This window comes from Streptomyces sp. NPDC060232, from assembly GCF_042726555.1.
In the GTDB taxonomy this organism is placed as follows: Bacteria; Actinomycetota; Actinomycetes; order Streptomycetales; family Streptomycetaceae; genus Streptomyces.
The window spans coordinates 1-222,833 of sequence record NZ_JBHXAG010000010.1 but is presented as its reverse complement, the minus strand read 5'-3'; the positions used below and the strand labels follow the sequence as shown (position 1 = coordinate 222,833).

Below are 222,833 nucleotides of genomic sequence, written 5' to 3'. Positions count from 1 at the left end.
CGTCGTCCTTTCCCTCCTCCCTGAGCTTCCCCCGCCACTTGCCGGACCTCTCGTAATCGGAATCCATCCTCATTCTGTCCTGCCTGAACGCGTACGCCTCCACGTGGGCCGCGACCGCTTCGTAGCTGACGCTTTCAGGGTTCTTGATCTCGGCGACCACATCCTCCGAAATTTCCTCCCCCGGACTCAATTCCCGCCCCGGCGGCTTGACCAGCTCACCGGGTTTGAGCAGTTTGTACTTGTCTTTCGGATCGCTCGCGACCCTGACGTGGATCCAGTAGATGCTGCCGACGATGTGGACCGGGACCTCGCCGGAGTTCTTGAGGTGCAGACGGATACGCAGGTACATCTTCGTCCCTGCCTTGTTCAGGCTCGGCGTTCCGATTTCAGCCGTACCCTGCACCAGCGGACGGGACATGGAGGGGAGGTAGATCTGCGTGTAGGCCAAGTTGGTGATGACGAGGACGGTGGAGACCACCGCTCCGATCGCGATGCGGCCAGGATTGCGGAGCGCCTTCCACACCTGCAGGCGCCACAGTATCCACAGAGACCACGAAGCGCAGACCACGAGGCCTATCCACAGCAGCAGGCACGGCATGTAGGACGGCCTGCCGTTGTTTGCGACGAACATCAAGAGCAGCACCGAGCCGACGAAGAATTCGACCAGCGCTCCGAACAGAAGGGCCGGACCCGAGTACGTCATCTTCCGCTTGTGCCAATAGTCGAATCCGGCCGCGAAGGCGACCAATTCCACGACGGCCATGAACAGGAAGAGGACTCCTGTCACCCGGCCCGCGAACGTCAGGGCGTCAAAGGAGTCCTTCACCCCTATCCAGGTGCACAGGCATGCAGCCGCCAGGAAGCCGAGCGCCATGACGGCGCCGGTGATGCGTCGCCCCCAGGTGTGGGCCGGCCACGTGGTGCTGCTGCCACCGCGCCAATCGATTTCGGGCTCAGACGCCACGCCGGCGCGACGCAGGACCTTCATCAGTTCGCGGTGGCTCCACACTCTGCCCTTGCTCTTGCCGTCGATCACGACTTTCCGCAGGCCGTCGTCATCCGGTGGCTCTACGGTCACAGCGGGCTTGATGTCCATGGCGTCAGCCTGCGCTCGCACTCGGGTGCACGCCGCTGGAGCACGTGTCCCAGGAGCGCCTCCCGTGCAATGGAGGGGGCGAAGTCGTCACCCGAATGGAGTAACAGGGTGCGCGCCTGGACGCGCTGCGGGGCGAGGCTGGTGACGACCGTGTCGCTCGTCCTTTCTGGAGGTTCTGATGCGTACACGACTCATCGGGCTCGCCGCCGCCGTTGCATTGGCCGCTCTTGGCGCCATGGCCCCTGCTGTGCAAGCCGTCGCGCCCGCCATCGACGGGCAGACGTGCGTGGACGGCGGCGGGACCGTGGAATACGAGTCCACCAGGGGCTCGTGGATCTGCGTCGACGGAAGCTACGACGGCAAGCCGATCGACTGACCCGGGTCGCGCTCGCCGCTGACGGCTGCCTGTCAGCCGACGCCTCCTGGTCCGGATCTGTCTCCCTGCGCCGCTTCAGGATCTGACGGCAGGGCAACTCGATACAGGCCCTAGGGTCTGTATCGAGTTGCCCCGCGGCGTCGCGACGCCCGGCACGCACCCTCGGCGCACGAGCCAAATGCCCTAGTAGCTCCGCTACGAGGACATCCGTCCCGCACGCCGAGGGCACGCACCGAACACCGCTCCTTGCTCCACGGGGCAACTCGATACAGACCCTAGTGCTTGATCTTGTAGGAGCAGCCCTTGGTGTTCGTGACGCCGTCGCTCTCCGCGACCACCTTGCCGTCCACCTTGATGGTGCAGGGGGCCTGCTGGAGCTTGCCGTCGGAGCCCGTGATCGTGCCGGGGACCACGCTGACCAGGTAGCCCACCTTCTGCTCCGCGGCGGTGAGTTCGGCGGTGCCCGACTTCGACCACGGCAGGGTCTGCTGCTCGAAGCCGCTGCCGATGCCGCTGTACATGACGGCCGTCTTGCCCGTGCCGCCGACCTCCAGGGTCACCTCGTGCTTCGCGCCGCCGCCGGCGGCCGGAGCCGACGAGGGGTTCTGGCCCTGGTTCTGCGAGGCCGCGGGCTGCGGCTGCTGCTTCCCGCCCTCCGGGGCGGGCTCGGGCTCCGCACTCCCGCAGCCGGTGAGCAGCAGTGCCGCCGCGGCGCACAGTGTCATGGCGGTGATGGTCCTGCGCATGTCCTGATACCTCGATCTTGATTGCCTGGTACGTGTGATCGAAAACAATGGACGCATGACGACACGCGCCCGTTCCTTCGATGCCGCAGCCGCTTCCTACGCCGCCCACCGGCCCGGCTACCCGCCGGCCCTGTTCGACGCCGTCGAGGAGCTCGCGGGGCGCCCGCTCGTCGGGGCGCGCGTGGCCGACGTGGGGGCGGGTACCGGCATGGCCACGGCCCTGCTGCACGAGCGCGGCGCCGAGGTCGTCGCCGTGGAGCCCGGGGACGGCATGGCCGCGCAGCTGCGCCGGGCGCACGCCGGGATCCCGGTCGTGCGCGGTGACGGAGACCGGCTCCCACTGGCCACCGGCGCGTTCGACCTCCTCACCTACGCCCAGGCCTGGCACTGGACCGACCCGGCCCACTCCGTCCCCGAGGCCCGCCGGGTGCTGCGCCCCGGCGGTGCGCTCGCCATCTGGTGGAACGACTCCGACACCACCGTCCCCTGGATCGCCGAACAGGAGGCCCGCCTGGCGGCGTTCTTCGGGGCGAAGGGGGAGCCGGCGCAGGAGGGGAAGCCGTCGAAGCAGGAGAAGCGGGAGAAGCGGGAGAAGTGGCAGGAGCCGGAGGAGCCGGAGGAGCCGGAGACGCAGGGCAGTGGCTTTCGTACGCTGCCCCGCGGGCTCGGCGGTTTCGCCACACGCTCCGTGCGCTGGTCCCGGCGCGTTCCGCTGGACGCGCACCTCGCCAACCTCGCCAGCCACTCCGCCTTCCTGATGCTGGGCGAGGTCGGCACCCGCGCGTACGTCGCCGCGGAACGGGAGCTGCTGGCCCCGCACTTCCCCGACGGGACGGTCGAGGAGAGCTACGTGGTCAGCCTCCACGTCGCCCGGGTGTGAGCGACCGCAGGACCTCCGCCCGGCATTCCGACGGGGTGCCCCACGCGTCCCGCAGCGGGCGTGCCTTGCGCAGCCACAGCGACAGGTCCAGCTCCTCGGTGTAGCCGACCGCACCGTGGAGCTGGAGCGCCGTCAGGGCCGCGCGGTACGCCGCCTCGCCGCAGCGCAGCTTCGCCGCCGCCACGTCGCCCGGGGCCAGTGACAGCGCCGCCGCCCACACCAGCGGCCGGGCGAACTCCAGCGCCACGAGGGTGTCCGCCAGCCGGTGCTTGACCGCCTGGAAGGAGCCGATCGGCACTCCGAACTGCGTGCGCTGCTTCACGTACCCCACCGTCCGCTCCAGCAGGGCCTCGGCGACGCCCAGGCACTGGGCCGCCGTCAGCAGCCGCGCCCAGAGCCCGGCCGCCCGCGCCGCCTGCGCCACCGCCGGTCCCGCCGCGAGCGGCTCGCCCCCGGCCGGAGCGGGGCGGGACAGCCGCCGGGCCGGGTCCGTCGACCGCAGGGTCCCGCCCGCAGCGGCCGGCCACAGCTCGGCCGCCCCCGACACGGTGAAGCAGTACGTCGCCGCGTCCGCGTCCAGGGCGTACGGACCCCCGCCGCTCTCGCCCGGCAGCGTCAGCGTGGCCCAGGCCTCGCCCGCGACCAGGCCCGGCAGGAACCGCTTGGCGAGCGACTCGTCCCCCAGCTGCGACAGCAGCACCGACACGGCCGCGCTCTCCACCACCGGCCCCGGCACCCCGGCCCGGCCCAGCTCCACGAACCCCAGCGACAGCTCCAGCGGGAGCAGGCCCGCCCCCTCGTACGCCTCCGGCGCGGCCAGCGCGAACAGCCCCGTCCCCGCGAGCCGGGACCGCAGCGCCAGCCCGGGCCCGTACTCCCCGTCCGCCCAGGCCCGTACGGCCGCCGGGACCTGCGCCGAGCCCAGCAGGGAGCGCAGCGTACGGGCGAAGTCCGACTGCTCGTCGGTCGGCAGGAAACGCATCAGCGGCGGCCCTTCGGCAGGCCGAGCAGCCGCTCGGCGATGATGTCGCGCTGGATCTCGTTCGTGCCCGCGTAGATCGGCCCGGCCAGCGAGAAGATCCACGGCTCGGCCCACTCCCCGTCCGCGAGCTCGGCGTCCGCGCCCAGCAGGTCCAGCGCCGTCTCGTGCAGGGCGATGTCGTACTCCGACCAGAACACCTTGTTCAGGCTGGACTCCGCGCCGATGGTCCCACCCGCGGCGAAGCGGGAGGCGCCGGCCCAGGTGAACAGCTCGTAGGCGCGCGCCCCGACCACCGCGTCGGCCACCCGGTCGCGCAGTGCCGTGTCGGCCGGATCGCCCTGCTCCCGCCACAGCGCGGTCAGCCGGTCCGCCGCCGCCAGGAACCGGCCGGGGGAGCGCAGGGTCAGGCCGCGCTCGTTGCCGGTGGTCGACATCGCGATCCGCCAGCCCTTTCCCGGCTCCCCGATCACGTCCTCGTCCGGTACGAAGACCTCGTCGAGGAAGAGTTCCGCGAAGGCGGGCTTGCCGTCGAGGCGGCCGACGGGCCGCACCACGACCCCCGGCGCCCGCAGGTCGAACATCAGGTACGTCAGCCCCTGGTGCGGTTTCGGGGCGTCCGGGTCGGTGCGGAAGATGCCGAAGGCCCGGTCCGCGAAGGCCGCCCGCGAGGACCAGGTCTTCTGCCCGGACAGCAGCCAGCCGCCCTCCGTCCGGACCGCGCGCGACGTCAGCGACGCCAGGTCGGAGCCCGACTCCGGCTCCGACCAGGCCTGCGCCCAGACCACCTCGCCGCTCGCCATCGGCGGCAGCACGCGCGCCCGCTGCTCGGGCGTCGCGTGGTCGAAGAGCGTCGGCGCGAGGAGGCTGATGCCGTTCTGCGAGACCCGGCCGGGCGCGCCGGCCGCCCAGTACTCCTCCTCGAAGACCAGCCACTTCACGATGTCGACGCCCCGGCCGCCGTACTCCTCGGGCCACGACACCACCGACCAGCGGTCCGCGTGCAGCCGCGCCTCCCACTCCCGGTGCGCGGCGAAGCCCTCCCGCGTCTCCAGCGAGGGCAGGGGGCAGGCGGGTACGTGGTCGGCCAGCCAGGCGCGTGCGGCGGCCCGGAAGGCCTCCACCTCCGCCGTCTGGGTCAGGTCCATCGGGTGCCCGCCTCCTCGAACGCCGTCACTTCCCTAACAAGTGTTTGGTAGGTTAACGTACGGTCATGAGCAGCGTCGAGGAGTTCGCATGAACGAGCCCCGGTACACCGCCGGCCACCACCTGCTGCAGGACCGCACCGCCGTCATCACCGCCGCCGCGGGCGCCGGGATCGGCGGGGCCACCGCCCGCCGCTTCCTGGAGGAGGGCGCCCGCATCGTCATCGGCGACGCCCACACCCGCCGGCTGAAGGAGACCGAGGACGCGCTCACGGCCGAGTTCGGGGCCGGCCGCGTCACCTCCCTGCCCTGCGACGTCACCGACGAGGACCAGGTACGGGCCCTCTTCGCGCTCGCCGAACAGACCCACGGCAGCCTCGACATCGTCGTCAACAACGCCGGACTCGGCGGCACCGCCGCCCTCGTCGACATGACCGACCAGCAGTGGACCCGCGTCCTCGACGTCACCCTGAACGGCACCTTCCGCTGCACTCGCACCGCACTGCGCTCCTTCAGGGCGTCCGGGGCGGGCGGAGTCGTCGTCAACAACGCCTCCGTCGTCGGCTGGCGCGCCCAGACCGGCCAGGCCCACTACGCCGCCGCCAAGGCCGGGGTCATGGCGCTCACCCGCTGCGCGGCCCTGGAGGCCGCCGAGTTCGGCGTACGCGTCAACGCGGTCGCGCCGAGCCTGGCCATGCACCCCCACCTGGTGAAGGTCACCAGCGAGGAGCTCCTGGCCGACCTCACCGCCCGCGAGGCCTTCGGCCGGCACGCCGAGCCGTGGGAGATCGCCAACGTCATCGTCTTCCTGGCCAGCGGCTATTCGTCCTACATGACGGGCGAGACGGTGTCCGTCAGCAGCCAGCACCCGTAGCCCGACAATGGACGCGTGCCAACGAACAAGCCGGAAGCCCAGCGCGAAGCCCAGCCGACCGTCACGCCGGGAGCCATGCCGACAGCGAAGAAGAAGCCGCAGGTGACGCCCTCGCCCGAGCGGCGCCGTGAACTCCTCGACACCGCCGCCGAAGTCTTCGCCGCGCAGGGCTACAACGCCACCACCGTCCGCAAGATCGCCGACGCCGCCGGGATGCTCGCCGGCAGCCTCTACTACCACTTCGATTCCAAGGAATCGATGCTCGACGAGATCCTCTCCGCCTTCCTCACCGAGCTGTGGGAGGGGTACGACGCCGTCCTCGCCGCCGGACTCGGCCCGAGGGAGACCATCGAGGCCCTCGTCACGGAGTCCTTCCGCGAGATCGACCGGCACCGCGCCGCCGTCGCGATCTACCAGAAGGAATCCCGCACCCTCTCCGCCCAGCCCCGCTTCCACTACCTGTCCGACTCGCAGCAGAAGTTCGAGAAGGCCTGGCTGGGGACGCTGGAACGGGGAGTCGCCGCCAAGGCCTTCCGGGCCGACCTCGACATCCGCCTCACCTACCGCTTCGTGCGCGACACGGTGTGGGTGGCGGCCTCCTGGTACCGGCCGGGCGGACAGCACAGCCCCGACGAGATCGCCCGCCAGTACCTGTCGATGGTCCTGGACGGGATCGCCCTGCGACCCACCTGACAGATCCGACCGTCTGAGGAGTCCCGATGCCCGAGGCCTACATAGTCGACGCCGTACGCACCCCCGTGGGGCGGCGCGGAGGCGGCCTGTCCACCGTCCACCCGGCCGACCTCGGCGCGCACGTCCTCAGGGCACTGGTCGAACGGTCCGGGGTGGACCCGGCGGCCGTGGAGGACGTGGTCTTCGGCTGCCTCGACACGGTCGGCCCCCAGGCCGGGGACATCGCACGCACGGCCTGGCTCGCCGCGGGCCTGCCCGAGGAGGTCCCCGGGGTCACCGTCGACCGCCAGTGCGGCTCCTCCCAGCAGGCCGTGCACTTCGCCGCGCAGGGCGTGCTCTCCGGCACCCAGGACCTCGTGGTCGCCGGCGGCACCCAGAACATGTCGATGATCCCGATCGCCTTCGCCTCACGGCAGGCGGCGCAGCCGCTCGGCCTCACCGAGGGCCCCTACGCGGGATCCGCCGGCTGGCGCGCCCGGTACGGCGACGCCCCGGTCAACCAGTTCCACGGGGCCGAGCTGATCGCACGGAAGTGGGGGATCTCGCGCCGCGACATGGAGGAGTTCGCGCTCCGCTCCCACCAGAGGGCGGTACGCGCGATCGACGAGGGCCGCTTCGCCCGCGAGAGCGCGGCCTACGGGGACATGGCCGTGGACGAGGGGCCGCGCCGGGACACCACCCTGGAGAAGATGGCGACGCTGAAACCGGTCGTCGAAGGCGGCACGATCACCGCCGCGGTCTCCTCCCAGGTCTCCGACGGCGCTGCGGCCCTGCTGATCGCCTCCGAGCACGCCGTCCGCGAACACGGCCTGCGGCCGCGGGCCCGCATCCACCACCTGTCGGTACGGGGCGAGGACCCCATCCGCATGCTGTCCGCGCCCATCCCGGCGACGGCGTACGCGCTGAAGAAGACCGGCATGACGCTGGCCGACATCGACCTGGTCGAGATCAACGAGGCGTTCGCCCCGGTGGTCCTGGCCTGGCTGAAGGAGACCGGCGCCGACCCGGATCGCGTCAACGTCAACGGCGGGGCCATCGCCCTCGGCCACCCGCTGGGCGCGACCGGGGTCAAGCTGATGACCACGCTCCTGCACGAGCTGGAACGCACCGGCGGCCGCTTCGGCCTCCAGACGATGTGCGAGGGCGGCGGCCAGGCCAACGTGACGATCATCGAACGGCTGTAGCCCCGCCGCCAGACCGCGGAGGGGTCACTCGGCCGGGTGGAGGACGCAGGTCACACCCTCGCGTCCACGCTTCCCGCCGGAGGTGTGCTAGCTTAGGGGTCGTTGCAGTTGTGGTACCCATGAACTTTATGTGCGCCTGACGGGAATGTTCCTCAGGCGCTTTTATTGTTTTGCCGGAGTCTCCGGATGGGGCCCTTGCCGCCTATTCAGGAGATTTAAAATGGCACTTGGCACCGTGAAGTGGTTCAACTCGGAAAAGGGCTTCGGCTTCATCGAGCAGGACGGTGGCGGTCCGGACGTCTTCGCCCACTACTCGAACATCGCCACCCAGGGCTTCCGTGAGCTCACCGAGGGCCAGCGCGTGTCCTTCGACGTGACGCAGGGCCAGAAGGGCCCCCAGGCGGAGAACATCATCCCCGCCTAATTCCTTCAGCATGCCGGGGTCCGCACCGAGAGGTGCGGGCCCCGGCTTGTCTGCTGTCTCGACTTTTGTTTTACCTGCCGGTTTCAGGAGGGCTTTCTCGCATGACCAGCTCCAGCTCCGCACGACCCAGCCGCCGCCCCGCCCGGGGACGAGGAGCGGCCCAGGGGCGTCCGAAGGCTGGTGCGGGACGGCAGAAGTCCGCCCCCGCCCCCCGGCCCCAGGAATTCACCATGCCCGAGCCGGCCGTCCCGGCGTTGCCGGCCGTCGCCGCGTTCGAGGACATGGACATGCCCGAGGCGCTGCTGAAGACCCTCGCCGCCCAGGGTGTCACCGAGCCGTTCCCCATCCAGGCCGCGACCCTGCCGAACTCGCTCGCCGGCCGTGACCTCCTCGGCCGCGGCCGCACCGGCTCCGGCAAGACGCTGGCCTTCGGCCTGGCGCTGCTGGCCCGTACCGCCGGCCGCCGGGCGCAGCCGAAGGCGCCGCTCGCGATGGTCCTCGTACCGACCCGCGAGCTCGCGCAGCAGGTGACCGACTCCCTGGCCCCGTACGCCACGGCCGTGAACCTGCGCATCGCCACCGTCGTCGGCGGCATGTCGATCAACCGGCAGTCGGGCGCCCTGCGCCGCGGCGCCGAGGTGCTCGTCGCCACCCCCGGCCGTCTGAAGGACCTCATCGACCGCGGTGACGCGGACCTCTCGCAGGTGTCGATCACCGTCCTCGACGAGGCCGACCAGATGACCGACATGGGCTTCATGCCGCAGGTCACCGCGCTGCTCAAGCAGGTCGAGCCCGGGGGCCAGACCATGCTCTTCTCGGCGACCCTCGACAAGAACATCGACAAGCTCGTCAAGATGTTCCTGACCGACCCGGTCGGCCACTCCGTCGACCCGTCGGCCGGCGCCGTCACCACCATGGAGCACCACGTCCTGTACGTCATGGACGAGACCGACAAGAAGGCCGTGGCGACGCGTATAGCCGCTCGCGACGGCCGGGTGATCATGTTCGTGGACACCAAGCGCGGTGTGGACCGCATGGTCAAGAAGCTCCTCGCCGACGGCGTCCGCGCCTCCGGCCTGCACGGCGGCCGCTCGCAGCCGCAGCGCAACCGCACCCTGGACTGGTTCAAGACGGGCGAGGTCACCGCGCTGATCGCGACGAACGTCGCGGCGCGCGGCATCCACATCGACGACCTCGACCTCGTCGTCAACGTGGACCCGCCCACCGACCACAAGGACTACCTGCACCGCGGCGGCCGTACCGCCCGGGCCGGCGAGTCCGGCAGCGTGGTCACGCTGGTCCTGCCCGACCAGAAGCGGGACATGACCCGGCTGATGTCGGACGCCGGGATCTCCCCGCGCACCGCGCAGATCAAGTCCTCCGACGAGGAGCTGGCCCGGCTGACCGGCGCCAAGGAGCCCTCGGGCATCCCGGTGGTGCTGGACGTTCCGCAGCAGCCCGCGCCGAAGGCGCGCAGCGGGTCCGGCTCCGGTTCGGGCTCCGGCTCGCGCCGTCGCTCGGGTTCGGGCGGCGGGCGCGGCGGCTCCGCCGCCGGGGGCGCCCCGGCGGCCGGCGGCCGAACCCGCCGTTCCGGCGCAGGCTCCGGGCAGGCCCCGGCGGGCTCTGGCTCGGGCCAGGCCCGTCGCGGCGGCCAGGGCGGCTCGGCCACCGGATCCGGCGAGCGCAGCCGACGCGGCGCGGGCGGCTCCGGCGGCGCCGCGGCGGCCTCGGCCCGCAGCCGGGTCGGCACGGGCGGCCAGGCCCGCCGCCGCGCGGTCTGAACCGCCACCCCCCTACGCACGGCGAAGCCGGGCAGCGCACCACGCGCCGCCCGGCTTCGCCGTTTCCGCTAGCGGACCAGCCTGGTCTGGAGTTGCGCCAGCGTTCGCAGGTCCAGGCCGAGGCCCTGGGTCAGGTAGCCGTAGAAGCCGCCGTAGTCGGCCTCTAGCTGCGCCGTCGCCGAAGCCAGGTAGTCCTGGCGGACCTCCTGGAGCGGGATCAGCAGGTCCGGGTTCTGCATCCGCCCCGACTGCTTCAGGCCCGCCCGGACCTTGGCGTCGTAGACGGCGCGGAAGGTGTTCGACGCAAGGTAGTCGCGCTCGGCGGTGTCCTCGGGGACGGCGAGGGCGCGCAGCAGCACGTAACTCATCCAGCCCGTCCGGTCCTTGCCGGACGTGCAGTGGTACAGGACCGGGCCCTGCCGGCCGTCCGCGAGCTCCCGCAGCGTCGCCGCGAACTGCGCCCGGTTCCCGGGGCTGGTCACGAAGGTGCGGTAGATGTCGCGCATGTACGCCTCGGCGCGGCCGCCGCCGAGCATCTGCTCCTGCGTGACGGGGTCCCCGCTGCCGATCGCCGCGACGAGGGTCCCGTAGAGGCCGAGGTCGCTGACCGGGCGTGCGGTGGGGGAGAGTCCGGCGGGCAGCCGGTCGGCGCCGTCGTACTGGACCTCCATCGGGATGCGGAAGTCGACGACCTTCGTGAGGCCGAGACCGGAGACGGTGCTGACGTCGGTGTCGGTCAGCTTGCTCAGTGCGTCGGAGCGGTAGACGAGCCCCTGGCGGACCTGGCCGCCGGTCCAGGTGCGGTAGCCGCCGAGGTCGCGGACGTTGACGGCGCCCTGCAGGACGATCTGGCGGATCGTTTCGGCTTGCTGGTGGTGGTGCCGGGCGCCGGCCCCGGCTCCGGGTGCCGCCGCCGCGTGCGCGGCGGTCGGCAGGGTGGCGAGGGCGAGGGCGAGGGCGGCGACGGCCGCCGCGGCCCCTCTGCGGATTCGGACACGGCTCATGGGGGCGACTCCTGTGACGGAGAAGGGGGATCACCCTGGTGGTGGCAGGGCGTCGAGCGAGTGCGGTCCGTGCGGTCCCGTCGGTCCGAGCTGTCCGTGCGGTCCCGTCGGTCCGTGCGGTGCGTGCAGACGGTCCAGCACACAGTGGGCCTCGGCCATGACGCGGGAGACGAGCTCCGCACAGGACGGGAGATCGTCGATCACCCCCGCGACCTGGCCCGATGCCATGACGCCGAGGTCCGTACGGCCCTCGACCATGGACGCCTTGAGGAGCATCGGAGTGTTCGCGGCGAGCAGGACCTGGCTCCAGGACAGGTCCTTGCCGTGCTTCATCGCCAGGCCGTCGCGGACCATCTGCGCCCAGCCCAGACCGGACAGCTTCCGCAAGCCCGCCGCGTGCCGGACCGCCCGGCCCAGCGCCCGGGCCCGCCCGGCGCGCTCCAGGGAGTCGACCAGCTCCGTACGGAGCATGCGGTGCGGGAGACCGTCGACGGCCGTGGTGACGGTGACGTCCCGGACCGTCGCCTTCAGGTACTCGGTCTTCACCGCGTCCGGCACGGTCGAGTCCGAGGTCAGCAGGAACCGGGTGCCCATGGCGATGCCCGCCGCCCCGTACGCCAGGGCCGCGACCAGGCCGCGGCCGTCACTGAACCCGCCGGCCGCGACGACCGGGATGTCCACCGCGTCCACGACCTGCGGCAGCAGCACCGTGGTGGCCACCTCACCGGTGTGCCCGCCGCCCTCGCCGCCCTGCACGATCACCGCGTCGGCGCCCCAGGCGGCGACCTTCTCGGCATGCCGCCGCGCCCCGATCGACGGGATGACGACCACGCCCGCGTCCTTCAGCCGGCCGATCAGCTCCCGCGAGGGCGCGAGCGCGAAGGACGCGACCCGGACCCCCTCGTCGATGATCAGCCGGACGCGCTCGGGCGCGTCCCCGGCGTCCGCACGCAGGTTGACCCCGAAGGGGGTCCCCTCCGGGACACGGGACCTCACCTCGTGGACCGCCGCGCGCAGCTGGTCCGTGGTCATCGTCGCGGAGGCCAGGATGCCCAGGGCGCCGGCGCGCGCCACGGCCGACACCAGGCGCGGACCGGCGACCCAGCCCATGCCCGTCTGCACGACGGGGTGCTCGACCCCGACCAGTCTCGTGAACGCCGTCTCCACCGGATCAGCCCCGCACTTCCCGGTCGCGCAGCCCCTTCGGGTCGATCACCTCGCGGATCAGCCGCAGTTCCCCCTCGGTCGGCTCCCGCGTGTACGGGACCTCCTCGGGCAGCGCCAGCTCGAAGCCGGTCGCCGCCCGGACCTCCTCGACGGTGGTGCCGGGGTGCAGGGAGGCCAGCCGCATGGAGTTGCCGGGGCCGGCGAAGTCGAAGACGCCCAGATCGCTGACCACCCGGGGCAGCCGGTGGAAACGGGTCGCCCCCGCCTCGGCGGCGCGGTCGTAGCCGACGCCGCTGACCATGTCGACGCGCTCGACGAAGACCCGCGCCGAATGCCTCGGGATCCAGTAACTGACCGGATGGTTGAGGGTGTTGACGGGCGCCCCGCGTACGCCGAGCAGCTGGCGGGCCGGCCGCTCCCAGTCGCCGATGCAGGAGATGTTCTGGTTGCCGAACCGGTCGATCTGGCTCGCGCCCATCATCACGTGCCGCCTGCCGCCGGTGACCATGGTCAGGTGGCGCCGGTAGGGGAGCCATCCCTCGGGCGTGCCGTCGAGCCCGACGAGCATGGCCTCGCCGTCCGTCAGCAGCAGGTCGGGGGAGAAGGTCCGCTTCGCGAGCCGGGCCCCGAAGGAGGGGATCAGGCCCATCGGGCTGGCGAGCACCTCGCCGTCGCCGCGCCAGGCCTCGGCGCACGCGATCACGCAGTACTCGGCACGGGTGGCTGAGGTGCCTGAGGTGGCGGAGGCGGCAGTGGTGTCCGAGGTGGCGGGGGTCGTGGTCACTGCTGCTCCTCGTGCCAGGTCCGGACGGCCGACTGGTAGTCGTGCTCGCTCGCCCCGGACAGGAAGCGTGCCGAGAACTCGGGCCAGGGGGTGCTCGCGTACAGCTCCTGGAAGGCCTCGTCGCGGTCGTGGTCGGGGACGCAGGAGGTGAAGTGCGCGCCGTTCGGCGTCTCCACCACCCCGGTGACGGAGTGCCGGCTGACCAGGAGGGACTGCGGGGGGCCGGCCTTGGTGAGCTCGGCGGTCTCGACGAGCTGTTCGCAGGAGACGTAGGCGGCGTCGGCGGCCTCGCAGAACAGGTCGTCGAAGTACGGGTCCGGGCCCAGGTACTGGGCGTTGCCGAGGCGGTCGGCGCGGTTGAGGTGGACCAGGGCGGCGTCCATGCGCAGGGCGGGGACGGCGACGAGCTCCTCGCCGTCGCCGTAGGGCGAGGTGACCGTGCGCAGTTCCGGGTTGACCCGCATCACGTCGGAGCCGAGGCCGGCGCGGACCGGGAGGAAGGGCAGCCGGTTGGCGGCGGCGTGCAGGCCCCACATGAACATGGCCTCGTCGTACTCGGTGAGCGCGAAGGCGGCCCGTTCGCGGCCGGCCCGGAAATGCGGCTCCAGCGCGATGGAGTCGAGGGTGGCGAAGGGGGCGACGAGCCGGCGGATCCGGCCCGCGGCCGCCAGCAGACCGACGTCGGGGCCGCCGTAGGAGATCACGGTGAGATCGGTGATCTCGGACCGGAGCAGCGCTCTGACCAGGGCCATGGGCTTGCGCCGGGACCCCCAGCCGCCGATCCCGAGGGTCATCCCGCTGCGCAGCTGCCCGACCACCTCTTCGACGGTCATGGTCTTGTCGCTCATGCGCGCTCTTCCTTCCCGAAGGTGTCGCGGACCCGGTCGGCCACCCCGCTGAGGTTGGCCTCGAAGGTGAAGCCCTGTTCGAAGCGGTAGCTGCGGCGCACGTCCACGGGGTCGATCCCGTTGATGGCCGCCTTCGCCAGCCGGATCAGGCAGCCGTCCTTCGTCGCGATCTCGGCGGCCAGCTCCAGGGCGGCGCCGCGCAGCGCCTCGCGCGGGACCACCCTCCAGACCGAGCCGTGGGCGTGCAGTTCGGCGGCGGTCGCGGTGCGCGAGGTGTAGTAGAGGGCGCGCATCAGGTGCTGGGGGACCAGTCGGGCCAGGTGGGTGGCGGCGCCCAGGGCGCCCCGGTCGAGTTCGGGCAGGCCGAAGACGGCGTCGTCGGAGGCGACGATCGCGTCGGCGTTGCCGACCAGGCCGATGCCGCCGCCCAGGCAGAACCCGTTCACGGCCGCGACGACGGGCACCTCGCAGTCGTAGACGGCGGCGAACGCCTCGTAGCAGCCCCGGTTGGCGCCGACGAGGGCCGCGTGGCCGGTGTCGCGCTGCATCTCCTTGATGTCGACGCCCGCGTTGAAGCCGCGGCCCTCGGCGGCGAGGACCACGCACCGGACCTCGGGGTCCCGCCCCGCGGTCCGCAGGGCGTCGGCCAGGTCGTACCAGCCCTGCACGGGCAGCGCGTTGACGGGCGGGAAGTCGACCGTGACCAGTGCGACGCCCTTGTCGGGGCTGAAGGTGGAGACACCCATGAGAGGATCAGCTACCTTTCCACCAAACATTTGTTAGGTGAGGAAGGTAGCAGCCGATGGAGCTCGACGGGAGGGTTGTCGTCGTCACCGGCGGAACCAGGGGCGTCGGCGCCGGGATCGCCCGGTCGTTCCTGGAGGCCGGCGCGGAGGTCGTCGTCTGCGCACGGCGGCCCCCCGACCGGCCGGTGGCGGCGGGCGGCCGCGAGGCGTCCTTCACCGCGCTCGACCTGCGCGACACCGCCGCCGTAGGGGACTTCTTCGACGCGGTCGCCGGGCGGTACGGGCGGCTCGACTGCCTCGTCAACAACGCCGGCGGGACCCCGTACCGCCTCCTGGGCGAAGGCGGCGCCGAACGCCACGCGCGGGTCGTCGAGCTCAACCTCGTCGCCCCGATGACCGCCTCCCTGGCGGCCCACCCCTGGCTGAAGCGCACCCGCGGTTCGGTGGTGATGATCGGCAGCGTCAGCGGAACCCGCCCCTCACCGGGGACGGCGGCGTACGGGGCGGCCAAGGCGGGCCTGGAGAGCCTGGCCCGGTCCATGGCCGTCGAATGGGCACCCGAGGTACGGGTGAACTCGCTGGTCCTCGGCATGGTGCGGACCGAACTCGCGCACCTGCACTACGGCGACGAGGCCGGCATCGAGGCGGTCGGCGCGACGGTCCCGCTGGGCCGGCTCGCCGAACCGGCCGACGTGGGCGACGCGGCTGTCTTCCTCGCCTCCGACCGGGCGCGGTACGTGAGCGGGGCGAGCCTGCTGGTGCACGGCGGCGGCGAGCGCCCGGCCTTCCTGGATGCGGCAACTGTCAACAAGGAGAGCTGAGATGGCGGGACTGTGCGAGGGCCGGGTCGTGATCGTGACGGGCGCGGGGCGGGGGCTGGGCCGGGCCCACGCGCTGGGCTTCGCCGCCGAAGGGGCGAAGGTCGTCGTCAACGACCTCGGCGTGGGACTGGACGGGCTGCCCGGGCCGCAGAGCCCGGCGGCGCAGGTGGTCCGGGAGATCGAGGAGCTGGGCGGCGAGGCGGTCGCGCACGGCGGGGACATCGCGACCGCGCAGGGCGCGGACTGCCTGGTGCGGGCCGCCGTCGACGCCTTCGGCCGCCTCGACACGCTGGTCAACAACGCGGGGTTCCTCCGGGACCGGATGCTGGTGAACCTGGACGAGGACGACTGGGACGCGGTCGTGCGGGTCCACCTGAAGGGGCACTTCCTGCCGCTGCGGTCGGCGGCCGCGTGGTGGCGGGCGGAGGCGAAGGCCGGCCGCCCGGTGGCAGCCCGGGTCGTCAACACCTCTTCCGGGGCGGGCCTGCTGGGCTCCGTCGGCCAGGGCAACTACAGCGCGGCCAAGGCGGGCATCCTCGGCCTGACCCTGGTCGCGGCGGCCGAGATGGGCCGGTACGGAGTCCAGGTCAACGCCATCGCCCCGGCCGCGCGGACGCGCATGACGGAAGAGACCTTCGCGCACACCATGGCCGCCCCCGAGGGCGGCGGATTCGACGCTATGGCACCCGAGAACGTCTCCCCACTCGTGGTGTGGCTCGGCGCGGACGCCTCGGCCGGGGTCACCGGCCGGGTCTTCGAGACCGAAGGCGGCCGGATCACCGTCATGGAGGGCTGGCGGCCGGGCCCCACGGCGGACCGCGGCGCGAGGTGGACCCCGGCGGAGGCGGGCGAGGCGGCGGTGAAACTCCTGGCCGCGGCCGAGCCGCCGCTGCCGGCGTACGGCTCACGCTAACGCTGCCTGACGCGGCACTGGATCCTGTCGGATCAAAGGGAGGGGGACGGCGTCCGCCCACTCCGCATCGGCCCGCTTGAGCTGCGCGGGCGCTGCGGGGGCCGGAAACGGAAGCGGGCCCGGCCCCCTGGCGAGGGGTCGGGCCCGAGTCTTCGTCGGTGCGTTGAGGTATGACTACCCGCTGGGCCCACCCGCTGAACCGCAGTCAGGCCATCTGTTGTGCGCGAAATTGCGCGGCGCCGCGCGGAGGCCGCCCGGAGGCGGCCCGGAGGCGGCGCCGGAGCGGGAACCGGGCGGTTCCCGCCGGTGCGTCAGGAGAGCTTGCCGTTGTAGTCCGGCAGCTTGACGGTGCGCTCGGCGTGACCGCCGACCAGGTCGGTCGGGCTGTTCCCGATGTTGGCGATGATCGTGTAGCCGCGCGCCTCGATCTCCGCCCGCTTGGCCGTCTTGTAGGCGCTGACCTCCTCGAAGAGGTCGGGCAGGTCGCGGACGTAGAGCCCGGAGACCGGGTAGCCGACGGCCTTGAGGTTGTACTCGGTCAGGGAGTGGATGATGCCCGGGCGGGCCGTGACGAAGAAGACGGCGACGCCGCGCGCGTGGGCGTACTGGGTCAGTGCGCGCACCTTGGTGATCGCGGGGGTCGGGTAGGTCCAGAACCAGTGGAAGTCCGTCTCCAGCGAGGTGTTGTCGATGTCGAGGACGAGGGCCGGCTTCTCGCCGGCCGGCGAGTTCGCGATGCGCTGCTCGATCGCCGGGCGGGCCGCGTCGACGATGGCGGCCACCTCCCGCTGCCAGGTGGCGTAGTCGATGCCGAGTATCGCCGCGTTGCCGCCCGGCGCGGACGCGGACGCGGTCGCGGTCGTGGCGGCGGTCGCCGGGGCGGAGACGGGCGCGGGCGCGGCGACCGGGGCCGCCTGGGCCGCGGTGGCCGGAACGAGCGTCAGGACGGCGGCCGCTGCGGCCACGCCGACGGCGGCGGTACGGGGCGTGCGGATGCGGCGGGAACTGCGCATGGGGGGCGCTCCTCGGTCGCGAATTGACATGGACGTGACCAGAGTTGGCGAGAACGGCATCCATGTCTACTGGCCGGTAGGAAACTTTTCGCGACCGGCCGGTGAATGATCAAGCCATATGCGGGCGGACCGGGCCCGGCCTTGATCCGCTCAGGCATCCCCTACGTGTCGCAGTCGAGCACCGAGCGGCACAGGCCGCACCGCGCTCGCAGCCGTCCGCGCACGGGCACCCGCACCCGCTGCTCGCACACCGGGCACGGGAAGCTGACCCGCAGCCCCGGGCCGGACCCCTCGCGCTCGAAGCGGTACGCCGCCCCGTCCGCCGGCGTGACCCCGGTGCGCCGTGCCCGCGCGTACCGCCGCCGCGCCCCCGGGCCGGCGGCGGCGAGCGGAGCCCGGCGGTGGTCCCGGGCCGCCAGCGCGCTCCCGCGCACGTAGGCCTCGTACGCCTGGGGGCTGGTGAACCACGGGGACGGATCCTCGTCGAACAGCGCCGCCCGCTTGGCGAGGACGTAGCCGAACTCCTCCGGCGTCAGGTAGCCGAACCTCTGGTGGGTGAGCGCGTCCTCACGGTAGGCGTCGAGGAGCAGCCACCCCGCCCCCAGGTAGGCGGCGGCGGTGTCCGTGAGGATCTCGTTCTCCGCCGGATCGGGGAAGGCGAGTTCCAGACGGTGCAGCAGCACATGGGCGACCTCGTGCGACAGGGCGGCCGCCAGGTCCCGCCGGTGGGTGCGGAAACGGTCGTTGACCTCGACGAAGTACTCGGGCCCCGCGGCCAGTTCCACCGTGGCCGCCTCCTCCATCGGCCGGAAGGCGACCACCATCCGCGCATCGGGCAGCCGCAGCGTGCGCACCAGCGCCGAGGCCACCCGCTGCGCCCCCAGGTGCAGGTCGTCGGAGGCGTCGAAGGCCGCGTCGGCGGGGGAGAAGCTCGTGGCGTAGGCGCGGACCCCGTCGGCCGACAGGCGCCGGAAGAGCGCGGTGATCGCGGCGCGCACGGTCGCCAGGTGCGGAAATCCGTGCTCGATGACCCCGCCCCGCCCGCCGTTCTCCTTCATCAGGTGCTCCTTACCGCAATCCCTGTCGCGTTGAAGGGAGTTGGCCGAAACTGCCTTCTTGTTGGCCGCCATCCTCCTGATGTGTCATGGACCCGTCATTCCCCGATGACACGCACGGCCCAACCCCCCACGAAAGGAAGTGTGTTGACTGTGTCCAGCCTCGTGCGATTCATGAAGCGCACCCTCGCCGTCGGCGCCGTCGCCCTCGCGGCCGTCAGCCTCCAGCCCGGCACCGCCACCGCCGGCACCGCACCCGTCGTCGGCGGCACCCGAGCCGCCCAGGGCGAGTTCCCCTTCATGGTGCGCCTCTCCATGGGCTGCGGCGGCGCCCTCTACACCCAGCAGATCGTCCTCACCGCCGCCCACTGCGTGAACGGCTCCGGCAACAACACCTCCATCACCGCCACCGCCGGAGTCGTCGACCTCAACAGCTCCAGCGCCATCAAGGTCAAGTCCACCAAGGTCCTGCGCGCCCCCGGCTACAACGGCACCGGCAAGGACTGGGCCCTGATCAAGCTCGCCAAACCCATCAACCTGCCCACCCTCAAGATCGCCGAGACCAAGGCCTACGACAACGGCACCTTCACCGTCGCCGGCTGGGGCGCCACCCGCGAGGGCGGCGGCCAGCAGCGCTACCTCATGAAAGCCACCGTCCCCTTCGTCTCCGACGCCGCGTGCGGCGCCGCCTACAGTGACCTCGTCGCCGGCGAGGAGATCTGTGCCGGCTACATCGACCAGGGCGGCGTCGACACCTGCCAGGGCGACTCCGGCGGCCCCATGTTCCGCCGCGACAACGCCGGAGCCTGGATCCAGGTCGGCATCGTCAGCTGGGGCATCGGCTGCGCCCGCCCCGACTACCCGGGCGTCTACACCGAGGTCTCCACCTTCGCCGCCCAGATCAAGAGCGCCGCGGCCACCCTGTAGCCCGCCCTCGCCCTCGCCCTCGTCCTCGCCCTCGTCCTCCCGGCCCGGCACGAACCGGCCGGGAGGACGAGGCGCCCCCGCCGCCACCAGCGCCGCCACCGCCGCCGCCACCATCCCCGCCACCGCCGCCGCCACCATCCCCGCCACCGCCGCCCGCGCCCCGCGACGCCCGCCCGGCGGCCAGCCGTGCGGGTGCGGGCCGACCCGCGCCCCGGCCCCAGGGGAGGGAACCGCAGGCAGCGACCTACAGCGGGGCAGGTCGATCCCCCAAAGCCAGCCGGACATCGAGGTCCTCGCCGACGTCCCGCGCCTCGACAGCCGCAGGCCCGGGCTCGACGGCCTCAAAGCCACCCGGCGCCCGTCCGGCAGCCACCGGCCACGCATCGTCACCGTCACCACCTTCGACCTCGACGACCACGTCCACGCGGCGCCCCACGGCGGAGCATCCGGCTTCCACCTCAAAGACGCAAACCCGGCCATGCCGGTTGAAGCCGTACGGACGCCAGCCGCCGGCGACCGGCCCGCCCCACCCGCCATCACCGTGCGACGGCTGCGCCAGCCCGCACGAAGCGTCGCCAGGGCACCACCGGCGGACCAACCGCGGACCCACGCCGTCTCACAGGCCGACTGCCCCGCGACCTGCGGCCCCGCGCCACGTATTCTCGACAACCATGAACATCAGCGACCTCGACAACGGCCCGGGCAACGGCAAGCGCGCCGCCGACGGCATCGACGAGAACGTCACCGCCGAACTCGCCCGCCTGCGCGACAGCATCGACAACATCGACGCGGCCGTGGTCCACATGCTCGCCGAACGCTTCAAGTGCACCCAGCAGGTCGGCCACCTCAAGGCACGCCACCAGCTGCCCCCCGCCGACCCGGGCCGCGAGGCCAGCCAGATCGCCCGGCTCCGCCAGCTCGCCGAGAACGCCAAGCTCGACCCGGCCTTCGCCGAGAAGCTCCTCAACTTCATCATCGCCGAGGTCATCCGCCACCACGAGACCATCGCCGCCGGCGAAGAGTAGACAATCGGGGTTCCGCCGCCCACTGGGGCAGCATGGGCCCCATGTCCGCACTGACGCGCAACGAAGCGCAGCTCCGAGCCCAGCTCCTCGACGTCCACCACTACCTCGTCCGCCTCGACCTCACCACCGGCGACGACACCTTCGACTCCGCCACCACCATCCGGTTCACCGCCCGCACCGCCGGCGACACCTTCGTGGAGCTGAAGCCCGAAGAACTGCGCTCCGCCACCCTCGACGGCCACCCCCTCGACCCGGCGACCCTCGACGACAACCGCCTCCCCCTCGCCCTCACACCCGGCGACCACGAGCTGCGCATCGACGCCCGCATGCGCTACTCCCGCACCGGCGAAGGCCTGCACCGCTTCACCGACCCCGCCGACGGCGAGACGTACGTCTACAGCCAGATGTTCCTCGACGACGTCCAACGCGTCCTCCCCGCCTTCGACCAGCCCGACCTCAAAGCCGTCTTCCAGTTCACCGTGACCGTCCCCGCGCACTGGACCGTCCTCGCCAACGGCGTCACCACCCGCCTCGCCGACCGGCCCGCCACCGGCGACCGGCCCGCCGCCGGCATCTGGCAGTCCGCCCCCACACCCGTCATCTCCACCTACCTCGCCGCCGTCGCCGCAGGCCCCTGGCACAGCGTGACCACCCAGCACGCCGGACTGCCCTTCGGCATCCACTGCCGCCAGTCCCTCGCACCCCACATGGACGCCGACGCCGACGAGATCCTCTCCCTCACCAAGGCCTGCTTCGACCGCTACCAGACCAAGTTCACCGAGCCCTACCCCTTCGACTCCTACGACCAGGCCTTCGTCCCCGAATTCAACGCCGGCGCCATGGAGAACCCCGGCCTCGTCACCTTCCGCGACGAATTCATCTACCGCTCCGCCGTCACCGACACCGAACGCCAGTCCCGCGCCATGGTCATCGCCCACGAGATGGCCCACATGTGGTTCGGCGACCTCGTCACCCTCGCCTGGTTCGACGACATCTGGCTCAACGAGTCCTTCGCCGAATACATGGGCTACCAGACCCTCACCGAAGCCACCCGCTTCACCGACACCTGGACCGCCTTCGGCGTCACCCGCAAGCCCTGGGGCTACGAAGCCGACCAGCGCCCCTCCACCCACCCCGTCGCCCCCGAAGACGTCCCCGACACCGCCTCCGCACTCCTCAACTTCGACGGCATCTCCTACGCCAAGGGCGCCTCCGCCCTCCGTCAACTCGTCGCCTGGCTCGGCGAGAAGGACTTCCTGGCCGGCATCAACACCCACTTCGCCCGCCACAAGTTCGCCAACGCCTCCCTCGCCGACTTCATCGACTCCCTCGCCGCCCACACCGAACGCGACGTCCGCGGCTGGGCCGACGCATGGCTGCGCACCACCGGCATCGACACCCTCACCCCGCGCATCGAGGACGCCCCCGACGGTACCGCCGGCTGGACCCTCACCATCGACCGCGACGGCAGCCGCCCCCACCACATCGCCGTCGGCGTCTACGACCGCGACCCCGCCGACGGCCACACCCTGGAACTGCGCGAACTCCTCGACCTCGACGTCCCCTCCGACGAGGTCGTCTCGACCAGCGGCACACGCCCCGCCCTGCTCCTCCTCAACGACGCCGACCTCACCTACGCCAAGATCCGCCTCGACGAAACCTCCCTCGAAACGGTCCTGCGCGGCCTCTCCGGCATCCCCGAAGCCCTCACCCGCGCCGTCGTCTGGAACTGCCTGCGCGACATGGTCCGCGACGGCGAACTCGCCCCCCAGGACTACCTGGCCACCGCCGAAACCCACCTGCCCGCCGAACACGACCTCGCCATCGTCCAAGGCGTCCTCGCCTTCGCCCGCACCGAGATCGCCGTCCGCTACCTCACCCCCGAGGACCGCACGGCCGCACTCACCACCCTCACCACCATCGCCCGCGACCTCCTGCGCCGCACCGAGGACGGCTCGGAGCCCGGCATGCGGCTGACCGCCGTACGCACCCTCGTGGGCAGCGCCACCCAGCCCGACACCATCGCCGCCTGGCTCGCCGACGACACCGTCCCCGGCGGCCCCGCACTCGACCCCGAACTGCGCTGGCGCATCCTCGGCCGCCTCGCCGTCCTCGGTGCCGTCGACGAGACCGACATCGACGCCGCCCTCACCGCCGACCCCAGCGCCACCGGCGAGGAAGGCGCCGCCCGCTGCCGCGCCGCACTCCCCACCCCCGAGGCCAAGGCCGCCGCCTGGAACCGCCTCTTCCACGACGACAGCCTGTCCAACTACCTCTTCAGCGCCACCGCCCAGGGCTTCTGGCAGCCCGAACAGAGCGACCTCACCGCCGAGTACGTCACCCGCTACTACCCCGAAGCCGTCGCCCTCGGCGCCCGCCGCGGCCCCGCCATCGGCGAAGCCGCCGGCCGCTACGCCTTCCCGGCCTACGCCGTCGACGAAGCCAACCTCAAGGCGGGCCAGGCCTGCCTCGCGGACCCGGACATCATCCCGCTCCTGCGCCGCAAGCTCGTCGACCAACTGGACGACCTGTCCCGCGCCCTCCGCGTCCGCCGCTGACCCTGCGGGGGGCCAGGCGGGGGCCCGGCGGAACGGGCGCCCTCCAGGGCCCGGCGGGGCGGGGGCCGGTCCCGGACGGCACCCCACCCCGACCCCGGCACCGGCCCCCGCACGAAGCCACCCCGCACCGGGGGGGAGCGGCCCATCGGCGAACGGACAAACCCCGGCGGTTACCCCATTCGGGCCTGATCGTTGTACAGGCAGGGTGCCCCCTGCCGCACCCAGGCCAGCCCCGGGACAACAGCGCCGCCAGGCACACCCCGGCCAGCCCCCGGAGGACCCGATGACAGCGCCGCCCAGCACACCGCATCCCGGCCCATCGGAGTTCCCCACGGCAGCGCCGCATGGCAATCGGCACCCCGGCCAGCCGGAGGCCCCCATGACAGCGCCGTCCGGCACCCCGAATTCCGGCGGGCCGCAGAGTGCCACCCCGACGCCGCACCGCAACCCGCTCGCCGGCGGAGCCCACGGCCCCCACGCCCTGCGCCCCCTCCTCGACACCGTCCTCCACGCCCTCCACACCGGCGCCGCCGAACGCCCCGGACCCCTCCCCGCCGGCGGACCCGACACCGTCACCGCCCACATCAGGGCCGCACTGGGCGACGTACTGCCCGACCACGGAACCGGCGACCACGAAGCCCTGCACACCCTCGTCCGCGCCCTCGCCGCCGGCGCCGCAGACCCCGCCCACCCCCTGTGCGCCGCCCACCTGCACTGCCCGCCGCTCGCCGTCGCCGCCGCCGCAGACCTCGCCGCCAGCGCCCTCAACCCCTCCCTCGACTCCTGGGACCAGGCCCCAGCCGCCTCCACCCTCGAAGCCGAACTCACCCGCGCCCTCGCCGCCGAGTTCTACGACACCCCCCATCCCGACGCCCTCGTCACCACCGGCGGCACCGAAGCCAACCAACTCGCCGTGCTCCTCGCCCGCGAACGCCACGGCCCCCGCCTCACCGTCCTGCACGGAGCCAACGCCCACCACTCCATCCCCCGCGCCGCCTGGCTCCTCGGCCTACCCCCGGCCGTCGCCCTCCCCACCCCCACCGGCGTCCTCGACCCCGCCCGCCTCGCCGAAGCCCTCGCCACCACCCCCGGCCCCATCCTCGTCACCGCCACCGCCGGCACCACCGACGCCGGACTCATCGACCCCCTCCCCGCAATCGCCGACCTCTGCGACCACCACCGCGCCGACCTCCACATCGACGCCGCCTACGGCGGCCTCCTCGCCCTCAGCCCCCACCACCGGCACAAACTCGCAGGCCTCGGCCGCGCCCACTCCCTCACCATCGACCTGCACAAACTCGGCTGGCAGCCCGTCGCCGCAGGACTCCTCGCCGTCCCCGACACCGCGCTCCTCGCCCCCCTCGCCCACCAGGCCGACTACCTCAACGCCACCGACGACACCGCAGCCGGACTCCCCGACCTCCTCGGCCGCTCCCTGCGCACCACCCGCCGCCCCGACGCCCTCAAAATCGCCGCAACCCTGCGCTCACTCGGCCGCGACGGCCTCACCGACCTCATCGACCGCACCTGCGCACTCGCACACCACCTCGCCCAGCGCCTCGACGCCCACCCCGGCTTCGAACTCCACTCGGCACCCACCATCAGCACCGTCCTCTTCCGGCCCACCCGCGCCACCGACGACGAACTCGCCACCCAGCGCCGCGCCCTCCTCCACCAAGGCCTCGCCGTCCTCGGCCGCACCCACGCCGACGGCCGCCTGTGGCTCAAAGCCACCCTGCTCAACCCGCACACCACGGCGGGAGACCTGGACACCCTCATCGCCCACCTGGAAGGCAGCACCCACCGATGACCGCCCAGCTCGATGCACCCCACGACCTCGTCGGAATCGGCATCGGACCGTCCAACCTGTCCCTCGCCGCCCTCGCCCACGGCCTCCCCCACCAAGGAGCAGGCGAACTCGCCACCGTCTTCTACGAGCAGCGCCGCGACTTCCGCTGGCACCCCGGCCTCCTCATCGAAGGCGCCACCCTCCAAGTCCCCTTCCTCGCCGACCTCGTCACCCTCGCCGACCCCGCCAGCCCCTGGAGCTTCCTCAGCTACCTCAAGCACAAGGAACGGCTCTACCCCTTCTACTTCGCCGAGCAGTTCCACATCCACCGCGCCGAATACGACGCCTACTGCCGCTGGGTCGCCGGCCGCGTCCCCGGACTCCACTTCGGCCACCAGGTCGACGCCGTCCGCTGGAACCCCGAACGCGACCTCTTCGAAGTCGACTTCACCCAACTCGACCCCGCAGGCGAAGCCGAAGCCCTCGGCCGCACCTACACCCGCAACCTCGCCCTCGGCATCGGCACCGCCCCCCACATCCCCGAACCCCTGCGCCCCCTCGCAGAGGCCCCCACCGCCCCCGTCATCCACTCAGCCGACTACCTCGACAACCGCCGGCGCATCCTCGGCGCCGAACACGTCACCGTCATCGGCTCCGGCCAGTCCGGCGCCGAAGTCTTCCTCGACCTGCTCCGCGCCCGCCCCGTCGGCCGCGAACGCCTCACCTGGCTCGCCCGCACCCCCTCCTTCGCCCCCATGGAGTACTCGAAACTCGGCCTCGAACACTTCACCCCCGACTACACCCGCTACTTCCACTCCCTCCCCGAACCCGTACGCGACCACCTCGTCCCCGCCCAATGGCAACTCCACAAGGGCATCGACACCGCCACCATCGCCGCCATCCATGACGAGCTCTACCGCCGCACCCTCCACGGCGGCTGGCCCGACGTCGTCCTCACCCCCGGAGTCACCGTCCGCACCGCCGGACGCGTCGCCACCACCAAGGTCGAACTCCACCTCGAACACGCCGAACAAGGCGCCCGCTCCCGCCTCACCACCGACGCCGTCGTCCTCGCCACCGGCTACAAGGAACGCCCCCTCACCGGCCTCCTCGTCGGCCTCGACCCCTACCTGCGCAAAGACTCCTCCGGCCGCCCCCGCATCGACGACCGCTACCGGATGATCCTCGACCCCTCCGTCACCGGCAGCATCTTCGTCCAGAACGGCGAACGCCACACCCACGGCGTCGGCGCCCCCGATCTCGGCCTCGCCGCCTGGCGCAGCGCCGCCATCCTCAACACCCTCACCGGCAAAGAGGCCTACCCCCAGCCCCCGCGCACCGCCTTCACCACCTTCGGCCTCGAACAGCGCGAACACGCCCGCCCCCGCCCCGCCGGCGAACTGCTCCCGCTCGTCGAACACCCCTAGGGACCGCGCCGGACCAAGGCCGGGCCCGGGCCGCCCGACCCGATCCGCCGGACACCCCCAAGGTGCCCGGCAGACGTACGGCGGCCCCCTCGGACAACCACACCTGACCTGCGACTATCGTCGCCGTCATGCAGCGAACCAGCGCCGACGGGGTCACCGTCCTGTGGGAGGCCGCCCCCGGCCCTGGCCCCCTCACCGCAGTCCTCTCCTTCGGCACCGGGGTGCGGGACGAAACCGCCCCCACCCTCGGCGCCACCCGCCTCGTCGCAGCCCTCGCGATGAAGCCGGCCGGCAGGCGCCCCCACGAGTTCACCAGCATCGTCGAGGAGGAGACGACCCACTTCATCGCCAAAGGAACCCCCACAGAAGTCACCGGCTTCCTCCTCGCCGTCTGCAGCGCCCTGCTCGACCTCCCGACCCAGCACATCGAGCACGCCACCCGCCTCCTCACCCTCCAGTCCCCCTTCACCTGCGACCAACGCGGCGCCGAACCCCTCAACGCCCGCTACGGCCCCCACGCACTCGGCCTCGTCGCCTATCACGAGCCCGACATGTACGGCCGGCTCACCCCCGACGCCGCCCGCACCCACGCCGCCGCCTTCTTCACCCGCGCCAACGCCGTCCTCGCCCTCGACGGACCGCCGCCCGCCGGACTCACCCTCCCGCTGCCCGACGGCCCCCGTCCCCACCGGAGCGCCCCCCGCACCCGAGCCGGCGTACCCGGAACCTGGCAGCACCGCCAGATCGACACCGTCTCCCTCCTGCTGACCTCCCGCGCCCACGAACCCGCCGCGGTCGCCGCCTGCCACGTCCTGAGCCAACGCGTCGAGCACATCGCACACGACACACTCGGCTTCACCGACGGCGTCACCGTCCACAGGTTCCTCCGCGACCGCCTCACCCTCGACCGCGTCCTCGCCCTGCGCCCCGCCGACGGCCACGCCGAACAGGCTGCCGAAATCCTCTGGCACGAAGCCCTCAACCTCGCCCGGCAAGGCCCCACCCGGCACGAACTCGACACCTTCACCGCGCACGCCCGCACCGAACTCGACTGCGACAGCGGCCTCTGGAACTCACTGCAACGCGCCCTCGAAGCCGAACACTTCGGCATCCCCTACCACGACACCGCAACCCTCCTCGCGAACCAGGCCACCGGCACCCCCCAGGACGTCGCCGACCACCTGCAGCGCGCCCTCACCGACGCCGTCCTCGTCGTCCCCCACCAGGTCTTCCCCCGCCTCAAGGCACCCCACGGCAAACGCCTGCCGAACTCCGACTGCTGGCGCCTGTACGGACAGCACACCCCGACCCCCGGCACGCGCTTCCGCATGAACCGCCTCCGCCGGGCCACCACCCGCCGCCAGGACCACGGCGAGTACGTCCTCACCTCCTGGGGGCTCGTCGTCCGCGACGCCAACCGCGACGAACACGACATCCGCTTCGACGACATCGCCCTCATGCACCGCGACGGCCCCGGCCGCATCGTCCTCACCGGCTGCGGCTGCCACATGCACATCCACCCGCACCAGGTCGCCCGCGGCGAACGCCTCGTCGCCGCCCTCGACGCCGCCGTCCCGGCACACCTCGTCCGCGCCGACGCCTGAACCCCGACGCCCGAAGACGCCGACGGGGCCGGCGCCCGCCGCGGCGGACACCGGCCCCGTCGAAACCGACCACCGGCTAGTGCCGCGTCAGGCAACGTTTGCCCGTCAGGAGCGGCGTCCGGTGCGTGCTCTCGGCGTGCCGGCCGGAAGCGCTCGTACGGGACGTACGCTTCGGCCGGTGCGGCGAGAGTGCGTGCCGGACGCCGCGACGGGGCGAACGCTGCCTGACGCGGCACTAGAACACCGGCACGCCCGCCCGCGTCAGCCGCCAGTCCACCGAAGCGAACTGCGCCGGGTCGATCGTCCCCTTCGCCTTCACCCACGAGATGATCGTGTTACGGATCTCGTCCGAGTTCGACCACAGCTGCTTGGCCTGCGGCACGTGAGGGAAGTTCCCGCCACCCGACGCCCGGTAGTTGTTCACCGCCAGCACGAACCGCGCCGCCGGATCCACCGGCTTCCCCTGGAACGACAACCCCGAGATCCGCGAACCCGCCGGCTGCGCGATGTCGATGTCGTACGCCAGCCCGTACACCGCGTCGTAGTTGTAGTCCGGAATCCCCTCGGCGTTCGTCAGCTTCGCCGGATCCACCGCATCACCCGGCGCCGTCCGCACGAAGTACCGTGCCGAGTACTCCAGATAGTCCTTCAGCTGCGCACCCGTCAGCAGCCGCGCCTCCATCGTGTTCTCGAACGGGTACAGACCCGCCGCATCCCGGATCGTCACCTGCCCGGCCGGAATCGCCGCCGTGCGCGAGAAGCACGAAGCCTGCGACAGCACCGGCAACGCCGCCCACTCCGTACCCGCCAGAGCCGCCTTCACCGTCTCCGCCTGCACGTGGTTGATCAGATCGATGATCGCCACGTCCTTGACCGGACCCTCCGCCGACGACATCGCCTGCGTCGAGGTACCGATCACCTGGTTCACGTACGCCACGACCTTGCGGTGCTCGTCCGACAGCAGCCGCGTGATCTTCGCGTCCTCCGCCACCGTGTTCGAATTCAGCACCTTCGCCGCGACCTTCGCCACCGACCAGCGGCCCTTCTCCCACACCAGCTCGAAGTCGAACAGCGTCAGCCGCTGCCCCCACTTCAGCGGCTCCGACAGCACCACGTCCTTGCCGGTCGCCTTGTTCCTCACCCGGTACTCCGGGATCTCCGTGTGCGCGTGACCCACCAGGATCGCATCGATCCCCGGCACCTGCTCCGCCACCAGCGCCGCCGCGTTCTCGACATACGGCAGCTGGTCACCGTACGACGACGTACCGCTCGACCCCGAGTGCGCCGACACGATCACCACGTCCGCACCCATCGACCGCAGCCGCGGCACATACTTCGCCGCCTGCTCCTCCAGCCCCGGGAACGTCATCCTCCCCTGCACGTTCGCCTTGTCCCACAGCGCGATGCCCGGATTCGTCAGCCCCAGCACCGCCACCTTCACATCCCGCCCGTGCGGCGTCCGCAACCGGTGCATGCTGTACGGCGCGAACGCCGGCTTGAGCGTCTTCGCATCCAGCGCGTTCGCCCCCAACAGCGGGAAATCGCACTGCTCCTCGAACTTCCGCAGCACCGGAATGCCGTAATTGAACTCGTGGTTCCCCAGCGCCGCCGCGTCATAACCGATCGCGTTCATCGCCTGCGCCATCGGATGCACCGGACCACGCCGCGCCGTGATCGGATCGACCTTCGCGTAGTAGTACGACAACTGCGTGCCCTGGATCGTGTCACCCGCGTCGATGAGCAGCGTGTTGCACCGCCCCTTCTCCGCCCGCACCTGATCCACCAGAGTCGAGATCTTCGCCAGACCGACGTCGTTGTGCGCCTTGTCGTCGAACTCCGCATCCGTGAAGTAGTCCCAGTTGAAGACGTTCCCGTGCAGGTCGGTCGTCCCCATCACCGTGAACGCGTAAGCCCGCGGCCCCTGCTTCCTCGCATCCTGCTGCGCGGCCGCCGCCGGGCTGCTCGCGGCCCCCGCCAACGCCACGGCCGCACCCGTCGCGGCCGTGGTCCCCATGAATGTCCTGCGGTCGAACGCCATGCCATCTCCCCTTCAAGGCCTGAACAACGCGCGTAGATTCTGACCCACTGGCAACAAGCCGCAACACCCCCGTCAGGTTTCGATCCGGTGACCACACCCGAACGGGCGACAGTGCGAGAGTGAATCCATGACCCAGGACGCACCGCACCAGCCCTACGGCACCCCCGAAGTACCCCGCGTCGCCGTCCACGGCGAAGCCCGCCTCGAAGTCGACCCCGAGATCGCCCGCATCGGCATCACCGTCAGCGCCCGCGGCACCGACCGCCGCACCGCACTCGAAGACCTCACCCGACGCAACAACACCGTCCTCGACCTCATCAAGAGCTACGGAGACCCCGTCGAAAAACTCGAAACCGGCGCCCTGTCCATCACCCCCGAACTCACCCGCCACGGCCGCTCCGAACGCATCCGCGCCTACCACGGCCGCGTCCACATCACCGCCGAACTCAGCGACTTCACCACCCTCGGCGAACTCACCACCCGCCTCGCCGACCTCGAACTCACCCAGGTCGACGGCCCCTGGTGGGCCCTGCGCCCCACCTCACCCGCCCACGGCCAGGCCCGCCGCCAAGCCGTACTCGAAGCCGTCCAGCGCGCCCGCGAATACGCCGAAGCCCTCGGCGCCCGCCTCGCCGCCCTCGTCGAACTCGCCGACCTCGGAGCCGAGAACGCCACCCCCTTCACCGCAGCCCCCGGCGCCGGCATGCGCACCATGGCCTTCAGCGCCGCCGAGGACGCCGGCGGCCCCCCGCCCCTCGACCTCGAACCCCAGCGCCAGACCGTCTACGCCCAGGTGAACGCCCGCTTCACGATGACCCCGCCCCAACTCTGAGACGCGCACACAACGGGCCCCGGGGGTGCTCATCGGAGCACCCCCATGCACATTCAACAAGTGTCAACAACCCTTCACTCAAAGGTTGTTGAGCGGACACCCGGAAGCGATTACCTACCCATTGGTAGGGGAATACGCTCGCCCCATGCGCCGAGCGAAAATCGTATGTACCCTGGGCCCCGCCACCGACTCATACGACCAGATCAAAGCACTGGTCGAAGCCGGAATGGACATCGCCCGCCTCAACCTCAGCCACGGCACCTACGCCGAACACGAGGAGCGCTACCAACGCGTACGCAAGGCCTCCGACGAGACCGGCCGCAGCGTCGGCATCCTCGCCGACCTTCAAGGCCCGAAGATCCGCCTCGGCCGCTTCCACGAAGGACCCGTACTCCTTGAACGCGGCGACGACTTCACCATCACCGTCGAAAACCACCCAGGCGACCGCCACACCTGCGGCACCACCTACAAAGGACTCGCCGACGACGTCACCACCGGCGAACGCATCCTCGTCGACGACGGCCGCGTCACCCTCGAAGTCACCGCGGTCGACGGCCCCCGCGTCCACACCCGCGTCATCGAAGGCGGCATGGTCTCCGACCACAAAGGCCTCAACCTCCCCGGCGTAGCCGTCTCCGTCCCCGCCCTCTCCGACAAGGACATCGAAGACCTCCGCTGGGCCCTGCGCACCGGCGCCGACGTCATCGCCCTCTCCTTCGTCCGCAGCGGCCACGACATCCAAGACGTCCACCGCATCATGGACGAAGAAGACCGACGCCTCCCCGTCATCGCCAAAATCGAAAAACCCCAAGCCGTCGACAACATCGACGACATCGTCGCCGCCTTCGACGGCATCATGGTCGCCCGCGGCGACCTCGGCGTCGAAATGCCCCTCGAACACGTCCCCATCGTCCAGAAGCGCGCCATCAAACTCGCCAAGCGCAACGCCAAACCCGTCATCGTCGCCACCCAGATGCTCGACTCGATGATCGACAACTCCCGGCCCACCCGCGCCGAAGCCTCCGACGTCGCCAACGCCGTCATCGACGGCACCGACGCCGTCATGCTCTCCGGCGAAACCAGCGTCGGCAAATACCCCGCCGAAACCGTCCGCACCATGTCCCGCATCGTCGAAGCCGCCGAAGAGGACATCCTCGCCAAAGGCCTCCCACCCCTCACCGAACGCAACAAACCCCGCACCCAAGGCGGAGCCGTCGCCCGCGCAGCCGCCGAAATGGGCGACTTCCTCGACGCCAAATTCCTCGTCGCCTTCACCCAGAGCGGCGACACCGTCCGCCGCCTCTCCCGCTACCGCTCACCCATCCCCCTCCTCGCCTTCACCCCCGACCCCGCCACCCGCTCCCAACTCACCCTCACCTGGGGCGTCGAAACCTTCCTCGGCCCCCACGTCGACTCCACCGACGCCATGGTCGCCCAAGTCGAAGAAGAACTCCTGCGCATCGGCCGCTGCGTCACCGGCGACACCGTCGTCATCACCGCCGGCTCACCCCCCGGCGTCACCGGCTCCACCAACCTCGTCCGCATCCACCACATCGGCGACGCCGTCCACTGACCCACCCCACCCCACCCCACCGCGCCGGGCCCACCGCACCGCCCGGCGCGGCGCGCACCCTCACCACATGGACGTCATCGAGCTGCTCGAATCAGCCACCCTCCTCACTCCCGAGGAGAAGGCCACCGACAACGACCTCACGGCGCGGGACGTCTGGGACCACCTCGCCCACGACGAGTGGGAAACCGCCCTCACCCTCCTCGAAGAACTCGGGAACCCGCCACCCCGATCCCAGCGCTTCTGGGAACAACTCGCCCACGCCGCCGAACAACTCCACCTCGCACACAGCGCGGCCTGGTGCCACTGGCGATCCGCCGAACTCCGCAACGGCATGATCCGGATCGACCTCACCCTCGGCCCACGCAGGGCACCGATCCCCGGACATGGCGTCCTACGCCCCGTATGGAACATCGGCAACCTCTCACCCACCGGCGACCCCGCCGTGAACATCGCCGCCCTCTGGCTCGAAAACACCCCCTCGCTGGAGCCCGGCGACCGCACCACCGCCCGCCTCGTCCCCCTCACCCCCACCCACTGGCACCACGTCCGGCCCGGCCAAAGCATCACCATGCACGAAGGCCGCCCCGCGACCGCCACCGCCGTCGTACGGGAGGTCCACCTCCCCGACCTCGGAAAAGGGCTGGCGACAGGACCGGCGGCCGAGTAGGAAGGGCGCCATGAGCACCCCCATACGGACGTTCGTCCGCACCACGCTCGACCTCGGCGACGCGACTCTCCACCCGTGGGGCCGCGAGCCCGCCGGACCGGAGCGCCTGGACGACCTCGTCGCCGCCGCGGCCGACCCGACGATCGCCCTCTGGAACCCCCTCGCCGCGGCAGACCACAAGGCCGCCCAGGCCTGGCTCGAAGCCCGCGACGACGCCTGGGACCGCGGCGCGGGAGCCGCCTTCGCCGCCCTGGCCGCGACCGACGGCGCCCTGCTCGGCACCGTCAACCTCCGCTGGGTCGACCGGGCGGACGGCCTCGCCATGATCGGATACTGGCTCCTCCCGGACGCGCGCGGCCGCGGCCTCGCCACCCGCGCCACCAGGGCCGTCACCACCTGGGGCTTCCACACCGCCGGCGCCCGCCGCATCGAACTCGCCCACGCCACCGGCAACGGGGCCTCCTGCCAGGTCGCCCACCACTGCGGCTACCTCCCCGAAGGCACCCTCCGCGAGTCCCACCTCTTCGGCGACGGCCGCCACCACGACGAACACCTCCACGCCCGCCTCGCCACCGACCCGGAACCCGGCCCCTAGTACTTCGGCCCGATGTGGGCGTCCATTAGAGCGACGGACGCCTTGCGGGCGATGGACACGTTGAACGGGTCGCTGCCGCGGGCCAGGACCGTCCACTGGACCCCGACCTTCGTGAGCGTGTCGGTGCAGAGCTTGCGGATGTCGTCGGACTTGTTGGTGAAGAAGTACCGCGGGTACTCGTAGCGCTTGCCGTTGCGCACGGTCCAGTTGGTGATCCGACACCCGTCGGAGTGGATCAGCCCCCGGATGAACTCCCACGGGTGGGCATCGACGATCTCCTGCTGCCACCCATCGAGGACGATCCGCCGCTCGTGCTTCTTCCCTGGACCGTGCTGCGGGAACAGGCATTCCAGGTGCTTCGAGTACACCTTGATGTTGTGGCAGCCGATTCTGCGCACGCGGCAGACCTGGTTGTGCGGGAAGGTGCGTCGCATCGCCTGTTCGGCGCAGTCCATGAGGCCGGGCCAGTCATCGCCACAGGTGATCATGAGGTTGGGTACTCGGTGGCCCGAGTGGTGGCTTATGTGGCCGTCGCCGAGGTAGAGGCCCAGAAGGTACGAGTAGGCCTGCTCGTCCAGCTGGCTTCCGTCGCACCGTGGGCAATCCGGATCATGGGCGCCGGGGCATTCGCCCCGCTTGGCCCTGTCCACGTGCTTCCAGTAGCCCACGGTGCCCAGGGGAACGCCGAGCTGACGCGAGACGTCGGCGTTCCTCGCGCCGCCGCGCAGGAGGGAGAGGGCTGTTTGTCGCAACTCGAGGCTGTGGAACTCCATGCGGCAACTGTGCGTGCACATGTATGGCCGTGAGTAGCAAAAAGCGAACGTTCATGCGAAGGTGAACGTCCGCTTTTCGGACATGTACCGGGTGCGGGATTCGAACCCGCACGTCCTTTCGGACAGATGTGTTTGAGACATCAGCGTCTGCCATTCCGCCAACCCGGCTAGGTCGCTGGTCGGAGTGTACCGGGTGACCATCGCGCGCTGCAGCTAGGTAGGCTCATCCAAGCAGCAGAGCCCCGCAAAGAGGAGCCCCCGTGACCGCCGAGCACGAGTCGACGCCCACGCCCGACGCCGACCAGTCGCACGTTCCGCCGCTGACGACCCGCGTCGTCATCGCCGAGGACGAGGCGCTCATCCGTCTCGACCTCAAGGAGATGCTCGAAGAAGAGGGCTACTCCGTCGTCGGCGAGGCCGGCGACGGGCAGACGGCCGTCGAGCTCGCCCGCGAGCACCGGCCCGACCTGGTCATCCTCGATGTGAAGATGCCCGTCCTGGACGGGATCTCCGCCGCTGAGAAGATCGCGCAGGAGTCGATCGCGCCCGTCCTGATGCTGACGGCGTTCTCGCAGCGCGACCTCGTCGAGCGGGCCCGGGACGCCGGGGCCATGGCGTACCTCGTGAAGCCGTTCAGCAAGAGCGACGTGGTGCCGGCCATCGAGATGGCCGTGTCCCGGTTCGCCGAGCTGCGCGCGCTGGAGCAGGAGGTCGCGGACCTCTCGCAGCGGCTGGAGACCCGCAAGCTGGTCGACCGGGCGAAGAGCATCCTGCAGACGCAGTACGGGCTCACGGAGCCCGCGGCCTTCCGCTGGATCCAGAAGTCCTCGATGGACCGCCGGATGTCGATGCAGCAGGTCGCCGAGGTGGTCATCGAGGACGCCGAGGCGAAGAAGAAGGAGAGCGGGAAGTAGTTCCCGTCCCGTCCCGGGGTCCCCGGAACATGTGTGAGGCCCGCCTCCCCCGAGGGAGGCGGGCCTCACACGTTCTGTCAGTCCTCGCCGAGGTAGGCCTTGCGGACGTCCTCGTTGTGGAGGAGGTCCTGGCCGGTGCCGGAGAGGACGATCTTGCCGATCTCCATGACGTGCGCCTGGTCGGCGAGGGAGAGCGCCGCCTGGGCGTTCTGCTCGACGAGCAGGATCGTCATGCCCGAGGCCTTGAGCTCGGAGATGGTCGACATGATCTTCTGCATCATCAGCGGGGACAGACCCATGGAGGGCTCGTCCAGCATGAGGAGCTTCGGCTGGCACATGAGCGCGCGGCCCATGGCGAGCATCTGCTGCTCACCGCCCGAGAGGGTGCCGGCGGCCTGCTTGCGACGCTCGCCCAGGATGGGGAAGAGGTCGTAGGCGCGCTGGATGTCCTTCTCGATGCCGTCCTTGTCGCTGCGGAGGAAGGCGCCGAGCTGGAGGTTCTCCTCGATCGTCAGCCGCGGGAAGATGTGGCGGCCCTCGGGGGAGTGCGCCAGTTTCAGGGCGACGATCTTGTGGGCGGGGACGCCGACGAGGGGCTGGCCGTCGAAGGTGATGCTGCCCGCGGTGGGCTTCAGGAGCCCGGAGAGGGTGCGCAGGGTGGTCGTCTTGCCGGCGCCGTTGGTGCCGACGAGGCAGACGATTTCGCCTTCGTTGACCTCGAAGGAGATTCCCTTGACGGCTTCGATCTTGCCGTAGGCGACCTTGAGGTCCTCGACCTTGAGCAGTGCGGTCACTTGGCCTCTCCTTCCGTGCTGGTGGTGCGGGTGGTGCTGTCCGCGTCCGCGTCGCCGTCGGCGTCGGCAGCGCTGTCCGAGTCGGCCTCGGGGGCCTCGTCGTCGGCTGCGGCTTCCGTCTCGGTCTCGGCGTCGGCCTCGGTCTCGGCGTCGGCCGTGGCCTCGGGCTCGGCGTCTGCTTCGGCCGTGGCCTCCGCCTCGGCGTGGGCTTCCGCCGCCTCGACCTCGGCGATCTCGGCTGCTCCGGGCTCGCCCTCGAAGGGGGTGCCGAGGTAGGCGGCGATGACGCGCTCGTCGCCCTGGACTTCGGAGGCGGTGCCTTCGATGAGCTTCTCGCCCTGGACGAGGCAGGCGACGCGGTCGCAGAGGTTGAAGATGAAGCGCATGTCGTGCTCGATGACGAGTACGGCGATGCCCATGTCCCGGATCGCGAAGATGAGTTCTTCGGCGGCGCGGGTCTCCTGGGGGTTCATGCCGGCGGTGGGCTCGTCCAGGAGGATGAGGCCGGGGTCGCTGGCGAGGGCGCGGGCGATCTCCAGCTTGCGCTGCTCGCCGTAGGGGAGGTTCTTCGCGAGGTGGTCGGCCTTGTGTTCCAGGCCGATGAACTCCAGGAGTTCCATGGCGCGTGCCTCGCTGGCGGCTTCGGCCTTCTTGAAGCCGGGGCCGCGCAGCAGGGCGGACCAGAGGCCTTCCTTCGTGCGGGTGTGGCGTCCGACGAGGACGTTCTCCAGCACGGTCATGTTGTGGAAGAGCCGGATGTTCTGGAAGGTGCGGGCGATGCCGGCCTCGGTGACCCGGTGGGGCTTGGGCGGGAGGACCTTGCCCTTGTAGCTGACGGAGCCCTCGGTGGGGACGTACAGCCCGGTGAGGCAGTTGAAGAAGGTGGTCTTGCCGGCGCCGTTGGGGCCGATGAGTCCGACGATCTCGCCTGCGTTGACCTGGAGGTCGACGCCCTTGACGGCGGTGAGGCCGCCGAAGCGCATGGTGACGCCCTTGGCTTCGAGGACCGTGGTCTTCGTGGTGGTGGTGGTGTCCGTGGTGGTCGTCATGTCGTTCACGCCCCCGCCTTGGCGGTGGCCAGGTCCTTGGGGGCCTGGTCAGCGGTGTCGTCGTGGAACTCGAGCTGCGCGCGCTTGTTGGCGATGAGGCCTTCGGGGCGGAAGCGCATGAGCAGGATGAGGGCGATGCCGAATGCGAGGAGCTGGTAGTCCTGGAGGAAGGCCAGCTTCGCCGGGATCAGGAAGAGGAGTGCGGCGCCGAGGATGGGGCCGCGGATGGTGCCCATGCCGCCGAGGATGACGGCGGCGAGGAGGAACGCGGAGTTCGGCGGGACGGGCCCGGCGAAGACGTAGTTCTCGGGGACGACCGTGGTGTTGACGTGTGCCTGGACGGTGCCGGCGAGGCCGGCGAGGGTGGCGCCGAGGGCGAAGGCGATGAGCTTGACCTTGAAGCCGTTGATGCCCATGGCTTCGGCGGCGGTCTCGTCCTCGCGGATGGCGACCCAGGCGCGGCCGATGCGGCTGTTGCCGGCGCGGGCGAAGACCAGGACGACCAGGGCCATCACCAGCAGCATCAGGAAATAGTAGTTGGCGTAGGCGCCGAGTTCGATGCCGGCGACGATGTGGGATTCGCCGAAGTTCCACCCGAGGATTTCGAGGTGGGGGACGTTCGGGATGCCGTTGGGGCCGTTGGTGATGTCCGGGCCGGAGGTGCCGTCGAGGTTGCCCATGGCGATGCGGAAGATTTCTCCGAAGCCGAGGGTGACGATGGCGAGGTAGTCGCCGCGCAGGCGGAGGGTCGGTGCTCCGATGACCACGCCGAAGACGAGCGAGACGATGGCGCCGACGATGACCGCTGCCCAGAAGGGGAGGTGGATGCCGAAGGCGGAGGCGGTGCTGCCGGAGACCAGGGCGGCGGCGTAGGCGCCGACGCCGAGGAAGGCGACGTAGCCGAGGTCGAGGAGGCCGGCGAGGCCGACGACGATGTTGAGGCCGAGGGCGACGGTCGCGAAGATCAGGATGTTGACCGCGATCAGCGTGTAGGTGTCGCCGCTCTGCTGGATGAAGGGGAAGGCGATCGCGGCGGCCGCGGTGCCGAGGAGGGTGACCTGGCGGTTGTTCGCGGTGAGGACCGAGAAGCGGGCGAGGAGGCCCGACTTGTTCAGGGCGAGGGCCGCGAGGCCGACGGTGATCAGGTAGGCGACGAAGAGCTGCGGTTCCTTGTCATCGGTGTCGATGCCGAAGGTGATGACGAGGAGGCCGAGGGCGAAGACGCCGGTGATGATGAGGATCTCGGCCCAGGAGGGCAGCTTGCTCTTGGCCGGGGTGGCCTTGCGGGTGTCGTCGGGGAGCTTGTACGCGGCGAGGGCCGGGACGAGGGAGCCGACGAGGGCGACGTAGGCGCCGGGTTCGAGGTTGACCACGCCGCCGAGGACGACGGTGATGGCGATGACCGTGAACCAGGTGGCGGCCGCGTTGCCGAGGGCCAGGAACCAGATGGCCTTGCGGGAGCCGGCGGGGGTGAGCCAGCCGAAGCCCTTGACGCCGAGCGCGGCGAGCGCGTGGACGAGGGTGAGGGCGGCGCCGGCCAGGGTGACGTACTGGAGGTCGGCGGGGCTGCCGTAGAAGGTGAGGTCGCCGGGGAAGTCGGCGGTCCACGTCCAGGCGAGGAAGGCGCTGACGATGGTGAGGAGGCTGCCACCGATGATCGCGTAGAGGAGCGCGGCGGGTGCGGGTGCCGTCTTCGCGGTCTGTGTCTGCGTCTGCGGGGTGGTGTTGGTGGTCATGGTCTCACGCCCGATCCGTGACGCGCTGGCCGAGCAGGCCTTGGGGCCGCACGAGGAGGACGACGATGAGGAGGACGAAGGCCCAGACGTTGGACCAGGCTCCGCCGCCGAGCTGCTGCATGCCGGGGATCTCTTCGATGTAGGCGATCGAGAGGGCTTCGGCGAGGCCGAGGACGACGCCGCCGACCATGGCTCCGTAGATGTTGCCGATGCCGCCGAGGACGGCTGCGGTGAAGGCCTTGAGGCCGAGGATGAAGCCCATCTCGAAGTTGATCTGGCCCTTGTCGACGCCGTAGGCGACGGCGGCGACGGCGGCGAACGCGGCACCGATGGCGAAGGCCATGACGATGATGCGGTCGGTGTTGATGCCCATCAGCTTGGCGGTGTCGGGGTCCTGCGCGGTGGCCTGCATGGCGCGGCCGCTGCGGCTCTTCTGGACGAAGACGCCGAGGGCGAGCATGCAGAGCGGGGCGAGGATGAGGACGAAGAGGTCCGCACGCTGGATCGCGAGGCTGTCGGTGATCTTGAAGGCCGGGCCCGTGAACTCCGGGAAGCTGACGGCCTTCTTGGCGTCCGGGTAGAACTGCCAGACGAGCTGCTGGAGCGCGATCGAGAGGCCGATTGCGGTGATGAGGGGTGCGAGCCTGGGGGCGCTGCGCAGGGGGCGGTAGGCGAAGCGTTCGGCTGCGCAGGCTACGGCGACGGAGGTTATCGCACCTCCGATGATCATGACTGGGATCGCGATCAGCAGGCTGGTGCCGGTCGGGAGGATGGCGTAGGCGGAGAGCGCGCCGAAGCCGCCGATCATGAAGATCTCGCCGTGGGCGAAGTTGATGAGCTGGACGATGCCGTAGACCATGGTGTACCCGATGGCGATGAGGCCATAGAGAGCACCGAGGGCCAGGCCGTTGGCCAGCTGTTGCGGCAGTTCGTGCACCGCAGGGCCTCCGATGAGCGTGTCGGATAAGACTCCGCGCGAGGGCGCTGTTTGCGCCCTCGCGCGGCGTTGGTTCAGGTGTTACGGGTGCTGCTGGGTGCTACCGCTTACTGGTTGAAGGTGTCGCTCTTGACGTCGACCCACTTGCCGCCCTCGACCTTGTAGACGGTGAGCTGCTTGTTGGTGGTGTCGCCGTACTCGTCGAAGGCGACCTTGCCGGTCACGCCTTCGAAGGTGACCTTGCCGAGGGCCTCGACGACCTTGGCGCGGGCGTCGTCGGGGAGCTTGCCGCTGTTGGCGGCGACGACGGCCTTGACGGCCTGGATGACGGCCCAGCCGGCGTCGTAGGAGTAGCCGCCGTAGGCGGCGTACGGGTCCTTGTAGCCCTCGGTCTTGTAGTCCTCGATGAACTTCTTGGCGGTGTCCAGCTTCTCGACCGGGTAGCCGATGGAGGTGGAGAGGTCGCCCTCGTTGGCCTCACCGGAGGCGCTGATGAAGGCGGGGTCCTGGATGCCGTCGCCGCCCATGAGCGGGACGTTGGCGCCGGTCTTCTTGATCTGGTCGGCGAGCAGGCCGCCCTCGGGGTACTGGCCGCCGAAGTAGACGGAGTCGGCGCCGGAGGACTTGACCTTGTCGGCGGTGGAGGAGAAGTCGGTCTCCTTCACGGTGACGTGGTCGGTGCCGACGATCTCGCCGCCGAGCTTCTTGAACTCGTCGGAGAAGATGGCGGCGAGGCCGGCGCCGTAGGTCTGCTTGTCGTCGACGACGAAGACCTTCTTCTTGCCGGCGTCCTTGAAGAGGTACTGGGCGGCGAACTTGCCCTGGACCACGTCGGTGGCGGCGGTGCGGAAGTAGGTGTTGAAGGGGCGCTTGAACTCGCCCTTGCCCCAGTTGTCGCCCTGGCTGAGCGCGGGGTTGGTGTTGGCGGGGGAGACCTGCGCCAGCTTGGCGGAGGCGAGGACACCCTGCATCTGCTGGGCGACGCCCGAGTTCAGCGGGCCGACGACGCCGAGGACGTCCTTGTTGCCGACGAGCTTGGTGGCGTTGGCCTGGCCGGAGGCCGGGACGGCCTGGTCGTCGAGGGCCTCGACCTTGAACTCGATGCCCGGGACCTCGTTGTTCTTGTTGGCCGTCTTGGCCGCGAGGTCCACGGAGTTCTTGATGCCCTGACCGAGAGCGGAGAGGGAGCCGGTGAGCGGGGCGTCGACGCCGATGACGACGACGGTCTTCTTGCCGCCGCTGTTGTCCTTGGAGCCTCCGTCGCGCGATCCGCAAGCGGTGAGGGTCAGTGCTCCCGTGGTGATCACGGTGGTGAGGATGAGCAAAGAACGGTGTCGCACGATTCTTCCTTTCCCTGGCGCAGCCCTCTGTCGAGGTGCCGTTGGGTCGCCGGGCCGCACTGGAGAGGTCCACGGCCGTGCTGATTCGCGCCCTACGGCGCGGTGACTGGCCGTGACTCTAGGGCCGAGGTGGCGAGCACCGGGAGGCGGCAAAGGAGGATGTGACGCTCTTGTTATGCCAAGGCCAAGAATGCGTGGTGAGAGTTTGAACAATACGGACATTTGGGTGCCCCTTGGATTGTCCGCATCGTGAGAAATACCTGCTTCCCTAAGGGGCTTGAGGGCTCCATGCACCTGTCTTAGATCAAATTCGGCCGAATGTGGCTGCGTGTGCCCGAAAGAATCCGCCGGGTGGCCATTCTCAAGGGAAAAGACGGATTCCGACCATCCTGTGCATTACTCAGAGTAATGATCGCGGCGATGTGGCGGGGCTATGAATGATCTTGTCCGGGTGGCGGCATGGCCTCTCACCTGCGGTTCGGCTCCGCGGGGGTACCTGACCGGAAGGCGGACAGTATGCTCGGAATGCGGTGACGCCGGTCACATCGGCGGACGCCAGTTCTCCGAACTGCGGGTCGCGCCGCCCTGCTCGGCGCAGCGCTGTGCGACGAAGCGGTCGATCAGCTCAAGTGCCTTGTCGCGTCCGGCAGTTCGCTCTTCGGTGCGTCCCGCGGCCACTGCGTCCTCGTGGATCGCGTACTGGTCGTTGGAAAGCCCCTTCTGCTCCCAGTCGAGGCCGGACCGCTGTGTGCCCAGGAGGGTCTCCTTCGCCCAGTAGGACACCAGGCTCGTGCACACCTGCACGGGCGAGGCGGGAGTGGGGGCGGAGGCGCTCGCGGAGCCCGCCGCGGGGGGTGGTGCGGAGGATGAGCATCCGGTCAGGGCGAGTGCCGCGAGGAGGGTGTGGGCGGCGTACCGGGCCGTGCGTGGCATGGTCCCCATGGGGGGACGGTAGGCGGTGGTCACCTGCGAGACAACAGATGTCGCACCGAAGCCGGCGGACTGGCGGATTCCGGGCGGTTGCCGGGGCGACCGGGGTGGCGGGGGCGGCCGGGGCGGCCGGGTGGCGGGGTGGTCAGGAGTCGCGGGGCGGCGTGCCGGGGGAGCGCCGGGACGGCGCAGGCCCGGATCCACCGCCCGTGAGGGTCGGGGTCCGGGCCCGGGAGGCGCCCTGAGGCAGGGCCGCCGAGGCTCGCGGCCGGGTCAGGACCCCGCGTGGGCCTCCGCGGCCCCGGGGACCTGGTCGACGTCGCGCAGCAGGCAGGTCAGGCGGGCGGTGCAGATCCGCTTGTCCTGCTCGTCGGTGATGACGATCTCGAAGGTGGTGGTCGAGCGGCCGCGGTGGACCGGGGTGGCGACGCCCGTGACGATGCCGCTGCGGGCGCCCCGGTGGTGGGTGCAGTTCAGGTCCACGCCGACGGCGATCTTGTTGATGCCGCCGTGCATCATGGCGCCGATCGAGCCGAGGGTTTCGGCCAGTACGGCGGAGGCGCCGCCGTGGAGCAGTCCGTAGGGCTGGGTGTTGCCCTTGACGGGCATGGTTGCCACGACGCGGTCGGCGGAGGCTTCCAGGATGCGGATGTCCATGCGCGCGCCGAGGTCGCCGGCCGAGAACAGCGCGGGCAGGTCGATGCCCAGGGCCGTGTACTCGTCGAGGACCTCCTGCGGGAACTTCACTGCGTGCTGCTCGCCCATCGTCAGGCTCCGTTCGTCAACGCTCGTTAACCATCAATTCCTGAGGTCGTTCTATCAGGCCGGTTCGAAGCGCACGACGACGGACTTGCTGGCCGGGGTATTGCTGGTGTCCGCGGTGGAGTCGAGCGGTACCAGCACGTTCGTCTCGGGGTAGTAGGCGGCGGCGCAGCCGCGTGCGGTGGGGTAGTGCACGACGCGGAATCCCGGTGCGCGCCGCTCCACGCCGTCCTTCCACTCGCTGACCAGGTCGGTGTAGGAGCCGTCGGCCAGGCCGAGTTCGGCGGCATCGGCGGGGTTGACCATGACGACGCGGCGGCCGGCGGTGATGCCGCGGTAGCGGTCGTCGAGGCCGTAGATGGTGGTGTTGTACTGGTCGTGGCTGCGCAGGGTCTGCAGGAGCAGCCGGCCCTGTGGGACCCGCGGGTATTCGACGGGGGCCGCGGTGAAGTTGGCTTTGCCGGTCCGGGTGGGGAAGCGGCGTTCGTCGCGCGGGGCGTGGGGGAGGCGGAAGCCCTCGGGGCGGGCGGCGCGGGCGTTGAAGTCCTCGAAGCCGGGGATCACGCGGGAGATCCGGTCGCGGATGGCGGCGTAGTCGCGCTCGAACTGCTCCCAGGGGGTGCGGGAGGCGGTGCCGAGGACGGCGCGGGCCATGCGGGCCACGATCGCGGGTTCGGAGAGCAGGTGCGGGGAGGCGGGGGCGAGGTTGCCGCGGGAGGCGTGGACCATGCCCATGGAGTCCTCGACGGTGACGAACTGGCGGCCCGAGGCCTGGACGTCCTTGTCGGTACGGCCGAGGGTGGGCAGGATCAGGGCGCGCCGGCCGGTGACCGCGTGGGAGCGGTTGAGCTTGGTGGAGACGTGCACGGTCAGGGCGGTGCGGCGGATCGCGGCCTCGGTGACGTCGGTGTCGGGGGTGGCGGCGACGAAGTTGCCGCCCATGGCGAAGAGGACCTTGGCGCGGCCGTCGCGCATCGCCTGGATGGAGCGGACCACGTCGTAGCCGTGGCCGCGGGGCGAGGTGATGCCGAATTCCTTGTCGAGGGCGTCGAGGAAGGCGGGCGCGGGGCGTTCGAAGATGCCCATGGTGCGGTCGCCCTGGACGTTGGAGTGGCCGCGGACGGGGCAGACGCCGGCGCCGGGGCGTCCGATGTCGCCGCGCAGCAGGAGGAGGTTGACGACCTCGCGGATGGTGGCGACGGCGTGCTTGTGCTGGGTGAGGCCCATGGCCCAGCAGATGATGGTGCGCCGGGAGGCCAGGATCATGGCCAGTGCGCGCTCGATCTCGGGCCGGGTCAGGCCGGTCGCGGTGAGGGTCTCGTCCCAGTCGGCTTCCTTCACGGCGGCGGCGAGGTCCTCGTAGCCGTGGGTGTGCTCGCGGATGAAGGCCTCGTTGGTGGCGCCCTCGGTCTCGATGACGAGCTTGTTGAGGAGGCGGAAGAGGGCCTGGTCGCCGCCGATGCGGATCTGCAGGAAGAGGTCGTTCAGGGCGGTGCCCCTGAGCATGCCGAGGGGGGTCTGCGGGTTCTTGAACCGCTCCATGCCGGCTTCGGGCAGCGGGTTCACCGAGATGATCTTCGCGCCGGCGGTCTTGGCCTGTTCCAGGGCGGAGAGCATGCGCGGGTGGTTGGTGCCCGGGTTCTGCCCGGCGACGATGATCAGGTCGGCTTGGTGGAGGTCTTCGAGGGAGACGCTGCCCTTGCCGATCCCGATGGTCTCGGTCAGTGCGGAGCCCGAGGACTCGTGGCACATGTTGGAGCAGTCGGGCAGGTTGTTGGTGCCGAACTCGCGGGCGAAGAGCTGGAAGAGGAACGCGGCCTCGTTGCTGGTGCGGCCCGAGGTGTAGAAGAGGGCCTCGTCGGGGGAGTCGAGCGCGGTCAGCTCCTCGGCGATGACGGCGAAGGCGCGCTCCCAGCTGATCGCCTCGTAGCGGTCGCCGCCCTCGGGGAGGTACACGGGCTCGGTGAGGCGGCCCTGCTGGCCCAGCCAGTAGCCGGAGCGGGTGGCGAGGTCGGCCACCGGGTGCGCGGCGAAGAACGCGGGGGTGACCCGGCGCAGGGTGGCCTCCTCCGCGACGGCCTTGGCGCCGTTCTCGCAGAATTCGGCGGTGTGCCGTTTGTCGCCCTCGGGCCAGGCGCAGCCGGGGCAGTCGAAGCCGTCCTTCTGGTTGACTTTCAGGAGGGTGCGGGCGGTGCGGGCCAGGCCCATCTGCTGTTGCGCGATCCGCAGGGTGTGGCCGATCGCGGGCAGGCCTGCGGCGGCGTGCTTGGGCGGTGTGACCTGCGGTGCGTCCTGTACCGGATCGCCTGTGGGCGGCTTGGTCGCCATCGCGCTCCCCTTCGAGCGTACGTACGTGCGCAGCACGGGTGGCCGCGTCATTCGATCCTTGCACGGTCCACGGGTCTCGGGGGAGGGCGGTCCGGTGTTCGCGGCGCCCGGGCCGGTGCGCCGGGGGCGTCCGCCGGGGCGGATGCGCCCGGGGAGGAGACGGGCCGGGATTGTCGGTGGGGGCGCCTAGGATCGGGGACGTGGCAGATTCAGCATCGAAGAAGACGGACCAGACGACCGCAGCGGACCGCCCCCGCCTGATGCTCATGGACGGGCACTCCCTGGCGTACCGGGCGTTCTTCGCGCTGCCCGCGGAGAACTTCACGACCGCGACGGGGCAGCCGACCAACGCCATCTACGGCTTCGCGTCGATGCTGGCGAACACGCTGCGTGACGAGGCGCCCACGCATTTCGCGGTGGCGTTCGACGTGTCCCGCAAGACGTGGCGTTCGACGGAGTTCCCCGAGTACAAGGCGAACCGTTCCAAGACGCCCGACGAGTTCAAGGGGCAGGTCGAGCTGATCGGCGAGCTCCTGGACGCGATGAAGGTGCCGCGGTTCGCGGTCGACGGCTTCGAGGCCGACGACGTGATCGCGACGCTGGCGACGCAGGCGGAGGCCCTCGGGTTCGAGGTCCTGATCGTCACCGGCGACCGGGACTCCTTCCAGCTCGTGTCCGAGCACACCACTGTGCTCTACCCGACCAAGGGCGTCTCGGAGCTGACGCGCTTCACGCCGGAGAAGGTCGAGGAGAAGTACGGGCTCACCCCGCAGCAGTATCCGGACTTCGCGGCGCTGCGCGGCGACCCGTCTGACAACCTCCCCGGCATCCCGGGCGTCGGCGAGAAGACCGCGGCCAAGTGGATCACCCAGTTCGGGTCGTTCGCGGAGCTCGTGGAGCGTGCCGAGGAGGTCAAGGGCAAGGCCGGGCAGAACTTCCGGGACCACCTGGAGGCCGTCAAGCTCAACCGGGTCCTGACCGAGATGGTCAAGGACGTGGAGCTGTCCAGGACCCCCGCCGACCTGGGCCGCCTGCCGTACGACCGGTCCGCGGTGACCGGTGTGCTGGACGTGCTGGAGATCCGCAACCCCTCGCTGCGCGAGCGGCTGCTGGCCGTGGACCCGGGTGCCGCCGAGCAGGACGCCGCCCCGGCGCCCGCGCCCGGTGTGGAGCTCGACGGCTGCGTGCTGGGTACGGGCGAGCTGGCGCCGTGGCTGGAGAGCCACGGCGGCGGGCCGCTGGGCGTGTCCACCGTCGACAGCTGGGCGCTGGGCCAGGGCAATGTCAGCGAGGTCGCGCTGGCCGCCGCCGGTGGAGCCGCGGCCTGGTTCACGCCGGCCGAGCTCGACGAGGCGGACGAGCGGGCCTTCGCGGCCTGGGCGGCGGATGCGGCCCGGCCCAAGGTCGTGCACAACGCCAAGGGTCTGATGCGGGTCTTCCCCGAGCACGGCTGGAGCCTGGCCGGCATCACCATGGACACCGCGCTCGCCGCCTACCTGGTCAAGCCGGGCCGGCGCTCCTTCGCCCTGGACGCCCTGTCCACGGAGTATCTGCACCGTGAGCTGGCCCCCGCTGCGGCCGACGGGCAGCTGGCCTTCGGCGCCGACGAGACTGCCGAGGCCGAGGCGCTGATGGCGCAGGCCCGCGCCGTCCTCGACCTGGGCGACGCCTTCACCGGCAAGCTCGCCGAGGTGGGCGCCGCGGAGCTGCTGCACGACATGGAGCTGCCCACCTCCGAGCTGCTCGCCCGGATGGAGCGCGCCGGCATCGCCGCCGACCGCGACCACCTGGAGGCCATGGAGCAGCAGTTCGCGGGAGCGGTGCAGCAGGCGGTCAAGGAGGCGCACGCGGCGGTCGGCCACGAGTTCAACCTGGGCTCGCCCAAGCAGCTGCAGGAGGTCTTCTTCGGCGAGCTGGACCTGCCGAAGACGAAGAAGACCAAGACCGGCTACACCACGGACGCCGACGCGCTGGCCTGGCTGGCCACGCAGACCGACCACGAACTGCCGGTGATCATGCTCCGTCACCGGGAGCAGGCCAAGCTGCGCGTCACCGTCGAGGGCCTGGTCAAGACCATCGCCGCCGACGGCCGGGTGCACACCAGCTTCAGCCAGACCGTCGCGGCGACCGGCCGCCTGTCCTCCACCGACCCGAACCTGCAGAACGTGCCGGTGCGCACCGACGAGGGGCGTGCCATCCGCCGCGGCTTCGTCGTCGGCGAGGGCTTCGAGTCCCTGATGACGGCCGACTACAGCCAGATCGAGCTGCGGGTGATGGCCCACCTCTCCGAGGACGAGGGCCTGATCGAGGCGTTCGCCACCGGTGAGGACCTGCACACCACCGTCGCCTCCCAGGTGTTCGGTGTGGAGCGCGACCAGGTCGACGCCGAGATGCGCCGCAAGATCAAGGCGATGTCCTACGGTCTGGCGTACGGTCTGTCCGCCTTCGGCCTGTCCCAGCAGCTGGGCATCGAGCCCGCCGAGGCGCGCGGCCTGATGGAGACCTTCTTCGAGCGGTTCGGCGGGGTGCGCGACTACCTCCAGCGCGTCGTGGACGAGGCACGCGCCACCGGATACACGGCGACGGTCTTCGGCCGCCGCCGGTACCTGCCCGACCTCAACAGCGACAACCGCCAGCGCCGCGAGGCCGCCGAGCGGATGGCGCTCAACGCCCCGATCCAGGGGACCGCCGCCGACATCGTCAAGGTGGCGATGCTGCGCGTGGACAAGGCGATCGCCGAGGCGGGCCTGCGGTCGCGGATGCTGCTCCAGGTCCACGACGAGATCGTGCTGGAGATCGCCCCCGGCGAGCGCGAGCGGGTGGAAGAGCTGGTGCGCCGCGAGATGGGCGCCGCCGTCGAGCTCCGCGCCCCGCTGGACGTGTCGGTCGGCGTCGGCGCGGACTGGGAGTCCGCCGCGCACTGACCGGCGTGAGGCACGCCCGGCGCCCCTGCCGACCGCCCGCTCAGGCGGTGGGCAGGGGCGTCCGCGTTTCCTCGTCCCTGTCCGTGTTTTTCTGCGCGTCCGCCGCCCGGTGCCCGTCGCGGCCGCGGCCGTCGCGGCGGTGGCGCAGCCGGACCAGCAGCCCGTAGAGCAGCAGGCCGACGGCCAGTCCTCCGCCCGCACCGAAGCAGATGGTCGGGATGATGTCGAGGGGTGTACGGATCCGGTCGAAGAAGGTGAAGAAGCGGATCACGCGCACGGTGACCCCGGCCGCCACGCACACCGCGATCAGCGCCGGCCAGCCCCAGTACTCGGCACGGCTGAGCACCGGCACGGCCGCGGGGGCCGGGGACGCGGGCAGCCGGCGCAGCGCCGTCGCCGTGAACCAGAGCAGCGCACAGGCCGCGACCGCCGAAGTGCCGTACTGCAGGAAGGTGTAGGGCGGGAAACCGAAGGCGACGGGCTCGCCGAGCCACGGCATCGCGTTCGTCCCCCAGCGGTCCATGTGCGTGAAGCTGTCCCACACCACGTGCGTGAGCGAACCGATGACCGCCGAGACGTAGAACCAGGCGGCCAGCGCGGGCAGTCGGCGGCGCACACGCCACGCCTCACCCCGCACGAAGGCGTGCACCGCGCCTTGCCGGCCGCGCGGCAGGAGGGCGACCAGCGGTTCGCGCAGCAGCAGCCAGCAGGCCACGAGTACGGCGGTGAGCAGCGCGTCCAGGGTGAGTACGCCGGGCAGCGAGTGCGTGAAGGCTCCGTACGCCATGACGCCTTCGACGATCGCGTCCGTGAAGTAGAAGGTGTCGGGCGAGAAGGAGCCGAGGACGAGCGCCGAGGCGACGAGGGGACCCCGTGCACGTCCCGTCCGGCGGAGGGCCGGCAGCACGGCGGCCGCATGGCTGAGAGTGAAGGGCATGGCACCTCTCCTGGACGGTCCGTGCGCGGTCCGTGCGCGTTCCTTTACTTCGGGCCAATGCGGCCGAAGGGTCCCGACAGTATGCGTGACCTCTACATGGACGTGGGGATGTGGTGAATTCCCGCGCGCTGTCCGTGCTCTGTCACGGGAGTTGACATAGGGTCACGCGGACGTCGAGGGGGAGGGGTCCGGCTCATGTCGTCCATATCAGGCGGGCGCAGGCGCTACGGGCTGTACAGGGGCGCGAGCGCCGCACTGGTCTGCGCGCTGACGGCCGCGGCGCTGACCGGCTCCCGCGGCCCGTCGCCCGTCGGCCCGGACCCGGTGTCGGCGTCGGGCGCGAGCGGTGCGCGGCCCCTTCCGGCGGACCCGAGCGGCGGCGACTCGTCGTACTTCACCGAACTCCCGCCGCTGGTCAGCCCGGAGCCGCCGGCCGTGGTGCTGCCGGACGGGCCGTCGGAGGCCCGTCCGCAGGAAGGGGCGGCGCCGCAGCCGGCGGTGGCGGTCGCCGTGGGCGGTGCCGCGCAGGGGATACCGGCGAGCGTGCTCGCGGCGTACCAGCGGGCGGAGAAGACGGTGGGGCGGAGCGATCCCGGCTGCGGTCTGCGCTGGCAACTCCTCGCGGCCATCGGCAAGGTGGAGTCCGGGCAGGCGCGCGGCGGGCAGGTGGACGCGGCCGGGACCACGTTGCGGCCGATCCTGGGACCGGTACTCGACGGCAACGGCTTCGCGAACATCGCGGACACCGACGGCGGGGCGTACGACGGGGACGCGCGGTACGACCGGGCGGTCGGGCCGATGCAGTTCATCCCCTCCACGTGGGCGGCGTGGGGCCAGGACGCGGACGGCGACGGCCGGCGCAACCCGAACAACGTGCACGACGCGGCCCTCGCGGCCGCCCGGTATCTGTGCGCGGGCGCCCGGGACCTGCGCGTCGACGCGGACCTGGACCGGGCCGTGCTGTCCTACAACCGGTCTACGGAGTACCTGCGGACGGTGCGCTCCTGGTTCGCGTACTACCTCAAGGGCACCCACGAAGTCCCGGACACGGGCGGCACGGCGCCCGCCCCGCCGGCGAAGCCGAACCCGAGGCCCGCGCCCACACCTACGCCGACTCCATCCCCGACCCCCACACCGCAGCCGTCCCCCACCCCGACGCCTACGCCGGACCCGACGCCTACGCCCACGCCGGACCCGACGCCGACGCCGACGCCGACGCCGACGCCGGACCCGACGCCCACGCCCACTCCCACGCCGACGCCGACGCCTACGCGGGACCCAAAGCCGACACCCACTCCCACGCCGACCCCGACGCCCACGCCGACCCCCACTCCGACGGGCAGTGCGACCCCGAAGCCCTCCCCGAGCCCGACCACCGGTGCCCGGCCCACTCCCACGCCCGCCCCCACGGCCTCAGCGAAGCCCGGCTCCACCCCCGCGCCGAGCCCGACGGCGACGCGCACTCCGTAGAGGCTGCGCCCGCCGCCACACTGCTGTGATGACCCCCGATGACGACGCCCGGCGGGCGAGGCACCCCTCATGCGTCGGCCGGCCCTTCCCGACCTGGCTGCCGCGCGCGTCCGCAGCCCCCGCAGCGCCGACGTGATCGGCTGGGCCGACACCGCAGGGGAAGCGGTCGCCCTCGTCGCCGCGCACATCCCGCCCGGCCTCGGCCCCGCGGTCGCCCGCGCCGACACCGCGTAGGCCGTCGTCCTCGGACCTCGCCGGGACCGTGCCCTCCCGGTCGGCGCGAGACGGTTCTCATCTCGCCCTCCCGTTGCTACGGTGCCCCATCTCTGACGCCTCATCAGATTTCGGAGCACCGGCATGCGCGCATTCGTCGCCGCCGTCATCGGCCTCGCGGCCGCGGTGGCCCTCGTGTTCGCCATCACGGCGTTCGGGGTGCCCGAAGGCGAGACCTCACCCAAGCCCCTGCTCACCACCGCGCCCCCCGCGCCCGGAAAGTAGAGGAGCGCCCGGCCGTGCGACGCAGAGCGAGCCTTGTCCTGCTGGCCCTGGCCGTGTTCTGCGCGGCCCTCGCGCCGCTGCTGCGCTGGTACGCGTACCCGCGCCTCGCGAAGATCCCGCCGAACCAGTACCAGGAGATGGTCCTGGAGGCGAAGGACGCGACCCTCCTCGACTACACCGGCGGCATGCAGCCCAGGAAGGTCGACAAGGTCACCATCGTCCAGACCCTCAAGGGCAACGTCGAGGCGTCGAAGGAGATCGAGGCGAGCGCGGGCAAGGACGTCGTGGTCTGGGACACCCTGTCCTACATCATCGGCCCGGACGGCAAGATGGTCTCCCAGATCCCCGAGCGCTACATCTTCGACGCGCACACCCAGGACCCGGTGCACGCCACCGGCGAGATGGTCGACGGCGACGCGGTCAAGCGCGAGGGCATCGAGTTCAAATGGCCCTTCTTCACCGAACCGCGCGACTACCTCTACTTCGACGCCCAGACCCGCACCTCCTCGCCGATCCACTACGTCGGACCGCGCCGCTTCAAGGGCATGGACGTCTACTACTTCGAGCAGACCGTCCCGTGGACCAAGGTGCCCATGCCGAAGAAGATGCCGATCGAGGGCATCGACCCGGCGACGATCGAAGCGGCCACCGGCACCACCCTCTGGTACACGGCCAAGGCGCGGTTCTGGGTCGACCCCGTCACCGGGGCGCCCGTCAACGCCGAACAGGACATCCAGCAGGAGATGCGCGGCGGCATCGCCTCCGGCGGACCCGACGGCAAGCTCACCGCCTTCGCCGGGCACGTGACCATGCGCGAGGACTACTCCGACTACACCGTCGACCTGGTCAAGGCGAACCGTACGAAGGTCCTCGCGCTCCACACCTACGCCCCGGCGGGCCTGGCCGCCGGCGGCCTCGCCCTGCTCGGGCTGGCGCTGTGGCTGGAGGCCCGCGGCCGCCGCGCACGGGAGGAAGGGGAGGGGCGGGAAGCAGGGGAAGGGATCAGCCCCGCCTGAGCCGGGCGTTGGTGTGGCGGGTGGGCTCGGCGGTGGCCGGGTCCTCCGGCCAGGGGTGTTTGGGGTAGCGGCCGCGCAGCTCCGCGCGGACGGCGCGGTAGCCGCCCTGCCAGAAGGAGGCCAGGTCGGCGGTGACGGCCGCCGGACGCCCGGCCGGCGACAGCAGGTGGACGAGTACGGGAACCCCCGCCACCCGTGGGGTCTCGGCCAGCCCGAACAGCTCCTGGAGCTTCACCGCGAGCACCGGCTGCCCGTGCTCGGCGGAGTAGTCCAGCCGGATCCGGGACCCGCTGGGCACCTCCAGGCGCTCCGGAGCCAGCTCGTCCAGCCGGACCGCCTCGCCGGTGGCCCACGGCAGCAGCCGGTTCAGGGCCTGGCCGGCGTCGATCCGGGCGAGGTCCGCGCGCCGCCGGGCCCGGGACAGCTCGGGCTCCAGCCAGTCGTCGGCCCGCTCCAGCAGCACGGCGTCGTCGGCCACGTCCGGCCAGGCGCCGCCGAGCGTGCGGTGCAGGAAGCCGAGGCGGGACCGCAGTGCCCGCGCGTCCGGGGTCCAGCGCAGCAGACCGAGGCCCTCGGTGCGCAACCCGTCGAGCAGCGCGGCCCGGACGAGCGCCGGGTCGGGGGTGCACAGGGGGCGCACGGCCAGCTCGATCGCCCCGAGGCGGTCGACGGCCCGTGCGACGACATCGCCGTCCTCCTCCCAGTGCACCTCGTCGGTGTGGGTGCGCAGATGCGCGGCGGCGGCCAGGGCGGTGTCCTCGTCCACGACCGCGGCCAGCCGGATCCGTGCGGCGGCCGAGTGCGGTGGCCGGTCGGCGACGGCGACGGCCAGCCAGGGCGCGCTGCGCAGTCCCGAGCCGTCGCCGAGCTCCGCCCCGGTCCCGGAGGCCATGAGGAACGCCCCCGCCCCCTTGGCCCGGGCGACCCGCTCGGGGAACGCGAGGGCCGCGATCAGCCCGGCCGCGGCGTCGTCGGGGCTCCGCCCCGCACCCCGCGCCTCAAACGCCGGTGGGGCTGAATCCGCCGACCGCGACCCGCCGGGCTCCTCGGCGCATCCCGTCCCCCCTGTCCCTGCCCCGGCCCCGGAGCCCGGTTCCACAGCCCCGGCCTCGGCCCCGGCCCCGGCCCCGGACGTGCGCCCCGTAGGGGCAACGGCACGCTCCAGGCGGCGGGCCTCCGTGCGCCAGCGGGTCGCGTAGCCGTCGCCGCCCCGGCGGGCCGAGCGCCAGGCCGCGGCCAGGTCGTCCCCGTACTCGCGCGGCGGCTCCTCGCTCAGCAGCGCCACCACCTCAGCCGCCCGGCGGGCGCCGAGCGCCGCGGCCCCGTCCAGCAGGGCCCGCGCCAGCCGCGGGTGCAGACCGAGCCGGGCCATCCGCAGACCGCGCGGGCTCGGCCGGCCGGCCCCGTCCACCGCTCCGACGGCCACGAGCACCTCCCGCGCCGCGGCCATCGCCCCCGCCGGCGGCGCGTCCAGCAGCGCCAGCCCGGCCGCGTCCGGGTCGCCCCAGCACGCCGCCTGCAGGGCGAACTGCGCCAGGTCGGCGATGCGGATCTCCGGCGCCGGGAACGCCGGCAGCCGCCCGTCCTCCGCCTGCGTCCAGCAGCGGTACACCACACCCGGCGCCTCACGCCCCGCCCGGCCCGCCCGCTGCCGCCCGGCCGCGCGGGAGGCCCGTACGGTCGCCAGCGCGCCCAGCCCGCGGGCATGGTCCACCCGCGGCTCGCGGGCCAACCCCGAATCGACCACCACGCGCACCCCTGGCACGGTCAGGCTCGACTCCGCCACCGCCGTCGCCAGGATCACCCGGCGGTGGTCCGAGGCCGTCAGCGCCGCGTCCTGCACTGCCGCCGGGGCCCGGCCGTGGACCTGCAGCACCTCCGCGTCCACACCGCCCAGCTGCCCCGCCACCCGGGCGATCTCGCCGACGCCGGGCAGGAAGCACAGCACGTCACCGGAACGTTCCGCCAGCGCCCGCCGCACCACCGAGGCCACATGCGCGAGCTGCGCCGGATCCACCCGCATCCCGTGCGGAGGCCGCACAGGACGGGCCGGAGGCGCCCACACGGTCTCCACCGGATACGCGATCCCCGCCGCCTCCACCACCGGCGCGCCGCCCAGCACCCGGGCCCAGCCGGCCGAGTCCGTCGTCGCCGAGGCCGCCACGAGCCGCAGCTCCGGGCGCAGGGTCTCGCGTACGTCGAGGAGGAACGCGGCGACCGTGTCGGCGTCCAGGTGCCGCTCGTGGCACTCGTCCAGGACGACCACGTCCACGCCGGCCAGCTCCTGGTCGCGCTGGAGCCGCTGGAGCAGCACACCGGTGGTCACCACCTCCACCACGGTGCCCGGTCCGGCCACCCGCTCGCCGCGGACCGTGAAGCCGACCCGGCCGCCGACCTGCTCACCCAGCAGCCAGGCCATCCGGCGCGCCGCCGCCCGGGCGGCGATCCGCCGCGGCTCGGCCACGACCACCCTGCGCAGCGGGCCGCCGCCCACCAGGCCCGCGAGCACCAGCGGGACCAGCGTCGTCTTGCCGGTCCCGGGTGGCGCGCACAGCACCGCGGTGCCGTGCGTGTCGAGTGCGGAGACCAGCCCGGGCAGGGCCTCGCGCACGGGAAGGGCGTCGAGGGCGGCCTGACGGATCAAGGTGTCAGGCCCTCTCGCAGACGAAGATCGCGGTGCCGGGGATCAGGTTGCCGCGCAGCGGGGACCAGCCGCCCCACTCCTGGCTGTTCCATTCGGGCCATTCGGGCTCGACGAGGTCGAGCAGGCGGAAGCCGCCCGCGACGACGTCGCGGACGCGGTCGCCGAGGGTGCGGTGGTGCTCGACGTACACGGCGCGCCCCTGCTCGTCCTGCTCGACGTACGGGGTCCGGTCGAAGTAGGAGGCGGAGACGGTCAGCCCCTCGGGTCCGGGCTCGTCGGGGAAGGCCCAGCGCAGGGGGTGGGTCACGGAGAAGACCCAGCGGCCGCCGGGGCGCAGTACGCGGTGCACCTCGCGCATGACGCCCACCGGGTCGGCGACGAAGGGGACGGCGCCGTACGCGGAGCAGGCGAGGTCGAAGGAGCCGTCGCGGAAGGGGAGCCGGCCGGCGTCGGCCTCCACCAGGGGCACGTCGCCGCCGATGCGCAGGGCGTGCTGGAGCTGGCGGTGGGAGAGGTCGAGGGCCACCGGGCGGGCGCCCCGGGCGGCCAGCCAGCGGGAGCACTGGGCGGCGCCGGCGCCGATCTCCAGCACGTCCTTGTCCTTGAGGGAGGCGGCGGGGCCCAGCAGGGCCGCGTCCGCCTCGTCGAGCCCCTCGGGCCCCCATACGAAGCGGTCGTCGCCGAGGAAGGCGCCGTGCTCGCTCTGGTAGTCGTCGGCGTTGCGGTCCCACCAGCTGCGGCTCGCCCGGCTGCTCTCCGCTTCCCCGGCGTCACGGCGCGTGGCCTCGGCGTCGTCCAAGGTGTCCGGATCGGCTGCGTAGGCCTCTTCGGGGGCGTAGTCCTCTTGGTTCATGGGGCCCGTCGTCGTAGTCTGCGAGTGTCTTGGGAATGTGGCAGGAAGCGCCATCAGGGCCTTCCTGCCCATGAATTGTGCCGGTTGTGCGGTGATCCGCCCGGGGTGTGGGCCTTCGCGCATTGACCCTGTCCGGCCGCCCCCGTATGCTACAAGTTGCGCTGCGAGCCTGTGCTCCTCAGACCTAGCAGGCTGCGCTTGCATCTGTTGATGTCCCCTCGGTTTTCGAGGCCCTCCCCGCTTGTGCGGGTCAGGGGCTTCCTTGGCTGTCCGGCTTCTTCGGCAGATGCCGATAAGGGCTCCCGGCGTAGCAGTACCTACGACTTTCTGTCCGTAACCGGAGCCCTTTCCCACATGACGAGCAGCACCGAGACCACCTCTACCACTCCGCAGGTAGCGGTCAACGACATCGGTAACGAGGAAGCCTTCCTCGCCGCGATCGACGAGACGATCAAGTACTTCAACGACGGCGACATCGTCGACGGCGTCATCGTGAAGGTCGACCGGGACGAGGTCCTGCTCGACATCGGTTACAAGACGGAAGGCGTGATCCCGAGCCGCGAGCTCTCGATCAAGCACGACGTCGACCCGAACGAGGTCGTCAAGGTCGGCGACGAGATCGAGGCCCTGGTTCTCCAGAAGGAGGACAAGGAAGGCCGTCTGATCCTGTCCAAGAAGCGCGCTCAGTACGAGCGTGCCTGGGGCACGATCGAGAAGATCAAGGAAGAAGACGGCATCGTCACCGGTACCGTCATCGAGGTCGTCAAGGGTGGTCTCATCCTCGACATCGGCCTCCGCGGCTTCCTCCCGGCCTCCCTGGTCGAGATGCGCCGTGTCCGCGACCTCCAGCCCTACGTGGGCAAGGAGCTCGAGGCGAAGATCATCGAGCTGGACAAGAACCGCAACAACGTGGTCCTGTCCCGCCGCGCCTGGCTGGAGCAGACCCAGTCCGAGGTCCGCCAGACGTTCCTCACCACCCTGCAGAAGGGCCAGGTCCGCTCCGGCGTCGTTTCCTCGATCGTCAACTTCGGTGCCTTCGTGGACCTGGGTGGCGTCGACGGTCTCGTCCACGTCTCCGAGCTGTCCTGGAAGCACATCGACCACCCGTCCGAGGTTGTCGAGGTCGGCCAGGAAGTCACCGTCGAGGTCCTCGACGTCGACATGGACCGCGAGCGTGTCTCCCTGTCGCTGAAGGCGACGCAGGAGGACCCGTGGCAGCAGTTCGCCCGTACGCACCAGATCGGTCAGGTCGTCCCGGGTAAGGTCACCAAGCTGGTTCCGTTCGGTGCGTTCGTCCGCGTGGACGAGGGCATCGAGGGTCTGGTCCACATCTCCGAGCTGGCCGAGCGCCACGTGGAGATCCCGGAGCAGGTCGTCCAGGTCAACGACGAGATCTTCGTCAAGGTCATCGACATCGACCTTGAGCGTCGCCGGATCTCGCTGTCCCTGAAGCAGGCCAACGAGTCCTTCGGTGCCGACCCGGCGTCGGTCGAGTTCGACCCGACCCTGTACGGCATGGCCGCGTCCTACGACGACCAGGGCAACTACATCTACCCCGAGGGCTTCGACCCCGAGACCAACGACTGGCTCGAGGGGTACGAGAAGCAGCGCGAGGCCTGGGAGACCCAGTACGCCGAGGCGCAGGCTCGCTTCGAGCAGCACCAGGCTCAGGTCATCAAGAGTCGCGAGGCCGACGAGGCCGCTGCCGCCGAGGGCGCTGCCGCCCCGGCCGCCGGTGGCAACGCCGGTGCGGGCATCTCGGGTGGTTCCTACTCCTCGGAGTCGGACGAGACCTCCGGCGCCCTGGCGTCGGACGAGGCCCTGGCCGCGCTCCGCGAGAAGCTGGCCGGCGGCCAGAGCTGATCGCAGCGCGCATCGCACTCCGGTGTGAGCAGAGCTGACTGAGTACGACGGTGAGGCCCGTCCCCTTCGGGGGGCGGGCCTCACCGCGTCCCCGGGATTTCCGCCCGTCCCTCCCTCTCCTTCCTTCCCGTCCTTCCCACCTGTCGCGATGTGATCCATTGCGTTCCTGTGAAGGGGGCCAACTGGGGAATGGCGGCGCCGCCTTGGACGTTCTTGGCTGAGAACGAGGCGAGGAGGAGTGGTGGCGGTGCTTGATCCACAGGGGTTGTACGAATGGGATGCCAAGGGTCTGGCGGTGGCCGACCTGGCGGTCGCCCAGGACTCGGCCGGGCTGGTCATGCTGTACCACTTCGAGGGGTACATCGACGCCGGAGAGGCCGGTGAGCAGATCGTCGAGCGGCTGCTGGACACCCTGCCCCACCAGGTCGTCGCCCGTTTCGACGCGGACCGGCTCGTGGACTACCGGGCGCGCCGTCCACTGCTGACCTTCCAGCGCGACCACTGGGCGGAGTTCGAGGAACCCCGGCTGGAGGTCCGGCTGGTCCAGGACGCCACCGGAGCGCCGTTCCTGCTGCTGTCCGGCCCGGAGCCGGACGTGGAGTGGGAGCGCTTCGCCGTCGCCGTCCGGCAGATCGTCGAGCGTCTCGGGGTCCGCCTCTCGGTCAACTTCCACGGCATCCCGATGGGTGTCCCGCACACCCGGCCCGTCGGCATCACCCCGCACGGCAACCGGACCGACCTCATGCCGGGCCACCGCAGCCCCTTCGACGAGGCCCAGGTGCCCGGCAGTGCCGAGGCCCTGGTGGAGTTCCGCCTGTCCCAGGCCGGACACGACGTGCTGGGTGTCGCCGCGCACGTGCCGCACTACGTGGCGCGCTCCCCGTACCCGGACGCCGCGCTGACGGTGCTGGAGGCGATCACGGCGGCGACCGGCCTGGTGCTGCCGGCCGTGGCGCACGCGCTGCGGACCGAGGCCCACCGTACGCAGACGGAGATCGACCGGCAGATCCGCGAGGGCGACGAGGAGCTGGTCAGCCTGGTGCAGGGGCTGGAGCACCAGTACGACGCTGCCGCCGGGGCCGAGACCCGGGGCAACATGATCGCCGAGCCGGCGGAACTGCCGTCGGCGGACGAGATCGGCCGCGAGTTCGAGCGCTTCCTGGCGGAGCGCGAGGGCGAGAACTGACGCGCGGAAGACGCCGCAGGTCAGGGGCCTCGTGCCGGTCAGGCCGATCGAGGCGTGGTGCCAGGCGCCGCCGCCCGGCATGATCCGGCGAGACACCCCCTAAGCTGCGGGGCATGTTGAAGGTAGGCCTGACGGGCGGAATCGGTGCCGGCAAGAGCGAGGTCTCGCGACTGCTGGCGGGGTACGGGGCGATCGTCGTCGACGCCGATCGGATCGCACGAGAGGTCGTGGAGCCCGGTACGCCGGGGCTCGCGGCCGTCGTCGCGGCCTTCGGGGAAGAGGTGCTGACTCCCGAGGGCACGCTGGACCGGCCCAAGCTGGGATCCATCGTGTTCGCGGACCCGGAGAAGCTGCGCACGCTCAACGCGATCGTGCACCCGCTGGTCGGCGCCCGGTCCGCCGAGCTGGAGGCGGCCGCGGGCCCCGACGCCATCGTCGTGCACGACGTACCGCTGCTCACCGAGAACGGCCTCGCACCGCTCTACGACCTGGTCGTCGTGGTGGACGCGGCCCCGTCGACGCAGCTGACCCGGCTGACCGGGCTGCGCGCGATGCCCGAGGAGGAGGCCCGGGCCCGGATGGCCGCGCAGGCCACGCGCGAACAGCGCCTGGCGGTGGCCACTCTCGTGATCGACAACGACGGGCCGCTGGACGCGCTGGAGCCGCAGGTCCGCACGGTGTGGGAGGAGCTCACGGCGCGGGCGGGGGCGCCGACGACGGGCAACGGCACCAGCTGACGTGTGCATGGAATAGCGCGCGGGTCGGGGGCGTTGAAGGCGCGGGTAGAGGGAAGGATCCATACCGTGTCGGAGACCACGCGCCCCACGCCGTCCAGCCCGGAAACACACGTCATCGACTTCCGGGCGGCCGAGCAGCTGCTCGCCGCACGTGACCCGCGCGGTGCGGTCAAGCTGCTCGACTCGGTCGTAGCCGCCCACCCGGAGAACACCGCGGCCCGGCTGCTGCGCGCCCGGGCCTTCTTCGCCGCAGCCCAACTGCGCCCGGCCGAGCTTGAGTTCGCGCTGGTGTTGGAGCGGGAACCGGACAACGCCTTCGCCCACTTCGCGCTGGCCCGCACGCACGAGCGCGCGGGCCGGCCCGAGCAGGCGCGCAGGCACTTCAGGCTGGCCGCGGCCCTCGACCCGCAGCCGGAGTACCTCGCGGCGGCGCGCTTCGAGGACCAGGCCTGACCCGACCGGGCCGAGCACCGCTCAGCGGCTGTCGGGCGGCTCGTACGGGGGGACGTCCCGGCCGGGCTGGTAGTGCGGGCCCTGCCGGATGTGGCGCACGATCATGACGAGGTCCACGCCCACCACGACCGCCAGCACCCCGCACGCGGCCGCCCATCCGGGACGGCTCGCCAGCGCGAAGGCGACCGTACCCGCGACGGCCCAGACCAGACCCCAGACGCCCAGCCAGAACCGCAGCCGCAGCGGACTGCGCGCTGTCGTCGGCTCGTTTCCGGAACGCATGGCACCGCCTCTCCCTGTCCATGGTCGCACCGGGCGCACCGGGCGCACCGGGCGCACCGGGCGCACCGGCCGGGTCCGGGCTTCCCCGCTGCTACGGGTTGAGCTTGTTCACGGCCCTTGTGGTCGTCTTCTTGAAGGCGGCGACCGGGGCCTGCGACAGGTCGCCCATCTGCCCCCACTGCACGACGGTCACGGTGGAGCCGTCCCGCCCGATCCCGTAGAGGTGCACGCCCGGCTCGGACTCCGGGATCGAGGTGTGGACCCCGTAGACGTGCGCGCCCTCCTCGACGGGCAGGGTTGCGTAGTCCTGCCAGGACGCCGTGCCGCCCGGGGTCGTGCGCAGCCAGTCGGCGGCGCAGGCGGCGACCTTGCGCTCCAGCCTGCCGGCGAGCTTGGCGGCCGCCGAAGGCGAGGCGGAGCGTACGGAGATCTGCACGGCACCGGTGTCGTACTCGGTGCCGTACGTGCGGTGCCAGCTGCCCGCCGCCGGAAGCACCCCGTCCAGGCAGAACGTCTCCGTCTCGGGCAGTCCCCTGGTGATCTCGCCGGTGTACCAGGGAGAGGAGGGGTGCGCAGGCAGGTCGGTGCCGTTCAGGAAGCCGGGCGCGGTGGCGGCCGCGGCGGAGGTCGAGGCGGTCAGGACGAGGGTGGCGGCCGCCGCGACCAGCGCGGTGGCGAGGGTGGCTGCGGTGTCGGTACGTCGGAACATGTCGGTTCTCCCCGTGGATGCGGCATCGGTGGTGCGTGAAGAGCCTGTTCCCCGGCGGGCGCGCAAGGCCACGGTTCGGGGCGAAATCGGGACACGCGAACGCCCGTACGTGCTGTCACCTGGGGGAACATCCCAGGCATGGAACGGCGCCATGGGACGTGGGACGGGGGACACCGTGAGTGAGGCCGAGGATTTCGCACGGCTGATGCGGGAGCTGAAGGAGCGCGGGGGGCTGAGTTACGGCGTCCTCGCGCGGCGGCTGCACACGAGTACGTCGACGCTGCACCGGTACTGCAACGGGGAGGCGCTGCCGGTGGAGTTCGCGGTGGTGGACCGCTTCGCGCGGGCCTGCGGGGCCTCGGCGGCGCAGGCGGTGGACCTGCACCGGGCCTGGCTGCTGGCGGACGCCCGGCGGCGCGCGGGGGCGGCCGCGCCGGAGCCGGTACCGGCGGGCAGGGAGCCGGTCGCGGCGGTCGTGGAGCCGGAGTCGGGGGTCACGGACCCGGAGCCGGGGGTCTTGGTGGGGCCGGCCGTCGTGGTGGGGCCGGCCGCGGGGGCCGGACCGACTGCGGCGGGATCCGGAGCCCGCTCGTCCTGGTACCGGCGCAGGGCGGTCGTGGTCGCCGCGGCGGGGCTCGCGGCGGGTGCGGTGGCCGCGGCGCTGCTGGCGGTGACCGGCCCCGACCGGGGTACGCCGCACACCGGAGCCGAGCCGGGGCCGGGGGCGGGCGCCGGTACGCGCGGAGCCGGGGGCTCCGCCTCCGCCGCGGCGACCCCGTCCGCGCCGGGGCCCGTGCCGACGGATCCGGCGACCGGCCCGGCACCTTCGGCCCCGTCGGGCGGACCGGCCGCGGAACCGGCCCCGGCCTCCGCCTCGCCGCCGGTGTCGGCGCCCGGACGGGCGCCGGCGGCGCCCCTCAAGGCGTCGGTGCGGTCGCACGTGTGGGCCGCGGGCTGCGACCACGCCTACCTGGCCGAGCGGGGTCCCGGATCGGTGCCCCCGCCGCCCGTCCAGGCGGACGCGCCCGCCTGGGCGACGGCGCAGCGCGCCGTGCACGCCGGGAGCCAGATCGTGGAGGTCACCCTGCACGGCACGGGCGGGGGCGCGGTGGTCCTGGAGGGGCTGGAGGTGCGGGTGGGCGCTCGACGCACACCGCCCGCCTGGAACGTCTACCAGATGTCGCAGGGCTGCGGCGGGGGTCTCACCCCGGCCGTCTTCGCCGTCAACCTGGACGCGCCCCGCCCGCTGGCCCGCCCCGTCGCCGGGAACGACGCCGGGAACCGGCTGCCGGCCCCGGCCTTCCCGATGCGGGTCTCGGCAGACGAGCCGGTCGTCCTACGGGTGGAGGCCGTCACCACGGGCTGCGACTGCGACTGGTCCCTCGACCTGAGGTGGACCTCGCCGACCGGTTCGGGCACGCTGCGCGTCGACGACGGCGGCCGCCCGCTGCGCACGAGCGCCGCCACCGGCCGGCCCGTCTACGGATACGCCCTGGAACAGGGCCGCTGGGTCCGCTGAAACCGCAGGCCAGGGGCGTTGTCAGTGGCCGCACCTAAACTCGTGGGCATGGGGCCGGCAGGTCCGCGAGGACGATCGTGAGGGAGGGGGAGACCATGACAGCGCAGACACGGGCGCTGCGACAGCCACAACCGCAGCCACAGCCGCAGGGGCAGGCGTCCGCGCTGCTGTGCCATGCCGCCGTCTTCCTGCCCGCCGCCGTCCCGCGGGAGGGGCGTGTCGCCTTCTGGTCGCCCGACGGGGACCCCCTCCCCGAAGCGGGCACATCCGGTCCGCTCACCGTCGTACGTCCGCACGGCAGCGGGATCCGCAGCCGGACCGTGCCCGCGGTGGACTTCTCCGTCGCCGACGCCCTGCCCCTGCTCCTGCGGGCCCCCCGCAGCCCCGCCGCGCACCCCGCCACCCGGGCCTGGGGCGCCGCCGCCACACAGGCCCTCACCCTGGCCGCGCGCGGCCGGCTGCTCCCCGGGCTCACCCCCGAGGGCGTCGACGCCTGGCGCGCGGGCCCGCTCGACGCCGACGACATCGCCCATCTCCGGGCGGTCGCCGCCGCCCTGCCCCACGAGGGGCACGCGACGCCCCTCGCCGGGCGCCGCCCGCTCCAGCTGCCCGAACCGGAGGCGCTGGTCCGCGCGTTCCTCGACGCCGTCGCCGACAGCCTGCCCCGCACCCCGGCGGCGCCCGTGGCCGCCGGGCGGCCGTTCGCCGCGCGGGAACCGCATCGGGTGCCCGGGATACAGGAGTGGGCCGCGCAGGTCGCGGCCGGGGCCGACACCGGAGTCGGGCTCTCGCTCCGGCTCGACCTGTCCTCCTTCCGCCTCTTCGACGAGGCCGAGGCGGAGGACACCCGGCGCGCCGGCGCCGCCGTCGTCCAGGTCCACAGCCTCGCCGATCCCACACTCGTCACCGACGCCGCACAGCTGTGGGCCGGCACGGCCGGGGCCGGCTTCGGTCCGCGCGCCCGGATCGACGCCGTGCTCGCGCTGCGCCGGGCCGCGCGCGTCTGGCCGCCGCTGCTGCGGCTGTTGGACCAGCCCGTCCCCGACGCCCTGGCCCTGTCCGACCCGGAGCTGGAGGACCTGCTGGGGACGGCCGCGAACCGGCTGGCCGCCGCCGGGGTCGTCGTCCACTGGCCACGCGACCTGGCCCGTACGCTGTCCGCGACCGCCGTCGTACGGTCCACCGCACCCGGGTCCGCCACCGACGGGACCGCCTTCTTCGACGCGGAACACCTCTTCGCCTTCTCCTGGGAACTGGCCCTCGGCGGAGACCGGCTCACCCCGGGGGAGATGGACGCGCTGGCGCAGGCCCACCGGCCCGTCGTACGGCTGCGGGACCATTGGGTGCGGGTCGACCCCGAGCTGGTGCGCAAGGCGCGCAAACGGGAACTCGGCCTGCTGGACCCGGTAGACGCGCTGGCCACCGCCCTGTCGGGGACGGCCGAGGTCGACGGCGAGCCGGTCGAGGCGGTGCCGGTGGGCACGCTGGCCGCCCTGCGGGAACGGCTGACGGGCGAACTCGCCCCGCTCCCGCAGCCCGCCGCGCTCAAGGCCACCCTGCGCGACTACCAGGCCCGCGGCCTGGCCTGGCTCGACCTGATGACCTCCCTCGGGCTCGGCGGCTGCCTCGCCGACGACATGGGCCTGGGCAAGACCGTCACGCTGATCGCGCTGCACCTGCACCGTGACCGCTGCGAGCCGACCCTCGTGGTGTGCCCCGCCTCGCTCCTGGGCAACTGGCAGCGGGAGATCGAGAAGTTCGCCCCCGGCACCCCCGTGCGCCGCTTCCACGGCGGCGCCCGCAGCACCGAGGACCTGACGTCCGGCGCGGGCGGCTTCGTACTGACCACCTACGGGACGATGCGCGCCAGCGCCGCCCTCCTCGCCGAACAGCCTTGGGGCATGGTCGTCGCCGACGAGGCGCAGCACGTCAAGAACCCCCACTCGGCGACCGCGAAGGCCCTGCGTACGATCCCGGCCCCGGCCAGGGTGGCGCTGACCGGCACCCCGGTGGAGAACAACCTCTCCGAGCTGTGGGCACTCCTCGACTGGACCACGCCGGGGCTCCTGGGACCGCTGACCACCTTCCGGGCCCGCCACGCCCGCCCCGTGGAGCACCAGCAGGAGGAGGACGGCGGCAACGAGGCGGCGGTCGCCCGCCTGGCCGCGCTGGTACGGCCGTTCCTGCTGCGGCGCAAGAAGTCCGACCCGGGCATCGCGCCCGAGCTGCCGCCGAAGACCGAGACCGACCACCCGGTGTCCCTCACCCGGGAGCAGGTCTCCCTCTACCAGGCCGCGGTGGACGAGGCGATGGCCGTCATCGGCGCGAGCGAGGGCATCGAGAGACGCGGCATGATCATGAAGCTGCTGGCCTCGCTCAAGCAGATCTGCAACCACCCCGCGCAGTACCTGAAGGAGGAGCAGCCCCGGCTCCCGCACCGCTCGGGCAAGCTCGCCCTGCTCGACGAGCTGCTGGACACCATCGTCGCCGAGGGCGGTTCGGTGCTGGTGTTCACGCAGTACGTGACGATGGCCCGGCTCATCGAGCGGCACCTGTCGGCCAGGGGGATCGCCACGCAACTCCTGCACGGCGGCACCCCGGTCGCGCGCCGCGAGGAGCTCGTCGACCGCTTCCAGGCCGGCGAGGTCCCCGTCTTCCTGCTGTCCCTCAAGGCGGCCGGCACCGGCCTGAACCTCACTCGCGCCGGCCACGTCATCCACTTCGACCGCTGGTGGAACCCGGCCGTCGAGGAGCAGGCCACCGACCGCGCCTACCGGATCGGCCAGACCCAGCCCGTCCAGGTCCACCGGATCATCGCCGAAGGCACCGTCGAGGACCGCATCGCCGAAATGCTGGAGGCGAAGCGGGCCCTGGCCGACGCGGTCCTCGGCTCCGGAGAGGCGGCGCTGACCGAGCTGACCGACCGGGAGCTCGCCGACCTCGTCTCCCTGCGGAGGCCTGCATGATCACCGCGCGGGACGACCGCCGCCGCACCTTCGAGACCGTGCCCGCGGGGGCGGCGGCGGTGAGCTGGTGGGGCCGGGCCTGGGTGTCGGCCCTGGAAGAGGTCTCCGGTGACCCGGCCCGCCTGGCCCGCGGCCGTACGTACGCCGCCGCCGGGCACGTCGACGCGGTGACCGTCACCCCTGGCCGCATCGTCGCGTACGTCCGGGGCAGCAGGCCCCGCCCGTACCGCACCGAGCTGACCCTGCCCGCCTTCGCGGACGCGGAGTGGAGCGAGCTGCTGGAAGACGTCGCCGCCGACCCGGCGGCGCTCGGCGCCCTCCTGGAGCGGGAGGTCCCGCAGTCGCTGGCGGGGACCGTCCTGCCCGGGGCGGGCGAGCTCGTCCCGCACTGCTCCTGTCCGGACTTCGGGCGTCCGCCGTGCAAGCACGCCGCCGCCCTCTGCTACCGCGCGGCGCGTCTCCTCGACGAGGACCCCTTCGTGCTGCTGCTCCTGCGCGGCCGGGGCGAGCGCGAGCTCCTCGAAGACCTCACCCGCCGCAACGCCGCCCACGCCGCGCGTGAACAGCCCGGTACGGCACCGGCCTTCCCCGCGGTCGCCGCCCGGGAGGCGCTCGCCCGCACCGTGCTGCCGCCGCTGCCCGCGCCGCTCACCGCGCCCGCGGCGGCGGGTCTTCCGCCCGCCTACCCGGCCGACCCGGCGGCGCCGGACCCGCTCGCCCTCGACCAGCTCGCCTCCGACGCGGCCGCCCGCGCCTTCGCACTGCTCACCACCGGCGAGGACCCGATCGCCGGGCTCTCCCTCTGGCAGGACGCCGTACGGCTGGCCTCCGCCGAGCCCACCTCCGGCCTGACGGGTGCGGCCCGCACCCTCTACCGGGACCTGGCCCGCGCCACCGGGCGCACCACCACCGACCTCGCGCGGGCAGCGGCGGCCTGGCGCCAGGGCGGCCGCCCGGCCCTCGCCGCCCTCGAAGAGCCCTGGGATCCGCCGGCCGGCCCCTTCGACCGGGCCCGCCCGGCGCTCCTCGCCGCGTCCCAGGGCGCCTTCCGCCCCGAACGCAACCGGCTGACCTCCCACACCCGCCAGCTCCGGCTCGGCCGCGACGCCCTCTGGTACGCCTACGAGTCGCGCCCGGGCGACGAGGACTGGTGGCCCACGGGCCGCCCCTCCCCGGACCCGGTCACCGCCCTGCGGGGCTGAGACCCTCCGCCCAGCGGGTCAACACGGTGAAGTCGCGGTCCCTCAGCCCGTGGCGCGGGTGGATGCGCAGCAGGAGGGCCGGTGCCGGATGGTGGGCGGCGACCCAGGCCCGGTCGAGCGGGGTGATCATGTCGTCGACCCAGGCGAAGGGGCGGCCGGCCGCCCAGTCCCTCAGGTGGCGGGTCTTCCAGAAGAGACCGTCGGGGTCCTCGGCGAACAGTTCGGGCCATTCGACGACGGACAGGTCGCAGGGGAGTCCGATGTGCGGGGAGATCAGGGTGTTGGCCTGGTGCGTCCAGGCGGTGGCCCAGGCGAGCTCGAAGGGCAGGGACAGCAGCCGGGAGCCGTGGGAGGGGTGGAGGCGGATCCGCGCGCCGCGCCGGGCCCTGCGGGAGGCCGGGTCGCGGTAGGACAGCCAGACCTCCGGCCACATGCGATGGCTCTTGTACCCGCGCAGTCCGGCGAAGGGCGAACGGAACGGGTTCAGCGGGCCGTCCACATCGAGAAGGAGCAGCGGACGTTCAGTCATGCAGTACCCAGTACCCAGCACACGATGGAGTGAAATGTCTAGCGTGTCTATAACCCGTACGGGTTTGGAGGCGTTGTTTCCGGTGGGGCAAGGCCTCGAAATCCACCGGAAGGCAGGAAAGTGATGCGTCACAGTCGTCGAAATGGCTTGATCGCGGCGGTCGTCGCGGGCGGTGGTCTGGCGGTCGCGGGCGTGAGCGGGTTCGCCCACGCCGATGCGGACGCGGGTGGCACGGCCGAGCGCTCGCCGGGTCTGCTGTCCGGGAACCTGGTGCAGCTGCCGGTGAACGTCCCGGTCAGCGCCTGCGGCAACACCGTGAACGTCGTCGGCCTGCTGAACCCGGCCGCCGGAAACCGCTGTACGAACACCTCGCAGGGTGGCGGCGCACACTCCGGCCAGAGCACGTCGCACCGGTCGACTCCTGCGGCGGGCAACGGCGGCGGAGCGGTCGCGGGCGGTCGGACGGCGAACTCCCCCGGGGTGCTGTCCGGCAACGGCCTCCGGCTCCCGGTCGACCTGCCGGTCAACGTCAGCGGCAACTCCGTCAACGTGGTCGGCATCGGAAACCCCGCGCACGGCAACTCGTCCGTCAACGCCGAGCAGCCTGGCCCCGGCAAGCCAGTTCAGCCGCCCGTCGTCGAGAAGCCGGTCACCCCGGTCACCCCGGTCACTCCGGCCGTCCCGACCTCGCCGAACTCGCCCGTCACCGAGGTCGCCCCGCCCGAGCCCCCGCGGCACAGCGAGGCACTCGCCCACACCGGAGCGGACGGCCTCGGCTACCTGCTGCCCAGCGGCGGCGCGCTGCTGCTCGGCGGCGTCCTGCTCTACCGGCGCTTCCGGCTCAACTAGCCCGATCCCGCGGCATGCTGCGCCATCCGTCCAGGATGGCGTCGATCCGCGGGGCGAGCCGGGCGCGGGCGGTGAAGCGGGGGACGCCCGCCATCAGCAGGGCGTCGTACTCGGTGTCGGTGTGCCGGACCGCCGCCCGGACCGCCACCGAGACCGCCGTCTCGTCCAGGGACCGCCCGGCCGCGGTGCGGCCCACCCGGCCGCTGCCGCGCACCGACGCGTGGGTGGCGATCGCCACGGCCCGGTCCGCCGGGCAGCCGGGGAACAGCCGCACTATCTCGGCGGCGAAGGCCGCCGTGAAGCGGACGTCCTCCGCCGCACGACGCAGGCGGTCGCGCTCCCGGCGACGCGCCCGCGCCTCGGAGTCCGCAAGACAGGCGCGCTCCGCGCCGGCCAGGGCGGCATCCTCCACGAGCAGCCCGAGGCGCTCGTACCGGCGGCGCCGCTTGTGGAAGCGGACCACGACGGCGGACAGCGAACTGGCCTCGCGGGCGCGGCGCGTGAGCGCGGCATCCCCGCGCGGCAGGTAGACGAGGTGCCCCAGGTCCGCACAGTCCAGGCACCGGGGCACACCGGCCTCGCGCACCAGGTGCCGGAGCGGACCGCGTCGGCACTCCGCGCAGTGGATCTGCCTCAGCGACTCGAAGACGACCAGGCTCATACAGGTGTGATACCGCCCTCCACCCCTCATATCACCTGGTAAGGAAGGGAGGTTGGGGATTCACCGACTCTTCCTTGTTCGGCCTGATCCCTCCTACGGTGGGCCGTGGACCGGGGACCACCGGGGGCCGGTCCACCGAGGAGGAGTACATGGGCGCACGGCGGACGACGACGGCACGGCCGCAGCTGACCGGCTTCGGCTTCGGTATAGGTATCGGCACCGGCAGAGCCTGCGTCACCACGATCCCCGCGGGCCGGGAGATCGTCATCCCGCCGGGCGGATGCACCGGCTGGCACTTCCACCGCGTGCGGCTCGAAGCCGTCGTCCTGTCGGGCACCCTGACCCGGGTCCTGCACGACCTCACCGTCGAGGTGCACCGGCCCGGCACCACCTTCGTGGAGCCCGCGGGCATCGGGCACATACACCTGGGCCACAACCTCGGCACCGAGCCGGTCGTGCTCCACGTGACCCCCCGGCTGCCCGAGGGGACGCCCTTCTCCATACCCACGCCCGCCCCCGCCGGTGCCACCCAGGAGGTGTGCCGGCAGCACGCCCCGCAGCCGCCGGCCGAGCCGGCCGGCCCTCCTCACACCAGTCGGCGTATCTCCCCGCGGACCCGGTAGAAGCCCCCGGAGGCCGCATGCAGGCCGTCCACCACGTACCGGGCGCCGGCTTCCCGGATCCCCCGCGGGAACTGCACGTTCCAGGACGGCTCGAAGCCGCTCGACACCACCTGCACCCGCATCCGGCCCCCCTGCTGGACGCACTCCACCACCACACCGCCCGCCGGCTCCGAGGCCACCGCGGCCATGGAGACCGTCGCCACCGCCGCCGCCGACGCGGCCGGGGTGAACACAGGCAGCGCGGCAGCCGACTTCACGTCCATCGGCGCCGGCACCGAACCCTGCTGGGCCGCCGTGATCGCCTGCTCGCTCGCGTCCACGCAGACCAGCGAGCCGTCCGTGGTGACGAGGTACAGCCGCCCGTCCAGGTACTGCATCGACAGCGCCGAACCGCCGCCGGTCCCCAGCTTCCACAGTCGGCGCCCGTCCGCATCGAAGCAGTAGACCGAGGAGGAGGAGTCGCCCGCGAAGACGTGGCGGCCGTCGGGCGAGGTCGCGCACGAATACACCGCCGCGTCGCACCGGTAGGTGGCCTCCGTCGCCCCCGAGGCCTTCGACAGCCGCTGCACGGTGTTGCGGACCGTACCCGCGTACACCGAGTGCTCCTCCTGCCAGCCGAACAGGACCCCGCCGGGGGTCGCGCTGTGCCACAACTGCCCGGTGCCGTCCGCCGCGTAGGCCGTCACACCGCCGCTGTGCCCGTGGTAGACCGCCCGCTCGTCGGCCCGGACCATCCATGCACCCGTCCCGGCGGACTTCCGCGACCACTGGTGCTCGTCCTCGTGGTCGATGACGGTCAGGCCGCCGTTCGCGTCGGAGACGTTGAGCACGCCCTCGTGGATGTCCAGCCAGTAGATGTCCACGTCCGCCGCGATGGCGTAGGCGCCGAAGGGAACCTTCGACGACAGGTCGTACACCGTGCCGTCATCGCAGCCCGCGTATATCCAGAACTCGTCCGCCACCAGGCACTTCACCCCGTCCGGCAGCGAATAGCGGGCCAGCACCTCACCGCCGTGGCTCAGCGTGTAGACGTCACCGGCCTGGTTGCCGACCCAGCAGCGGTCTTCGTCGACATGGATCCCGAAGGCCGAGGAACCGGTACGGAAACGCCACAGCACCGGTGCGACGGCACGCGCCGTCGACGGCGCCGACGCCACCTGGCGGCGCGTCACCGACCGGGCGGCGCGCTGCCCCTGCACGGCAGGGGCGTACCCCTTGCGGACCTTCTCCCCGATCTTCTTCGCGGCGGCCGCCCGGGCCTTCTCGACGGTCGGGAACGAGGAGCTCTGCAACTGGCCGGGCGCGCCGATGCGCCCGTAGCGCACGGACACGGCCGTGCCGTCCACGATCACCTCGTAGAACTTGTGCGCCCCGCCGCCGTCCTGCGACAGCTCCAGATACGTCGTCTCCCGAGCCATGACAGACCCCTCCCCGAAAGCCGGGCCACCGGCGCCGTTTCCGCGGTGGTCCCTCGTGAGAAAAGCTACGGCCGAGGACTGACAATGGGCCGGTGCAGTGGGAAGCGATCACATGGCAGCGGATGGCCGAGCGGCTCGCCGGCCACCTCGACGACCCCGGCGGCGCCTTCGGTGACGCCTCCGGAGACACCCCCGGTGACGCCTCCGGGCCGGACGGCTGGCAGCGCGTGGGCATCGACGGCGCGCCCGCGGCGGACACCGGCGCCCTCGCCGGGCGGCTCGCGCAGGAGCTGCGGCTGCGCGGACGCTCGGTCCTGGTGGTGCCGACCGCCGGGTTCCTGCGGCCGGCCTCCCTCCGCTTCGAGTTCGGCCGGCAGGACGTGGACGCGTACCTGGACGGCTGGTACGACACGGCCGCGCTCTGGCGGGAGGTGTTCGGGCCGACCGACCCCGGCGGGACGGGGCGCGTGCTGCCGGACCTGTGGGACCCGGTGACCGACCGGGCGACCCGCAGCCCCTACGTCGAACTCCCGGTCGGCGGTGTGCTGCTGGTGCACGGGCCGCTGCTGCTGGGGCGGTGGTTCCCCTTCGACCTGACGGTCCACGTCCGGCTCTCTGCCGGGGCGCTCGCGCGGCGGACCGAGGAGTCCGAGCGGTGGACGGGGGCGGCGTTCGCCCGCTACGAGGCGGAGGTGGATCCGGCTTCCGCCGCCGATGTGGTGGTGCGGGCGGACGACCCGAGGCATCCCGCCTGGACGGGGATCCGGAGGAGCTGACCTCGGGCGGGGCCGGGCGGGTGCCGCTGCGCGGAGCCCTCTCCCCGCCCCGCCCTTTCTCCGTTTCCCGGGCGCTGCCCGGACCCGCGCCTCAAACGCCGGCGGGGCTGGGTGGGGCGTTGCCCGGACCCGGGCTTCGGATGCCGGCGGGGCTGGGTTGGGGGTTGGCCGGGGGCACGCGCCTTGGACGCCCGTGGGGCTGGGTCGGGCGTTGCCCGGACCCGTGCCTCAAACGTCGGCGGAGCTGGGTGGGGTGTTGCCCGGACCCGTGCCTCAAACGTCGGCGGAGCTGGGTGGGGTGTTGCCCGGACCCGTGCCTCAAACGTCGGCGGGGCTGGGTGGGGCGTTGCCCCGACTCGGGCTTCGGATGCCGGCGGGGCTGGGTTGGGGGGTTGGCCGGGGCACGCGCCTCGGACGCCCGTGGGGCTGGGCTGGGTCGGGTGTTGCCCGGACTCGGGCTTCGGATGCAGGCGGGGCTGGGTGGGGTGTTGTCCGGGCCTGTGCCTTGGACGTCGGCGGGCGGGGTGGGGCGTTGGCCCGGACGCGGACCTGCGCTTCGGACGTCGGTAGGGGTGGGGCTAGGGGCGGGCGCCCGGGTGGGTTATGGCGGCGGCTGCCGCCCGGCAGCCCGCGCGGGCCGATTCCGTCGGGTCCGCGCCCTCCAGGCGGGAGGCGAGGAAGGCGCCGGTGAAGGCGTCGCCGGCGCCCGTGGAGTCCACCACCGGCTCGGCCGGCTGGGTGGCCGCCACCTCCGCCGTGATCCGGCCCCGCTCGGCCACGAGCGCCCCCGCCGGGCCCCGGGTCACCACCACGAGCGGCACCCGCCGGCTCAGCGCCGTCGCCGTCCCGGCCGGCCCCGCCCCCTCCGGCAGCCCCGCCAGCAGTCGGGCCTCGTCCTCGTTCGGCAGCAGCACCCCCGCCCCCGCCACGGCGTCCAGGAAGCGCTGCGGGCCCAGTGCCGCCAGGAATCCGGCCGACGCGGGATCCACGCTCACCGGAACCCCACGCATCCGCGCCGCCCGCAGCGCGACCGTGGCCAGCTCCCGGCTGCTGTCGGCGAAGAACAGATAACCGGACAGATGCAGGTGCGCCGCACCGTCCAGCAGGGACGGAGCCCAGTCGGCCGGGCACAGCCGCAGCGAGGCACCGCTGTCGGTCAGGAAGGTCCGCTCCGCGTCCTTGCCGACGAGGACCACCACCGTCCCGGTCGGCTCCTGCGGATCGACCACCAGCCGCGGCCGTACCCCCGCGTCCACCAGGGCCCGTTCGTGCCACCGCGCCGACTCCGAGCCCACCCGCGCGAGGAGGCGTACCTCCGCGCTCCCCGTACGGGCGGCCCAGCACGCCGCGTTCGCCCCCGCGCCGCCCGGCAGGGTGCGGATGCGGGCAGCGGTGTCGGTCGCCGGAGCCAGGGGCTCCGTGTGGACGGCGACCACGTCCGTCACCACGTCCCCGACGACGAGCAGCGCCCCCGCCGCGGTCATGCCCGCGCCGCCCAGGCACCGGCGATCCGCGCACCGAGTCGCACGTTGCCGCGTACCGCAGCCAGGTTCGCCTCCAGCGAGGCCCCGCCCGTGGCCCGTACCAGGAACCCCAGCAGGAACGGCGTCACCGCCTGCCCCGTGATTCCCCGCTCGCGGCACTCGGCGAGCGCCTCGGCCAGGACCCGGTCGTGCAGCTGAGGATCCAGCTGTTGCGCGGCCGCCACCGGATTGGCCACAAGCAGTGCCGACTCCGGCCCGCCCAGCGCGTCCTGAGCGGCCATCACCGCCGCGACCTCCTCGGGGCGGTGCACGGTCCAGTCCACCGGCTCACCGGAATCGGCCAGGTAGAACCCGGGGAAGCGCTCCGTGCCGTACCCGAGCACCCCCACCCCCAGCGTCTCCAGCCGCTGCAAAGTGGCCGGCACGTCCAGAATCGACTTCACTCCCGCGCACACCACCGTGATCCGGGTCCGGGCCAGCAGGGAGAGGTCCGCCGACTCGTCCTGCGTCTGCGTCCATTCGCGGTGTACGCCGCCCAGGCCGCCCGTCGCGAAGACGCGCAGGCCCGCCCTGGCCGCGAGGAAGGCCGTCGCGGACACCGTCGTCGCCCCGGTCGCGCCCGTTGCCAGCGCGGGCGCCAGATCCCGGTGTCCGAGCTTGCGCACGCCGTCGCCGGTCGCGATCCGCTCCAGCCGGGTCTTGTCCAGGCCCGCCCGGGCCACGCCGTCGACGACCGCGACCGTCGCCGGAACGGCACCCTCCGCGCGGACCAGCTCCTCCAGTTCGAGGCCCACCTCCAGGTTGCGGGGGCGGGGCAGGCCGTGCGCGAGGATCGTCGACTCCAGGGCCACCACGGGCCTGCCCCGGTCGAGCGCTTCGCGTACCTCTTCCGACAGGACCGGTCCACCGGACGGTGGTGCAGTTGCTCTGTGCTGTGACATGTCCCCATCCATGGCACGCGATCGGCGCCCCCAAACGCCCTCCTGTCACCCCCGTCCCAAGCTGTCCGAGTAGCGTTCCCCATGGAGACGGGTGGCTTCCACGACGGGCTTGCCGACCGCTACGACTCATCCACGCGGACGGGGACGCGTCCGTCGCCCGGCAGGACCGGGCCCTGGTCACGCTGCTCGGCGCGACGCCGGGCTCCGGGCCGCACAAGGTCCTCGACAACGCCTGAGGCCCTCTCCGCGGCCCGCGCCGACAACGCGCTGCCCCACCGGCCGGCCGCACGGGGCGTGGGCGCCGCACTGGCCGAAACCCGGCGGGTACTGCGCTTCGGCGGTCTCCTGCCGTGCCGCTGTCCACGCGGCCGTCCGTGGCACTGGCACGCCGACGGGGAGCGCCACGACCTGGAACTCTCCCCGCTGCTGCCGACCGGCGGACACCGGGTTCCACCAGCCGGTCCTCACCGCCCTGCGCCCCGGTGCCACTGGACAGGATGACTCGTAGGCCGGCCCGTTCCTGGACGCTGTGGCCACCGCGCCGCGCGGGCGGGCCGCACTAGGCTGGCGCGCCATGAGCACCAGCGATCACTCCGCCGCACCCGTACCTGCCCCCGCCCCCGCTCCCGCTCCTGCCCCCGCTCCGGCCCCCGCCTCCTTCGCCGTCGACGTGGCGGACGTGGAGCTGGAGCCCGACGACCTCGACCCCGCGCAGATCGTCTCCGGGGATCCGGTCGTCACGGGCAAGGTCCTGTGGGAGTCGGCCGACGGCAAGCAGGTGCGCGGGATCTGGCAGATCACCCCGGGTGTGGTCACCGACGTCGAGGCGAACGAGCTGTTCGTGGTGGTCAGCGGGCGCGCCACCGTCGAGGTCGAAGGCGGCGGGACGCTGGAGCTGGGCCCGGGCTCGGCCTGCGTCCTGCGCGAGGGCGACAGGACCGTCTGGACCGTCCACGAGACGCTCCGCAAGGCCTACCACATCAGCTGCTGACCCCCTTGGAGTCCGAGGGGTGGCGGCGCGCGGTGAACAGGGCGAGCGCCGCCATCGGCAGCAGCAGCGAGGCCCCGACGGCGTTCAGCCAGCCGTAGCTCGCCTGGGACATGATCACGCCGGCGGCGGCCCCGCCCACGCCCGCGGCGGTGTTCATCGTGAGGTCGCTCAGGCCCTGTACTGCGGCCCGCGCGGCCTGCGGCACCGAGTCGGTCAGCAGGGCAGAGCCGGACACCATCCCGGCGGACCAGCCGAGGCCGAGCAGGAAGAGGCCGAGCGCGCTCTGGCCGTGGCTGGGGCCGGCCGTCCCGGCGAGCAGCGCGGCGACCGACAGCAGTCCTGCGGCGAGGCCGATCACGGACAGCCGTCCGAGCCGGTCCGCGAGCCATCCCATGAGCGGGGAGAAGGCGAACATCCCCGCGATGTGACCGCTGATCACCAGCCCGACGAGCTCCAGCCCGGCGCCGTGGTGGCCCAGGTCCATCGGGGTCATGACCATGATCGAGACCATGGTGGTGTGGGACACAGCGACGGTGAGGAGGGCGAGCCGGGCCCGCGGCGAGGACCGCACGGCGGCGATCCCCGCGCGGATCGAGCGTTGCTCGCGGCCCTGCTCCCCGGGTGCGGCGAGCGCCCGCGCCGTCAGCAGGGGGTCCGGGCGCAGGAGTACGGCGATCAGCGCGCCGGTCAGCACGAACACGACGGCGGCCCACACGAAGGGGCCCGCCGTCTCGGGTATGGAGGTCCCCGCGAAGCTGCGGCTCGCCGGAGCGGACAGGTTGGGGCCGAGTACCGCGCCGAGGGTGGATGCCCACACGACGACCGAGATGGCCCGGGCCCGGTGGTCCGGAGCGGCGAGGTCCGCGGCGGCGAACCGGGCCTGGAGGTTGGCGGAGGAGGCGGCGCCGAAGGCGGCCATGCCGAGCAGCAGCAGCGGGAAGCTCTTGATCGTGGCGGCGAGGACGACGAGGCCCGCCCCGCCGGCGCCGATCCCGTAGGCCAGGACCAGCCCGGGGCGCCGGCCGCGCGCGGTCATCAGGACGGCGAGCGGCAGCGAGACCAGGGCGGTGCCGATCACCGAGGCGGTGGAGGCGAAGCCGGACAGCGCCTCGGTGCCGCTGACCTCGGTGGCGAGTACGGGGGCCAGGGCGATGCTGATGGGCACGCCGAGGCCGCCGAGGATCTGGCCGGCCATGAGCACGCGGGAGGTGCGCCTCTGGAGCCGCGCGAGGTCGGGAAGGCCGAGCGGCGGGGCGGGCCGGTCGGTGCCGGGCGAGGCGGTCACGCCGTACCCCGCCCTCGCGGGTGCGCGGCGCGGGGCGCGGGGGACGCGGTGGGGCCGGGTGCGGCGGCAGCAGTAGTCACCGCCGCAGTGTGACACCCCTTACCGCTGGGCGGAACCGCGCCGTCCTCGTGGTCGGCCTCGCAGGTCACAGCCGTCACAGCCGTGTGTCCCGCCGGGTGCGTCCGCCCGGGGCGGGGCGGGCGTACGGGGGTACGAGGCGCTCAGAACAGCGGCTGCGGGAGCACTCCCTCCAGCGCGAGCAGCTGCCGCTTGGTCTCCACGCCTCCGCCGAAGCCCCCGATGCCGCCGTCGTTCTCCACGACCCGGTGGCAGGGCACCACCAGAGGCAGCGGGTTCGAGCCCATGGCGTTGCCCACGGCCTGGGCGGCGCCGGGCTGTCCGGCGCGGGCGGCCAGCTCCCCGTAGCCGACGACCGAGCCGTAGGGCACGGAACGGTCCAGCTCCTGGAGCACCTGCCGGTTGAAGCCGGAGCTGAGGCGCCAGTCCAGCGGCAGGTCGAAGTGCCGCAGCGAACCGGCGAAGTACGCGGCGAGCTGGCGCACCGGCTCGGCCAGCAGCTCCTCCTCGCCCGGCGCGGGCCGCCGGGCGTCGGCGCCGAGCCGGGAGACCAGCGGTCCTATCATCCGGTCGACCCGGTCCGGCCCGGCATGGAACTCGACCCGGACCAGCCCCTCCGGGGTCGCGGCCAGGAGCAGGGGGCCGATGTCGCTGGCGACGACGGTCCATTCGAGGTGCGGCCCGCGGGGCCGCTCGGTGCTGTCCACGCGTCCACGGTACGACCCACCGCCGACAGGGCCGCTCAGAAGCCGCCGACCGCCTCCCGGACCACGTCCGGGGCGTTCGTGATGATGCCGTCCACGCCCATCTCCTGCACCTTCCGGGCGGTCGCCGCGTCGTCCACGATCCAGGTGTCCACCTCCATCGCCCTGCCGTGCGCCCCCAGCAGGCCGTGCACCGCCGCGACCCAGTCGGCCGAGATGGTGGTGTGCCACGGGTTGATCCGGTCGGTGAACTCCGCGTACCGCGGCAGGTCCGCCACGGGCGGGGTGCCCAGGAAGGCCGTCACCAGGTCGGGGCGCAGCCCGTGCACGAGGCGTACGGAGTCCGCGCTGAAGCTCTGCACCACCAGGCGCTGCGAGACGTGGCGCGCGTCGAGCCAGCCCGCCTCGCCCAGCACCTTCAGGGTCTGCTCCTCGATCCCCGGGTAGAGCTCCGGCTTCTTGATCTCCAGCAGCAGCCGCTGCCGGTTGCGCTGCACCCGGTCGAGGTACTGCCGCAGGGTCGGCACGGAGGCGCCCGCGTACTCCTCGCCGAACCAGCTGCCCGCGTCCAGCCGGGCGATCTCGGCCGCCGTGAAGTCCCTGACCCTCCAGGGCCCGCGGTCCGGGAAGAGCTGTTCGACGTCCGTGGTGCGGGCCAGGGTGTCGTCGTGGATCACGACCAGCTCGCCGTCCTTGGTGCGCTGCACGTCGTTCTCGACCCAGTCGAAGCCCAGGCGCATCGCCAGGTCGACCGCTTCTAGGGTGTTCTCCGGGGCGTACGCCGAGGCCCCCCGGTGGGCGTACACGACGGGACCGCCCAGCCCCAGCGGTCCGGCGGCGGATCCGGGTCCGGCGGCGGCGTACGAGGCCGTCCCGCCCAGCAGGGTGAGGGTGAAGCCCAGGAATGCGGCGGCGGCCGCGGCGGCGGGTCGGACGTACATGTGCGTTCTCCTCGGGTCGTGAGCCCTGTTCCTGCGTCAGACGGGTGCGGAGCGGCAGACGTTGTGGCGATGCACTTCACCGCGATCATGGGGTTGAAGATCACAGAGCCGCCACCGAACTACGACAAACGGACCAGAACGGATGACGCCGGCCCCGCCCGGCGGGGCAGCCCGGGGCGTCCCGCGGCCCGGCGGGGAGGCGTGGGTGTCAGTGGAGGGTCGTACGGTGGACTCATGCGGCCCGTATCGAAGATCGAACGCACGGTGGCGCCTTTCGAGGTCGTCAGCCCCTACCAGCCCAGCGGCGACCAGCCGGCGGCCATCGCCGAGCTGGAGAAGCGCATCCGTGCAGGTGAGAAGGATGTCGTCCTGCTGGGTGCGACCGGCACCGGCAAGTCGGCGACCACCGCCTGGATGATCGAGAAGCTCCAGCGCCCCACGCTGGTCATGGCGCCGAACAAGACGCTCGCCGCCCAGCTGGCGAACGAGTTCCGTGAGCTCCTGCCGAACAACGCCGTCGAGTACTTCGTCTCGTACTACGACTACTACCAGCCCGAGGCCTACGTACCGCAGTCGGACACCTACATCGAGAAGGACTCCTCGATCAACGAGGAGGTGGAGCGGCTGCGCCACTCCGCCACCAACTCGCTGCTGACCCGGCGGGACGTGATCGTCGTCGCCTCCGTGTCGTGCATCTACGGCCTCGGCACCCCGCAGGAGTACGTCGACCGGATGGTCGCGCTCAAGGTGGGTGAGGAGATCGACCGGGACCAGCTGCTGCGCCGCTTCGTCGACATCCAGTACACGCGCAACGACGTCGCCTTCACCCGCGGCACCTTCCGGGTCCGCGGCGACACCATCGAGATCTTCCCGGTCTACGAGGAACTGGCCGTCCGCATCGAGATGTTCGGCGACGAGATCGAGGCCCTCTCCACCCTGCACCCGCTGACCGGCGAGGTCATCAGCGAGGACCGCGAGCTCTACGTCTTCCCTGCCAGCCACTACGTCGCCGGCCCGGAGCGCATGGAGAAGGCGATCACCGGCATCGAGGCCGAGCTGGCCGAGCGCCTCGCCGAGCTGGAGAAGCAGGGCAAGATGCTGGAGGCGCAGCGCCTGCGCATGCGCACCACCTACGACCTGGAGATGATGCGCCAGATCGGGTCCTGCTCCGGCATCGAGAACTACTCGCTGCACATGGACGACCGCGAGCGGGGATCGGCGCCCAACACCCTCATCGACTACTTCCCGGAGGACTTCCTCCTGGTCATCGACGAGTCGCACGTCACCGTGCCGCAGATCGGCGCCATGTACGAGGGCGACGCCTCCCGCAAGCGGACCCTGGTCGACCACGGCTTCCGGCTGCCGTCGGCGCTGGACAACCGGCCGCTGAAGTGGGAGGAGTTCCAGGAGCGCATCGGCCAGACCGTCTACCTGTCGGCGACCCCCGGAAAGTACGAGCTCTCCCGCGGCGACGGCTTCGTCGAGCAGATCATCCGCCCCACCGGCCTCATCGACCCCGAGGTCGTGGTCAAGCCCACCGAGGGCCAGATCGACGACCTGGTGCACGAGATCCGCAAGCGGGTCGAGAAGGACGAGCGCGTCCTGGTCACCACCCTCACCAAGAAGATGGCCGAGGACCTCACGGACTACTTCCTGGAGCTCGGCATCCAGGTCCGCTACCTGCACAGCGACGTCGACACCCTGCGCCGCATCGAACTGCTGCGCGAGCTGCGCGCCGGCGAGTACGACGTCCTGGTCGGCATCAACCTGCTGCGCGAGGGCCTCGACCTGCCAGAGGTGTCGCTGGTGGCGATCCTCGACGCCGACAAGGAGGGCTTCCTGCGCTCGGGCACGTCCCTGATCCAGACCATCGGCCGCGCCGCGCGCAACGTGTCCGGCCAGGTCCACATGTACGCGGACAAGGTCACCCCTGGCATGGAGAAGGCCATCGAGGAGACCAACCGGCGCCGCGAGAAGCAGATCGCCTACAACACGGCGAACGGGATCGACCCGCAGCCGCTCCGCAAGAAGATCAACGACATCGTCGCCACCATCGCCCGCGAGGAACTGGACACCGAGCAGCTCCTCGGCACCGGATACCGGCAGGCGAAGGAGGGCAAGGGCGCCAAGGCGCCCGTGCCGGCGCTCGGCGGCCTCTCGGCCCACGCCCCGGCGGGCGCCAAGGGCGGCAAGGGTGCGAAACCGGCCAAGGGCGCGCAGGGCACCGAGGTGCTCACCGACCGCCCCGCCGCCGAACTCGCCTCGCTCATCGAGCAGATGACCGACCGCATGCGCGCCGCTGCCGCGGAGCTCCAGTTCGAGGTCGCGGCCCGGATCCGCGACGAGGTCGGCGAGCTGAAGAAGGAGCTCCGGCAGATGAAGGAAGCGGGCCTCGCCTGAGCCGGAGGCTGTCAGTAGGGTTGGGTAACAGCCGCAGGAACACGCTGCGCACCAGTCAACTGGGGCGGGCTATGGAGAGGGGACGCGCGTGACGGTCAACATGACCAAGGGTCAGGCCATCAGTCTGCAGAAGTCGGACGGAGGGACGCTGACGGCGGTCCGGATGGGCCTGGGCTGGCAGGCGGCGAAGCGCCGCGGACTGTTCGGCTCCCGGACGCGGGAGATCGACCTCGACGCGTCGGCGGTGCTCTTCGCCGACAAGCAGCCGGTCGACGTGGTCTTCTTCCGCCACCTGCAGAGCGACGACGGCTCGGTGCGCCACACCGGCGACAACCTCGTCGGCGGCGTCGGCCAGGGCGGGGACGACGAGGCGATCCTCGTCGACCTCCAGCGCGTGCCGGTCCACATCGACCAGATCGTCTTCACGGTGAACTCCTTCACCGGCCAGACGTTCGAGGAGGTGCAGAACGCCTTCTGCCGCATCGTCGACGAGACCAACGGCCAGGAACTGGCCCGCTACACCCTCGACGGCGGCGGCGCGTACACCGCGCAGATCATGGCGAAGGTGTCCCGCGCGGGTTCCGGCTGGCAGATGACGGCCCTGGGCAACCCGGCCAACGGCCGGACCTTCCAGGACCTGATGCCGGCGATCCTGCCGCACCTGTAGCAGTACCGGAACCTGTAGCAGTACCGGAAGAAGAGAAGAAGGCACGGGGGAGGGGCTGCACGATGACGGCCGAACTGGTCCGGGGGCAGAACCACCCCGTGTCCCAGAGCCGGGTGGAGATCAGGGTCTCGGCGGGTACGCCCGTGCTGGCCCTGGCCTCGCTCGCCGACGAACAGGGCCGGCTCTCCGGCAGCGAGGTCCTGGCCCACCCGGGTGCCAGGTCCCTCCCCGGCGTCCAGGCGCCGGCGGAACTCGCCGACCGGCACACCTTCGCCGTGGACCTCGACGCCGTCGCGGCGGACGTCCACCGTGTCGGCGTGCTGCTCGTCCTCCCGCCCGGCGGCCCGGTCCGCTTCGGCGCGGTCCCGGCCTCCCACGTGGCCGTGGCCGCCCCCGACGGCGGCACCGAGATCGCCGGCTACACCCTGACCGGGCTGGACGCCGAGAGCGCCGTGATCGCCCTGGAGCTCTACCGGCGCCAGGGCTCCTGGAAGGTCCGTGCCGTCGGCCAGGGCTACGCCGACGGCCTCGGCGCGCTGCTCGCCGACGGCGGACTGCCCGCACCGGCCGCCGGGGAGCTGGCCGCCGCCGCGCTGCGCACCGCCGCGCCGGAGAAGGAGACCGACGCGACGCTCGCGTCCGTGCCCACCCTCGTCGGCGACCTGCGCGCCCCGCAGACCCCGGCTCAGGCGCCCGCGCCCACCCCGGAGCCCCCGGACCCGATCCCGGTGTCCGGCAGCCCGTACGCCGCAGCGCCCGGCCCCGCGCCCGCCGGCGACGGATCCCCTCCCACGATCAGCTACAGCCACCCGCGCCGCCGCCGCACCAGCAGCGAGCCGCCCGAGCCGGCCCCGCGGCCCGCCGGCGCGGCGGAACCCGGGCAGCCCCCGCGGCCGGTCGCGGGCGACGCCAGCGGCTGGTCCATGGACGAACGGCTCTACAACCAGGTCTGGGGCATGTTCGAGGACCTGGCCCGCACGGTCGCCGCCTACCGCAGCGCCGTGGAGTTCGCCGACTCCCGCATGGACCGCGAGCTCGACGAAGCCCTCTCGGACCCGCGCCACCGCCTCGGCGGCTCCGGCAACGCCGCCCGCGACACCGCCCGGGCCCGCCGCGAGGAACTGGTCGCCCAGGCCCAGGCCGTCCTCGACCGGGACCTCGTCCAGCTGATCGCCGAGTCGGAGGTCGTCGAGCCCGCGCTGCCGGCCTCGTACGCCCGCTGGGACAACCCGGTCTGGCAGGGCCACCGCACGCCCGAGGAGGGCCCGCTGGCCCTGCGCCTGGGCGACCTGCACCTGCCCGAGCGGCCCGACCTGCGCATCCCCATGCTGGTCCGGCTCCCGCTGGAGCGCGGACTGTGGATCGACAACGGCCGTACCGGTTCCGAGGCCGCGATGGCCATGGACACCGACCGGCTGCGCCGGGCCGCCATGGACATGGCCGTCGCCCACGCGGCACGGCTGCTCGCGGTCCACCCCGCCGACCGGTTCTGCGTCCACGTCATCGACGCGGCCGGGGCAGGCGCCGCCTCCCTGGCACCCCTGGTACGGGCCGGGGTGCTCGCAGCGCCGCCCGCCGCCGGCGCCGCCGGAGTCACCCGGACGCTGGCCGCGCTGACCCGGCGGGTGGACCTCGTACAGATGGCGCTGCGGGCCGGGGCCCCCGAGGACCTGCCGCCGGACGTGGACACGGCCGAGCAGCTGCTCATCGTGCACGACTTCCCGCACGGCTTCGACGACCGGGCCGTGACCCAGCTGCGCTACCTCGCCGACGAGGGGGCGGCGGTCGGTGTGCACCTGCTGATGGTCGCGGACCGCGACGAGGCCTCCGCCTACGGGCCGCTGCTGGACCCGCTGTGGCGCTCCCTGATGCGGCTGTCGCCGGTCCCGGACAACCACCTCGCCGACCCGTGGGTGCAGCACGCCTGGACCTTCGAACCGAACCTCCCGCCGCAGGGCAGCAGGGTCCTCGACCAGGCACTCGACCGGGTGGCGGAGGCCCGGCGCACTACCCGTCCGTGACCGTTCTTTGGCATTCCCTTTACCTTTACCGCCTTCGGCGGGTAGGCTCGTCAGCGCGGAGGGGAGTATTCCTGCTTTCTTGCTACGGCGTACCCGTCAATACGGACCACCGCGCACCACGAGCGCGGTGCAGGTCCCGGGGCGTCGGCCCACGGCCTCCAGGCCGCCCGGGTGGAAGAGACCTCCGGCAGCGATGACGCTGACGAAGTGCTGAGCCATCCGCCGGAGGCATGTTCACCATGGAAGTTTCCTGGGCCCTTTGGGTCGCGACCATTCTCGGTCTGTCCCTGCTCATCGCGGTCGATTTCCTCATCGGCCGCAAGCCCCACGACGTGTCGATCAAGGAAGCCGGCACCTGGACGGTCGTCTGGATCGTCCTCGCCGCACTCTTCGGCCTCGGCCTGTGGTTCTTCGGGACCCCGCAGGCGTCGCAGGAGTTCTTCGCGGGCTTCATCACCGAGAAGTCCCTGAGCGTCGACAACCTCTTCGTCTTCGTCCTGATCATGGCGAAGTTCGCGGTGCCCTCCCACCTCCAGCAGCGGGTGCTGCTCGTGGGCGTGCTGATCGCGCTCGTCCTGCGCGCGGTCTTCATCGCCGCCGGCGCCGCGATCATCGCCAGCTTCAGCTGGGTCTTCTACATCTTCGGCGCGTTCCTGATCTACACCGCCTGGAAGCTGATCCAGGAGGCCCGCAAGGACGAGGACGAGGACGAGTTCGAGGAGAACCGCCTCCTCAAGTCCGTCGAGAAGAAGTTCGGCGTCGCCGACCGGTACCACGGCACCAAGCTCTTCATCGTCAACAACGGCAAGCGCGTGCTGACGCCGCTGATGATCGTCATGCTCGCCATCGGCACCACCGACGTGCTGTTCGCGCTGGACTCGATCCCCGCCATCTTCGGCCTCACCCAGGACCCGTACATCGTCTTCACGGCCAACGCCTTCGCGCTGATGGGCCTGCGCCAGCTGTACTTCCTCATCGGCGGCCTGCTGGAGAAGCTGGTCCACCTCAGCTACGGCCTGTCGATCATCCTCGGCTTCATCGGCGTCAAGCTCGTGCTGCACGCCCTGCACGAGTCCGGCGTGCACGTCCCGGAGATCTCGATCCCCGTCTCCCTCGGCGTCATCTGCGGTGTCCTGGTCATCACCACCATCACCAGCCTGATCGCCTCGAAGAAGCGGGCGGCGGCCGAGCCCGCCGCCCGCACCGAGAGCATCGACGCCTGATCCGGGCCGCGGACCTCTCCGCGGCCTACACGGGGGCGGCCGAAGCGGCCGCCCCCGCTTGCGTCTCCACCTCGCCGAAGCCCGCGCCCGTCCGCTTCCGCACCACCAGCGGGCTGGTCTCCGGCAGCAGCGCGAAGCAGGCGAGGCTGACCAGGGCGATCCCGGTGAGGTACGCCGCGACGCCCCACGGCGGACCGGAGCCGTCCGCCAGCGCCGTCGCCACGATCGGGGTCAGCGCCCCGCCCAGCACTCCGCCCAGGTTGTAGCCGACGGCCGCACCCGTGCAGCGGATCCGCGGGGCGTACAGCTCCGGCAGGTACGCGCCCACCACCGCGAACATCGTCACCATGCCCAGCAGCGCCACCGCGAAGCCCAGCGTCATCAGCAGCGGGTCGGCCGTCCGCATCAGCGCCACCAGCGGGAACATCCACACGGCGCTGGCCGCGCACCCGGCCAGGCACAGCGGCCGCCGCCCGTAGCGGTCGCCGAGCACCGCCATCAGCGGCGTCATCAGTCCCTTGAACGCGACGGCCGCCATGATGCAGGCCAGCATCGTCGTACGGCTCACCGAGAGGTGCTCGGTGGCGTAGGCGAGGGACCAGGTGGTGACCGCGTAGAAGACGGCGTAGCCGACCGCGAGGGCTCCGCCGGTCAGCAGGAGCAGCCGCCAGTGGCCCCGCAGCACCTCGGCGAGCGGGGCTTCGGCCCGCCGTCCGGTCGCCGCGAGCGCGCGGAACTGCGGGGTCTCCTCCACCGAGCGGCGCAGCCACAGCCCGGCCAGGGCCAGCAGCCCGGCCGCCCAGAACGGCACCCGCCACCCCCAGGAGGTGAACTGGGCGTCGGTCAGCGAGGCGGACAGCCCCAGCATCAGGCCGTTGGCCAGCAGGAATCCCACCGCAGGGCCGATCTGCGGGAAGCTCGCCCACAGTCCGCGCCGCCGCTCCGGCGCGTGCTCGGCGGTCAGCAGCACCGCCCCGCCCCACTCCCCGCCGAGCCCGAGGCCCTGGAGGAAGCGCAGCAGGAGCAGCAGCACCGGCGCGGCGATGCCGATGGTCCCGTACGCCGGTACGCAGCCGACGGCGACCGTGGCGAGGCCGGTGAGCAGCAGGGAGGCCAGCAGGACCGGGCGCCGGCCGTACCGGTCGCCGATGTGGCCGAAGAGGGCGGACCCCAGCGGACGGGCGAGGAAGCCGACGCCGAAGGTGCCGAAGGCGGCGAGGGTCCCGGCGAGCGGGGAGAAGGACGGGAAGAAGAGCGGCCCGAGGACGAGCGCCGCGGCCGTGCCGTAGACGAAGAAGTCGTAGAACTCGATGGCGGTCCCGGCGAGCGCGGCTGAGGCGAGCCGCAGCATGCCGGGCCGCCGGGCGGGGCCGCCGTCGTCAGCGGCCGGCGGGGCCGAATCGGGCGTGGCGGCGGGGGCGGGGGGCGGGGAGGGGTCCTGTTGCATGCCGCACCAGATACCGCCTCCCCGTCCGCCGGGACATGAGTTCGGCCGTCAACGACCGGAAGGAGTGCTCCGCGTCGGAAAGTTGACGCGTTGCGGTCCCTACCAGCCGCGCTCGCGCCACTCCGCCAGGTGCGGACGCTCCGCGCCGAGCGTGGTGTCGTTGCCGTGGCCGGGGTAGACCCAGGTCTCGTCCGGCAGCTGCTCGAAGAGCTTGTGCTGGACGTCGTCGAGAAGGCTCTTGAAGGCCTCCGGGTCGTCGTGGGTGTTGCCGACGCCGCCCGGGAACAGGCAGTCGCCGGTGAACACGTGCGCGTGGCCGTGCGGGTCGTCGTAGACCAGCGCGATCGAGCCGGGGGTGTGGCCGACCAGGTGCCGTGCGGTCAGCTCGACCCGCCCGACGCGCACGGTGTCCCCGTCCGCGACCGGGACGTCGGTCGCGACCGGGATGCCCTCGGCGTCGAGGGCGCCCGCGTAGGTCCTCGCTCCGGTGGCCGCCACGACCTCCGCGAGCGCGCCCCAGTGGTCGCCGTGCCGGTGGGTGGTGACGACGGAGGCGATGCCGTCGTCGCCGATCAGGTTCAGCAGCGTCTGCGGTTCGGCGGCCGCGTCGATGAGCAGCTGCTCGTCGGTGGCCCGGCAGCGCAGCAGGTAGGCGTTGTTGTTCATCGAACCCACCGCGACCTTGGAAATCATCAGGTCCGCGAGCTCGTGCACGTCGGCCGGACCGCCGACCTTGACCTCTCCGGTGTACGTCATGTGGTGATCCTAGAGGTGTCTTCCTACAACGGCGGGAGCTCGGGGAGCGGGCCGCCCGTGGTGGTCAGGGAGGCGCCCTTGTCGCCGCGGCCGGCGAGCCAGGCGAGCAGTGCGGCGGGGGAGCCGGAGACGGTCACGGCCGGGTCCCCGGCGGAGCCGGTCCGCCAGGTGCGCCCGTCGGCGGTGGCCAGTGCCGTCGCGGGCACCTCCGGGCGCCCGGACCAGCGGTCGGCGAGGAAGGCGATCTCGCGGTCGGTGAACTCCTCCGGGAGGTCGGAGAGCTCGTAGCCGATGTTCAGGTCGACGTGGTGCAGATCCACCTCGACCCAGCGGCGGAAGGGCACGTTCGCCGCGAGGTCCGTGACGCCGCCCCGCAGCTCGACGGTGCGGGACCAGTCCTGGTCGTGCTCGGTGGTGGCGAGGAAGCGGGCCGCGGAATCACGGAGGTCCGCCAGGTGTTCTTCCAGGGGTCGGCCGGCGTCGCGTGCGATGTCCGCGTCACGCGCCTCGCCGCTCTCGTACATGGGGCGGACCTCGAAGACGTTCAGGAGGGCGTCGGCGTTGCGCGCGAGGTGGGCCAGGATGTGGCCCCGGGTCCAGCCCGGGAGGTGTGACTCCTCGGACAGGGCGGCGTTGTCCAGTTTCGCGACCGCGGTCAGCAGCCGGTCCGTGGCTTCACGTACAGATCGCAGGTCGTGCACATGATCAGTCATGACTTCGAGCCTAGTGGCTCGGGGGCGGCGGCCACACGATCGGGTGATGAGGTCTGCGGAGTGCCGTAAATCGAATGTGCGTGCTATACGCTCGAAGTCCAGACTCCATCTCCGCGCAGAGGCGCCCCCCATACCCTGGGACGGGGGCCGTGCCCCCCGCTCTCTCAAGAAAGGTGCGGACCGGCGTGACCGACCGTCTCATCGTTCGTGGCGCTCGCGAGCACAACCTCAAGAACGTCTCGCTCGACCTGCCCCGCGACTCTCTCATCGTCTTCACCGGACTCTCCGGGTCGGGCAAGTCCTCCCTGGCCTTCGACACGATCTTCGCCGAAGGTCAGCGCCGCTACGTCGAGTCGCTCTCGTCGTACGCCCGTCAGTTCCTCGGGCAGATGGACAAGCCCGACGTCGACTTCATCGAGGGCCTCTCCCCGGCCGTCTCGATCGACCAGAAGTCCACCTCGCGTAACCCGCGCTCGACCGTGGGCACCATCACCGAGGTCTACGACTACCTGCGCCTCCTCTTCGCCCGCATCGGCAAGCCGCACTGCCCCGAGTGCCGCCGGCCCATCTCGCGCCAGTCGCCGCAGGCCATCGTGGACAAGGTGCTCGCGCTCCCCGAGGGCAGCCGCTTCCAGGTGCTCTCGCCGCTGGTGCGCGAGCGCAAGGGCGAGTTCGTCGACCTCTTCGCCGACCTCCAGACCAAGGGCTACAGCCGGGCGCGGGTGGACGGGCAGACCATCCAGCTCTCCGAGCCGCCGACCCTGAAGAAGCAGGAGAAGCACACGATCGAGGTGGTCATCGACCGCCTCACCGTCAAGGACAGCGCCAAGCGCCGGCTCACCGACTCCGTGGAGACGGCCCTCGGCCTCTCCGGCGGCATGGTGATCCTGGACTTCGTCGACCTCGCCGAGGACGACCCCGAGCGTGAGCGGATGTATTCCGAGCACCTCTACTGCCCGTACGACGACCTGTCCTTCGAGGAGCTGGAGCCGCGCTCCTTCTCCTTCAACTCGCCCTTCGGCGCCTGCCCCGAGTGCACCGGCATCGGCACGCGCATGGAGGTGGACCCGGAGCTGATCGTTCCCGACGAGGACAAGTCCCTCGACGAGGGCGCGGTCTCGCCGTGGTCGCTCGGCCACACCAAGGACTACTTCCAGCGGCTGATCGGCGCGCTGGCCGGGGAGCTGGGCTTCCGCACGGACATCCCGTGGGCCGGGCTGCCGGTGCGCGCGAAGAAGGCCCTGCTCTACGGCCACCGGACGCAGATCGAGGTCCGCTACCGCAACCGCTACGGGCGCGAGAGGGCATACACGACGGCCTTCGAGGGCGCCGTGCCGTTCGTGAAGCGGCGGCACTCGGAGTCCGAGAGCGACGCCAGCCGCGAGCGCTTCGAGGGCTACATGCGCGAGGTGCCCTGCCCCACCTGTCAGGGCACCCGCCTCAAGCCGATCGTGCTCGCCGTGACGGTGATGGAGAAGTCCATCGCCGAGGTCGCGGCCATGTCGATCAGCGAGTGCGCGGACTTCCTGGGGCGGATGCGCCTCGACGCCCGCGACAAGAAGATCGCCGAGCGGGTGCTGAAGGAGGTCAACGAGCGGCTCCGCTTCCTCGTGGACGTCGGTCTGGACTACCTCTCCCTCAACCGGGCCGCCGGCACCCTGTCGGGCGGTGAGGCCCAGCGCATCCGGCTCGCCACGCAGATCGGCTCCGGCCTCGTCGGCGTGCTCTACGTACTGGACGAGCCCTCCATCGGACTGCACCAGCGCGACAACCACCGGCTGATCGAGACGCTGGTGCGGCTGCGGGACATGGGCAACACCCTCATCGTGGTCGAGCACGACGAGGACACCATCAAGGTGGCCGACTGGGTCGTGGACATCGGTCCGGGCGCGGGCGAGCACGGCGGCAAGGTGGTCCACAGCGGTTCCCTCAAGGAGCTGCTGAAGAACACCGAGTCGATGACCGGGCAGTACCTGTCGGGCAAGAGGTCCATCGAGATCCCGGACATCCGCCGACCCGTGAACGGCGAGCGCAGGCTGACCGTCCACGGAGCCAAGGAGAACAACCTGCGGGACATCGACGTGTCCTTCCCGCTGGGTGTGCTCACGGCCGTGACCGGTGTCTCGGGCTCCGGAAAGTCGACCCTGGTCAACGACATCCTCTACACCCACCTGGCGCGCGAACTCAACGGCGCCCGCTCGGTGCCGGGCCGCCACACCCGTGTGGAGGGGGACGACCTCGTCGACAAGGTGGTCCACGTGGACCAGTCGCCCATCGGCCGGACGCCCCGGTCGAACCCGGCGACGTACACCGGCGTCTTCGACCACGTGCGCAAGCTCTTCGCCGAGACGATGGAGGCGAAGGTGCGCGGCTACCTGCCGGGCCGCTTCTCCTTCAACGTCAAGGGCGGCCGGTGCGAGAACTGCTCCGGCGACGGCACGATCAAGATCGAGATGAACTTCCTGCCGGACGTCTACGTCCCGTGCGAGGTCTGCCACGGCGACCGGTACAACCGGGAGACGCTGGAGGTCCACTACAAGGGCAAGTCCATCGCGGAAGTCCTGAACATGCCGATCGAGGAGGCGCTGGGCTTCTTCGAAGCGGTTCCGACGATCGCGCGGCACCTCAAGACGCTGAACGAGGTCGGACTGGGCTACGTCCGCCTCGGCCAGTCCGCGCCGACGCTGTCGGGCGGTGAGGCGCAGCGCGTGAAGCTGGCCTCCGAGCTGCAGAAGCGCTCCACGGGCCGGACGGTGTACGTGCTGGACGAGCCGACGACGGGCCTGCACTTCGAGGACATCTCGAAGCTGATCAAGGTGCTGTCGGGGCTGGTCGACAAGGGCAACTCGGTGATCGTCATCGAGCACAACCTGGACGTCATCAAGACCGCGGACTGGGTCATCGACATGGGCCCCGAAGGCGGTTACGGCGGCGGCCTGGTGGTGGCCGAGGGTACGCCCGAGCAGGTGGCCTCGGTGGGTGCGAGCCACACGGGCAAGTTCCTGCGGGACATCCTGGGCGCGGACCGGGTCTCCGACGCCGGGGCCTCCCCGGTGCGGGCCGCGGCGAAGAAGGCCCCGGCCAAGAGGGCGACCGCGGCGAAGAAGGCGGTCGCCGAGAAGAAGGCGGCCCCGGCGAAGAAGACGGCGGCCAAGAAGACGGCGACGCGGACCCGCAAAGCGTAGCCGTCCGCCGGCGGCCCCGCTGCGGGGGTGCTGCCCCCGCGGCCCCGCACGTGTGGGCGCCGGTGGGGCTGGTTCTGCCAGCCCCACCGGCGTCGGCCGGGCCCGGCGGGCCCGGCAGGCTCGCCGGTCGAGGAGTGCACCCCGGCCGTGGCCCGCAGCGTCAGGGCCGCTGGTGCCGCGCCGGGCAACGTTTGCCCGTCAGGAGCGGCGTCCGGTGCGGCGAGAGTGCGTGCCGGGCGTCGCGACGCCGCGGGGCAACTCGATACAGACCCTAGCCGCCGAGTTCCGCCGCGTACGGCGGCTCCGCCCCCGGGCGGGTGCAGGTCAGGGCCGCCGCGTGCGCGGCGTAGGCCAGGACGTCCGGCCAGTCCACCGGCCCGCCCGCCGCCGCGGCGAGGCGGTGCAGGAGAGCAGCGTTGACGGTGTCGCCCGCCCCGATCGTGTCCGCCACCGCGACCGGTCGGGCCGCGGCCGAGTACTCGGCGCCCTCCCGGGTCCAGACCGTCAGGCCCGCCGGCCCACGGGTCAGCACCACCGCCGAGGGACCGGCCGCCAGCCAGTCGCCGGCCCGCCCGCCCAGCCAGGCCGCGTCCTCCTCCGACAGCTTCAGCACGCCCGTGTACGGCAGCAGCCGGTCGGCGAAGCGCGCGCGGTAACCCTCCGGGTCCGCGATCAGCGCCGGCCGGATGTTCGGGTCCAGCAGGGTCAGGAGCCCGCGCCGCGACTCCCGGCGCAGCAGGGCCTCGTACGCGCTCGCGCCCGGCTCCAGGACGAGCGAGCAGGTGCCGAGCGCGAGGGCTCGTACCCCCGCCGGGAGGGCGGGCGGCAGGGTGAACAGCCGGTCCGCGGTGCCCTCGACGTAGAACCCGTACGAGGCCGAGCCGTCCGGGGCCAGCGACGGCACGGCGAGGGTGGTCGGCTCCGGCCCGCGCTGCACCAGCGACACGTCCACGCCGGCCGCCCGCAGCCCGGCCAGCAGGCTCTCGCCGAAACCGTCCGTCGAGACCCGGGAGCAGAAGGCGACCGCGGCGCCGAGGCGCCCGAGGGCGCGCGCGGTGTTGTACGGGCCGCCGCCCGGCCGGGGCAGCAGTGCGCCCGGCGGCCCGGCCGCGGGCACCAGGTCGATGAGGGCTTCTCCGCCGACGACGATCACGCGGAGGAAGGTACTCCATGGGGCGGCGGTATCGTCGGGTGGGCCGTCCGGCCCGTCACCCCCCGTCCGTGCACCTCAGGAGAACCGCATGCCCGCGCCGCAGCCCGCCGCCCGCCGTACCGTCCTCAAGGGCGCCGCCGCGCTCGCGGGGGCCGCCGGCACCGGGGCGGCGCTCACGGCCTGCTCCACGCAGACCAACAGCGGCGGAAACACCCCCGCCACCCCCACCGCACCCGTCGAGCTGGGCGCCGCGGCCGACGTCCCCGTGGGCGGCGCGAAGCTCTACCGGGAGCGGAAGCTGATCGTCAGCTGCCCGGCGGAGGGGCAGTACAAGGCGTTCAGCGCCCAGTGCACGCACGCCGGCTGCGTCCTCGACAAGATCGTCGAAGGGGAGGGGAACTGCCCCTGCCACGGCAGCCGTTTCGACGTGTCGACGGGCAAGGTCCTGCGCGGCCCGGCCGACCGGCCGCTGCCGGAGGTGCCGGTCCGCGCGGAGAACGGCAGGCTCGTCGCGGGCTGACCCGCGCCGGGCACCGGCAGGCCGTCACGCGTCAGTCCCAGTCCCAGGCGATCCCGAGGATCCCGCGCCGCACCGCCTGCTCCACCAGGTGCACCGCCCGGTGCCGGCCGCTCGGTGTCAGGTCCGCCAGGCCGGTGCGCGGGGCGTCCGGACCGCTGCGGGCGAAACGCCGGCAGCGCACCGGGAGGGCCGCCTCGTCGAAGCGGACCTGGAGCACGTACTGGCCGCCCGCGTAGCTGAAACCGCGCACGTACTCGCCGCTGCGGGGCCCCGTGCCGTCCTCGACGCCGTAGCCGAACACATAGGTGTCGCCGCGTCTCAGCCGGGCGTCGAAGAGCAGCTCCGCGACCACCACCCCGGCCTCCGGATGGGCCCGCACCCGGCCCGTACGGCAGTTCTCGTACGCCGTCACGCGTACCCGGGACACGTCGCAGCCCCGGTCTCCTTGGTGGACGGCGAGGTAGCGGTCGACACCGTCCCGGTGCGCCCGGACGATCTGCTGCGACTCGCGGATCCGCAGCTCGCCCGCCGGTCCGATGCGGACCCGCTCGTGGTGGCCGAGCGAGTGCAGCCCGCCGTCCGGCGGGAGGTCCATCCCTTCGAGCAGCCGCTCCACCGTCCCGCCCCCGCTGAACAGTGCCCGGTAGGAGCGCCCGGCGGGCCGGGTGGGCCCGGAGGGACCGGCGCCGGGCACCGGGGCCGCCAGCAGCCGGACCAGGGCTCCGTCGGGCAGCTCCAGGATCCGCTCCAGGGCGGTGACGGCCCGCAGGGACTCCGGACGGCGCGGTGTGCGGGCGCCCTGCTGCCAGTAACTGAGGCTGGTCACGCCGACCTTGATGCCCTGCGCCGCGAGCCGGTGCTGCACCCGCTGCAGCGGCAGCCCGCGGGCTGCGAGAGCGGCGCGCAGGGCGAGGTGGAAGGGGCCGCCGCGCAACAGCCGGTCCAGTTCGGCCATGCCTGCGGGATCCGTGGAAGGCCGCATGGCGACTCCTCTGTGAACGTTCACACGCGCCGGGGTGGGGGATCACGGCGGCAGCCACGGGGGGCCTGGTGGAACGGCAGCAACCGTTCACACCGCAGCCCCACCGTTCACACTGCAACGTCATCGCGTATTCAAGCGCGTTGACCTGATCGCGACAACTCCCTGATGCTCCTCCACAGCGTCCGGACGCGCTCCTCCACCCCCCCCACTCCCCACTTCGGGAGGAACGCGATGCGCAACCGAAACCGGCGGCTTTCCCCGGCCGCCGCCCTCACCGCCCTGCTCAGCGCCCTGATCCTCGCCCTGCCCGCCGGCACCGCCACCGCCGCGGAGGCCGGCACCGACTCCGCCCTCGCCTACAAACGCCTCGGCATCACCATGCAGGCACAGCAGAAGACCAACTGGTGCTGGGCCGCCGGCGGCAACACCATTGCCACCTGGTTCGGCCGGAACTACTCGCAGAACCAGTTCTGCAACGCCGCCTTCAACCGCCCGCAGGGCACCGACTGCCCCAACAACCAGGCCACCCTCGGCAACGTCCAGACCGGACTGCGCTGGGCGGGCGTCAGCCCCGGCTCGTACGTCAACGGCTGGCTGCAGTACTCCACCGTCCAGACCGAGATCAACGCGGGCCGGCCGATCGAGACCCGTATCCAGTGGTCGAACGGCGGCGGCCACATGCACGTCGTCTACGGCTACGACACCGCGGGCAACTGGGTCTACTGGGGCGACCCCTGGCCCTCCAGCGACCGCTACAACTGGGCCTCCCACGCCTGGTACGTCAACAACAACACCTTCTCCTGGACCCACTCCCTCTACCGGATCGGGGCGTGAGCGCCATGACCCTGCGCGCTTCGGCCGCCGCGGCCGTCTTCGCCGCCACCGCCCTCCTCGGACTCGCCCCGCAGGCCGCCGCCGCGGCCCCCGAGCCGCAGTCTGTGCCGCAGCCCCAGGCGGCCACCGCCGAGAACCGGGCGGCCGCCGGGCAGGCGGCCACCGCCCCCGACACCCTGGCCACGCTCTCCCGGTTCTTCGCCCGGGAGGGCAAGGTCTCCCTCGCCGCCGCGCAGCCCCGCATCGAGGGCGAGGCGATACCGGTCAACTACCTCTCCCCGGACTTCGTCGCGGGCCGGGCCGGTGCGTCCGTCGCCCGCCTGGAGTTCCTCGCCAGCAAGGCGGTCTCCTCCGACGGGCAGCAGGCCGCCCTGTGGACCGCCCGCACGGAGACCGGCTGGCAGGTCGTGAACATCGCCACCGGCGACGACGAGTTCCGCTACGCGCAACTGGGCGCCGCGAAACTGCCCGGCGGGACCGTCTTCCGGGAACCGCAGATCGACGCCTGGTACGTGGCCGGCGGCGGCCGGGTGCTGCCGCTGGACGAGGACGCCGTGCGTGCCGTGGGCGGCGGGGGCACGACGCTCGGCGCCTACCGGGCGCGGGTCGCCAAGGCGTACGGGGACAAGCTCCCCGGCTCCGCCTATGCCGAGGGTGGCATGGCGGGCGGTTACGCCGAGCCGGCCGGCTCGGACTCCGGCCCGGCCCCGGGCGGGCTGCTGGCCGGCGGGGCCGGGGTGCTCGCGTTGGGCGGGGCCGGGGTGCTGCTTCTGCGCCGCCGCCGGGCCGCCGTCGCGTAGCCCCACGCCGCAGGGCCCGGCTTCGCCAGGGGCCGGGCCCTGCGGGCGGCCCTCCCCGCCCCGCCCTTTCACCGTTTCCCGGGGCTCCGCCCCGGACCCCGCGCCTCAAACGCCGGCGGGGCTGAAAGAGCGGGGCGCCCGTGCGGCGGGCCGGTTGCAGGGCGGACCCGGGTCCGGGAGGCCTGCAGGGCACCGGCGGCCGCCGGATCCGCGTACCGTGCCGGAGGCCGGACGGCTGCGGGGCGTTGTCGGTGCGCGCCAGTAGGGTGGTTGGCATGGCCGACCCTTCCAGCTACCGCCCCCAGCCGGGGCAGGTCCCCGACTCCCCGGGGGTCTACAGGTTCCGCGACGAGCACCGCCGGGTGATCTACGTCGGGAAGGCCAAGAGCCTGCGCCAGCGCCTGGCCAACTACTTCCAGGACGTCGCGGGCCTGCACCCCCGTACCGCCACCATGGTGACCACGGCCGCCTCCGTCGAGTGGACCGTGGTCTCCACCGAGGTCGAGGCGCTGCAGCTGGAGTACTCCTGGATCAAGGAGTACGACCCCCGGTTCAACGTCAAGTACCGGGACGACAAGAGCTACCCCTCTCTCGCCGTCACGCTCAATGAGCAGTACCCCCGCGTCCAGGTCATGCGGGGCCCCAAGAAGAAGGGCGTGCGCTACTTCGGTCCGTACGCCCACGCCTGGGCGATCCGCGAGACCGTCGACCTGATGCTCCGGGTGTTCCCGGTGCGGACCTGCTCCGCCGGAGTGTTCAAGCGCTCCGCCCAGATCGGCCGGCCCTGCCTGCTCGGCTACATCGGCAAGTGCTCCGCGCCCTGCGTCGGCCGGGTCACCCCCGAGGAGCACCGCGAACTGGCCGAGGACTTCTGCGACTTCATGGCCGGCCGCACCGGCGCCTACCTCTCCCGGCTGGAGAAGGAGATGCACGCGGCGGCCGAGGAGATGGAGTACGAGAAGGCCGCCCGGCTGCGCGACGACATCGGTGCGCTGCGCCGCGCCATGGAGAAGAACGCCGTGGTGCTCGCCGACGCCACCGACGCCGACCTGATCGCCGTCGCCGAGGACGAGCTCGAAGCCGCCGTGCAGATCTTCCACGTCCGCGGCGGCCGCGTCCGCGGCCAGCGCGGCTGGGTCACCGACAAGGTCGAGGCCGTCGACACCGCCGGGCTCGTCGAGCACGCACTCCAGCAGCTCTACGGCGAGGAGAAGGGCGAGGCCGTCCCCAAAGAAGTGCTGGTCCCCGCGCTCCCCGAGGACACGCCCGCGCTGGGCCAGTGGCTCGCCGAGCGCCGCGGGTCCCAGGTCAGCCTGCGGATACCGCAGCGCGGCGACAAGAAGGCCCTCATGGAGACCGTCCACCGCAACGCGCAGCAGTCCCTCGCCCTGCACAAGACCAAGCGCGCCAGCGACCTCACCACCCGCTCCCGGGCGCTGGAGGAGATCGCCGAGGCGCTGGAGCTGGACAGCGCACCGCTGCGCATCGAGTGCTTCGACATCTCCCACCTCCAGGGGGACGACGTCGTCGCGTCCATGGTCGTCTTCGAGGACGGCCTGGCCCGCAAGAGCGAGTACCGGCGCTTCCAGGTCAAGTCCTTCGAGGGACAGGACGACGTCCGGTCCATGCACGAGGTGGTCTCCCGGCGCTTCCGGCGCTACCTGCTGGAGAAGTCCAAGACGGGGGAGTGGGACCCCCAGGCCCCCCAGGCCCCCCAGGACGGCGAGGACGGGCCGCCCGAGGACGACGGCAAGCCCAAGCGCTTTGCCTACCCGCCCCAGCTCGTCGTCGTCGACGGCGGGCAGCCGCAGGTCGCCGCCGCCCAGCGCGCCCTGGACGAGCTCGGCATCGACGACGTCGCCGTCTGCGGCCTGGCCAAGCGGCTGGAGGAGGTCTGGGTGCCCGGCGAGGACGACCCCGTCGTCCTGCCCCGCACCAGCGAGGGCCTCTACCTGCTCCAGCGGGTACGTGACGAAGCCCACCGCTTCGCCATCCAGTACCAGCGCAGCAAGCGCGGCAAGCGCCTGAAGGCGGGGCCGCTGGACGAGGTGCCCGGCCTCGGCGAGAGCCGCAAGCAGGCCCTGGTGAAGCACTTCGGTTCGGTGAAGAAGCTGAGACAGGCGACAATCGACCAGATCTGCGAGGTCCCGGGCATAGGACGGAAGACGGCCGAGACCGTGGCCGCGGCCCTCGCCGGGGCGGTCCCCGCCGGTCCTGCCGTCAACACGGCCACAGGAGAGATCATTGAGGATGAGAACCCCGCGCCAGCGGGAGCATCGTCCGAACGGGGGACCGAGCAATGACCGAGCACGAGACCACGCACGACCGAGACGGAGCACAGGTGAGTACGGGCACGACAACGGAGCCCGGCGAGACCGCCGAGGCGGCCATCCCCGAGCTGGTGATCATCTCCGGTATGTCCGGGGCCGGCCGCAGCACGGCGGCCAAGTGTCTGGAGGACCTCGGCTGGTTCGTCGTCGACAACCTGCCGCCCGCGCTGATCCCCACCATGGTGGAGCTCGGCGCCCGCTCTCAGGGCAACGTGGCCCGCATCGCGGTCGTCGTCGACGTCCGCGGCCGGCAGTTCTTCGACGCCCTGCGCGAGTCCCTTGCCGACCTCGACAGCAAGGGCGTCACCCGCCGCATCGTCTTCCTGGAGTCCTCCGACGACGCGCTGGTCCGCCGCTTCGAGTCGGTCCGCCGCCCGCACCCGCTCCAGGGTGACGGCCGCATCACCGACGGCATCGCCGCCGAGCGCGACCTCCTGCGCGAGCTGCGCGGCGACGCCGACCTGGTGATCGACACCTCCAGCCTCAACGTGCACGAGCTGCGCGCCAAGATGGACGCCCAGTTCGCCGGCGACGAGGAGCCCGAGCTGCGGGCCACCGTCATGTCCTTCGGCTACAAGTACGGCCTCCCCGTCGACGCCGACCTCGTCGTCGACTGCCGCTTCATCCCGAACCCGCACTGGGTCCCGGAGCTGCGCCCCTTCACCGGGCTCAACGAGGAGGTGTCGGGATACGTCTTCAGCCAGCCCGGCGCCAAGGAGTTCCTCGACCGGTACACCGAGCTGCTCCAGCTCATCGCCACCGGCTACCGCCGTGAGGGCAAGCGGTACGTGACCATCGCGGTCGGGTGCACGGGCGGCAAGCACCGCAGCGTGGCCATGTCCGAGAAGCTCGCCGCCCGCCTCGCCTCCGAGGGAGTCGAGACCGTCGTCGTCCACCGGGACATGGGGCGCGAGTGACCGCACGGACCCCGCGGCTGAGCCGCCTGCGCCGCCTCACCCCGGGCCGGGGAGAGGAAGGCGCGGGCCGCTCCGGCCGCCGGAGGGGCGCCACGCCCAAGGTGGTCGCGCTCGGCGGCGGCCAGGGCCTGTCGGCCTCCCTCGCAGCCCTGCGCCGGATCACCGGTGACCTCACCGCCGTGGTCACCGTCGCCGACGACGGCGGCTCCAGCGGACGGCTCCGGGAGGAGCTCGGCGTGCTGCCGCCCGGCGACCTGCGCAAGGCGCTGGCAGCGCTGTGCGGGGACGACGACTGGGGCCAGACCTGGGCCCGCGTCATCCAGCACCGCTTCCAGTCCGAGGGCGACCTGCACGGGCACGCCGTCGGCAACCTGCTGATCGTCGCCCTGTGGGAACAGCTCGGCGACCCCGTCCAGGCCCTCGACCTGGTGGGCCGGCTGCTCGGCGCGCAGGGCCGGGTGCTGCCGATGTCGGCGGTGCCGCTGGAGCTCCAGGCCCTGGTCAGGGGCCACGACCCGGCTCGTCCCGAGGACGTCGACACCGTCCGCGGGCAGGCCACCGTGGCCCTGACCCCGGGCGAGGTGCTCTCCGTACAGGTCGTGCCGGGCGCCCCGCCGGCCGTGCCGGAGGCCGTCGCGGCGGTCCTGGACGCCGACTGGGTGGTGCTGGGTCCCGGCTCGTGGTTCTCCTCCGTGATTCCGCACCTGCTGGTGCCGGAACTGCTGGACGCGCTCGTCGAGACCAAGGCCCGGCGGGTGCTGTCGCTGAACCTCGCGCCGCAGCCCGGCGAAACAGAGGGCTTCTCTCCGCAGCGTCATTTGGAGGTTTTGGCCCGACACGCCCCTAAACTCGCCCTGGACGTGGTGCTGGCCGACGAGGCCGCCGTGCCCGACCGCGAGTCCCTTGCCGATGCCGCGAAGCGGTTCGGTGCCGCGGTCGAGCTGGCCCCCGTGGCCAGGCAGGACGGCTCACCGAAGCACGACCCGGAGCTGCTTGCCGCCGCGTACGACCGTATTTTTCGGATGCATGGAAGGATCGGCCCATGGCGATGACGCCAGCGGTGAAGGATGAGATCTCCCGGCTCCCCGTCACCCGGACCTGCTGCAGAAAAGCGGAGGTCTCGGCGATCCTTCGGTTCGCGGGCGGGCTGCACCTGGTGAGCGGCCGGATCGTCATCGAGGCGGAGCTCGACACCGGGATCGCCGCACGCCGCCTGCGCAAGGACATCCTGGAGATCTTCGGCCACTCCTCGGACCTGGTGGTGATGGCCCCCGGCGGACTGCGCCGCGGCAGCCGCTACGTGGTGCGCGTCGTCGCCGGAGGCGACCAGCTGGCACGCCAGACGGGCCTCGTGGACGGCCGCGGACGCCCCATCCGGGGGCTTCCGCCCCAGGTGGTCTCCGGTGCCACCTGCGACGCCGAGGCGGCGTGGCGCGGCGCCTTCCTGGCCCACGGCTCGCTCACCGAACCGGGCCGGTCCTCCTCCCTGGAGGTCACCTGCCCCGGCCCGGAGGCCGCCCTGGCCCTGGTGGGCGCCGCCCGCAGGCTCTCCATCGCCGCCAAGGCGCGCGAGGTGCGAGGGGTGGACCGGGTCGTCGTCCGCGACGGCGACGCGATCGGCGCCCTGCTGACCCGGCTCGGCGCGCACGAGTCGGTGCTGGCCTGGGAGGAGCGGCGGATGCGGCGCGAGGTGCGTGCCACCGCCAACCGCCTCGCCAACTTCGACGACGCCAACCTGCGCCGCTCGGCGCGGGCCGCCGTGGCTGCCGGAGCCCGCGTCCAGCGCGCGCTGGAGATCCTCGGCGAGGAGGTCCCCGAGCACCTCGCCGCGGCCGGCCGGCTGCGCATGGAGCACAAGCAGGCCTCCCTGGAGGAGCTGGGCGCGCTCGCCGACCCACCGCTGACCAAGGACGCCGTCGCCGGCCGGATCCGGCGCCTGCTGGCGATGGCCGACAAGCGGGCCCAGGACCTCGGCATCCCGGGCACCGAGTCGAACCTCGACCTCAGCGAGGAGATGGCCGACAACATGGCCGGATAACCGGTCGCCCACGCACCCCCCTACGGCAGAAGGGGCTCGCGCGATCACTCGTGCGGCCCCTTTGCGGTATGCCCCATTGACATGAGCATGGGCCGGTCTTGAGTCTGGCGTCCGAACCTTTCGTGGCAGCCGACGCCCAGGGGGGCACATGAGTCACCGCGCGAGAGTCGTCCTCGCCGCAAGCGCACTCGTTCTCGGAACCACACTCGCCGCCTTGCCCGCGACCGCCCAGGCGCGGCCCGGCACCGCCGCGTCCGGCTCCGCCTCCGGCGCCGAGGAGGTGCGGGTCTACGACGCCGACATCACCCGGGAACAGGTGCCGCTCGTCCTCGCGGCCGGCCAGGACGCCCACGAGCTCACCGAGCGCGCCCCGGAGACCGGGACCGCCCGGGTCGAGCTCTTCCTCACCGGAGCCCAGGCAGGCGAGCTGGCCGCCCAGGGCGTCAAGCTCGCCGAGCGCAGGATCCCGGCCCAGGGCCTGGCCCGGGCCGAAGCGGCCGGCGACGGCGTGTTCCGCCCGTACAGCGGCAAGGGCGGCCTCCAGGAGGAGATCCTGCGCACGGCCCAGGAGCACCCGGCGCTCACCAAGGTCGTCTCCATCGGCAAGACCGTCCAGGGCAAGGACATCCTCGCCCTGAAGGTCAGCAAGAACGCGAAGAAGACCAAGGACGGCCACAAGCCCTCCGTGCTCTACATGTCCAACCAGCACGCCCGCGAGTGGATCACCCCCGAGATGACCCGGCGGCTGATGCACCACACGCTCGACAACTACGGCAAGGACCAGCGGATCACGAAGCTGGTGGACTCCAGCGAGCTGTGGTTCCTCCTCAGCGCCAACCCCGACGGCTACGACTACACGCACGCCGCCGACGGCCGGCGGCTGTGGCGCAAGAACCTGCGCGACAACAACGGCGACGGGAAGATCACCGCGGGCGACGGTGTCGACCTCAACCGCAACTTCGCCTACAAGTGGGGCTACGACAACGAGGGCTCCTCGCCCAACCAGGCCAGCGAGACCTACCGCGGCCCCAAGGCCTCCTCCGAGCCCGAGACCGCCGCCCTCGACGCCTTCGAGAAGCGCATCGGCTTCGAGTACGCCGTCAACTACCACTCCGCCGCCGAGCTGATCCTCTACGGCGTGGGCTGGCAGGTGGCCACCCCCACGCCCGACGACGTCGCCTACCAGGCCCTCGCCGGCACCCCCGAGAACCCGGCCGTCCCCGGCTACCACCCGCAGGTGTCCTCCGAGCTGTACACCACCAACGGCGAGGCCGACGGCCATGCCTCCAACGTCAACGGCATCATGATGTTCACGCCGGAGATGACCACCTGCCAGACCGCCTCCGCGGCCGACCCGGACGACCGGTGGAAGCCCGAGGACTGCGCCTCCGGCTTCAACTTCCCGGACGACGAGAAGCTCATCCAGGCGGAGTTCGCCAAGAACATCCCCTTCGCCCTCGCGGTCGGTGAGAGCGCCGCGCACCCGGACCGGCCCGCGTCCTCCGTCGGCCTGAGCGCGGCCGACTTCACCGTCGACCCCTTCACCACCTCCTACGCGGCCCGCGGCCAGGACCAGGAGGTCGCCGTCACGGCCCGCAAGGCGCTGAGGGACAAGGAGCTGAACTACCGGATCAACGGCGGCCGCACGCACGACGAGGACCTCAAGCCCTGGAAGGGCGGTGACGTCTACGGCGGCGAGGACAACAACTGGTTCGACGAGTACCGCGCCGAGGTGGACGGCACCAGGCCCGGGGACAGGGTCGAGGTCTGGTTCACCGGCCGCGACCGCTCTGGCAAGCAGGTCTCCAGCGAGCACTTCACGTACACGGTGGCCGAGCGGCCCCGCGCGGACGTCCTGGTGATCGCCGAGGAGGGCGCCGCGGCCCAGCACGCCCAGAAGTACGTCGACGCGCTGCGCGCCAACGGCAGGTCCGCCGCGGTCTGGGACGTCGCCGTCTGGGGCGTCCCGCACCACCTCGGGGTCCTCTCCCACTTCGGCACGGCCGTCCACTACACCGGGGCCAAGACACCCGGCGGGGAAACGCAGTTGGCGGTCCGCGACTTCCTGAACGAGGGCGGCCGGCTGATCGAGGCCGGTGAGCTGGCCGGCGGCAACGCCCAGGTCGGCCGCGCCGTGACGAACGACTTCAGCCAGTACTGGCTCGGCGCCTACGGCCGCAACAGCACCCCCGGCGCCACCGGCTTCACCGGTGCCGGCGCCCTGCAGGGCGCGCACGGCGGCCTCGGCGACGCCGCGGGCAATCCGCTGGACGCCCCCGGCTCCTACACGGTGACCTCCGAGACCCTGGCGCCCGCGCAGTTCCCGCAGTTCACCAGCGCGCAGGCAGGCCGGTACACCGGGATCACGAACCCGTACGCCCCCTACGCCGGCGGTGGGATGGCCTCGGCGCTGCACACCGACAGCGACTGGAAGCGGCTCGTCCGCACCATCGACCTCACGGGAGTCACCGCGGCCGACCGGCCGCAGCTGAAGCTCGCCCTCAGCTGGAACCTGGAGGACGGCTACGACCACGCCGCACTGGAGGCCCGCAGCGCCGGCGGCGACGACTGGACCATGCTGCCGGAGGCCGGCGGCCTGAGCAGCCCCGCCGTACCGGAGGAGTGCGCGGCCGGGTTCTTCATCAACGGCCACCCGTTCCTGCGCCGCTACCTCACCCTGGAGGCCGGTGGCTGCACCCCGCACGGCACCAGCGGCCGGTGGAACACCTTCACCGGCTCATCCGGCGGCTGGAAGCAGGTCTCCTTCGACCTGAGCGCCTACGCGGGCCGGTCCGTCGAGCTCTCCCTCTCCTCCATCACCGACCCGGGCACGGGCGGACGCGGCGTATTCGCCGACGAGGTGCGGCTGTCAACCGGCGGCGGGGAGCAGGCGGCCGAGGGGTTCGAGACCTCGCTCGGCGCCTGGGCGGCCCAGGGCGCACCCGCAGGAAGCCCCGACGTCCCGGGCGACTGGTCCCGGACAGGAGAGCTCTTCCGGTCCTACGCGTCGGTGACCACGCGTGACACCGTACTTCTGGGCTTCGGCCTGGAACACCTGCCCGCGGCGGCGGATCGCGCCCTACTCGTCGGTAAGGCCCTCCGCTCGCTCAACCGCTGAACAGCGCCACCCTCGACACTCACCCAGAGTGACCGGGACCGAGGTCCCCGAGGCCCGCGACGAAAGTGTCCGGGGCGGGCCTCGGCGGAGGGTCCCCCACGAAGTGGGGGGAGTGTCAGCCCTCGACCGATGTCACCCAAAAGCTCACGGAGAGGTAGGGTCGTAAGCGGTCGGGGACATCCCATTTACAGCTCGCCGGCGCTCTCACCGGCGCACCAACGAGGAGATCGGTTCGTGACGATCCGCGTAGGCATCAACGGTTTTGGCCGCATCGGCCGCAACTACTTCCGGGCCCTCCTGGAGCAGGGAGCGGACATCGAGATCGTCGGTGTCAACGACCTGACTGACAACGCCACCCTGGTGCACCTTCTCAAGTACGACACCATCCTGGGCCGCCTCAAGGCCGAGGTGTCCCACACCGACGACACCATCACCGTCGGCGGCAACACCTTCAAGACCTTCGCCGAGCGCGACCCCGCGAACCTCCCCTGGGGCGAACTGGGCGCCGACATCGTCATCGAGTCGACCGGCATCTTCACGAAGAAGGCCGACGCCGCCAAGCACATCGCGGCCGGCGCGAAGAAGGTCCTCATCTCGGCTCCGGCCAAGGACGAGGACATCACCATCGTCATGGGCGTCAACCAGGACAAGTACGACGCGGCCAACCACCACGTCATCTCCAACGCGTCCTGCACCACGAACTGCGTGGCGCCGATGGCCAAGGTCCTCGACGAGAACTTCGGCATCGTCAAGGGGATGATGACGACGGTCCACGCGTACACGAACGACCAGCGCATCCTGGACTTCCCGCACTCGGACCTGCGCCGCGCCCGCGCCGCCGCCGAGAACATCATCCCGACCTCCACGGGTGCCGCCAAGGCCACCGCGCTGGTCCTGCCGCAGCTCAAGGGCAAGCTCGACGGCATCGCGATGCGCGTCCCGGTCCCGACCGGGTCGGTCACGGACCTCGTGCTGGAGCTCGACCGCGAGGTCACCAAGGACGAGATCAACGCCGCCTTCCAGAAGGCCTCCGAGGGCCAGCTGAAGGGCATCCTCGACTACACCGAGGACGCGATCGTCTCCTCCGACATCGTGAACTGGCCGGCGTCCTGCACCTTCGACTCCTCCCTGACCATGGTCCAGGGCAAGCAGGTCAAGGTCGTCGGCTGGTACGACAACGAGTGGGGCTACTCCAACCGCCTCGTGGACCTGACGGTCTTCGTCGGCGGCCGGCTCTGAGTTCCAGGGCTGACACCACGATGTGAAGCACAGGGTCCGGGCCGCGCGACGATGCGCAGTCCGGACCCTGTAGCTTGCCAGTCGTTCTTCGCCCCCGACACGGGCGCCCAAAGGAGTCAGAAACACATGAAGACGATCGACGAACTGCTCGCCGAAGGCGTCAAGGGCAAGCGGGTCTTCGTCCGCGCGGACCTCAATGTTCCGCTCGCCGAGGGCACGATCACCGACGACGGCCGCATCCGCGCCGTCCAGCCCACGATCGCGAAGCTCGCCGAAGCCGGCGCCCGCGTCGTCGTGGCCTCGCACCTCGGCCGCCCCAAGGGCGCCCCGGAACCGGCCTTCTCGCTCGCGCCGGCCGCCGCCCGGCTCGGTGAACTGCTGGGCTCGGACGTCGCGTTCGCCACCGACACCGTGGGCTCCTCCGCCAAGGAGACCGTCGCCGCCCTCACCGACGGCCAGGTGGCCGTCATCGAGAACCTCCGCTTCAACGCCGGCGAGACCTCGAAGGACGACGCCGAGCGCGCCGCCTTCGCGGACCAGCTCGCGGAACTCGCCGACATCTACGTCGGCGACGGCTTCGGCGCCGTCCACCGCAAGCACGCCTCGGTCTTCGACCTGCCCGCGCGGCTCCCGCACGCGGCCGGTCAGCTCATCGCCACCGAGGTCGGCGTCCTGAAGAAGCTGACGGACGAGGTCAAGCGCCCCTACGTCGTGGTCCTCGGCGGCGCCAAGGTCTCCGACAAGCTGGCCGTCATCGACGAGCTGCTCGGCAAGGCCGACCGCATCCTCATCGGCGGCGGCATGGCCTACACCTTCCTCTACGCCAAGGGCCACGAGGTCGGCATCTCCCTGCTCCAGAAGGACCAGGTCGACAAGGTCAAGGAGTACATGGCCCGGGCCGAGTCCACCGGCGTCGAGCTCGTCCTGCCGGTCGACATCCTGGCCGCGTCGGACTTCCCCGACCTGAAGACCAAGGCCCCGGCCGAGTACATCACCGTCGACGCGGACAAGATCCCCGCCGACAAGGAGGGTCTGGACATCGGTCCGAAGACCCGTGAGCTGTACGCCTCGAAGATCGCCGACGCGGCGACCGTCTTCTGGAACGGCCCCCTGGGCGTCTTCGAGCACCCCGACTACGCCGGCGGCACCCGCGCCATCGCGCAGGCTCTCGTCGACAGCGACGCCTTCACCGTGGTCGGCGGTGGCGACAGTGCCGCCGCGGTCCGCACGCTCGGCTTCGACGAGAACGCTTTCGGCCACATTTCCACCGGCGGTGGCGCCTCCCTCGAGTACCTCGAGGGCAAGACGCTCCCCGGCCTCGCCGCCCTGGAGGGCTGAACCGCATGACCACCCGCACCCCGCTCATGGCGGGCAACTGGAAGATGAACCTCAACCACCTTGAGGCCATCGCCCACGTCCAGAAGCTCGCCTTCGCGCTCACCGACAAGGACTACGACGCCGTCGAGGTCGCGGTCCTGCCGCCCTTCGTCGACCTGCGCTCCGTCCAGACCCTGGTCGACGGCGACAAGCTGAAGATCAAGTACGGCGCCCAGGACATCTCCGCGCACGACTCCGGCGCCTACACCGGCGAGATCTCCGGCCCGATGCTGGCGAAGCTGCGGTGCACGTACGTGGCCGTCGGCCACAGCGAGCGCCGCCAGTACCACGGCGAGACCGACGAGATCTGCAACGCCAAGGTCAAGGCCGCCTTCAAGCACGGGATCACCCCGATCCTGTGCGTCGGCGAGGGCCTGGACATCCGCAAGGCCGGCCAGCAGGTCCCGTACACGCTCACCCAGCTCGACGGCGGCCTGCGGGACGTCCCGGCCGAGCAGGTCGAGTCCATCGTGGTCGCCTACGAGCCCGTCTGGGCCATCGGGACCGGCGAGGTCGCCACTCCCGAGGACGCCCAGGAGGTCTGCGGGGCGATCCGCGGCCGCCTCGCGGAGCTGTACTCGCAGGAGCTGGCCGACAAGGTCCGCATCCAGTACGGCGGCTCCGTGAAGTCCGGGAACATCGCGGCGATCATGGCGCAGCCCGACGTCGACGGCGCCCTGATCGGCGGCGCGGCGCTCGACGCGGACGAGTTCGTCAAGATCGTCCGCTTCCGCGACCAGTGAGTATGCGGTAGGGCCGATCCGTCGTACCCTTGCGGGGGCCAGAGGCTGAACCACCAGCCGCTGGCCCCCGCGCACATCCCGCACAGCCGGAAAGCCTGAAAAAGCCAGAAAGTAGGAATCAGCCGTGATTATGGGGTTCTCGATCGCCCTGATCGTCTTCAGCGCCCTGCTGATGCTGCTCGTGCTGATGCACAAGGGCAAGGGCGGCGGCCTCTCCGACATGTTCGGCGGCGGCATGCAGTCGTCGGTCGGCGGCTCCTCCGTCGCGGAGCGGAACCTGGACCGCATCACCGTCGTGGTGGGCCTGCTCTGGTTCGCGTGCATCGTCGCGCTCGGCCTCGTGATGAAGGCGAGCAGCTGACCGTTCTCGCCATTTGGGCAGTCCGGTCGGCATCGCCCGGCCTATCATGAGGCTGGCGTTCACGACGTGGAATCAGTAACTCCGCTCACTGGACGTGCGTTGGGCCTTACGTAGACTTGGGCGCTCCGCGGCGGAAATTCCACTCACACTCCGCGGCACCATCACGCAGGGAGTTACGACCGTGGCAAGTGGCAACGCGATCCGTGGTAGCCGGGTCGGAGCGGGGCCGATGGGTGAGGCAGAGCGCGGCGAGTCCGCGCCCCGCCTGCGCATCTCCTTCTGGTGCTCGAACGGGCACGAGACGCAGCCGAGCTTCGCCAGCGACGCGCAGGTGCCGGACACCTGGGACTGCCCGCGCTGCGGGTTCCCGGCCGGCCAGGACCGGGACAACCCGCCCGCGCCGCCGCGCACCGAACCGTACAAGACGCACCTGGCGTACGTGCGGGAGCGGCGCTCCGACGCCGATGGCGAGGCGATCCTTGCCGAGGCGCTCGCCAAGCTCCGGGGCGAGATCTGACCCCGCCCGGCGAATGTGACGTGAGGCCCGGCCCCGCAGGAATCTCTCCTGCGGGGCCGGGCCTCTTTGTGTGCGTTGCGCCGCTTGTGATCCCTTAAGTTGGTGAACGGCGGGGCACGACAGGACGGAAGAAACGGGTTGATGTCCGAGATGAACACAGAGAGCAGGGCGAAGCTCAACCGGACGCCGCAGTGGCTGGCACTCGGCAAGCACCGGGAGGAGTTCGGGCACACGCACCTGCGGCAGCTGTTCGAGGAGAACCCCGGCCGCGGCGCCGGATACACCCTGCAGGTCGGCGACCTGCACATCGACTACTCCAAGCACCTCGTCACCGACGAGACGCTGGAGCTGCTGCGCGAACTGGCGGCGGCGACGGGCGTGGCCGAGCTGCGCGAGGCCATGTTCCGCGGCGAGAAGATCAACACGACCGAGGACCGGGCGGTCCTGCACACCGCGCTGCGCGCACCGGCCGACACCGTCGTCGAGGTGGACGGCGAGGACGTCGTCCCCGGCGTGCACGCGGTCCTCGACAAGATGGCGGCCTTCTCCGAGCAGATCAGGTCGGGGAAGTGGACCGGCTTCACCGGCAAGCGCATCAAGAACGTCGTCAACATCGGCATCGGCGGCTCCGACCTGGGTCCCGCCATGGCCTACGAGGCCCTGCGCGCCTTCGCCGACCGCGGCCTGACCGTGCGCTTCGTGTCCAACGTCGACGGCGCGGACCTGCACGAGGCCGTGCGCGACCTGGACCCGGCCGAGACGCTGTTCATCATCGCCTCCAAGACCTTCACCACCATCGAGACCATCACCAACGCCACGTCGGCGCGCGGCTGGCTGCTCGGGGGACTGGGCGGCGACCAGGCCGCCGTGGCACGGCACTTCGTGGCGCTGTCGACCAACGTGGAGAAGGTCACCGAGTTCGGCATCGACCCGGCCAACATGTTCGAGTTCTGGGACTGGGTCGGCGGGCGCTACTCCTTCGACTCGGCCATCGGGCTCTCCCTGATGATCGCGATCGGCCCGGGCGCCTTCCGCGACCTGCTCGCCGGCTTCCGCCTGATGGACCAGCACTTCCGCACGGCGCCCGCCGAGGAGAACGCCCCTCTGCTGATGGGCCTGTTGGGGATCTGGTACGGCGCCTTCTTCGACGCGCAGTCGCACGCGGTGCTCCCGTACAGCCACTACCTCTCGCGCTTCACCGCGTACCTGCAGCAGCTGGACATGGAGTCCAACGGCAAGTCCGTGGACCGCGACGGCAATCCGGTGGAGTGGCAGACCGGCCCGGTGGTCTGGGGCACGCCCGGCACCAACGGCCAGCACGCCTACTACCAGCTCATCCACCAGGGGACGAAGGTGATCCCCGCGGACTTCATCGGCTTCGCGAACCCGGTGGCCGAGCTGGAAGCGGCCCCGGCGGCCCAGCACGACCTGCTGATGGCCAACTTCTTCGCGCAGACCCAGGCGCTGGCCTTCGGCAAGACGGCCGACGAGGTCCGCGCGGAAGGGGCGCCGGAGTCGCTGGTCCCGCACAAGACCTTCCACGGCAACCACCCCACGACCACCATCCTGGCCACGGATCTCACCCCCGGGGTGCTGGGCCAGCTGATCGCGCTTTACGAGCACAAGGTGTTCGTGCAGGGCGCCGTGTGGAACATCGACTCCTTCGACCAGTGGGGCGTCGAGCTCGGCAAGGTGCTCGCCAAGCGCGTCGAGCCCGCCCTGACCGAAGGCGCGGACGTGCCCGGCCTGGACGCCTCGACGCAGTCGCTGGTGACCACCTACCGCAAGCTGCGCGGACGCGGCTGACGCATGCGCGAAGGGCCCGCTCTCCCTCAGGAGGGCGGGCCCTTCGCGTCGTTCTCCGTCAGGACGGGCGTCGGGCCGTCAGGAGGAGGCCGGGGGATACATGCCGGACGGCAGTTTGGCCGCCGCCGCACGGTCCAGGAGCCACAGGGTGCGTGAGCGCCCGTACGCCTCCGCGGCCGGCGCCTGTACCCCGCCGGCCCCGCCGAGGGCGATGGAGACCGCGCCGGCCTTGTCCTCGCCGGCCGCCAGCAGCCAGACCTCGCGCGCCGCCCGGATGGCCGGGAGGGTCAGTGAGATCCGGGTGGGCGGGGGCTTGGGGGCGCCGTGCACGCCGACCACCGTGCGGTCGGTCTCCCGGGCCGCCGGGTGCTCGGGGAACAGCGAGGCCACGTGCGTGTCCGGGCCGACGCCCAGCATCAGTACGTCGAAGGTGGGGACCGGGCCGTGGTCCTCCGGACCGGCCGCCCTCGCCAGCTCCGCCGCGTATGCGGCGGCCGCCGCGTCCACGTCGGCGCCGTACGGGCCGTCGGAGGCCGGCATGGCGTGCACGCGGGCGGGGTCGACCGGGACGGAGTCCAGGAGGGCCTCGCGGGCCTGGGTGTGGTTGCGCTCGGGGTCGTCGGCGGGCACGTACCGCTCGTCGCCCCACCACAGGTCGAGCCGCTGCCAGTCGATCGCGTCGCGGGCCGGGGCGGTGGCCAGTGCGGCGAGGAGGCCGTTGCCGTTGCGTCCGCCGGTGAGGACCACGGACGCGGTGCCGCGGGCCGTCTGGGCGTCCACGATCTTCGTGATGAGCCGGGCCGCGGCGGCCTGGGCCATCAGTTCCTTGTCCCGGTGGACGACGACCTGAGGAGTCGTCATACCCATGTGCTGCCGCCTTCGTGGTGGTTCAGGGGTGGTGTGGTGCCGCTGCGCGGAGCCGTTCCCCCGCCCCGCCCCTTCCCGAAACCGGGGCGGAGCCCCGGGAAACGGCGAAGGGGCGGGGCGGGGAAGGCTCCGCGCAGCGGTTCCGCCTACTTGGCCGCGGGCTTCTTCGCCGGCTTGCCGGCCGGCTTGGCCGCCGGCTTCGCGGCCGGAGCCGACTCCGCAGAAGCCTCGGCCTCGGCCTCGGGCTTCGGTGAAGCCGCCGCCAGCTGGGACACTCCGTACTTCAGCGAGGCCGCGTACGTGTTGTCCGGATCCAGCCGGCGCAGCTCCTCCGCCAGCAGCTCGGCCGTGTCGCGGCGCTTGAGCGCCACGTTCCGGTCGGGCTGCCCCGGCATGCACAGCGTCGCCAGCCCGCCGTCCGCGCGGTTCAGGACGATGTCGCCGTCCTTGGTCGCCAGGCGTACGGCCGTCAGGCCCGGACCCTCCGAGAGCGTGCGGCGGACGGGGACCTGGAGCCGGTCCGCCAGCCACATGGCCAGCAGCTCGCAGCTCGGGTTGTCGGCCTCGCCCTCGACGGTCGCCGACACGACCGACAGGGCCTGCTGGTCCAGCGCGGCCGCCAGCATGGAACGCCACGGGGTGATCCGGGTCCACGACAGGTCCGTGTCCCCGGGGGCGTACGCGCCGGCCCGGGCGCCGAGCGTCCCGACCGGGTTCTCGCAGGAGTACGTGTCCGTGATGCGGCGCTGCCCGAGCGCACCCAGCGGATCGCCCGCCAGGTCCGTGGGAGCACCGTCCGGCCACCAGACGACCACAGGCGCATCCGGAAGGAGCAGCGGGAGAACCACCGACTGGGCGTGGTCGACCAGTTCGCCGTGAAGGCGCAGCACGACCGTCTCACCGCTGCCCGCGTCCGCTCCGACGCGGACTTCCGCGTCGAGCCGGGCGTCACGGCGGCTGCGGGGCGAGCGGCTGGCCCGCTTGATGACGACGACGATCCGCGAGGGGTGTTCGTGGGACGCGTCGTTCGCCGACTTGAGCGCGTCGTACGCGTTCTCCTCGTCGGTCACGATCACCAGCGTGAGGACCATGCCGACGGCCGGCGTGCCGATGTCCCGGCGTGCCTGCACCATCGCGGCATTGATCTTGCTGGAGTTGGTCTCCGTGAGGTCGATCTTCATGGCCGGCGCCAGCTCCGTCCGTCTCGTGCGAGCATCTCGTCCGCCTCGACCGGCCCCCAGGTGCCCGCCGGGTACTGCGCGGGCTTGCCGTGCTTGTCCCAGTACTCCTCGATGGGGTCGAGGATGTTCCAGGACAGCTCCACTTCCTGGTGACGCGGGAAGAGGTTCGCGTCGCCGAGGAGCACGTCGAGGATGAGCCGCTCGTACGCCTCGGGGCTCGACTCCGTGAAGGACTCGCCGTAGGCAAAGTCCATCGTGACGTCCCGGACCTCCATGGAGGTGCCCGGAACCTTGGAACCGAAGCGCACCGTCACGCCCTCGTCCGGCTGGACCCGGATGACCAGGGCGTTCTGCCCCAGCTCCTCGGTCGCACCCGACTCGAAGGGCAGGTACGGGGCCCGCTTGAAGACCACCGCGATCTCGGTGACCCGGCGTCCCAGGCGCTTGCCCGTCCGCAGGTAGAAGGGGACGCCCGCCCAGCGGCGGTTGTTGATCTCCAGGCGGATGGCCGCGTAGGTGTCGGTCTTCGACTTGGGGTCGATGCCGTCCTCTTCGAGGTACCCGACGACCTTCTCGCCGCCCTGCCAGGCCGCCGCGTACTGGCCGCGCACGGTGTGCTTGCCCAGGTCCTCCGGCAACTGGACCGCCGTCAGGACCTTGAGCTTCTCCGCCACCAGCGCCTTGGGGTGGAAGGAGCCGGGCTCCTCCATCGCGGTCAGCGCGAGCAGTTGGAGCAGGTGGTTCTGGATGACGTCACGGGCCGCGCCGATGCCGTCGTAGTAGCCCGCCCGGCCGCCGATGCCGATGTCCTCGGCCATGGTGATCTGCACGTGGTCGACATACGACCGGTTCCAGATCGGCTCGAACATGGTGTTGGCGAAGCGGAGTGCCAGGATGTTCTGGACGGTCTCCTTGCCGAGGTAGTGGTCGATCCGGAAGACCTCGTCACGCGGGAAGACCTCGTGGACGACCTTGTTGAGCTCCTCGGCGCTCTTCAGGTCGTGGCCGAAGGGCTTCTCGATGACGGCACGCCGCCAGGAGCCCTCCTTCTGCGCCAGACCGTGGTCCTTGAGCTGCTGGACCACCTTGGGGAAGAACTTCGGCGGGACGGACAGGTAGAAGGCGAAGTTGCCCCCCGTGCCCTGCGCCTTGTCGAGCTCGTCGATCGTCGCCTTCAGCGTCTCGAAGGCGGTGTCGTCGTCGAAGTCGCCCTGGACGAAGCGGCAGCCCTGCACCAGCTGCTGCCAGACCTCCTCACGGAAGGGGGTGCGCGAGTGCTCCTTGACCGCCTCGTACACCTCCTGGGCGAAGTCCTCGTGCTCCCACTCCCTGCGGGCGAACCCGATGAGGGAGAAGCCCGGCGGGAGCAGGCCGCGATTGGCCAGGTCGTAGACGGCAGGCATCAGCTTCTTGCGCGACAGGTCACCCGTAACGCCGAAAATGACCAGGCCGGACGGCCCCGCGATGCGCGGGAGCCGCCGGTCCTGTGCGTCACGAAGCGGGTTCGCTCCGTTTACAGACAAGGTGTTCAGGCCTCCGTGGGGGCGAGGCGCTCGAGCTCCGCCTCGGTCGACTTCAGCAGGTCGTTCCAGGACGCCTCGAACTTCTCGACGCCCTCGTCCTCCAGCAGCTGAACGACATCGTCGTACGAGATGCCCAGCTTCGCGACCGCATCGAGCTCGGCGCGGGCCTGCTCGTAGGAGCCGCGGACGGTGTCACCGGTGATCTGCCCGTGGTCCGCGGTGGCCTCCAGGGTGGCCTCCGGCATGGTGTTCACCGTGTTCGGGGCGACCAGGTCGTCCACGTACAGGGTGTCCTTGTACGCCGGGTCCTTGACGCCGGTCGAGGCCCACAGCGCACGCTGCTTGTTGGCTCCGACGCGCTCCAGGGCGGTCCAGCGGTCCGAGGAGAAGACCTCCTCGTAGGCCTCGTAGGCCAGACGGGCGTTGGCGAGCGCCGCCTTGCCCTTGAGGGCCCTCGCCTCGTCGGTGCCGACGGCGTCCAGGCGCTTGTCGATCTCGGTGTCCACGCGGGACACGAAGAAGGAGGCGACCGAGTGGATCAGGGAGAGGTCCAGGCCGGCGGCCTTGGCCTTCTCCAGACCGGCCAGGTACGCGTCCATGACCTCGCGGTAGCGCTCCAGCGAGAAGATCAGCGTGACGTTCACGCTGATGCCCTTGCCGATGACCTCGGTGATCGCCGGCAGGCCGGCCTTGGTCGCCGGGATCTTGATGAGCGTGTTCGGACGGTCCACCAGCCAGGCGAGCTGCTTGGCCTCGGCGATCGTCGCCGCGGTGTCGTGGGCCAGGCGGGGGTCGACCTCGATGGACACGCGGCCGTCCTGGCCGTCGGTGCGGTCGTAGACCGGGCGCAGGATGTCGGCGGCGTCCCTGACGTCCGCCGTCGTGATCATGCGCAGGGCCTCTTCCACGGTGACCTTGCGGGTCGCGAGATCGGTGAGCTGCTGCTCGTAGCCCTCGCCGCCGCTGATGGCCTTCTGGAAGATCGCCGGGTTGGTGGTGACACCGACCACGTGCGACTGGTCGATGAGCTCGGCCAGGTTGCCGGAGGTGATGCGCTTGCGGGACAGGTCGTCCAGCCAGATCGCGACGCCTTCGTCGGAGAGGCGCTTGAGTGCGTCTGTCATGGGATTACATCTCCTACTTGGTTGCGTGCGGCGTCAGCGCGCGGCGGCGGCGAGGCGTACTGAATCGATGCTGGCCTGGGCGGCGGCCACCACGTTCTCGGGCGTGAAGCCGAACTCGCGGAAGAGCACCTTCGCGTCGGCGGAGGCACCGAAGTGCTCCAGCGACACGATGCGGCCGGCGTCGCCGACGTAGCGGTGCCAGGTCAGGCCGATGCCCGCCTCAACCGCGACGCGCGCCTTGACCGACGGCGGCAGGACGCTGTCCTTGTACTCCTGGTCCTGCTCCTCGAACCACTCGACCGACGGCATCGAGACGACCCGGGTCGGGACGCCCTGGGCCTGGAGCTGCTCGCGGGCCTCGACGGCCACGTGCACCTCGGAGCCGGTGCCGATGAGGACGACCTGCGCCGGGCCGCCCTCCGCCTCGAACAGGACGTACCCGCCCTTGGCGGCGGCCTCGTTGCGCTCGTAGGTCGGCACGCCCTGGCGGGTCAGCGCGAGGCCGTGCGGGGCACCCTTGCCGAAGACCTTGGTGTGGCGGCGCAGGATCTCGCGCCAGGCGATGGCGGTCTCGTTGGCGTCGGCCGGGCGCACGATGTTCAGGCCCGGGATGGCGCGCAGCGAGGCGAGGTGCTCGACCGGCTGGTGGGTCGGGCCGTCCTCGCCGAGGCCGATGGAGTCGTGCGTCCACACGTAGGTCACCGGCAGGTGCATCAGCGCGGACAGGCGCACGGCGTTGCGCATGTAGTCGGAGAACACCAGGAAGGTGCCGCCGTAGATGCGGGTGTGGCCGTGCAGGGCGATGCCGTTCATGGCCGCGGCCATGGCGTGCTCGCGGATGCCGAAGTGGATGGTGCGGCCGTACGGGTCGGCCTCCGGCAGGGGGTTGCCCACCGGCAGGAAGGAGGATTCCTTGTCGATGGTGGTGTTGTTGGAGCCGGCGAGGTCGGCCGAGCCGCCCCACAGCTCCGGGATGACCGCGCCGAGCGCCTGCAGGACCTTGCCGGACGCGGCGCGGGTGGCGACGCCCTTGCCGGCCTCGAAGACGGGGAGTTCGTCCTCCCAGCCCGCGGGCAGCTCGTTCGCGTTGACGCGGTCGAACTCGGCGGCGCGCTGCGGGTTGGCGGTGCGCCAGGCGGAGAAGTCCTTCTCCCAGGCGGCCTTGGCCTCGCGGCCGCGGTCCAGGGCCTTGCGGGTGTGGGCGATGACCTCGTCGGGGACCTCGAAGGTCTGCTCCGGGTCGAAGCCGAGCACGCGCTTGGTGGCCGCGACCTCGTCGTCGCCGAGCGCCGAGCCGTGGGCGGCCTCGGTGTTCTGGGCGTGCGGGGCGGGCCAGGCGATGATCGAACGGGCCGCGATGAAGGACGGGCGGTCCGTGACGGCCTTGGCGGCCTGGAGCGCGGCGAAGAGCGCCTTCGGGTCGAGGTCGCCGTTCTCCTGCTGCTCGACGCGCTGGACGTGCCAGCCGTACGCCTCGTAGCGCTTCACGGTGTCCTCGGAGACGGCGGTCTCCGTGTCACCCTCGATGGAGATGTGGTTGTCGTCCCACAGCAGGACCAGGTTGCCGAGCTTCTGATGGCCGGCCAGTGCGGACGCCTCGTGGGAGATGCCCTCCTGGAGGCAGCCGTCACCCGCGATGACGTAGACCATGTGGTCGAACGGGGAGGTGCCGGGAACGGCCTCCGGGTCGAAGAGACCGCGCTCGTAGCGAGCGGCCATGGCCATGCCCACCGCGTTGGCGACACCCTGGCCGAGGGGGCCGGTGGTGGTCTCGACGCCGACTGTGTGGCCGTACTCCGGGTGGCCGGGGGTCTTGGAGCCCCAGGTGCGGAACGACTTCAGGTCGTCCAGTTCCAGCCCGAACCCGCCCAGGTACAGCTGGGTGTAGAGGGTCAGGGACGAGTGCCCCGCGGAGAGCACGAAACGGTCGCGGCCCACCCACTCGGGGTCCGCCGGGTCGTGCCGCATCACCTTCTGGAAGAGGGTGTAGGCGGCGGGGGCCAGGCTCATCGCCGTACCGGGGTGGCCGTTTCCGACCTTCTGGACCGCGTCAGCGGCCAGGATTCGGGCGGTGTCGACGGCCCGCTGGTCCAGTTCGGTCCACTCGAGCTCTGTGGTGGTCGGCTTGGTGCTCACCGTGAGTCAGGGCTCCTCTCCACATGTTCGTATCCCGGTGACGAACGGTGCACCGGCGATTCCGAGCCTACCCCCGCAACGGCGTGCAGCTATTCGAGTGCAGGCGGTCCGTCACCGCGGCGCCGACCCGCGTTCACCCGGCCGCGGGGACCCGGGCGCGGTCGTCCCCCGTATGTATGCACGGGCCGATCGGCCCAACACGAGGCGACCCCGGCGCAGGGCGACGTAAGCGCAACGTCTACAGTGGCGTGGTACGCGCAAGCCTTAACCGGGCCTTCATGCTGTGAACGGCCCGAGTCGGAGCTTGCTGGATTCTCTCTCAGGGGTGTGCGTGACGGCCGTCGAATCCCGTCCAGCGGGGGTGCTCGGGACGAGCCCCGGTCACCGGCCGTTCGGGACCCGCGTCATGGCTTTCGTGGCATTGACCAAGCCGCGGATCATCGAACTTCTGCTGATCACCACAGTGCCGGTGATGTTCCTCGCGGAGCAGGGCGTTCCGTCGCTGTGGCTGGTCCTGGTGACCTGCGTCGGCGGCTACCTGTCCGCGGGCGGCGCGAACGCGCTGAACATGTACATCGACCGCGACATCGACGCGCTGATGGACCGCACCTCGCAGCGCCCGCTGGTGACCGGCATGGTCAGCCCGCGTGAATGCCTGGTCTTCGGCATCACGCTCGGGGTTGTCTCCACCCTGTTCTTCGGCCTGCTCGTCAACTGGCTGTCGGCGGCACTGTCGCTCGGGGCGCTCCTCTTCTACGTCGTCGTCTACACGATGCTGCTGAAGCGGCGCACGACCCAGAACATCGTCTGGGGCGGCATCGCGGGCTGCCTGCCGGTGCTCATCGGCTGGTCCGCGGTCCGCAACGAGGTCTCCTGGGCGGCGGTCATCCTCTTCCTCGTCATCTTCTTCTGGACGCCGCCGCACTACTGGCCGCTGTCGATGAAGGTGGCCGACGACTACGCGCGCGTCGGGGTGCCGATGCTCCCCGTCGTCGCGGGCAACAAGGTCGTGGCGCGTCAGATCGTGCTCTACAGCTGGGTGATGGTCGGCGTCTCGCTGCTGCTGACCCCGCTGGGGTACACCGGCTGGTTCTACACCTCGGTCGCACTGCTGGCCGGCGGCTGGTGGCTGTGGGAGGCGCACGCGCTGCACGCGCGGGCCAAGGCGGGCGTGACGGGCGCGAAGCTCAAGGAGATGCGGCTGTTCCACTGGTCGATCACCTATGTGTCGCTGCTCTTCGTGGCGGTGGCCGTGGATCCCTTCCTCCGTTGATTACTCGCCGGTAGCATGGTTTCCATGGGAGACACCGCAGACAGCGCGGCCGCCGCAGGCGCCGCGGACAAGAAGCAGGACCGTACCGCCGCGAAGCTGGCCAAGCAGATCGGCGCCTTCGCCAAGCAGCACGGCGGCGCCGAGGGCCAGCTCGCCCACATCGGCCAGGCCGGCACCCGCATCGTGCTCGTGGGCACGGACGGCGGCTGGGGCGACCTGGTGGCGCCGACCTTCGCGGTGGCGCAGCTCGCCGCGGAGAAGGCCGGGCTGACCCTCCACGAGGAGTTCGACGGGGAGTTCGCCGCGCGCGTGCGCACCGGCCCGTACGAGTGGTCGCGGATGGCCGGCCTCCAGCTCGGCGGATCCGAGAACCCGGCGGCCTGACCGCCCCGGACCGGCGTCCGGGGGACCGCAGCGCGGTCTCGGTCAACAGCCCGAGCAACACCTCACACCCCGCTCACCCGTTAGGACGTGTGGAAGCGCCTTCCCCACGTCCGCAACGGGATGCCCGGATGATCGAAACGCCGCCCCTGGTGGACCAGTACTGCCACGGAGTCCTCCGTGCGGAGCTGGGCCTGGGCACCTTCGAGGCCCAGCTGATCCCCTCGGCCGGCCCGCCCGCCGCGGGCACGACCTTCTTCGACACCCAGACCGGCTTCGCCGTCCGCCGGTGGTGTCCGCCGCTGCTGGGGCTGGAGCCGCACGCCGCCCCCGCCCGCTATCTGGCCCGGCGCCGCGAGCTGGGCCCGGCCGAGTCCGCGCGGCTGCTGCTGCGGGGGTCCAAGGTCGCCGCCTACCTGGTCGACACCGGGGTGACCGGGGATCTCACGGGCCCCAAGGACATGGCGCTGGCCGCCGGCGCCGAGGCCTTCGAGACGGTCCGCCTGGAGTCGCTGGCCGAACAGGCCGCCGACACCTCCGGGACGGTGGCCTCCTTCCTCGCCCATCTCGCCGAGGCCGTGCACCACGCCGCCGCCGGGGCCGCCGCCTTCTCCTGCGGCACGGCCGCCGGCCGCGCCGACGGCCGGCTCCTCGATCCCGATCCGCCCGGCCCGGGTGAGGTGCGCGGGGCGGCCGGCCGGTGGCTGGCCGGGCGGCCGCGCGGGGGAGCGCTGCGGGACCCCGTACTCCTGCGGCACCTGCTCTGGAGCGCGGTGGCGTCCGGGCTGCCGCTCCAGCTGCACACGGGTACGGGGGACCCCTCGGCGCTGACCGGTTTCGTACAGGCCACCGCGGGGCCGGGCACCCGGCTGGTGCTGCTCGGCGGATACCCGCACCACCGGCACGCGGCGCGGCTCGCGGAGGCCTTCCCGCACGTCTACGCCGACGCGGGCGCGGGCCTCGGGCGGACCGGGGCGCGGGCCGCGGCGGTCCTGGCCGAGCTGCTGGAGCTGGCGCCGTTCGGGAAGCTGCTGTTCTCCAGCGGGGGGCGGGGGCTGCCCGAACTGCACGCGGTGGGCGCCCTGGTGTTCCGGGAGGCGCTGGCCCGGGTGCTGGGCGGCTGGGTCGCCGAGGGGTCCTGGTCCTGGCGGGACGCGGAGCGGGTGGCGGCCATGGTCGCGGCGGGCAACGCCCGCCGCGTCTACCGGCTGGACCGGCCGTGAGGCCGGTCCGCGGGTGTACGGCGCGGCCGGCTCAGACGGAGGAGAGCCGGGCGTCCTGCGGTGCGGGGATCCCCGCCTCGTCCGACGGCCGCTCACGCAGGCTGAGGGCGAGCCGGAGCACCGCGATCCACACCAGGCAGGATCCCAGCATGTGCACGGCGACGAGCACCTCGGGCACATCGGTGAAGAACTGCACGTAGCCGATGCCGCCCTGGGCGAGCAGCACGAGAAGCAGGTCGCGGGCACGGGCCCGGGTGTCGACGGGGGCGTCGACGACGCGCAGCACCAGCCACATCGCGACGGCCAGGGCGCAGACCACCCAGGCGGCGACGGCGTGCACGTGCGCGGTGGCCTCCCAGTCGAACGGCATCCGCTTGATCTCGCTGCTGTCGCCGGCGTGCGGGCCGGAACCGGTGACCACCGTGCCCGCGGCGATCAGCACCAGGGTGGTCGTGGTCAGCGCCCACGACAGCTTGCGGACCGGGCCGGGAACGCGCGGGCGGGGGGCGGCGTCGCCCTCGCCGACGCGCTGCCAGGTGACGGTCGTCACGGCGATCAGCGAGGTGGCGAGCAGGAAGTGCCCCGCCACGCTGTACGGGTTGAGGCCCGTCATGACGGTGATGCCGCCGAGCACGGCGTTGCACATCACGATGGCGAACTGGGTCCAGCCGAGCTTCGTCAGCGAGCGGCGCCAGGGCTCGGCCGACCGGGCCGCGACGATCACCCAGCCGACGGCGGCGCTGAGCACGTACGTCAGCATGCGGTTGCCGAATTCGACGGCGCCGTGGAAGCCCTGCTCCTGCGTCGCGATCAGGCTGTCGTCGGTGCACTTGGGCCAGGTGTCGCAGCCGAGACCGGATCCGGTCAGCCGCACCGCGCCGCCGGTGACGACGATGGCCACGCTCATGAGGAGTGCGGCGAGCGCGGCCCGCCGGACGATCCGGGGTGACGGAGTCCAGCGGCTGGCGATGTATGCGAGGGGGTTCAACACGCCCCATATCGTAGGCGACCCCTTGTGCAAAGTTTCACGAGGGGGTGGAGGACGGTGCGTCGGGGCCGACGAGCAGCCGGAACCGGGCCCCGGCGGGGTCGCCCTCCTCCTGCCACCACAGCAGGACGCGCCAATGCGCGCCGTCGCCCGGGTGGTCCGGCGAGCTCGTGAACCTCCGTAGCAATTCGCCCGCTACATCCTCGGCTGTCCGGTTCCTCACTTCTGTTGCGCCGTGCCAGGGATGGGGGAGTGCGCTCCACAGTCCGTCGGGGCCGCGGACGTCGAAGCGCCACACCGCCAGCCACGGGGTGACCTCCAGCATCGTGCGCACCTGTTCGGCGTCGAGGCGCAGCCGGGCGGCGATCTCGGGCTCCGCCACCGACCGGATGCGGGCGGCCACCACGGCCCGGGGCAGCAGCCGTTCTGGCAGCAGCCCCCGGGTGCGCAGGCCGACCAGCTCGTCGAAGGCCAGGTGGCGCAGGCGCAGTTCCAGCTGGCGGCCGATGTGGTCGAGGGCCTCCTCGGCGGCCTCGGCCTCCTCCGCGGCGGGGTCGGCCAGGAGCATCTGCCGGAAGTCGGACTCCGCGTCCACGGCCCAGGCCACGGCCTCCTCGGTGGAGCCCAGCTCGGCGAGGCGGTCCCCGAGGAACACCTTGGCCTGGGCGAGGCCCCGCCGGTTGACCGGGTCGGCCTGGTCCAGTCCCGCCCACACCCCCACCGCGGTACGGGTCAGATCGCGGGCGCGCTCACCGGCGGCCCGCTCCATGGCACTCGGGCCGTCGGCCGCGGCCGGGCCCAGCGGGTGCCTCGGCAGCCGGTCCGCGTCGCTCAGCGGCCAGGCCAGCCACACCCCGTGGTTGATCAGCCCGCGGGCGTACCAGCGGGTGTACTCCGGGGTGTGCCGGGCGGCGCGTTCGGAGCTGCGCAGGCCCTCCTCGATGGTGGCGAGGGCGCCCGCGCGGTCCCCCGCGCCGAAGCGCAGGGCGGCCCGGTCGGCGAGGCGCAGCCCGAGCAGGGCGGTGCACTCGGGATCGTCCGTGAGCGTGCGCAGGGCGCCGATCAGCTCGTCCAGGAGCCTTGTCCGCGCCGCCGGCTCCGTCCGCGCGGCCCCCGCCCGCACCCGCGCCCACTGCTCGTCCAGCCGAAGAACGGCCTCCCGCTGCACCATGTCCGCCCCCCGGCTTCATGTGTGGAGGCGTCCATCCTCCCGGCTGCGCCGCCGCGAGGGAAAGGGTTTCATTCCCAGCGGAAGAGCCGAGCGGCGGCGCCCAGCCCGAGTACGGCCCAGGCCGCGAGGACGGCCGCGTCGCCCCACGGCAGCGCGGCCCCGTCCCGCAGCACCTCGCGCAACCCGTCGGACAGGGCCGAGATGGGCAGCAGTTCCAGGGCGGACCGCACCGCCTCCGGGAACTTGTCGAGCGGCACGATCACCCCGCCGCCGACCAGCAGCAGCAGGAAGACCAGGTTGGCTGCGGCCAGGGTGGCCTCGGCCTTGAGCGTGCCCGCCATCAGCAGGCCGAGCCCCGAGAAGGCGGCGGTGCCCAGCAGCACCAGCGCGGCGACCGACAGCGGATCGCCCTGCGGGGACCAGCCCAGGGCGAGGGCGATCACCGTCAGCAGGGCGATCTGCAGCACCTCGGTGACCAGCACCGAGAGGGTCTTGGCGGCCATCAGTGCCCAGCGCGGCAGCGGGGAGGCCCCGAGCCGCTTGAGGACGCCGTAGCGGCGGTCGAAGCCGGTGGCGATGGCCTGGCCGGTGAAGGCGGTGGACATCACGGCGAGGGCGAGGACGCCCGGGGCGAGGAAGTCCACGGGCTTCCCGGCGCCCGTGTCGACGATGTCGACGGCGGAGAACAGCACCAGGAGCAGCGCCGGGATGATCACGGTCAGGAGCAGCTGCTCGCCGTTGCGCAGCAGCATCCGCGTCTCCAGCGCCGTCTGCGCGAGGATCATGCGGGACACGGGCGCGGCCCCCGGGCGGGGGGTGAACGTACCGGCGCTCATGCGCGCAGCTCCTTACCGGTCAGTTCGAGGAAGACGTCTTCGAGGGTGTGCCGCTCCACCGCGAGGCTGTCCGCCATCACGCCGTTCTGCGCGCACCAGGAGGCGACGGTGGCCAGCAGCTGCGGGTCGACGTCGCCGGTCACCCGGTAGACGCCCGGTGTGACCTCGGCCGCCTGGGTGCCGTCGGGCAGGGCCTTCAGCAGCGAGGCCAGGTCGAGGGAGGGGCGGCCGGTGAAGCGCAGGGTGTTCTCGGCGCCGCCCCGGCACAGCTGCTCGGGGCTGCCGTGGGCGATGACCCGGCCCGCGTCCACGATGGCGACCTCGTCCGAGAGCTGTTCGGCCTCGTCCATGTGGTGGGTGGTGAGGACGACGGTGACCCCGTCGGCGCGCAGTTCCCGTACGAGGTCCCAGGTGGCGCGGCGGGCCTGCGGGTCCAGGCCGGCGGTGGGCTCGTCGAGGAAGACCAGCTCGGGGCGGCCCACGACGGCCATGGCCAGGGCGAGGCGCTGCTGCTGGCCGCCGGAGAGCCGGCGGTAGGGGGTGCGGCCGCAGCCGCCGAGTCCGAGGCGTTCCACCAGGGTGTCCGGGTCGAGCGGGTCGGCGTACAGCTTGGCCATGTGGTGCAGCATCTCGACGGCGCGGGCCCCGGAGTACACGCCTCCGGACTGGAGCATCACGCCGATCCGCGGGCGCAGGGCCTCGGCCTGGGCGACCGGGTCGAGGCCGAGGACGCGGACCGTGCCGGCGTCGGGGCGGTGGTAGCCCTCGCAGGTCTCCACCGTGGTCGTCTTGCCCGCGCCGTTGGGACCGAGGACCGCGGTGACGGAGGCCTCGCGGACGGTGAGGTCCAGTCCGTCCACCGCCGTCTTGGCGCCGTACCGCTTCACCAGTCCGCGGATCTCCACGGCGGGGTCGTTGCTCATGGGGGGTGAGTCTACGGAGCCGCGGGGCGGGCCCCGGGTCCCGGGTCCTGTGGCCCGCGGGGCGGGCCCCGGGCCCCGGGTCCTGTGGGCGGGTCTCGTGGGCCGGGATATTCGAACGCCGGTCGCGAAAGCGACGCTTTTCAGTCTGCCGGCCCTGGACGGCCCATCCGGTTCCGGTGATCCTCCGTAGAACCGGACCGTCAGGGTGCCGGGCGCAGGCGCGGGTGCAGGAGCGCTGGTGGGGGCCGGGAATTCGGCGGGGCGAGGTGTTCGGGGGGTTGTCGGAATGAGCCGCTTCGAATAACTCTCCGTCGATAAATAAGGTAACCCTTAGTGATGGAGGCCACCCGGCGTGGCCTCCGTCACGGCTTGTCCGGGCTCGGTTAATTACGCAACAATGGTGTTGTGAAATACGGCGCACGGCAGAACGAGGCCCCCCAGGGGGAGCTCGCCACCGGGGAGCGGTCCACCCGCAACCGCGTGGCGCGCTCGATCCTGGACCACGGCCCGTCCACCGTCGCCGACCTCGCCCAGCGCCTCGGCCTCACCCAGGCCGCCGTCCGCCGCCACCTCGACACGCTCGTCGCCGACGACGTGGTCGAAGCCCGTGAGCAGCGCGTGTACGGAGCGCGGACCCGGGGTCGGCCGGCCAAGGTCTTCGCACTCACCGACTGCGGGCGCGACGCCTTCGACCAGTCCTACGACAAGCTCGCTGCGGACGCCCTGCGCTGGATCGCGCAGTCCGTCGGCGGCGGCGAGCAGGGCGAGGCGGCCGTCGCCGCCTTCGCCAGGGCGCGGATGGAGTCGCAGGCCGAGGCATACCGGGAAGCCGTCGAGGCGGCCGCCCCCCAAGGCCGCGCGGAGGCCCTTGCCAGGGCGTTGACGCAGGACGGGTACGCTGCTACGGCGAAGAGCGCTCCCGGTCCGCACAGCGGTGAACAGCTCTGCCAGCACCACTGCCCGGTCGCCCACGTGGCCGAGCAGTTCCCGCAGCTCTGCGAGGCGGAGACCGAGGTCTTCTCTCGCCTGCTCGGGACGCACGTGCAGCGCCTCGCCACGATCGCCCATGGCGACGGAGTGTGCACGACGTTCATTCCGCGAAGCGCGGGCACCACACAGACCGACACATCAGTATCTGCAAGTACGGCCGGGAGGAACCCCGCATGACCACGGAGACTGCTCACCCTGAGCTCGATGGCCTGGGCACCTATGAATACGGCTGGGCCGACTCCGACGCGGCCGGCGCCGCCGCCAAGCGGGGTCTGTCCGAGGCTGTCGTCCGCGACATCTCGGCGAAGAAGTCCGAGCCGGAGTGGATGCTGAACCTCCGCCTCAAGGGCCTGAAGCTCTTCGGCAAGAAGCCCATGCCGATGTGGGGCTCCGACCTCTCGGGCATCGACTTCGACAACATCAAGTACTTCGTGCGCTCCACCGAGAAGCAGGCCGCTTCCTGGGAGGAACTGCCCGAGGACATCAAGAACACGTACGACAAGCTCGGCATCCCGGAGGCGGAGAAGCAGCGCCTCGTCGCCGGTGTCGCGGCCCAGTACGAGTCCGAGGTCGTCTACCACCAGATCCGCGAGGACCTGGAGGAGCAGGGCGTGATCTTCCTCGACACGGACACCGCGCTCAAGGAGCACCCGGAGCTCTTCCAGGAGTACTTCGGCACGGTCATCCCGGTCGGCGACAACAAGTTCGCCTCGCTGAACACCGCGGTGTGGTCCGGCGGCTCGTTCATCTACGTCCCCAAGGGTGTCCACGTGGACATCCCGCTCCAGGCCTACTTCCGTATCAACACGGAGAACATGGGCCAGTTCGAGCGGACGCTGATCATCGTCGACGAGGACGCCTACGTCCACTACGTCGAGGGCTGCACCGCCCCGATCTACTCCTCGGACTCGCTGCACAGCGCCGTCGTCGAGATCATCGTGAAGAAGGGCGGCCGCTGCCGCTACACGACGATCCAGAACTGGTCGAACAACGTCTACAACCTGGTCACCAAGCGCGCCGTGGCGTACGAGGGCGCGACCATGGAGTGGATCGACGGCAACATCGGTTCCAAGGTCACCATGAAGTACCCGGCCGTGTACCTGATGGGCGAGCACGCCAAGGGCGAGACCCTGTCCATCGCCTTCGCGGGCGAGGGCCAGCACCAGGACGCCGGCTCCAAGATGGTCCACATGGCGCCGAACACCTCCTCGAACATCGTCTCCAAGTCGGTGGCCCGTGGCGGTGGCCGCACCTCCTACCGCGGTCTGGTCGAGATCGGCGAGGGCGCCGCCGGCTCCAAGTCCAACGTCCTGTGCGACGCGCTGCTCGTGGACACCATCTCCCGCTCGGACACGTACCCGTACGTGGACGTCCGCGAGGACGACGTGACGATGGGCCACGAGGCCACCGTCTCCAAGGTCTCCGACGACCAGCTCTTCTACCTGATGCAGCGCGGCCTCACCGAGTTCGAGGCCATGGCCATGATCGTGCGCGGCTTCGTCGAGCCGATCGCGAAGGAGCTGCCGATGGAGTACGCGCTGGAGCTCAACCGGCTGATCGAGCTGCAGATGGAGGGCTCGGTCGGCTAGTCCGGCCGCCGCCCCGCAGCACATTCACAGACGCAGACGTGTTCTTTTAAGAGAGCGAGCAAGACGACAGCCATGGCTGAGGCTCAGAATATTCCGGCGGGCTCCACCACCGCCGGCGCGATCGCGGTGGCCGCCGAGTCCACCGTCGCCACCCGGATGAGCGCGCCCCCGTCCTTCGACGTGGCCGACTTCCCGGTTCCGCACGGCCGCGAGGAGGAGTGGCGCTTCACGCCGCTGGCCCGCCTGAGGGGCCTGCACGACGGCACCGCCGTCGCCGACGGCGCCATGAAGGCCCAGATCGACGCGCCCGAGGGCGTCACGGTCGAGTCCGTGGAGCGCGGCGACGAGCGGATCGGCAAGGCCGGCACCCCCGTCGACCGCGTCGCCGCACAGGCCTTCTCGTCCTTCGCCAAGGCCACGGTCGTCACCGTGCCCAAGGAGACCGTGCTCGGCGAGCCGATCCGGGTCGCCCTGCACGGCGAGGGCGGCACGACCTTCGGCCACACCGTCTTCGACGTGAAGCCCTTCGCCGAGGCGATCATCGTGATCGACCACACCGGCGACGGCGTGCGCGCCGCCAACGTGGACATCCTCGTCGGCGACGGCGCCAAGGTGACCTTCGTGTCCGTCCAGGACTGGGACGACACCGCCGTCCACACCTCGCAGCACAACGCCCTCATCGGCCGCGACGCGAGCTTCAGGTCCGTGGTCGTCACCTTCGGCGGCGATTTGGTCCGCCTGCACCCGCGCGTCACCTACGCGGGCCCCGGCGGCGAGGCCGAAATGCTCGGCCTGTACTTCACGGATGCCGGCCAGCACCAGGAGCACCGCCTCCTCGTCACGCACGACGCCCCGCACTGCAAGTCGAACGTGGTCTACAAGGGCGCGCTCCAGGGCCAGGACGCCCACGCCGTCTGGATCGGCGACGTGCTCATCGAGAAGAGCGCCGAGGGCACCGACACGTACGAGATGAACCGCAACCTCGTCCTCACGGACGGCGCGCGGGTCGACTCCGTGCCGAACCTGGAGATCGAGACCGGCGAGATCGTCGGCGCCGGCCACGCCTCCGCCACCGGCCGCTTCGACGACGAGCAGCTCTTCTACCTGCAGGCCCGCGGCATCCCGGCCGACGAGGCCCGCCGCCTGGTCGTCCGCGGCTTCTTCGCCGAGCTCGTCCAGCAGATCGGTGTCGACGACATCGAGGAGCGCCTGATCACCAAGATCGAGGCCGAGCTCCAGGGTTCCGTCTGATGAACTACGTCAAGGCCTGCGCGCTGAGCGAGCTGGAGGAGAACACCCCCAAGCGGGTGGAACTCGACGGCACGCCGGTGTCCATCGTCTCCACCGACGGGGAGGTGTTCGCCATCAACGACATCTGCTCGCACGCGAACGTCTCGCTCTCGGAGGGCGAGGTCGAGGACTGCATGATCGAGTGCTGGCTGCACGGGTCGGCCTTCGACCTGCGCACCGGAAAGCCCTCCGGTCTGCCCGCGACGCGCCCCGTCCCCGTATACCCCGTAAAGATCGAAGGGGACGACGTGCTCGTCTCCCTCACCCAGGAGTCCTGAGGTATCCATGGCAACGCTTGAAATCCACGACCTGCACGTCTCCGTCGAGGCCGAGAACGGCGCCCGCGAGATCCTCAAGGGCGTCGACCTCACCGTCAAGCAGGGTGAGACGCACGCCATCATGGGTCCGAACGGCTCCGGCAAGTCCACGCTGGCGTACTCCCTGGCCGGTCACCCGAAGTACACCATCACCGGTGGCACCGTGACCCTCGACGGCGAAGACGTCCTGGAGATGTCCGTCGACGAGCGCGCCCGCGCCGGCCTCTTCCTCGCCATGCAGTACCCGGTCGAGGTCCCCGGCGTCTCGGTCTCCAACTTCCTGCGCACCTCCGCCACCGCCATCCGCGGCGAGGCCCCCAAGCTGCGCACCTGGGTGAAGGAGGTCAAGTCCGCGATGGAGCAGCTCCAGATGGACCCGGCCTTCGCCGAGCGCAACGTCAACGAGGGCTTCTCCGGCGGCGAGAAGAAGCGCCACGAGATCCTCCAGCTGGAGCTCCTCAAGCCGAAGATCGCGATCCTCGACGAGACCGACTCCGGCCTGGACGTCGACGCCCTGCGCCAGGTCTCCGAGGGCGTCAACCGCGTCCGCGCGACCGGCGAGGTCGGCACGCTGCTGATCACGCACTACACGCGGATCCTCCGCTACATCAAGCCCGACTTCGTCCACGTCTTCTCCGAGGGCCGCATCGCCGAGTCCGGTGGCGCCGAGCTCGCCGACAAGCTGGAGGCCGAAGGCTACGAGTCGTACAGCACGAAGGGTGGCGCGACCGCGTGACACAGCTGCCTGGCCTCCTCGACATCGAGGCGATCCGAAAGGACTTCCCCCTTCTGGATCGTGTGGTCCACGACGGGAAGAAGATCGTTTACCTGGACAACGCGGCGACCTCGCAGAAGCCGCGCCAGGTGCTCGACGCGCTGAACGAGTACTACGAGCAGCACAACGCCAACGTCCACCGTGGCGTGCATGTGCTCGCCGAGGAGGCCACGGCGCTGTACGAGGGCGCTCGCGACAAGGTCGCCGCCTTCATCAACGCGCCGAGCCGCGACGAGGTGATCTTCACCAAGAACGCCTCTGAGTCGCTCAACCTCGTCGCGAACATGCTCGGCTGGGCGGACGAGCCCTACCGGGTCGACCGCGAGACCGAGATCGCCATCACGGAGATGGAGCACCACTCCAACATCGTGCCGTGGCAGCTGCTCGCGCAGCGGACCGGCGCGAAGCTGAAGTGGTTCGGCCTCACCGACGACGGCCGGCTCGACCTGTCCGACATCGAAGAGGTCATCACGGAGAAGACGAAGATCGTCTCCTTCACGCTGGTCTCCAACATCATGGGCACGGTCAACCCGGTCGAGGCGATCGTCCGGCGCGCCCAGGACGTCGGCGCGCTGGTGTTGATCGACGCCTCCCAGGCCGCTCCGCACATGCCGCTGGACGTGCAGGCGCTCGGCGCGGACTTCGTGGCCTTCACCGGCCACAAGATGTGCGGCCCGACCGGCATCGGCGTCCTGTGGGGCCGCCAGGAGCTGCTGGAGGACCTGCCCCCGTTCCTCGGCGGCGGCGAGATGATCGAGACCGTGTCGATGCACGCCTCGACCTACGCCCCGGCGCCGCACAAGTTCGAGGCCGGTACGCCCCCGATCGCCCAGGCCGTCGGCCTCGGCGCGGCCGTGGACTACCTGTCCGCGATCGGCATGGACAAGATCGCCGCGCACGAGCACGCGATCACCGAGTACGCGATCAAGCGCCTCGCCGAGGTGCCCGACCTGCGGATCATCGGCCCCACCACGGCCGAGGACCGCGGCGCCGCGATCTCCTTCGTGCTGGGTGACATCCACCCGCACGACGTCGGCCAGGTCCTGGACGAGCAGGGCATCGCGGTCCGCGTGGGACACCACTGCGCGCGCCCCGTCTGCCTGCGCTACGGAATTCCGGCGACGACGCGAGCGTCTTTCTATCTGTACTCCTCTCCGGCCGATGTCGACGCACTGGTCGACGGGCTGGAGCACGTACGGAACTTCTTCGGCTGACGGACGAGGCGACGAGGACGCAGTGAAGCTGGATTCGATGTACCAGGAACTGATCCTGGACCACTACAAGCACCCGCACGGGCGTGGCCTGCGCGACGGCGACGCCGAGGTGCACCACGTCAACCCGACCTGCGGTGACGAGATCACGCTGCGCGTGAAGTACGACGGTGAGACGCTGACAGATGTCAGCTACGAGGGCCAGGGCTGCTCCATCAGCCAGGCCAGCGCCTCCGTACTGAACGAGCTGCTCGTGGGCAAGGAACTGGCCGAGGCGCAGAAGATCCAGGCCGTGTTCCTGGAGATGATGCAGTCCAAGGGCAAGATCGAGCCCGACGAGGCCATGGAGGAGGTACTGGAGGACGCGGTCGCGTTCGTCGGCGTCTCCAAGTACCCGGCTCGTGTGAAGTGTGCCCTGCTGAGCTGGATGGCCTGGAAGGACGCGACGGCCCAGGCTCTGGGCGACGCGGAGAGGAAGACGGCATGACCGAGAACGCGACGCCCGAGGCGTCGACCAAGCCGGCCACCGAGGAGGAGGTCCGCGAGGCCCTCTACGACGTGGTCGACCCCGAGCTGGGCATCGACGTCGTCAACCTGGGTCTGATCTACGGCATCCACATCGACGACGCGAACATCGCCACCCTCGACATGACACTGACCTCGGCGGCCTGCCCGCTGACGGACGTCATCGAGGACCAGGCGAAGTCGGCGACGGACGGCATCGTCAACGAACTCCGGATCAACTGGGTCTGGATGCCGCCGTGGGGCCCCGACAAGATCACCGACGACGGTCGTGAGCAGCTCCGCGCGCTCGGCTTCAACGTCTGACCACCCCGCTTCCGCACAGGAGGGCCCCCGGCACGTGCGTGCCGGGGGCCCTCGGTGTTCCACGGACCGTGCGACCGCTGGTGTGCGTACGGGTGTACGCATCGATATGTACTCTTGTACACATGCCCTATGTCCTGCTCGCCGCAGCCATCGCCGCCGAGGTCGCCGGCACCACCGCCATGAAGTACAGCGACGGCTTCACGAAGCTGTGGCCCTCGCTCGGCACCCTGCTGGGCTACGCCATCGCCTTCACCCTGCTCGCGCAGACGCTGAAGTCCATGTCGGTCGGCACGGCCTACGCGATATGGGCCGGCGTGGGCACCGCGGCCATCGCCGCGATCGGCATGGTGTTCATGGGAGAGGCGGCCACCGCCGCGAAGATCGCGGGGATCGCACTCGTGATCGGCGGTGTGGTCCTGCTGAACCTGGGCGGGGCGCACTGATGGCGCAGGGTGTGCGGCGCTACGACCCGGACCGGCGCCGGCGGATCATCGACGCCGCGATCCGCGTGGTGGGCGCCAAGGGCATCGCCGGGCTGAGCCACCGCAGCGCGGCCGCGGAGGCCGACGTACCACTGGGCTCGACGACGTACCACTTCAAGACGCTGGACGACCTGCTGGTGGCGGCGCTGCGGCAGGCCAACGAGGGCTTCGCCCGGGCGGTGGCGGACGCGCCGGCGCTCGCCGACCCGGGCGTCGACCTCGCCGGGGCGCTGGCCCGCCTCCTGGGCGAGTTCCTGGCGGCGGACCGCGGACGGGCGGAGCTGGAGTACGAGCTCTACCTCGCGGCGCTGCGCCGCCCGGCCCTGCGGCCGGTGGCCGCCGAGTGGTGCGAGGCCGCGTGCCAGGCGCTGACCCCGCGCACCGACCCGGTGACGGCGCGGGCGCTGGTCGCCGCGATCGACGGCATCAGCCTTCAGGTCCTGCTGACGGACGCCGAGTACGACGAGTCGTACGCCCGCGAGGTACTGGCCCGTCTCCTGCGCTAGGTCCTGTCGTCCCAGTCCCGCCTGGCGGCGCTCCTTTGACGACAGGACCTAGAGGGCGGCGGCGCGGACCGCCGCCAGGGCCGCCTGCACGCTCGCCTCGATGTCGCGGATCGGGTAGATCACCTCGCGCACCGTGCGGTCGCGGTCGACGACCAGGGTCAGCCGCTTGATCCGGCTCACCCCCGCCGCGCGGAACGTCGGCAGGCGCAGCGCGGCCGTCAGCGCCAGGTCGGCGTCCGAGAGGAGCGGGAAGCGCAGCCGCTCCTGCTCCGCGAACTCCCGCTGCTCGTCCGGCCGCTGGGTCGAGACGCCGTGCACGGTGGCGCCGGCCGCCGTGAACTCCGCGAGCTGGTCGCGGTATGTGCACGACTCGAACGTACAGCCCTTGGCGCCCGGGATCCCGGCCCAGCCGGGTGGGTAGGACTCGGCCCGCGCGTACGCGCCCGGGAAGAAGTACAGGACCGTGAACGCCGTGTCCGCCACCGGGTCACCGACCCCGCCGAAACGGTCCGGCAGCAGCAGCGGCGGTACCCGCGTGCCGTGCAGCGCGTGCACCCGTTCCGCCTCGCGCGATGCCTCGTCGGTCGTCGCCGTCATCTCTCCCTCTCCCAGGACCCAGGTGTCTCCCCAGTCCTGGAGGGCCACCAGGACCGGCAGCAGCCCCCGCCCGCGCGGGGTCAGCCGGTACGCGTGCCGCACCGGACGCTCCTGGTACGGCTCGCGCGACAGCACCCCGGCCTCCACGAGCAGCTTCAGCCGCTCCGCGAGCACCTTGCGGGACACCCCCAGCTCGCGCTGGAGCTCGTCGAAGCGGTGCAGACCGCGCGCGGTGTCGCGCACGATCAGCAGCGTCCACCAGTCGCCCACCACGTCGAGGGCCTGGGCGATGGCGCAGTCCGCGTCGCCGAGGTGTGTGCGCTGGGCCATGGGAACTCCTTCGTCCGTTGACCCAAGGCTGTCATGCTGTCATAGTCCGTTCCCAAAAGGAACTGACTCGCCGGATCGGGGGGCACGGGTGTGCTGCAGGGGTTCAAGGACGTACCGAGGGTTGTGTGGCTGCTGGCTGCGGGGGTGTTCGTCAACGCCGTCGTCAGCTTCACCTTCGTCTTCGTCTTCCTCTACCTGACCGGCCCGCGGGGACTCGGCGCCGCCCAGGCCGGCCTCGTCACCGGGCTCGGCGGCATCGGCCTGGTCGCGGGCAACTTCAGCGGCGGCTGGTACGGGGACCGCTTCGGCCACCGCCGGGTGCTCCTCGCCGCCGCCACCCTCGCCGGGGTCACCCTCGCGGCCCTTCCGCTACTGCCCACGCCGCTGCTCTTCGCGGCCCTGCCGGTGGCCCAGTACGCCTCCGGCGTGATCCGGGCCGCCAACTCCGCGCTGGTCGCCGTCACCGTCCCGGAGGGAGCCCGCCGCCAGGCCTTCGCCCTCGTACGCTGCGCGTCCAACGGCGGATTCACCCTCGGGCCGCCGCTGGGCGCCCTGATCGCGACCGGGCTCTCCTACGACTGGCTCTTCGTCGCCGACGGCGTCGGAACCCTCGCCTTCACCCTCTGGACCGCCCGCGCCGTCCCGGCGCGCGGCGCCCCCCGCAAAGCCTCCGCGGTCCCGGACGGGGGTCGGGGCCGCGGACTCGCCGCCGAACTACGGGCCCGGCCCGCCCTGCTGGTCCTGCTCGGCGCGATCCTGGTGACCGACGTCGTCTACCGCCAGCAGTACTCCACCTTCCCCGTCTTCCTCACCGACCACGGCCTGGACCCGCGCGCCTTCGGGCTCGTCATCGCCCTCAACGGCGCGGTGATCCTGCTGCTGGAGCTGCCCGCGGCCGTCGCGTTGCGCGACCGGCCGGCGCTGCCGGTGATCGCCACCGGGCTGGTGCTGGTCGGGGCCGGGTATGGGGCGCTGCTGGTCGGGGCGGGGATCGCGAGCGCCGTGGTGATGATGGTCCTGCTGAGCCTCGGGGAGATCCTCTACAAGACCACCGCCACCGCCTACGTCGCCGACGAGGCGCCCGAGCACGCCGTCGGGCGGTTCCAGAGCCTGTACGCGGGGATCTCGGTCAGCGGGGTCGTCATCGGGCCGCCGCTGGGCGGTGCGCTGTACTCGGCCGCGCCCGGCCTGCTGTGGCCGCTGTGCGCCGGGCTCGCGGTGGCGGCGGGCGGGGCGGTGCTGTGGGCCTGGGCGCGCCAGCGCCGACACGCGCTCCGACCGGCTCATGAGACCGGTTCGCAACCTCAGGCCGTCGCCGGTTAGGTTTCGGGCATGACTGCTACGCGTACCACCGGCGCCGTCGCCGCCGGACTTGCCACCATCACCGCCGACGGCACCGTCCTCGACACCTGGTTCCCCGCCCCCGAACTGGTCGCCGAGCCCGGCCCGGCCGGCACCGAGCGCCTCACCGCCGAGCAGGCCGTGGAGCTCCTCGGCGCCGCCGCGGGCAAGGCGATCCGTAACGACGCGGTCCGCGGCGTCGAGGTCGTAGCCGTCCGCACGGTCATCGCCTCCCTGGAGGACAAGCCGCTGGACGCCCACGACGCGTACCTGCGCCTGCACCTGCTCAGCCACCGCCTGGTCAAGCCGCACGGCCAGAACCTCGACGGTGTCTTCGGCCTGCTGGCCAACGTCGCCTGGACCTCGCTGGGCCCGGTCGCCGTCGACCAGGTCGAGACCGTCCGCCTCAACGCCCGCGCCGAGGGCCTGCACCTCCAGGTCACCTCGATCGACAAGTTCCCGCGGATGACGGACTACGTCGCCCCCAAGGGCGTGCGCATCGCCGACGCGGACCGCGTCCGCCTCGGCGCGCACCTCGCCGAGGGCACCACCGTCATGCACGAGGGCTTCGTCAACTTCAACGCCGGCACGCTCGGCACCTCCATGGTCGAGGGCCGCATCTCCGCGGGCGTCGTCGTCGGGGACGGTTCCGACATCGGAGGCGGCGCCTCCACGATGGGCACCCTCTCGGGCGGCGGCAAGCAGATCATCTCGATCGGTGAGCGCACCCTGGTCGGCGCCGAGGCGGGCGTGGGCATCGCCCTCGGCGACGAGTGCGTCGTCGAGGCGGGCCTCTACGTCACCGCGGGCACCCGCGTCACCCTGCCGGACGGCCAGGTCGTCAAGGCCCTGGAGCTCTCCGGCGCCGACAACATCCTCTTCCGCCGCAACTCGGTCACGGGCACCGTCGAGGCCCGCCCGTACAAGGCCAACTGGGGCGGCCTGAACGAGGTCCTGCACAGCCACAACTGACAGCCGGCCCACAGCCGGCCCCATGCCCCGAGCGCCCTCCCGGCCCCACCCGGCCCGGGAGGGCGCTCGGTCGCATGCAAGGGGCCGGGAAGGCCGCCGTCCCGGGGCGGGTGCGCCGGGCGGACGCTCAGTGGAGGGGGATCGTGCGGATCAGGCCGGCGAAGGCCTGCTCTTCCGCCTCGGTCAGCTGCACCGACTCCATCGGGTGCCCGGCGGAGCTGCGCTGCGCCGGGATCATCGGGAGGGTCTCGGTGGCGGCGGGCTCCGGCCGGCGGAAGCGGCTGCCCCACAGCATGTGGCCCAGGCCGGCCACCCAGACGAGCGCTGCCGCGAGCAGGACGGCGAGGCCGACTTCCTGGGCGGCGGAGATCGAGGGGAACACCAGGATCCTCCAGGGGGTGCGAGGGCTGCGAGGGGCGCCAGCCGGGCCGGGGCAAGATCGGGCGTGCAGACACTCAACACCACAACCGGTCGATTCGGTGGAGATGTGGCGAGCGTCACGCCAGGGCCGAAAGTCCCCATCTCGCCCGGGACGGCCCTCGCGGCCCCTCACGGCCCTGCTGCGGCCCCGTCACGGCCCACGTCCGGTCCAGGGGCGGTTCGAAGCCTCGTTCGCGGCAGGGGGCCCGGCCGGGGCGGCGGCCGGGCCCCCTGCTGCTCCTGGCCCCGGTGTTACGGGCGGAAGCGCAGCACCTGCGGGTCGTGGTCGCTGTTCTGCGCGGCGAACTCCGCGTTGATGTGCACGCTGTCGTACGTGAACTTCTTGATCGCCGGGCTGGTCAGGATCTGGTCCAGCACCTGCGCGTTGCCCTGGTAGACGTACGAGTAGCGCTCGGACTTCGGCAGCGACTTGATCGCCGGGTACAGTGCCCCGCCGTCCGCCAGCGCGTCCGTGGTCGCCGAGAACTCGAAGTCGTTGATGTCACCGAGGACGAGGACGTTGGCGTTCTTGTCCTGCGCCAGGATCTGCTTCACGAAGCCGTTCACGGCCTGCGCCTGGAGCAGCCGCTGGGCCTCCGAGGAGCGCAGCGGCGGCTGGTGGTGCGAGGTCAGGCCCTCGTCGCCGCCCTTGGAACCGAAGTGGTTGGCGATCACGAAGACCGTCTTGCCGCGGAAGACGAACTCGCCGGCGAGCGGCTTGCGGCTGTCGGCCCACGCCGGGTTCGCGGGGTCCACGCGGCCGGGGGAGTGGGTCAGGTGGGTCTTGCCGTTCTCCTTGACGACGTCCGTCGCCGTCACCGCGTCACCCGGGGCGCGCTCGGTGAAGGAGACCCGCGCCGGGTTGAAGAGGAACACCTGGCGGATGTTGCCGCCGGGCTGGCCGCCGTCCTTCTTGTCCTCGGGGTCGACGGTCCGCCACTGGTAGGCCGGGCCGCCCGCCGCCGCGATGGCCGCGGTGAACTTCGTGAGCGTCTGCTCCGCCGAGACGGTGCCGTCGTTCTTGGCGCCGTTGTCGTCCTGGATCTCCTCCAGCGCGAGGATGTCGGGGGAGGCCAGGTTCTCGACGACGGCCTTCGCCAGCGCGTCGAACTTCTCCTGCGGGTCGGTCGGGTCGAGGTTCTCCACGTTGTACGTGGCCACCGCGAGCTCCTGCGCGGCCTGCGGCTTGGTCTTCTCGGGGGCGATGGTGCCCGCCTTGACGGTGCCGAGGGTGCGGGCCACCAGCGTGTAGCCCCCGAACTGGTTGAAGTCCATGGGGCCTTCGGTGGTGCCGGTCAGCTTGTCGCCGACGTTGGCCACGGGGAAGGGCTGCTGCGCGAGGGGCGCGAGCTGCTGGATCTTCAGGCGGCCGGTGTTCTGGGACTCGTAGGAGCCGTAGACGGTGCCGCCGCGCCTGGCGGTGTTCTCCCAGCCCTTGACCGTGACCCACAGCTCCGCGTGCGGGCTGGTGGCGCCGACCACGCGCGAGGTGCCGATGCGGACGTTCATGCCCTCCAGGGACTCGTAGAAGTCCAGGGCGTAGCGGGAGGGGTCCAGGGCCAGGCCGTTGATGCTGCCGCCGGCGGCCGGGTCGCCCGCCGGAGTGTACTCGGCGGGCACCGTGTACTCGTTGACCGCGGCGGCCTCGGGCAGCGCGTTGCCGGAGGAGACCACGGTGACCGTCGGCTTGGAGATCTGGGTCACCGACTGGTTGCCGGAGTTCACTCCGCCGGGGACGTACTCGCCGACCGTGCCGGAGACCTTGACCGCGTCGCCGACGGCGACCGTCGGGACCGAGCTGGTGAAGACGAAGACGCCCTCGCTCGTCGCGTCGTTGTCGTCGGCGTCGGGGTCCTGGATCCAGAAGCCGCGCGAACCGTAGGTCCGCACGCCCGTCACGATGCCCTCGACGTCGGAGACCTGCTTGCCGTTGAGCGGGGATATCCGGGTGGTGCCCTGGATGTCGTGGATGCGTACCGGATCGGCGGACGCCGCGCCCTCGGCCGCGTCGGCGGAGCCCGCGAGCAGGCCGGTGGCCAGCGCGGTGGCGACGAGGGCCGCGACGGCGGCGGAGCGGGGATGCGAGGAGCGCATGGTCAGGAAACTCCGGTGTGGGAGAGGGGTGGGGAGAGGCTGCGAAGAGCGAGATCTGCGGGGGGTTGGTCAGCCCCCAAACGTCTACGCGCGTCAATTTCCTGTGTTGCCAGCAAAGTTGTCAAGCCCTCCAGGGAAGACGGCGGTCGACTGTGGGATGAACCAAAGGCGATGGCCCGTCGGAGGCGCCCGATATGCGTCTACGCTGGGTCGCCGTACAGACGGCCACGGCTGTCATCTGCGCCACATCCGCCATGCCCGCACTGCCCCGTCATGTCGGCCATGTCGCCGGTTTTCGGGCGCGTATGACGGTTCGGCCGCCCGGACGGACCGTCACGGCCCGCCCGTCACCACCGCGTCCGCGAGGAGAGCCGCCCCATGTCCGCTGAGTCGCACCCCACACTGCCGCCGGTACGGCTGCACTCCGATGCGGAGCTGGCACGTGACGCCCTCGGCGCCCCGCTGTTCGCGCGCGCCGTACGACTGGCCCGCTGGGCCGGGCCGGGAACCCGCGTCGGCGTCGGGGGCGAACTGGCGGCCGAACAGCTGCCCGACGCCGCCGCCCACCTCGGCCTCGACGCCGGCGACGAGGACGCCCCCGGGCACGCGAGCCAGGCCTGGCGGGTGGCCGTGGACACCGGGCTGGTGGACGTGACCGAGCCGGACGCGGCCGGGGACGGGGGCGCCGAGGGCGGCGCAGGTGCCGCCGGGGCGGGGGCCGGAACCCGTGAGGAGCCGTACGGCACGGCCGTGCCCGGCGAGGACCTGGCGCTGGTGACCGGTGGTACCCCCGGCGACGTGCTCGACCTGTGGCGGGCGGCCCTGGAGACGGTGCTCGCCGACGCGGCGGTGCCCGACCTGGAGGACCTGGTCGACGCGCTGGACGCGGGCGGGGAGATCGACTTCGACCGGCTGGACTGGAACCCGGGCCGCGAGGCGGACGTGCTCGACGCGGTCCTCGCCAACCTCTACCTGCTCACCGTCTCCGGGACCGGCGGTGCCGACCGGCCGATCCCGCTTCCGGTGCTGGCCGCGTCGATGGTCGTGCCCGAGGGAATGACCGAACCGACCGACGCCGTGCTGGAGCAGGTCTCGGACGCGATGATGCGCCTCGACGACCAGTTCCGGCAGTTGGAGCCGATCGGACTGGTGGAGTTCCGGCCCGTCGACGAGGAGCTCATGGCGCAGGCCGACGAGGACGGCCCGCGCGGTGGGCGGGAGGAGGACGACGATGACGTCTCCCGCTACGGCATGGTCCGCCTGACCCCGCTCGGCCTCTACGGCATCCGCGCCCGGATGCTGGAGGCCGGAGTCGAGGCCCCCGCGATCGGGGAACTGGCCGACAAGGGCGCAGACGCCCTCCTCGACGCCGTCGCCTCCTACCCCGAACACGCCGCGCAGGCCGAGATCGAGCAGTGGATGGCGGGCCGTGACCTGCCTGCCGCCGTCGCCGAACTGCTTGCCGCCGCACGCGGGGACGACGAGGGCGGCCCACTGCGACGGCTGCGCTGCCAGCAGGCCCTCGCGCTGGCCGGGCCGGAGGCCGAGCCGGCGGTCCGCTCGGTGCTGGACGAGGCGGAACTCGGCGGGCTCGCCCGGGTCTGGCTGGCGGAGCACGGGGTGGCCGACGTACCGCCGCCCGCGCCGGCGATGGTGTTCTGGCTGACCGTCGACACGATCGCGGCGCAGCTCGCCGCGGACGGCGAGACCGAGGAGCTGCCCCTCCTGATCGAGACCCTGACCGCGCATCACACGGGGTTCTTCGACCAGGTGTGGCGCGTCGAGCACCCCTCGACGGTCCAGGTCCTGGAGGCGATGGGCCGGCTGCACCCGGACCGCAGGACGGCGAAGGAGGCCCGCAAGGCCGCCTTCAAGGCGCGCTCCCGCAGGCCCTGAGCCGGGCGGGCCCGGGAGGCGGGCGACAATGCGCCGTTCCTGGGCCGGACTTGGCCATTGCCGCCGACCGGCGAGGGGCCGGTTCCCTTCGTGGGTACTCCAGCCGCCGTTCACGTGCGGGCGGGAGCGTGTGCGCCCACGACCGCACGCCAGGCGCACCACTGCCCACCCCAGGAGACCCGATGCCCCTCAGCCGCAGAGACTTCACCGCCCGTACCGCCCTCGCCGGTGCGGGAGTCGTGCTCACCGGGACGGTCGGCGCCCTGGCCACCGCTCCGGGCGCGCTCGCGGCCGAGGACGGCGCGGGCCGCGACGAGCACGGGCGGCCCTGTGAGCCCGGCTACGGCCCGCTCGTCCCCGACCCGGCCGGCATCCTCGCCCTTCCCGCCGGCTTCTGGTACCGCGTGATCACCCACAGCGGCGTCACCAGGCTGGAGTCCGGTGAGACCACCCCGTCCCACCACGACGGGACCGCGGCCTTCGAGGGCCACCGCGGCGTCACCCTCCTCGTCAACAACCACGAACTGAAGGGCAGGCGGGAGAACTGGGCCCGCCCGGTCCCGCTCACCGAAGGCCTCGTCTACGACCCGGCCGCGGCCGGCGGCTGCACGGTCGTGGAGGTCCGGCGCGGCGGCGAGGTCGCCGAGTGGGTGGGCATCGCCGGTACGTCGACCAACTGCGCGGGCGGCGCCACGCCCTGGGGCACCTGGCTGACCTGCGAGGAGAACTCCGACCTCGCCGGCAGGAACGGCATGACCAAGGACCACGGCTACGTCTTCGAGGTCGATCCGCACGACCGCCGCGCCAACCGCGACCCGCGCCCGGTCAAGGCGTTCGGCCGCTACGACCACGAGGCCGTGGTCATCGACCCGCGGCAGGGGCACGCGTACCTGACCGAGGACGCCTCCGGCCCCAACGGGCTGTTCTACCGCTGGTCCCCGCCCCGCGGCTTCCGGCACGGGCGCGGCAGGCTCCGTATGCTCGCCGCCGACGCGGGCGTGCTCCAGGCCGCCAAGTGCACCGACAGCTCGGGCCGGTTCGTCGACGACCTCTCGCGCGCCACGAGGGTCGGCACCGTCTACGGGGTCGACTGGGTGGACGTGCCGGACCGCGACGCGCGGACCGTGCCGGTGCGGGGGCAGTTCGCGGACAGCGCGGTGACGCGCGGCCGCAAGCTGGAGGGCATGTGGTGGGCCGACGGGGGCGCGTACTTCGTATCCTCCTACGCCCGCGAGGAGAGCCCGGGCGCGGCGCACGACGGCCAGGTCTGGTTCTACGACCCCAAGCGGCGTACCGTCCGGCTGACCGTCCTTATCGGCGTCAACGCGGACCCGTCGGCGGGCGGTGGCTACGACGGGCCGGACAACATCACCGTGTCGCCGTACGGGGGCCTGGTCATCGCGGAGGACGGCTCGGGGCTGCAACACCTGTTCGGCGCGACCGCATCGGGCCGCACCTACCCGCTGGCGCGCAACGAGCTGAACATCGGAACGCCGCAGGAGCCCGAGTACGCGGAGTTCACCGGCGTCTGCTTCTCGCCGGACGGGCGGACCCTCTACGCGAACCTCCAGGACCCCGGGATCATGCTGGCCGTCACCGGGCCGTGGCGGCGCGCACACTGACGCCCCGCCCGGCCGGGCTCGCGGGCCTCACTGGGCCGGGGAAACCTCCGCGCGGGAGGCCTCGGCCCACTCGGCGAGCAGGAACTCATAGGCCTCGGAAGGCCACTCGCCGTCCACCCGGGTCTCCACGAGGTGCCGTATCGCCTCGTTCGCCTCGGCGGCGGACGGGCGGGCGGGCCCCGCGGGCGTGAGTGTCTCGTGCATGCTTCCAAGGCTACGGGCGGGCACTGACAGCCACCCACGGATTACGCGTGGCATCCATCACCCGCGATCCGGTCCGGTGGCCGCCCGTGCCCGCCCACCTGCTCAGAGTGCCTGGGCGGCGGGCTTGACCATGCCGCGCACTGTGCGCGACTTCACAAACTCGCCCATGGCCGTCATCTCCCACTCCCCGGAGAACTGGCGGATCAGCTTCGCCATCATCACGCCCGTCTGCGGCTCGGCACCGGTGAGGTCGAAGCGCACCAGCTCCTCGCCGCTCGCCGCGTCGATCAGGCGGCAGTAGGCCTTGGCCACCTCCGTGAACTTCTGGCCGGAGAAGGAGTTGACCGTGAAGACCAGGCCGGTGGCGTCGGCGGGCAGCCGGCCGAGGTCCACGACGATCACCTCGTCGTCGCCCGCGCCCTCACCCGTGAGGTTGTCCCCGGAGTGCTTGATGGCGCCGTTCAGGATGGACAGCTTGCCGAAATAGCAGCTGTCGATGTGGTTGCGCTGGGGGCCGTAGGCGATGACGGACGCGTCGAGGTCGATGTCCCGGCCCCGGAAGGCGGGCTCCCAGCCCAGGCCCATCTTGACCTGGGAGAGCAGCGGGCGGCCGCCCTTGACCAGTGAGACGGTCTGGTTCTTCTGGAGGCTGACCCGGCCCTTGTCCAGGTTGATCTTCCCGGCGGCGGGCGGTGCGGCGGGGGCGGCCGGGGGCGCGGCGGGAGCGGGGGCGGGGGCCGGGGTGACCGGGGCGGGTGTGGCGGCGCCGGCGGTGAGCCAGGGGGAGGGCTGGTGGGTGGCCGGCGGGGCGGGCGGAGCCGGGGGCGCCACCGGTGCCGCGGGGGCGGGCGGGGCGACGGCGGCCGCGGGAGCCGGTTCCTCGTCGACGCTGACCCCGAAGTCGGTGGCGATGCCGGCGAGGCCGTTCGCATACCCCTGGCCGACCGCCCGGACCTTCCACGCGCCGCCGCGCAGATAGATCTCGACGATGACGAGCGCGGTCTCGGTCGTCAGCTGCGGCGGGGTGAACGAGGCGATCACCGCGCCGCCGTCGGCGTTGCGCACGGTGGCGGTGGGCTCGATGCCCTGGAACGTCTGCCCGGCGGCATCCGGGCTGGCCGTGACCACGATCCGCTCGATGCCCGGGGGCACCGCGGAGGTGTCCACGGTGACCGAGTCGGGCGCCGCGCCCCCACCGGACCGGTAGGTGACACCGGGCCCGCTGGGCTGGTTGAAGAAGATGAAGTCGGCGTCGGAGCGCACCTTGCCGTCCGCCGTGAGGAGCAGCGCGGACACGTCGAGCCGCACCGGCGCAGCCACGTCGACCGTCACACGGACGGCATTGAGCGGCAGGTTGGATCCAGGGGTCATAGCGGTCATGCCCGGAGAACGAGCGGAGGTGCTTTGCCGTTCCCTTACCCTCGGGCGATATTTCCGCGCCGGTTGCGGGGGTGGTTCTTCGCGGTGCGTTCGTTGCCGAACTTGTACGAGCCGGTCCAGCGGGCCATCACGAGCTGCGGATCCCCGGATTCCACCTCGGTAAGGAACCCGGCGGCACGCGTCCCGCGCAGGGTGGCCGCCGAGCGGCCGTGGTGGGTGATGACGACGCAGTCGGCGCCCCGGCGGGCGTAGGTGAATCCATGCGGTCTCGGCATGACCCGCAGCCTGCCCTGCGCGGCGCGGGGCAGGCAACGGGATTACCGGCGGGGCAGGGCAGGGCAGGGCCGGGCGCCGGGGCCGTCGGACGGGCCCGCCCCGGCGCGCCCGCGGGCGGACTCAGCCGCCCGTCACGCGGCGGGGGAGGTTCAGGGGGTTGGCCTCGCGGAGCTCGGGCGGGAGGAGGGCGTCCGGGACCGACTGGTAGGCCACCGGACGCAGCCAGCGCTCGATCGCCGTGTCGCCCACCGAGGTGGAGTGCGAGGTCGCCGCCGGGTACGGGCCGCCGTGGTGCTGGGCCGGGGCCACCGCCACCCCGGTGGGCCAGCCGTTGACCACGATCCGCCCCGCCAGCTGTGTGACCTGCCCGATCAGCTCGGCGGCCGGGCCCGGGGCGCCCTCGGTCTCGGCGGCGGACAGCTGGAGGGTGGCGCTCAGGTTCCCGCCGAGCCGCCCGAGGACCGCGCCCGCCTCGCCCTGGCCGGCGTACCGGACGACGACGGTGACCGGGCCGAAGCACTCCTCCAGCAGGACGTCGTGTCCGTCGCCGGCGAGGAGGTCCTCGGCCCGCACGGTCAGATAGCCCGCACCCACCGTGTGGTCGCCGCCGCTCCCCGGGGTGACGGGGGCCTCGACGCCGGGCAGTGCGGCCCGCTCGCGGACCCCGGAGACGAAGTTCTCCCGCATCCGGTGGTCGAGCAGCACCCCGGGCTCGGTCTCGCCGAGCGCCTTGGTCAGCTCGGCTGTGAGCCGGTCGCCGTCCGCGCCGTCGGGCACCAGGACCAGGCCGGGCTTGACGCAGAACTGGCCGACGCCGAGGGTGACCGAGGCCGCGAGACCGGCGCCGATCTCCTCGGCGCGCTCGGCGGCCGCCGCCGGGGTGACCACGACGGGGTTGAGGGAGCCCAGTTCGCCGTGGAAGGGGATGGGCACGGGCCGGGCGGCGGCGGCGTCGAACAGCGCCCGCCCGCCCCGGATGGAACCGGTGAATCCGGCGGCGGCGACCAGCGGGTGGCGGATCAGCGCCAGGCCGGCGTCGAACCCGTGGACCACGGCCACCACGTCGGGCGGGAGCCCGTTGGCGACGGCCGCCCGGCGCAGCAGCGAGGCGCACAGCTCGGAGGTGGCGGGGTGGTCGGGGTGCGCCTTGACCACCACCGGGCAGCCCGCGGCCAGCGCGCTCGCGGTGTCCCCGCCGGGGACGGAGAAGGCGAGCGGGAAGTTGGAGGCGGCGTAGACCGCGACCACGCCGAGCGGGACCTTGTAGCGGCGCAGCTCGGGGCGCGGCGGGCTGAGGGAGGGATCGGCGCGGTCGATCCGGACGTCGAGGTAGGACCCCTCGTCGACGGCATCGGCGAAGGCGCGCAGCTGGCCGGTGGTGCGGGCCAGTTCGCCGGTGAGCCGGCCCGGGCCGAGCGCGGTCTCGGCGTCGGCGGCCTCGATGACGTGGGCGGCGGCCTCGTCGAGCAGCGCGGCGGCGGTGCGCAGGAAGGCGGCGCGGACGGCGGCGTCCGCGAGCGGGCCGCGGGCGGCATGGGCGGCCCGTACGGCTTCGTCCACCTCGCGGGATGTGGCCTCCACCGCAACCTGCTCGCGCTGCTTCCCGGTGCGGGGGTCCACACTCCAGACTGGTGTCGTTGTCATGGCCCACTGCCTCCTGGATCGTTCAGTATTCTGAACGCGGTTCCGGTGGATGAATGATCACATCTGCTGCGGACTCTATTTCCGGGGTCCTCCACGTGACAAGAGGCGACCAGAGGGGAAGCGGGCGTATGACGACGACCGAGTCGGGGATTCCGGTTGCGGCGGCGCCGGTCAAATCGGCGGTCCGGACCGTCCTGCTGCTGGAGCACTTCGCGGCCCGGCCGGGGCTGCACAGCCTGGCCGACATCCAGAACGACCTCTCCCTGCCCAAGTCCAGCCTCTACATGCTGCTGCGCACGCTCGTGAACCTGGGGTGGGTGGAGACGGACGCGACGGGCACGCGGTACGGCATCGGCGTACGGGCCCTGCTGGTCGGCAGTTCGTACATCGACGGCGACGAGGTGGTCGCCGCGGCCCGGCCCACCCTGGACCGGCTCTCCGACGACACGACCGAGACCATCCACCTGGCCCGGCTCGACGGGACGAGCGTGGTGTACCTCGCCACCCGGCAGTCCCAGCACTACCTGCGGCCCTTCACCAGGGTCGGGCGGCGGCTGCCCGTGCACTCGACGGCACTCGGCAAGGCGCTGCTCGCCACGCACTCGGACGCGGAGGTACGGGCGCTGCTGCCGCGCCGGCTGGAGGGGGTCACCGAGCACACCATCACCGACCGGGAACAGCTCATCGAGGAACTGGAGCTGGTGCGGGAGCAGGGGTACGCGGTGGACCGGGAGGAGAACACGCTCGGGCTGCGCTGCTTCGGGGTGGCCGTGCCGTACCGGACGCCGGCCCGGGACGCGGTGAGCTGCTCGGTGCCGGTGGCCCGGCTGACGCCGGGGCACGAGCAGGTCATCAAGGCGGCGCTGTTCGAGGCCCGCGACCGGCTGTCGGTGGTGACGCGCCGCATGTGACGGTGCGTGTGACACTCGGGGCCGGTTGCTCCTCCCCCGCGTGGGGGAGGCGGTTCCCCATTGCGGGGGAGGCGGCGGACCGCCGTGCACGGGACCGTTGGGGCATGACCACACGAGCCGTTCACACGACGCACGCACAGCAGTCCTCCACCACCGGGCCGGGGGCAGGGAGGCACATCCTCACGGCGGTGGCCCTGGCGGCCACGGTGCCGTATCTGGCGCTCAAGGCCGCCTGGCTGTCCGGCAGCCGGATCGGCATACCGGACGGCAGCGTGCTGCTGGAGGCCGGACCGTTCCTCACCGTGGCCAACGCCGTCACGCTGGCCATGGACGCGTGCGTGATCGCGCTCGTCCTGGTGCTCACCAGACCCTGGGGGCTGAGAACGCCCGCCTGGATACTGACCGTTCCGGTGTTCACAGCCACGGGCCTGTTGACCCCGATCCTGCTCGGGTTCCCGGGCCAGTTGCTCGTACGGGCCCTGGGCTTCGGCGCCGGCCCGCAGGAGGCGGCGGCGCGGGAGCCCTTCCTGGACCCCTGGGTCTTCAACGTCGTGTACACGGGATTCACCGTCCAAGGGCTCGCCCTGGCCGCACTGTTCGTGCCCTATGCGCGCAAGCGCTGGGGCCGACGGTGGCAGGGCGTGGTGGGAGAGCGGCTGCCGTCGCCGACGGGGGTGGTGGCGGCAGCCGCAGCCTGGGGCGCCCTGGTCCTGGCCGCGGTGCTGGCCTACCGGGCATCGGGGGGCACGGCCGGGCTGGGCAACGAGCGGGCGGATGCGTATGCGGCGGAGAGCGCCGCGGTCTGCGCGGCCCACGCGATATGCGTGCTCGCCGCAGGAGCGGGAGCGCTGCTCCTGGCCCGCGGCGGGGCGCTGGTGGCGCGGTGGCCGCTCGGCCTCACCTGGATCGGCGCCGCGGCGACGCTGACCTGGGGTGCCTGGATGCTGATCGCCTCGCTGGGGCCGCAGTTGGACGGCGGTGAGGCGATGTCCGGCGCCGCCCGGTTGATCTACGCTGGCCAGATGGCCACCGGATCGCTCGCCACCACCGTCCTCGTCCGGTTCCTCATATCCCGACGCGAGCGCTGATGCGCGAGGGCCTGGGGTGGCTGCTGGGAGCGCGCGCCCGGCTGCGATGGGTCCACCAGATACTCGGCGGCGCCCTGCTCATGCCGTACTTCCTCCTGGCCACGGTGGGGGTCGGCATGGCCGCCGGCGGAGCCAACGCCCTGTCCTCCCTCCCCCTGTCCCTCGCCGCCTACGCCGCGGCTCTGCCGCTGGCCGCCGTCACCGGGGTGTACGGGCTGGTCCGGCCGCTGTCGGTGACCGCGGTCCGGGTCATGTGCGGGGTGCCGGGGGAGCGGCTCGCCGAGGGGCCCGCGCGGTCCTGGGCGGCGCGGGGGCGGGCCTCGGCCTGGTGGACCCTGCACCTGGGGGTCGGAGCGCTCGTCAGCGGGATGACTCTGGCGGTGCCTCCCATGGCCGTGGTGCTGATCGCGCTGCCGTTCGTGAGCGGCCTGCGCGAAGCCCGGCTGGGGCTGGGGTGGTTCAGCACCGGCGTCGGACCGTACACGGCACCCCTGCTCGGGACCGGGCTGCTGGCCGCACTCGCCCTGTGCGCGGCCGGGGCCGGGGCACTGCTGGCCCGACTGGCGCCCGTACTGCTCGGGCCCACGGCGGCGGACCGGATCGCCGCGGCCGAGGAGCGGGCCGCCGACCTGGCCGTGCGCAACCGGCTGGCCCGGGAGCTGCACGACGCGGTCGGCCACGCGCTCAGCGCCGTCACCCTCCAGGCGGCCGCCGCCCGGCGGATGCTGGAGCGCGACCCCGGCTTCGTACGGGAGGCGCTCACCGCGATCGAGGACACCACCCGGCGGACCGTGGGCGAACTGGACGCCGTACTGGGCCTGCTGCGCGAGGGGGACCCGGCCCGGCCGGGCGGCGCGACCGCCCCCGCCCCGACGCTCGCCGCCGACCTCGACGGGCTGCTGTCCCGCACCCGGGCCTCGGGCACCGCCATCACCGCCCACCAGGACCCCGGGCCCGCGGGGCACTGGGCCCGGCTCCCGGAGATCACCTCACGTGAGGCCTACCGGATCGTCCAGGAAGGCCTCAGCAACGCCCTGCGCCACGGCGGCGGCCCGGTGGACCTGCGTATCCACGTCCGGGCCGGCCGCGGCACCGGACAACGACAACTGGAGATCGCCATGACCAATCCGCCCGCCCCACCCGGGCCACGGGAGCCGCGCACCACCGGGGGCCGCGGGCTGCGCGGCGCCGCGGAGCGGGCCGCACTGCTCGGCGGCGCCGTCGAGGCCGGCCCGCACGAGGACGGGTGGCGGCTGCGCGCGGTCCTCCCGCTGGCGGCCGACCGGTGACCGGGGCCGCACCGGCGGCCCGGCCGCCCCTGCGCATCGTGCTCTGCGACGACGAGCGGATGGTCCGCACCGCGCTGCGGGTCATCCTGGAGGCCGAGGCCGACCTGGAGGTCGTCGGCGAGGCCGCCACCGGCGCCGAGGCGGTACCGCTCGTGCGGTCCCTGGTCCCCGACGTGGTGCTGATGGACGTCCGGATGCCCGAGATCGACGGAATCCGGGCGACCGAGCAGATCCTCGCCACCATGGCCGAGCCGCCCAGGATCGTGGTCGTCACCACCTTCGAGAACGACGCCTACGTCTACGACGCGCTGCGCGCCGGAGCCGCGGGCTTCCTCCTCAAGCGCGCCGACCCCGACGAGCTGATCGGGGCGGTCAGGCTCGTCGCCCGCGGTGACTCGCTGCTCTTCCCGGCCGCCGTCCGCTCCCTCGCCGCCGTGCACGCGGCGGCCACCGCACCCCCCACCGCCCCCTGGGTCGCCAGGCTGACCGACCGCGAGGCCGGCGTACTGCGCCTGATGGCCACCGGGCTGTCCAACCACGAGATGAGCCAACGCCTCGGGGTCGGACCGCAGACGGTCAAGACGCACGTCGCGTCGGTCCTCGCCAAGACCGGCTCCCGCGACCGCACCCAGGCGGTCATCGCGGCCTACGAGGGAGGCTTCATCATGAGGAAAGCCTGAGAACTCGGCCACCATCGGGGCAGAGCGGAACGCTTGAGGCCGCTGGGACGTCCTTCCGGGGGATGAACAAGACGATCAGGCGTGCGTCGGTCTTCTGTCTGCTCCTGGTGCTGGCCCTGCTGGTCCGGGTCACCTGGGTGCAGGCGTACCAAGGCCAGGCCCTCGCAGACGACAAGCACAACCGCCGCAATCTCATCGGGCAGTACGAGAACCCGCTGGGCAACATCATCGTGGGCGGGGAGGCGATCACCGGCTCGGAGAAGACGGGCGGCAAGGACTTCGGCTACAAGCGGACCTACGTCGACGGCCCGCTCTACGCGCCCGTCACCGGCTACAGCTCACAGGCCTTCGGCACCAGCATGCTGGAAGGTGTCTACAAGAACGTCCTCAACGGTTCCGACAGCCGGCTGAAGACCGTGATGGACATGCTCACCAACAAGCGGGCCGACCCCGGCAACGTCCTCACCACCATCGACAAGGACGTGCAGAAGGCCGCCTACGACGCGCTCCAGGGCAAGCAGGGCGCCGCCGTGGCCATCGACCCGGCCACCGGCGAGATCCTCGCCGTCGTGAACAACCCCTCCTTCGACCCCGGCAGCATCGCCGGCGCCACCGACCAGAAGGCCTGGGACGCGCTCTCCGCCGACAAGGGCAAGGCCATGGAGAACGTGGCGCTCCGCAAGCCCCAGGCGCCCGGCTCCACCTTCAAGCTGGTCACCCTCGCCGCGGCGGTCGAGAACGGCCTGGTCACCGACATCGACCAGCAGACCGGCATCCCCGACCCGTACACGATCCCCGGCACCCGCACGCCGCTGCCCAGCGAGGCGGGCTCCGCGGCCTGCAACAACGTCTCGGTGCGTACCGCCCTGCGCCTGTCCTGCAACAACGTGTTCGCCGAGCTCGCCTCCAAGCTCGGCCAGGACAAGATGCGCGAGACCGCCGAGAAGCTCGGCTTCAACACGCAGATCGACACCCCGGTCCGCACCAACCCGCCGAGCAAGTACCCGTCCAAGAAGATGTCGGTCGACCAGGTCGCGCAGACGGGTATCGGCCAGTTCGACGTCCAGGCCACCCCGCTGCAGATGGCGATGGTCACGGCCGCGATCGAGAACGGCGGCAAGCTCGTCGCCCCGCACATGGTCTCCGAGGTCACCGACGCCAACGGGAACGTGCTGGAGAGCTTCAAGGACCCGAAGTCCCAGCAGGTCATGAAGGAGAAGACGGCCTCGATGATCCGCGACGCCATGCGCACGGTCGCCGCAGAGGGCGGCGGCAAGCCGGCCCAGGTGTCGGGCGCGGAGGTGGGCGGCAAGACCGGCACCGCCCAGCGCGGTGTCAACAACAGCCTCGCGCCGCTGGCCTGGTTCACCTCGTACGGCAAGGCGAACGGCAAGCAGATCGCCGTGGCCGTGGTGATCGAGAACTCCGACACCGACCGCTCCGAGATCGGCGGCGGCAAGCTGGCCGCGCCGATCGCGCAGAAGATGATGCAGGCCTGGCTGAAGAAGTAGGCACGCTGCTGGGCGCGACCCGGGACGGGGAGACCACCCTCACCCGGCTCCACGTCGACCCGGTCCCCAAGGGCGGCGCCGGGGCCCCGGCGCCGCCCTGCACGCCGCCTGCCTGGCGGCCTGGCGGCCTGGCGCCGCGCCGCCCGCCGCGTCCGGGGAATGAGACGGGCGGGCGGATGGTTCAAGCCGGTGATGGTTGAACAGCAAACCGTCTCGTCACCGACCCCGGAGAGAAGAAGGACCATGCGCGTCGAGATCTGGAGCGACATCGCCTGCCCCTGGTGCTACATCGGCAAGGCCCGTTTCACCAAGGGGCTGGCCGAGTTCGCGCACCGCGACGAGGTGGAGGTCGTCTTCCGGTCCTTCGAGCTCGACCCGAACGGCCCCAAGGGTGAGACCGCCCCCGTGGTGGAGATGCTCGCCAAGAAGTACGGCCGCACCCTGGACGAGGCGCGCGGCATGGAGGAGCACGTCGCCGCCAGCGCCCGCGCCGAGGGGCTGACGTACCGGACCGAGGGCCGCGACCACGGCAACACCTTCGACATCCACCGGCTGCTGCACCTGGCCGACGCCCGGGGTCGGCAGGAGCAGTTGCTCGACCTCGCCTTCCGGGCCAACTTCGCCGAGGAGCGCTCCGTCTTCGACCCCGAGGTGCTGATCGCGCTCGCGGTCGAGGCCGGCCTGGACGAGGCGGAGGCCCGCGCCGTCCTCGCCGACGGCTCCGCCTACGCCGAGGAGGTCCGCGCCGACGAGTGCGAGGCCGCCGAGCTGGGGGCGAACGCCGTTCCGTTCTTCGTCCTCGACCGCCGCTACGGGATCTCCGGCGGACAGCCGGCCGAGGTGTTCACCCGGGCCCTGGAGCAGGCCTGGGCCGGGCGCGAGGTGGAGGAGCCGGCGGCCGCGGCCGACGCGTGCGAGCCCGACGGGGCCTGCACCGCCCCGCAGGTATAAGTGTTACTTGGGGTGGGTGGGTGAAACTCGGCAATGGACTTTGGGTCGTTCCTGGCGCACAGTTGACGGCATGGATCTTTCGATCGCCGAAGCGACCCGTGCCGAGTTCGCCCACTCCACCACCTACCTCAACTCCGCCAACTGCGGCGTCGTCCCCCGTTCCGCGGTCGCGGCCGTAAGGGAGCTGGCCGAGGCGGCGGGGGCCGGGATCCCCGCCGGATTCGGCGACTTCGACCGTGTGAACCGCTCCCGCGTCTCCTTCGCCCGCCTGGTCGGGGTGGACGCCGACCGGGTGGCCGTCGGCGCGGCCGTCTCCACCCATGTCGGCCTCGTCGCGGCCTCGCTGCCCTCCGGCGCCGAAGTGCTGTGCCCGGAGGGAGAGTTCGCCTCCATGGTCAACCCGTTCGTGGTGCGGGACGACCTCAAGGTGCGCTTCGCGCCCCTGGAGTCCCTCGCCGAGGCCGTCGGCCCGGACACCGCCCTGGTCTCGCTGAGCGCCGTGCAGTCCGCGGACGGGCGGAAGGCCGACCTGCGGGCGGTGCGCGCGGCGACGGCGGCGCACGGCGCCCGGATGCTCGTGGACGCCTCCCAGGCGGCGGGCTGGCTCCCCTTCGACGCCTCGCCCTACGACTACACGGTCACCGTCGGCTTCAAGTGGCTGCTCAGCGTCCGCGGGGCCTCGTTCATGACCGTGTCGCGGGAGGCCCAGGAGACCCTGACCCCGCTGCACGCCGGCTGGGTCGCGGCGGAGTCCATGTGGGACGCCGTATACGGCCCGATGCCGAAACTGGCCGACGCCGCACGGCGGTTCGACGAGTCCCCGGCCTTCCTCGCCTACCACGCGGCCGAGGTCTCGCTGGCCCTGATCGAGCGGATCGGCATCGAGGCCGTGCACGCCCACGACACCGCCCTGGCCGCCCGCTACCGCGCCGGACTCGCGAGCCTCGGCCACGAGCCCGTGCCCGGCGATTCCGCCATCGTCTCCGTGCCGGGTCTGGCGGACCGGCAGCCCGTCCTGCAGGCGGCCGGCATCCTCACCTCGGCCCGCGCGGGCCTCCTGCGGGCCTCGTTCCACCTCTACAACACCGAGGCGGAAGTGGACCGGCTGCTGGACGTCCTCTCCGCCTCCTGACGCGGCGGCGGCCGCGCGTACAGTGCCGCCATGAGTGATGTGAGCGATGTGCTGCACGTGAAGGGGCGGGTGCTGGTCGGGCCCGACGAGGTCCGCGACGAGCTCTGGGTCGTCGGCGGCCGTGTCTCCTACGAGCGCCCGCCCGGCGCCCGCGAGGTCACCACGGTGACCGGCTGGGTCCTGCCCGGGCTGGTCGACGCGCACTGCCACGTGGGGCTGGACGCCCACGGCCCGGTCGACACCGACACCGCCGAGCGGCAGGCCCTCGCCGACCGCGACGCGGGCACCCTCCTGATCCGCGACGCCGGATCGCCCTCCGACACCCGCTGGATCGACGACCGCGAGGACCTGCCGAAGATCATCCGGGCGGGCCGGCACATCGCGCGCACCCGCCGCTACATCCGCAACTACGCCCACGAGATCGAACCGGCCGACCTCGTCGAGTACGTCGGCCGCGAGGCGCGGCGCGGCGACGGCTGGGTGAAGCTCGTCGGCGACTGGATAGACCGCGACGCCGGCGACCTGACGGCCTGCTGGCCGCGCGCCGAGGTCGAGGCGGCCATCGCCGAGGCGCACCGGCTCGGAGCCCGCGTCACCGCGCACTGCTTCGCCGAGGACTCGCTGCGCGACCTCGTCGAGGCGGGCATCGACTGCATCGAACACGCCACGGGCCTCACAGAGGACACCATCCCGCTGTTCGCGGAGCGCGGGGTCGCGATCGTCCCCACCCTCGTCAACATCGCGACCTTCCCCAAGCTCGCGGCCGGCGGCGACGCGAAGTTCCCCCGCTGGTCGGCGCATATGCGGCGGCTCCACGAGCGGCGCTACGACACCGTCCGGGCGGCCTACGACGCGGGCATCCAGGTCTACGTCGGCACCGACGCGGGCGGTTCCCTGCCGCACGGGCTGGTCGCGGCGGAGGTCGCCGAGCTGGTGACGGCCGGCATCCCGGCACTGGACGCACTCTCGGCCACCGCCTGGGCGGCCCGCGAATGGCTCGGCCGGCCGGGCCTCACCGAGGGCGCGCCGGCGGACCTGGTGGTCTACGACGCCGACCCGCGGGCCGACGTACGGGTGCTGGCGCAGCCGCGGCGCGTGGTCGTCGACGGACGGGTCAGGGCCTGAACGCGGCTCGGTGAGCCGGGCCGCAAATCGAATCCCCGCACGGAAACCACCCTTTGGGGTGAAGTGACGTCAGGTAGCTGCCCCGTCACCCACATTGAGTAAGGATTCCCAGGGTCGAAGCCGTCGGCGCGTGCGATGTCCCCCATTGGCCGCGCGGCGGCACCCAACTCCCCGGGGGTTCCACCACCTTGAACAGCAACACCTTCCGCGTGCCCGCGGCCGTTCTGCTCGCCACGGGAGCGGTCGCCCTGCTCACGGCGCCGCCCGCCTCCGCCACGGGAGGCACCCCCGCCGGCGGAGAGGGCAGGTCCGGCGCCGTCGTCCTGCGGACCGGGCTGGACGTGGGCCTGCTCAACAAGACCGTGCACGTTCCTCTGAAGGCCACCCTCAACGAGGTCAGCGCCCCCGCGACGGCCGAGAAGACGGCGCTGACCGTCACCCTGGACGGAGTCGAGGGGAACAAGCCGGTCAGTGTCCTGCGCGCGGACGTCGCCACCTCCAAGGCCACCGCGGACAGGACGAAGGCGGAGGCCGAGGCCAATCTGGCCAAGGCCCGCGTGCACGTGCCCGGGCTGCCGCTCCTCTCGCTGATCGAGGTGGAGAAGGTCGCCTCCAAGGCCGTCTGCGAAGTCGGCAAGAAGCCGGTGGCCAGCGCGAACGTCCTCGGCACGGTGACCGCGCTGGGCAAGAAGGTCACCCTGTCGGCGGGCGGTCCCACCAAGGTCGAGGTCCCGGGGGTGGGCATGGTCAGCATGGAGCTGTCCGGCACACAGACCACCTCCGCCACGGCCGCCGCGGCGGCGCTCCGCCTGAAGGTGGCCGTGAACCCGCTGAACCTCAACGTGGCGCAGGTCGACGGCGAGATCGTGCTGGCCGAGGCGCACTGCGAGTCCCCGAAGGGCCCGGCGCCGACGGCGAAGGCGCCCGAGCAGCCCGACATCAAGACGCAGACCGGGACGGGTACCGGCACCACGGCCGGTCCCGGCTCCGGTTCTGGCTCGGGCTCCGGCTCGGGCACCACGGACGCCAACCTGGCCGAGACCGGCGGTGGTTCGCTCACCCCCTTCATCACGGGCGGTGCGCTGACGCTGATCGTGCTCGGCGGTGGCGCGCTCTTCCTGACCCGGCGGGCCAAGACCCAGTAGGACCGCCGGGCGGCCCCGGTACCGCCCCCGGCCCGGTACCGCCCACGGGCCTGGTTCCCGCCGCCCGGCGAGCACATCGGAGGGGAGTGCTCAACGGGTGGCGTGGGCCAGCCCCTGCCCGCCCGCACCCCGTGACATCACGGCGTCGGTGACCTGCCGGTCGATCCGCCCGTACTCGGCGCGCTTCGCGGCCGGGAGCGCCTCGTCCGAGGCCGCGCAGGAGGCGCAGACGACACGGAACGGCGGGCCCATGTCCGAGTACTGCGTGAGGTACTCGGCCTTCACCACCTCCCAGCGGCCCGGACGGTCCGCGGCCGGGGCGAAGGTGAAGCGGGGGACCGAGGACTGGTTGCCGCGCAGCTTGTCGGCCGGCACGAAGCTGGCGACCTGGTCGCCCATGCCGAAGACCACCCAGGTGCCGTTGATCTTCTCGTAGGGCTGCGGGACGTGGTTGTGCGTGCCGATGACCAGGTCGATGTCGGGGAGGCCGTCGGCCGAGCGGGACGCGGTCAGCGCCTGCGCCAACTCCTTCTGCTGCTCGTCGGGCGCCGTCTGCCACTCGGTGCCCCAGTGGACGCTGAGCACCACGACGTTCGCGCCGGCCGCCCGGGCCGCGCGGGCGTCGGCGACGATCCGGTCCTTGTCGATCAGGTTCACGGCCCACGGCTTGTCCTGGGGGAGCGGGATGCCGTTCGTGCCGTACGTGTACGACAGCTGGGCGACCTTCGCGCCGCCCGCCGAGAGCAGGGCCGGGGCCTTGGCCTCCTCCGCGCTGCGGGCCGAGCCGACGTGCCGGATGCCGACCCGGTCCAGGTGGTCCAGGGTGCGGGCCAGGCCCTCGTAGCCGTCGTCCAGCGTGTGGTTCGAGGCGGTGGAACACCCGTCGTAACCGGCGTCCTTGAGGGCGTCCGCCAGCTGGTGCGGGGCCTTGAAGGCGGGGTAGCCGGTGTAGGGGCCGCCGGGGCGCCCGTACGGTATCTCGTGGTGGCATATCGCCAGGTCGGCGGCGGAGACCAGGGGTTTGACCCCGGCGAGTATCTTGCGGAAGTCGTACTCCCCGGCCTTGTCGGCGTCGTCGCCCGCCCGCTGGATGATCGACGGGTACGGGATGATGTCCCCGGTCGCCACCAGCGTGAACGGCTGCCCCGGCGGGGCGGCGGGAGCCGCCGGGGCGGACGGCGCCGTCGCCCGGCCGGGCTCACCGCCCAGCCGCTGCCGTGCGGCGGGCGCGCCGTCCCCGTCCAGCAGCTTCGGTACGGCGTACAGTGCGCCGCCCGCGACCAGCAGTGCGGCCAGTGCTGTGCCTGTCGCTGCGGCTGCCTTCATTCCCGACCCCCGGATCTCCTCGACCGTGCGGGGATCCTCGAACGGCCCCGCCCCCGCAGCCATCGTAGGTGGGCCGTTCGAGTGAACCCCCTGTCGAAGCCTCCGGGAACGCGCAGGTCAGACCTGCGGTCGTGAGCTCCGCCCGAGGTCAGCGTGAGCTCCGCCCGAGGTCACCCCGAGGTCACCCCGAGGTCAGCGCGAGGGCGCGGTCCAAGGCCTGCAGCAGCCGGCCCGTCGTCGCCCGGTCACGCACCGCCAGCCGCAGCCAGGTCCGGTCCAGCCCGGGGAAGGTGTCCCCGCGCCGGACGGCGAAGCCGAGGGCCCGCAGCCGGGTGCGGACCTCCGCGCCGTCCGCGACCTGGATCAGGACGAACGGCCCCTCCGCCACGCCCGCGACCTTCACCTCGTCGAACTCCGCGAGCCCGGCCAGCAGGTGCGCCCGGTCCACCGCGATCCGCCGCGCCGCCTCCTCCGCCTCGGCCAGCGCCGCCGGAGCCACGCAGGCCTCGGCCGCCACCAGGGCGGGCGTCGACACCGGCCACAGCGGCTGCGCCGCCGCCAGCTTCGCGATCACCCCGGGCTCGGCCAGCACGTACCCGATGCGCAGCCCCGCCAGACCCCACGTCTTGGTCAGGCTGCGCAGCACCACCAGCCCCGGCAGGTCCGTCCGGCCCGCGAGGGCCTCCCGTTCGCCCGGGACGGCGTCCATGAACGCCTCGTCCACCACCAGGATCCGGCCCGGCCGGGCCAGCCGCGCCAGGACCGCCGCCGGGTGCAGGACGGACGTCGGGTTGGTGGGATTGCCGATGACCACCAGGTCCGCGTCCTCCGGCACGGCCGCCGGGTCCAGCCGGAAGCCGTCCTCGGCCCGCAGCACCACCCGCTCGACCGGGTGGCCAGCGTCCCGCAGGGCCGCCTCCGGCTCGGTGAACTGCGGATGCACCACCACCGGCCGTACGGCGCCCAGGGCCCGCGCGATCAGTACGAAGGCCTCCGCCGCCCCCGCCGTCAGCAGCACCCGCTCGACCGGCAGCCCGTGCCGGGCCGCCACCGCCGCGCGGGCGGCCCGCCCGTCGGGGTAGGCGGCGAGGTCCCCGAGCGAGGCGGCGATCCGCTGCCTGAGCCACTCCGGGGGCGTGTGCGCCCGTACGTTGACCGCGAGGTCCTCCAGACGGGAGCCCGCGTCCACCACCTCGGCGTCCCCGTGGTGACGCAGGTCGTGGGCCTGCGCCGTGGCGACCGCGCAGGTCGCCGAGAGCGAGCGCCGCTTGGGTACGAGGAGTTCCCCGCCCGCCACGAGGGCGGCGGCCTCCGCCACCGAGGGGGACCCGGCCGCGGCCCGCGCCGCCTCCGAGGGATGCGGTACGGCGACTTCGGCCAGCCGGTCCGCGGGATAGCCGAGGACGGGCACGCCGAAACGTTCCGCCGCGCCGGCGATCCCGGCCTCGCCCACCTTCGACTCCACCGTGGCCAGCGCCGTCACCGCCTCCGCGGCCAGCCCCGCGCCCCGCAGCGTCTCCTCGACCAGGGCGCAGACCTCCTCCACGGAGACCCCCGCCCGCCCGCCGACCCCGACCACCAGCCGCGTCGTGTACTCGCCCACCGGGGGGCCTCCCTCCGTAGTCACGGTCACCGGCACGTCACCGGACACCCGTCAGTCGTCAACACCGCGACGCCCGCCACCCGCGCACGGACGTGCGCGCGGGAAGAGGAGTCTGTATCCAAGGGCACATGGCCGTGATCGTGGCGCTGGGCGCGTTCCTGATGACCCTGCTGGGTGGTTGGACGGCGCAACGCGTCACCGACCGCCGCCACCTCGTGCTGGGCCTGGCCGGCGGGCTGATGCTCGGCGTCGTCGGCCTGGACCTGCTCCCCGAGGCGCTGCACGCGGCGGGCGAGGAGGTCTTCGGCGTCCCACTCGCCCTGCTGCTCTTCCTGGCAGGCTTCCTGGTCGCCCACGTCGTCGAGCGGCTCCTGGCCGTGCGTCAGGCCGCGCACGGCGCCGAGAACGGCGCGCGCACCCCGCAGGTCGGGCTCACCGCGGCCGCCGCGATGGTCGGCCACAGCCTCGCCGACGGGGTGGCGCTGGGTGCGGCCTTCCAGGTCGGCGGCGGGATGGGGGTGGCCGTCGCGCTGGCCGTCATCACCCACGACTTCGCCGACGGGTTCAACACGTACACGCTCACCAGCCTCTACGGCAACGACCGCCGCAAGGCGCTGATGATGCTGTTCGCGGACGCGGCGGCCCCGGTGGTGGGCGCCGCGTCCACTTTGCTGTTCACCCTTCCGGAGGAACCCCTCGGCGCGTACCTCGGCTTCTTCGGCGGCCTCCTGCTCTACCTGGCGGCCGCCGAGATCCTGCCCGAGGCTCACCACAAGCACCCCGCCCTGTCCACGCTGATGTGCACGGTGGGCGGGGTGGCCGGGATCTGGCTCGTGGTGGGCATCGCGGAGTGAGCCGGCAGGGTTCACGGCCGCGCTGCCGCGGCGTCCCGTACGGCCGCCGTCCGCGCGGCCGCGGCCTGCGCGAAGCGGCGGGCGACCGACGGCTCCGCCGCCCAGTGCGTGTGCAGGTAGCTGGCGTGCACACCCTGCCGGACGAAGCCCTCGACCCGGCGCTCCGGATGCGTGAACCCCCACGCGGGAGACGCTCCGGCGCCCGGCTCGATCACCGTCCGGTGGAACTCGTGCCCGCGCAGCCGCGTCCCGGCCGCCGCGAGCGAGCTGTCGGACACCGCCACCGCCTCCCGGTAGCCGAGGGTCAGCCGCTCCGACATCCGCGCGTCCGCGTCGAGCACCCCGCACATGGGCTTCCCGTCCAGCGACCGCGCCAGGTACAGCAGTCCGGCGCACTCGGCCGCCACCGGGCCGCCGGCCGCCGCGAAGGCCGAGACGGCCGCCCGCAGCGGTTCATTGGCGGACAGCTCGGGCGCGTACACCTCGGGGAACCCGCCGCCGATCACCAGACCGCCGGTCCCCTCGGGCAGCGTCTCGTCCCGCAGCGGGTCGAAGGTGACGACCTCCGCGCCTGCCGCCTGCAGCAGCTCGGCGTGCTCGGCGTACGAGAACGTGAACGCGGGCCCGCCGGCGACGGCGATGACAGGTCGGCCGTACGGTGCAGCGCCGTCGCCGGGGCTATGCCCCGGACCCCGCGCCTCGAACGCCGGCGAGGCCGGATGCGGCGACCACGGCTCGCAGGACAGCGGCGGGGCCGTCCGGGCCAGCGCCATCAGGGCGTCCAGGTCGCAGCCCGCCCTGACCTGCTCGGCCAGCGCCGCCACGGCGGCCAGTGCGTCGGCGTGCCGCTCGGCCACCGGTACCAGCCCCAGGTGACGCGAGGGCGTGGCCACCTGCGGAGCCCGCCGCAGGACGCCGAGCACCGGCATCCCCGCCTCCTCCAGCGCCTCCCGCAGCATCACCTCGTGCCGGTCCGAGCCGACCTTGTTCAAGATCACCCCGCCCAGGCGGACCTGCGGGTCGAAGGACGCGAAGCCGTGCACCAGCGCCGCCACCGACCGCGACTGCGAGGAGGCGTCGACCACCAGCACCACCGGCGCCCGCAGCAGCTTCGCCACCTGCGCCGTCGACGCCAGCTCGCCCCGGCCCGCGGCCCCGTCGTAGAGCCCCATCACGCCCTCGACCACGGCGAGATCGCACCCCGCCGCCCCGTGCGCGAACAGCGGAGCGACCAGCTCCGGCCCGCACATGAAGGCGTCGAGGTTGCGTCCCGGACGGCCGGTGGCCAGCGCGTGGTAGCCGGGGTCGATGTAGTCGGGCCCGGCCTTGTGCGGAGACACGGCGAGGCCGCGCTCCGCGAACGCCGCCATCAGGCCCGTGGCCACGGTGGTCTTGCCGCTGCCGGACGACGGTGCGGCGACGACCAGCCGGGGCATGTCGGACGAAGTCACCACTCGATGCCCTTCTGGCCCTTCTGGCCGGCGTCCATCGGGTGCTTGACCTTGGTCATCTCGGTGACCAGGTCCGCGAACTCCAGCAGCTTCTCCGGCGCGTTGCGGCCGGTGATCACCACGTGCTGGCTGCCGGGACGGCTGCGCAGCACCTCGATGACCTCGTCGACGTCGATCCAGCCCCAGTGCATCGGGTACGCGAACTCGTCGAGCACGTACAGCCTGTGCGTCTCGGCGGCCAGGTCCCGCTTGACCTGCTCCCAGCCCTCCTTGGCAGCCTGCTCGTTGTCGAGCTGCGCGTCCCGCTGGACCCAGGACCAGCCCTCGCCCATCTTGTGCCAGACGACGCTGCCGCCCTCGCCGGAGGCGCCGAGCACCTTCAGCGCGTTCTCCTCGCCGACCTTCCACTTCGCCGACTTGACGAACTGGAACACCCCGATCGGCCAGCCCTGGTTCCAGGCGCGCAGCGCCAGACCGAAGGCCGCCGTGGACTTGCCCTTGCCGGGTCCGGTGTGGACGAAGACGAGCGGGCGGTTGCGGCGCTGGCGCGTCGTGAGTCCGTCGTCCGGGACGACGGACGGCTGTCCCTGAGGCATTACGCGGCCCTCCTGGTGGTGTGGGAAAAGGGAGTTGTCACTGCGGTACGTACGCCCTTCACGAGCCCGGCCAGCGAGTCGGCCCGCAGCCCGTCGAGGGTGACGGCAGGCCCGCCGAGGTCGGCGGCCAGCGCTCCGGCCAGCCCCAGCCGGACCGGCCCCGACTCGCAGTCCACGACCACCGAAGCGACCCCTTCGGCGGCCAGCAGCCGGGCACTGCGCGCCGTCAGCTCGCGCGGGTCTCCGCCGACGGCCCCGGCCGAGGTGGCCCGCCCGTCGGTGACCACGACCAGCAGCGGTCGGCGGCTCGGATCCCGCAGCCGCTCGATCCGCAGCACCTCGTGCGCCTTGAGCAGCCCGGAGCCGAGCGGGGTGCGGCCGCCGGTGGGCAGCTTCTCCAGCCGGGCGGCGGCCGCGTCCACCGAGGAGGTGGGCGGCAGCGCCAGCTCGGCGGCGGCGCCGCGGAAGGTGACCAGGCCGACCTTGTCCCGGCGCTGGTAGGCGTCCAGGAGCAGCGACAGCACGGCGCCCTTGACCGCGCTCATCCGCTGCCGGGCCGCCATGGAGCCGGACGCGTCGACCACGAAGAGGACGAGGTTGCCCTCGCGGCCCTCCCGGGTGGCCTGGCGCAGGTCGTCCTTGCGGATCACCAGGCCGCGCCCGGCACGGCCGCGCGCCTTCTGGTGCGGGGCGGCCGCGTGCACGGTGGCCGCCAGGTGCAGCTTCGTGAGCTGGCCGCGGGGTCGCTGGGCGCCGGTGGTCCGGCCGTGCGCGGTCCGGGCGCGTGAACGCCGCCCGGCGGCGCCCTCACCCAGCCCCGGAACGCTCAGCATCCTGGTCCGGAACGGCTCGGCCGCCCGTACGGCAGCCTGTTCGGGCCCGCCGGGCTCCTGGGCGGAAGGCTGCCGCGGCGCCTCGGGTGAGTCCGCGGGGGCCTCGGCGGGCTCCGCCGGGGGCTGCGCGTCCTGGGGCCCGCTGCCCTGCGGGGGAACTCCGCCGCCGCCGTCGGGGCCGCCGCCGCCGTCCGGGCCCTGCGGGTTCTCGGGGCCCCCGTCCGGGTCGGGCTCCGGACCGGTGCCGGGATCCGGCTCGGGGTCCGGGTCGTTCTCCGGCTCCTCGTCGGGGAACCGGTCGAGGATCTCGTCCAGCTTGTCCTCGTCCAGGCCCGGCGCGTCGAAGGGGTTGCGGCGCCGCCGGTGGGGGAGCGCGAGCAGCGCGGCCTGCCGTACGTCCTCCTTCAGCACGGCCGTGCGTCCCGCCCAGGCGGCCAGCGCCGTCGCGGTCCGCGCCATGACGATGTCGGCCCGCATGCCGTCGACCTCGAAGCCGGCGCAGGTCGCGGCGATCTGGAGCAGCGCGGTGTCCCCGAGGCGGACCTGCGGCAGCAGCGCCCGCGCGGCCACGACCCGGGCGCGGACCTCGCTCTCGTCCCCCGACCAGCGGGCGGCGAAGCCCGCGGGGTCGTCCTCGTAGGCGAGCCGGCGGCGGACCACCTCCACCCGCTGGGCGGGCTCGCGGGACGCGGCGACCTCCACGGTCAGCCCGAAGCGGTCGAGGAGCTGCGGCCGCAGCTCGCCCTCCTCCGGGTTCATCGTGCCGACGAGCAGGAAGCGGGCCGCGTGCCGCACGGAGACGCCCTCGCGCTCCACGTACGAGGCGCCCATCGCGGCGGCGTCCAGCAGCAGGTCGATCAGGTGGTCGTGGAGGAGGTTGACCTCGTCGACGTAGAGGATCCCGCGGTGGGCGTCGGCGAGCAGCCCCGGTTCGAAGGCCTTCACGCCCTCGGAGAGGGCCCGTTCGATGTCGAGGGCGCCGACGAGGCGGTCCTCGGAGGCGCCGACGGGAAGCTCCACCATGCGGGCCGGCCGGGCGCCGCCGGGGCCGGCCCCGTGCGGACCGTCGGGGCAGTCCGGGTCCGGCGCGGCGGGCGCGCACGAGAACCGGCAGCCGGGCACGACGTCGACCTGCGGCAGCAGCGCCGACAGCGCGCGCACGGCGGTGGACTTGGCGGTCCCCTTCTCGCCGCGTACGAGCACACCGCCGACCGCCGGGCTCACGGCGTTCAGCAGGAGCGCCAGCCGCAGGTCGGTCTGGCCGACCACCGCGGTGAACGGATAGGGCGTGCTCATGCGTTGCCTCTCTCTGTGCGGATGTGGGTCTGCGTACGGGCGTTGTCCGGGGCTCCGCCCCGGACCCCGCGCCTCACACGCCGGCGGGGCCGAAGGCGCCCGCCCGTCACGGTGCGCCCGGCGGGAGGAACGGCAGGCCCGCGGGGGCTCCGCCGTCGATCAGCTTCAGCAGCGCATCCGTGTCCGCGTGCTGCTCGATCAGGTCGCCCAGCAGGTCGAGCTGTTCCTCGCGCAGCGCGGCGAACGAGGTGTCGGGGGCCGGGACGAAGCGGCGCCCGGCGGCCGCCGCCACCTCCCGCAGGAACGCCCGGCGGAAGCCGTCCGACTCCAGCGATCCGTGCCAGTGCGTGCCCCACACCGAGCCCACCCGGCACCCGTCGAGGAACGGCTCCCCGCCCAGGACCTCGGCCACCCCGTGGTGGATCTCGTAGCCGGTGACGGCCTCGCCGAGCGCCGTCCCGGAGGGCCGCGCCAGGGTCTTCTCCCGCTCGAAGCGGACCCGTACGGGGAGCAGTCCGAGGGCCTCGACCTCGCCCGCCCGGGATTCGACCTCGTCCGAGATCCGCTCGCCCAGCGCCTGGAAGCCGCCGCAGATGCCCAGCACGGGCCGGCCCTCGGCGGCCCGCCGCGCCAGCGCGTCCGCCAGCCCGCGTTCGCGCAGCCACGCCAGTGCCTTCACCGTGCCGCGGGTGCCCGGTACGACGACCAGGTCCGCGTCGGCCAGCTCCTCGGCGCGGTCCACGAAGCGCACCACGACGCCGGGCTCGGCCGCGAGCGCGTCGACGTCCGTGAAGTTCGACATCAGCGGCACCGCGCACACCGCGACCCGCAGCACGTCCTCGCCCACGGGCGGCGCCACCACGGACTCCCGCACGGCGCCCCGCAGGGAGACGCGCAGGCCGTCCTCCTCGTCGATGCCCAGCCCGTGCTGGAACGGCAGCACCCCGTACGTCGCCCGGCCGGTCAGCCCGCGCAGCATCTCCATGCCGGGTTCCAGCAGCGACACGTCGCCGCGGAACTTGTTGACCATGTACCCGGCGATCAGCTCCTGGTCCTGCGGGGAGAGCAGCGCCGTCGTCCCGAAGAAGGACGCGAAGACCCCGCCCCGGTCGATGTCGCCGACCACGACCACCGGGAAGCGCGCGGCCCGTGCGATGCCCATGTTCACGATGTCGGTCCGGCGCAGGTTGATCTCGGCCGGACTCCCCGCCCCCTCGCAGATCACGGCGTCATACGTGCCCCGGAGCTGCTCCAGGCAGTCCGTGACGACGCCGAGCAGCTGCTCCCGCCGCCCGCCGTGCAGCGCGTTTCCGGGGGACACCGCGCCTGATGGCGACTGCGTCGCGGGCCCAGGCCCCCCGAAGAACCCGCGGGCGCTCATCTCGCCCACCGGCTTGCCCAGCAGCACCACCTGGCTGCTGCGGTCGCTGCCGGGCTTGAGCAGCACCGGGTTCATCAGCGCGGTCGGCTCCACCCGGGCCGCCTGCGCCTGCATCGCCTGGGCGCGCCCGATCTCGGCGCCCTCCAGCGTCACGAAGGAGTTCAGCGACATGTTCTGCGCCTTGAAGGGCGCCACCTTCACGCCCTGGCGGACCAGCCAGCGGCAGATGCCCGCGGTGACCACGCTCTTGCCCGCGTCCGACGTAGTACCGGCGACCAGCAGTCCGCCGCCGCGCTTCGCGCCGCTCATGCGCGTCCCCCTCGTACGCGTGCCACCAGAGTCCGTGCCGCCACGCAGGCGCCCAGCGCCAGCCACGTCACCTGACGTGACAGCCGTACCGCCCGTTCGATGTCGGCGACCTCCACCGGCCGTCCGGCCGCGCCGTTCAGCACGGGCCGGTGCTCGACCCGGCCGCCATAGGCCAGGGTTCCGCCCAGTCTGACGCCGAGCGCCCCGGCGAAGGAGGCCTCGACGGGCCCGGCGTTCGGGCTCGGGTGCGCGGCGGCGTCCGCGCGCCAGGCCCGTACGGCTCCACGCCGGTCGGGGCCGGCCACGACGGCGGCCAGGGCCGTCAGCCGGGCCCCCGGCCAGCCGGCGAGGTCGTCGAGCCGGGCCGAGGCCCAGCCGTAGCGCAGGTGGCGGGGGGACCTGTGGCCGACCATCGCGTCCAGGGTGTTGACGGCGCGGAAGGCCAGCAGTCCGGGGACCCCGGCGACGGCGCCCCACACCAGGGCCCCGACCACCGCGTCGGAGGTGTTCTCGGCGACGGACTCCACGACGGCCCGGGCCATCTGCTGCCCGTCCAGGGAGTGCGGGTCGCGGCCGCACAGGTGCGGCAGGCGCTCGCGGGCCACCTCGACGTCCCCGGCGGCGAGCGCGCCGCCGATGGCACGGGCCTCACGGCCCAGCGAGGTGCCGCCCACGACGGCCCAGGTGGCGGCGGCGGTCAGGGCGATACGGGCGGCCGCGGGCCGGGAGCGCAACGAGCGGGCGCCCAGCGCGCCGACGGCGGCCGCGCCCCCGGCGCACAACAGGGTGTGCAGGACGCCCCGGCCGCGGTCGTCACGCCACAGGGAACGCTCGACGGCGGCGGCGGCTCGTCCGAAGGCGGCCACGGGGTGCCCTCGGCGGGGATCACCGAGGATCCGGTCGCCGATCAGGCCCGCCGTGGCGCCGTACGCGAAAACGCGATCGGCACGCATGGTGGCAGGTATGTCCTCACTCAGGGTCCGCGCCCTGGTTCGACGTGTCCGGCGGCGAGAGTTCCTGGCTCCCGGGGCGCACGCGCGGCGTGCGCTCCCCGGTGACAGTGGCGGGACCGCGCCGGAATCGCACCGGACTTCCTCTCCATGCCGCCGTATTGGCTCGGGCAGTCCACCACGCACCCGGAAGGCCCGTCAACTCGCCGTTGACCTGCGGTGCGGCAGGGCCGGGAGATGCGAAAGCCCCCTCCGGGACGGACCCGGAAGGAGCTTTCACGAGCTTTCACGCGTTTTCACGCCGTGTCCGCGCTGCCGCGGGGGAGGCAGGCGGCGTCAGGCGACGATCAGGTAGATCCCGTACGACACGGCCGCCGTGATGAGCGCGAAGCAGAGGTACGCGCCGCTGCGGGCCAGGGTGGCGGTGCCGCCCTGCTCGGTGGCGGCCTCGTGCTTGGACAGGCCCACCAGGCCCAGGGTGAAGAGGGCCACGAGGGCGACGGTGGCGAAGAGGCTGACCCCGAAGACGGAGCCCAGCGCTTCCCAGTCGATCTTCATACTGCCGATTCCTCTTGTGTCTCTGTCTCGGTCAGACCGTGGCGGCCGGAGCCGCCGGGGTCTGCGTCGCGGCCGGGATGGTGGCCTTGAGGTCGTCGTCCGTGACCGCGGCGGTGGTGCCGGCCGCGGCGACGGTGGGCGGGACGGTGACGGCGGCGATCGCCGTGGTGACGACGCCCGGCTCCTCGGCGTCCGCGTGCTCGACGTCGTTGACGTTGTGGTGGTCGACGACCTGGCGGCGCGAGATGAGCCAGATGGCGAGGCAGGAGCCGACCAGGAAGACGGTGACGGCGGCGATGCCGATGTCACCGGTGCGCATGACCAGCTCGGCACCGGCCGAGACCAGCGCGGCGGCGGGCAGGGTCAGGCCCCAGGCGACGAACATGCGGGTCGCGGTGGACCAGCGGACCACACCGCCCTTGCGGCCCAGGCCCGCACCCATGACCGCACCGGAGCACGAGTGGGTGGTGGAGAGCGAGAAGCCCAGGTTCGAGGAGGCGAGGATGACGGACGCGGCCGAGGTCTGGGCGGCGAAGCCCTGCTGCGGCTGCAGGTCGGTCAGGCCCTTGCCCATCGTGCGGATGATGCGCCAGCCGCCCAGGTAGGTACCGAGCGCGATCGCCAGACCGGCGGAGACGATGACCCAGACCGGCGGGTCCGCGTCGGGCGCGAGCGCGCCGCCGGCGATGAGGGCCAGCGTGATGATGCCCATCGTCTTCTGCGCGTCGTTGGTGCCGTGCGCGAGGGAGACCAGACCGGCCGAGGCGATCTGACCGGTGCGGTAGCCCTTGGTGGAGGTCTTCTCGCCGACCTTGTCACCCAGCTTGTAGGTGAGCTTGGCGGCCAGGTACGCGGCGATGCCGGCGACCAGCGGCGCGGCGATCGCGGGGATGAGGACCTTGGTCACGAGGACCCCGCCGTCGACCGCGCCGAGGCCGGCGGAGGCGACCGCGGCACCGATCAGGCCGCCCATCAGGGCGTGGGAGGAACTGGACGGGAGTCCGACCAGCCAGGTGACGAGATTCCAGAGGATCGCGCCGACTAGTGCGGCGAAGATCACCTCTGGCTGGATGCCTTCCTCGTTGACGAGGCCCTTGGAGATCGTCTTGGCGACCTCCACGGACAGGAACGCGCCGACGAGGTTGAGCACGGCGGACATGGCCACCGCGGTCTTGGGCTTGAGGGCGCCGGTCGAGATGGTGGTGGCCATCGCGTTGGCCGTGTCGTGAAAACCGTTCGTGAAGTCGAACACGAGAGCGGTGATGATCACGATCCCGAGGAGAAGCGTTATGTGCTCCATTTACCCAGGCTTCTGTTTGGCGTCAGTGGCTCGGCGAACGTAGGCAACCTGGATGAACGGAAGGTGAACTGGCTCCGGCGGAGCGGTGTACGGGCACGGGGCGCGATCGGGACATTCGTCCTGATTCTTGCGTAGATTTCGGCATTAATGCAGGTCAAAGCCGGGTGAATGAACCCCTCCGCACGTCCCCGGGGACGCCCCCCGGCCACCCCTCTCGCCGTCGAATGAGACCCAGATCACTCTCCCCGCGTAGACCCGCAATGGCCCCCTCCGGTGGCCCGCCCGACTCTGCGCGACGACACTGGGACGGTGCGTACCGTTACAGCGGCGGCAGCGGCCGTCACCACGACCCTCGTCGGCGCGGGGGTGGCCGCCGTGGCGGCCGGCCGGTACGCCGCCGACGCCGCCCTGCGACCCCGGCCCGGCGCGCCGCTCCCCGGCGGGACCCGGCTGAGCGTCCACTCCGCCGGGGACGGCCGGATCGCGCTGACCCGCTCCCTCGCCTCCCTGCGCCCCGGTACGTACGGCCTGGTCGCACCGGGGGTGCACGCCGTCGTCGGCTCCGTGCTCCAGGACGCCGACCACGACCCGGACACCGTCGTGCGCAGGCTCCTCGCCGTCACCCACGGCAGGCTCGACCCCGGCACCCGGGTCACCCTCACCCCCCAGGTGCACCTCGGTAACCCCCGCACCGCGCTCGGGCTCGACCACGCCGACGTGGACGTCCCCGGCGAGCTCGGCGCCCTCCCGGCGTGGTTCGTACCCGCCGCCCGGGACACCTGGGTGATCACCGTCCACGGACTCGGCGCCGGCCGCGAGTACCCGATGGTGGTCATGCCCTTCCTGCACCGCCACCGGCTGCCCGTCCTCGACCTCGGCTACCGAGGCGACCTCGGCGCCCCCGAATCCCCCGACGGCCTCGGCCACCTCGGCGAATCCGAGTGGCGGGACCTGGACGCCGCCATCCGCTACGCCCTGCGCTACGGCGCCCGGCGCGTGATCCTGCACGGCTGGTCCACCGGCGCCACCATGGCCCTGCGCGCCGTCGAGCGCTCCGCGCTCGCCGACCGGGTCGCCGGCCTGGTGCTGGACTCGCCCGTGCTCGACTGGCACACCACCCTGCGCGCACTCGCCGCTGCGCGCCGCACCCCGGCCCCGGTGCTGCCGCTGGCGGTCCGGGCCGCCGAGAGCCGGGCGGGGCTGCGCGCCGACCGGCTGCCGCCCGGCGCCGACCCCGCAGCGCTGCGGGTCCCCGTGCTGATCTTCCACGGGCCGGACGACGCGCTCGCCCCCTGGGAGCCCTCCCGCAGGCTCGCCGCCGCCCGCCCCGACCTGATCACCCTGCACACGGTGCGGCAGGCCGGGCACGGCGCGATGTGGAACGCCGATCCCGCCGGCTACGAGGAAGCGCTGCGCCGCTTCCTCACCCCTCTGATGTGAAGGCCGTGTGACGGACCGAGCCCTGCGGGCGGGTTGTCCCGGTCTGCCCCTCGGGCGGGTGGTGAAGGAGCCGATTCCGTTTGGGCTTTCGGCCAGTGACGGGCGAGACTGCTTCCGTGACGTCCCGAAAGCCTGATGAGCAGTTGGCTCGCGACTCCAGACTCCGACTCGTCTCCCCGCGCTCCGTCGCCGCGGCGCGCAAGGCGGTGACCGACCGCCGGACCCGCCCCGCCCCGAGGCCCCCGGCGGGCACCCCGGCCACCGCCGACCTCGCGAACCGGGCCAGGGCCTCGCTGGCGGACGCCGTGCGCCTGACCCGATGGGCCGAGCGCAACCTCGGTGCCGCGGACGGCGGCCGGGCGGCCCCCTCGGGAGCCCTGCCCGCCGCCGACGTCGAACGCGCCGCCGCCGAGCTGGGCCTGACGCACGGCCAGATCCGCGTCGGCTGGGACCGCGCCCGCCTCGCCGGCCTGGTCGAGGTGCACGGCGGCCACGCCCGCCCCGGCTGGCGGCTGCGCGCCTGGGACCGCGACGACACCGCCGTCCTGCGCGGCTGGGTCGCCCTCTTCGACGCCTGGTCGCTGGTCCACCCGGCCCCCGCCGACATCGCCCCCGCGGCCGTCGCCGAGGTCGTCGAGGCCATGCCCCAGCTCCTCTCCCTGCTCCAGCTGTCCGCGGGCCCCGTGACCGTCCCCGACCTGCTCGACCTGCTCGGGCAGCGCGTCACGGAACTGCGCGACGAACGCTGCGAGATCCCCTACGAGGCGGAGCCCGCGGCGGCGCGGACGCCTGCGGCCACCGCCTCCGCGGAGACCCGCCAGGTCCCGCTCGCCCGGCTGCTGCGCTGGGCGCTCGGCGGCCTCGCCGCCGTGGACGCCGTCACCCTCGGCCCCGCCCGGGCCACCCTGACCCCTCTCGGCAGCTGGGCCGTCTGGGTCAAGCTGGAGCAGATCTGCGTCGCGGCGCAGAGCCCCGCCGGGAACATCGAGCAGTCCGCCGCCGCCATGCTGCACGGCTGCGCCCGGCTCACCCCCGGACCGGCCCGCGCCGAGTACCGGGCCTGGCTGGCCGCCCGGCCCGTCGGCCACGCCGTGGCCGAGCTCCTCCAGGCCGCCCGCGGCGAGGACGCCCTGCTGCGCGGCCTCGCCTTCGAGGCGCTGCGCGTGGTCGGCGCCCCCGCGGAGCCCGAGGTGCGCGCCACCGTGCGCGAGCCCGCGCTGCGCCCGTACGCGCTGCTCTGGCTCGCCGAGCACGACGGCATCGACCCCGACGAGGCCCAGGACGTGCTCACCGCCGAGGAGTCGACCTGGCTCTGGGTGGACACCGCCGCCGCCATCGCCGACCACGGCGAGGCCGAGCTGCTGGCCCGCCACCTGGACTCGGCGGTCCGCACCACCGTCCCCCGGCTGCTGGACGAGGTCCGCGCGGTCGGCCATCCGCGCACCGTGCAGGTGCTGGTCGCGCTGGCCGCGGCCCACCCGGACCCGGCCCTGGCCAAAGCGGTCCGGCGGGCCGCCTTCCAGGTCCACACCGGCGGCGTCTGACGCGACGCTACGCGCGTACGCGCCGCGGGTCCGTGTGCGCCGCGGGTCCGGTCGGGCCGCGGGTCCGGTCGTGCCGGGCTCGCGGCGCTTGACGCGCCGCCGGTCTCAGACCTGCGGCGCGTACGTGCCGAAGCTCCAGATGTTGCCCTCGCCGTCCCGGGCCATGTAGTCACGGGAGCCGTAGTCCTGGTCGGTGGGTCCCATCAGGATCTCCACACCGTGCTCGACGGCCCGCCCGTGGTGGGCGTCCACGTCGTCGACCACGACGTAGACCCCCGAGGGGCCGGCGCCCTCCATGGCCTTGTCGAAGGCCCCGCCCGTGCCCTTGCTGCCCAGCATCACCACACCGTTGCCGTACGCCAGCTCCGCGTGCACCACCGAGCCGTCGTCCCCCTCGTACACCGCGACCTGGCTGAAGCCGAAGGCCTCGGTCAGCAGCTTGATCGCCGCCTTCGCGTCGCGGTAGACCAGCGTGGGACAGATGGACGGAACGCCTGCCATGACGATCACTCCCTCTCGTGACGGTGACCCGCGTCACACAGCATGGCAGGCGCCGACGACGGTCAGCGGAAGGTGTTGCACCGGGCCATGTCGCCGGTCCGGTAGCCCTGGCAGAACCCGCCGGTCGGCCGTGAAGCCGACGCGGCCGGGCCGGACGGGGGCCCGGGGGAGCGGACGGGGCGGCGGCCGGGCCGCCGGGCCGCCGCCCCGGAAACCAGTTGCACACCCCCGGTAGAATGTCTCCCATGGCAAATCTCCTCGCGGATTAGCGGCGTCGAAGCCTCGCGTCCTGCCCCCTTCCGCCGTCCCCACCCGCCCTGGAGTATTTCCGTGATCACCGCCACCGGCGTAGAGCTGCGCGCCGGCGCCCGCGTCCTCATCGAGTCCGCCTCTTTCCGCATCGCCAAGGGCGACCGCATCGGCCTCGTCGGCCGCAACGGCGCCGGCAAGACCACCCTCACCAAGTGCCTCGCGGGGGAGGGCCAGCCCGCCGGCGGCTCCATCACCCGTTCGGGCGAGGTGGGCTACCTGCCGCAGGACCCGCGCACCGGTGACCTCGACGTACTGGCCCGCGACCGGATCCTCTCCGCGCGCGGCCTCGACGTCCTCATCAAGAAGATGCGGATGAACGAGGAGCGCATCGCCACCGGCTCCGGCGCCACCCGCGAGAAGGCGCTCAAGCAGTACGAGCGCCAGGAGACCGAGTTCCTCACCAAGGGCGGGTACGCCGCCGAGTCCGAGGCCGCGACGATCTCGGCCGCGCTCAGCCTGCCCGAGCGGGTCCTCGGCCAGCCGCTGCACACCCTCTCCGGCGGCCAGCGCCGCCGCGTCGAGCTGGCCCGGATCCTCTTCTCCGACGCCGACACCCTGCTCCTCGACGAGCCGACGAACCACCTCGACGCCGACTCGATCGTCTGGCTGCGGGACTACCTCAAGAACTACCGCGGCGGCTTCGTCGTGATCTCCCACGACGTCGACCTCGTCGAGACCGTCGTGAACAAGGTGTTCTACCTGGACGCCAACCGCGCCCAGATCGACGTCTACAACATGGGCTGGAAGCTCTACCAGCAGCAGCGCGAGGCCGACGAGAAGCGCCGCAAGCGCGAGCGCCAGAACGCCGAGAAGAAGGCCGCGGCCCTGAACTCGCAGGCCGACAAGATGCGCGCCAAGGCCACCAAGACGGTCGCCGCGCAGAACATGGCCAAGCGGGCCGAGCGGCTGCTGTCCGGCCTGGAGGCCGTCCGCGTCTCCGACAAGGTCGCCAAGCTGCGCTTCCCGGATCCGGCGCCCTGCGGCAAGACCCCGCTGACCGCCGAGGGCCTGTCGAAGTCGTACGGCTCCCTGGAGATCTTCACCGACGTCGACCTGGCCATCGACAAGGGCTCCCGCGTGGTCATCCTCGGCCTCAACGGCGCCGGCAAGACCACCCTGCTCCGTCTGCTGTCGGGCACCGAGAAGCCCGACACCGGCACGGTCGTCGCCGGCCACGGCCTCAAGCTCGGCTACTACGCCCAGGAGCACGAGACCCTGGACCCGGAGCGCACGGTCCTGGAGAACATGCGCTCCTCCGCACCCGACCTGGACCTGGTCGCCGTGCGCAAGACGCTCGGCTCCTTCCTCTTCTCCGGCGACGACGTCGACAAGCCCGCGGGCGTGCTCTCCGGCGGCGAGAAGACCCGCCTGGCCCTGGCCACGCTGGTCGTCTCCTCGGCGAACGTGCTGCTCCTCGACGAGCCCACGAACAACCTCGACCCGGCCAGCCGCGAGGAGATCCTGGGCGCGCTGCGCACGTACAAGGGCGCGGTCATCCTCGTCACGCACGACGAGGGCGCCGTCGAGGCCCTCGAACCGGAGCGGATCATCCTGCTGCCGGACGGCGTCGAGGACCTGTGGGGGCCGGACTACCGCGACCTGGTGGCCCTCGCCTGACCGCCGCCCGGCTGGGCCGGGACGGTGCGGGATTCCCGTCCCGGCACTGATCCAGTTCCTTATGGATCATTCGGCTCAGGGGTGATCCATCATCTGAGTGAGACGGTCTCGTACCGTTGCGCGTCGTACGACGGCCCCGGCCGCACCCGCGAAGGTGCGCGACCGGGGCCGTCGGTTTTCCGCGGTCCGGCCCCTGACCTGGAGATTCCTGGGGCGGTCGGCGAAGTGTGACGGAAGTCATGCAGCGGAAGAAGGGATTCCGTTCTGCTCGGTCGTCCACGGCTCGGGAAATGCCGTCGTACCGACCTTGCTGAATGGGTGGCCAGGAAGCCGGGGAGGGGTGATCATGAGAAGTCCAGAGCGCACTTCCCACGAGGAGGCACGGGTGGCCGAGACTCTGAAGAAGGGCAGCCGGGTGACCGGCGCCGCGCGCGACAAGCTCGCGGCAGACCTGAAGAAGAAGTACGACTCCGGTGCGAGTATCCGGGCGCTGGCCGAAGAGACCGGCCGGTCCTACGGATTCGTCCACCGGATGCTCAGTGAGTCCGGGGTTTCGCTGCGTGGCCGCGGTGGCGCGACGCGTGGCAAGAAGGCGGCTACGGCCTGACCCCGGATCCATCGGTTCCAACGCTCCAACGGCTCCGAGGCTCACATGATCCGACGTCCCCTCCGGTGACCCCCGGTCGGCCTGCCGGCCGACCGGGTGGTTACTGTGCAGTCACTTAGGCCGAGCTTGCGGCCGACTGCACACCGGAGGCATACAGATGGCTCTGCTCGACAAGGACGGCGTACGGCTCACCGTCGACGACACGGTCGCCACGGTGACACTGACCAATCCGGCCAAGCGAAATGCCCAGTCCCCCGCGCTCTGGAGGGCTTTGGTCGAGGCGGGAAGGACGTTGCCGGGCACCGTCCGGGTCGTGGTGCTGCGCGGCGAGGGCAAGTCCTTCTCCGCCGGGCTCGACCGGCAGGCGTTCACCCCCGAAGGCTTCGAGGGCGAGCCGTCCTTCCTCGATCTGGCGCGCGGTTCGGACGAACGGCTCGACGCCACCATCTCCGAGTACCAGGAGGCGTTCACCTGGTGGAGGCGTAACGACATCATCTCCGTCGCCGCCGTGCAGGGGCACGCGATCGGCGCCGGCTTCCAGCTCGCACTCGCGTGCGACCTGCGCGTTGTCGCCGACGACGTGCAGTTCGCCATGCGCGAGACGAGCCTGGGACTGGTCCCCGACCTGGCCGGCACCCAGCCGCTGGCCTCCCTGGTCGGCTACGCCCGCGCGCTGGAGATCTGCGCGACGGGCCGCTTCGTGCACGCCGAGGAGGCGGAGCGGGTCGGCCTCGCCAACCTGGTCGTTCCGGCGGACGAGCTCGACGCCGCCGTCCAGGACCTGACCACCGCCCTGCTGGCCCCGCCGCGGGACGCCGTGATCGAGACGAAGACCCTGCTGCGCTCCGCGCAGACCCGCCCCTACGACGACCAGCGCGCCGCAGAGCGTGCGGCCCAGGCACGCCGCCTGCGGGACCTGGCGGGCCTCTCGGACTGACCCCCGCCCCCACCCGCGAAGGCATGTGGCGCCCCGGGACCACGCCGGTCGGCGTAGCCCCGGGGCGCCTTCCTGGCTCCGCGCGCCTAACGTGGAGCGGAGTGAGTCCGTATACGTGAAGGGACACGCGATGACCGACACCGCATCAGGGGGCTCCCACAAGGCACCCGGCGACCGGGGGCGCACGACCATCGCGGACGGGGTGGTCGAGAAGATCGCCGGCCTCGCCGCCCGTGAAGTGGTCGGCGTGCACGCCCTGGGCAGCGGCCTCTCCCGTACGTTCGGCGCCGTCCGCGACCGCGTTCCCGGCGGCGGCAAAGCCTCGGTCAGCCGCGGGGTCAAGGCCGAGGTCGGCGAGGTCCAGACCGCCCTCGACCTGGAGATCGTCGTCGACTACGGCGTGTCGATCCGTGACGTGGCACGGGCGGTCCGTGAGAACGTCGTCTCCGCGGTCGAGCGCATGACCGGCCTGGAGGTCGTCGAGGTCAACATCGCCGTGAGCGACGTCAAGCTGCCTGACGAGCCCGACGAGGAGCCGGAGTCCCGACTCCAGTAGCCGAGAGGAGCCCGCACATGAGCATGGCGGTCGCCGGCATGTTGGCCGGTATGGCCCTGGGGTTCGCCGGCTATTTCGGCGGTTTCGGTGCCTTCCTGCTGGTCGCGGCCCTCGGAGCCGTCGGCTTCGTCGCCGGTCGCTTCCTCGACGGGGACCTGGATCCCGGGGACCTGTTCCGCCGCCGCGACGACCGGCGGAGGTGAGCCGGGGTGAGCACTCCGCCGCAGTCCACCCCGCCGGACCCCACCCCGCCGGACCCAGCAGCGCCGGACCCCGCAGCGCCGCGCACCGGCGCACGGGCCACCCCGGCCGCGGTGGCCGCAGGCGACCGCGGGGCCACCCGGATCGCCGACCGGGTCGTCGCCAAGATCGCCGCGCAGGCCGCCCGGGAGGCGCTCGCCGGAAGCTCCGGCCCGCCCCCGCACGCCACCGTCACCGTGCACCACGACATCGCACGGGTCCGGGTGAGCCTGGAGCTCGACTACCCCTCGGACCTCGGCGCCCAGTGCGCGGCCGTGCGCAGCCGCGTCGTACGCCGCGTCGAGGAGTGCGCGAACATGTCCGTACCCGAGGTGGACGTCGACATCGAGCACCTGCACTCCGCCCACACCCGGACCGGCGCCGGGCGGGACCGGCGGCTGCGGTGACGGCACGCCGATTCCGCTCCGCCCGCCGCATCCCCGCGGCCCTCGTCGCCCTGCTCGTGCTGGCGGTGGTGGGTCTGTTCCTCTACGACCTGGCCGCAGTACGGGCCGACCGCCCCGCCATGGCCTGGCGCCGCGAACTCGCCCACCGGCTGGAGGTCTACACCCCGGCCGACCCGGAGGTGCAGGTGGCCGGCGGGATCCTGGTCCTGGCCGGAGCGGTGCTCCTGCTGCTGGCCTTCACCCCCGGGATCCGCAGGATCCTGATGATGAGGAGCCCCGGTGAGCAGGACGGCGACCAGCAGGCCGGCCCTCGGCTGCGGGCCGGGATCGGCCGCAGGGACGCCGCCCAGGTGCTGCGTGACCGGGCCATGGAAGTGCCCGGCGTACGGTCCGCCCGGGTCCGGATGGGCCGCTCCCGCGTCCGGGTGCGGGCCACGTCCCACTTCCGCGAACTGGACGCGGTACGGGCCGACCTGGACGCGGTGATCGCCGTCGGCATCGACGAACTGGGCCTCGTGCACCCGCCGCGGCCGCGCCTGAAGGTCAGGAGGCGAGCGGATTGATCGGAACCGTGAACCGGATCCTGCTGGCGGTGGCCGGCGCGGTGCTGCTGGCGGCCGGCGTCGTACTGCTGACGGCCGTACGGCCGCTGGGCGGCCGCGCCGCGCCCCTGCTGAGCGCCGCCGACCGGCGCCGGTACCTGCACGCCGACGGCTGGTGGTGGTGGGCGCTGATCGCCGCGCTCGTCGTGTGCGTGCTGCTGGCCCTGTGGTGGCTGCTGGCCCAGCTGAAGCGCGCGCGGCTGCGGACGGTCGCCGTGGACACCGGGGACGGAGCCTTCGCCGTGCTGCGCGGCCCAGCCCTGGCGGACGCCGTCGCCGCCGAGGCCGGTGCCTTGGACGGGGTCGCCGGCTGCCGGGTCGTACTGCGCGGGCGGCGCGGCTCTCCCGCCCTGCGGGTGGCGGTGGAGCTGGAGCCCCACGCCGTCCCGGCCGACACGCTGGCCGGACTGGCGGGACCGGTCCTGACCCACGCCCGGACCTCCGCGGGCCTCCCGGACCTGTCGGCGGACGCCCGCTTCAAGGTCACGTCCCACCGCGCCCGCCGCGTCAGCTGACGGCCGTCGCGGCAGCCGCCGGGCGGGCAGCCGCCGGGCGGGCGGGCTCGCAGAGGGGCCCGGTGCCGGGACGGACGGTCAGAAGCCGTGCCGGGAGCCGCCGTCGACCGGAAGCATCACGCCCGTCAGGTACGAGGCGGCCGGTGAGAGCAGGAAAGCCGCCGTACGGCCGAACTCCTCCGGGGCGCCGTACCGGCGCAGCGGGATGCGGGACTCGTTGCCCGCGCGGGCCGCCTCGGCGTCGCCGGACAGCGCGTCCAGCTCCCGCACCCGGTCGGTGTCGATACGGGCCGGCAGCAGACCGACGACGCGGATCCCGCGCGGACCGAGCTCCACCGAGAGGGACTTCGCGAAGCCGGCCAGACCCGGGCGCAGCCCGTTGGAGATGGTCAGACCGGGGATCGGCTCGTGGACCGAGCCCGACAGGACGAAGCCGATGACCCCGCCCTCGCCCAGCGCCGCGGCGGCCGCCCGGGCGAGGCGCACCGCACCGAGGAAGACCGACTCGAAGGCCGCCGACCACTGCTCGTCGGTGTTGTCGACGGCAAAGCCCGGGACGGGTCCACCGACACTGATGAGGATGCCGTCGAAGCGGCCGAAGCGCTCGTGCGCGGCGGCGATGAGCCGGCCGGCCGCCGCCGGGTCCGCGTTGTCCGCGGCGACACCCGCGGCGTCGGGGCCGAGCGAGGCGGCCGCGGCGGCCGTCCGCTGCTCGTCCCGGCCCGTCACGAGGACCTTCGCGCCGTCGGCGATCAGTTCCCGGGCGCAGGCCATGCCGAGGCCGCGCGTGGCCCCGGTGACGATGTAGACACGGTCTTTCAGTCCAAGATCCATGCCCGACACGCTACGCGGTCGCGGGCTCCTGCTCGGCGGCTTCGGCCCGGGCCGCCGCCTCCTCGCGGTCGCGCCTCTCGCGGCGGACGAGGACCAGCCAGCCCACCGGGACCGCGGAGGCGAACAGCCACCACTGGACCGCGTAGGCCATGTGCGCGCCGATCGCGTCGTGGTCAGGGTCGGCGACGGTCTCCGGACCGCCGTCACCCGGATCCGGATCGGTCAGCTCCAGGTACCCGCCGAGGACGGGCCGGCCCAGGTACTCCGCCTGCTGCCCGCTGTTGATCAGCATCACCTGACGGTCGGGCAGGCCCTTGCGGTCCTTGATGCCGCTGCCGCCGCTCGTCTCGTCGGCCTTCAGCCGCCCCGTGACCGTCACCTCGCCCGCGGGCGCCGCCGGCACCGGCGGATAGGCGCGCGGGTCGTCGCCGCCCGGCACCCAGCCGCGGTCGACCAGCACCACCCGGCCGTCGCCGAGGACGAGCGGGGTCAGGACATGGAAGCCGACCTTGTCGTCGTTCGAGGTGCGCATCCGTACGACCACCTCGTGCGCGGAGTCGTACGTGCCGGTCGCGGTGACAGCGCGCCAGAAGTCGGCGCGGGGGACCTTGTGGCCGGGGGAGGTGACCTCGGTCATGGGGACGGGCTTCGCCCGCAGGTTCGCCTCGATCAGCTGGTTCTGCGCGACCCGGTGCACATGGCGGTGGTACTGCCAGAACCCCAGCTTGATCATCACGGGGATGAGGACGAGGGCGACGAGGGTGAGGCACACCCACTGCCGGGTCAGCACAAAGCGGTACACGCCCACGACGGTACCCCGGCCGAGCACGACCCCGGCGGCCGGGTGGCCCTCCGGGGTCGGGGTAAGGAGACGGAGCGGCGGTCAGACGTGGTCGACGATGCCCACCTTCCCTTCCGCGCGGGCGCAGTGCCCGCCGCAGAACCACTGGCCCTCGACCTCGACGCCCTGCCCGATGATCTGGACCCGGCAGTGCTCGCAGATGGGCGCCATGCGGTGGATGGCGCAGGAGAAGCAGTCGAAGACGTGCACCGCGCCCTGCGCGTGCACCTCGAAGGACATGCCGTAGTCGTTTCCGCAGACCTCACAACGTGCCATGCGCCGCATGCTGCGCACGGCGGAGCGGCGGAACAAGATCCACCCTGGTGAGTCGTCGCGCGGACACCCGAGCGGCCCAACGGGCGGCGCCCGGGCCGCTCAGTCCCCGGCCGGGGCCACGTCCCGCAGCAGCTGTGTGAAGGCCGCCTCGTCGACGACGGGGGTGCCGAAGGACTTCGCCTTGACCGTCTTGGAGGTCGCCGAGTCGGGGTCGTTCGTCACCAGGAGGCTGGTGAGCCGCGACACACTCGTCGCCACGTGCAGGCCCGCCTCGACCGCCCGGTCCTCCAACAGCTCCCGCTCCACCGAGGTGTCGCCGGAGAACGCGATCCGCATGCCCTGCTTCAGCGGCTTGCCGTCCTCGAACCGCCCCGGGTTGGGGTGCGGGCACGGCGGCCGCTTGCGCGAGGGCCGCCAGCTGCCGCCCCGGTACGACGCCTGGTGGCCCACGCGCGGGGCGGCGGCGGAGTCCGACCACTCCGTCAGCGGCCGGCATTCCAGCAGGGGCAGCCGTACGCCGCCCTGCGCCGCCGCGTGCAGCGACGGACGGAAGGCCTCCGCGAGCACGCGGGCGTCGTCGAGGGCGTGGTGGGCGCGCTGCTGGACCACGCCGAAGTGCGCGGCGAGCGACTCCAGCTTGTGGTTGGGCAGCGGGAGGTTCAGCTCCTTCGACAGGGCGATGGTGCACAGCCGCTGACGGACCGGCGCGGTCGTCTCGGCGCGCGCGTACTCCCGGGCGATCATCTGCCAGTCGAAGATGGCGTTGTGCGCGACCAGGACGCGGTCCGCGAGCCGACCGGCGAACTCCTCGGCGATGTCCCTGAAGAGCGGCGCACCGGCGAGCACGTCACTCGTCAGACCGTGGATCCACACCGGCCCCGGGTCCCGCTGCGGGTTGACCAGCGTGTACCAGTGGTCCTCCATGTTGCCCTGTGCGTCGAGCCGGTAGACGGCGGCGGAGACTATCCGGTCGTCGCGAGCGAGCCCGGTCGTCTCCACGTCGACGACCGCGTACCCCTGTGGGTACGCGGTCGGCCACGTCGTCTCTGCGGTCGTACGGTCGTCGAGCATGGTCACAGAGGATATCGGCACGGACTGACACCGCCGCCCCACCCTGGGTCAGCCCAGGGCCGAGACCAGGTCTCCGGCGGCCAGCTGTTCGAGCCCGCAGCCGTCAACGGGCCCCGGCAGCAACCGGTATGCGGACCCCCGCGCACCGGACGGCGCCACGTCGCCGTCCACCAGCGCGAGCAGGGCCGACCTGCCCGAGGCGGCCGCGCCCGCGAGGGCCTCCACCTCCGGTGAGGGCAGCGCGGTGTCCGGATCGCGCAGCCCGAGCAGCCGCGCGGCGAAGGCCTCACGGTCCTCGTCCGCCCGGCGCCGGTAGGTCCACAGCTCGTCGGGATCGCTCGGCCGGGGCGTGCGGCGCAGCACGACGACCTCCTCGCAGCGCGCCGCCGCGTGCCACCCCGCCAGCTCCCACAGGGTGGTGCGGCCGGTGGAGAAGTACTGGAAGAGGTCCCGGCCGATCCGGGCCAGGTCCTCCCGGTGCGCACACACGCTGTGGTAGCCCTCGTCGTCCGGCAGGTGCACGTCCGTCCACAGGAAGCCGCGCCGCTCCAGGTCGACGAGCAGCGGCACGTGGATCCGGGAGTTGCCGACCAGGTCGTAGCGCTGCCGCACGGTCCGTGCGTCGTAGCGGGAGGTGCGCCCGGAGCGGCTCGGCAGGGCCATGAAGCCGGCGAAGGCGTCGGGCAGCAGCTCGAAGGGGATGTTGTTGTAGCTGAAGACGACGGGCATGGCGAAGCGCACGCCGGTGTCGGCCAGGGCGTCGAGGTCGATGTCCACGTACTCGCTCGCCCCGGCGGGTGCGGGGGCGGAGGTGAGGTCCCCGGAGTGGACGACGGCCCGCCCGCCGTGGACGAGGTTGGTGTAGTCGCACAGGCCGGCGTAGTTCCAGTCCCCGTCGAACAGCACCACCGACAGGTCGAGGTCCACCGTCTTCTTCGGCGGCTGCGTCCAGTGCAGGAACATCCGCAGCACCTCGCCGTCGGGCAGGCTCTGGAAGCTGCCCTTGGGGACGGTGACCAGGGCCTTGGCCGCTGCCCGCTCGGCCGACGGGACGTGCAGGTGGGTCAGGCGCGAGTCGAGGACCGCCACCTCGTACGGCTCGGCCGCCGCCAGCCGGCGCAGCAGCTCCCGCTCGAACAGGCCGGTCACCGCGCGGGTCACCGGCTCGGCGAGCGGGACCCGGGTGTCGTCCACGGTGTAGGAGTGCGCGACCTGGCCGCGCGGGAAGAACACCCTGCGGGTACCGGGCAGATGGCGGATCCGCAGCCGCCCCAGCGCGGACAGCACCGGCCCCGGCCCCGCCTTCGGCAGCCGCTGCTCCAGCACCGCCGCGACCTGCTCGGGCAGGGCGTCGGCCGCGTACCGGCGCAGCAGATGGTCGAGGCGCCGTACGAGTTCCCCGGGCCGCTGCGCGAGGACGGCGAGGGCGAGGTCCGGGTCCGGTCCGCGCAAGGCCTCCTCGGCTCGGCCGGTCCAGGTGGCGGCCCGGATGCGGGAGCCGTCGACCCTTACGGCCCCCGGGTGTTCGGCGGCGGTGGCCAGCAGCGCCTCGCCCAGCGCGGTGCCGTGGACGTCGGTCCCGCGCAGTACGGCGAACGCCAGGGCGGCCCGGGGGTGCCGCCCGTGCTGCTCGAAGGGGTGCAGGATCTCGGCGGCCCGCTTCCAGGGGTCGGGGTGGCGCAGGACGTCCTCGACGAGCAGCGCCGGGTCCAGCCCGTCCAGCACGGCGAGCAGTTCGCGGCGCAGCGGGCGCGGCAGGGAACGCATCCGGGGCGGCGCCAGCAGGTCGGCCCCGCCGCCGGACCAGACGGCGAGCAGCCGCAGCACGTCGGTGGCGGTGGTCAGCCACCGGGGGAGGACGGCTCGTACGGCCTCCCCGGTGCGGCGCTCGCGCAGCAGGGTGCCGAGCACCATGGCCTTGGTCTCCCGCACCAAGATGGCGTCCGGCAGCCAGTCGAGGCCGGCCGGCGCGGCGGCGAGCAGCACCTTGGCCTCCTCGGTGTCCTGGGCCGACAGCGGGGTCCGGCGGGCGAGCAGTCGGCCGAGGGCGGTGACCGCGTCGGCCGCGCGGTCGGTGCCCAGGTTCAGCAGCCGCAGCGGACCCGCGGGCTCCCCGGGCGCGGGCCGTCCGGGCCGCTCGGCGGCCGGGTCCAGGAAGGGGTCGGCGGGGTCGATCCGGCGGTGGCAGATCGGGCAGCCGGTGTAGACGGAGCCGTCCCAGCAGCTGCGGCAGACGAGGTGGGCGCAGGGGGAGACGGGGTGGACGCTGCCGATGGTCGTGCACAGCACGCACGGCTGTGCGGGCCACTGCAGGAGCAGCGCGAAGACCCGGTCGAGCCACAGCCCGTGGGTGTCGTCGGGTACGGAGGCCGGGAAGGTGCGGAAGAGCGGCATGTGGGTGCGGTCGGCGCCCAGCAGGACGTCGATGTCGCGGACGAGCGAGGTGCCGGCGTCGGCGAGCCCTGAGGGGCCGAGCCAGGCGAGTGCGGAGCGCAGCGGCGCCGTCAGGGCGAAGCCCCGGTCGAGGAGTTCGGCCTCCAGGGCGGTCAGGCCCTCGGTCGTGGACGGATCGCCGGGGCGCGGCCCGGCCTGGTCGACGTACACGGTGTGGAGACGGCGCAGCAGGACGGTCGACAGCTCGGGCAAAGGGGGGAGTCCTCCGGAACGGGGGAGAGAGGTGGGGCAGGGGCGGAGAGGGGACGCGCTGCGTCGTCATAGGAAAGTGAGAAGGAAGCACGTCGCGGAGCCGCCCCCGCGCATCAGATACAACCACGGCCGCGCCGCGGCGCAAACCGATTTACCGAGCAGTTCCCGGAGCCTGTGGCGGCGCCGCCAGCAGGGCCGTCACCAGGGCGCGTACGGACAGCAGGAACAGCCGCTCCGGGTCGGCCGGCCGGGCCAGCGCGCGGGCGAGCGCCGGGTCGTGCGGGGCCGCGGCCGGGTCCCAGAGCTCGCTCTCGGCCGGGGACTGGGCGGGGGAGCGCTCGCGGTTGCGCTCGACCAGCAGGAACCCGACGATCTGGAACTGCACCGCGCGCACCGCGTCGGCCGCCCGACCGCCGCGCAGGCCCGCGGCGTGCACCTCGTGGACGAGCGCCTGCTGGGCGGGGAGGAACATCCGCTCCGTGAGACCGCGTTCGTGGACCATCGCGATCAGGTGCGGGCGTTCGCGCAGCTCGCGGCGCAGGATCCGGGCGACGGACACGATCCGCTCGGCCGGGGTGCGGCCGGCGGGGCGGATCGCGCCCATCTCCTGCACGGTCCGCTCCACGAGGGCGTCGAGCAGCGATTCGCGGTTGCCGACGTGCCAGTAGATGGAGGTCACCGCGGTGCCCAGCTCGGCGGCGAGTCCCCGCATCGTGAGCGCGGCCGGGCCGCGCTGCCTGACCAGGGACGCGGCGGCGTCCAGCACCTCGTCGCGGGTCAGCGAGGATCTGGCCATGTCAGCGGCCCGCCGATCTTCCGGTGGCATCTGTCGATACGTCAGTTCTGGTGTGTGCAGAGGACTTTACCCTTCATCCGCGGCGGTGTAACTGTGTTACAGAACCGACTCCGCCCTAGACGAGAGATGGTGCGAGACATGGCACGCGTACGGTACGGAGCGCGGACCGAGGCCGAGATCGCCGCGTCGCGCGAGAAGAGCTCCAAGCTCCCCGACATCTGGTCCACCGGTGTGGTGGCCGTCTGGGAGACCGATCCGGACGTGGTCGCCGCGGTCCTCCCGCCGCCGCTCAAGCCGGCCGACCGGCCCCTCGTGCGGGCGAGCATCAGCAAGGTCGACCTGCCCGGCTACCCGCTGGGCGCCGGCTCGGTGGCCGTCGCCGCCCGGCACGACGGCGTGGGCGGCTGGTATCCGCTGGTCATGCCGATGACCCACGAACGCGCCCTGACCGGTGGCCGCGAGGTCTTCGGCGAACCGAAGAAGCTGGGCGAGGTCACCGTCGAGCGCGACGGCCTCGTCGTCCGGGCCGCCCTCGCCCGGCACGGCATCGCCTTCGTCGAGGTGCGCGGCGCCGTGGATCGCCCGCTCCCGCTGCCCGAGCCCACCCGGAAGACCGACTTCTACTTCAAGTTCCTTCCCGCCGTGGACGGTTCGGGCTTCGAGGCGGACCCGGTCCTCGTGCACTGCGTCCGCAACGAGAAGGTCCGCAGGCTGGAGCACGTCACCGGCGACATCGTCCTGCGCGAGTCGATGTTCGATCCCGTAGCCGACCTCCCCGTCCGCCGGATCGTGGAGATCACCATCGGCGAGAAGACCACCGACCAGAAGGGCCGCGTCGTCGAACGGGTCAGCGCCCGGGCCCTCCTCCCGTACATCCACCAGCGCTACGACGACCCGGTGCAGGTCCTCGACGGACCACCCGAAGGGAGCCTGTGAGATGCGGCTCGAACCCGGCCAGGTGGCCGTCGTCACCGGAGCCGCCGGCGGCATCGGCCTCGCCCTGGCCCGCCGCTTCGCCGCCGAGGGACTGGCCGTGGTCCTCGCCGACGTCGAGGAGGCCGCCCTGCGCAAGGCGGCCGGCGAACTCGCCGCGGACGGAGCCCGGGTCCTCGCCCGGACCGTCGACGTCGGCGACCGCGACTGCGTGCTCGCCCTCGCCGACGCCGCGTACGACGCCTTCGGCGCCGTCCACGTGCTCTGCAACAACGCGGGCGTCGGCTCCGGAGCGGAGGGCCGGATGTGGGAGCACGAGCCCAACGACTGGAAGTGGGCCTTCTCCGTCAACGTGTGGGGCGTCTTCCACGGCATCCAGGCCTTCGTCCCCCGCATGATCGCGGGCGGCGCCCCCGGCCACGTCGTCAACACCTCCTCCGGCGACGGCGGCATCGCCCCGCTGCCCACCGCCTCCGTGTACGCCGTCACCAAGGCCGCCGTGGTCACCATGACCGAGTCCCTCTACGCCCACCTCAAGGCGGAGGGCGCCGCCGTCGGAGCCTCCGTGCTCTTCCCCGGCCCGCACATGCTGCGCACCGGACTGTGGGAGTCCCACCGCAACCGGCCCGAGCGGTACGCGAAGCAGCGCCCGCGCAGGACCCCCTACCGCACCCTCGACCAGTACGAGGCCGCCATGAGGCAGGCCGGCCACGAGGTGGACTTCACCCCTGTCGAGGAGGTCGCCGAGCACGTCGTCGACGGCATCCGCGCCGACCGCTTCTGGATGCTGCCGCCGAGCGAGCACAGCGACCGGCAGATCCGCGCCCGGTCGCAGTCGATGCTCGACCGCGCGAACCCCGCCTACCTGGAGAGCTTCATCCTCGACTGAGGAGCGTCCGCCATGAGCGACACCGCGAGCGACACACCGTACGAAGACCCGTACCTGATCATCTCCTCCGACTGCCACGCGGGCCTGCCCACCGAGCGGTACCGCCCCTACCTCGACTCCCGTTTCCACCCGCAGTTCGACGAGTTCCTCGGCCAGCGCGACGCCCGCCGCGCGGAGGCAACCCGGCTGGGCGTCCGCAACGAGGCCTTCGCCGAGAAGTGGTTCCACGATCACGAGGAGGGCCTCCGGGGAGGCTGGGACACGGGGCAGCGGCTGAAGGAACTCGACGGCGACGGCGTAGCCGCCGAGGTCGTCTTCCCCGACGCGGACGCCGTCGACAGCCAGACCGCGGCCCCCTTCGGGGTGGGGCTCGGACTCTCCGGCGACCAGGACCCCGAGCTCGGCATGGCGGGCGCGCAGGCGCACAACCGCTGGCTGGCCGAGTTCGTCTCGCAGAACCCCGAGCGCCACTGCGGCGTCGCGCTGCTGCCCGTCACGGGCGAGCCGGACAAGGTCGTCGCCGAGATCCACCGGGCCAAGGAGTCCGGGCTGGGCGCGCTGATGATCCCCGCCATGTGGGTGGACAAGGCGCCCTACCACGACCGCCGCTACGACCCCGTCTGGGCGGCGGCGGCCGAGACGCGGATGCCGGTCCTCACCCACTCCGGATCCTCGCCGCGCCACGAGTACGGAGACCACCTGGGCATCTTCGTCTCCGAGGTCACCTGGTGGCCGGCCCGCCCGCTGTGGTTCCTGCTCTGGTCGGGGGTGTTCGAGCGGCACCCGGGCCTGAGGTTCGGGGTCGCCGAGTCGGGCTGCTGGTGGCTGCCCAACCAGCTGTGGTTCATGGACCGGCTCTACCTCGGCGCGCACGGCGGCAAGAAGCTCTCGCCCTTCGAGGAGCTGAAGCGGCCGCCGAGCGAGTACCTGGACCGCCAGGTCTTCGTCTGCGCGACGAACACCAAACGGCGCGAACTGGCCCAGCGCTACGAGATCGGCGTGGACAACATCCTGTGGGGCTCGGACTTCCCGCACCCCGAGGGCACCTGGCCCGACACCCGCACCTGGCTGCGCAAGACCTTCCACGACATCCCCGTCGACGAGACCCGGCGGATGCTCGGGCTCGCCGCGGCGGAGGTCTTCGGCTTCGACACCGAGAAGCTGGCCCCGCTCTCCCGCCGGATCGGCCCTACCCCGGCCGAGCTGGGCCAGTCCCCGGACCAGGCGGCGGTGGCGGCCTCCTGGGCGCGCTCGCGCGAGGTGGGCCGCCACTGGCTGACGGACCACGACTTCCCCGTCCTGGGGGTGTCGCGGTGACCGGCGGGGACCGCTACACGGTGATCTCGGCGGACTGCCACGCGGGGGCCGACCTCCTGGACTACAAGCCGTACCTGGAGAAGCGGTACCACGACGAGTTCGACGCCTGGGCCGCCACCTACGTGAACCCGTACGAGGACCTCCTCGCGGACACCGCGGACCGCAACTGGAACTCCGCGCGGCGCCTGGCGGAACTGGAGGCGGACGGCATCGTCGCCGAGGTCGTCTTCCCCAACACCATCCCGCCGTTCTTCCCCAAGGCATCGCTGATGGCGCAGCCGCCGACGGCCGCGGAGTACGCGATGCGCCGGGCCGGCCTCCAGGCACACAACCGCTGGCTGGCGGACTTCTGCGCGGACGCCCCGGGCCGGCGGGCGGGTGTCGCGCAGATCCTGCTGAACGACGTGGACGCGGCGGTGGCGGAGATCCGCCGCGTCCGGGAGGCCGGCCTGACGGGCGGCATCCTGCTGCCCGGCGTACCGCCCGGCTCGGCGGTCCCCGAGCTGTACTCGGCCGCCTACGACCCCATCTGGGCGGTGTGCGACGAGCTCGACGTCCCGGTCAACCACCACGGCGGCTCGGCGTCGCCGCCGCTGGGCGACGAGCCGGCGGCACGGGCCGTCTTCATGGTGGAGACCACCTGGTTCTCGCACCGCGCCCTGTGGCACCTCGTGTTCGGCGGGGCGTTCCGGCGCCACCCGGGCCTCAAGCTGGTCCTGACGGAGCAGGGCTCCGGCTGGATCCCGGGCGTGTTGGAGATGCTGGACTACTATCACGGCCGCCTGGTCGCGGCGTCGGCCACGGCCGAGTCCAAGTTCGGGGCGGGCCTCGCCGAGGCGATGGGCAAGGGCCCGAGCGAGGTCTGGCGGGACAACTGCTTCGTGGGAGCGAGCTTCATGCGCCCCCACGAGGTCCCGCTGCGGGACCGGATCGGCCTCGACAAGATCATGTGGGGCAGCGACTACCCCCACGACGAGGGCACCGCCCCGTACTCCCGCGAAGGACTCCGCACCGCCTACGCGGGCCTGCCGCGGGCGGAGGTCGCCGCGATGGTCGGCGGCAACGCGGCCCGCGTCTACGGCTTCGACCTGCCCCTGCTCGACGCACTCGCGGCCCAGCACGGCCCCCTGGTCTCGGAGATCGCCGAACCCCTGGCGGCCGTCCCACCGGATGCCACCAGCCCGGCCTTCGCCAGGGGCGGCTCGGTCCGGGTCTGGTAGCGCGCCCCTCCTGCCGGGCGGCCAGGGGGACCTGAGCCGCCCGGCGGGAAGAGGCCCTCACCGAACCGTCGGTAACCTCGATGGATACCGATCGGTAACAACCTCTAGCGGCACCCCCGAAGGCGCCTCTATGGTGCGGACATGCCGAACCTGCCCGATGTCGTGCTGTGGTCCATACCCGCCTTCGTGCTGCTCACCGTCATCGAGCTGGTGAGCTACCGCCTCCATCCCGACGAGGACGCGCAGGGCTACGACACCAAGGACGCCGTCACCAGCATCAGCATGGGGCTCGGCAGCATCGGCTTCGACCTCCTCTGGAAGATCCCGGTGGTCGCGGTCTTCACCGCCGTCTACGAACTCACCCCGCTGCGGGTGCCGTTGCTGTGGTGGACCATCCCGCTGATGCTGCTCGCCCAGGACTTCCTCTACTACTGGCAGCACCGCAGCCACCACGTCATCCGCATCCTGTGGGCCTGCCACGTCGTCCACCACAGCAGCCGGAAGTTCAACCTCACCACCGCCCTGCGCCAGCCCTGGACCAGTGCCACGACCTACTGGTTCTACCTGCCGATGGTGGCCGTCGGGGTGCACCCGGCCGTGATCCCGTTCTGCTACGGCATCAACCTGCTCTACCAGTTCTGGGTCCACACCGAGCGCATCGGGAAGCTGCCCCGGGCCTACGAGTACGTCTTCAACACCCCCTCCCACCACCGCGTGCACCACGCGTCCCAGGGCGGTTACCTGGACCGCAACTACGGCGGCATCCTGATCATCTGGGACCGGATGTTCGGCTCCTGGGTGGGCGAGACCGACAAGCCCGTCTACGGGCTCACCAAGAACATCACCACCTACAACCCGCTGCGCGTCGCCACCCACGAGTACGCCGCCATCGCCCGGGACGTCCGCGCCGCCCGGAGCTGGAGCGAGCGGGCCGGCCGGGTCTTCCGCGGCCCCGGCTGGCAGCCCGCCCCCACACCCGGGGCCGAGCCTGCCAAGCCCGCCGCAGCCGTCCCCGCACCCGCCGCCGACCCGGCCGTACAGGAGACCACCGCGTGAGCACCGAGTCCCCCGGCCGCCCCGCACCCTCCTGGGCGCTCCCGCGGGCGGCGGCCGGCCGGGCGCGCCTCGGCCGCCTCGCGCTCTACGGCTTCGCCGCCGCCACCGCCCTCGACCTCGGATCGCTGCTGGCCGACTGGCACCTCGGGCACGTCATCGCCAAGCCGCTGCTGATGCCGCTGCTCGCCGCCTACGCGATCACGCGGGGCGCGCCCCGCCTGCTGGTCGCCGCCCTGCTGTTCGGCTGGGGCGGGGATCTGGCCCTGCTCTTCGACGCCGAGGCCGCCTTCCTGGTCGGCATGGGCTCCTTCGCCGTCGGGCACGTCTGCTACCTCGTCCTCTTCGGCAAGCGGCCCGCGAACCCGCTCCTCGGGGGCGCCTACACCCTGGCCCTCCTCGGCACCGTCGCCCTGCTGTGGGCCGATCTGCCCGCGGACCTGCGGATCCCCGTGGCCGTCTACAGCCTGCTGCTCACCGCCATGGCCTTCCGCTCCAGCGCCCTCGGCCCGCGGGCCGGCATCGGCGGCGCGCTGTTCCTGCTGTCCGACACCCTCATCGCCGGCGGCGTCGCCGCATGGCCGCAGCTGCCCCGCCCCGACTTCTGGATCATGGCCACCTACGTGGCAGCCCAGTACCTGCTGGCCACGGGCGCGACCCCCCGGGAAGCAGGCGTACGGTAGGGCGGTTCCACAGTCGTACAGGACCGGACGACTTCGCACCGCAGGACCGTGTCCCTGGACGAGGTCCCGGACGGCTACCGCGCGAGGGGCGACCGCAGTGCGCTCAAGGTGCTGATCAAGCCCTTACCGCGGCCGGAGCGCCGGACGGGCCGGGCGGGGAGCACCCCGCCCGGCCCGTCCGTCACGGTGTTCCGTACTACTTCACGGCCTTGAGGGCGTCCACGACGCCGTAGCCGTAGTAGCCGGTCTGGCCCCACTTGGCCTGGCAGGTGGTGGCGTTGATCAGCGCGCCCGTGGCGTCGTAGATCTGGGCCGGGCAGGCCGCCTTGGTGGCCTGCGCCTTCAGCATCGCCTGGAGCTGCGAGGGCGTGGCCGACGGGTGGGCGCTCTTGAGCAGCGCCGCGACGCCCGCGACGTGCGGGGCGGCCATCGAGGTGCCCTGCTTGTAGCCGTAGCCGCCCGGGACGGTCGACAGCACGCGCCCGTTGGCGTCCGGCGTGGCCGGGACCTGCCACTTGTCGCCGCCGGGGGCCGCGACGTCCACGACTCCGAGGCCGTAGCTGGAGTAGTACGAGCGCAGGCCCTTGTCGCCGGTCGCGGAGACGGTGACCACGCCCGGCAGCTGCGTGGGCAGGTCCAGGCAGACCCTCGGGTCGATGGTGCGCGTCACGGGGGTGGTGTCGTTCGGGCTGGTCGTGTCCTCCAGGGAGGCCGCGGCCAGGTCCTGGTTGGAGTTGCCGGCCGAGGCCACGTGCAGGGTGCCCTTGCGCTCGGCGTACTTGGTGGCCCGGCCGATGGCCTCCACCAGCGCCTTCTGGTCTTCGTCCGACTTGCAGTTGAAGAGCCACGGGTCGACGTAGTAGCTGTTGTTGGTCACCTCGATCCCCTTCTCGGCGGCGAACATGAAGCCGCACACGACCGCCTCGGTGTAGAAGAGGCTGGTCCCGGGCTCGCTCACCTTGATCGCGGCGATCTTCACGCCGGGCGCCACACCGCTGATGCCGACGCCGTTGCGCGGGGCGCCGATGGTGCCGGCGACGTGCGTGCCGTGGTCGCTGCCGTCGGGGTACGGGCGCCAGGCGCCGTCGGTGGTGTCGGCGACCCCGCCGACGCAGTTGGCCGACTGGCCCTTGGAGAAGTTCGGGGCGAGATCGGGGTGGGTGTCGTCCACACCCGTGTCGATGATGCCCACCGTGACGTCCTGGCTGCCATCGTTGATCTTGTGAGCCTCGTCGGCCTTGATCGTCCGCAGGTCCCACTGGTTGGGTTCGAGCGGCTCCTGACCCTCTTGGGCCCGCGCCGCCGCCTTGGCGGCGTCCGCCTCGCTCAGCAGCTGGGTCGCGCCCTCGTCGGTGGTCTGCACCGCCTGCATCGGGGCCGTCCGGGTGGCGCCGACCGACACGAACAGCCCACGCTGGGAGCGCAGCTGCTTGGCGAAGTCCGGGTTCTGGGAGTGTGCGACGACGACCCCGATCTGCTCATAGGCCGTCACCACCGTTCCGCCGGCCCGCTCGACGGCCTTCTTCGCCGCCTTCATCGTGGCGTACGCGTTCAGGTTCGCCACGTACGACAGCTTGGGTCCGGTGGTCGCGGCCTTCGCGGCCGCCGTGTCCGCGGTGGCGCCCAGCGGGGCGGCGGAAGCCGACACCGAGGGCAGCAGGGCGAGCGAGGCGGTGAGCGCCAGGCCGACCGGCACGGCCAGTGCGCGCCGGCGGACGGATCCCAGATGAGCCATGGGTTCTCCAGATCATCGTGAAAAAGCCGTCCGCACGCGGTCGCGTCGGACGGGTCCATGACAACCGAACCTAGTGCCGCCGTTCCCCTTTCCGCCATCAGTTCGAGAAATCAGTTCCCGAAGAATCCACAGGTGTTGAACCATCCCGACACGCCGGCCGTGCCGTTGACCAAGGGGGTCAGCGCCTTCGACCCCGCCACACGGAGGTTGTTTTGTCCGTCGTCCCCACCGCACCTGCGTCACAAGGAGATTCCCCCGTGACCACCGAAGCAGCGCCGCCTCCGGGTAGCGCGGGAACGCCCCTGGCGGGCCCCACGGCAGAAGAGTTCGTGAGCGTCCAGCACAGCCCCGAGTTCACCGAACTCCGCCGCTCCTACCGCTCCTTCGCCTTCCCGCTCACCGTGGCCTTCATCGCCTGGTACCTGCTCTACGTCCTGCTGTCCAACTACGCGGGCGGCTTCATGGGGACCAAGGTCTTCGGCAACATCAACGTCGCCCTCGTGCTGGGCCTCGCCCAGTTCGCGACGACCTTCCTCATCGCATGGCTGTACGCGCGCCACGCCGCCGCCAGGCTCGACCCCAGGGCTGCGGCCATCAAGGCGCGGATGGAGGCCTCCGAATGAGCGGCACGCACCAGCTGACGACGCTCGCCGCCGGCGCCTCCGAGCACCGCCCGCTCATCATCACGCTCTTCGGGCTGTTCGTCGTCGCCACCCTGATCATCACGGTCTGGGCCGGCCGCCAGACCAAGGACGCCGCCGATTTCTACGCGGGCGGCCGCCAGTTCACCGGCTTCCAGAACGGCCTCGCCATCTCCGGCGACTACATGTCCGCCGCGTCCTTCCTCGGCATCGCCGGAGCCATCGCCCTCTTCGGCTACGACGGCTTCCTCTACTCCATCGGCTTCCTCGTGGCCTGGCTGGTCGCCCTGCTGCTCGTCGCCGAGCCGCTGCGCAACTCCGGCCGCTACACGATGGGCGACGTCCTCGCGTACCGGATGCGCCAGCGACCCGTGCGCACCGCCGCCGGCACCTCCACCATCGTGGTCTCGATCTTCTACCTGCTCGCCCAGATGGCCGGGGCCGGCGTCCTGGTCTCGCTGCTCCTGGGCATCACCAGCGACGGCGGCAAGGTGGCGGTCGTCGCGCTCGTCGGCGTCCTGATGATCGTCTACGTGACCATCGGCGGCATGAAGGGCACCACCTGGGTCCAGATGATCAAGGCGGTCCTGCTGATCGCGGGCGCCATGCTGATCACCTTCCTGGTGCTGGTGAAGTTCGACTTCAACGTCTCCGACCTGCTGGGCAAGGCCGCCGAGAACAGCGGACAGGGAGCCAAGTTCCTCGAACCGGGCCTCAAGTACGGCAAGGACTCCACCTCGAAGCTGGACTTCCTCTCCCTCGGCCTCGCCCTCGTCCTCGGCACCGCCGGCCTCCCGCACATCCTGATCCGTTTCTACACCGTGCCCACCGCGAAGGCCGCCCGTAAGTCCGTGAACTGGGCCATCGGCATCATCGGCGCCTTCTACCTCATGACCATCGCCCTCGGCTTCGGAGCCGCGGCCCTGCTGGAGCGCGCCGACATCCTGGCCTCGAACAAGGCCGGCAACACCGCCGCACCCCTGCTCGCCCAGGCGGTCGGCGGCGGCGCGGACTCCACCGGCGGGGCCGTCCTGCTCGCCGTGATCTCCGCGGTCGCCTTCGCCACCATCCTCGCCGTGGTCGCGGGCCTCACCCTCGCCTCCTCCTCGTCCTTCGCCCACGACCTCTACGTGAACGTGATCCGCAGGGGCAAGGCCACCGAGCAGGAGGAGGTGCGCGCCGCACGCTGGTCCACCGTCGTCATCGGCGCCGTCGCCATCGGCCTGGGTGCGCTGGCCCGCGACCTGAACGTGGCCGGCCTCGTCGCGCTCGCCTTCGCGGTCGCCGCCTCCGCCAACCTGCCGACGATCCTCTACAGCCTCTTCTGGAAGCGCTTCAACACCCAGGGGGCGCTCTGGTCCATCTACGGAGGGCTCGTCTCGGCGGTCGGCCTGGTGCTGTTCTCCCCGGTCGTGTCCGGCAAGCCGACCTCGATGTTCAAGGACGCCGACTTCTTCTGGTTCCCGTTGGAGAACCCGGGCATCATCTCGATCCCCCTCGGCTTCCTCCTGGGATGGCTGGGAACCGTCCTGTCCAAGGAGAAGGCGGACCCCCGGAAGTTCGCCGAGCTGGAGGTGCGCTCCCTCACCGGAACAGGGGCGCACTGACATCGTACGAACACCCAGCGTGGCCGCGTCGTAGGTCCCTACGACGCGGCCACGTTACGTCTCGTTCATTTGGGCGCGCCTGGATGACACACGCGTCGCGTAGGCTCGAAAGAGAACGCGTGAAGTAGATCCACAAGTCACGCGTACCTCGACATCCGGACAGGGGAGGGGGCCCACAGTGCTTCTCGACACCTACGGCCGTGTAGCCACTGACCTGCGCGTCTCGCTCACCGACCGGTGCAATCTGCGCTGTACCTACTGCATGCCCGAAGAGGGACTGCAGTGGCTCGGCAAGTCCGACCTGCTCACCGACGACGAGATCGTCCGGCTGATCCGCATCGCGGTCACGCAGCTCGGCATCACCGAGGTCCGATTCACCGGCGGCGAGCCGCTGCTCCGCCCCGGCCTGGTCGGGATCGTCGAGCAGTGCGCGGCCCTGGAGCCCCGCCCCAGGATGTCGCTGACCACCAACGGCATCGGTCTGGGGCGCACCGCGCAGGCCCTGAAGGCCGCCGGCCTGGACCGGGTGAACGTTTCCCTGGACACGCTGCGGCCCGAGGTGTTCAAGACCCTCACCCGCCGCGACCGGCACAAGGACGTCGTCGAGGGCATGGCCGCGGCCCGCGAGGCCGGCCTCACCCCCGTCAAGGTCAATGCCGTGCTCATGCCGGGGCTCAACGACGACGAGGCCCCCGACCTGCTGGCCTGGGCCGTGGAGAACGAGTACGAGCTCCGCTTCATCGAGCAGATGCCCCTCGACGCCCAGCACGGCTGGAAGCGCGACGGCATGATCACCGCCGGGGACATCCTGGAGTCCCTGCGCACCCGCTTCACGCTCACCGAGGAAGGCGCCGACGAGCGCGGCTCCGCCCCGGCCGAGCGCTGGGTGGTCGACGGGGGCCCGGCCACCGTCGGTGTCATCGCCTCGGTCACCCGCCCGTTCTGCAGCGCCTGCGACCGTACGCGGCTCACGGCCGACGGCCAGATCCGTACGTGCCTGTTCGCCACGGAGGAGTCGGACCTGCGCTCCGCCCTGCGCTCGGGCGCCCCGGACGAGGAGATCGCCCGCCTGTGGAAGGTGGCCATGTGGGGCAAGAAGGCCGGGTCCGGCCTCGACGACCCGTCCTTCCTCCAGCCCGACCGCCCCATGTCCGCGATCGGCGGCTGACCCGCGCGGGCCGGCCCGCCGCACCGGACCAACCGGATCAGCGCGGGCGCTCCGAGCCCTCGGGCTGCACCCACTCGTCGAGCTTCACGACGTCTTTGAGGAAACCGCGGACCCCCAGGAACTGGGAGAGGTGCTCGCGGTGCTCCTCGCACGCCAGCCACGTCTTGCGCCGCTCCGGCGTGTGCAGCGTCGGGTTGTTCCACGCGAGGACCCAGACGGCCGCGTCACGGCAGCCCTTGGCCGAGCAGGTGGGGATGGCGTCAGGAGTGGGGGAGTCGGAGGAAGTCACGACCTCACCCTAGGGGTGTCTCGAACGGAAAGGCGACGCCGAGCAGCCACGGGGGGAGCTGCCCGGCGTCGGTCCGTCGCTCCGACGGGGGATGCGGAGCGCGTGAGCAGTATGTCACGCAGGACCGGGTGCAGTGCACCGGAACTTCATGATTGATCTGAGCTTTTCTTGAGGTTTCCGGCGTCCAGCGCCGGGCGGACCGGAGTCGGGACGAAATGCGAGGGCAGCGACGGCGTCGACTCGCGCCCCGCGTTGGCGATGACCACGGCCACGTAGGGCAGCAGGGCGCCCGCGACGAGCGTCACGATCGCCACGGGGCGGGACACGTTCCACAACAGCACGGTCGCGATGACCGACAGGGTCCTGACCGTCATCGAGATCACGTAGCGGCGCTGGCGGCCCCGTACGTCCTCGGCGAGCCCCATCCGGGCGCCGGTGATCCGGAAGACCTCGGACCCGTTCCGCTTCTGTCGGTTCACCCGTTCCACGTCCTACCACCCGATCGCCGGCCGGGCGTTCCCCGGCCCGGACCCTTCCACGGTACGCGGCCCCCGCCGCCCCGGGGACAGGGGACCCCCCACGGCACCGCCCGGAATGCGCGCCACGCCGGTCGGGCCGACACTGGGCGCACGTGCGCACACCGCGCCAGGAGGAGGCCGGACATGAGCTGGTTGTGGGCGATCATCGTCGGTTTCGTGCTGGGCCTGATAGCCAAGGCCGTCCTGCCGGGCAAACAGCACCAGCCCCTGTGGCTGACCACGCTGATGGGCATCATCGGCAGCGTCCTCGGCAACGCCGTCGCCGCCTGGATCGGGGTCGCCGACACCCGCGGCATCGACTGGACCCGGCACCTGCTGCAGCTCGCGGGAGCGGTCCTCTTCGTCTTCCTCGGCGAGATGGCCTACAAGGCGATGCGCGGAGGCAGCCGCCGGGTGACGTAGGTCCACCGGGCCGCGCGCATGACGGAGGGGCCGGCCGGACCGTGAAGTCCGAACCGGCCCCTCCGCCGTGTGCCGTACGGGCGTGAGCGTCCCGGGACGCGTCAGGCGCCGGTGACCTCGACCGCCGCCAGGTTCTTCTTGCCCCGGCGCAAGACCAGCCAGCGCCCGTGCAGCAGGTCCTGCGCGGCGGGCACCGCGTCCTCGGCGGTGACCTTCACGTTGTTCACGTAGGCGCCGCCCTCCTTCACGGTCCGGCGGCCGGCCGACTTGCTCGCGACCAGACCGGTCTCCGCGAAGAGGTCCACCACCAGGGCCGGTTCCGACACCTTGGCGTGCGGCAGCTCGGACAGGGCCGCGGCCAGCGTGGCCTCGTCCAGCTCCGCCAGGTCGCCCTGGCCGAACAGCGCCCGCGACGCGGCGATCACGGCGGCGCACTGGTCGGCGCCGTGCACCAGCGTGGTCAGCTCCTCCGCCAGCGCCCGCTGGGCGGCACGCGCCTGCGGCCGCTCGGCGGTCTGCGCCTCCAGCTCCTCCAGCTCCTCACGGGACTTGAAGGAGAGGATCCGCATGTAGGTGGAGATGTCCCGGTCGTCCACGTTCAGCCAGAACTGGTAGAACGCGTACGGGGTGGTCATCTCCGGGTCCAGCCAGACGGCCCCGCCCTCGGTCTTGCCGAACTTGGTGCCGTCCGCCTTGACCATCAGCGGGGTCGCCATCGCGTGGACGTGCGCGTCTGGCTCGACCCGGTGGATCAGGTCGAGGCCGGCCGTCAGGTTGCCCCACTGGTCCGAGCCGCCCTGCTGGAGGGTGCAGCCGTGGCGCCGGTACAGCTCCAGGAAGTCCATGCCCTGGAGCAGCTGGTAGCTGAACTCCGTGTAGCTGATGCCCTGGTCCGACTCCAGCCGCTTGGCGACCGAGTCCTTCGTCAGCATCTTGTTGACGCGGAAGTGCTTGCCGATGTCCCGCAGGAACTCGATGGCGGACATGCCCGCCGTCCAGTCCAGGTTGTTGACCATGACCGCGGCGTTCTCGCCCTCGAAGGACAGGAACGGCTCGATCTGCGAGCGCAGCCGGTTCACCCACTCCGCGATGACCGCGGGGTCGTTCAGGGTGCGCTCGGCGGTCGGACGGGGGTCGCCGATCTGACCGGTGGCCCCGCCGACCAGCGCGAGCGGCCGGTTGCCCGCCAGCTGCAGCCGCCGCATCGTGAGCACCTGCACCAGGTGGCCGACGTGCAGCGAGGCGGCGGTCGGGTCGTAGCCGCAATAGAACGTGACCGGACCGTCCGCGAAGGCCTTGCGCAGCGCTTCTTCGTCGGTGGACTGGGCGAAGAGCCCGCGCCACTTCAGTTCGTCGACGATGTCCGTCACGGTCTCTCGACTCCTTACGTTTTGTGGAAATGCCGTGCTCAGTCTAGGTGGGTCAGACGCCCTTGCTCACCGAACTCATGTTGAAGTCCGGGATGCGGACAGCCGGCATCGCGGCCCGCGTGAACCAGTCGCTCCACTCACGCGGCAGGGTCTTCTCCGTGCGGCCCGCCTCGGAGGCCCGCGACAGCAGGTCCACGGGGGACTCGTTGAAGCGGAAGTTGTTCACCTCGCCCACGACCTGCCCGTTCTCCACCAGGTAGACCCCGTCCCGGGTCAGGCCCGTCAGCAGCAGCGTGGCCGGGTCCACCTCACGGATGTACCACAGGCAGGTCAGCAGCAGGCCGCGCCCGGTGTCCGCGACCATCTCGTCGAGGGACTTCTCGCCGCCGCCGTCCAGGATCAGGTTCCCGAAGCCGGGGGAGACCGGCAGGCCGGTCAGGCCGGCCGTGTGCCGGGTCGTCGACAGCCGGGCCAGCTCACCGTCCCGGATCCACTCGGTCGCCGGGACCGGCAGGCCGTTGTCGAAGGCCGAGACGTCGTCGCCGGAGCTGTGGGCGATGACGAACGGCGCGGACTCCAGGCCCGGCGCGTTCGGGTCGCTGCGCAGAGTCAGCGGCAGGTCGGTCAGCCTCTCGCCGAGCCGGGTGCCGCCGCCGGGCTTGGAGAAGACCGTACGGCCCTCCACCGCGTCCCGGGCCGACGCCGACCACATCTGGTAGATCAGCAGGTCCGCCACGGCCGTAGGCGGCAGCAGCGTCTCGTACCGCCCGGCGGGCAGGTCGATCTTCCGCTCAGCCCAGCCCAGCCGTACGGCGAGCTCCGCGTCCAGCACGGTCGGGTCCACGTCCTTGAAGTCCCGGGTGGCCCGGCCGGCCCAGGCCGAACGCTGGCGGTCCGGGGACTTCGCGTTGAGCTCCAGGGTGCCGTTGGGCTGGTCGTGGCGCAGCCGCAGGCCCGTCGAGGTGCCGACGTACGTGGAGACCAGCTCGTGGTTGGCGAAGCCGTACAGCTCCCGGCCGCCGGCCCGGGCCCGGGCGAAGGCCTCGCCGAGCGCCGGGGCGAAGTCCGCGAACACGGCGGAGGTGGTCTCGGCCGGGGCGTCGGTGAAGTCCGGCGACACCGGCGTCCCGGTGACCAGCGGCTGGGCGTCCTCGGCGGGACCGGCGCCCCGCGCGGCCGCCTCGGCGGCCCGTACGAGGGGCTCCAGGTCCTCGGGGGTGACGGCGGAGCGCGACACGACCCCCGAGGCCGTGCCCTCCTTGCCGTCGACGGTGGCGATGACGGTCAGGGTCCGGCCGCGGGTGACGCCGTTGGTCGTCAGGGCGTTGCCGGCCCAGCGCAGGTTGGCGCTCGACTCCTCGTCGGCGATGACGACGCATCCGTCGGCGGTGGACAGCTCCAGGGCCCGCTCGACGATCTCGTGCGGCTTGGTCGATCGGCTCATCGGCCGGCCTCCTGCGTGGTGTTCAGGATGTTCACGTCGCGGAACAGCGCGGAGGGGCAGCCGTGCGAGACCGCCGCGACCTGGCCCGGCTGGGCCTTGCCGCAGTTGAAGGCGCCGCCCAGGACATAGGTCTGCGGGCCGCCGACCTTCTCCATCGAGCCCCAGAAGTCGGTGGTGGTGGCCTGGTAGGCGACGTCGCGCAGCTGTCCGGCCAGCCGGCCGTTCTCGATCCGGAAGAACCGCTGCCCGGTGAACTGGAAGTTGTAGCGCTGCATGTCGATCGACCAGGAGCGGTCGCCGACCACGAAGATCCCGCGCTCCACGCCGCCGATCAGGTCCTCGGTCGACAGGCCGCCGGGATCGGGCTGGAGGGACACGTTCGCCATCCGCTGCACGGGCACGTGCCCGGGGGAGTCGGCGAAGGCGCAGCCGTTGGAGCGCCCCAGGCCGGTCAGCTTCGCGATCCGCCGGTCCAGCTGGTAGCCGACCAGGGTGCCGTCCTTGACCAGGTCCCAGCTCTGCGCCTGGACGCCCTCGTCGTCGAAGCCGACGGTGGCCAGCCCGTGTTCGGCGGTCCGGTCGCCCGTCACGTTCATGATCGGAGAGCCGTACCTGAGCTTGCCCAGCTGGTCGAAGGTGGCGAAGGAGGTCCCCGCGTACGCCGCCTCGTAGCCCAGAGCCCGGTCGAGCTCGGTGGCGTGGCCGATGGATTCGTGGATGGTGAGCCACAGGTTGGACGGGTCCACCACCAGGTCGTAGCGCCCGGCCTGCACGCTCGGCGCCCGCATCTTCTCGGCGAGCAGGCCGGGGATCTCCTCCAGCTCGGCGTTCCAGTCCCAGCCGGTGCCGGTCAGGTACTCCCAGCCGCGGCCGGCGGGCGGTGCGATGGTGCGCATCGAGTCGAACTCGCCGGTGGCGGCGTTGACGGCGACCGCCGTGAGCTGGGGGTGGATCCGGACCCGCTGCTGCGTGGTCGTCGTGCCCGCGGTGTCGGCGTAGAACTTGTTTTCATGCACGGCGAGCAGCGAGGCGTCCACGTGCGCCACGCCGTCGGCCGCCAGCAGCCGGGAGCTCCAGTCGGCGAGCAGCGCCGCCTTCTCCGCGTCCGGTACCTCGAAGGGGTTCACCTCGTAGGAGGAGATCCACGTCTTCTCCGCGTGCACCGGCTCGTCGGCGAGCTCCACGCGCTCGTCCGAACCGGCGGCCTTGATCACCTGGGCGGACAGCTTCGCCATGGCCACGGCCTGCGAGGCCACCTTGGCGGCGCCGTCCATGGTCAGGTCCACGCCGGAGGCGAACCCCCAACTGCCCCCGTGCACGACCCGGACCGCGTAGCCGAGGTCGGTGGTGTCGGACCCGCCGGAGGGCTTGGCGTCGCGCAGCCGCCACGAGGCGCTGCGGATCCGCTCCAGCCGGAAGTCGGCATGGTCGGCGCCCAGCGCGCGGGCCCGGGCGAGCGCCGCGTCGGCGAGCGCCCGCAGGGGCAGCGCGGTGAAGGCCGCGTCGATGGAATGGGGCACGGAAGTCCTCCCGGGGTCGGGGACGGTCGCCCCGATCATGTCGCGATCGGGGCCCTTGTGCCTACATCTTTCTGTAGGGACTCGACAGAGCCCGCCGCGAGGCCCTGTCGGGGCTCGATTCTCCGTACGAGCGATGCGACCTATAGGTTTTCGGTATTCAGACCGCTAGCGAAAGGGTGATCCGTTGAGCCGCTCGGTTCTCGTCACCGGAGGAAACCGGGGCATCGGCCTCGCCATCGCCCGAGCCTTCGCGGAGGCCGGCGACAAGGTCGCGATCACGTACCGGTCGGGTGAGCCGCCGCAGGCCCTCACCGAGCTCGGTGTCCTGGCGGTGCGGTGCGACATCACCGACTCCGAGCAGGTGGAGCAGGCCTACAAGCAGATCGAGGACGCGCACGGCGCGGTCGAGGTGCTCGTGGCCAACGCCGGCATCACCAAGGACACCCTGCTGATGCGCATGTCCGAGGAGGACTTCTCCTCGGTCCTCGACACCAACCTCACCGGCACCTTCCGGGTGGTCAAGCGCGCGAACCGCGGCATGCTCCGTGCCAAGAAGGGCCGCGTCGTCCTGATCTCCTCGGTCGTCGGGCTCATGGGGTCGGCGGGGCAGGCCAACTACGCCGCCTCCAAGGCCGCGCTGGTCGGCTTCGCCCGCTCGCTCGCACGCGAGCTGGGCTCCCGCAACATCACCTTCAACGTCGTTGCGCCCGGCTTCGTGGACACCGACATGACGAAGGTCCTCACCGACGAGCAGCGCGCGGGCATCGTGGCACAGGTGCCGCTGGCCCGCTACGCGCAGCCCGAGGAGATCGCGGCAGCCGTCCGCTTCCTGGCGTCCGACGACGCCGCGTACATCACCGGAGCCGTCATTCCCGTTGACGGCGGATTGGGCATGGGTCACTGATCACCATGAGCGGAATTCTCGAGGGCAAGCGCATCCTCGTCACGGGTGTGCTGATGGAGTCCTCCATCGCCTTCCACACGGCCAAGCTGGCGCAGGAGCAGGGTGCCGAGGTCATCCTCACCGCGTGGCCGCGCCCGTCGCTGACGGAGCGCATCGCGAAGAAGCTGCCCAAGCCGGTCAAGGTGATCGAGCTCGACGTCACCAACGACGAGCACCTGGCCCGCCTGGAGGGCCTCGTCCGCGACGAGCTCGGCGGCCTCGACGGTGTCGTGCACTCCATCGGCTTCGCCCCGCAGGACGCCCTCGGCGGCAACTTCCTGAACACGCCGTTCGAGTCGGTCGCCACCGCCATGCACGTCTCGGCGTTCTCGCTGAAGTCGCTGACCATGGCCTGCAAGCCGCTCTTCCCGGCGGAGGGCGCGGCGATCGTCGGCCTCACCTTCGACGCGCAGTTCGCCTGGCCGCAGTACGACTGGATGGGCCCGGCCAAGGCGGCGCTGGAGGCCACCAGCCGCTACCTCGCCCGCGACCTGGGCAAGGAGAACATCCGCTGCAACCTGGTCTCGGCCGGGCCGCTCGGCTCCATGGCCGCGAAGTCCATCCCGGGCTTCTCCGACCTGGCGGACACCTGGAACCACCGCTCCATGCTGGAGTGGGACATGAGCGACCCGGAGCCGACCGGCCGCGGTGTCGTCGCCCTGCTGTCGGACTGGTTCCCCAAGACCACCGGCGAGATCGTCCACGTGGACGGCGGCCTGCACGCGATGGGCGCCTGACCCCCGGTCAGGACCCCGTGTCCGTAGGCGGCGGCCGCGCTTCCCTTCCGGGAGGCGCGGCCGCCGCCGTTTCGCCGCGTCCGCCCACGGGGCCGGGCGCGGGGGCCGGGTCACGGGTGCCCCCGGGGTCGGCTTCGCTCGCATGTTCACCGGCTGACCGGATCTTCCCGAGTCGAAAACCTGGACAGATGCCTGCAAACTGGCCAGGTCGGGATCTTCCCGGCTCCGGCGGGGAGGAGGCACGGGTGCGCACCAGGCCGAGCCGAGCGGTATCGATACTGGTCACGTCGGTGATCGTGACCGGCCTCCTGATCCCGGCCGTCGCCGCACAGCCCTCGGCGGAAGAGGCCGCCTCCGGCCCCGAGGTGGCGGGCCCGGCCGTCGTGGAGTACTCCGACATCCCTGCCGAGCCCCCCGTCCAGGCCTCGCCGCCCGAGGCCCGGGAACTCTTCGGCGCCGACTGCGCCACCTCGATCGAGGGCTCCCGGGTGACCGCGCACTGCCACAACGCCTATCCGGAGACCGACCTGGTGAGCCTGCACGTGGAGTGCGACCGCTGGTGGGACCTGGACGGCGACAGCGCGGCCGTGGCCGTCGGCCCGACCGCTCGGGCCGAGCTCACCGGCCGCTGCTGGAAGGAAGTCCGCGCGGCCTGGGTCAGCCACCGACGGGCGTGACCGGGGCCCCCTGCGCGTCCTCGCTGTCGTCCTTGCCGTCCTTGCCGAGGCAGACGAAGGGGTAGCCCGCGGCCTCCGAGGCCGCCGCGTCCCCGTCCCCGCGCCGGATCGCCTCGATCAGACGGGCGTGGTCGAGATGGGCGGCGGGCTCCAGCACGGTGCCCACATCGGCCCGCAGCCAGTCGGCCACCAGCTCGCCGAGGTCCGCGTACAGCTCGATCAGCACCTCGTTGTGCGAGGCCGCCACCACCGCCATGTGCAGGCTCACGTCCGCCGCGACGAAGACCTCCGCGTCCCCGCCCGCCCAGGCCTCCTCGCGGCGCTCCAGCAGGGCGTCCAACTGGAGCAGGTCCCGCTCCGTACGCCGCTCGGCCGCCAGCCGGGCCGCCGAGGACTCCAGCGTGGAGCGCACCTCGGCGATGTGCCTCGGCTCGGCCCCGGCGAAGCGCCGGTGCATGACGCCGGCCAGCTCGCTGGTGGCGATGACGTACGTGCCCGAGCCCTGCCGGATGTCGAGGAGTCCGTTGTGGGCCAGGGCCCGCACCGCCTCGCGCACGGTGTTGCGGGCGACGCCCATCAGCGCCACCAGCTCCGGCTCGGTGGGGATGCGCGAGCCGACCGGCCACTCGCCGGAGGTGATCTGGTTGCGCAGCTGGGCGATCACCTGATCGACGAGCGCGGAGCGCCGGGGCGAGGTCAGCGGCATGGGTTCCTCACGCGGATGGGGTGCGAGCGACTGGACAACCAATCATCCCATGATTCTATGATGGTTCAATGTCCGACGAAGAAACCACGATGCTCGACCGGCCCGCCGCAGACCGTGCCACGGTCGCCACCCCGCACACGACGGCGGGGCCGACCTGGCTCGGCCCGGTCCTCATCGTCGGAATCGTGCTGGCCGCCCTCAACCTGCGCCCCGCCATCACCAGCCTCGGCGCCCTCTTCGAGGAGACCCGCACCGGCCTGGGCATGAGCGGTACCGTCGCCGGACTGATCACCTCCGTCCCGGCCCTGTGCTTCGCCGTCTTCGGCGTCACCGCGCCCCGGCTCTCCCGCCGCTTCGGCCCGGTCGCCGTCGTCTGCGCCGGCATGGCCGCCGTCGCCGCCGGACTGCTGATCCGCCCCTTCGCCGACGGCTCAGCCGGCTTCCTCGCCGCCAGCGCCCTGTCCCTGGCCGGCATAGCCCTCACCAACGTCCTGCTCCCGGTGATCGTCAAGCGCTACTTCCCGGACCGGGTCGGCACCTTGACCGGCCTCTACTCCATGGCCCTGGCCGCCGGCACCTCGCTCGCCGCCGCCGCGACCGTCCCGCTGACCGACGCCCTCGGCGGCAGCTGGCGCACCGGCCTGCTGATGTGGGCCTCCCTCGCCGTCGCCGCCGTCCTGCTGTGGCTGCCCCTCGCCCGCGCCGCCCGGCGCGCCGACCGGGCCGCGGCCGTCGCCGCCCGTTCGGGTGCGAGCGCCGCCGTACGGACCGACGCGGGCCCGCGGGTCGCCCGTAGCCGGACCGCCTGGGCCCTGGCCTGCTACTTCGGCCTCCAGGCCACGGGCGCGTACATCACCATGGGCTGGCTCCCGCAGATCTTCCGCGACGCCGGCGTCTCCGCCTCCACCGCCGGCGTGCTCCTCGCCGTCACCATGGTCATGGGCGTTCCGCTCGCCTTCGTCATCCCGGGCCTGGCCGGCCGGATGCGGAACCAGGGGGCCATCGCCGTCACCCTCGGCGTCTTCGGCCTCACCGGCTACCTCGGGCTCTACGTCGCCCCTGCCGCCGGAGCCTGGGCCTGGGCGCTCCTGCTCGGCGTCTCCAACTGCGCGTTCCCGCTCGTCATCACCATGATCGGGCTGCGCGCCAAGTCCCCGGCCGGCGTGGTCAAGCTCTCCGCCTTCGCCCAGAGCACCGGCTACCTCATCTCCATCCCGGGCCCGCTCGTCATCGGCGCCCTCTACCAGCACAGTCAGGGGCACCTCCCAGCGGTAGCCGGGGGAAGCTGGGACCTGCCGCTCGCCCTGATGGCGGGTCTGCTCGTCCCGCAGATCGCCCTCGGCGTCCTGGCAGGGCGGGACCGCACGATCGAGGACGAATGCGGCGTGCGAGACTGACCCGTATGTCGCCCGTACTCGAACCGAACCCGCAGGACGGCCGCAAGAAGCTCGGCCTCGTCCTCGGCGCCATCCTCGGCATCACCGTGATCATTTCCGTCATCGCGACGATCGCCTCCCCCTGACCCGGACGCCGCCCCCGGGGGTGGGGATATCCCCACCAACCCCTAGGGGGTCAGGCTCAGGGTGAAGTGGGGTGTGCCCCGGATGGGAACCGCCGTCCCGGATCCATAGATTCGAAAGGCAGCGAGCCAGTCCGGTCCACACACCCACGGAGGCGGCCATGTCGGCCCCCACGCACCCACGGTCCCTCCCGTCCGCCCGCCGGGCGGGCGCCGCCACCGCCGCGAGCACCCGGCTGCACTGGTGGGCACTGGCCCTGCCCGCACTCGCCTTCAGCCTGCTCCTGCTGCTCCTCGCCGGATCGGGCGAGGCCCACGCGGCCACCGGCGAGGTCTCCGGTCTCGTCCAGGTCGCCGAACAGCTCCTGCGCGCCGTCGGCTGACCTCCCGAGCGCCCCTCACGACCTGGGACGAGCCCCCTCAACACCCTGCGCCCCGTGGCCCGTTTCGTGCGAAGCTGGGAGCCATGAGCGCAGAGACAACCCGCAGGATCGCCCTCCTCCGGCATGCCAAGGCCGACTGGCCGGAGGTGTCCGACCACGACCGTCCGCTGGCGGAACGGGGCCGCAAGGACGCGCCGGCCGCCGGTCTGAAGCTCGCCGAGACCGGCATCGCCTTCGACCTGGCCTTCTGCTCCACCGCGGTCCGCACCCGCGAGACCTGGAAGCTCGCCGTCCAGGAGATGCCGCACCGGCCGAAGACCCACTACGAGGAGCGGATCTACGACGCCTCGACGGGCGAGCTCATCGCCCTGCTGAACGAGACCTCCGACGAGGTCCGCGACCTCCTCGTCATCGGCCACAACCCCGGCATGCACGCCCTCGCCGATGCCCTGTCCGGGCGCGCGGAGGGCGACACCCTGGCGCGGATGACCCGCACGGGATTCCCGACCGCCGCGCTCGCCGTCGTCTCGTTCACCGGCTCGTGGAAGTCCGTGGAGCACGGGGTGGGCACCCTGCTGGACTACTGGACCCCCAAGGGCCACTGACCGGCGCCGCACGCGAAGGGGCCCCGGCGGCCGCACCGGCCGCCGGGGCCCACTCATGTCCGGGATCGGGGTGCCGGGGGCACCGGAGGGGGTCAGGCCAGGTCGGCGGCCTCGACCTCCTCGCGGGTGATCCCCAGCAGGTACAGCACCGCGTCCAGGAAGGGCACGTTCACCGCCGTGTGCGCCGCCTCGCGGACCACCGGCTTGGCGTTGAAAGCAACGCCCAGCCCAGCCGCGTTCAGCATGTCCAGGTCGTTGGCGCCGTCACCGATGGCCACCGTCTGGGCCAGCGGCACTCCGGCCTCGGCGGCGAAGCGGCGCAGCAGCCGGGCCTTGCCCGCCCGGTCCACGATCTCCCCCGTGACCTTGCCCGTCAGCTTCCCGTCGACGATCTCCAGGGTGTTGGCGGAGGCGAAGTCCAGCCCCAGCCGCTCCCGCAGGTCGTCCGTCACCTGGGTGAAGCCGCCCGAGACCACGCCCACCTGGTAGCCGAGCCGCTTCAGCGTACGGATCAGGGTCCGCGCGCCCGGGGTCAGCTGCACCTCGGTGCGGACCTTGTCCACGACGGACGCGTCCAGGCCCGCCAGCAGCGCCACCCGGGCGTGCAGCGACTGCTCGAAGTCGAGCTCGCCGCGCATGGCCCGCTCGGTGACCTCGGCGACCTCGGCCTCGCACCCGGCGTGGGCGGCGAAGAGCTCGATGACCTCGTCCTGGATGAGGGTCGAGTCCACGTCCATGACGACCAGGCGCTGCGCCCGGCGGTGCAGCCCGGCCGAGACGACGGCGATGTCCACGCCGATGTGCGCGGCGGCCGTGGCCAGCGCGGTGCGCAGCGGCTCGGTCTCCACACCGGAGACGGCGAACTCCACCGCGGTCACCGGATACTTGGCGAGCCGGAAAATACGGTCGATGTTGCCGCCGGCCCCGGTGATCTCCGCGGCGATGGCGGCCGTGGACTCGGCGGTGAGCGGGTGGCCGAGCACGGTGACGTGGGACCGGCCGCTGCCGCGCGGCCGGTTGTCACCGGTACCGGAGAGGATCTCGGCCTGCAGCTTGAGCGACTCGGCCCAGCTGTGGACGGTGGCCCGCAGGTCGCCCTCGGTGCCGCCGACGGGCTTGGTGACGAGGGCGCACAGGACGATGCGGCCACGGGTGACGACCTGCTCGATGTCGACGACGTCGACGGAGTAGGCGGCGAGGGTGTCGAACAGCCCGGCGGTGATCCCGGGACGGTCCTTGCCGAAGATCTTGACGAGGAGGGTGGGGACGTCGGAGGTCTGCGATGCGCTCATGGTGCCCTCACCGTATCTTCCCGGCCCCCGGGACAGGACCCCCGTCCCATTTCCTGAACGTGCCGCGTCCCGCCCGGCCGTCACCGTGGCGGAACCGGTGGCTCCGGCGGCCTCGGCGGCCTCGGCGGCCTCGGCGGTTTCGGCGGCGGCGGAGCGCCCGGCGGGGGCGGCGGGGTGAACGGCGGCCGCCCCGTGGGCCGGCTACGCCGCGGCGGATGCGGCGGGATGCCGGTGACCGTCACGTCCCACGAGACGTCCGGATCCGGGTACGGCACCGCCCACGCGGGCGGCGGACCCTGCCCGCCCCGACCTTCACGGCCGCCCCGGCCCGCCGCGTACGGGGCCGTCGGCGCGCCGGGATCCACCGGGCGCGCCCGGCCGGGCCCGCCGGCGGCCGCCCGGCCCCGGCCCGCCAGCAGCGCACCGGCCCCGCCGGCCAGCGCACCCCACGCCGAGCCCAGCAGCAGGGCGTAAGGGACGTCCCCGCGCAGCTCCACCGCGGCACCCACCACGTCCAGGCCCAGCACCGCCAGAGAGGCGTCCGCCGACAACCGCGTCAGCCTGACCAGCACCGCCAGCGCCACCCCGGTCACCGCTCCCAGCCGCACCGCGCACCCCGCGACACCGCGCCCGGGAGTCCGTACGGCCGCCAGCACCCCCGCGGCGAGCAGCAGCAGGAACGCCCCCACCACCAGCAGCCAGACCCGCCCGTCGTACTCCGCGAGCCGGGCCACCGTCACCGGCTCCCGCGTGGACGCGGACAGCAGGTCGTCCAGCGGGTCGGGCAGCAGCCGCGCCGGCTCGCCCGTGGCACCGCCGCGCACCGGCACGAACAGCCCGAGCAGCACCCCCAGCCAGCTCCCGTTGGGAGCGCCCAGCAGCGCGGCGCCCAGCACCCGCCGGGGATGGTCGTCGCCCAGCGCCGCCCACACCGCCGCGGCCAGCCCCGCCGCCACCGCGACCAGCCCCGCCGTCACCACCGCGAAGGCGGCGGGCCGCACCCGGTCGAACACGGCCGGCCCGCGCCGCGAGACCAGCAGCGCCACCGCCAGCACCGCGAGCGCCCACACGCCCGCGCCCGCCGACGTCGGCCCGGGCTCCACGCGGAAGCCCACCCGGGTCCGCGCCTCGACCAGCTCCCCGACGCGGTCCGGGAGCAGCCCGCCGATGTCCCCGATCCCCGGCACCTCGACCTTCACCGGAGCCCTCGGCAGCGCCGCGCCGTCGAGGGTGACCACGTCGTGCCCGGCCCACGCCAGGCCCCCCGCCGCCGCGACGAGCAGCGCCGTGAACGCCACGACCCTGGCGGCCGTCTCGCCCGCGCCCGCCCGCAGCGAGCGCAGGAACACCCCCGCCAGCACCAGGGCCCCGGCCAGCGACACCCCCAAGGGCATGACGTCCAAGGAGGTTTCGGCCCCCGCCCCGGCAACTCCGAAGACCGAGACGTCACCCGACGGGTCCACGGTTCCACCGACCGCGAGGGCCACCACGGCGGCCGTCATCGGCCCGAGCGAACCCCCGGCGGCGTCCGCGCCCAGCAGGTGAAGCCCCAGACCGGCCACCCCCGCCATCACGATCAGGGACCAGCCGACGGCGGCCACGGCGGACAGGAACACGTCTCCCCAGCGGATGCGGCGCACGCGGTGGACCCCCGATGCCTGCCGAGCGGTACGCGACGGAACCCCCGGGCGAGAAGTCCCGTATCTCACTCTCCGGGTGACTTTCGCCCCCGTCAACGGGTAGACGTAGACGCCCGGGCAAGGCCCGGATTCCACATACGGCCCCAGGCCTGAAATAGTTCCCCCGGATGTTCGCCATCCCTAGACTCCCTGACGTCATGGGGGATTCTCGGGGGACTTAAGTGGGGCTGGAGTGCCGGAACTCGTACTGGAATTGAATGGCAGGACCTGGACGCTCGATCCGTCCAGGTCGTACTCGCTGGGGCGCGATCCCCAGGGGGACGTGGTGATCGACGATGCGCGGGTGTCGTGGCGGCACGCCACCATCGCCTGGAACGGCCAGGGTTGGGGGCTCGAGGACCACGGCAGCACCAACGGCACCTACGTGCACGGGGCCAGGGTCCAGCAGACCGCGCTGGTGCCCGGCACGCCGGTCCACCTCGGCAACGCCACCGACGGACCGCGGTTGAATCTGAGCGCCGCCGCCGCGCCGCAGCCCGCTGTGGCGCAGCAGCAGGCGCAGCAGACCCCGGCCCAGGCGTACGCCCAGCCCCAGGCCGCGGCCTACCAGGCGCCCCAGCAGCCCCAGCAGGCCTGGAACCAGCCGCAGCACCAGCAGCACCAGCCGCAGGCCCACGTCCCGCAGCAGCAGGGCGGCGCCGCCGCGCCCCGCCAGCCGCAGGCCGCGGCGCCGGGCTACGGCGGCGACCGCAGCCCGACGACGTTCCACCAGCTCTCGCTGGGCCACGTCATGCGGATCGGCCGTGCGCTGGAGAACGAGCTGGTGGTCTCCGACCTCCAGGTCTCCCGCCACCACGCCGAGTTCCGCTCGATGCCCGGTGGCCGCTTCGAGATCCGCGACCTCGGCAGCCACAACGGCACCTACGTCAACGGCCAGCCGCTGGCGAAGTCCGGCACCCAGCTCCTCGGCCCGAACGACATCGTCGGCGTCGGCCACTCGACGTTCCGCATCGTCGGGGACCGCCTTGAGGAGTTCGTCGACACCGGCGAGGTGTCCTTCTCGGCCCGCCACCTCACCGTCACGGTCGACGGCGGCAAGCAGATCCTCAAGGACGTCACCTTCGGCGTCCCGGAGAAGTCGCTGATCGGCGTCATCGGCCCGTCCGGCTCCGGCAAGTCGACGCTGCTCAAGGCACTCACCGGCTACCGGCCCGCCGACCAGGGCGACGTCCTCTACGACAACCGCAACCTGTACAAGCAGTTCGCGGAGCTCCGCCAGCGCATCGGCCTGGTCCCGCAGGACGACATCCTGCACAAGGAGCTGAAGGTCAGCACCGCGCTCAAGTACGCGGCCAAGCTCCGCTTCCCCGGCGACACCGCCGAGTCCGAGCGCGCCGCCCGCATCGACGAGGTGCTGCGCGAGCTCAAGCTCGACATCCACAAGGACAAGAAGATCACCGCGCTCTCCGGTGGTCAGCGCAAGCGCGTGTCCGTGGCCCTGGAGCTGCTCACCAAGCCCTCGCTGATCTTCCTGGACGAGCCGACCTCCGGCCTCGACCCGGGCATGGACCGCGATGTCATGCAGCTGCTGCGCGGCCTCGCCGACGACGGCCGCACGGTCCTCGTCGTCACGCATTCCGTCGCCGAGCTGTCGCTCTGCGACAAGCTGCTCGTGATGGCCCCGGGCGGGTCGGTCGCCTACTTCGGGCCGCCGGACGAGGCGCTGAACTTCTTCGGCTACAGCACGTGGGCGGACGTCTTCTCGGCCTTCGAGAACTACCGCGACTACGACTGGGCGGGCCGCTGGAAGGGCTCCCAGCACTACCAGCTCTACGCCGCCGAGCTCGACGCGGTCGCCCCGCAGCCGGTGGTCATGCCGTCGGCGCAGCAGATGCGCCCGACCAAGCCGCAGGGCTGGGGCTCGCAGCTGTGGACGCTGATCCGCCGCTACGTCTCGGTGATCGCGTCGGACAAGGGCTTCATGGGCCTGATGCTGATCCTGCCGGCGGTCCTGGGCGTGGTCTCCACGGTCATCCCGGCGACCTTCGGCCTCGCGCCGCCGACCCCGCCGTCGCGCTTCAACGGCGACGCGGGCACGATCATGCTGATCCTCGCGGTCGGCATGTGCTTCTCCGGCGCCGCCAACTCGGTCCGAGAGCTGATCAAGGAACGCGTCATCTACGAGCGTGAGCGCGCGACCGGCCTGTCCCGGACCGCGTACCTCATGTCGAAGGTGATCGTCCTCGGCGTCATCACGGCCATCCAGGGCGTGATCATCTGCGCGATCGGCTTCACCCCGCGCGACCTGCCCGCCGAGGGCCTGCTGATGCCGCCGGCCGTCGAGCTGTGCGTGTCGGTCATCGCGCTCGGCTTCACCTCGATGATGTTCGGCCTGGTGATCTCCTCGCTGGTGAAGACCGCCGAGAAGACGATGCCGCTGCTGGTCATGTTCGCGATCGTCCAGGTCGTCTTCACCGGCATCCTCTTCCAGGTCTACGACTCCCCGGGCCTGGAGCAGTTCGCCTGGCTGATGCCGTCCCGATGGGCCATCGCCGCCGCCGGCGCCACCCTGAACCTCGGCAAGCTCATGCCGCCGTGGGACCAGGACAACCCGACCAACACCGACCCGCTCTGGGACGCGACGGTCGGCCAGTGGAGCCTGAACATCATCATCCTGCTGGCCATCGGCGTCGCGTGCGGCTTCCTCGTGCAGCGCCTGCTGCGCCGCCACGAGCCCGAGGTCATGCGCGCGGGCAAGTAGCCGCCGGCGCGCAGGAGCGCGTAGGACACCAGCGCCGAAGGGCGGCACCCGGATCCCGGGTGCCGCCCTTCGGCGTGTGTGTGGTGGGGCGAGGACCGCCGAAGGCCTAGTAGGCGCTGTTGACGTTGTCCATCGAGCCGTACCGGTCGGCCGCGTAGTTGCAGGCGGCGACGATGTTGGCGACCGGGTCGTACTGGTCGAACTTGGTGCCCTTGACGTGGTACGCCTTGAAGGTCGGGAGGATGACCTGGAGCAGGCCCTTGCTGGGGATGCCGTTCTGGGCGTTGATGTCCCAGTTGTTGATCGCCATCGGGTTGCCGCTGGACTCACGCATGATGTTGCGGTGAATACCGGCGTAGGTGCCCGGAATGCCCTCCTTCTTCATGATGAAGAGGGCTTCCTTGATCCAGCCGTCCAGGTTGTTCGCGAACACCGGCTTGCGGGCGGCGGAGCGGCTGGCGGCGGCCTTCTGCTCGCGGGCCTTCTTCGCGGCGGCCTCGGCCTTGGCCTTGGCGTCTGCGTCGGCCTTCGCCTTGGCGGCGACGGCGGCGGCCTTGGCGTTGGCGGCGGCGATGACGTGCTGCGTGGAGAGGTGGCCGTACAGCGCCTTCGTCTGCGTGCCGTTCACGGCCTGGGCCCAGGCGACGGGGGCGGCGGAGATGGTGGTCTCGGCCTCGGCGGCGTCGGCGGGGACGAGGGAGAAGGCGACGGCGGCGGCGCTCAGGGTGGCGACACCGGCGATGGACAGCTTGTGTGCCTTCGTCAGACGACTGTGACCGGGAGTGCGGGAAGCAGACATGGCGGGGCAACCTCTTCGAATAGCGGGGGCCGCAGGAAGGCGCCGAGCGGATCCGGGATCCACGGCGCCTGGCGACGGGAGCAATTCTTAGCGGCGGCAAAATCCTGTGGCAAAGGTGTGACGTACGATCCCGCTTAGTGGATCAGGGGCGGGCGCCGGAGCCTGATGTGCGGCCCCGGCGCTAGGCCTGCCCGCGCTGACGGGACCTGCGCTCTTCCACTAGGGAGCTTCGTAAGTGATGTGGGTCCTATGCCGGGGCTCACACCGCCCTTACGCCGTTCTCACCGTGCGTTGCTCCAGCAATGCAATCAGTGATGTGCGTCATCCCTGAGGAGCAGATGGACGTCCCCGAACTCATGCCAGAGGCAGAGCCGGGCCAGCGCCTGCGCATACCCCAGGCGTACGGCGGCGCGCCCCGCCACCGCCTCCAGCATCAGCAGATGGGATGCCTCGGGCTCGTGCAGCCCGGTCAGCAGGCCGTCCACCGCCCGCACCCCGCGCTCGGGCGTCACCACCAGCCCGGTCCACCCGCCCGCCGCGCGGACCACCCCACGCGCGTCCGCCGCCGACTCCACCGCCCGCACCGCCGTGGTCCCCACCGCGATGACCCGCCCGCCGCCCGCCCGCGCAGCATTCACCAGCGCCGCCGTCGTGGCCGGCACCGCGTACCGCTCCGGGTAGGGCGGCTCGTGCGCCTCCTGCGAGGCCACCCCCGTGTGCAGGGTCAGCGGCGCGAACCGCACCCCCCGGCTCACCAGCCGCGCCACCAGCTCCGCCGTGAAGGGCCGGCCCGCGCTCGGCATCTCGGCCGACCCCGCTCCGTCGGCCGCCGGCACCGCGAACACCGTCTGGTAGGCCGACAGCGGCTGGTCCCGCTCCGTGTAGGCGTACCGGATCGGCCGCCCGTGCTCCCCGAGCAGTTCCGGGACCCCGTACGGCGCGGGGGAGGGCCGCGCCCACCACAGCCGGTCCGCGCCCGCCGCCAGGGGCTCCTCCAGCACCAGGCGGCGCCCGCCGGGCAGCTCCACCACCGCCCCCGCCGGCCCGCCCGGGCGCGGCCGGGTCGTCCCCCGGCCTGCCGGGGCGCGCAGCTCCACCGCCCAGCGGCCGTCGTCCCCCCGGGTCGAGAAGTGCACCACCACGTCCTCCCCGCCCAGCCGGGCGTCCACGGCGGCCGCGAGGGTGGCCGAGGTGTTGACCACCAGGACGTCACCGGCCCGCAGCAGGTGCGGCAGCTCCCGGAAGGCGTGCAGCGACGGCTGCGCGACGCCGCGGGACACCAGCAGCCGCACCGAGTCCCGCCGCAGGCCCGGACCCCGCTGCTCGGCCGGAAGCCGGGCCAGTAGTTCGCGTGGAATGTCCTTTATGTACAGTCCAGAAATCGAGCGCTCACCTCCCCCTGCGACGCGCCCCGCACGCGTACCCGCCACGCCGGTCGGCCCGCCACCGGGCGCCGGGTCCTCGCTCGGCACCCGCCTCCCGCCCCCGGGACCGGCCCGGCCCCCGCCCGCCACCCCAATCCGGCTCCCGGCCACGCTCCCGGCCCGACTCCCGCTCGGACTCCCGCTCCGGCCCCCTGCGCGGTTCCCGCCGGGACCGCTCCCGTCCCGCGCGCCACCGGACGCCCCGCTCCCGCTCCCGCTCATCGCTCCGCCCCGCCGCCCGCCGGGGACCCGGCCAGCGCCTCCACCGTGTACCGCCCGCTCGGCAGGCCCCGCGCCGGCAGCCGCAGCAGCACCGGAGCCACCTCCTCCGGCGTCGGCAGCCCCGCCAGGTCCTCACCCGGCTCGGCCGCCGCCATCATCCGCGTCCGCATCGAGCCCGGATCCGCCCACCACACCCGCAGCTCCGGCTCCTCCACCGCCAGCACCGCCGACAACAGGTCCACCGCCGCCTTGGTCGCCCCGTACGCACCCCACGTGGCGTACGGAACGACTCCGGCGTCGGAGCTGATGTTCAGCACCGCCCCCGCCGCCGAGGCCCGCAGCAGCGGCAGCCCCTCCTGCACCAGCCCCAGCGGCCCCAGCACATTGACCTCGAACGCCTCGCGCAGCCCGGCCGCCGGCTGGACCGCCAGCGGCACCAGCGGCTCCGCACCGAGCACCCCCGCGTTGTTCACCAGCAGGTCCAACCCGCCCAGCCCCCGCGCGGCCGCCACCAGCGCCGCCCGGTGCGCCTCCGAGGACACGTCCCCGGCCACCGCCACGACCCGCACCGCCTCGGCCCGCTCCAGCCCGGCCGCCGCCTCCTCCAGCGCCGCCGCGCCCCGCGCGCTCAACACCAGGGCCCAGCCCCGCGCCGCCAGCTCCCCGGCCAGCGCCCGGCCGAGCCCCCTGGACGCCCCCGTCACGATCGCCACCGACATGACAGCACCCTCGCCTTCGTTCCGATCAGCAGATGCCCTCAACCTAGGAACGGCCCGGCCGCCGCCGCGTCGGCCGCCGGCCCCACCCCCACAGGTCCCTTCGACCTACGTCTCTCGGTCTGCCCCGGGTCCTCCCACCGCCCGATCCGGCAGGTCACGGCCGCCGGTACGGTGAGGCCATGACCGCAAGCCCCCTGCCGGGCGGACCCCGCAGCGGCCTGGCCGCCGTGAGCACCGCGCTGCTCGCGATGAGCCGCCGCCTGGAGGTCCGCGACGTGCTGCGCACGATCGTGGTGTCCGCCCGCGAGCTGCTGGACGCCGAGTACGCGGCCCTGGGCGTCCCGGACGACCACGGCGGCTTCGCCCAGTTCGTCGTCGACGGCATCAGCGCGGAACAGTGGCGGCAGATCGGCCCGCTGCCCCGGCAGCACGGCATCCTCGCCGCGATGCTCCACGAGAACGGACCCGAGCGGCTGGCCGACGTACGCGAGGACCCCCGCTTCGGGGGCTGGCCCGCCGCCCACCCCGAGATGTCCGACTTCCTGGGCATGCCCGTCCGGGACGGCGAGGAGATCCTCGGAGCGATCTTCCTGGCGAACAAGCGCAGCGCGCCCGACGGCAGCGGGCGCGTCTTCACCGACGAGGACCAGGACCTCCTCTCCCTCCTCGCGCAGCACGCGGCGATCGCCCTCACCAACGCCCGGCTCTACGAACGCAGCCGCGAGCTCACCATCGCCGAGGAGCGCTCCCGCCTCGCCCACGAACTGCACGACGCGGTCAGCCAGAAGCTGTTCTCCCTGCGCCTCACCGCCCAGGCCGCCGCGACCCTCGTCGACCGCGACCCGGCCCGGGCCAAGGACGAGCTCCAGCAGGTCGCCGCCCTCGCGGCGGAGGCCGCCGACGAACTGCGCGCCGCCGTGACCGAGCTGCGCCCGGCCGCCCTGGACGAGGACGGCCTGGTGGCCACCCTGCGCACGCACGTCCACGTACTCGACCGTGCGCACACCGCGCACGTCAGCTTCACCTGTGACGGCGTACGGGCCCTCCCCGCGGCCCAGGAGGAAGCGGTCCTCCGCGTCGCCCAGGAGGCCCTCCACAACGCCCTGCGCCACTCCGACGGCGACCGCGTCGAGGTCACCCTCGCCCGCGCGCCCGCCGGTGGCGCGGTCCTCAGGGTCGCCGACTCCGGCAAGGGCTTCGACCCCAGTGCCGTCCGCCGGGCGGGCCGCCATCTGGGCCTGGTCTCCATGCGGGACCGCGCGAGCGGCGTCGGAGGCCGCCTCGCCGTGCACGCGGAGCCCGGTCAGGGCACCACGATCGAGATGGAGGTCCCCGGTGGCTGACAGCACCGGCCGAAGCGGCGGCCGCATCCGGGTCCTGCTGGTGGACGACCACCAGGTGGTCCGGCGGGGCCTGCGCACCTTCCTGGAGGTCCAGGAGGACATCGAGGTGGTCGGCGAGGCCTCCGACGGCGAGGAGGGCATCGCCTGCGCCGAGGAGCTGCGGCCCGACGTGATCCTCATGGACGTGAAGATGCCGGGCACCGACGGCATCGAGGCCCTGCGCCGGCTGCGCGAGTCGGCGAACCCGGCGCGGGTGCTGATCGTCACCAGCTTCACGGAGCAGCGGACCGTGGTCCCCGCCCTGCGCGCCGGCGCGGCGGGATACGTCTACAAGGACATCGACCCCGACGCCCTGGCCGCGGCCATCCGCTCCGTCCACGCCGGCCACGTCCTGCTCCAGCCGGAGGTGGCGCAGGCCCTGCTCTCCCAGGACGACCAGAGCTCCCCTGCGGGCCGGCCCGGCTCGCTGACCGACCGCGAGCGCGAGGTCCTCGGCCTCATCGCGGACGGCCGCGCCAACCGGGAGATCGCCCGCGCCCTGGTGCTGTCCGAGAAGACGGTCAAGACCCATGTCTCGAACATCCTGATGAAGTTGGACCTTTCCGACCGGACCCAGGCCGCATTGTGGGCGGTCAGGCACGGAATCGCCGACTGACGAGCCCACATCGGACCGCCTCCTTCCGGGCTGAGATTCATACAAACGGGTGTATGTAGCCCACATGGCGTACCCCGGCGGGTGGGGCGGCCGTTCTCCATGGCGTGCCGCGACGGCTGGTCGCGGCCGACGCAACGGAGGAACGAGAACGTGAAGAACTTCAAGAAGGCCGCAGCCGTCACCATGATCGCGGGCGCCCTCGTCGCCGCCGGCGCGGGTGTCTCCTCGGCGCACGACGGTGCGTCGGCGGAGGGCGAGGCCCTGAACTCGCCCGGCGTGGCCTCGGGGAACCTGCTCCAGGCACCGGTGCACGTCCCCGTGAACGTCGTGGGCAACACGGTCAGCGTGATCGGCCTGCTCAACGGCGCCTGGGGCAACACCGGCGTGAACGCCTGACCCCGCTCCACCCCGTCCCGCGGCCCCGCTTCCCCCTCTCCCCTGGAAGCGGGGCCGCGTCGATGCATCCGGGGGACATCGCATCGCGCGCCCCGGGGCGCGAGCCTCACCACCCTGCCCCACCGGCAGCCCTGGCGCGGCCCGCCTGACGAGGGACCGGCACATCGCAGGACGGACCGCCGCCGTGCTCTGTGCGACGGTGGCCCGGACGGGACCGACGGCCGCACCGACCGAGCGGCCCGTCCCCTTCGTCTGCGTCGCGAACCTCCACTCCGACACGGTCTCGGGCGTCGACACCCGGGCCGGCACCACCGTGGACAGCGTTCCCCTGAGGGACGGAGCCGACAGCGCCGCCCCCAGCCCCGACGGCCGCCGCCTCTACGCCACCGACCCCTGAGCCGCGCCCGGTGGCCGACCCGCACCATCCCGTCCCGCCGGCGTTGGAGGCGAGGGGTGTGGGGCGGAGCCCCACAAGGCCCGGGCACCGCCCGGGGCCTCCCCGCGCCGCGGCCCTGCGGCGTCAGCCCCGCTCGCGCGCCTCGACGGCCGAGTTGTACGCCGCCACCAGCGCCCGCCGGGCGACCCGCTCCACCGGCCGCAGCGCCTCCGCCCGCGCCGCCATCTCCGACGCGGCCACCGCACCCCCGTGCCCGCTCCCGTACGCCAGCGACACCATCAGGTCCACCCGCTGCGCCAGCGCCAGCACCCGTACCGCCCGCGCCGGATACCCCGGCGCCAGCGCGTCCTGCCCCGCCTCGGCCCGCGCCCGGTACGCCGCCAGCGCCGCATCCGCCACCGGCCCGGACCCGGCCACGTCCAGCCGGGTCAGCACCACGGCCGCCTCGCGCAGCGCCTCCGCCAGCTCCCGCTCCGCCTCGCCCAGGGACGGCACATCGGCCGGCGGGGCCTCCCGTACCGGCAGCACGTGCCAGGTCACCGACACGTGCACGTCCCCGGCCGGACCGGCCTCGGCCACCTCCGGCACCAGCCCCAGCGCCGCACCCACCGCGACGACCGCCTCCTCGGCCTCCAGCGCCCGCGCGTTGAACTCCGGCGGCCCGCTCAGCCCCAGCGGATGCCCCGGCGCCGGCAGCGCGACCCGCAGACCCGTCACCCCCAGCGCACGCAGCCGGCCGAGCGCCAGCGTGAGCCCCACCGGCCCCGCCTCGCCCGGCAGCCCCGCCACCCGGTGCACGGCGTCCTCGCCCACGATCGACATCGCGGCCTCGTCGGGCGAGACCAGAGCGGCCAGCAGCGCGTTCCCCCAGGCGGCCAGCCGCCCTGAACGTGGTTCGAAAAGCATTCCCCCACTTTACGGATCGCCACCCGCACCGGGCCCCGGCCCCGGACCCCATCCCGAGTGGCGTAGGTTTTCCCCTGGGGCTGCGTCTACCGGCGCACAGTGAACCGTGACTGCAAGGGGTGACAACACGCTCATGAGCGATGTTCTGGAGCTGGTGGACGTATCCGTGGTCCGCGAGGGCCGGGCTCTGGTGGACCAGGTCTCCTGGTCGGTGAAGGAGGGCGAGCGCTGGGTGATCCTCGGCCCCAACGGCGCCGGCAAGACCACACTGCTGAACCTCGCCTCCAGCTACCTCTTCCCCACCAAGGGCTCCGCCACCATCCTCGGCAGCACCCTCGGCAAGGTCGACGTCTTCGAGCTGCGCCCCCGCATCGGCATGGCCGGCATCGCGATGGCCGACAAGCTCCCGAAGCGGCAGACCGTCCTGCAGACCGTCCTCACCGCCGCCTACGGCATGACGGCGACCTGGCAGGAGGAGTACGAGGCGGTCGACGAGCAGCGCGCCCGTGCCTTCCTCGACCGCCTCGGCATGACCGAGTACCTCGACCGGAAGTTCGGCACCCTCTCCGAGGGCGAGCGCAAGCGCACCCTGATCGCCCGCGCACTGATGACCGACCCCGAGCTGCTGCTCCTCGACGAGCCCGCCGCGGGCCTCGACCTCGGTGGCCGCGAGGACCTCGTACGCCGCCTCGGCCGCCTCGCCCGCGACCCGCTCGCCCCCTCCATGGTCATGGTCACGCACCACGTCGAGGAGATCGCCCCCGGCTTCACCCACGTCCTGATGATCCGTCAGGGCAAGGTCGTCACCGCGGGCCCCATCGACCTCGAACTGACCTCCCGCAACCTCTCGCTCTGCTTCGGCCTCCCCCTGGTCGTCGAGCGCAACGGGACCGACCGCTGGACCGCCCAGGGCCTGCCCCTCGGCTGAGCCGGAGCCCCGAGCCGGAACCCGGGCCGGAACCCGAGCCGGAGAAGCCCGCACGGTCACGCTCCGGGTACGGTCCCCCGCACCCTGTCCCGACCGCGCCCGATCGACCTACCATGACCACGTGGACATCGACGCGTGGGTGTGGTGGCTCATCGGCGCGGTCGGACTGGGCATCCCCCTGGTCCTGACCGCCATGCCGGAGTTCGGCATGTTCGCCGTCGGGGCGGTGGCGGCAGCCGTCACGGCGGCCCTCGGCGGGGGAGTGGTGGCCCAGGTCCTGGTGTTCGTGGTCGTGTCGGTCGCGCTCATCGCCGTCGTCCGGCCCATCGCCAACCGCCACCGCGACCAGCGCCCCCAACACCGCAGCGGCATCGACGCGTTGAAGGGCAGAAGCGCCGTCGTCCTCGAACGCGTCGACGGAGGCGGCGGCAGAATCAAGCTCGCCGGCGAGATCTGGTCCGCCCGCGCCCTCGACGCGGACACCAGCTTCGAACCCGGCCAGTCCGTCGACGTGGTGGAGATCGACGGGGCTACCGCCGTCGTGATGTGAAAGCAGCCTGCTCGCGGCCCCCAGGTCTGCGAGACTCCGATCAACGGGGCAGCACAGACAGCCGGAAGGGCACGGGGAACCGCATGCAACCGATCATCATCGTCCTGATCATTCTGGTGGTTCTGGTCTTCATCGCACTGGTCAAGACGATCCAGGTGATCCCGCAGGCCAGCGCCGCCATCGTGGAGCGGTTCGGCCGCTACACCCGCACCCTCAACGCGGGCCTCAACATCGTCGTCCCGTTCATCGACTCGATCCGCAACCGGATCGACCTGCGCGAACAGGTCGTCCCCTTCCCGCCGCAGCCCGTCATCACCCAGGACAACCTGGTCGTCAACATCGACACCGTCATCTACTACCAGGTGACCGACGCGCGCGCGGCCACCTACGAAGTGGCCAGCTACATCCAGGCCATCGAGCAGCTCACCGTCACCACGCTGCGCAACATCATCGGCGGCATGGACCTGGAGCGCACCCTCACCTCCCGCGAGGAGATCAACGCCGCTCTGCGCGGGGTCCTCGACGAGGCGACCGGCAAGTGGGGCATCCGCGTCAACCGCGTCGAGCTCAAGGCCATCGAGCCGCCGACCTCCATCCAGGACTCGATGGAGAAGCAGATGCGCGCCGACCGCGACAAGCGCGCCGCGATCCTGCAGGCGGAGGGCGTCCGGCAGTCCGAGATCCTGCGTGCCGAGGGCGAGAAGCAGTCCTCCATCCTGCGCGCCGAGGGTGAGGCCAAGGCCGCCGCGCTCAAGGCCGAAGGTGAAGCACAGGCCATCCGTACGGTGTTCGAGTCAATCCACGCCGGCGACGCCGACCAGAAGCTCCTCGCCTACCAGTACCTGCAGATGCTGCCGAAGATCGCCGAAGGCGACGCCAACAAGCTCTGGATCGTCCCCAGCGAGATCGGAGACGCCCTCAAGGGCCTCTCCGGCGCCATGGGCAACTTCGGCCCCCTGGCAGGCGGTTCGGGCTTCAACCCGCAGAACTCCGGCAAGGACGGCGGCGGCATCCCGGCCGCCCGCGACAAGGACAGCGCGGACCGCCGCGAACAGCCCCCCATCGACTGACCTCCCACCCCTTCCTGCATGATCAGTGAGGCCCCTCGACCTTCATGGCGGGGAGGCGACTCACTGATGCAAAGGGGATGGCACAGTCCATGTCCATCTGGGAATCACTCGCGGTCTTCGCCGCCGGCATCGGCGCCGGCACGATCAACACCATCGTCGGCTCCGGCACCCTCATCACGTTCCCGGTGCTGCTGGCCACCGGCCTGCCGCCGGTCACCGCCAACGTGTCCAACACCCTCGGCCTGGTGCCCGGTTCCATCAGCGGAGCCATCGGCTACCGCAAGGAACTCCAGGGGCAGCGCGCCCGCATCCTGCGGCTCGGCTCGGTCTCCGCCGTCGGAGGACTCGCGGGCGCGGCCCTGCTCCTGGCCCTGCCCTCCGAATCCTTCGACACGATCGTGCCCGTCCTGATCGGGCTCGCCCTCGTCCTCGTCATCCTGCAGCCCCGGCTCGCGGCCGCCCTGCGCCGACGCCAGGAAGCCGCCGGAGGAGACACCGGCCACCCCGACGGCGGCCCGGTCCTGCTCGGCGGCATGCTGTTCTCCAGCGCCTACGGCGGCTACTTCGGCGCGGCCCAGGGTGTCCTCTACCTCGGCCTGATGGGCCTGCTGCTCCGCGACGACCTGCAACGGATCAACGCCGTCAAGAACGTCATCGCCGCCCTGGTGAACGGCATCGCGGCCGTCTTCTTCCTCTTCGTCGCCGAGTTCGACTGGACTGCCGTCCTCCTCATCGCCGTCGGCTCGACGATCGGCGGCCAGATCGGCGCCAAGGTCGGCCGCCGCCTCCCCCCGACGGTCCTGCGCGCAGTCATCGTGGCGGTCGGAATCCTCGCGATCGTCCAGCTGCTGCTCCGCTGAGCGACGTAGATCCTCTACGTCGCCCAGCGCAGGCGTCCTAGGCGGACCGCTCCAGCCACTCCGGGAGCGCCTCCTGACCGGCCACCCCCAGCGCGAGGAGCATGGCGTCCGCCGGAGACGGTACGAAGGGCTTCCGAAGGAGCGGCATCCCCGCCTCCTCCGGAGTCCGGGCCGCTTTGCGGTGGTTGTCCTCGGCGCAGGACGCCACCGTGTTCAGCCATGTGTCCCCACCGCCCTGGGCCCTGGGCAGTACGTGGTCCACCGTGGTCGCGCGCCTGCCGCAGTACGCGCACCGGTGCTGGTCCCGGACCAGCACCCCCCTCCGCGACCAGGGAGCATGTCTTCGGAAGGGCACCCGGACATACCGGCACAGTCGGATCACCCGAGGCATCGGAAGATCCATGGTGGCGGCGCGGACACGGAGATCGGGGTGCGACTGTTCGACGACGGCCTTGTCCTGGAGCACCAGGACCACAGCCCGGTTCAGAGTCACCGTCGACAGCGGCTCGAAGCTCGCATTCAGCACCAGCGTGTCCCGCATCTCGCCCACCTCCCGTGTGCAGGCCCGCGACCACGACGGCGGCAGGCCCGCAACCACTCTGGCCGCGCGCGCCACGCGGGACAACGCAATAAAAATGCCCGGTCCTGGCCTTCTTTAGACCAGGACCGGGCAAACGCCGGGCGAACGATCAGCGCGCGGCGGGCGCCTCGTACTCGGCGACGAGCTGCGCACGCCCCAAGGCGTGGAACCGCAGGTGGAATCCGACGACCGCCGGCGAGGAGTCCTCGTCCGGGCCGAGCTGCTCCCGGTCCACCGCGTACACGGTGAAGACGTAGCGGTGCCGCTCCCCGCGCGGCGGGGCCGCGCCGCCGAAGTCCCGCGTGCCGTAGTCGTTCCGCGCGTGCACAGCCCCCTCCGGCAGGCCCGCGAAGTCCCCGGTGCCCGCCCCGGCCGGCAGCTCCGTCACCGAAACGGGCAGGTCGAAGAGCACCCAGTGCCAGAACCCGCTGCCCGTGGGCGCGTCCGGGTCGAAGCAGGTCACGGCGAAGCTCTTCGTCCCCTCGGGAAAGCCCTCCCAACGCAGGTGCGGCGAGACGTTCTTCCCCGTGAGGACCTGGGCGGCGTTCAGGTCGCCTCCATCGGAGACGTCCTCGCTCGTCACGGTGAAGGACGCGACCTCGGGGTGGAAGTCGTGCGGAAGGGGCGCCCTGCTCTGCTCTGACACTGCTGAACCTCCGGAAGGGGGACACATCGGACCGCGCCGCCGTGTACGGACGCGGTCCCGAGCCTAGGGGGTGCCCCGCCGATCAGGCCGGATCGGCAAGACACTCCCCCCCTAGAACCAGTTGCGCTGTGAACCGACGCTGGCGATCCACTGGTTCAGGTATGCCACCCAGTCCGTGCCCTGGTACGACTGCAGCCCCACCTGGAAGCAGCGGTAGGTGTCGCTGCCCTCGCTGAACAGCCCCGGCTTCTTGTCCATCTCCAGGACGACGTCCATCTCCCGGCCGTCCGAGACGAAGGTCAGCTCGACCTGGTGCAGACCCCGGTACTGCGACGGCGGCAGGAACTCGATCTCCTGGTAGAAGGGCAGCGTCTGCCGCGTCCCGCGGATGTGCCCCCGCTCCATGTCCGCGCTGCGGAAGGTGAAGCCGAGCTGGCGGAAGGCGTCCAGGATCGCCTGCTGGGCCGGCACCGGGTGCACGTTGATCGCGTCGAGGTCGCCCGCGTCCACCGCACGGGCGATCTCCAGCTCGGTGCTGACTCCGATGTTCATGCCGTGCAGGTGCTGACCCGCGAAGTGGGTGATCGGCGTCTCCCAGGGGATCTCCAACGCGAAGGGCACCACGTGCAGCGCGCCCGCCTGCACCTGGAAGGCACCGCCGAGGCGCTGCTTGGTGAAGACGACGTCCTGCTTGTACTCCTGGTCACCGCCCTCGACCTCGACCCGCGCCTGCAGCCCGACGGACAGCCCCTCGATCTGCTGCTCCACGGATCCGCCCTGGAGCCGGACCTCGCCCTGGACGATCCCGCCCGGTACGACGTTCGGCTCGGTGATGATCGTGTCCACCGAAGCACCACCGGCACCCAGGCTCGCGAACAGCTTCTTGAAGCCCATGCTCAAACTCCCCTTGAACGATCTGGCGACTACGCCGCGACTACCCCTTACCAACGCGGAACCTTAGGCCCCGGTTGCAGGTGAGCGCGTTCCACTACGCTCGACCGGATGAGCGCGCGTCTTGACCGTACGCCCCTGCCCCGGTCCTTCTTCGACCGCCCGGTCCTCACCGTGGCCCCGGACCTCCTCGGCCGCACCCTGGTCCGCCGTACCGAGGAGGGCCCCCTGGAGCTGCGCATCACGGAGGTCGAGGCGTACGAGGGGGAGTCCGATCCGGGCTCGCACGCCTACCGCGGGCGCACGGCACGGAACGCATCGATGTTCGGTCCACCCGGACACGCGTACGTCTACTTCATCTACGGCATGTGGTTCAGCCTCAACCTGGTGTGCGGCCCGCCGGGCCTCGCGAGCGGGGTCCTGGTGCGCGCGGGCGAGATCACGGTCGGCGCCGATCTGGCCGCCAAACGTCGAGTTTCAGCCAGAAAGTCGATCGATCTCGCCAAAGGCCCGGCCCGCCTGGCCACGGCTCTGGACGTGGACCGCTCGTTGGACGGGACCGACCTCTGCAAGGGCCCCGATTCCCCCTTGTCCCTCCTCGTGGGTACTCCTACCTCGCCCGACCAGGTGAGCAGCGGTCCGCGCACGGGAGTAGGCGGAGCCGGCGCGGACCACCCGTACCGCTTCTGGATCACCCACGACCCGACGGTGAGCCCGTACCGCGCCCACGCGCCACGCCGCCGCTCAACTTGACTCGCCCTTTCCGGACGCCTAACGTAGCTCAAGCCGCTTTTACGGGGCGCTGCCATCGGCAGACCCTCGGAGCGGCCAACCCACTACCTACGACTTGCCCCTGGCGGGGTCGTATTCGGCATGCCCGAATTCCCGGCCGGTGACTCGATTATGAGTCGCAAGGGAAAAGCGCTAACGTGGTGGGAGCCGAAAGGCAAAGACCCCCAACGGTCACCGAATTCAAATCCAAACCGACTGCGACTTTCGAGAAGCAGGGCGCGGAAATGATCTGGTAGAGTTGGAAGCGCAAGATAGCAGAACGAAAGCCCGGAGGAAAGCCCGAGAGGGTGAGTACGAAGGAAGCGTCCGTTCCTTGAGAACTCAACAGCGTGCCAAAAATCAACGCCA

208 protein-coding genes, 1 tRNA gene and 1 riboswitch (1 of these 210 running past the window's edge) are annotated in these 222,833 nt (G+C 72.2%); of the genes, 119 read left to right on the top strand and 90 right to left on the bottom strand.

The window, feature by feature from the left end:
* Positions 1–1,096, bottom strand: the 5' portion of a protein-coding gene (locus ACFWFZ_RS17345; RefSeq protein ID WP_387123107.1) for a hypothetical protein. Its footprint begins 308 nt before the window's first position; 1,096 of the gene's 1,404 nt are visible here — the first part of the coding sequence; its start codon is at positions 1,094–1,096; its stop codon lies beyond the left edge, outside the window.
* 178 nt (positions 1,097–1,274) lie between these two features.
* On the opposite strand from ACFWFZ_RS17345, the gene ACFWFZ_RS17340 reads away from it, so the two are divergent.
* Positions 1,275–1,472 carry a hypothetical protein gene (locus ACFWFZ_RS17340; protein WP_387123105.1) on the top strand — a complete coding sequence of 66 codons (198 nt, stop codon included), beginning with the start codon at positions 1,275–1,277 and terminating at the stop codon, positions 1,470–1,472.
* Positions 1,473–1,747: 275 nt separating this feature from the next.
* On the opposite strand, the gene ACFWFZ_RS17335 is transcribed toward ACFWFZ_RS17340, so the two are convergent.
* Positions 1,748–2,218, bottom strand: coding sequence for a hypothetical protein (locus ACFWFZ_RS17335; RefSeq protein ID WP_387123103.1), 471 nt, complete (start codon positions 2,216–2,218; stop codon positions 1,748–1,750).
* A 55-nt stretch (positions 2,219–2,273) separates the two neighbouring features.
* Here ACFWFZ_RS17335 and ACFWFZ_RS17330 point away from each other — a divergent pair, with 55 nt between their 5' ends.
* Positions 2,274–3,098 (top strand): class I SAM-dependent methyltransferase, encoded by an 825-nt coding sequence (locus ACFWFZ_RS17330; protein WP_387123101.1) that lies wholly within the window; start codon positions 2,274–2,276, stop codon positions 3,096–3,098.
* On the opposite strand, the gene ACFWFZ_RS17325 is transcribed toward ACFWFZ_RS17330, so the two are convergent.
* Both ACFWFZ_RS17325 and ACFWFZ_RS17320 read right to left on the bottom strand, forming a co-directional pair.
* Positions 3,073–4,080, bottom strand: coding sequence for an acyl-CoA dehydrogenase family protein (locus ACFWFZ_RS17325; protein WP_387123099.1), 1,008 nt, complete (start codon positions 4,078–4,080; stop codon positions 3,073–3,075). The genes ACFWFZ_RS17330 and ACFWFZ_RS17325 overlap by 26 nt on opposite strands.
* The gene (locus tag ACFWFZ_RS17320; RefSeq protein ID WP_387123097.1) at positions 4,080–5,225 is read right to left on the bottom strand and encodes an acyl-CoA dehydrogenase family protein; all 1,146 of its coding nucleotides are present in this window, start codon (positions 5,223–5,225) and stop codon (positions 4,080–4,082) included. Before ACFWFZ_RS17320 ends, ACFWFZ_RS17325 begins: the two co-directional genes overlap by 1 nt.
* 88 nt (positions 5,226–5,313) lie before the next feature.
* Here ACFWFZ_RS17320 and ACFWFZ_RS17315 point away from each other — a divergent pair, with 88 nt between their 5' ends.
* The 5 genes from ACFWFZ_RS17315 to ACFWFZ_RS17295 all read left to right on the top strand — a co-directional run bounded on the left by ACFWFZ_RS17315 (position 5,314) and on the right by ACFWFZ_RS17295 (position 10,178).
* Positions 5,314–6,096 (top strand): SDR family oxidoreductase, encoded by a 783-nt coding sequence (locus ACFWFZ_RS17315; protein WP_387123095.1) that lies wholly within the window; start codon positions 5,314–5,316, stop codon positions 6,094–6,096.
* 75 nt (positions 6,097–6,171) lie between these two features.
* Positions 6,172–6,789: a TetR/AcrR family transcriptional regulator gene (locus ACFWFZ_RS17310; RefSeq protein ID WP_387123180.1), complete on the top strand. Its 618-nt coding sequence runs from the start codon at positions 6,172–6,174 to the stop codon at positions 6,787–6,789.
* 26 nt (positions 6,790–6,815) lie between these two features.
* Entirely contained in the window at positions 6,816–7,973 is a 1,158-nt protein-coding gene (locus ACFWFZ_RS17305; RefSeq protein ID WP_387123093.1) for an acetyl-CoA C-acetyltransferase, read from the top strand.
* A 220-nt stretch (positions 7,974–8,193) separates the two neighbouring features.
* Positions 8,194–8,397: a cold-shock protein gene (locus ACFWFZ_RS17300; RefSeq protein ID WP_030028954.1), complete on the top strand. Its 204-nt coding sequence runs from the start codon at positions 8,194–8,196 to the stop codon at positions 8,395–8,397.
* A 101-nt stretch (positions 8,398–8,498) separates the two neighbouring features.
* Positions 8,499–10,178 carry a DEAD/DEAH box helicase gene (locus ACFWFZ_RS17295; protein WP_387123091.1) on the top strand — a complete coding sequence of 560 codons (1,680 nt, stop codon included), beginning with the start codon at positions 8,499–8,501 and terminating at the stop codon, positions 10,176–10,178.
* 68 nt (positions 10,179–10,246) lie between these two features.
* On the opposite strand, the gene ACFWFZ_RS17290 is transcribed toward ACFWFZ_RS17295, so the two are convergent.
* From ACFWFZ_RS17290 to ACFWFZ_RS17270, 5 genes are read right to left on the bottom strand one after another with little or no spacing between them, the layout of a single operon-like run.
* Positions 10,247–11,182, bottom strand: a complete 936-nt coding sequence (locus ACFWFZ_RS17290) for a tyrosine-protein phosphatase (protein ID WP_387123089.1) — start codon at positions 11,180–11,182, stop codon at positions 10,247–10,249.
* A gap of 30 nt (positions 11,183–11,212) precedes the next feature.
* Positions 11,213–12,349 carry an NAD(P)H-dependent flavin oxidoreductase gene (locus tag ACFWFZ_RS17285; RefSeq protein ID WP_387123087.1) on the bottom strand — a complete coding sequence of 379 codons (1,137 nt, stop codon included), beginning with the start codon at positions 12,347–12,349 and terminating at the stop codon, positions 11,213–11,215.
* 4 nt (positions 12,350–12,353) lie between these two features.
* Entirely contained in the window at positions 12,354–13,133 is a 780-nt protein-coding gene (locus tag ACFWFZ_RS17280) for a CoA-transferase subunit beta (protein ID WP_387123085.1), read from the bottom strand.
* Positions 13,130–13,981, bottom strand: coding sequence for a CoA transferase subunit A (locus ACFWFZ_RS17275; protein ID WP_387123083.1), 852 nt, complete (start codon positions 13,979–13,981; stop codon positions 13,130–13,132). Before ACFWFZ_RS17275 ends, ACFWFZ_RS17280 begins: the two co-directional genes overlap by 4 nt.
* Positions 13,978–14,727, bottom strand: coding sequence for an enoyl-CoA hydratase family protein (locus ACFWFZ_RS17270; RefSeq protein ID WP_387123081.1), 750 nt, complete (start codon positions 14,725–14,727; stop codon positions 13,978–13,980). The genes ACFWFZ_RS17275 and ACFWFZ_RS17270 overlap by 4 nt, the downstream gene beginning before the upstream one ends.
* Before the next feature lie 56 nt (positions 14,728–14,783).
* Between ACFWFZ_RS17270 and ACFWFZ_RS17265 the strand changes: the two genes are divergently transcribed.
* On the top strand, positions 14,784–15,548 hold the full coding sequence (locus tag ACFWFZ_RS17265; protein WP_387123079.1) for an SDR family oxidoreductase: 765 nt from the start codon (positions 14,784–14,786) through the stop codon (positions 15,546–15,548).
* A 1-nt stretch (position 15,549) separates the two neighbouring features.
* Positions 15,550–16,461, top strand: coding sequence for an SDR family oxidoreductase (locus ACFWFZ_RS17260; protein ID WP_387123077.1), 912 nt, complete (start codon positions 15,550–15,552; stop codon positions 16,459–16,461).
* A gap of 311 nt (positions 16,462–16,772) precedes the next feature.
* Here ACFWFZ_RS17260 and ACFWFZ_RS17255 read toward each other — a convergent pair whose 3' ends face one another.
* Positions 16,773–17,474 carry an HAD family acid phosphatase gene (locus tag ACFWFZ_RS17255; protein ID WP_387123075.1) on the bottom strand — a complete coding sequence of 234 codons (702 nt, stop codon included), beginning with the start codon at positions 17,472–17,474 and terminating at the stop codon, positions 16,773–16,775.
* Between the two features lie 161 nt (positions 17,475–17,635).
* On the bottom strand, positions 17,636–18,532 hold the full coding sequence (locus tag ACFWFZ_RS17250; RefSeq protein WP_387123073.1) for a hypothetical protein: 897 nt from the start codon (positions 18,530–18,532) through the stop codon (positions 17,636–17,638).
* 171 nt (positions 18,533–18,703) lie between these two features.
* On the opposite strand from ACFWFZ_RS17250, the gene ACFWFZ_RS17245 reads away from it, so the two are divergent.
* On the top strand, positions 18,704–19,456 hold the full coding sequence (locus ACFWFZ_RS17245) for a S1 family peptidase (RefSeq protein WP_387123178.1): 753 nt from the start codon (positions 18,704–18,706) through the stop codon (positions 19,454–19,456).
* A 244-nt stretch (positions 19,457–19,700) separates the two neighbouring features.
* Here ACFWFZ_RS17245 and ACFWFZ_RS17240 read toward each other — a convergent pair whose 3' ends face one another.
* A complete protein-coding gene (locus ACFWFZ_RS17240; RefSeq protein WP_387123071.1) occupies positions 19,701–19,880 on the bottom strand; it encodes a hypothetical protein in 180 nt (59 codons plus the stop codon).
* A 247-nt stretch (positions 19,881–20,127) separates the two neighbouring features.
* Between ACFWFZ_RS17240 and ACFWFZ_RS17235 the strand changes: the two genes are divergently transcribed.
* The 5 genes from ACFWFZ_RS17235 to ACFWFZ_RS17215 all read left to right on the top strand — a co-directional run bounded on the left by ACFWFZ_RS17235 (position 20,128) and on the right by ACFWFZ_RS17215 (position 27,859).
* A complete protein-coding gene (locus tag ACFWFZ_RS17235) occupies positions 20,128–20,481 on the top strand; it encodes a chorismate mutase (protein ID WP_387123069.1) in 354 nt (117 codons plus the stop codon).
* A gap of 32 nt (positions 20,482–20,513) precedes the next feature.
* Positions 20,514–23,039 (top strand): aminopeptidase N, encoded by a 2,526-nt coding sequence (gene pepN / locus ACFWFZ_RS17230; RefSeq protein ID WP_387123067.1) that lies wholly within the window; start codon positions 20,514–20,516, stop codon positions 23,037–23,039.
* Positions 23,040–23,418: 379 nt separating this feature from the next.
* Complete coding sequence (locus ACFWFZ_RS17225) at positions 23,419–24,849, top strand: pyridoxal phosphate-dependent decarboxylase family protein (protein ID WP_387123066.1); 1,431 nt, start codon at positions 23,419–23,421, stop codon at positions 24,847–24,849.
* On the top strand, positions 24,846–26,255 hold the full coding sequence (locus ACFWFZ_RS17220; RefSeq protein WP_387123064.1) for a lysine N(6)-hydroxylase/L-ornithine N(5)-oxygenase family protein: 1,410 nt from the start codon (positions 24,846–24,848) through the stop codon (positions 26,253–26,255). Before ACFWFZ_RS17225 ends, ACFWFZ_RS17220 begins: the two co-directional genes overlap by 4 nt.
* Positions 26,256–26,383: 128 nt before the next feature.
* Entirely contained in the window at positions 26,384–27,859 is a 1,476-nt protein-coding gene (locus ACFWFZ_RS17215; protein WP_387123062.1) for a hypothetical protein, read from the top strand.
* 235 nt (positions 27,860–28,094) lie between these two features.
* Here ACFWFZ_RS17215 and ACFWFZ_RS17210 read toward each other — a convergent pair whose 3' ends face one another.
* Positions 28,095–29,897, bottom strand: coding sequence for a bifunctional metallophosphatase/5'-nucleotidase (locus ACFWFZ_RS17210; RefSeq protein WP_387123060.1), 1,803 nt, complete (start codon positions 29,895–29,897; stop codon positions 28,095–28,097).
* A gap of 127 nt (positions 29,898–30,024) precedes the next feature.
* On the opposite strand from ACFWFZ_RS17210, the gene ACFWFZ_RS17205 reads away from it, so the two are divergent.
* The 4 genes from ACFWFZ_RS17205 to ACFWFZ_RS17190 all read left to right on the top strand — a co-directional run bounded on the left by ACFWFZ_RS17205 (position 30,025) and on the right by ACFWFZ_RS17190 (position 33,564).
* Entirely contained in the window at positions 30,025–30,729 is a 705-nt protein-coding gene (locus ACFWFZ_RS17205; protein ID WP_387123058.1) for an SIMPL domain-containing protein, read from the top strand.
* Positions 30,730–30,874: 145 nt separating this feature from the next.
* Entirely contained in the window at positions 30,875–32,302 is a 1,428-nt protein-coding gene (pyk, locus tag ACFWFZ_RS17200) for a pyruvate kinase (protein WP_387123056.1), read from the top strand.
* 67 nt (positions 32,303–32,369) lie between these two features.
* Positions 32,370–32,969 (top strand): hypothetical protein, encoded by a 600-nt coding sequence (locus ACFWFZ_RS17195; RefSeq protein WP_387123054.1) that lies wholly within the window; start codon positions 32,370–32,372, stop codon positions 32,967–32,969.
* Positions 32,970–32,979: 10 nt separating this feature from the next.
* The gene (locus tag ACFWFZ_RS17190) at positions 32,980–33,564 is read left to right on the top strand and encodes a GNAT family N-acetyltransferase (protein WP_387123052.1); all 585 of its coding nucleotides are present in this window, start codon (positions 32,980–32,982) and stop codon (positions 33,562–33,564) included.
* Here the strand turns inward: ACFWFZ_RS17190 and ACFWFZ_RS17185 are convergent.
* Complete coding sequence (locus ACFWFZ_RS17185) at positions 33,561–34,337, bottom strand: helix-turn-helix domain-containing protein (RefSeq protein ID WP_387123050.1); 777 nt, start codon at positions 34,335–34,337, stop codon at positions 33,561–33,563. The two genes, ACFWFZ_RS17190 and ACFWFZ_RS17185, sit on opposite strands and share 4 nt — an antisense overlap.
* A gap of 85 nt (positions 34,338–34,422) precedes the next feature.
* Positions 34,423–34,505, bottom strand: a tRNA-Leu gene (locus ACFWFZ_RS17180).
* A 92-nt stretch (positions 34,506–34,597) separates the two neighbouring features.
* On the opposite strand from ACFWFZ_RS17180, the gene ACFWFZ_RS17175 reads away from it, so the two are divergent.
* Positions 34,598–35,251, top strand: a complete 654-nt coding sequence (locus ACFWFZ_RS17175) for a response regulator (protein WP_356812124.1) — start codon at positions 34,598–34,600, stop codon at positions 35,249–35,251.
* Positions 35,252–35,328: 77 nt separating this feature from the next.
* Here the strand turns inward: ACFWFZ_RS17175 and ACFWFZ_RS17170 are convergent, their stop codons facing one another.
* The 8 genes from ACFWFZ_RS17170 to ACFWFZ_RS17135 form a co-directional block, all read right to left on the bottom strand.
* On the bottom strand, positions 35,329–36,045 hold the full coding sequence (locus tag ACFWFZ_RS17170; RefSeq protein WP_030664901.1) for an ABC transporter ATP-binding protein: 717 nt from the start codon (positions 36,043–36,045) through the stop codon (positions 35,329–35,331).
* The gene (locus tag ACFWFZ_RS17165; RefSeq protein ID WP_387123176.1) at positions 36,042–37,094 is read right to left on the bottom strand and encodes an ABC transporter ATP-binding protein; all 1,053 of its coding nucleotides are present in this window, start codon (positions 37,092–37,094) and stop codon (positions 36,042–36,044) included. Before ACFWFZ_RS17165 ends, ACFWFZ_RS17170 begins: the two co-directional genes overlap by 4 nt.
* A gap of 5 nt (positions 37,095–37,099) precedes the next feature.
* On the bottom strand, positions 37,100–38,830 hold the full coding sequence (locus tag ACFWFZ_RS17160; RefSeq protein ID WP_387123048.1) for a branched-chain amino acid ABC transporter permease: 1,731 nt from the start codon (positions 38,828–38,830) through the stop codon (positions 37,100–37,102).
* Between the two features lie 4 nt (positions 38,831–38,834).
* Positions 38,835–39,767, bottom strand: coding sequence for a branched-chain amino acid ABC transporter permease (locus ACFWFZ_RS17155; RefSeq protein ID WP_387123046.1), 933 nt, complete (start codon positions 39,765–39,767; stop codon positions 38,835–38,837).
* A gap of 107 nt (positions 39,768–39,874) precedes the next feature.
* Positions 39,875–41,107, bottom strand: a complete 1,233-nt coding sequence (locus tag ACFWFZ_RS17150; RefSeq protein ID WP_387123044.1) for a branched-chain amino acid ABC transporter substrate-binding protein — start codon at positions 41,105–41,107, stop codon at positions 39,875–39,877.
* Positions 41,108–41,647: 540 nt separating this feature from the next.
* Positions 41,648–42,049, bottom strand: coding sequence for a hypothetical protein (locus ACFWFZ_RS17145; RefSeq protein ID WP_387123042.1), 402 nt, complete (start codon positions 42,047–42,049; stop codon positions 41,648–41,650).
* A 261-nt stretch (positions 42,050–42,310) separates the two neighbouring features.
* Positions 42,311–42,802 carry a PaaI family thioesterase gene (locus tag ACFWFZ_RS17140; protein ID WP_387123040.1) on the bottom strand — a complete coding sequence of 164 codons (492 nt, stop codon included), beginning with the start codon at positions 42,800–42,802 and terminating at the stop codon, positions 42,311–42,313.
* A gap of 54 nt (positions 42,803–42,856) precedes the next feature.
* The gene (locus ACFWFZ_RS17135) at positions 42,857–45,127 is read right to left on the bottom strand and encodes an FdhF/YdeP family oxidoreductase (protein WP_387123174.1); all 2,271 of its coding nucleotides are present in this window, start codon (positions 45,125–45,127) and stop codon (positions 42,857–42,859) included.
* Positions 45,128–45,327: 200 nt separating this feature from the next.
* Here ACFWFZ_RS17135 and polA point away from each other — a divergent pair, with 200 nt between their 5' ends.
* Positions 45,328–48,051: a DNA polymerase I gene (polA, locus tag ACFWFZ_RS17130; protein WP_387123038.1), complete on the top strand. Its 2,724-nt coding sequence runs from the start codon at positions 45,328–45,330 to the stop codon at positions 48,049–48,051.
* Between the two features lie 40 nt (positions 48,052–48,091).
* Here polA and ACFWFZ_RS17125 read toward each other — a convergent pair whose 3' ends face one another.
* Positions 48,092–48,988 carry a DUF4184 family protein gene (locus ACFWFZ_RS17125; protein WP_387123036.1) on the bottom strand — a complete coding sequence of 299 codons (897 nt, stop codon included), beginning with the start codon at positions 48,986–48,988 and terminating at the stop codon, positions 48,092–48,094.
* A gap of 195 nt (positions 48,989–49,183) precedes the next feature.
* Here ACFWFZ_RS17125 and ACFWFZ_RS17120 point away from each other — a divergent pair, with 195 nt between their 5' ends.
* The 4 genes from ACFWFZ_RS17120 to ACFWFZ_RS17105 all read left to right on the top strand — a co-directional run bounded on the left by ACFWFZ_RS17120 (position 49,184) and on the right by ACFWFZ_RS17105 (position 51,972).
* Entirely contained in the window at positions 49,184–50,458 is a 1,275-nt protein-coding gene (locus ACFWFZ_RS17120) for a lytic transglycosylase domain-containing protein (protein WP_387123034.1), read from the top strand.
* Between the two features lie 69 nt (positions 50,459–50,527).
* The gene (locus tag ACFWFZ_RS17115) at positions 50,528–50,692 is read left to right on the top strand and encodes a DUF6193 family natural product biosynthesis protein (RefSeq protein WP_387123032.1); all 165 of its coding nucleotides are present in this window, start codon (positions 50,528–50,530) and stop codon (positions 50,690–50,692) included.
* 123 nt (positions 50,693–50,815) lie between these two features.
* On the top strand, positions 50,816–50,956 hold the full coding sequence (locus ACFWFZ_RS17110) for an SPW_0924 family protein (protein ID WP_387123030.1): 141 nt from the start codon (positions 50,816–50,818) through the stop codon (positions 50,954–50,956).
* A gap of 14 nt (positions 50,957–50,970) precedes the next feature.
* Positions 50,971–51,972 (top strand): DUF3068 domain-containing protein, encoded by a 1,002-nt coding sequence (locus ACFWFZ_RS17105; protein WP_387123028.1) that lies wholly within the window; start codon positions 50,971–50,973, stop codon positions 51,970–51,972.
* On the opposite strand, the gene ACFWFZ_RS17100 is transcribed toward ACFWFZ_RS17105, so the two are convergent.
* Positions 51,959–54,616 carry an ATP-dependent RNA helicase gene (locus tag ACFWFZ_RS17100; protein WP_387123026.1) on the bottom strand — a complete coding sequence of 886 codons (2,658 nt, stop codon included), beginning with the start codon at positions 54,614–54,616 and terminating at the stop codon, positions 51,959–51,961. The genes ACFWFZ_RS17105 and ACFWFZ_RS17100 overlap by 14 nt on opposite strands.
* Positions 54,617–54,620: 4 nt before the next feature.
* Positions 54,621–55,469, bottom strand: a complete 849-nt coding sequence (locus ACFWFZ_RS17095) for a class I SAM-dependent methyltransferase (protein ID WP_387123024.1) — start codon at positions 55,467–55,469, stop codon at positions 54,621–54,623.
* Between the two features lie 354 nt (positions 55,470–55,823).
* Here ACFWFZ_RS17095 and rpsA point away from each other — a divergent pair, with 354 nt between their 5' ends.
* From rpsA to ACFWFZ_RS17075, 4 genes are all read left to right on the top strand, one after another.
* Positions 55,824–57,332, top strand: coding sequence for a 30S ribosomal protein S1 (rpsA, locus tag ACFWFZ_RS17090; RefSeq protein ID WP_030666059.1), 1,509 nt, complete (start codon positions 55,824–55,826; stop codon positions 57,330–57,332).
* A 247-nt stretch (positions 57,333–57,579) separates the two neighbouring features.
* On the top strand, positions 57,580–58,518 hold the full coding sequence (locus tag ACFWFZ_RS17085; RefSeq protein WP_387123021.1) for a PAC2 family protein: 939 nt from the start codon (positions 57,580–57,582) through the stop codon (positions 58,516–58,518).
* A 113-nt stretch (positions 58,519–58,631) separates the two neighbouring features.
* The gene (gene coaE / locus ACFWFZ_RS17080) at positions 58,632–59,255 is read left to right on the top strand and encodes a dephospho-CoA kinase (RefSeq protein ID WP_387123019.1); all 624 of its coding nucleotides are present in this window, start codon (positions 58,632–58,634) and stop codon (positions 59,253–59,255) included.
* Positions 59,256–59,321: 66 nt separating this feature from the next.
* Positions 59,322–59,708, top strand: a complete 387-nt coding sequence (locus ACFWFZ_RS17075; RefSeq protein WP_387123017.1) for a tetratricopeptide repeat protein — start codon at positions 59,322–59,324, stop codon at positions 59,706–59,708.
* Between the two features lie 21 nt (positions 59,709–59,729).
* Here ACFWFZ_RS17075 and ACFWFZ_RS17070 read toward each other — a convergent pair whose 3' ends face one another.
* Positions 59,730–59,990, bottom strand: a complete 261-nt coding sequence (locus ACFWFZ_RS17070; protein WP_387123015.1) for a DUF6343 family protein — start codon at positions 59,988–59,990, stop codon at positions 59,730–59,732.
* Between the two features lie 91 nt (positions 59,991–60,081).
* Positions 60,082–60,699: a hypothetical protein gene (locus ACFWFZ_RS17065; RefSeq protein WP_387123013.1), complete on the bottom strand. Its 618-nt coding sequence runs from the start codon at positions 60,697–60,699 to the stop codon at positions 60,082–60,084.
* A 151-nt stretch (positions 60,700–60,850) separates the two neighbouring features.
* On the opposite strand from ACFWFZ_RS17065, the gene ACFWFZ_RS17060 reads away from it, so the two are divergent.
* From ACFWFZ_RS17060 to ACFWFZ_RS17050, 3 genes are all read left to right on the top strand, one after another.
* Positions 60,851–62,218: a helix-turn-helix domain-containing protein gene (locus tag ACFWFZ_RS17060; protein WP_387123011.1), complete on the top strand. Its 1,368-nt coding sequence runs from the start codon at positions 60,851–60,853 to the stop codon at positions 62,216–62,218.
* Positions 62,219–62,313: 95 nt separating this feature from the next.
* A complete protein-coding gene (locus ACFWFZ_RS17055) occupies positions 62,314–65,184 on the top strand; it encodes a DEAD/DEAH box helicase (protein WP_387123009.1) in 2,871 nt (956 codons plus the stop codon).
* Positions 65,181–66,386, top strand: coding sequence for an SWIM zinc finger family protein (locus tag ACFWFZ_RS17050; protein ID WP_387123007.1), 1,206 nt, complete (start codon positions 65,181–65,183; stop codon positions 66,384–66,386). The genes ACFWFZ_RS17055 and ACFWFZ_RS17050 overlap by 4 nt, the downstream gene beginning before the upstream one ends.
* Here ACFWFZ_RS17050 and ACFWFZ_RS17045 read toward each other — a convergent pair.
* Positions 66,367–66,915, bottom strand: coding sequence for a hypothetical protein (locus ACFWFZ_RS17045; RefSeq protein ID WP_387123005.1), 549 nt, complete (start codon positions 66,913–66,915; stop codon positions 66,367–66,369). The two genes, ACFWFZ_RS17050 and ACFWFZ_RS17045, sit on opposite strands and share 20 nt — an antisense overlap.
* Before the next feature lie 147 nt (positions 66,916–67,062).
* Between ACFWFZ_RS17045 and ACFWFZ_RS17040 the strand changes: the two genes are divergently transcribed.
* Positions 67,063–67,764 carry a chaplin gene (locus tag ACFWFZ_RS17040; protein ID WP_387123003.1) on the top strand — a complete coding sequence of 234 codons (702 nt, stop codon included), beginning with the start codon at positions 67,063–67,065 and terminating at the stop codon, positions 67,762–67,764.
* Here the strand turns inward: ACFWFZ_RS17040 and ACFWFZ_RS17035 are convergent.
* Positions 67,757–68,425, bottom strand: a complete 669-nt coding sequence (locus ACFWFZ_RS17035; protein WP_387123001.1) for a DUF2293 domain-containing protein — start codon at positions 68,423–68,425, stop codon at positions 67,757–67,759. The genes ACFWFZ_RS17040 and ACFWFZ_RS17035 overlap by 8 nt on opposite strands.
* Before the next feature lie 149 nt (positions 68,426–68,574).
* On the opposite strand from ACFWFZ_RS17035, the gene ACFWFZ_RS17030 reads away from it, so the two are divergent.
* A complete protein-coding gene (locus ACFWFZ_RS17030) occupies positions 68,575–69,048 on the top strand; it encodes a cupin domain-containing protein (RefSeq protein ID WP_387122999.1) in 474 nt (157 codons plus the stop codon).
* On the opposite strand, the gene ACFWFZ_RS17025 is transcribed toward ACFWFZ_RS17030, so the two are convergent.
* Entirely contained in the window at positions 69,012–70,466 is a 1,455-nt protein-coding gene (locus ACFWFZ_RS17025; protein ID WP_387122997.1) for a WGR domain-containing protein, read from the bottom strand. The two genes, ACFWFZ_RS17030 and ACFWFZ_RS17025, sit on opposite strands and share 37 nt — an antisense overlap.
* A gap of 92 nt (positions 70,467–70,558) precedes the next feature.
* Here ACFWFZ_RS17025 and ACFWFZ_RS17020 point away from each other — a divergent pair, with 92 nt between their 5' ends.
* A complete protein-coding gene (locus ACFWFZ_RS17020) occupies positions 70,559–71,242 on the top strand; it encodes a uridine kinase (RefSeq protein WP_387122995.1) in 684 nt (227 codons plus the stop codon).
* Between the two features lie 578 nt (positions 71,243–71,820).
* Here the strand turns inward: ACFWFZ_RS17020 and ACFWFZ_RS17015 are convergent.
* Positions 71,821–72,726: a carbohydrate kinase family protein gene (locus ACFWFZ_RS17015; protein WP_387122993.1), complete on the bottom strand. Its 906-nt coding sequence runs from the start codon at positions 72,724–72,726 to the stop codon at positions 71,821–71,823.
* Positions 72,723–73,667, bottom strand: a complete 945-nt coding sequence (locus ACFWFZ_RS17010; RefSeq protein WP_387122991.1) for a pseudouridine-5'-phosphate glycosidase — start codon at positions 73,665–73,667, stop codon at positions 72,723–72,725. Before ACFWFZ_RS17010 ends, ACFWFZ_RS17015 begins: the two co-directional genes overlap by 4 nt.
* 574 nt (positions 73,668–74,241) lie before the next feature.
* Here ACFWFZ_RS17010 and ACFWFZ_RS17005 point away from each other — a divergent pair.
* Positions 74,242–74,658, top strand: coding sequence for a cupin domain-containing protein (locus ACFWFZ_RS17005; RefSeq protein WP_387122989.1), 417 nt, complete (start codon positions 74,242–74,244; stop codon positions 74,656–74,658).
* On the opposite strand, the gene ACFWFZ_RS17000 is transcribed toward ACFWFZ_RS17005, so the two are convergent.
* The 3 genes from ACFWFZ_RS17000 to ACFWFZ_RS16990 form a co-directional block, all read right to left on the bottom strand.
* Positions 74,648–75,853, bottom strand: coding sequence for an MFS transporter (locus ACFWFZ_RS17000; protein ID WP_387123172.1), 1,206 nt, complete (start codon positions 75,851–75,853; stop codon positions 74,648–74,650). The genes ACFWFZ_RS17005 and ACFWFZ_RS17000 overlap by 11 nt on opposite strands.
* A 311-nt stretch (positions 75,854–76,164) precedes the next feature.
* Positions 76,165–76,728, bottom strand: a complete 564-nt coding sequence (locus tag ACFWFZ_RS16995) for a methylated-DNA--[protein]-cysteine S-methyltransferase (RefSeq protein ID WP_387122987.1) — start codon at positions 76,726–76,728, stop codon at positions 76,165–76,167.
* A 35-nt stretch (positions 76,729–76,763) separates the two neighbouring features.
* Positions 76,764–77,666, bottom strand: coding sequence for a glycerophosphodiester phosphodiesterase (locus ACFWFZ_RS16990; protein WP_387122985.1), 903 nt, complete (start codon positions 77,664–77,666; stop codon positions 76,764–76,766).
* Positions 77,667–77,900: 234 nt separating this feature from the next.
* Between ACFWFZ_RS16990 and uvrB the strand changes: the two genes are divergently transcribed.
* The 4 genes from uvrB (at position 77,901) to ACFWFZ_RS16970 (ending at position 83,977) form a co-directional block, all read left to right on the top strand.
* Entirely contained in the window at positions 77,901–80,066 is a 2,166-nt protein-coding gene (gene uvrB / locus ACFWFZ_RS16985; protein WP_387122983.1) for an excinuclease ABC subunit UvrB, read from the top strand.
* An 88-nt stretch (positions 80,067–80,154) separates the two neighbouring features.
* Positions 80,155–80,733, top strand: coding sequence for a TerD family protein (locus ACFWFZ_RS16980; RefSeq protein ID WP_387122982.1), 579 nt, complete (start codon positions 80,155–80,157; stop codon positions 80,731–80,733).
* A gap of 62 nt (positions 80,734–80,795) precedes the next feature.
* Positions 80,796–82,754 (top strand): TerD family protein, encoded by a 1,959-nt coding sequence (locus ACFWFZ_RS16975; RefSeq protein ID WP_387122980.1) that lies wholly within the window; start codon positions 80,796–80,798, stop codon positions 82,752–82,754.
* 239 nt (positions 82,755–82,993) lie between these two features.
* Positions 82,994–83,977 (top strand): TerC family protein, encoded by a 984-nt coding sequence (locus tag ACFWFZ_RS16970; protein ID WP_387122978.1) that lies wholly within the window; start codon positions 82,994–82,996, stop codon positions 83,975–83,977.
* Between the two features lie 25 nt (positions 83,978–84,002).
* Here the strand turns inward: ACFWFZ_RS16970 and ACFWFZ_RS16965 are convergent, their stop codons facing one another.
* From ACFWFZ_RS16965 to ACFWFZ_RS16955, 3 genes are all read right to left on the bottom strand, one after another.
* Positions 84,003–85,328, bottom strand: a complete 1,326-nt coding sequence (locus tag ACFWFZ_RS16965) for an MFS transporter (RefSeq protein ID WP_387123170.1) — start codon at positions 85,326–85,328, stop codon at positions 84,003–84,005.
* A gap of 195 nt (positions 85,329–85,523) precedes the next feature.
* Positions 85,524–86,180 carry an MBL fold metallo-hydrolase gene (locus ACFWFZ_RS16960; RefSeq protein WP_030030532.1) on the bottom strand — a complete coding sequence of 219 codons (657 nt, stop codon included), beginning with the start codon at positions 86,178–86,180 and terminating at the stop codon, positions 85,524–85,526.
* Positions 86,181–86,203: 23 nt separating this feature from the next.
* Entirely contained in the window at positions 86,204–86,893 is a 690-nt protein-coding gene (locus tag ACFWFZ_RS16955) for a maleylpyruvate isomerase family mycothiol-dependent enzyme (RefSeq protein WP_387122976.1), read from the bottom strand.
* 185 nt (positions 86,894–87,078) lie between these two features.
* Between ACFWFZ_RS16955 and uvrA the strand changes: the two genes are divergently transcribed.
* On the top strand, positions 87,079–90,078 hold the full coding sequence (uvrA, locus tag ACFWFZ_RS16950) for an excinuclease ABC subunit UvrA (RefSeq protein WP_387122974.1): 3,000 nt from the start codon (positions 87,079–87,081) through the stop codon (positions 90,076–90,078).
* A 271-nt stretch (positions 90,079–90,349) separates the two neighbouring features.
* Here the strand turns inward: uvrA and ACFWFZ_RS16945 are convergent, their stop codons facing one another.
* Positions 90,350–91,231 carry a carbohydrate kinase gene (locus tag ACFWFZ_RS16945; RefSeq protein WP_387122972.1) on the bottom strand — a complete coding sequence of 294 codons (882 nt, stop codon included), beginning with the start codon at positions 91,229–91,231 and terminating at the stop codon, positions 90,350–90,352.
* An 88-nt stretch (positions 91,232–91,319) separates the two neighbouring features.
* Between ACFWFZ_RS16945 and ACFWFZ_RS16940 the strand changes: the two genes are divergently transcribed.
* Positions 91,320–91,751 carry a Rieske (2Fe-2S) protein gene (locus ACFWFZ_RS16940; protein WP_387122970.1) on the top strand — a complete coding sequence of 144 codons (432 nt, stop codon included), beginning with the start codon at positions 91,320–91,322 and terminating at the stop codon, positions 91,749–91,751.
* 31 nt (positions 91,752–91,782) lie between these two features.
* Here the strand turns inward: ACFWFZ_RS16940 and ACFWFZ_RS16935 are convergent, their stop codons facing one another.
* Complete coding sequence (locus tag ACFWFZ_RS16935) at positions 91,783–92,733, bottom strand: hypothetical protein (RefSeq protein WP_387122968.1); 951 nt, start codon at positions 92,731–92,733, stop codon at positions 91,783–91,785.
* A gap of 231 nt (positions 92,734–92,964) precedes the next feature.
* On the opposite strand from ACFWFZ_RS16935, the gene ACFWFZ_RS16930 reads away from it, so the two are divergent.
* The 13 genes from ACFWFZ_RS16930 (at position 92,965) to pgi (ending at position 108,813) form a co-directional block, all read left to right on the top strand.
* Positions 92,965–93,567, top strand: a complete 603-nt coding sequence (locus ACFWFZ_RS16930; RefSeq protein WP_387122966.1) for a papain-like cysteine protease family protein — start codon at positions 92,965–92,967, stop codon at positions 93,565–93,567.
* A 5-nt stretch (positions 93,568–93,572) separates the two neighbouring features.
* Positions 93,573–94,367 carry a hypothetical protein gene (locus ACFWFZ_RS16925; protein ID WP_387123168.1) on the top strand — a complete coding sequence of 265 codons (795 nt, stop codon included), beginning with the start codon at positions 93,573–93,575 and terminating at the stop codon, positions 94,365–94,367.
* Positions 94,368–94,642: 275 nt separating this feature from the next.
* Positions 94,643–96,670: an excinuclease ABC subunit UvrC gene (gene uvrC, locus ACFWFZ_RS16920; RefSeq protein ID WP_387122964.1), complete on the top strand. Its 2,028-nt coding sequence runs from the start codon at positions 94,643–94,645 to the stop codon at positions 96,668–96,670.
* Positions 96,667–97,614, top strand: coding sequence for an RNase adapter RapZ (gene rapZ, locus ACFWFZ_RS16915; RefSeq protein WP_387122962.1), 948 nt, complete (start codon positions 96,667–96,669; stop codon positions 97,612–97,614). The genes uvrC and rapZ overlap by 4 nt, the downstream gene beginning before the upstream one ends.
* Positions 97,611–98,666: a uridine diphosphate-N-acetylglucosamine-binding protein YvcK gene (yvcK, locus tag ACFWFZ_RS16910; protein ID WP_387122960.1), complete on the top strand. Its 1,056-nt coding sequence runs from the start codon at positions 97,611–97,613 to the stop codon at positions 98,664–98,666. Before rapZ ends, yvcK begins: the two co-directional genes overlap by 4 nt.
* Entirely contained in the window at positions 98,657–99,652 is a 996-nt protein-coding gene (whiA, locus tag ACFWFZ_RS16905; protein WP_030009075.1) for a DNA-binding protein WhiA, read from the top strand. The genes yvcK and whiA overlap by 10 nt, the downstream gene beginning before the upstream one ends.
* A 148-nt stretch (positions 99,653–99,800) precedes the next feature.
* Positions 99,801–102,770 (top strand): M14 family zinc carboxypeptidase, encoded by a 2,970-nt coding sequence (locus tag ACFWFZ_RS16900; RefSeq protein ID WP_387122958.1) that lies wholly within the window; start codon positions 99,801–99,803, stop codon positions 102,768–102,770.
* A gap of 234 nt (positions 102,771–103,004) precedes the next feature.
* Positions 103,005–104,009 (top strand): type I glyceraldehyde-3-phosphate dehydrogenase, encoded by a 1,005-nt coding sequence (gap, locus tag ACFWFZ_RS16895; protein ID WP_030026861.1) that lies wholly within the window; start codon positions 103,005–103,007, stop codon positions 104,007–104,009.
* 126 nt (positions 104,010–104,135) lie between these two features.
* Positions 104,136–105,347 (top strand): phosphoglycerate kinase, encoded by a 1,212-nt coding sequence (locus ACFWFZ_RS16890; RefSeq protein ID WP_387122956.1) that lies wholly within the window; start codon positions 104,136–104,138, stop codon positions 105,345–105,347.
* Between the two features lie 5 nt (positions 105,348–105,352).
* A complete protein-coding gene (gene tpiA, locus ACFWFZ_RS16885) occupies positions 105,353–106,129 on the top strand; it encodes a triose-phosphate isomerase (protein ID WP_387122954.1) in 777 nt (258 codons plus the stop codon).
* 130 nt (positions 106,130–106,259) lie between these two features.
* Positions 106,260–106,490 carry a preprotein translocase subunit SecG gene (secG, locus tag ACFWFZ_RS16880; RefSeq protein ID WP_387123166.1) on the top strand — a complete coding sequence of 77 codons (231 nt, stop codon included), beginning with the start codon at positions 106,260–106,262 and terminating at the stop codon, positions 106,488–106,490.
* Positions 106,491–106,671: 181 nt separating this feature from the next.
* Positions 106,672–107,007, top strand: coding sequence for an RNA polymerase-binding protein RbpA (locus ACFWFZ_RS16875; RefSeq protein ID WP_010352468.1), 336 nt, complete (start codon positions 106,672–106,674; stop codon positions 107,005–107,007).
* A 150-nt stretch (positions 107,008–107,157) separates the two neighbouring features.
* Positions 107,158–108,813, top strand: a complete 1,656-nt coding sequence (gene pgi, locus ACFWFZ_RS16870) for a glucose-6-phosphate isomerase (RefSeq protein WP_387123164.1) — start codon at positions 107,158–107,160, stop codon at positions 108,811–108,813.
* Positions 108,814–108,891: 78 nt separating this feature from the next.
* Here the strand turns inward: pgi and pgl are convergent, their stop codons facing one another.
* From pgl to tkt, 5 genes are all read right to left on the bottom strand, one after another.
* Complete coding sequence (pgl, locus tag ACFWFZ_RS16865; RefSeq protein WP_387122952.1) at positions 108,892–109,674, bottom strand: 6-phosphogluconolactonase; 783 nt, start codon at positions 109,672–109,674, stop codon at positions 108,892–108,894.
* 152 nt (positions 109,675–109,826) lie between these two features.
* Positions 109,827–110,861 carry a glucose-6-phosphate dehydrogenase assembly protein OpcA gene (gene opcA / locus ACFWFZ_RS16860; protein ID WP_387122951.1) on the bottom strand — a complete coding sequence of 345 codons (1,035 nt, stop codon included), beginning with the start codon at positions 110,859–110,861 and terminating at the stop codon, positions 109,827–109,829.
* Complete coding sequence (gene zwf, locus ACFWFZ_RS16855; RefSeq protein ID WP_030846269.1) at positions 110,858–112,384, bottom strand: glucose-6-phosphate dehydrogenase; 1,527 nt, start codon at positions 112,382–112,384, stop codon at positions 110,858–110,860. Before zwf ends, opcA begins: the two co-directional genes overlap by 4 nt.
* A gap of 5 nt (positions 112,385–112,389) precedes the next feature.
* Complete coding sequence (gene tal, locus ACFWFZ_RS16850; RefSeq protein ID WP_387122949.1) at positions 112,390–113,508, bottom strand: transaldolase; 1,119 nt, start codon at positions 113,506–113,508, stop codon at positions 112,390–112,392.
* A gap of 33 nt (positions 113,509–113,541) precedes the next feature.
* Entirely contained in the window at positions 113,542–115,644 is a 2,103-nt protein-coding gene (gene tkt, locus ACFWFZ_RS16845; RefSeq protein WP_387122947.1) for a transketolase, read from the bottom strand.
* A 325-nt stretch (positions 115,645–115,969) separates the two neighbouring features.
* Here tkt and ACFWFZ_RS16840 point away from each other — a divergent pair, with 325 nt between their 5' ends.
* The 3 genes from ACFWFZ_RS16840 (at position 115,970) to ACFWFZ_RS16830 (ending at position 118,521) form a co-directional block, all read left to right on the top strand.
* Entirely contained in the window at positions 115,970–116,917 is a 948-nt protein-coding gene (locus ACFWFZ_RS16840) for a heme o synthase (protein ID WP_078557166.1), read from the top strand.
* A gap of 24 nt (positions 116,918–116,941) precedes the next feature.
* A complete protein-coding gene (locus tag ACFWFZ_RS16835; protein ID WP_387122945.1) occupies positions 116,942–117,301 on the top strand; it encodes a hypothetical protein in 360 nt (119 codons plus the stop codon).
* 128 nt (positions 117,302–117,429) lie between these two features.
* On the top strand, positions 117,430–118,521 hold the full coding sequence (locus ACFWFZ_RS16830) for an amidohydrolase family protein (protein ID WP_387122943.1): 1,092 nt from the start codon (positions 117,430–117,432) through the stop codon (positions 118,519–118,521).
* Between the two features lie 31 nt (positions 118,522–118,552).
* Here the strand turns inward: ACFWFZ_RS16830 and ACFWFZ_RS16825 are convergent, their stop codons facing one another.
* The 4 genes from ACFWFZ_RS16825 to ACFWFZ_RS16810 form a co-directional block, all read right to left on the bottom strand.
* Positions 118,553–119,512 (bottom strand): heme A synthase, encoded by a 960-nt coding sequence (locus tag ACFWFZ_RS16825; RefSeq protein ID WP_387122941.1) that lies wholly within the window; start codon positions 119,510–119,512, stop codon positions 118,553–118,555.
* 34 nt (positions 119,513–119,546) lie between these two features.
* On the bottom strand, positions 119,547–120,680 hold the full coding sequence (locus ACFWFZ_RS16820) for a hypothetical protein (RefSeq protein ID WP_387122939.1): 1,134 nt from the start codon (positions 120,678–120,680) through the stop codon (positions 119,547–119,549).
* A gap of 68 nt (positions 120,681–120,748) precedes the next feature.
* Positions 120,749–121,516: an ABC transporter permease gene (locus ACFWFZ_RS16815; RefSeq protein ID WP_387122938.1), complete on the bottom strand. Its 768-nt coding sequence runs from the start codon at positions 121,514–121,516 to the stop codon at positions 120,749–120,751.
* Positions 121,513–122,439, bottom strand: coding sequence for an ABC transporter ATP-binding protein (locus tag ACFWFZ_RS16810; RefSeq protein WP_387122936.1), 927 nt, complete (start codon positions 122,437–122,439; stop codon positions 121,513–121,515). Before ACFWFZ_RS16810 ends, ACFWFZ_RS16815 begins: the two co-directional genes overlap by 4 nt.
* Before the next feature lie 405 nt (positions 122,440–122,844).
* Between ACFWFZ_RS16810 and ACFWFZ_RS16805 the strand changes: the two genes are divergently transcribed.
* From ACFWFZ_RS16805 to ACFWFZ_RS16760, 10 genes are all read left to right on the top strand, one after another.
* A complete protein-coding gene (locus ACFWFZ_RS16805) occupies positions 122,845–123,606 on the top strand; it encodes a helix-turn-helix transcriptional regulator (protein ID WP_387122934.1) in 762 nt (253 codons plus the stop codon).
* Positions 123,603–125,018, top strand: a complete 1,416-nt coding sequence (sufB, locus tag ACFWFZ_RS16800; protein WP_030659935.1) for a Fe-S cluster assembly protein SufB — start codon at positions 123,603–123,605, stop codon at positions 125,016–125,018. The genes ACFWFZ_RS16805 and sufB overlap by 4 nt, the downstream gene beginning before the upstream one ends.
* 72 nt (positions 125,019–125,090) lie before the next feature.
* Complete coding sequence (gene sufD / locus ACFWFZ_RS16795; RefSeq protein WP_387122931.1) at positions 125,091–126,269, top strand: Fe-S cluster assembly protein SufD; 1,179 nt, start codon at positions 125,091–125,093, stop codon at positions 126,267–126,269.
* Positions 126,269–126,586 carry a bifunctional 3-phenylpropionate/cinnamic acid dioxygenase ferredoxin subunit gene (locus ACFWFZ_RS16790; RefSeq protein ID WP_030027083.1) on the top strand — a complete coding sequence of 106 codons (318 nt, stop codon included), beginning with the start codon at positions 126,269–126,271 and terminating at the stop codon, positions 126,584–126,586. The genes sufD and ACFWFZ_RS16790 overlap by 1 nt, the downstream gene beginning before the upstream one ends.
* 7 nt (positions 126,587–126,593) lie before the next feature.
* A complete protein-coding gene (gene sufC / locus ACFWFZ_RS16785) occupies positions 126,594–127,361 on the top strand; it encodes a Fe-S cluster assembly ATPase SufC (protein ID WP_387122928.1) in 768 nt (255 codons plus the stop codon).
* The gene (locus ACFWFZ_RS16780; protein WP_387122925.1) at positions 127,358–128,614 is read left to right on the top strand and encodes a cysteine desulfurase; all 1,257 of its coding nucleotides are present in this window, start codon (positions 127,358–127,360) and stop codon (positions 128,612–128,614) included. Before sufC ends, ACFWFZ_RS16780 begins: the two co-directional genes overlap by 4 nt.
* Before the next feature lie 22 nt (positions 128,615–128,636).
* Entirely contained in the window at positions 128,637–129,098 is a 462-nt protein-coding gene (gene sufU / locus ACFWFZ_RS16775) for a Fe-S cluster assembly sulfur transfer protein SufU (protein WP_030027090.1), read from the top strand.
* Entirely contained in the window at positions 129,095–129,439 is a 345-nt protein-coding gene (locus ACFWFZ_RS16770) for a metal-sulfur cluster assembly factor (RefSeq protein ID WP_030027092.1), read from the top strand. Before sufU ends, ACFWFZ_RS16770 begins: the two co-directional genes overlap by 4 nt.
* 122 nt (positions 129,440–129,561) lie before the next feature.
* Positions 129,562–129,882, top strand: coding sequence for a multidrug efflux SMR transporter (locus ACFWFZ_RS16765; protein WP_030831355.1), 321 nt, complete (start codon positions 129,562–129,564; stop codon positions 129,880–129,882).
* Positions 129,882–130,427, top strand: a complete 546-nt coding sequence (locus ACFWFZ_RS16760) for a TetR/AcrR family transcriptional regulator (protein WP_387122920.1) — start codon at positions 129,882–129,884, stop codon at positions 130,425–130,427. The genes ACFWFZ_RS16765 and ACFWFZ_RS16760 overlap by 1 nt, the downstream gene beginning before the upstream one ends.
* Before the next feature lie 48 nt (positions 130,428–130,475).
* Here the strand turns inward: ACFWFZ_RS16760 and ACFWFZ_RS16755 are convergent, their stop codons facing one another.
* On the bottom strand, positions 130,476–131,354 hold the full coding sequence (locus ACFWFZ_RS16755) for a winged helix-turn-helix transcriptional regulator (protein ID WP_387122917.1): 879 nt from the start codon (positions 131,352–131,354) through the stop codon (positions 130,476–130,478).
* A 93-nt stretch (positions 131,355–131,447) separates the two neighbouring features.
* Here ACFWFZ_RS16755 and ACFWFZ_RS16750 point away from each other — a divergent pair, with 93 nt between their 5' ends.
* A complete protein-coding gene (locus ACFWFZ_RS16750; protein WP_387123161.1) occupies positions 131,448–132,677 on the top strand; it encodes an MFS transporter in 1,230 nt (409 codons plus the stop codon).
* Between the two features lie 9 nt (positions 132,678–132,686).
* Entirely contained in the window at positions 132,687–133,667 is a 981-nt protein-coding gene (dapD, locus tag ACFWFZ_RS16745; RefSeq protein WP_387122914.1) for a 2,3,4,5-tetrahydropyridine-2,6-dicarboxylate N-succinyltransferase, read from the top strand.
* A gap of 127 nt (positions 133,668–133,794) precedes the next feature.
* Here dapD and ACFWFZ_RS16740 read toward each other — a convergent pair whose 3' ends face one another.
* Together ACFWFZ_RS16740 and ACFWFZ_RS16735 are read right to left on the bottom strand one after the other, a co-directional pair.
* A complete protein-coding gene (locus ACFWFZ_RS16740) occupies positions 133,795–134,049 on the bottom strand; it encodes a hypothetical protein (RefSeq protein WP_387122911.1) in 255 nt (84 codons plus the stop codon).
* Positions 134,050–134,339: 290 nt separating this feature from the next.
* Positions 134,340–136,181: an endonuclease/exonuclease/phosphatase family protein gene (locus ACFWFZ_RS16735; RefSeq protein ID WP_387122908.1), complete on the bottom strand. Its 1,842-nt coding sequence runs from the start codon at positions 136,179–136,181 to the stop codon at positions 134,340–134,342.
* 378 nt (positions 136,182–136,559) lie between these two features.
* On the opposite strand from ACFWFZ_RS16735, the gene ACFWFZ_RS16730 reads away from it, so the two are divergent.
* Both ACFWFZ_RS16730 and ACFWFZ_RS16725 read left to right on the top strand, forming a co-directional pair.
* The gene (locus ACFWFZ_RS16730; protein ID WP_387122905.1) at positions 136,560–138,077 is read left to right on the top strand and encodes a hypothetical protein; all 1,518 of its coding nucleotides are present in this window, start codon (positions 136,560–136,562) and stop codon (positions 138,075–138,077) included.
* Positions 138,078–138,259: 182 nt separating this feature from the next.
* The gene (locus tag ACFWFZ_RS16725; RefSeq protein ID WP_387122902.1) at positions 138,260–139,699 is read left to right on the top strand and encodes an alkaline phosphatase PhoX; all 1,440 of its coding nucleotides are present in this window, start codon (positions 138,260–138,262) and stop codon (positions 139,697–139,699) included.
* Positions 139,700–139,726: 27 nt separating this feature from the next.
* Here ACFWFZ_RS16725 and ACFWFZ_RS16720 read toward each other — a convergent pair whose 3' ends face one another.
* The 4 genes from ACFWFZ_RS16720 to ACFWFZ_RS16705 all read right to left on the bottom strand — a co-directional run bounded on the left by ACFWFZ_RS16720 (position 139,727) and on the right by ACFWFZ_RS16705 (position 143,203).
* Complete coding sequence (locus ACFWFZ_RS16720; protein ID WP_356812006.1) at positions 139,727–139,903, bottom strand: hypothetical protein; 177 nt, start codon at positions 139,901–139,903, stop codon at positions 139,727–139,729.
* Between the two features lie 102 nt (positions 139,904–140,005).
* Positions 140,006–141,283 (bottom strand): TerD family protein, encoded by a 1,278-nt coding sequence (locus ACFWFZ_RS16715; protein ID WP_387122897.1) that lies wholly within the window; start codon positions 141,281–141,283, stop codon positions 140,006–140,008.
* A gap of 35 nt (positions 141,284–141,318) precedes the next feature.
* A complete protein-coding gene (locus tag ACFWFZ_RS16710) occupies positions 141,319–141,558 on the bottom strand; it encodes a hypothetical protein (RefSeq protein ID WP_387122894.1) in 240 nt (79 codons plus the stop codon).
* 121 nt (positions 141,559–141,679) lie between these two features.
* Positions 141,680–143,203 carry an aldehyde dehydrogenase (NADP(+)) gene (locus ACFWFZ_RS16705; RefSeq protein ID WP_387122891.1) on the bottom strand — a complete coding sequence of 508 codons (1,524 nt, stop codon included), beginning with the start codon at positions 143,201–143,203 and terminating at the stop codon, positions 141,680–141,682.
* Positions 143,204–143,331: 128 nt separating this feature from the next.
* Between ACFWFZ_RS16705 and ACFWFZ_RS16700 the strand changes: the two genes are divergently transcribed.
* The 9 genes from ACFWFZ_RS16700 (at position 143,332) to ACFWFZ_RS16660 (ending at position 153,035) form a co-directional block, all read left to right on the top strand.
* On the top strand, positions 143,332–144,114 hold the full coding sequence (locus tag ACFWFZ_RS16700) for an IclR family transcriptional regulator (RefSeq protein WP_387122888.1): 783 nt from the start codon (positions 143,332–143,334) through the stop codon (positions 144,112–144,114).
* Between the two features lie 104 nt (positions 144,115–144,218).
* Entirely contained in the window at positions 144,219–145,202 is a 984-nt protein-coding gene (locus tag ACFWFZ_RS16695) for a hypothetical protein (RefSeq protein WP_387122884.1), read from the top strand.
* Entirely contained in the window at positions 145,202–146,491 is a 1,290-nt protein-coding gene (locus ACFWFZ_RS16690; protein ID WP_387122881.1) for a sensor histidine kinase, read from the top strand. The genes ACFWFZ_RS16695 and ACFWFZ_RS16690 overlap by 1 nt, the downstream gene beginning before the upstream one ends.
* Before the next feature lie 59 nt (positions 146,492–146,550).
* On the top strand, positions 146,551–147,171 hold the full coding sequence (locus tag ACFWFZ_RS16685) for a response regulator (RefSeq protein ID WP_387123159.1): 621 nt from the start codon (positions 146,551–146,553) through the stop codon (positions 147,169–147,171).
* A 62-nt stretch (positions 147,172–147,233) separates the two neighbouring features.
* Positions 147,234–148,682, top strand: a complete 1,449-nt coding sequence (locus ACFWFZ_RS16680) for a peptidoglycan D,D-transpeptidase FtsI family protein (RefSeq protein WP_387122878.1) — start codon at positions 147,234–147,236, stop codon at positions 148,680–148,682.
* 243 nt (positions 148,683–148,925) lie between these two features.
* Positions 148,926–149,633 carry a DsbA family oxidoreductase gene (locus tag ACFWFZ_RS16675; protein ID WP_387122875.1) on the top strand — a complete coding sequence of 236 codons (708 nt, stop codon included), beginning with the start codon at positions 148,926–148,928 and terminating at the stop codon, positions 149,631–149,633.
* Positions 149,634–149,703: 70 nt separating this feature from the next.
* Positions 149,704–150,765 carry an aminotransferase class V-fold PLP-dependent enzyme gene (locus ACFWFZ_RS16670; protein ID WP_387122872.1) on the top strand — a complete coding sequence of 354 codons (1,062 nt, stop codon included), beginning with the start codon at positions 149,704–149,706 and terminating at the stop codon, positions 150,763–150,765.
* Positions 150,766–150,795: 30 nt separating this feature from the next.
* Complete coding sequence (locus ACFWFZ_RS16665; RefSeq protein WP_387122869.1) at positions 150,796–151,890, top strand: amidohydrolase family protein; 1,095 nt, start codon at positions 150,796–150,798, stop codon at positions 151,888–151,890.
* A gap of 188 nt (positions 151,891–152,078) precedes the next feature.
* A complete protein-coding gene (locus tag ACFWFZ_RS16660; RefSeq protein WP_387122867.1) occupies positions 152,079–153,035 on the top strand; it encodes an SCO1860 family LAETG-anchored protein in 957 nt (318 codons plus the stop codon).
* 90 nt (positions 153,036–153,125) lie between these two features.
* Here ACFWFZ_RS16660 and ACFWFZ_RS16655 read toward each other — a convergent pair whose 3' ends face one another.
* Positions 153,126–154,361, bottom strand: coding sequence for a CapA family protein (locus ACFWFZ_RS16655; RefSeq protein WP_387122864.1), 1,236 nt, complete (start codon positions 154,359–154,361; stop codon positions 153,126–153,128).
* 181 nt (positions 154,362–154,542) lie between these two features.
* Positions 154,543–155,964, bottom strand: coding sequence for an Rv2231c family pyridoxal phosphate-dependent protein CobC (gene cobC, locus ACFWFZ_RS16650; protein WP_387122861.1), 1,422 nt, complete (start codon positions 155,962–155,964; stop codon positions 154,543–154,545).
* A gap of 128 nt (positions 155,965–156,092) precedes the next feature.
* Here cobC and ACFWFZ_RS16645 point away from each other — a divergent pair, with 128 nt between their 5' ends.
* Positions 156,093–156,818 (top strand): ZIP family metal transporter, encoded by a 726-nt coding sequence (locus ACFWFZ_RS16645; RefSeq protein WP_387122858.1) that lies wholly within the window; start codon positions 156,093–156,095, stop codon positions 156,816–156,818.
* A gap of 11 nt (positions 156,819–156,829) precedes the next feature.
* Here the strand turns inward: ACFWFZ_RS16645 and ACFWFZ_RS16640 are convergent, their stop codons facing one another.
* The 7 genes from ACFWFZ_RS16640 to ACFWFZ_RS16610 form a co-directional block, all read right to left on the bottom strand.
* Complete coding sequence (locus ACFWFZ_RS16640) at positions 156,830–158,254, bottom strand: cobyrinate a,c-diamide synthase (protein WP_387123157.1); 1,425 nt, start codon at positions 158,252–158,254, stop codon at positions 156,830–156,832.
* An 11-nt stretch (positions 158,255–158,265) separates the two neighbouring features.
* A complete protein-coding gene (gene cobO, locus ACFWFZ_RS16635) occupies positions 158,266–158,865 on the bottom strand; it encodes a cob(I)yrinic acid a,c-diamide adenosyltransferase (protein WP_387122855.1) in 600 nt (199 codons plus the stop codon).
* Positions 158,865–160,994, bottom strand: coding sequence for a putative cobaltochelatase (locus ACFWFZ_RS16630; protein ID WP_387122851.1), 2,130 nt, complete (start codon positions 160,992–160,994; stop codon positions 158,865–158,867). Before ACFWFZ_RS16630 ends, cobO begins: the two co-directional genes overlap by 1 nt.
* Positions 160,995–161,100: 106 nt before the next feature.
* A complete protein-coding gene (locus tag ACFWFZ_RS16625) occupies positions 161,101–162,684 on the bottom strand; it encodes a cobyric acid synthase (RefSeq protein WP_387122848.1) in 1,584 nt (527 codons plus the stop codon).
* On the bottom strand, positions 162,681–163,637 hold the full coding sequence (locus tag ACFWFZ_RS16620; RefSeq protein WP_387122845.1) for a cobalamin biosynthesis protein: 957 nt from the start codon (positions 163,635–163,637) through the stop codon (positions 162,681–162,683). Before ACFWFZ_RS16620 ends, ACFWFZ_RS16625 begins: the two co-directional genes overlap by 4 nt.
* Positions 163,638–163,695: 58 nt before the next feature.
* Positions 163,696–163,782: riboswitch (cobalamin riboswitch) on the bottom strand.
* Positions 163,783–163,970: 188 nt separating this feature from the next.
* Positions 163,971–164,192 carry a hypothetical protein gene (locus tag ACFWFZ_RS16615; protein WP_387122842.1) on the bottom strand — a complete coding sequence of 74 codons (222 nt, stop codon included), beginning with the start codon at positions 164,190–164,192 and terminating at the stop codon, positions 163,971–163,973.
* A 31-nt stretch (positions 164,193–164,223) separates the two neighbouring features.
* A complete protein-coding gene (locus ACFWFZ_RS16610) occupies positions 164,224–165,492 on the bottom strand; it encodes an anion permease (protein ID WP_387122839.1) in 1,269 nt (422 codons plus the stop codon).
* 309 nt (positions 165,493–165,801) lie between these two features.
* Here ACFWFZ_RS16610 and ACFWFZ_RS16605 point away from each other — a divergent pair, with 309 nt between their 5' ends.
* Together ACFWFZ_RS16605 and ACFWFZ_RS16600 are read left to right on the top strand one after the other, a co-directional pair.
* Positions 165,802–166,932, top strand: coding sequence for an alpha/beta hydrolase family protein (locus ACFWFZ_RS16605; RefSeq protein ID WP_387122836.1), 1,131 nt, complete (start codon positions 165,802–165,804; stop codon positions 166,930–166,932).
* A gap of 116 nt (positions 166,933–167,048) precedes the next feature.
* Positions 167,049–168,476: a hypothetical protein gene (locus ACFWFZ_RS16600; RefSeq protein ID WP_387122833.1), complete on the top strand. Its 1,428-nt coding sequence runs from the start codon at positions 167,049–167,051 to the stop codon at positions 168,474–168,476.
* A gap of 105 nt (positions 168,477–168,581) precedes the next feature.
* Here the strand turns inward: ACFWFZ_RS16600 and ACFWFZ_RS16595 are convergent, their stop codons facing one another.
* A complete protein-coding gene (locus ACFWFZ_RS16595; protein WP_030829593.1) occupies positions 168,582–168,977 on the bottom strand; it encodes a VOC family protein in 396 nt (131 codons plus the stop codon).
* A 330-nt stretch (positions 168,978–169,307) separates the two neighbouring features.
* Here ACFWFZ_RS16595 and ACFWFZ_RS16590 point away from each other — a divergent pair, with 330 nt between their 5' ends.
* From ACFWFZ_RS16590 to amaP, 8 genes are all read left to right on the top strand, one after another.
* Positions 169,308–170,906 (top strand): ABC-F family ATP-binding cassette domain-containing protein, encoded by a 1,599-nt coding sequence (locus tag ACFWFZ_RS16590; protein WP_030029785.1) that lies wholly within the window; start codon positions 169,308–169,310, stop codon positions 170,904–170,906.
* Positions 170,907–171,291: 385 nt separating this feature from the next.
* Positions 171,292–171,513: a helix-turn-helix domain-containing protein gene (locus ACFWFZ_RS16585; RefSeq protein WP_030010789.1), complete on the top strand. Its 222-nt coding sequence runs from the start codon at positions 171,292–171,294 to the stop codon at positions 171,511–171,513.
* Positions 171,514–171,670: 157 nt separating this feature from the next.
* The gene (locus ACFWFZ_RS16580) at positions 171,671–172,450 is read left to right on the top strand and encodes an enoyl-CoA hydratase/isomerase family protein (RefSeq protein ID WP_387122830.1); all 780 of its coding nucleotides are present in this window, start codon (positions 171,671–171,673) and stop codon (positions 172,448–172,450) included.
* Between the two features lie 130 nt (positions 172,451–172,580).
* Entirely contained in the window at positions 172,581–173,006 is a 426-nt protein-coding gene (locus tag ACFWFZ_RS16575) for an Asp23/Gls24 family envelope stress response protein (RefSeq protein ID WP_387122827.1), read from the top strand.
* A gap of 17 nt (positions 173,007–173,023) precedes the next feature.
* Positions 173,024–173,209 (top strand): hypothetical protein, encoded by a 186-nt coding sequence (locus tag ACFWFZ_RS16570; protein ID WP_030662934.1) that lies wholly within the window; start codon positions 173,024–173,026, stop codon positions 173,207–173,209.
* Positions 173,210–173,320: 111 nt separating this feature from the next.
* Positions 173,321–173,653 (top strand): hypothetical protein, encoded by a 333-nt coding sequence (locus tag ACFWFZ_RS16565; RefSeq protein WP_387123155.1) that lies wholly within the window; start codon positions 173,321–173,323, stop codon positions 173,651–173,653.
* Positions 173,650–174,216, top strand: a complete 567-nt coding sequence (locus tag ACFWFZ_RS16560; protein ID WP_387122824.1) for a DUF6286 domain-containing protein — start codon at positions 173,650–173,652, stop codon at positions 174,214–174,216. The genes ACFWFZ_RS16565 and ACFWFZ_RS16560 overlap by 4 nt, the downstream gene beginning before the upstream one ends.
* On the top strand, positions 174,213–174,770 hold the full coding sequence (gene amaP / locus ACFWFZ_RS16555; protein WP_387122821.1) for an alkaline shock response membrane anchor protein AmaP: 558 nt from the start codon (positions 174,213–174,215) through the stop codon (positions 174,768–174,770). Before ACFWFZ_RS16560 ends, amaP begins: the two co-directional genes overlap by 4 nt.
* 78 nt (positions 174,771–174,848) lie before the next feature.
* On the opposite strand, the gene ACFWFZ_RS16550 is transcribed toward amaP, so the two are convergent.
* The 6 genes from ACFWFZ_RS16550 to ACFWFZ_RS16525 all read right to left on the bottom strand — a co-directional run bounded on the left by ACFWFZ_RS16550 (position 174,849) and on the right by ACFWFZ_RS16525 (position 181,234).
* Complete coding sequence (locus ACFWFZ_RS16550; RefSeq protein WP_387122816.1) at positions 174,849–175,604, bottom strand: SDR family oxidoreductase; 756 nt, start codon at positions 175,602–175,604, stop codon at positions 174,849–174,851.
* A 10-nt stretch (positions 175,605–175,614) separates the two neighbouring features.
* The gene (locus ACFWFZ_RS16545; RefSeq protein WP_387122813.1) at positions 175,615–176,406 is read right to left on the bottom strand and encodes an SURF1 family protein; all 792 of its coding nucleotides are present in this window, start codon (positions 176,404–176,406) and stop codon (positions 175,615–175,617) included.
* Positions 176,407–176,487: 81 nt separating this feature from the next.
* Positions 176,488–176,721 carry a hypothetical protein gene (locus ACFWFZ_RS16540; RefSeq protein WP_075972011.1) on the bottom strand — a complete coding sequence of 78 codons (234 nt, stop codon included), beginning with the start codon at positions 176,719–176,721 and terminating at the stop codon, positions 176,488–176,490.
* A gap of 99 nt (positions 176,722–176,820) precedes the next feature.
* Positions 176,821–177,798 (bottom strand): DEDDh family exonuclease, encoded by a 978-nt coding sequence (locus tag ACFWFZ_RS16535; protein WP_387122810.1) that lies wholly within the window; start codon positions 177,796–177,798, stop codon positions 176,821–176,823.
* 42 nt (positions 177,799–177,840) lie between these two features.
* Positions 177,841–180,438, bottom strand: a complete 2,598-nt coding sequence (locus ACFWFZ_RS16530; protein ID WP_387122807.1) for an MXAN_6230/SCO0854 family RING domain-containing protein — start codon at positions 180,436–180,438, stop codon at positions 177,841–177,843.
* A gap of 151 nt (positions 180,439–180,589) precedes the next feature.
* Positions 180,590–181,234, bottom strand: coding sequence for a TetR/AcrR family transcriptional regulator (locus ACFWFZ_RS16525; protein WP_387122804.1), 645 nt, complete (start codon positions 181,232–181,234; stop codon positions 180,590–180,592).
* A 138-nt stretch (positions 181,235–181,372) separates the two neighbouring features.
* Between ACFWFZ_RS16525 and ACFWFZ_RS16520 the strand changes: the two genes are divergently transcribed.
* The 6 genes from ACFWFZ_RS16520 to ACFWFZ_RS16495 all read left to right on the top strand — a co-directional run bounded on the left by ACFWFZ_RS16520 (position 181,373) and on the right by ACFWFZ_RS16495 (position 187,329).
* Positions 181,373–182,170, top strand: coding sequence for an acetoacetate decarboxylase family protein (locus ACFWFZ_RS16520; RefSeq protein ID WP_387122801.1), 798 nt, complete (start codon positions 181,373–181,375; stop codon positions 182,168–182,170).
* 1 nt (position 182,171) lies between these two features.
* The gene (locus tag ACFWFZ_RS16515) at positions 182,172–183,056 is read left to right on the top strand and encodes an SDR family NAD(P)-dependent oxidoreductase (protein WP_387122798.1); all 885 of its coding nucleotides are present in this window, start codon (positions 182,172–182,174) and stop codon (positions 183,054–183,056) included.
* 12 nt (positions 183,057–183,068) lie between these two features.
* A complete protein-coding gene (locus ACFWFZ_RS16510; RefSeq protein WP_387122795.1) occupies positions 183,069–184,373 on the top strand; it encodes an amidohydrolase family protein in 1,305 nt (434 codons plus the stop codon).
* Positions 184,370–185,593: an amidohydrolase family protein gene (locus ACFWFZ_RS16505; protein ID WP_387122792.1), complete on the top strand. Its 1,224-nt coding sequence runs from the start codon at positions 184,370–184,372 to the stop codon at positions 185,591–185,593. The genes ACFWFZ_RS16510 and ACFWFZ_RS16505 overlap by 4 nt, the downstream gene beginning before the upstream one ends.
* Positions 185,594–185,734: 141 nt before the next feature.
* Positions 185,735–186,649 carry a sterol desaturase family protein gene (locus ACFWFZ_RS16500; protein ID WP_387122789.1) on the top strand — a complete coding sequence of 305 codons (915 nt, stop codon included), beginning with the start codon at positions 185,735–185,737 and terminating at the stop codon, positions 186,647–186,649.
* On the top strand, positions 186,646–187,329 hold the full coding sequence (locus ACFWFZ_RS16495) for a lysoplasmalogenase (protein ID WP_387122786.1): 684 nt from the start codon (positions 186,646–186,648) through the stop codon (positions 187,327–187,329). Before ACFWFZ_RS16500 ends, ACFWFZ_RS16495 begins: the two co-directional genes overlap by 4 nt.
* Before the next feature lie 196 nt (positions 187,330–187,525).
* Here the strand turns inward: ACFWFZ_RS16495 and ACFWFZ_RS16490 are convergent, their stop codons facing one another.
* Positions 187,526–189,064 (bottom strand): S8 family serine peptidase, encoded by a 1,539-nt coding sequence (locus ACFWFZ_RS16490; protein WP_387122783.1) that lies wholly within the window; start codon positions 189,062–189,064, stop codon positions 187,526–187,528.
* A 257-nt stretch (positions 189,065–189,321) separates the two neighbouring features.
* Here ACFWFZ_RS16490 and ACFWFZ_RS16485 point away from each other — a divergent pair, with 257 nt between their 5' ends.
* From ACFWFZ_RS16485 to moaA, 3 genes are all read left to right on the top strand, one after another.
* Entirely contained in the window at positions 189,322–189,687 is a 366-nt protein-coding gene (locus tag ACFWFZ_RS16485; protein WP_387122780.1) for a DUF485 domain-containing protein, read from the top strand.
* Positions 189,684–191,312 (top strand): cation acetate symporter, encoded by a 1,629-nt coding sequence (locus tag ACFWFZ_RS16480; RefSeq protein ID WP_387122778.1) that lies wholly within the window; start codon positions 189,684–189,686, stop codon positions 191,310–191,312. The genes ACFWFZ_RS16485 and ACFWFZ_RS16480 overlap by 4 nt, the downstream gene beginning before the upstream one ends.
* 178 nt (positions 191,313–191,490) lie before the next feature.
* Complete coding sequence (moaA, locus tag ACFWFZ_RS16475; RefSeq protein WP_387122775.1) at positions 191,491–192,480, top strand: GTP 3',8-cyclase MoaA; 990 nt, start codon at positions 191,491–191,493, stop codon at positions 192,478–192,480.
* Between the two features lie 37 nt (positions 192,481–192,517).
* On the opposite strand, the gene ACFWFZ_RS16470 is transcribed toward moaA, so the two are convergent.
* Together ACFWFZ_RS16470 and ACFWFZ_RS16465 are read right to left on the bottom strand one after the other, a co-directional pair.
* A complete protein-coding gene (locus ACFWFZ_RS16470) occupies positions 192,518–192,769 on the bottom strand; it encodes a hypothetical protein (protein WP_387122772.1) in 252 nt (83 codons plus the stop codon).
* Between the two features lie 146 nt (positions 192,770–192,915).
* A complete protein-coding gene (locus ACFWFZ_RS16465; protein WP_387123153.1) occupies positions 192,916–193,194 on the bottom strand; it encodes a DUF3099 domain-containing protein in 279 nt (92 codons plus the stop codon).
* 237 nt (positions 193,195–193,431) lie between these two features.
* Here ACFWFZ_RS16465 and ACFWFZ_RS16460 point away from each other — a divergent pair, with 237 nt between their 5' ends.
* Complete coding sequence (locus ACFWFZ_RS16460) at positions 193,432–193,710, top strand: GlsB/YeaQ/YmgE family stress response membrane protein (RefSeq protein WP_387122769.1); 279 nt, start codon at positions 193,432–193,434, stop codon at positions 193,708–193,710.
* A gap of 101 nt (positions 193,711–193,811) precedes the next feature.
* Here ACFWFZ_RS16460 and tyrS read toward each other — a convergent pair whose 3' ends face one another.
* From tyrS to ACFWFZ_RS16445, 3 genes are read right to left on the bottom strand one after another with little or no spacing between them, the layout of a single operon-like run.
* Entirely contained in the window at positions 193,812–195,080 is a 1,269-nt protein-coding gene (gene tyrS, locus ACFWFZ_RS16455; protein ID WP_387122766.1) for a tyrosine--tRNA ligase, read from the bottom strand.
* A 52-nt stretch (positions 195,081–195,132) separates the two neighbouring features.
* Complete coding sequence (locus tag ACFWFZ_RS16450; RefSeq protein WP_387122763.1) at positions 195,133–196,524, bottom strand: metallopeptidase TldD-related protein; 1,392 nt, start codon at positions 196,522–196,524, stop codon at positions 195,133–195,135.
* The gene (locus tag ACFWFZ_RS16445) at positions 196,521–198,083 is read right to left on the bottom strand and encodes a TldD/PmbA family protein (protein ID WP_387122760.1); all 1,563 of its coding nucleotides are present in this window, start codon (positions 198,081–198,083) and stop codon (positions 196,521–196,523) included. Before ACFWFZ_RS16445 ends, ACFWFZ_RS16450 begins: the two co-directional genes overlap by 4 nt.
* Positions 198,084–198,228: 145 nt before the next feature.
* On the opposite strand from ACFWFZ_RS16445, the gene fabG reads away from it, so the two are divergent.
* The 3 genes from fabG to ACFWFZ_RS16430 all read left to right on the top strand — a co-directional run bounded on the left by fabG (position 198,229) and on the right by ACFWFZ_RS16430 (position 200,401).
* Positions 198,229–198,948, top strand: coding sequence for a 3-oxoacyl-[acyl-carrier-protein] reductase (gene fabG / locus ACFWFZ_RS16440; protein ID WP_030829516.1), 720 nt, complete (start codon positions 198,229–198,231; stop codon positions 198,946–198,948).
* Between the two features lie 5 nt (positions 198,949–198,953).
* A complete protein-coding gene (gene fabI / locus ACFWFZ_RS16435) occupies positions 198,954–199,724 on the top strand; it encodes an enoyl-ACP reductase FabI (protein WP_387122757.1) in 771 nt (256 codons plus the stop codon).
* A 245-nt stretch (positions 199,725–199,969) separates the two neighbouring features.
* A complete protein-coding gene (locus ACFWFZ_RS16430) occupies positions 199,970–200,401 on the top strand; it encodes a hypothetical protein (protein ID WP_387122755.1) in 432 nt (143 codons plus the stop codon).
* Here the strand turns inward: ACFWFZ_RS16430 and ACFWFZ_RS16425 are convergent.
* On the bottom strand, positions 200,382–201,107 hold the full coding sequence (locus ACFWFZ_RS16425; RefSeq protein WP_387122752.1) for a FadR/GntR family transcriptional regulator: 726 nt from the start codon (positions 201,105–201,107) through the stop codon (positions 200,382–200,384). The two genes, ACFWFZ_RS16430 and ACFWFZ_RS16425, sit on opposite strands and share 20 nt — an antisense overlap.
* A 68-nt stretch (positions 201,108–201,175) precedes the next feature.
* Here ACFWFZ_RS16425 and ACFWFZ_RS16420 point away from each other — a divergent pair, with 68 nt between their 5' ends.
* From ACFWFZ_RS16420 to ACFWFZ_RS16405, 4 genes are all read left to right on the top strand, one after another.
* Complete coding sequence (locus tag ACFWFZ_RS16420; protein WP_387122749.1) at positions 201,176–202,504, top strand: CynX/NimT family MFS transporter; 1,329 nt, start codon at positions 201,176–201,178, stop codon at positions 202,502–202,504.
* 5 nt (positions 202,505–202,509) lie between these two features.
* Positions 202,510–202,629 carry an SGM_5486 family transporter-associated protein gene (locus ACFWFZ_RS16415; RefSeq protein WP_267882100.1) on the top strand — a complete coding sequence of 40 codons (120 nt, stop codon included), beginning with the start codon at positions 202,510–202,512 and terminating at the stop codon, positions 202,627–202,629.
* A 158-nt stretch (positions 202,630–202,787) separates the two neighbouring features.
* Complete coding sequence (locus ACFWFZ_RS16410; RefSeq protein WP_387122746.1) at positions 202,788–203,009, top strand: hypothetical protein; 222 nt, start codon at positions 202,788–202,790, stop codon at positions 203,007–203,009.
* An 83-nt stretch (positions 203,010–203,092) separates the two neighbouring features.
* Positions 203,093–203,614: a SixA phosphatase family protein gene (locus tag ACFWFZ_RS16405; protein WP_387122743.1), complete on the top strand. Its 522-nt coding sequence runs from the start codon at positions 203,093–203,095 to the stop codon at positions 203,612–203,614.
* Between the two features lie 92 nt (positions 203,615–203,706).
* Here the strand turns inward: ACFWFZ_RS16405 and serB are convergent, their stop codons facing one another.
* Both serB and ACFWFZ_RS16395 read right to left on the bottom strand, forming a co-directional pair.
* Entirely contained in the window at positions 203,707–204,906 is a 1,200-nt protein-coding gene (gene serB / locus ACFWFZ_RS16400) for a phosphoserine phosphatase SerB (protein ID WP_387122740.1), read from the bottom strand.
* An 80-nt stretch (positions 204,907–204,986) separates the two neighbouring features.
* Complete coding sequence (locus tag ACFWFZ_RS16395; RefSeq protein ID WP_387122737.1) at positions 204,987–206,546, bottom strand: streptophobe family protein; 1,560 nt, start codon at positions 206,544–206,546, stop codon at positions 204,987–204,989.
* Positions 206,547–206,799: 253 nt separating this feature from the next.
* Here ACFWFZ_RS16395 and ACFWFZ_RS16390 point away from each other — a divergent pair, with 253 nt between their 5' ends.
* Entirely contained in the window at positions 206,800–209,307 is a 2,508-nt protein-coding gene (locus tag ACFWFZ_RS16390) for an FHA domain-containing protein (protein ID WP_387123151.1), read from the top strand.
* Positions 209,308–209,413: 106 nt separating this feature from the next.
* Here ACFWFZ_RS16390 and ACFWFZ_RS16385 read toward each other — a convergent pair whose 3' ends face one another.
* The 3 genes from ACFWFZ_RS16385 to ACFWFZ_RS16375 all read right to left on the bottom strand — a co-directional run bounded on the left by ACFWFZ_RS16385 (position 209,414) and on the right by ACFWFZ_RS16375 (position 212,471).
* Positions 209,414–210,106: a transglycosylase SLT domain-containing protein gene (locus ACFWFZ_RS16385; protein WP_387122734.1), complete on the bottom strand. Its 693-nt coding sequence runs from the start codon at positions 210,104–210,106 to the stop codon at positions 209,414–209,416.
* A gap of 308 nt (positions 210,107–210,414) precedes the next feature.
* Positions 210,415–211,752, bottom strand: coding sequence for an S-adenosylmethionine:tRNA ribosyltransferase-isomerase (locus ACFWFZ_RS16380; protein WP_387122731.1), 1,338 nt, complete (start codon positions 211,750–211,752; stop codon positions 210,415–210,417).
* Positions 211,749–212,471: an SDR family oxidoreductase gene (locus ACFWFZ_RS16375; protein ID WP_387122728.1), complete on the bottom strand. Its 723-nt coding sequence runs from the start codon at positions 212,469–212,471 to the stop codon at positions 211,749–211,751. Before ACFWFZ_RS16375 ends, ACFWFZ_RS16380 begins: the two co-directional genes overlap by 4 nt.
* A 194-nt stretch (positions 212,472–212,665) precedes the next feature.
* Here ACFWFZ_RS16375 and ACFWFZ_RS16370 point away from each other — a divergent pair, with 194 nt between their 5' ends.
* From ACFWFZ_RS16370 to ACFWFZ_RS16355, 4 genes are all read left to right on the top strand, one after another.
* The gene (locus ACFWFZ_RS16370) at positions 212,666–213,814 is read left to right on the top strand and encodes a GAF domain-containing sensor histidine kinase (RefSeq protein WP_387123149.1); all 1,149 of its coding nucleotides are present in this window, start codon (positions 212,666–212,668) and stop codon (positions 213,812–213,814) included.
* A complete protein-coding gene (locus ACFWFZ_RS16365) occupies positions 213,807–214,469 on the top strand; it encodes a response regulator (protein WP_387122725.1) in 663 nt (220 codons plus the stop codon). The genes ACFWFZ_RS16370 and ACFWFZ_RS16365 overlap by 8 nt, the downstream gene beginning before the upstream one ends.
* Positions 214,470–214,619: 150 nt before the next feature.
* Positions 214,620–214,865 carry a chaplin gene (locus tag ACFWFZ_RS16360; RefSeq protein WP_387122721.1) on the top strand — a complete coding sequence of 82 codons (246 nt, stop codon included), beginning with the start codon at positions 214,620–214,622 and terminating at the stop codon, positions 214,863–214,865.
* Positions 214,866–215,049: 184 nt separating this feature from the next.
* Entirely contained in the window at positions 215,050–215,262 is a 213-nt protein-coding gene (locus ACFWFZ_RS16355) for a hypothetical protein (protein WP_387122718.1), read from the top strand.
* Between the two features lie 123 nt (positions 215,263–215,385).
* Here the strand turns inward: ACFWFZ_RS16355 and ACFWFZ_RS16350 are convergent, their stop codons facing one another.
* Positions 215,386–216,168: a hypothetical protein gene (locus ACFWFZ_RS16350; protein ID WP_387122715.1), complete on the bottom strand. Its 783-nt coding sequence runs from the start codon at positions 216,166–216,168 to the stop codon at positions 215,386–215,388.
* A 133-nt stretch (positions 216,169–216,301) separates the two neighbouring features.
* On the opposite strand from ACFWFZ_RS16350, the gene ACFWFZ_RS16345 reads away from it, so the two are divergent.
* From ACFWFZ_RS16345 to ACFWFZ_RS16330, 4 genes are all read left to right on the top strand, one after another.
* Entirely contained in the window at positions 216,302–217,096 is a 795-nt protein-coding gene (locus tag ACFWFZ_RS16345) for an ABC transporter ATP-binding protein (RefSeq protein WP_030028988.1), read from the top strand.
* Between the two features lie 121 nt (positions 217,097–217,217).
* Positions 217,218–217,646, top strand: coding sequence for an NfeD family protein (locus ACFWFZ_RS16340; protein ID WP_387122712.1), 429 nt, complete (start codon positions 217,218–217,220; stop codon positions 217,644–217,646).
* Between the two features lie 83 nt (positions 217,647–217,729).
* Complete coding sequence (locus ACFWFZ_RS16335) at positions 217,730–218,716, top strand: SPFH domain-containing protein (protein WP_387122709.1); 987 nt, start codon at positions 217,730–217,732, stop codon at positions 218,714–218,716.
* An 89-nt stretch (positions 218,717–218,805) separates the two neighbouring features.
* The gene (locus ACFWFZ_RS16330) at positions 218,806–219,576 is read left to right on the top strand and encodes a sulfite exporter TauE/SafE family protein (protein WP_387122706.1); all 771 of its coding nucleotides are present in this window, start codon (positions 218,806–218,808) and stop codon (positions 219,574–219,576) included.
* A 37-nt stretch (positions 219,577–219,613) separates the two neighbouring features.
* On the opposite strand, the gene ACFWFZ_RS16325 is transcribed toward ACFWFZ_RS16330, so the two are convergent.
* The 3 genes from ACFWFZ_RS16325 to ACFWFZ_RS16315 all read right to left on the bottom strand — a co-directional run bounded on the left by ACFWFZ_RS16325 (position 219,614) and on the right by ACFWFZ_RS16315 (position 221,696).
* Positions 219,614–220,117, bottom strand: coding sequence for an HNH endonuclease (locus ACFWFZ_RS16325; protein ID WP_356815432.1), 504 nt, complete (start codon positions 220,115–220,117; stop codon positions 219,614–219,616).
* Between the two features lie 148 nt (positions 220,118–220,265).
* Positions 220,266–220,802 carry a YbhB/YbcL family Raf kinase inhibitor-like protein gene (locus ACFWFZ_RS16320; RefSeq protein ID WP_387122703.1) on the bottom strand — a complete coding sequence of 179 codons (537 nt, stop codon included), beginning with the start codon at positions 220,800–220,802 and terminating at the stop codon, positions 220,266–220,268.
* A gap of 111 nt (positions 220,803–220,913) precedes the next feature.
* On the bottom strand, positions 220,914–221,696 hold the full coding sequence (locus ACFWFZ_RS16315; RefSeq protein ID WP_387122701.1) for a sporulation protein: 783 nt from the start codon (positions 221,694–221,696) through the stop codon (positions 220,914–220,916).
* Between the two features lie 108 nt (positions 221,697–221,804).
* Between ACFWFZ_RS16315 and ACFWFZ_RS16310 the strand changes: the two genes are divergently transcribed.
* The gene (locus tag ACFWFZ_RS16310; RefSeq protein ID WP_387122698.1) at positions 221,805–222,446 is read left to right on the top strand and encodes a DNA-3-methyladenine glycosylase; all 642 of its coding nucleotides are present in this window, start codon (positions 221,805–221,807) and stop codon (positions 222,444–222,446) included.
* Positions 222,447–222,594: 148 nt separating this feature from the next.
* Here the strand turns inward: ACFWFZ_RS16310 and ACFWFZ_RS16305 are convergent.
* Positions 222,595–222,833 (bottom strand): hypothetical protein (locus ACFWFZ_RS16305; RefSeq protein WP_387122695.1); only part of this gene is annotated, 239 nt, incomplete at its 5' end.

What these genes read in the sequence shown, in the direction of transcription:
- ACFWFZ_RS17340 (WP_387123105.1), top strand. Translation starts at nt 1,275, where the DNA reads ATGCGTACACGACTCATCGGGCTCGCCGCCGCCGTTGCATTGGCCGCT.
- ACFWFZ_RS17335 (WP_387123103.1), bottom strand. Translation starts at nt 2,218, where the DNA reads ATGCGCAGGACCATCACCGCCATGACACTGTGCGCCGCGGCGGCACTG.
- ACFWFZ_RS17330 (WP_387123101.1), top strand. Translation starts at nt 2,274, where the DNA reads ATGACGACACGCGCCCGTTCCTTCGATGCCGCAGCCGCTTCCTACGCC.
- ACFWFZ_RS17325 (WP_387123099.1), bottom strand. Translation starts at nt 4,080, where the DNA reads ATGCGTTTCCTGCCGACCGACGAGCAGTCGGACTTCGCCCGTACGCTG.
- ACFWFZ_RS17320 (WP_387123097.1), bottom strand. Translation starts at nt 5,225, where the DNA reads ATGGACCTGACCCAGACGGCGGAGGTGGAGGCCTTCCGGGCCGCCGCA.
- ACFWFZ_RS17315 (WP_387123095.1), top strand. Translation starts at nt 5,314, where the DNA reads ATGAACGAGCCCCGGTACACCGCCGGCCACCACCTGCTGCAGGACCGC.
- ACFWFZ_RS17310 (WP_387123180.1), top strand. Translation starts at nt 6,172, where the DNA reads ATGCCGACAGCGAAGAAGAAGCCGCAGGTGACGCCCTCGCCCGAGCGG.
- ACFWFZ_RS17305 (WP_387123093.1), top strand. Translation starts at nt 6,816, where the DNA reads ATGCCCGAGGCCTACATAGTCGACGCCGTACGCACCCCCGTGGGGCGG.
- ACFWFZ_RS17300 (WP_030028954.1), top strand. Translation starts at nt 8,194, where the DNA reads ATGGCACTTGGCACCGTGAAGTGGTTCAACTCGGAAAAGGGCTTCGGC.
- ACFWFZ_RS17295 (WP_387123091.1), top strand. Translation starts at nt 8,499, where the DNA reads ATGACCAGCTCCAGCTCCGCACGACCCAGCCGCCGCCCCGCCCGGGGA.
- ACFWFZ_RS17290 (WP_387123089.1), bottom strand. Translation starts at nt 11,182, where the DNA reads ATGAGCCGTGTCCGAATCCGCAGAGGGGCCGCGGCGGCCGTCGCCGCC.
- ACFWFZ_RS17275 (WP_387123083.1), bottom strand. Translation starts at nt 13,981, where the DNA reads ATGAGCGACAAGACCATGACCGTCGAAGAGGTGGTCGGGCAGCTGCGC.
- ACFWFZ_RS17270 (WP_387123081.1), bottom strand. Translation starts at nt 14,727, where the DNA reads ATGGGTGTCTCCACCTTCAGCCCCGACAAGGGCGTCGCACTGGTCACG.
- ACFWFZ_RS17265 (WP_387123079.1), top strand. Translation starts at nt 14,784, where the DNA reads ATGGAGCTCGACGGGAGGGTTGTCGTCGTCACCGGCGGAACCAGGGGC.
- ACFWFZ_RS17260 (WP_387123077.1), top strand. Translation starts at nt 15,550, where the DNA reads ATGGCGGGACTGTGCGAGGGCCGGGTCGTGATCGTGACGGGCGCGGGG.
- ACFWFZ_RS17255 (WP_387123075.1), bottom strand. Translation starts at nt 17,474, where the DNA reads ATGCGCAGTTCCCGCCGCATCCGCACGCCCCGTACCGCCGCCGTCGGC.
- ACFWFZ_RS17250 (WP_387123073.1), bottom strand. Translation starts at nt 18,532, where the DNA reads ATGAAGGAGAACGGCGGGCGGGGCGGGGTCATCGAGCACGGATTTCCG.
- ACFWFZ_RS17245 (WP_387123178.1), top strand. Translation starts at nt 18,704, where the DNA reads ATGAAGCGCACCCTCGCCGTCGGCGCCGTCGCCCTCGCGGCCGTCAGC.
- ACFWFZ_RS17235 (WP_387123069.1), top strand. Translation starts at nt 20,128, where the DNA reads ATGAACATCAGCGACCTCGACAACGGCCCGGGCAACGGCAAGCGCGCC.
- pepN (WP_387123067.1), top strand. Translation starts at nt 20,514, where the DNA reads ATGGGCCCCATGTCCGCACTGACGCGCAACGAAGCGCAGCTCCGAGCC.
- ACFWFZ_RS17225 (WP_387123066.1), top strand. Translation starts at nt 23,419, where the DNA reads ATGACAGCGCCGTCCGGCACCCCGAATTCCGGCGGGCCGCAGAGTGCC.
- ACFWFZ_RS17220 (WP_387123064.1), top strand. Translation starts at nt 24,846, where the DNA reads ATGACCGCCCAGCTCGATGCACCCCACGACCTCGTCGGAATCGGCATC.
- ACFWFZ_RS17215 (WP_387123062.1), top strand. Translation starts at nt 26,384, where the DNA reads ATGCAGCGAACCAGCGCCGACGGGGTCACCGTCCTGTGGGAGGCCGCC.
- ACFWFZ_RS17210 (WP_387123060.1), bottom strand. Translation starts at nt 29,897, where the DNA reads ATGGCGTTCGACCGCAGGACATTCATGGGGACCACGGCCGCGACGGGT.
- ACFWFZ_RS17205 (WP_387123058.1), top strand. Translation starts at nt 30,025, where the DNA reads ATGACCCAGGACGCACCGCACCAGCCCTACGGCACCCCCGAAGTACCC.
- pyk (WP_387123056.1), top strand. Translation starts at nt 30,875, where the DNA reads ATGCGCCGAGCGAAAATCGTATGTACCCTGGGCCCCGCCACCGACTCA.
- ACFWFZ_RS17195 (WP_387123054.1), top strand. Translation starts at nt 32,370, where the DNA reads ATGGACGTCATCGAGCTGCTCGAATCAGCCACCCTCCTCACTCCCGAG.
- ACFWFZ_RS17190 (WP_387123052.1), top strand. Translation starts at nt 32,980, where the DNA reads ATGAGCACCCCCATACGGACGTTCGTCCGCACCACGCTCGACCTCGGC.
- ACFWFZ_RS17185 (WP_387123050.1), bottom strand. Translation starts at nt 34,337, where the DNA reads ATGGAGTTCCACAGCCTCGAGTTGCGACAAACAGCCCTCTCCCTCCTG.
- ACFWFZ_RS17165 (WP_387123176.1), bottom strand. Translation starts at nt 37,094, where the DNA reads ATGACGACCACCACGGACACCACCACCACCACGAAGACCACGGTCCTC.
- ACFWFZ_RS17160 (WP_387123048.1), bottom strand. Translation starts at nt 38,830, where the DNA reads ATGACCACCAACACCACCCCGCAGACGCAGACACAGACCGCGAAGACG.
- ACFWFZ_RS17145 (WP_387123042.1), bottom strand. Translation starts at nt 42,049, where the DNA reads ATGGGGACCATGCCACGCACGGCCCGGTACGCCGCCCACACCCTCCTC.
- ACFWFZ_RS17140 (WP_387123040.1), bottom strand. Translation starts at nt 42,802, where the DNA reads ATGGGCGAGCAGCACGCAGTGAAGTTCCCGCAGGAGGTCCTCGACGAG.
- ACFWFZ_RS17135 (WP_387123174.1), bottom strand. Translation starts at nt 45,127, where the DNA reads ATGGCGACCAAGCCGCCCACAGGCGATCCGGTACAGGACGCACCGCAG.
- ACFWFZ_RS17125 (WP_387123036.1), bottom strand. Translation starts at nt 48,988, where the DNA reads ATGCCCTTCACTCTCAGCCATGCGGCCGCCGTGCTGCCGGCCCTCCGC.
- ACFWFZ_RS17120 (WP_387123034.1), top strand. Translation starts at nt 49,184, where the DNA reads ATGTCGTCCATATCAGGCGGGCGCAGGCGCTACGGGCTGTACAGGGGC.
- ACFWFZ_RS17115 (WP_387123032.1), top strand. Translation starts at nt 50,528, where the DNA reads ATGCGTCGGCCGGCCCTTCCCGACCTGGCTGCCGCGCGCGTCCGCAGC.
- ACFWFZ_RS17110 (WP_387123030.1), top strand. Translation starts at nt 50,816, where the DNA reads ATGCGCGCATTCGTCGCCGCCGTCATCGGCCTCGCGGCCGCGGTGGCC.
- ACFWFZ_RS17095 (WP_387123024.1), bottom strand. Translation starts at nt 55,469, where the DNA reads ATGAACCAAGAGGACTACGCCCCCGAAGAGGCCTACGCAGCCGATCCG.
- rpsA (WP_030666059.1), top strand. Translation starts at nt 55,824, where the DNA reads ATGACGAGCAGCACCGAGACCACCTCTACCACTCCGCAGGTAGCGGTC.
- coaE (WP_387123019.1), top strand. Translation starts at nt 58,632, where the DNA reads ATGTTGAAGGTAGGCCTGACGGGCGGAATCGGTGCCGGCAAGAGCGAG.
- ACFWFZ_RS17070 (WP_387123015.1), bottom strand. Translation starts at nt 59,990, where the DNA reads ATGCGTTCCGGAAACGAGCCGACGACAGCGCGCAGTCCGCTGCGGCTG.
- ACFWFZ_RS17065 (WP_387123013.1), bottom strand. Translation starts at nt 60,699, where the DNA reads ATGTTCCGACGTACCGACACCGCAGCCACCCTCGCCACCGCGCTGGTC.
- ACFWFZ_RS17060 (WP_387123011.1), top strand. Translation starts at nt 60,851, where the DNA reads ATGGGACGTGGGACGGGGGACACCGTGAGTGAGGCCGAGGATTTCGCA.
- ACFWFZ_RS17055 (WP_387123009.1), top strand. Translation starts at nt 62,314, where the DNA reads ATGACAGCGCAGACACGGGCGCTGCGACAGCCACAACCGCAGCCACAG.
- ACFWFZ_RS17050 (WP_387123007.1), top strand. Translation starts at nt 65,181, where the DNA reads ATGATCACCGCGCGGGACGACCGCCGCCGCACCTTCGAGACCGTGCCC.
- ACFWFZ_RS17045 (WP_387123005.1), bottom strand. Translation starts at nt 66,915, where the DNA reads ATGACTGAACGTCCGCTGCTCCTTCTCGATGTGGACGGCCCGCTGAAC.
- ACFWFZ_RS17035 (WP_387123001.1), bottom strand. Translation starts at nt 68,425, where the DNA reads ATGAGCCTGGTCGTCTTCGAGTCGCTGAGGCAGATCCACTGCGCGGAG.
- ACFWFZ_RS17030 (WP_387122999.1), top strand. Translation starts at nt 68,575, where the DNA reads ATGGGCGCACGGCGGACGACGACGGCACGGCCGCAGCTGACCGGCTTC.
- ACFWFZ_RS17025 (WP_387122997.1), bottom strand. Translation starts at nt 70,466, where the DNA reads ATGGCTCGGGAGACGACGTATCTGGAGCTGTCGCAGGACGGCGGCGGG.
- ACFWFZ_RS17015 (WP_387122993.1), bottom strand. Translation starts at nt 72,726, where the DNA reads ATGACCGCGGCGGGGGCGCTGCTCGTCGTCGGGGACGTGGTGACGGAC.
- ACFWFZ_RS17010 (WP_387122991.1), bottom strand. Translation starts at nt 73,667, where the DNA reads ATGTCACAGCACAGAGCAACTGCACCACCGTCCGGTGGACCGGTCCTG.
- ACFWFZ_RS17005 (WP_387122989.1), top strand. Translation starts at nt 74,242, where the DNA reads ATGAGCACCAGCGATCACTCCGCCGCACCCGTACCTGCCCCCGCCCCC.
- ACFWFZ_RS17000 (WP_387123172.1), bottom strand. Translation starts at nt 75,853, where the DNA reads ATGGCCGGCCAGATCCTCGGCGGCCTCGGCGTGCCCATCAGCATCGCC.
- ACFWFZ_RS16990 (WP_387122985.1), bottom strand. Translation starts at nt 77,666, where the DNA reads ATGTACGTCCGACCCGCCGCCGCGGCCGCCGCCGCATTCCTGGGCTTC.
- uvrB (WP_387122983.1), top strand. Translation starts at nt 77,901, where the DNA reads ATGCGGCCCGTATCGAAGATCGAACGCACGGTGGCGCCTTTCGAGGTC.
- ACFWFZ_RS16975 (WP_387122980.1), top strand. Translation starts at nt 80,796, where the DNA reads ATGACGGCCGAACTGGTCCGGGGGCAGAACCACCCCGTGTCCCAGAGC.
- ACFWFZ_RS16970 (WP_387122978.1), top strand. Translation starts at nt 82,994, where the DNA reads ATGGAAGTTTCCTGGGCCCTTTGGGTCGCGACCATTCTCGGTCTGTCC.
- ACFWFZ_RS16965 (WP_387123170.1), bottom strand. Translation starts at nt 85,328, where the DNA reads ATGCTGCGGCTCGCCTCAGCCGCGCTCGCCGGGACCGCCATCGAGTTC.
- ACFWFZ_RS16960 (WP_030030532.1), bottom strand. Translation starts at nt 86,180, where the DNA reads ATGACGTACACCGGAGAGGTCAAGGTCGGCGGTCCGGCCGACGTGCAC.
- ACFWFZ_RS16955 (WP_387122976.1), bottom strand. Translation starts at nt 86,893, where the DNA reads ATGACTGATCATGTGCACGACCTGCGATCTGTACGTGAAGCCACGGAC.
- ACFWFZ_RS16940 (WP_387122970.1), top strand. Translation starts at nt 91,320, where the DNA reads ATGCCCGCGCCGCAGCCCGCCGCCCGCCGTACCGTCCTCAAGGGCGCC.
- ACFWFZ_RS16935 (WP_387122968.1), bottom strand. Translation starts at nt 92,733, where the DNA reads ATGCGGCCTTCCACGGATCCCGCAGGCATGGCCGAACTGGACCGGCTG.
- ACFWFZ_RS16930 (WP_387122966.1), top strand. Translation starts at nt 92,965, where the DNA reads ATGCGCAACCGAAACCGGCGGCTTTCCCCGGCCGCCGCCCTCACCGCC.
- ACFWFZ_RS16925 (WP_387123168.1), top strand. Translation starts at nt 93,573, where the DNA reads ATGACCCTGCGCGCTTCGGCCGCCGCGGCCGTCTTCGCCGCCACCGCC.
- uvrC (WP_387122964.1), top strand. Translation starts at nt 94,643, where the DNA reads ATGGCCGACCCTTCCAGCTACCGCCCCCAGCCGGGGCAGGTCCCCGAC.
- rapZ (WP_387122962.1), top strand. Translation starts at nt 96,667, where the DNA reads ATGACCGAGCACGAGACCACGCACGACCGAGACGGAGCACAGGTGAGT.
- whiA (WP_030009075.1), top strand. Translation starts at nt 98,657, where the DNA reads ATGGCGATGACGCCAGCGGTGAAGGATGAGATCTCCCGGCTCCCCGTC.
- ACFWFZ_RS16900 (WP_387122958.1), top strand. Translation starts at nt 99,801, where the DNA reads ATGAGTCACCGCGCGAGAGTCGTCCTCGCCGCAAGCGCACTCGTTCTC.
- ACFWFZ_RS16890 (WP_387122956.1), top strand. Translation starts at nt 104,136, where the DNA reads ATGAAGACGATCGACGAACTGCTCGCCGAAGGCGTCAAGGGCAAGCGG.
- tpiA (WP_387122954.1), top strand. Translation starts at nt 105,353, where the DNA reads ATGACCACCCGCACCCCGCTCATGGCGGGCAACTGGAAGATGAACCTC.
- secG (WP_387123166.1), top strand. Translation starts at nt 106,260, where the DNA reads ATGGGGTTCTCGATCGCCCTGATCGTCTTCAGCGCCCTGCTGATGCTG.
- pgi (WP_387123164.1), top strand. Translation starts at nt 107,158, where the DNA reads ATGAACACAGAGAGCAGGGCGAAGCTCAACCGGACGCCGCAGTGGCTG.
- pgl (WP_387122952.1), bottom strand. Translation starts at nt 109,674, where the DNA reads ATGACGACTCCTCAGGTCGTCGTCCACCGGGACAAGGAACTGATGGCC.
- opcA (WP_387122951.1), bottom strand. Translation starts at nt 110,861, where the DNA reads ATGAAGATCGACCTCACGGAGACCAACTCCAGCAAGATCAATGCCGCG.
- tal (WP_387122949.1), bottom strand. Translation starts at nt 113,508, where the DNA reads ATGACAGACGCACTCAAGCGCCTCTCCGACGAAGGCGTCGCGATCTGG.
- ACFWFZ_RS16835 (WP_387122945.1), top strand. Translation starts at nt 116,942, where the DNA reads ATGGGAGACACCGCAGACAGCGCGGCCGCCGCAGGCGCCGCGGACAAG.
- ACFWFZ_RS16830 (WP_387122943.1), top strand. Translation starts at nt 117,430, where the DNA reads ATGATCGAAACGCCGCCCCTGGTGGACCAGTACTGCCACGGAGTCCTC.
- ACFWFZ_RS16820 (WP_387122939.1), bottom strand. Translation starts at nt 120,680, where the DNA reads ATGGTGCAGCGGGAGGCCGTTCTTCGGCTGGACGAGCAGTGGGCGCGG.
- ACFWFZ_RS16815 (WP_387122938.1), bottom strand. Translation starts at nt 121,516, where the DNA reads ATGAGCGCCGGTACGTTCACCCCCCGCCCGGGGGCCGCGCCCGTGTCC.
- ACFWFZ_RS16810 (WP_387122936.1), bottom strand. Translation starts at nt 122,439, where the DNA reads ATGAGCAACGACCCCGCCGTGGAGATCCGCGGACTGGTGAAGCGGTAC.
- sufB (WP_030659935.1), top strand. Translation starts at nt 123,603, where the DNA reads ATGACCACGGAGACTGCTCACCCTGAGCTCGATGGCCTGGGCACCTAT.
- sufD (WP_387122931.1), top strand. Translation starts at nt 125,091, where the DNA reads ATGGCTGAGGCTCAGAATATTCCGGCGGGCTCCACCACCGCCGGCGCG.
- ACFWFZ_RS16790 (WP_030027083.1), top strand. Translation starts at nt 126,269, where the DNA reads ATGAACTACGTCAAGGCCTGCGCGCTGAGCGAGCTGGAGGAGAACACC.
- sufC (WP_387122928.1), top strand. Translation starts at nt 126,594, where the DNA reads ATGGCAACGCTTGAAATCCACGACCTGCACGTCTCCGTCGAGGCCGAG.
- ACFWFZ_RS16770 (WP_030027092.1), top strand. Translation starts at nt 129,095, where the DNA reads ATGACCGAGAACGCGACGCCCGAGGCGTCGACCAAGCCGGCCACCGAG.
- ACFWFZ_RS16765 (WP_030831355.1), top strand. Translation starts at nt 129,562, where the DNA reads ATGCCCTATGTCCTGCTCGCCGCAGCCATCGCCGCCGAGGTCGCCGGC.
- ACFWFZ_RS16760 (WP_387122920.1), top strand. Translation starts at nt 129,882, where the DNA reads ATGGCGCAGGGTGTGCGGCGCTACGACCCGGACCGGCGCCGGCGGATC.
- ACFWFZ_RS16755 (WP_387122917.1), bottom strand. Translation starts at nt 131,354, where the DNA reads ATGGCCCAGCGCACACACCTCGGCGACGCGGACTGCGCCATCGCCCAG.
- dapD (WP_387122914.1), top strand. Translation starts at nt 132,687, where the DNA reads ATGACTGCTACGCGTACCACCGGCGCCGTCGCCGCCGGACTTGCCACC.
- ACFWFZ_RS16735 (WP_387122908.1), bottom strand. Translation starts at nt 136,181, where the DNA reads ATGCGCTCCTCGCATCCCCGCTCCGCCGCCGTCGCGGCCCTCGTCGCC.
- ACFWFZ_RS16730 (WP_387122905.1), top strand. Translation starts at nt 136,560, where the DNA reads ATGTCCGCTGAGTCGCACCCCACACTGCCGCCGGTACGGCTGCACTCC.
- ACFWFZ_RS16725 (WP_387122902.1), top strand. Translation starts at nt 138,260, where the DNA reads ATGCCCCTCAGCCGCAGAGACTTCACCGCCCGTACCGCCCTCGCCGGT.
- ACFWFZ_RS16720 (WP_356812006.1), bottom strand. Translation starts at nt 139,903, where the DNA reads ATGCACGAGACACTCACGCCCGCGGGGCCCGCCCGCCCGTCCGCCGCC.
- ACFWFZ_RS16715 (WP_387122897.1), bottom strand. Translation starts at nt 141,283, where the DNA reads ATGACCGCTATGACCCCTGGATCCAACCTGCCGCTCAATGCCGTCCGT.
- ACFWFZ_RS16710 (WP_387122894.1), bottom strand. Translation starts at nt 141,558, where the DNA reads ATGCCGAGACCGCATGGATTCACCTACGCCCGCCGGGGCGCCGACTGC.
- ACFWFZ_RS16705 (WP_387122891.1), bottom strand. Translation starts at nt 143,203, where the DNA reads ATGACAACGACACCAGTCTGGAGTGTGGACCCCCGCACCGGGAAGCAG.
- ACFWFZ_RS16700 (WP_387122888.1), top strand. Translation starts at nt 143,332, where the DNA reads ATGACGACGACCGAGTCGGGGATTCCGGTTGCGGCGGCGCCGGTCAAA.
- ACFWFZ_RS16695 (WP_387122884.1), top strand. Translation starts at nt 144,219, where the DNA reads ATGACCACACGAGCCGTTCACACGACGCACGCACAGCAGTCCTCCACC.
- ACFWFZ_RS16690 (WP_387122881.1), top strand. Translation starts at nt 145,202, where the DNA reads ATGCGCGAGGGCCTGGGGTGGCTGCTGGGAGCGCGCGCCCGGCTGCGA.
- ACFWFZ_RS16685 (WP_387123159.1), top strand. Translation starts at nt 146,551, where the DNA reads ATGGTCCGCACCGCGCTGCGGGTCATCCTGGAGGCCGAGGCCGACCTG.
- ACFWFZ_RS16680 (WP_387122878.1), top strand. Translation starts at nt 147,234, where the DNA reads ATGAACAAGACGATCAGGCGTGCGTCGGTCTTCTGTCTGCTCCTGGTG.
- ACFWFZ_RS16675 (WP_387122875.1), top strand. Translation starts at nt 148,926, where the DNA reads ATGCGCGTCGAGATCTGGAGCGACATCGCCTGCCCCTGGTGCTACATC.
- ACFWFZ_RS16670 (WP_387122872.1), top strand. Translation starts at nt 149,704, where the DNA reads ATGGATCTTTCGATCGCCGAAGCGACCCGTGCCGAGTTCGCCCACTCC.
- ACFWFZ_RS16665 (WP_387122869.1), top strand. Translation starts at nt 150,796, where the DNA reads ATGAGTGATGTGAGCGATGTGCTGCACGTGAAGGGGCGGGTGCTGGTC.
- ACFWFZ_RS16655 (WP_387122864.1), bottom strand. Translation starts at nt 154,361, where the DNA reads ATGAAGGCAGCCGCAGCGACAGGCACAGCACTGGCCGCACTGCTGGTC.
- ACFWFZ_RS16645 (WP_387122858.1), top strand. Translation starts at nt 156,093, where the DNA reads ATGGCCGTGATCGTGGCGCTGGGCGCGTTCCTGATGACCCTGCTGGGT.
- ACFWFZ_RS16640 (WP_387123157.1), bottom strand. Translation starts at nt 158,254, where the DNA reads ATGCCCCGGCTGGTCGTCGCCGCACCGTCGTCCGGCAGCGGCAAGACC.
- cobO (WP_387122855.1), bottom strand. Translation starts at nt 158,865, where the DNA reads ATGCCTCAGGGACAGCCGTCCGTCGTCCCGGACGACGGACTCACGACG.
- ACFWFZ_RS16630 (WP_387122851.1), bottom strand. Translation starts at nt 160,994, where the DNA reads ATGAGCACGCCCTATCCGTTCACCGCGGTGGTCGGCCAGACCGACCTG.
- ACFWFZ_RS16625 (WP_387122848.1), bottom strand. Translation starts at nt 162,684, where the DNA reads ATGAGCGGCGCGAAGCGCGGCGGCGGACTGCTGGTCGCCGGTACTACG.
- ACFWFZ_RS16620 (WP_387122845.1), bottom strand. Translation starts at nt 163,637, where the DNA reads ATGCGTGCCGATCGCGTTTTCGCGTACGGCGCCACGGCGGGCCTGATC.
- ACFWFZ_RS16615 (WP_387122842.1), bottom strand. Translation starts at nt 164,192, where the DNA reads ATGAAGATCGACTGGGAAGCGCTGGGCTCCGTCTTCGGGGTCAGCCTC.
- ACFWFZ_RS16610 (WP_387122839.1), bottom strand. Translation starts at nt 165,492, where the DNA reads ATGGAGCACATAACGCTTCTCCTCGGGATCGTGATCATCACCGCTCTC.
- ACFWFZ_RS16595 (WP_030829593.1), bottom strand. Translation starts at nt 168,977, where the DNA reads ATGGCAGGCGTTCCGTCCATCTGTCCCACGCTGGTCTACCGCGACGCG.
- ACFWFZ_RS16580 (WP_387122830.1), top strand. Translation starts at nt 171,671, where the DNA reads ATGGCTCTGCTCGACAAGGACGGCGTACGGCTCACCGTCGACGACACG.
- ACFWFZ_RS16575 (WP_387122827.1), top strand. Translation starts at nt 172,581, where the DNA reads ATGACCGACACCGCATCAGGGGGCTCCCACAAGGCACCCGGCGACCGG.
- ACFWFZ_RS16570 (WP_030662934.1), top strand. Translation starts at nt 173,024, where the DNA reads ATGAGCATGGCGGTCGCCGGCATGTTGGCCGGTATGGCCCTGGGGTTC.
- ACFWFZ_RS16550 (WP_387122816.1), bottom strand. Translation starts at nt 175,604, where the DNA reads ATGGATCTTGGACTGAAAGACCGTGTCTACATCGTCACCGGGGCCACG.
- ACFWFZ_RS16540 (WP_075972011.1), bottom strand. Translation starts at nt 176,721, where the DNA reads ATGGCACGTTGTGAGGTCTGCGGAAACGACTACGGCATGTCCTTCGAG.
- ACFWFZ_RS16525 (WP_387122804.1), bottom strand. Translation starts at nt 181,234, where the DNA reads ATGGCCAGATCCTCGCTGACCCGCGACGAGGTGCTGGACGCCGCCGCG.
- ACFWFZ_RS16520 (WP_387122801.1), top strand. Translation starts at nt 181,373, where the DNA reads ATGGCACGCGTACGGTACGGAGCGCGGACCGAGGCCGAGATCGCCGCG.
- ACFWFZ_RS16515 (WP_387122798.1), top strand. Translation starts at nt 182,172, where the DNA reads ATGCGGCTCGAACCCGGCCAGGTGGCCGTCGTCACCGGAGCCGCCGGC.
- ACFWFZ_RS16510 (WP_387122795.1), top strand. Translation starts at nt 183,069, where the DNA reads ATGAGCGACACCGCGAGCGACACACCGTACGAAGACCCGTACCTGATC.
- ACFWFZ_RS16500 (WP_387122789.1), top strand. Translation starts at nt 185,735, where the DNA reads ATGCCGAACCTGCCCGATGTCGTGCTGTGGTCCATACCCGCCTTCGTG.
- ACFWFZ_RS16490 (WP_387122783.1), bottom strand. Translation starts at nt 189,064, where the DNA reads ATGGCTCATCTGGGATCCGTCCGCCGGCGCGCACTGGCCGTGCCGGTC.
- ACFWFZ_RS16480 (WP_387122778.1), top strand. Translation starts at nt 189,684, where the DNA reads ATGAGCGGCACGCACCAGCTGACGACGCTCGCCGCCGGCGCCTCCGAG.
- ACFWFZ_RS16465 (WP_387123153.1), bottom strand. Translation starts at nt 193,194, where the DNA reads ATGGGGCTCGCCGAGGACGTACGGGGCCGCCAGCGCCGCTACGTGATC.
- ACFWFZ_RS16460 (WP_387122769.1), top strand. Translation starts at nt 193,432, where the DNA reads ATGAGCTGGTTGTGGGCGATCATCGTCGGTTTCGTGCTGGGCCTGATA.
- ACFWFZ_RS16450 (WP_387122763.1), bottom strand. Translation starts at nt 196,524, where the DNA reads ATGAGCCGATCGACCAAGCCGCACGAGATCGTCGAGCGGGCCCTGGAG.
- ACFWFZ_RS16445 (WP_387122760.1), bottom strand. Translation starts at nt 198,083, where the DNA reads ATGATCGGGGCGACCGTCCCCGACCCCGGGAGGACTTCCGTGCCCCAT.
- fabI (WP_387122757.1), top strand. Translation starts at nt 198,954, where the DNA reads ATGAGCGGAATTCTCGAGGGCAAGCGCATCCTCGTCACGGGTGTGCTG.
- ACFWFZ_RS16425 (WP_387122752.1), bottom strand. Translation starts at nt 201,107, where the DNA reads ATGCCGCTGACCTCGCCCCGGCGCTCCGCGCTCGTCGATCAGGTGATC.
- ACFWFZ_RS16420 (WP_387122749.1), top strand. Translation starts at nt 201,176, where the DNA reads ATGTCCGACGAAGAAACCACGATGCTCGACCGGCCCGCCGCAGACCGT.
- ACFWFZ_RS16415 (WP_267882100.1), top strand. Translation starts at nt 202,510, where the DNA reads ATGTCGCCCGTACTCGAACCGAACCCGCAGGACGGCCGCAAGAAGCTC.
- ACFWFZ_RS16410 (WP_387122746.1), top strand. Translation starts at nt 202,788, where the DNA reads ATGTCGGCCCCCACGCACCCACGGTCCCTCCCGTCCGCCCGCCGGGCG.
- ACFWFZ_RS16405 (WP_387122743.1), top strand. Translation starts at nt 203,093, where the DNA reads ATGAGCGCAGAGACAACCCGCAGGATCGCCCTCCTCCGGCATGCCAAG.
- serB (WP_387122740.1), bottom strand. Translation starts at nt 204,906, where the DNA reads ATGAGCGCATCGCAGACCTCCGACGTCCCCACCCTCCTCGTCAAGATC.
- ACFWFZ_RS16385 (WP_387122734.1), bottom strand. Translation starts at nt 210,106, where the DNA reads ATGTCTGCTTCCCGCACTCCCGGTCACAGTCGTCTGACGAAGGCACAC.
- ACFWFZ_RS16380 (WP_387122731.1), bottom strand. Translation starts at nt 211,752, where the DNA reads ATGAGCGGGAGCGGGAGCGGGGCGTCCGGTGGCGCGCGGGACGGGAGC.
- ACFWFZ_RS16375 (WP_387122728.1), bottom strand. Translation starts at nt 212,471, where the DNA reads ATGTCGGTGGCGATCGTGACGGGGGCGTCCAGGGGGCTCGGCCGGGCG.
- ACFWFZ_RS16350 (WP_387122715.1), bottom strand. Translation starts at nt 216,168, where the DNA reads ATGCTTTTCGAACCACGTTCAGGGCGGCTGGCCGCCTGGGGGAACGCG.
- ACFWFZ_RS16345 (WP_030028988.1), top strand. Translation starts at nt 216,302, where the DNA reads ATGAGCGATGTTCTGGAGCTGGTGGACGTATCCGTGGTCCGCGAGGGC.
- ACFWFZ_RS16335 (WP_387122709.1), top strand. Translation starts at nt 217,730, where the DNA reads ATGCAACCGATCATCATCGTCCTGATCATTCTGGTGGTTCTGGTCTTC.
- ACFWFZ_RS16330 (WP_387122706.1), top strand. Translation starts at nt 218,806, where the DNA reads ATGTCCATCTGGGAATCACTCGCGGTCTTCGCCGCCGGCATCGGCGCC.
- ACFWFZ_RS16325 (WP_356815432.1), bottom strand. Translation starts at nt 220,117, where the DNA reads ATGCGGGACACGCTGGTGCTGAATGCGAGCTTCGAGCCGCTGTCGACG.
- ACFWFZ_RS16315 (WP_387122701.1), bottom strand. Translation starts at nt 221,696, where the DNA reads ATGGGCTTCAAGAAGCTGTTCGCGAGCCTGGGTGCCGGTGGTGCTTCG.
- ACFWFZ_RS16310 (WP_387122698.1), top strand. Translation starts at nt 221,805, where the DNA reads ATGAGCGCGCGTCTTGACCGTACGCCCCTGCCCCGGTCCTTCTTCGAC.